Consider the following 230686-nt stretch of genomic DNA (forward strand, 5'->3'; position numbering starts at 1 on the left):
TGCGTTGCTTGTCAGGGCAGTTCAATGCATCAACAAAATATGGTGGATTAGAAACTATCAGATTATATTTACTTTCGGTCTGAAATAGACTGAAATCGTTACAGATAACTTGTATTCGTTTTATCCACGGAGAACGGGCTACATTCATCTTAGCCTGAGCTGCCGCAGCTTCATCTATTTCTATAGCCGTGATTTGCGACAATGGATATCGCTGTGCTAACATTATCGCTATCAATCCAGTGCCAGTTCCTATATCGAGGATTTTTTGCGAGCTTTCTGTCTCTGCCCAGGCACCTAGCAGCACTCCATCTGTACCTACTTTCATGGCACATTTATCGTGCCATATAGTAAATTGTTTAAACTGAAAATAAGGATTTGGCATAGATTGTAGTTGTTAATAGAGAGCAAAAATAGACAAAGTCGGGAATATTACGACAAATTTGGCACCGTTTTTGTCTTTTTATAGAAAAGGTGCTTTATATTAATGAAGAATAGATTAACTTTGCAGGCGCTTTGTAAGCCCTGTCAGTATGACATAAACTTAAAAAGAACGAAATGAAGAAAAGACTTTACCTAAAAGATACGGAAGCGGGAGAAGAAGGAAATACTTTTTCAGTGATTGCTGATTTTGAGGGGAATGAAGAACAGTTGATGGATGTTGAAGTGAATGAGATACTTCCGATATTACCTTTGCGGAATATGGTTTTATTTCCAGGTGTATTTATGCCGGTATCTGTCGGGAGAAAGACTTCCATGAAATTAGTGCGTGAAGCTGAAAAAAAAGGTGCATATATCGGAGTGGTTTGCCAGAAGGTAGCAGAAACGGAGATGCCTTTGTTGGAAGATTTGCATACTATTGGTACAGTAGGTAAGATTATCCGTATCCTGGAAATGCCTGATCAGACTACCACTATTATTCTGCAAGGCGTCAAACGTATGGAGTTGGAAGAAATTGTAGATACGACTCCTTATTTGAAAGGGCGCGTAAAAGCATTGGGAGAAGATATTCCTGATAAAAATGATAAGGAATTCCATGCATTGGTGGAAGCTTGCAAGGATCTGACTATAAGATATATCAAATCATCTGATATGTTTCCGCAGGATTCTGCATTTGCCATCAAAAATATTACGAATCCTATGTTCCTGGTGGATTTTATCTGCACGAACCTTCCGCTGAAAAAAGATGAGAAGATTGAGTTGCTGCGTATTGATGCATTGCGGGCACGTACTTATCGTTTGTTGGAGATACTGAATCGGGAAGTGCAACTTGCCGAAATCAAGGAGTCCATACAGATGCGTGCACGGGAAGATATTGACCAGCAACAACGTGAATACTTCCTGCAACAGCAGATTAAGACCATTCAAGATGAATTGGGTGGTGGTGGCCAGGAACAGGAGATAGAAGAATTGCGCCGTAAAGCAATCACTACTAAGTGGAGTGCGGAAGTAAGAGACGCTTTCATGAAAGAGGTGGATAAACTGGAACGTACACATCCACAATCTCCTGATTATAGTGTGCAACTCAATTATCTGCAAACAATGCTAAGTTTGCCGTGGGGAATATACACTACAGATAATCTGAACTTAGTCAATGCTGAGAAGACTCTGAATAAAGATCATTATGGCTTGGAGAAGGTGAAAGAACGTATTCTGGAGCACTTGGCTGTATTGAAGTTGAAAGGTGATATGAAGTCGCCTATTATCTGTTTGTATGGCCCTCCGGGAGTGGGTAAAACCTCTTTGGGGCGTTCTATCGCTGCTGCCCTCAAACGGAAATATATCCGTATGTCATTGGGTGGCGTGCATGATGAAGCAGAGATACGTGGACATCGTAAGACGTACATCGGTGCTATGCCGGGACGTGTTATCAAGAGTCTGATTAAGGCTGGCTCATCCAATCCGGTGTTTATCCTGGATGAAATAGATAAGGTGAGTTCAGATCGTCAGGGAGATCCTTCTTCTGCTTTGCTTGAGGTGCTTGATCCGGAACAGAATACAACATTCCATGATAATTTCCTGGATGTAGATTACGATTTATCTAAAGTAATGTTCATTGCCACTGCAAATAATCTGAATACTATCCCAGGACCGTTGCTCGATCGTATGGAGTTGATTGAGGTAAGTGGTTATATCACTGAAGAGAAGATTGAAATAGCTCGTCGCCATCTGGTTCCGAAGGAACTGGAAGCCAATGGTATGAAGAAGAATGATATCAAAATACCAAAGAATACGCTGGAGGCTATTATCGAGTCGTATACCCGTGAAAGTGGTGTACGCGAATTAGAGAAGAAGATAGGTAAAATACTTCGTAAATCGGCACGCCAGTATGCTACGGATGGTTACTTTGCCAAACAGGAAATCAAACCGGGAGATTTGTATGAGTTCCTCGGAGCACCTGAGTATACCCGTGATAAATATCAGGGCAATGAATACGCTGGTGTAGTGACCGGGTTAGCATGGACCGCCGTGGGGGGAGAAATCCTGTTTGTAGAAACCAGTTTGAGCCGCGGAAAAGGTGGACGTCTGACGTTGACCGGAAATCTGGGTGATGTCATGAAAGAGTCTGCAATGCTGGCTTTGGAATATATCAAGGCACACGCTTCTTTGCTGAATCTGGATGAAGATATTTTTGATAATTGGAATATCCACGTACATGTGCCGGAAGGTGCGATTCCTAAGGACGGCCCCTCGGCAGGTATCACCATGGCCACTTCTCTCGCCTCTGCCCTCACCCAGCGTAAAGTGAAGGCAAATCTTGCTATGACAGGAGAAATAACACTTCGTGGTAAGGTACTTCCCGTGGGTGGTATTAAGGAGAAGATTCTGGCTGCGAAACGTGCCGGCATCAAGAATATTATTCTAAGTGAAGAGAACCGTAAGAATATTGACGAGATACAGGAAATATACCTCAAAGGGTTGACTTTCCATTACGTGAAAGATGTGAAAGAGGTGTTTGCCATTGCGCTGACCAATGAGAAGGTTGCCGATGCCATCGACTTGTCCGTAAAGAAAGAAAAGAAAGCAGAATGACATTCGACTTACAATATACAGACAGTAAAAGTAATGCGCGTGCAGGATTGATAACTACCGATCACGGGCAGATAGAAACTCCTATCTTTATGCCGGTAGGTACCGTAGGAACGGTGAAAGGTGTGCACGTAACCGAACTGAAAGAAGATATTAAGGCGCAAATCATATTAGGGAATACCTATCATCTATATCTGCGTCCGGGATTGGACGTATTGGAAAAAGCCGGAGGACTGCATAAGTTCAACGGCTTTGACCGTCCTATGCTGACAGATAGTGGCGGATTTCAGGTGTTCTCATTATCAGGTATCCGTAAACTACGTGAGGAGGGTGCAGAATTCCGTTCACATATCGACGGTAGTAAACATATCTTCACTCCAGAAAAGGTAATGGATATCGAACGTACGATTGGTGCAGATATCATGATGGCGTTTGACGAATGTCCTCCGGGAGATTCGGATTATGCGTATGCCAAAAAGTCATTAGGACTAACACATCGTTGGTTGGACCGTTGCATTCAGCGTTTCAATGAAACGGAACCGAAGTATGGATACCAGCAGTCTCTCTTTCCTATTGTTCAAGGATGTGTATATCCTGATCTTCGTAAGCAGTCGGCAGAATTCATAGCCTCGAAGGGTGCGGATGGCAATGCCATCGGTGGTCTGGCAGTAGGTGAACCTGTGGATAAAATGTATGAGATGATTGAGTTGGTGAATGAAATTTTACCGAAAGATAAGCCACGGTATCTGATGGGTGTAGGTACACCGGTCAATATTTTGGAAGGTATCGAGCGCGGTGTAGACATGTTCGATTGTGTAATGCCAACCCGAAACGGACGCAATGGCATGTTGTTCACCAAAGATGGTATCATCAATATGCGCAATAAGAAATGGGAAACAGACTTCTCACCCATTGAAGCAGATGGAGCTTCTGCGGTAGATACCTTATATAGTAAGGCGTATCTGCGTCATCTGTTCCATGCACAGGAGTTACTGGCTATGCAAATTGCATCTATTCATAATTTAGCATTTTATCTGTGGCTGGTGGGTGAAGCTCGCAAGCACATCATTGCCGGTGATTTCTCCACATGGAAACCGATGATGGTGAAACGCGTATCGACAAGGTTATGAAAAAACTGAACTGGAACATGAAAGGTATAAAGATGCCGGATAACTGGAAATGGTTGAAGCGGCTCGACTTCTACATTATTAAGAAGTTCCTTGGAACTTATGTGTTTGCCATTGCATTGATTATCTCCATTGCAGTGGTATTCGACTTTAATGAGAAGATGGACAGATTTATGTCACACGAAGCTCCCTGGAAAGCCATAATCTTCGATTATTATCTGAATTTCATTCCTTACTTTGCAAACCTGTTCAGTCCGTTGTTTGTGTTTATTGCGGTTATTTTCTTTACCTCAAAACTGGCTGAGAACTCCGAGATTATTGCGATGTTCTCTACCGGAATGAGTTTTAAGAGGATGCTTCGTCCCTACATGGTGTCAGCAGCTATAATTGCAATAGTAACATTCTTTTTGGGCTCTTATATCATACCCCAAGGTAGTGTGACGCGTATTAACTTTGAAGATAAATATTATAAGCAGCGCAAATCGAATACAGCTCGTAACATTCAGTTGGAAGTAGATTCGGGCGTCATTGCTTATATTGAACGCTTCGAAGATTATAGCAAGACGGGATATCGCTTTTCACTGGATAAATTTAAAGACAAGCAGTTGGTTTCTCATCTTACGGCACGATCTATCACTTATGATACAGCCTCCGTCCATAAATGGATTATAAAGGATTACATGATACGTGAAATGGATGGTATGAAAGAGAATATTGTTAAGGGAGATCGTATTGATAGTACTCTTTTTATGGAACCTGCCGATTTTCTTATTATGAAAAATCAACAGGAAATGATGACCAGTCCACAATTAAGCGAATATATTAGCCGGCAGCGGCAGCGCGGCTTTGCTAATATCAAAGAGTTCGAAATTGAATATCACAAACGCATTGCCATGTCGTTTGCATCATTTATCCTCACCTTGATAGGTGTTTCTCTTTCTTCGAAAAAGACTAAAGGGGGAATGGGATTACACTTGGGGATAGGTTTGGCATTGAGCTTTTCATATATTTTGTTCCAGACGATTGCTTCCACTTTTGCAGTGAATGGTAATGTACCTCCGGTAATTGCTGTATGGATACCGAATATACTCTATGCGTTCATTGCATTTTATCTGTATCAGAAAGCACCGAAATAGAGTAACAACTCAAATTAATAAAAATAAGAAGCCCCTCCCGCTCCTTGTGTTACCACAAGTGCAGGAGGGGCTTTTTTGTTGTATCCATTTCCTCTTTTGTCTTTGCTTCCTTTGACTTTAACGATGCTTTTTTCATCACATAAGTTTTAGAAGCAACCCCACTTTCGTCTTACAGGTTCTTTAAATCTTTCATGGCAATGTGCAGTGAAAGCTTAATTCAAGTAAGCTGAAAGTTCTGCAGCAGAGATGTTTTTGGCTATAATTACACCATTATCATCCAGTAAATAGTTAGTAAATCCCCGGCCTAAACGGTACTTTTTAAAGATGCCGGACGACTCGCCTTTAGTTTCCACGAAACAGGTGGGCGTAACTATTTGGTCCTTACGAATAGTTTCCTCGAAGATAGATTGATATTCATCGAATGACACGGAAACCATTTCCACATTATTGTTTGGAGAAGTTGAGTGAAGCGCATTGCTCAAACTTGCGTTTTGCATCCGGGATTGCGCATCATAACTTGCCCAGAAACTGAGTAACACATATTTTCCCTTCATCTTGGAGAGATTTTGAATAGGTTGTTGCTCAGTCGACATAGTTTTGATTTTAAAATCAGGGGCTATGTCACCCACATTTAAACCTCCGGTAGGTTTGTCTTTTTCTACGAAAGAAGTCAAGGAACTAATTAGTAATACAACAAAAATCCATTTTACATGCTTCATGTAAGGCGGTTTTGGTTAATACTGGTTGATTTATAGATGTTTGTCAGACGGTAAAAACAACGTCTTAGCTAACAAATATACAATCAACGTTTACTAAGATTATAGAACCACTCGTTCTAAATCGGCGACAAAGGTATAACTTTATTATTGAAAATCAAGTAAACGGTTGACTTTTTCATGTTATATAACATGTTTTACACCTCTGGATACCTCTCTGCACAGGTACGAAAGAAGAGGCATCCCCTATGTATCGGCATAGACTGAATGAAATACTTGCCTTACCAAATACATATTTCTATGTTAATTGATGTATATAGCAGGAATTTTATCTACTTTTGCACCGTGTTACTCATTAATTTAGATAAACAATTTTATATGCAACCGTTGAGCACAGAACTTATTCTTATCCGCGTTACGGGCGAAGATCGTCCGGGATTAACTGCATCCGTTACAGAAATTTTAGCTAAATACGACGCTACTATTCTTGACATTGGTCAGGCGGACATTCATAATACACTGTCATTGGGTATCTTATGCAAGACAGAGGAACAACATTCAGGATTCATCATGAAAGAACTGCTTTTCAAGGCATCTTCTTTGGGAGTGACGATTCGCTTCTATCCTATTTCGGTGAAAGAATATGAAGACTGGGTTAACATGCAGGGAAAAAATCGCTATATCCTTACTTTACTGGGACGTAAGCTGTCTGCCCGCCAGATCTCCGCAGTCACCCGTATCCTTGCCGAACAAGGGATGAATATTGATGCTATCAAACGTCTGACGGGACGTATCCCGTTGGATGAATGTGATTTACGTACACGTGCGTGTATCGAATTCTCCGTCCGTGGAACTCCGAAGGATCGCATTGCCATGCAAGAGCAACTGATGAAACTGGCGAGCGAACTTGAAATGGACTTCTCTTTTCAACTCGATAATATGTATCGTCGTATGCGCCGTCTGATATGTTTCGATATGGACTCCACACTGATTGAGACGGAAGTAATTGACGAACTGGCCATACGTGCCGGTGTGGGAGATGAAGTAAAAGCCATCACCGAACGGGCCATGCGTGGAGAAATAGATTTTACCGAAAGTTTCCGCGAACGCGTAGCCTTACTGAAAGGACTGGATGAATCTGTAATGCAGGATATAGCGGAACATCTGCCTATAACAGAAGGTGTAGACCGGTTGATGTATGTGTTGAAAAAGTACGGCTATAAGATTGCCATTCTTTCCGGTGGTTTCACCTATTTCGGACAATACTTGCAACAAAAATATGGTATTGACTACGTATATGCCAATGAACTGGAAATTGTGGATGGTAAGTTGACCGGACGTTATCTGGGAGATGTTGTAGACGGCAAGCGGAAAGCTGAACTGTTGCGTCTGATTGCGCAGGTAGAAAAAGTGGATATTGCTCAAACTATTGCCGTGGGTGATGGAGCCAATGATCTTCCGATGCTGGGTGTTGCCGGTTTGGGTATCGCTTTCCATGCTAAACCAAAAGTGGTTGCCAATGCCAAACAGTCCATCAATACAATCGGGCTCGATGGAGTGCTCTATTTCTTAGGCTTCAAGGACTCATATATCGATTTGCCGAAATGAGCTGAACTATTCCGCAAATATATTTGTTTCATATAATGACATCTATATTTGCGGAACCTCTTAAATATTAATACTATGAAGAGAATAAGGAACCTTTTTTATCTCTCTTTGTTTTTGACTGCCCCTGGCCTTCAAGCCGTTGCACAAGAAAAACTTCACGTTAGCCTCCCTGACTCTATAACGACTGTTGGATATGCCACAGGCCTTCGCAAGAACCTTTCAGGACTTGTAGAAAGAATTACCGAGAACCAGATGAATAAAGACCAGATAACCAATCCGCTGGATGCTATCCGCGGACGGGTACCGGGTTTGACTATTCTGAAAGGTTCCAACGGACCTGCAGCATTGGATGCTGTCCGCTTGCGTGGTACCACTTCATTGACTACCGGAAATGATCCGTTAATTATTGTAGACGGTGTTTTTGGTGATTTGAGTATGCTTATGTCTATCTATCCGGCGGATATTGAAAGTTTTGTTATCTTGAAAGATGCTTCGGAAACAGCGCAATATGGTTCGCGCGGAGCATCGGGTGTTATTGAAATTACCACTAAAAAAGGTGTTAGTGGGCGTACAAGTGTGAACTATAATGGTAGCTTCGGTATTGCTTCAAGCTATAAAACAGTAAGAATGCTCAATGGAGATGAATTCCGGGCAGTAGCTAAAGAACGTGGCGTTTCTATTCTTGATTTGGGAAACAATACCGATTTCCAGAAGGAAATAGAACAAACAGGGCTGCAACATAATCATCACATAGCCTTCTCCGGTGGAACAAACACCTCCAATTATCGTGTTTCACTTGCTTTGATGAATCGTGAAGGAGTAATTGTCAATGAAAAGTTGCAGAACTTCACATCGAATATGAATATGACGCAGTACGTATTCGATAATTTTTTGAAATGTGATCTCGGAATGTTTGGTTCCATACAGAAAGAGCGTAACCTGGTAAATTTACATAAAGTGTTTTATTCGGCTGCTGCATTTAATCCCACTTTCCCTGATCATAAAAATCCGGAAACCGGAAGTTGGGATGGAAGTGTTCTTGCCAGCCAGCTATCTCATCCGCTGGCATGGATGGATGTGAATGATAAAGACGCTACTTCGCACATTAGTACACATGCACGGTTGACATTTAATTTGTCTGAAGCATGGAAACTGGCACTGTTTGGTTCCTACACCTATAATGTGATTGAAAATTCACAGTATCTGCCGGTTGCGGTCTGGGCGCAAGGGCAGGCATACAAAGGAACTAAGAAAATGGAATCGTTACTTGGGAACCTGATGTTGTCTTATAAGAAAGAATGGCGGAAGCATTTCTTTGATGTTTTAGGTTTGGCGGAAGTACAAAAAGACCAATATTCGGGATTCTATACCACAGTTACTAATTTCAGCAGTGATGGTCTGGGCTATAACAATCTTCAGGGAGGTGCTCTCCGTCCGTGGGAAGGAACTAATTCTTATTATGAAGATCCTCGCCTGGCCTCCTTCATGGGACGTGTGAACTATACATATGATGATCGTTATATACTGACAGTGAATGCCCGTGGAGATGCCTCTTCCAAGTTTGGCAGTAATCATAAATGGGGGTTCTTTCCGGCTGTATCTGTTGCATGGGTAGTCAGCAAGGAGAAGTTTATGGAGAAATTGCCTTTCATTGACAATCTGAAAGTCCGCGCAGGCTATGGTTTGGCAGGTAACCAAAATGGAATTGATTCGTACACTTCGCTGAATCTTATACGCCCGAACGGAGTTGCTCCGGTAGGTTCATCGCCTGTGGTCACAATGGACCAATTGAAGAATATGAATCCGGACTTAAAATGGGAAGTGAAACAGACCTTCAATGCCGGTATAGAAATGGCTTTGCTGGGTAACCGGTTGTTACTGACTGCCAACTATTATAATTCCAAGACGAAAGATATGCTCTATCTCTATAATGTGAGTGTACCGCCTTTCACTTACAACACTTTGCTGGCAAACATTGGTTCCATGCGTAATTATGGAACAGAGCTATCCATTGGTGTAACTCCATTGAAAACCAAAGATATGGAATTGAATATCAATGCTAACCTGACTTTTCAACAAAACAAATTGCTTTCCCTCGATGGCAACTATCAAGGTGAGCATATTTCAGCAACAGAATACAAGAGCCTTGCCGGATTGGATGGTGCCGGATTTCATGGCGGATATAATCATATCGTTTACCAGATTGTAGGTCAGCCGTTGGGAGTATTTTATCTTCCGCATTGCACAGGATTAGTATCTGATGGTAACGGAGGCTATACTTATCAGATTGCTGATTTGAATGGTGGTGGTGTTAGCCTGGAAGATGGTGAAGACCGGTACATAGCAGGTCAGGCAGTTCCAAAGACAATTCTTGGCTCTAACATCAGTTTTCGTTATAAAGATTTCGATGTATCGTTACAGATAAACGGTGCATTCGGACATAAGGTCTATAATGGTACTTCGCTTACTTATATGAATATGAATAGTTTCCCCGACTATAATATGATGAAGAAAGCGCCTACACGGAATATAAAGGATCAGACAGCTACAGATTATTGGTTGGAAAATGGTGATTATGTGAACTTCGACTATATCACAGTGGGCTGGAATGTTCCATTGAAAAATACCCGTTATCTGCAATCGCTTCGCTTGTCACTGACGGTCAATAATCTGGCTACTATTTCCGGTTATTCCGGATTGACACCCATGATAAACAGTTCATCGGTGAATTCTACTTTAGGTATAGATGATAAACGCAATTATCCTTTATACCGCACATATACCATCGGATTAAGTGTAAACTTCTAAACCTTAAAGACATGAAAAGATATTCCATAATTCGTTCGTTTTGTGTTTTGGTCACCCTCAGTTGGTGCATGATCTCATGTGATGGTTTTCTAAAAGAAAGTCCCCGCGATGCATTACCCGAAGAAGAAGGCTATCGTAACATTACTGAACTTTATCTGAATGCGGTTGCTTCCCTCTATAACTACATTGGAGGAAATTCCGACAGTCAAGGATTGCAGGGAACAGGACGCGGCATATATGATCTGAATACTTTTACAACCGATGAAGCCATTATGCCTACTCGTGGTGGTGACTGGTACGACGGTGGTTTCTGGCAAGGACTGTTCTTGCACAAATGGGGAATAAATAATGATGCGATACAAGCTACCTGGGAATATCTCTATAAAGTAGTTATGCTCAGCAACAAGTCTTTGGAACAAATTGAAAGCTATGCACTTACACATGCAGATGCAGAACTTCCAGCCTATCGTGCCGAAGTGCGTGCTTTACGTGCAATGTACTATTATTATCTGACGGACCTGTTCGGTAGTATTCCGTTGGTTCTATCTTCCAAGGTTGCCTCAAAAGATATTATACTGAGCGAACGTGAGGATATCTTTAATTTCATATTCAAGGAGTTACAAGAGGTTACCCCGCTCCTGCCCGCTCAGTTCAGTAACCGTTCCGGCAATTACTATGGCCGCCTGACGCGTCCCGTAGCCTACTTCCTGCTTGCCAAACTGGCACTGAATGCAGAAATTTATATGGATAATAACTGGGTGGATGATACCCATCCGGATGGGAAAACAATCTTCTTTGATGTGGATGGCAATACATTCAATGCCTGGCAGACCGTAGAATTCTATTGTGACCAAATTACAGCTTTAGGTTATCGTCTTGAATCAGATTATGCCGCCAATTTTGCCGTATATAATGAAGGCTCTGTTGAAAACATCTTCACTATTCCGATGAATAAGACGCTATATACCAATCAGATGCAATATCTTTTCCGTTCGCGCCATTATAATCATGCCAAAGCGTTAGGTTTGTCTGGTGAGAATGGATCAAGCGCCACTATCGAAGCCTTACAGACTTTTGGATACGAGACAAACGAACAGGACCCGCGTTTTGATTATTGCTATTATGCAGGTACTGTTTATGATTTGAAAGGTAATGTCGTGAAATTGGATGATGGAACAGCTTTAGTTTACGAACCGTGGAAGGTTAAACTGGATCTGTCCGATGAACCTTATGAAAAGACTGCCGGTGCCCGTATGAAAAAATATGAGATAGATGACAAAGCCATGAAAGATGGAAAACTGATGGAGAATGATATTGTTCTGTTTCGTTACGCTGATGTATTGCTTATGAAGAGTGAAGCCAAAGTCCGTGACGGACGCAATGGAGATGAAGAACTGAATCAGGTGCGTACCCGTGTAGGAGCACCGGAACGCACTGCTACTTTGGACAATCTTCTGGCTGAGCGCCAATTAGAATTGGCCTGGGAAGGTTGGCGACGTCAGGACTTAATTCGTTTTGGACAATTTACCCGTTCTTACAACAGTCGTCCGCAACTTCCCAACGAAGAAAGTGGGTATACTATTGTCTTCCCCATTCCCGGGAAAATCAGACAGATGAATCCGGGATGGGAACAGCATCCGGGGTATTAAAGGAATGGATTGCAAAGTAGCTTCATTCTTTTGTGGTAATCACTTTATTTCCTATCTTTGCGACTAAATAAAAAGAAACATGAAGTTTTCCGAACTACAACTGAATGATCAGGTGCTTGATGCACTGGAAGCCATGCGCTTCGATGAGTGCACACCTATACAAGAGAAATCCATTCCCGTTATACTTGAAGGCAGAGATTTAATAGCCGTGGCACAGACCGGAACCGGTAAGACGGCTGCCTATCTGTTGCCTGTACTGAATAAACTTTCCGAAGGTGGACATCCTGAAGATGCTATAAACTGTATTGTTATGTCTCCCACACGAGAATTGGCGCAACAAATAGATCAGCAGATGGAAGGTTTTTCCTACTTCATGCCTGTCAGTAGTGTGGCAGTTTATGGCGGTAACGATGGGATACTTTTTGAACAGCAAAAGAAGGGGCTAATGTTGGGAGCCGATGTTGTTATAGCTACTCCGGGACGTTTGTTAGCTCATTTGAGTTTAGGATATGTAGACCTTTCCCGTGTCTCCTATTTCATTCTTGATGAAGCCGACCGTATGCTCGATATGGGTTTCTTCGATGATATCATGCAGATTGTGAAGTATTTGCCTAAAGAACGGCAAACCATCATGTTCTCTGCTACCATGCCTGCAAAAATACAACAACTTGCCAACACCATTCTCAATAATCCCGCTGAAGTCAAACTTGCCGTTTCACGCCCTGCTGATAAAATTGTGCAAGCCGCCTATGTTTGCTATGAAAATCAGAAGTTGGGTATAATTCGCAGTCTCTTTGCTGAACAAACACCGGAGCGTGTCATTATCTTCGCATCATCCAAGTTGAAAGTAAAGGAAGTGACAAAGGCCTTGAAAATGATGAAGCTGAATGTAGGCGAAATGCATTCTGACCTGGAACAGGCACAGCGTGAAGAAGTGATGCATGAGTTTAAGGCAGGTCGTATAAACATTCTGGTTGCCACTGACATCGTGGCTCGTGGCATTGACATTGATGATATTCGTCTTGTGATTAACTATGATGTTCCGCATGACAGTGAAGACTATGTTCATCGTATTGGTCGTACGGCGCGTGCTAATAACGATGGTGTTGCTCTAACCTTTGTAAATGAAAAGGAGCAAAGTAACTTCAAGCAGATAGAAAATTTCCTGGAAAGAGATATTTATAAAATACCTGTACCTGAAGAATTAGGCGAGTCACCCGAATACAAACCACGTAGTTATGACGGAAGGGGCAAACGTAACTTCCGTGCTAAAGGACGAAATACCAATAAAGGTAGTGGAAATGCTCCGAAGAAAAGAGATGCTTCAAAAGGAAGAAGTAATGCTCCGAGAAAAAGTGCTAATCCTTCAGGAAAAAGCAACAAATAAGAGAAGGATTTCTTTAATAGATATTGTTTGATGGTGGAGTTTTACTCCACCATTTTTATATGTAATTGTTTATCAGGACCGATAGTCAGGCTTACGAGGTGATAAACGGAACTTTCCGGAATACGGAGCATGGCTTCATAATGATAGCCTTTTCCATCCACACTTATAAAATTCATGTCAGAAAGAATGGTCTGATTTAATACTTCCTCCGGGAAAATAGTTGCGAAAACTTTTTTAGTAATATCCTTGCCATACAGTAAGTTCTTGCCTTCATATACACAGATATGTATCACGTTGTCATAGTATACATTGTCCACACCTATACCTTCATCAGAATATACTGTTTTTATTACTTTCATCTTAGAAGGATTGATATAGACATAGCCCCGATAACGCGTTCCTTTATACATAACCACACTATCTTTTTTGATTACTTCTGAAGTGCTGGGGATAACTTCCACTTCCTGAGTGGAGAATGCCAGCGTGTCTTCCGGATTATCGGACTTATATAGCTTTACGATATCATCAGATAGAGAATGAAACCAAAAACTATATTCCGTTTGACGGTCTATTTTATAAGCCGTAAGAGTATTTCCGCGTAAATAAATCGTATCACGAAGTACCTTGAAGTAAACGGGCGCATTTTGTGGGTCAGCATAATAGATCGTATCACCGCTAATACGCATTAACGGCATATCCGTCTCATTGTCCAGCCAGACACCTTGCAGCAATTCTTTAGCGGTTAAGTCTTCCCTGTCGGAATTTTCCCCATTTTTAGTACTGCTACAGGATGATACAAGCACAACAACGAGCACCATAGAAATAGTACCCCACTTTATCATAACTCTCTCTGTTTTATATTTTTAATGTCCGATGCAATGATAGGTAAATCCTTGCTCTTCCATCTCTTTCTTGTCATAGATATTACGCCCGTCCAACACCACAGGTTTCTCCATGGTTTTCTTGATAACTGCCCAGGATGGTAAACGGAATTCTTTCCATTCGGTAACCAGCATCAAAGCATCAGCATCAAGTACAGCATCATACATATCTTTGGCATAATAAATGCTCTCACCTATCCGACGGCGACATTCGTCCATTGCAGCGGAGTCGTAAGCCCTCACTTTGCATCCGGCTTTCAGCAGTTTGTCTATTAACACCAATGAAGGGGCTTCGCGCATATCATCCGTCTCCGGTTTGAAAGCCAGTCCCCATAAGGCAATTGTCTTACCTTTCAGTTCGTTGTTGAAGTGCTTGCAAAGTTTGTCGAAAAGAATGCTTTTCTGTAGTTCATTGACTTCTTCTACGGCATGGAGCACACGCATCTGATAGCCATTTTGTTCAGCGGTTTTGATGAGTGCTTTTACATCTTTTGGAAAGCACGAACCGCCATAACCAATACCCGGATAAAGGAACTTACGCCCGATTCGGGTATCCGAACCGATGCCACTGCGTACCATATTGACATCTGCCCCTACCAGTTCGCAAAGATTAGCGATATCATTCATAAAACTAATACGGGTAGCCAGCATTGAGTTAGCTGCATACTTCGTCATTTCAGCAGACGGGATATCCATAAATATTACACGGAAATTGTTCAGCAAGAATGGTTTATAAAGCTTACTCATCAATTTCTTAGCACGTTCGGACTCCACTCCCACTACTACACGGTCCGGGCTCATAAAATCATTGATAGCATTTCCTTCTTTCAGGAATTCGGGATTAGAGGCTACATCAAATTGAATACTAACACCTCGTTTATCCAGTTCCTCCTGGATAGCGGCACGTACTTTCTTTGCAGTACCTACAGGAACCGTACTCTTTGTGACTACCAATATGTACTTCTGCATGTTTCTACCAATAGTACGGGCAACTTCGAGCACATAACTGAGGTCAGCACTTCCATCTTCGTCAGGAGGCGTACCAACGGCACTGAAAACAACGTCTACCTCATTCAGGCAGCTTTCCAATGAAGTAGTGAAATGTAGGCGACCGGCTTTTACATTTCGGTTCACCATTTCTTCCAGACCACTTTCATAGATAGGAATAACACCTTTTTTCAGTGCTTCAATTTTTTCACTGTTCGTGTCTACGCAAATGACGCTGACACCGATTTCTGCAAAACAGGTTCCGGTCACTAAACCGACATATCCTGTACCGACGATGGCTATCTTCATACTCTTTATTCAAAATATGTCGCATCCCGGAAGGATGGAGCTGTTTTATCTTTAGGAGATAGTAAAAGTTGTTCTTCTGCTATAGGCCACTCAATTCCTATGGTTTCATCATTGAAACGAATGGATGCTTCTGTTTGTGGGGTATACGCATTGTCTACTTTATAAATAAAGATAGCTTCCTCACTCAGAACAAGGAAACCATGTGCGAATCCACGGGGAATGAAAAATTGCCGTTGATTTTCCTCACTCAGTTCTGCAGAGACATATTTACCGAAAGTTGGTGATGATTGGCGCAAATCCACTGCCACATCCAGTACTTTTCCTTTTATAACACGTACCAGTTTGGACTGACAATATTCTCCTTTCTGATAATGTAATCCACGTAATACACCGAAAGAAGACTTCGACTCATTGTCCTGAATAAAATGCACATCACCGATATGCATTTTGAATTCCTCTTCTTTAAAGGCTTCCATAAAATAGCCCCGTTCATCACGAATTACCTTCGGCTCAATCAGCCATACACCATCAATTTCCGTTTGTATATAATTCATCTTTTTAGAATTTCTTTCGTACTTTCAGTTGGCAACCCAGATTGTCGCCATATATCTCTCCTATGTCGAAAGCAACGGAAGCATTGAACTGCCATCCCTTCCATTTTCGGGGAGAATAGAAAACTGATGCAAAAGTAGAAAAATTTTCTAATATATTGGGTATAGGTTTGAAAGGAGTTCCCCAAGTTTTATTATATGATAGTTTTGCGAGGTATGTCCATTCGTTGCTGATGTCTCCGCTCCAACCTAAATGTAAGGCTCGGATGCGGTTGTATTTGAAACTCATGTCACCGTCTTTGTTATAAATGGGAGAAGCGATCAATGGGTTAGCCATAGTCATTCCCCAGTGTACCCAGCCGGGATACCACTCGTTGTTATAATAATCGTCTGCACCTCCCGTTTTCTCTACTACGGTGAAATCCACTCCATGCATAGGGCCGCTTTGGTTGGTAGTCTGATAATATTCCAGCACAAAGCCATTGATGGCTTGCCGGTGGTTGGATTTATATTCAATTCCCCATAACCCATCAAAACCATTTAATTTCCCCATTCCACTGAAATCATCGTAATAATTTTCCAGATAGGCACTTATGGAAAAGTCGTCGTGACGGTAGGTCATACGGATATGCTCGCTCCCCATGAAATTGCCTTGGTAAGCTATTTGTTCTCCCTCTGGACTACTGTCATCTCCACGGCTGGGGATGAATACTTTGAAATAATCTTTCCAACTATTTCCTAAATCTCCTACATCCATTCCGGCACTTTTATAACCGCCAAACTGTACATCCAGACTCATGCCTACATCCAGTTGCCATTTCCCTTGCGGCACACCGATGCGAAGGAAGCCGCTTTTGTGGTGATACTTAATGCTTTTGGTATACCAGTAATCCTCTCCTACCTGTTTCTTTTGATAATTGTTGTCAGTAAACCATCCGTACGAAATCTCCGCTTTTAAAGCGAGGCGTGGTAATACTTGCACATATTCGGGGAGTCCTATCCATACTTGCGGAATGGGTCTTGCATTGCCCGACCAGGTTAATCCGCCACTACTCAATTGTTGATTTAATAATGGAGAGTCAATTTCTTTACTGCCAATAAGTAAACCTATCCATTTGTACCGTATATCCGCATAGCCTTGTTGCAACACAAAGGTAGATGTAAAACCGGAAGCTACTGCCATATCCAAGCCACCTTCAAGACGCCAATTACGAAGTGTATCCGTATAAAAAGCTCCTCCTCTCAGGTAAGTATTATTGTCGATTGAGGAAAAACCATGTTGGTTGCTTACTTGCCATAGAGGAGTATTCTCGCCTGTGTGGACGGAGGCACCATATTCTACAAAAGAAGATAAATTTTGCCGTTTCCACCCATTTTGCGCCTTTACTGACGATCCGGTAGTAAAGCAAAATAGAATGGCAAGAATATGACAGACTGTACGCATAGGCTTATCGAAATATAATTTTCAGAGTGTTGAGCATGATTTTCAGATCCAGTGCAAATGACCAATGTTCAATATACCAAATATCATATTCCACTCTTTTTTTCATTTTATCCAATTTCTCCGTTTCTCCACGCAGATTATGTATCTGCGCCCAACCGGTTATCCCCGGTTTCACTAGCAATCTCTTGTTATAGTCAGGAATGATGCCGCAATATTGTTCTGTATGTATCAGCATATGAGGCCGGGGACCTACTATCGACATATCTCCAATAAGCACGTTCCAGAACTGAGGTAATTCATCAATGCTGGTGGTGCGTAGAAAACGTCCGAGTGGAGTGATGCGGGGATCGTCATGATATGCTTGCTGTGTATCAGATTCTCCATTGGGTAGCATGGAACGGAATTTATAACAGAGAAATACTTTTCCGGATTGCCCATTCCGCTTTTGAGAAAATATAATCTTGCCTGGCATCTTTATCTTAATACAACATCCTATGAGGATATATGCCCATGGATATATTAATAATAGGACTATTGAAGCGAATACAATATCAAATGTTCGTTTAAAGATTCGATTGTATTTTCGTTGTAGCGGAAAATGATATGATAGGTAATGCATATTCATATAAAATATTACAATTCTTTTGATTAAAAGAACGGTAAATCTGGTTCTATATTGCTTTAGATAATCAAAGAATTATAAATTTCTTTAGTCTGCCGGGCAATATGGTGCCAGTCATATGATGAAAGATCATAAGTAATCCGTTCTGCCTGAATACTTTCTAGTTTCTTTTCTAATGTTTGCTGCAAGCTGGCAAGATTACCATTTTTGAAGTAACATTCATCCGGCAATCCTATTTCCTTGTTGGCAGGTATATCGCTTGCAAGTATAGGGCATCCATAACTCATAGCTTCGAGCAATGCGATTGGCAATCCTTCGTGAGTCGACGGTAATACAAATATCCGGGCATATGCATATAATTGTGCTAATTTATCTCCTTTTATAAAGCCGGTCAAAAGTATATTCTCCTCTCTTTGGCATATCCCCTTTAATTTTTGGGCATATTCATCCTGATGATCGGCATCACCGGCTATTACTAACTTTACGGAGGACGGAGACTGTTCTTTGAATGCTTCAACCAGCTTGTCGAATCCTTTTTCTTTTACCAGACGACCAACAGCCAGAATATAAGAGTATTCGGTTAACCCCAGACTGTGAAGATAGCCTGTATCAGATATCCCGGAGCTTACATTGACTCCGTTATGTATTAGAGTGATATTGTTTTTCGATGGATACCGTTGCTGTATCATATTCCGTATATGCTCTGAAATCACGATCACATGGTTTGCATAGCGTACGCCAGCCTTTTCTCCTATCCGAAGTATCCATTTGGCAAATGCTCCCCATTTTTCCCGGTCATAATCCGGACCATGATGTGTTACTACCGCTTTCATTCCTAACATACGTACGATAGGGGCCATCAGAGCCGGGCCTACTGCATGAATGTGTACTATGTCCGCTCCCACTTTCCGGGCATACAATACAGCCAGAAACGTATGTAAGAAAGCTTCCAGATGCTTGTTTCGAGGCACTTTTATGTCTTTTATTGTAACTTGTTTATAGCTTTTTACAGCATGGTCTGCTGCATAGCCGAGACGACGAACCACAATCACTTCATGTTGTTCATCTACGATTAAAGGATATAGTTCTTCGCAATGGGTTTCTACTCCTCCTTGTATGCCGGGAATACCTCTGGTACCTGTAACTACGATTTTCATGTTTTAGCCTTTCAGATTTATAGGATGTCCCATTGCGGACTGCATTTTTTGATGTAACACCCACCGTAATGGGATGGCAATATATTTCTTCATTACCGGAGCGGCGGTGCCTACCATCCAGCAATTCTTGGGACATTTACGTACGTGGGCTCTGACACGCTCGGCCTGTTCACTTCTCCATAAGTCCTGAAAAGAAGACATTGTGCGGATGTTTCCCATGCTTTCTTTCCAGTATTTACTTTCCAACCCATTGCATGGATACACATCGCCATAAGGAGCTACAAAGAAGTTTACCAGTCCGGCTTCACAAGGAAGCAAACGTGGTTTTCCTTGTATATAGTTTATTAATCCCCAATTGAAGTAAGCGCGAAACCAAGCTTTGGGATGCTTCTCTCTCAATTGCCATTCAATTAATTTGCCGAAGTTGCTACAAACTTCTTCCTTATTGGTGAAAGTATTATCTGTTTTGTGGAAGTAATACGAATTATGCAAAGCAGCAGTTGCAAATTCCATACCGAGTGAACGTGACAAACGATAGAGAGAAAGCATATCAGTCGAATTAGAATTGGAAACCGTAATGCCGAAGCCTATATCTTTGATACCCATTTCTTTTAATCGCAATAAAGTACGTATTCCTCTATCAAATCCACCTTGACGTCCTCTAAGTTCATCATTCTTTTGAGATAATCCCTCGATGCTGATGCGTATTCCTATATTGGGAAACTTCTCAGCCAAATGAATGATGCGTTCTTCATACCATCCTGAAGTTGAAATAACAACACGGGGAGACTTGCGGAATGCTACTTCCACTATTTCCTCCAAATCTTCCCGGATGAACGGCTCCCCGCCGGTTATATTGATGAATTTCACTTTAGGTAGTTTCTCTATCTCTGCAGGGGTAATCTCCTTATCTTTATCGGTCGGATTTTGCCAGATATTACACATTTGGCACTGCATAGGGCAGCGGTACGTGACGATAATACACATATCAGTAGGTGAATTTATAGCAGATTTCATATATGCAGTTTATTTATAAAAATATTATTTTTCATCCTTGTCTTACTATTTCAAGCCACTTTTGATAATAATGTTCGCTAGAGAAGCGTTGCAATGCAGCAGTGGATAATTCATTTCGATCGGCAGAAACAACGGTATTGAACATTTTAGTAATTAGTGAAGGTAATTCTTTGTCTTGGGTGAAGAGGCAATTGAAACTGCTGATTTCTAATAATTCCGGTATGCCACCAATATTTCGTCCTAACACAGGAGTACCACAACACATGGATTCTATTACACCTAGTGGATTATTCTCATACGATATAGAAGGAATGACAGTAAAAGATACTTTTTTAAAAAGTTCAATAGTATCCTTTGTTCCCAAATGTCCAAGAAAGATTATATTATTTGCAGTATATTTTTTCTTCAATTCAGCTTCTAAAGGGCCGCTGCCGGCAATATATAGTTTATAAGGTAAACGAGAAGCAGCCTTTAAAAGTGACTCAACACCTTTTTCTTGTGAAAGTCGTCCTATATATGCGTATGCTTCTTCCCGTATGGGGTTGGGGGTATTTATTATATATTGCACTTGTTCTTCTCCAATGAAGTTACTAATGACCTGTAGTTTAGTGGCCGGATATCCTCCTTGCTGCATTTTTTCCGCCATGAACTGACTAGGACAGATAAAACTATTTGTCCATAATGAAAGCTTATTCTTATTCCAGTTCATGGCTTCCCCCCAAGCCAATATGCTTGCCGGAAAACTGTTCTTCATGCATTTACGGAGTACTACGTGCTTTTTATCCGTAAAACATGCTTCACAGGTATTTCCCTTGCAAAGACAGCTGTATGAAGGACAGATCAGTTTATAGTCATGGAGTGTCCAGATTACTTTGACTCCTCTTTGATATGCCAGTTTCGCAACTATAGGTGAAAGATACGAATGAATATTATTCAGGTGCACAACGTCAGGCTGAAATTCATCTAAAAGTTTTTTGAAGTTTTGCGCTACTCCTATCCCCCATATAATGCGGTTGGCAGCTTTTATTTTTCCTTGTAGATCCTTCGCAGAGAAACTTATCTCTTCGGCAAAATATTTATTTTCCTCACATACTATATTTTGTGAATAACTCATTGCGTAGAAACACACGTCATGGCCTGCATTACGTAATAATTGCTTTAAATTTAGGGAGTGGGTGCAGTCACCTCCCCGAAGGTATAGGAACTTATTTACAATGAGAATTCTCATAGTTATTTTATATTGAATTGTTTTATGAATTTGTTGGGAAGTTCCGATAATAAGAGTTGTGAAGAATAGCGTGAGCAATTATCCACATAATACCTATTATTCATCACTATTTCATACATATCTTCTTCTGTCCAATTATCTTTAGCTATTCCTAACTTATTCTGTGTTATCCATTCATGGCTATACGGGACCGTATTTGTAAGTACCGGAGTTCCTGCTACTATAGCTTCTCCTATAGACAACATATTTAGTTCTTTCCTGGAATTGCAAAGTAAACAAACAGATTCGCTTAGATATTTACTCAATTCCCTTTGCGGGATTCTTCCCAAAAAGAAAACTTGATTACTCAGTTGGTTACTTTGGACATAGTCTTTCAGATTCTCAGATTCCTCCCCTTCTCCGATTATGTATAATGAATACTGTCTGTCAGAATATCGTTCTATGAATTTCTTATAGGAGATGATAATAGATATTACATCCTTATCTCTATCCAAATGGGCTATAACAATAAATGAAGCTTTCTTTTCTTTTTGGAAATGAAATACTTTTCCATCTACACCGTGATCTATAAAATTAGAAAAAACATTCAAACCAAACTGTTTTGTGAACTTTCCTGCTATAAGAGAACGGGGTATGACTCTTACCTTGCGCATAAATGCGCGTGCTACAAGGTGATACCATATCAAAGATGGCAATCTGAAGAATTTTCGATTATGATTGCCTGATTCTTGCCATATTAGAGTTTTATCAGGCACTAAGCATGCGGCAAATAAAGAATTAAACGAAAAAATTTCGCTACTGATAATCATGTCAAATTGTCCTTTATGTTTCCTGATGAAGTGAATCAGTTGCGGATGAAAAGGCAGTACAGTTGGCAGGAACAATTTAGGCAGCATAGAACGAAAATAAACTATTTCTATGGGAAAATCCTGCTGATAGGTTGGCTTATATTCTTCCGCAGCTATTAAAGTCACCTCATGCCCCTGATTAACAAACTCTATCCCCAGTTTTATAATCATGCAATCTTCAATAGAAGCTATCAGAGGGATAAATCTCCCTTTAGTTGTGGTACGGGGAGTATATAATATGGAATTCAGTAATAATATGCGCATGTTACTTCATTTTAAAATATCCTTTTGTTATAATCAAATCAGAAATATAACTTCTTCTTTCTTCTAATGGGAGTAATTGTATAGAGTCCTTACGAAAAATACTATGTCCCAAACCTTTCCACGGATAGTTATTAGCCCCCATTAAATCAAGTAAAGTCGGATAGATATCTATTTGTTCCATTTTAGAGGTGTAATTCAGCTTTTGTGAACCATTGAGTATAATCATTGCTATTTCTTTATCTTCAGGTAGAGTCTCTTTTCTATTTTCAATTTGGTTCTTATCTATTTCGTTATGATCCGAAATAATTGCTATAAGTGATTTCTCATAGATTCCTGTTTCTTTTAATTCTTGAATAAATTTGCCAATAGCATTATCACAAAAATGGGCCTTTTCCAGAAAGTTTCTAATATCTTTGGTATACAATTTTGATTTAGAAATATTTGTAGAAGGAATCTCTAATTTATTATAAGGATAATGCATGCTAATTGTTACCAGCTGTGCGTAAAAAGGGAAATCGACATGTTTAATTTGATTGGCAGCTTTTTCTAACAAGATATGATCATTTATGTTTCCTGAAGTATTCATCATTGAACGACTATCATATAATTGTGTAAATCCATAAGATTTGAAAGCCGTTTCCTGATTCCAATATTTAGCATCATCACAAACCATAGATAATGATTCATACCCTTTTAACGCTTTTGCCAAAGAAGGATATTCAGCCTCTCCAAATCGTACAGCCACCGCACCATTATTTATAGGTAACAGTCCTGTATTGTACATGAAATGTGCATCACTTGATCTACCACTTTTGACTTGAGGTTGTATATGTAAAGCAAAAATTGAATTATTTTCCTGGCAAAGTTGATTTAAATGAGGGGTTACTTCTATACTATCCAGTTTAAAATTAATAAGCCATGAGTTAAGAGATTCAACTATTATTACAATTAAATTCTGTTTTTCTTTAACAGCGTATTGATTATCTGTATATTTAAGCATGTATTTGCTCAAAAATGATTCTATTTCTTCTTTTTCTTTAATATCCAAACTACGTTTTTCTAATATGGTGTTTATAAATGAATGTATACAGAAGGGGACAAATCCATTAAAGTCAAAATACGATATGTAATTAACCGTATTAACATAGCGAATTCCTAAATGACAAGTCGTCCTATTTTGCATTTTTGAATAAAACACATATGCATTCATTAAATGTATAAGAATAGCAAAAAGTAAGATACTAATCGTATATATGACTCTTTTTTTAGAATTGACAGGTGTCTTTTTTATTGTATCCACAAAAAGAAACCAATAAAGAATGAATAAAAAGAATGGTGGCAAAATAAACAGAATATCTGTTAATTTCATAGATGCTTTTATGCTATTCAACAACAAAGGGGAAATATTTTCAAATAGGAGAAAAGAGGAAAATGGCATCAGATCATCATAAGTACGATAATACCATAATTGAGACAATCCCCAAAAAGAGAATAGGAAAACTATAATGCCAACATAATATATGCGTAACTTAGCAGGGAGTAACCAATAAGGTAGTAGTAGCAAGAGTGCGTCAACCATAGAACGAGCACTGTAGCTCAGCAATCCTAAATCCTTATCAAAGTGTAATAAAAGGTCATAGCGAAGATGCAATAGCTGTAAAGTTAGAGCTGCCATTGCTGCTATATAAAAAAGTTCATTAGGATATTTTTTCCAGCTGCTTAATCTATAATCTTTCATTTTTATCTTTATTTTCTGCGTTTTAAAAACGCCACAATACCTATCATAATTACAAATTCAATGAATAAGTACACAACGGCATATCCATGTTCCTTCCATGTCTCTATAGCAAAATAGTAACATATACATGAGAATAGGTTACTCAATGACATAATAATGATATAGATACGTATACGGCCTTCTGTAAAATATATTTTCATGCATGCCAAGCTGACGGCGGTAAAAGGCATTGCAAATGTCATTATACCGATAAGGGATGATAGCTTTTCCATGGCGGCATACGGCATTTTTCCTAATCCGAACAATTCCTCGGCAATAAAAGTACGTAACAGGAAGATAACCAAAGAAGTGCATATCGTAAACAGAAATAAACGTAAAGTTACCCGCAAAGTGACATGATACATTTCTTCCTTTTTACCGTGGCTGTATAGATTGTTGAGCTTTATTTGAAGAACAGAAGTTATTTGCTGTATGAGTGCTAACGGAGCTTGGATAAACTTCTGTGCATAATTGATGACAGTTATTATTCCCGGCTGATATTGGGACAATAGATACATGGGAAAAGTGGATGCAAAAATAATGATTCCCTGATTAACAGCCAGCCCGGTTAACGCTTTGCTTTGTGAACGGACAAGAGCGAATTTTACTAACGAGAATTGCCATCTCAGCTTTTTCTTCATAAACCAAAGCAACAAGATAATATTCAGTAAGCATGCACAACAGCTACTATACATCACGATTGAAACATCTGCTTTTTGGCCTAATAAGATAAGTGCAACAATGCCACTAAAGTTTATCATGAAATTACACGAAAGTCCCAATGTAAAATACTTGAATGAAACCAATATTTCACTTACATAGAGATTTACTATGATAAGGAGAGTCAGTGGGAAAAACAAGTAATATACTGAGATGTGACTACGTATATCTTGGGTGGGGAAATTCATAATCCATTCTGGTGCCTGTTTGCCTCCAATTATGCAGAATAGAAGTAATGCACCTGCTGCCAGTAATAAGAATGTGTAAAGAAATGAATTGTGAAATTGCATTTCAGCTCTTGATGACTCATTATAGCGCAGGAACATAGCTTTAGGAATTAAAATAGATGTATTGAGTGTTTGCACTAGTCCACCTACTAAAATAGCTATATTAAATAAATAAAAATAAATATCTGTTCCTGTATTTGCCCCCAGATAGTAAGCAATTAGAAGCTGCATGACAAAAGCTGTCAGTTTACTTCCGATGCTGAAAGCGGAAGAATATACGGCTCCTTTTTTATATGTTCCAATTTTCAGCTTCATTTATTCGAAGATAATATAAGACCTAATAATATCAATATAAACAACCCCCGATTTTGCGTAAAAGTGGCATCGGCAATTCCTTCTATCAGAAAAAATATAAATATTAGCAAAACAAACAATTGCATAGTGGGCAATAGTTCTTTCGTTGATTTCCTGAGGATTGAGAACCAAAAAGCTAAATAGAGTATGATGCCTGCGACTCCAAATTGGGCTAATCCGGGATAGAATGCATCACATATAAATGCAGGCATATCTTTTGATAATCCCCACAAGTGATCAATTCCGTAAGCGGCGTAGACAGGAGAATAATATTCTGCTGAAGCGAATGTTCCAAAACTTCCCAATCCGCTTCCAAAAGGAAAATAGTCATATAAGATTTGCATGGAAGTAAGCATCATGGCAGGACGGCTCCACATTTCTTGGGAGTTCATCATTCCATCCACATAATAGAGTATAATCTTGTCTTTTGCCAACCAAATAGTTATTAAAGCAAGACACCCGAACAGGACAGTTGTTGTTATGTTAAAACGTATTCTTCCGCCCAATTTCATATAGACCATCAGAAAAATGGCGATTGCCCAGAAACCATAAAATTTAGAACGGGTGGAAATCAGTCCAATGGTCAATATTAACAATAATACGACAATGTCGCTCCATGAATTGGTAGAACAATAGCTAAGTAGAAAAAAGGTAGCAACAACGGCTGTCGCATAACGGGATTGATGGCCGAAAAACAAGAAATTAACATCAATGATTCCTAAGATGAAAAGTCCGCCCGCTATTACTATGCATAGAATGGATAAGAAGCGTTTCTGGGATACAGTTAGTAATGGAGCTATCAGAAAGGTACAATAAAATCCCAGAAAAGGCTTTAGTTGCATCAAAAAATCCATGCAAATCGCAATGGGAGTATTGGATTTGATAAGAAATGAATATATCAAGTAGAATATAAAAATCCCGGCAACTATTCCTATGGATATCAACTCTTTCCATTTTTTGCGTTCCATTACCACCATCCCGGTAAAGACAACTAGAAAGAGAGCCATTAACTCATCTACATAGTCGAATCCGATGAAGTCATAGAAGATAACTCCGAATAAATAGCCAAATATGAGAAAGGCGAAAAATAAGTTGTTTTTAGAGAACACTAACCGGGATAGCATGGCTTATTTTGTTTTAGTGAAAACAAACACCCGAAAACTAATAATGATCAGTGAAAGAATGAAAGTTGCAGCAAGTGCTATTGCCAATACAAACACTTTGCGTGGATATACAGGCTTTGCCGAACTATATGCTGCGTCTATCACCCTACCCGCCTGCTCGTCCGGAGAGTTTACCAACTCTTTCTCCTGCAATTTTTGCATAAGGAACAAATAGACAGTCTCTTTTATTTTTTGCTGACGCTTCATTTCGATGTATTCCCTTTCTTGGGTGGGTAGAGCACTTAGCTGGCTGCTGAACACCCGATTTTTCTTATTTATTTCCTCCAGGCTTGCACGTATGCTTTGCCGAGCTGCATCTATAGCCTCCAGCAGCATTTTGCGCTGTTCGGTCAATTGTTTGTCGGCAAGTATCAAAGCTGGATTCTCTTTCTCGGAAGAAAGAAGCAGGCGCTGTCGGTCAAGTACCAATTGATTATAAAGGGCAATAGGTTTTTCACCGATTCCTTCTATAGCAGGCACTGAAGCATACTCATTCAGAGGATTTTTCATATAATCCACTACATAATCCAGCATTTTCAGACGAGTTTCCGTTTCTAAAATAATACTTTCTAATTCTTGATATCCTGTAACGGTCGCTTTAGCATATAAAGCAGGCTCCGGTATGTTATTCTGCTTCTTATAAGTTTCGATCTGATGTTCCAGATATGCAAGTTCCGTAGTAATGGTATCCAAACGTTCTTTCACAAACTTTGCATTGATAGTGGCTTCCTTTACTTTTACATTTCGGCTATATCGGTTGTAAGTGGACATGATAGTATTTAAGAAGTCATATCCCCGCTGTTTATTCTCGTTCTCAAACAGGAGTATTATTATGTCTGAAATTGTTTCTTGTGCACCTGCGTATAAATCATCATACAAATCTTCATAGGTTTGCTGCAATGGAGTAATCCGAATAGTCAGGTTTTTTTCTCCGGGAACGGAAACGTCTGCATTCGGGGTAATCATAATGGTGCCAATAGGTAATTGCAATCGACAAGGCAGCGACTGTTTTTTTACTTTCATCGTCTTAAATAGAGTTGATTTTATTTGGGCTGATTGTATGATTCCATTCGATAGTGTTAGTTTTATTTTTACTGGTTTACTTAAGGTATCTAAAAACTGTTCGGGAAAGAAAAATGTTACCGGATTGTCTTTTCCATAAAGCAGTACATTTTTTAGGCCTCGCCGTTCACGCGTTTCCACTTGGTATCCGGTTTCACGGATTGCTTCAGTCATATTGGTACGCGACATCAGTACTATTACTTCATCTTCCACACTGTTTCCTGAACTATTTCCGCCCAACATTGCGCCTATACCTGTGCTTTTCAGCATTTTCAGTTCAGACATCATCCCTTGATTATCTCTGATTAGTTGTATACGTGCTGTAAACTGATATTCTTGAGGTGTGGCTATTAAGAAACAGACGGCGACAATCAGGCAGATAATGCCAATAGGTGTATATATTTTCCAGTAGGCTAGGAATTGCTTTAAAAGCGCTCCTATATGTATGTTTTCGTCATTCATAACTAAGTGATTTATTTAACCAATAATGCGATCCCTAACGATGCCAACACCGATAAAGCGCTGATTATAGTTGATGCCAAAGATACGTTAAATTGTCCGTTCTGGCTATATTTGGCATTTCCTTTCCTAGCTTTATTAGGCTCCACATAGAGAACGTCATTCTGCCGTAGATAATAGAAGGGTGAAGTCAGAGTTTCTGCGGATGTCAGATCAAAACGGTGATATTCTTTTTTTCCATTGTTATCACGGATTAGGAGCACATTAGTACGGTTGCCATATATTGTTAAATCTCCTGCCATACCAAGAGCATCAAGTACGGACAGGCGTTCATTAGGTACATTTACCGTTCCGGGTTTATTAACTTCACCCAGTACTGAAACTTTGAAATTCCTTATCTGTATCGTAACAATTGGAGACTTGACGTAAGCGGAAATCTTTTCAGTCATCATGTCTGTCAATTCGCTACGTGTCATATTAGCAACTTGTACTTTACCAAGTACTGGGAAATCAATCTCTCCGCGTGAATTTACTAAATAAGTATGAAGTACAGGTGTAGAGGTAACATTTGTTTCCCCTGGAGCCAAATAGCTGGCAAGTGGCATATTGAATGCTGCTACAGCATTCGGATCTGTCCCAGATACAGTTATTGATAATTGATCATCAGGAGCAATCCGAGGGGTATAATTAACAGATTGCTCGGTAACAGCTGGCATCTGGTTGTCTAAATCCTGAAAATAGGTAATAGTATTAGTCGTTGTTTTGCACGACATTAATAATAGTAACGAAAAAGCAGGAATCAGCGTTTTTATTTTCATCGTATATCTTATCTTTTATTAATTTGACTATCGCAAAAGTAATAGTTCTATAGTCAATAAACGTTGGTTAGGCGGGTTTATTGTTAGGTTGTCTATAATTTGTTCATTGTTTCTTGAGCGTTTTATCAAATAAAGCACTAATGATAATACTTCGCTGTTCGACGCGGTATTTTTTGTTGCGGTTTATAATTTGTTTGGCAATATGAATTAATAGTTGAATTTGCCATTTTGTCTTTGAATATATTATTATCATTTACAATCTTATTAGGTTATGACTGTTCAATTCTCGCTTCAAAATCTTGCTATAAATATTGTATTTACTCAAAAAATAGAGGTGTTGATTTTGTGTGTAATTCAACAAATGAATACGAATAGAGAAATTAAAAGTAAAATATTCCATGAATAAGGATTAATATGTTGTATATAAATGAATAATTTAATGGTTTAGTTGCATTATATCACATTTGTGTTTCTTAACATATTAATATTTTTATGTTTTGAAATTTAATTGGCTAATTTTCATACATAATTATTAACCTCTAAAAAAAATATTATGAAAAAAGTACTATTTGTGTCATTGTTTTTGTTGGCGTGTTCTAATCTGTATTCCCAGTCATTTTCTAAAGAATTACATATTGATGTTGATACCCCTTTGAAATGGGAAGGTTGGGGAGGTGCATTAGTTATAAATGGTGTAGGAACATATACCGATAGAATTTTTATTGCTAAATACTGTTTAGGTGACAATCAAACTCAAATGAGATTAAATATAGGTGATGATAAGTGGGGAGATGACTGTGCTGTTATTGGTACACAAGATGACGCAACAAACTGGAGAGGGCTATTTTATTTCTACAATAATGGAAAGGTAGGAATAAATACATCAGTTCCCAAAAAAGAATTGGACGTTAAAGGTACTATAAGAGCTGACAGTTTATTAATAACGAGTGGCAATGTAGGCATTGGTACTGAAAACCCTCAAAACAAACTTGATGTAAATGGAACTATCAGGGCTAAAGAAATCTTAGTAGAATCAAATTGGGCTGATTTTGTCTTTAAGCGAAATTATAAATTACCCACATTGAGAGAAGTTGAAGAATATATAAAAGAAAAAGGTACATTGCCTAATGTTCCTTCTGAAGAAGAAGTTAAGGCTAACGGCGTTAGTGTGGGGGAAACCAATGCACTCCTACTTCAGAAAATAGAAGAATTGACTTTGTATGTGATCCAGCAACAAAAAGAAATAGAAGAATTGAAATTAAAAAAACTCGATAAAAATAGGTAATATGCTTTTATCTATAGATGTTTTATTTGAGTGATTAATTCTCATATATATTAACCTCTAAAAAATACTATTATGAAAAGAATTTATGTATTGTGCTTACCTTTTTTGATTTGTATGAAGATCTTTTCTCAAACTGAGATTATTGATAAAGATTTGCAATTAGGAGCTTTTGGCTTAGATTATCTAGGATATGAGAAAAAAATGTATTTTGGATGTATTGAAGATAATACGGATGACGTATACTTTATGCGACATAATATTGTATTAGATCAAACGGAACTTCTTCTAAATATTGGCAATGATAATAGTGATAGATTCATTATTGGAAGACAGCATTGGAGCGAAGACTTTTTTACCCCTCAATTTATATTCAAAACAAATGGAAAAATGGGAATTGGAATTCCTGATCCAACGGTTTCATTGGATGTAAATGGTACTATAAGAGCTGACAGTTTATTAATAACAAATGGCAATGTAGGTATCGGTACCGATAATCCTCAAAACAAACTTGATGTAAATGGCACTATCAGGGCTAAAGAAATCTTAGTAGAATCAGATTGGGCTGATTTTGTCTTTAAGCGAAATTATAAATTACCCACATTGAGAGAAGTTGAAGAACATATAAAAGAAAAAGGTACATTGCCTAACGTGCCTTCTGAAGAAGAAGTTAAGGCTAATGGCATTAGCGTGGGGAAAACCAATGCACTCCTACTCCAGAAAATAGAGGAACTGACTTTGTACGTGATTCAGCAACAAAAAGCGATGGAGCAACAACAAAAAGAAATAGAAGAGTTGAAATTAAGAATTATCCAATAAAAATAAATACTATGATAAAAAAATATATTCTTTTCATATTTTTATTACTTAGTAGTTTTTGGGCCTTTTCTGAGAATTCTCTTACAGGACCTAAGACAGTTGATCCGGGAACGTATTACACCTATAGAGCTAGATTGGAAGGGTGGGATATTAATACGAAGGTTAATTGGAAAATTACTAATGGTCATTTTAACAATGTGAATGGTCCGGTTAAATTAACGCAAGAAATTGGAAAGCTTGATGCAATTGTTGTGTGGGATGATACCACAAACAAGGGAGTCATAACTATAGATATTAATGGACCTCTTTTGCTTCGTATTGAAGTGGATATAAACAGTGTCAAAAAGATGCTTATTGCAGACTTTAGGTACAATGGAAACAAAGCAACTAATGATGTAATAAATCTCCCACTTGGTCAAACCGGTACTTTAGTGTGCACTGTTCCTGATATGGAATATCCGATAACTAAACGTAAAATTAATGAATTTAAGTGGAGTACCCCGAAATCATGGGGCGGAGAAACATTTTATAGTAGTGGGACTATTAGAGTGAATTATAATGCTAATACGGGAAATAACGAAACCATAACAGTTACTCCTCTTGGCTTTGGAGCTGCTTTGGGTAATACCAAAACAATAACTATTAAACGAACATCAGCTCCACCAGTGTTTGACGGCAATATTAAAAATGTGACTATTACGTCTAATAAAAAATATAAGCACTCCAATTTATATGCTGAAAATGTAACTATAAAAAGTGGCGCGAATGTGGATATGAATGGTTATAACTCCGTGCGAATAGTACCTGGCTTTACTGCTGAGTTGGGAAGTACTGTCAGAATATACAATGGTAAAGCCGCTATTTGGGTGCCGATATCTAAGGCTGGACTGAGCGAAAGAGAGGAGGTGAAAAACAGATTGATAGAGGATAAAAATGTTATAAAGATGGAACAAAACAATCCTAATCCGGCCAAGGGAAGTACTATTGTGAACTGTTTTATATCTTCAGAAACTACTAATGCTTACATTCAAATATTTAACACTATGGGAGGAATGATTCTGAAAATACCAATAAACGCAACGGGACAAAATGAAATATATATAGATACTAACAAATTACCTAATGGGATTTATATCTATTCATTGTTCGCAGATGGTCGTTTGGTTGATACAAAGAGAATGATTGTGGCAAATTAGTATGATTGCGGAAGTGAAACTGATTGGGTTCTCATTGACAGATAAAACTCTTTTATAAAAACTGTTCAATAAAACTAATTTCAATGATGTCAAAGAGCAATTTAATCTCCTTTTTCGGGATTATTTGATTAATTATTAACTCGTTCCGATTTTAACGGGATACTAATGATATATATCATATTATTTGTTAATTTTGGTTCTTAAGACGAATTACACTATTAAAAATATACTCACATGAAAAAGCTATTTTGCATCTTACTGTGCTATTGTTCTTTGTGCCAGGCACAAGAATATGCCGATTACAAATTATCTGATTACAAGTTACCGGATATCAAGAGAAGTTCTTTGGACTTTAAACTTAATTCCGATGGGTCTTTTGCTACGCACGAGACGAGTGACAATACTGTCTATTATGATATTAAAGGGGCGATTGATGCTACTTTTAATCGGTATTGTACCACTCGCAAATTTATAGGTGATCAATCTGCAAGAATATACTTTGCTGGTTTTAAAAACAATTCAACTCGTGATGAGAATGGCGAGAATTATAAACAAAGTAATTTGAATACAGAGATTTCTTATGTGAATGATAGTCGTTTTTATATCAGGCCGAATACTTGGTTCTGGTTTGTAGGAGGAGACGTTTCATTCACATACTATCAGAATAAAGCAAAGGATACTGAAAAGGAGTTGGGAATTTTCATAAGACCTAAGTTGGGTTTAGGCTGGGGAAGAATAGAGAGGGTGCAAGATGCCCGTCAAGCAGTTTATTTATTGGATAAATTCTCAGATTATGGACTAATGAAAAAGCATCTTTCCAATGAAGAAGTAAATCGATTTGCTCAATTGATATCTACAGTTAAAAACAAACGCTTTTTAGATAGTCGGTTACACTTAATAGATGAAATAACAACAGTGGATTCTTTCTTGATAGCGAATGATTATATTCGTAAGGAAGGTGCGAAGTATTTTACAACGTTGTATGACTATTGGTTATACGGCGATTTGCACCAACGAAAATCAGGGTTCGAAGTGGGATTAGAGGGAATGCCTGAATATAATTATTATACGTGCAGTAATTTTAATCAAAAGAATCATGAGCCAGGGATTACCGTCTCTCTCTCAGCTGAGTACGAAAAACCAATAAACCTGCGCTGGCAACATTCGGCTTCTTTAAACTTCATGTTTTTATATATGCATAATACTTTTGAGGCTGACTATGCTGACAAGACAGTTTATGAGCAGAGCCTGGAGCATTTACAAACTACATATACTCTTGGCTATTACCCCAATTCCAGAACTTATGCCAGTTTGGGAGTCTATAATATATGTCATTTTGCTAACAATCACAAGTTGTTGAAACATTTTTTCGACTCCGGCTTTAGGGGTAAAGCTTACTATTACTTTTCTCCTCAATTTCGTTTAGAAGCTTCGGCGGAAATCGGTTATCAAGTGACGAATAAAGAAGCTGGACCTGACCGGTGGGAAGGAACTTATATGTTAACTCTGAATTATTCGTTTTTTTAGAATAAAAGGACCGAATATAATGATTGATTGAAAAATGTGGTAAGAATAAGCAGGAACTTTGAATTATACAATAAAAGCCAACTGAACTCTAAGGGATTAGTTGGCTTTTTATATTTGTTTAGTGTGGCATTTTTTAGAAGATTATATTTCGAATTTGATAATTCGCTCTTTTTATCTGCACATTGTTTATAATTTGTTGAAAAGAAAAATGCCCTGAAACTGGCTTATATCCGAGATTTGCGTTACTTTTGCACCATGATTGAATTGGCACAACATATAGAGGCTTTATTATTGGAAAATGACTGCGTCATTGTTCCGGGTTTAGGAGGATTTGTAGCTCATTATGCTCCGGCTACGAGAGTGGAAGAAGAAAATATTTTTCTGCCCCCTACCCGTATCATCGGTTTCAATCCGCAACTGAAGATGAATGATGGCTTGCTGGTTCAATCTTATATGTCAGTGTATGGAACCAACTTCTCGGATGCTACCAAGATAGTGGAGCGTGAGGTTGATGAACTGATTGCCGCTTTGCATGAAGAAGGTAAAGTGGACTTGCCGAATGTAGGCGAAGTACGTTATACGATTCATAATACATTTGACTTCGCGCCGTACGATAATAAGATCACAACTCCTTATTTATATGGGCTGGATGCGTTTGAAATGCGGGAATTGTCTGCTATAGAAAAGCCACAGGCCGAGAAGATTATTCCTGCTCCTGCTGCCATTGGAAAAGAAAAGCGTAGCTATGCAATCAAGTTTAACCGGGCTTACCTAACGAATGTGGCTGCGGTAGCAGTTGTCATTTTCCTCTCCTTTTTCTTCTCCACCCCGATAGAGAATACGGAAGTGATAGAAGAAAACTATGCAAAATTGCTTCCGGATGAATTATTCGAAAAGATAGAGAAGCAATCTTTGGCTATTACACCGATTGTTGTAAAGCAGAATACCCCCGCACGTAAATCCGCTAAGAAGCAAACAGGGACACAGAAGAAAGTGGTGGCTCCTGTTGCTGTCAGAGAAGTCAAAGTTGGTAAAACACCAGTTGTGTCTACTGAAACTACGGCAAAAGAACAAGCTTCTCACTCTGTTTCAGCTACTGCTGATGCGCCTAAACATAATGTACAGCCTGTTGCAAAACCAGCAGTTGCCAACCCCAAAAGACCATATCATATTATCATTGCCAGCGTAGGTACTGAAAAAGATGCGGAAACTATGGCTGCACAATTGGTAGCCAAGGGATTTTCCGGTGCGAAAGCTATTGTGGGAGACGGTAAGATGCGCGTCAGCATTGAGTCTTGCGGAACAGAAGTGGAAGCCTATCAGGCTTTGGCGAGAATTCGTGAGAACGAAACCTATAAGAATGCTTGGGTGCTGAAAAAGTGATTTAATTTTTAATTTTAATTCCATGAAGCGTATCCGTTGTCCCAAATGTGAGAATTATCTTCAGTTTGACGAAACAAAGTATAGCGAAGGTCAGTCCTTGGTCTTTGTTTGTGAGCATTGTGGCAAGCAGTTTAGTATCCGCTTGGGGAAAACAAAGATGCTTGCTCCCCAAAAGGAAGAACGCCCGGACGAAGAGGAATTCAAGGAAGCTTTTGGCAGTATCACAGTGATTGAGAATGTATTTGGCTTCAAACAAGTGCTGCCTTTGCAAGAAGGAGATAATGTAATAGGTCGCCGCTGTGTGGGTACTAACATAAACACTCCCATTGAAACATCGGATATGAGTATGGATCGTCGCCATTGCATTATTAATGTGAAACGCAATAAGCAAGGTGGGCTTATCTATACTTTGCGGGATGCCCCCAGCCTGACGGGAACCTTTCTGAATAATGAAATTCTGGGTGACAAAGATCGTATCCGCATTGAGGATGGTGCAATTGTTACCATCGGGGCTACAACCTTAATTTTGCGTAGCGGAACAAGCAATGAACTTGAGTAATTACAATCTACGTTTTTTTTGCAAAGTTGCCTACATCCTACACCTCGTCTTTTAATCATCTAATTATCTGTTGATTATATCATAGAAAGAATATGAATAGCGGTGTAGGCAAAATGCTTCCCTGCACCGCTATTTTTTTATTTATTCAACATTATAACTTCGTATTGCATTCCTCTTTTGGTCCGTTTGGACTCTATCTGATTTTTCTTAAGGATACGCCCAAATGTACTTATACAACTGTTGGACAATGAAATAGTTTTTGATTTTCCTTGCAGGTATTCGATGATTTCCATGGAGGTCATCCACTCCCCCATTTCACCTTCTTCCGGTGAACGAAAATAACAATGGAATAGTTGTTCTAACGGGCTAATTTGTTCAAATTCCCGGTTAGACTCCTTCAAAACAGCTTCATCTGTATCATCAAACCAGTAACGTTCCCCTTTTGTGATAGCATCCATTGCCTGTGCATAGAGCTGGCGGTAGTTGATGGTGACACTTGTGTTGATGGGTGCCGTTACTTCAATGCAGATGAAACGGCGGCTACCACTCGGATCGGTTAGCAAGTCTTTCTGGTTGCTGGTACCGATGAATGAAGCATAGCGCCGTATTTCCTGAATGCTGCTCCCATAAGGTTTACGCAGATTAGCAACAGGCTTCTGCAACAAGTGTTTCAGAAAACCCTGCTGATTCATGCTGACCTGGTCAAACTCATCAATATTAATCAGCATAAAACGACCCAGATACATTTCCGCATCTCGTTTACTCCCGAAATCCAGACTGTCCGTATAGCCGAAACGAAGTTCGGGTGGAAGAATAATCCGGCAGTAGGTTGATTTCCGAAAACCTTGCGCACCGACCAGGAGCGGCGATGTACTGTTGGCATATTGTTTATTTAATCCGCGCCAGTGAGCCACCATGTTCAGGAACCAGCGGTAGAAAAGTTGTCGCCAATGCGGATTATTACAGGGTACGAGGTCGGCGAGCGCATGAATGCGGTCTTTGCCGTCCCAGCGTCCTACGCTGCACAGATAATCTTCCACGGGATTGTATAACGGTACGCGGTTGGATGCCAGATAGCGGTTCACGTCTCTGTCCCACACTTTGATGCCTTCCTGTAGGGCGTCCATTGATATGCTGTTCCGTGCCCGTTGGTCAACGGGCTGGAAGTAGAAGTGAATGGAGTCTTTTTGGCGAAATTCCAGGTCGTTACTGACGGTATTGAAGCGAAATTCATACCTGCGCTCCATGAATTCTTCCAGCCGGAGGGAAATTTCCTGTTCCGGTGTTAGTGCAGACTTCTTGCCGAAGCCCTTGCATTCCCGATACAGATTATGGATGGTGGTCCTGACAATTTGTTCGTCAGCTTGCCTGTAATAGTGTATCATAACCTGACGCACGGTTTCTTCTTCCGGTATCCCTGCCTTGAAACAATGTTCGGTCAGACACACCAGTAGTGGATGCAATGCATCTCCCCGCTTCCAGTTCTCCATTTCATCCAATGCTCTGCCAAGGGCTGTTTCAAACAGTATGGTGAAGGTTTCGGATGTTTCAAACCCCGGCTTCAGCCTTAGCAACGGGTTCTTTTCCATCAATTTCCGTTGGTGGAAGGTCTGTTCTCCGGGCATACTGAACGGCTGCTCTTGGCAGAAAGGTATGGCATCGGGATTGAAATACGGAGTGACATCCAGCGTCATGCGGCAACTTTGTGTGGGACTGGGTTCTTTCAGGGTTATTGGAAACGGCAATATAGGTTGGTAGCACTGCACAGCCATACGATAAGCACAGGCATGAAAAAGAGTGATGTTCTCCTCTTTTACAGGGAGACTTCCGTCAGGAAGCACGAATTTTACCCATATCTTTACGCTCCGCCCGCTGCTTCCGGTGATGGCTGCCCAGGTTTGCGGCAACAACCTCGCTTGTTCTTTCACCAGTTCCACTTCAGACAGTCCGGCCAGGTCGTTCACTTTGAGCATCACTACCCCATTGTAGTGCTTCATCTTCCTGCTGCCGTCGCGGCTTCTCCCGTATTCAATAGACGGATAGATGCGTGGTAACTTGTCGATGTGCTCGTAGTGACCGCGAGCATCAGGGGTGGTATATAGTAGCATAGTACGTAGTGCCGTGACATGTGCCGCTTTGGTTTCTGTTTTTATTTTTTCCAATAATGCGTCTGCTTCGCAGGTGCTAACGGTTTCTTTACCACTCTCTTTTTCTTCTCTGATTAGAGTTATTTTCATTTGCGTTTCTATTTAAAAAATAATTTATTCATAAGTAGCTTTTTCTAAGAGGCTGCAAGGTACACATAAAATGCGTTTTAATCAAATATAATAGGGCTTTTATTGGAATATTATTTCCCTGTTCTAATCGTCTGAAAACAATAAGAAAAATTGAAATATAGTCGGTTGAAAACTTGACTTTCCCTTATTGTTTTTGTATCTTTGTCAGTAGCAAAACTTCGTCCTGCAGTTGTGTGCCGGATGGTTTTCAACTGGGGGCTGTGCAGCCTGCGATTGCAGGATATATAGCCCGCAATTGGAAAACGAAGTTTTGCCTATGGCTTAATGCCATTTTCCTTCAGGCAAAAGAGGAAAAGGAATAGGGCAAATGATGATTTAGTAACTTAATAACATAGCATTATGGCAGCAGAATATGATTTTCAAAGGCGTCCAAATCCGAAAGGCGACAACGCAGTACAACCTTTGTATCCGCGTATTGTAAACAAGGGTACGATTAAGATGGAGCGTCTGGTTCAGGATATAGCCGGTATGTCCAGCTTTACGTCCGGTGATGGATCCTAAAGAGATTCACTCGCAAACCATTTTCTTTGGAAAAGTACATTTGCGTGTATCCCCCGACTTCCGGAAACGCTGCGCAGGCTATGTGGAGCGTGCCAAATACGGTTTTCGGAAAAGTGCCGAACTTAGCGGCGCGGAACGTTATCGCCGTTTACTGGCTTTTCTGGAGACACATCCTTTCATTACCCGCCATGATTACAGTGGAATTACGGGACTTTTGAAGAATAAAGCGCTGAATGACCTCAATTTGCTCGTAGAAAAGGGCTATTTGAATGTAATTGGGCGAGGATCGCATAAAGTATATGTACGCGCTGATAATAAGGTGGTTACGGAGTGACAGAAGCTCATTGATAGACAAAAAAAGGTGTAGGAAATAATTTTCCTACACCCTGACTACACCGCTACACCGGTTGTTATATGATTGAAAATCAACGGGAACTGCAATGTGGTGTAGGATGCAGGCAAAATTACTCAAAACATATTATTGTTTTCTTTATAATTTAATGCACGGTTCATCATCTTTAATTGAGTGAGGACATTGTCGAAACTGACGGGATTTGCTTTAATATCCGGATTGACGATAGTGGCATCATACGCCGATTTTTCCAGTTTACCATTCAGATAAATCTTCAACATGCCGTTTTTTTCGCGACATAACGAAACTATCAGTTTCTTGTTGCTGTTTACTTGTTGGTCGGAGCTGACTTTCAGACCTCCTGCCACAAATACCAGCCGGCCGTCAGCGTCTATAGATACCGATATGTCCTTTCCCTGATGCAGTAAAACGACAGCAGCCTTGTCCGTTTTCAGATGGAAAGATATATTAAAATCTCCCCTGCCACTGATGCCCGTTGAAACAGGTATCTCCTGGTTTTCAAAATAGAAGAAAGGTATACGAATCGTTTTGCTATTCTCCGCATAATCTTTCACTCCCGAAACACTGAAACGATACTCATTATTCTTTTTCATTTCCCGAACCAAAGTTAAGGCTACACTACGCCTGTCGGCCAGCAGCGCAACGTTCTTCACTTCATTTTCCGAAACGGTAAATATTCCGTTCTCCACAATTACCGGTTCATCAAATTCGGCGACCAAGCTTGTCGAAGAAGTGGTTTTTACCATTTGTAATTTGGGGGCCGTCTTGTCGGGAGAAGTACTGAATTTCCAAATTCTCACTTCACCCGGTTGCAAATCGATTGTCATCTGTTCGCCATAGTCAAACAGATGACGTTTCGCAAATTCTTTTTCCCCGTCAGTACTAAGGAATGTCCATACAGCCGTACGGTATAATCCTTTTAATCCTTCGGGCATGCCAATCGTCCGGTCGAGCAGCAGTGTGAACTTTTGGGGGCGGTCGGACGGATTGCGCACAGAGATAATACCTTCCTGCCCATTCCAGGCGGAATATCCGTAAGGACCTCCCTTGGCAGGAGTCTGCCCTATAAGTTTTGCATGTCTGAGAATCCCGTAGTTATCACTGATCCAACGCAGTACATCCGCATTTATCACCCACTTCTGTCCTTCATCCATCATGTCGTAGCTGTAATGAAGTTCCCAGAAAGCAGTGCCACGGGTTGCCATCATCATCAGGTATGTGCGAAACTCGTCATCATTCATTTTTCCCGCTAAATTTGCCTTATGACCATAAATAGGGTCGTGATTATAAAGATGGGCTAAAGGAAACTGAAATGCACGTGTTTTCACGAAATCAAAATAACGGTCGTCTCTATAGGATAACAGCCGGTCTACTTGTGCCGGACGCTTGACATCCAGTCTTCCTATATCCTGTGAGTTTTGAATCCAGACAGAGTTGGCCCACTGCAAATACCAGGGACTGGGATTCACGTAGCAAGTCAGGTTAATCCAGAAATCATCCCGTTTGGTTCCGCGCTGGTCGCGCATGGCCTGAAGTATATCAATCCACCGTTCCCAATGTTCAGTGACATAATACATCCCCTGATATCCGCCGGATATGTAATTGCCTGCTGAATCGGCCTGTGGAGGACGAACCATGAAGCCATCCAGTTTCCAGTAGTTCATGTCAAACTTCTTTTGGCAATCCAGAAAGAAATCCTTCAGCTTTTGCAGATAGACTTTATGGTTAGTGCAGATATCATCTGCATTTTGGTTCCATTTACCATTGCCATTTTTTTCGAGGAACTTGGCAAATTTACTATTATAGCTATATCCTCCACGGGGTCCCAGCCACAATCCGAAATCAGAAGCAAATTGATGGGCCAGTTTGGAAGGAGTGGCCAACTCATGCGGGAATTTACTGTTGAAAGACCAGAACTTGACCGTATTTTCCTTTTCAAAAGGGCCATAGGCATTCCAGCCATCATCCACTACATAAGAGTCGAGCGGACGGACACCGTTTTGCGTCAATCCGCATTCCACTTCACGGAAGGAGTTCAGAATATTGTTCTCATCGATCTTCATCATAAAGTCATACCATGAATTATACTGCATACGCAAATTTATCGGGACGGCAATGTCATCGATATAACTGAAAAAATCGGTCCGGATAACATCCATATCGACACTGCGGGAAGCACCAAGCACTGCTTTCCAAGTAGAGAATGTGCCGTTTTCCAATCGATTTTCTTTATCCAGCATATCAAAATTCTTACCGGAATAATAACGGATATGTGCCACATTGTCTTTTGTTATCACTGATTCGGCAGCAGGGAACTCCAAGCCCAAAAACATGGCTTGCACATATAGCGGTTGTCCCAAAGAGATGTGATAGCTGCTGATTCCTCCCACGCCTCCTTCCATATCCGGATGTGTCCAGACTGCATATCCTCCGGGAAGTTTCAGAGATTCGAAATCAATGTAGTCGATGCGTGCCTGGCTGCGCTGTGAATCGGGAACTGTAATTTCCAAGTGTTTCCGCATATAATGCTTTCCGTTTTGCAGTGTATATACCATATTGACTTGCCAATCGACCTCTCCAAGACGGAAACTCTGATAGCGGAAGGTTAGTTTCTTCCCGCCCTTTCCGTCGTCAGTGATGTCAACCTTGTTTAGTGAAAGCTTTGATGAGCGGAGCTCTGCAGTAACAGAATCTTCGCTTAACGTACGTATAATGAATTCTTCGGAAGAAATCTCCGGAACGATTCGGATGGGTTCCGAACCGGTACGCTTATTCACAATGGTCTGTGTGCGCACGTGTCCGTTCACTAAGGAGAATTCACGTGCCAGAAATTCGTTGCCTATAACTACCGAACTCCCATCATGAACCGCGTAGACTCCTTTACTTTTTGCTGCTGTCGCCAATGCTGAACAGCAAAATGGCAGAAGCAGAATAATAAAAAAACGTTTTAACATAATGTTGTGTATTTATTCAATTATAATTTCATCAAAATAAAATCTCGTATTTTGTCCCGGATGTACGTGATGCGCATATTATTGACAAATGGGGCATTTCGCAAAAAAAGAAGGCTTTAAAGAATAAAGGGTCGATATCAACATCGACCCTTTATTCTTTCTTAAAAAACCTAAGATACAATTTAAAGATATAATAAGAGATATAAATCTCTAATCACAATCGTATGTATAATCGGCCACCGACCCTGTTTCTATAGGCCATCCCGGATTCTGGTAAATATTGGAATTTTCCAGATCAGTGGCGTCACCGGCTGTCAGCAATATCTCGCTCAACGGTATCGGTTCCAGATAATGCGGTTTAGGGAAGTTGTATCCGTTATAAGCTTTATCCGATTCGTTTACTCTAAAAACTCTTATATATTTGCTTTCCGGATCTCCGGGATCATATTGAGAAATTACATCTTCTTTTAATGTAATCGGTGGTTCAGCATTAGCATATCTTCTAAACATCACATCCCACAGATTCATGCCCATCATATCATAGTTTACCATATTATCCAGAGCGCGCCATCTCTTCAGGTCGTTCAGTCGCATGCCTTCGGCTATGAATTCACAGCGTCGTTCCCTGCGAATGTTATACAATGTAGCGTCTATGCCTTTAGTCTTTGCCGCCAAATCACGTTCCTGTGACAAGTCAGTACGACTGATGGTAAGCATATAATCCGAATTCGTCTTCGCTCTGTCGCGTAACGCTCTCCAATAGGAATCGCAATTGCCTCCCAAGTCCTTATGTCTCTCATAATAGGCTTCCAGATAGATGCAATAGGCTTCTGCCGCTCTGAATATAGGATTTGCAGTGGTTCCTCCGGTTTCTGAGCTCGCTTGATCCGGATTTAGCCATTTGGATACCTGATAACCGGTTGGCGTATATTCATTGTCACGAGATCCGATTCGGGGCAAGAACACATTGTTCAGTGATTCCACCAAACGGTTATCCCGGTGTGCCAACACCCGTTCGATAGTGATATCCGATTGATAGTAATCTCCGGCCGCATAAATGGGAAGTCCGTTATTCATCAGGAAAGACTCTACCAATGAACGGGTGTATCCGGTTTTCCCGGCTAAACTCAACGCCCGGCTTACTCCGTGTCCATTTACTGTCGCTACATAGCTTTTTGCCAACAATACCTCAGGAATTGTATCAATGACATCAGACGTGAACATCTTTTTATAGTCTTTACACAAAGGACGTACTTTTGCTACCATGTCCGAATACTCAATGGCTTTATCCAGGAAGAAGTTGATTTCAGCCTCTGCACTTCCCGCCTTAAATGTGAAATCAGGATGCATTTTGGCTCCCACCCATTTGGCATTGCCCGGCACGAAGCAAGTACCGGCATGATATTTCTCCCACGTCGCTTCGAATAATGCCACGCGGGCCAGCATCAGGCGGGCGCAATCCCGACTCAAACGTCCGGTAGATGGCGCAGTTTCCATCATCAGGCTGTCGGCTATCTCCAGGTCACGAATCATGAAACGTGCCACTTCATTACGGGGAGCGCGCCGGGTACTTACTTTCAGGATGCTAATGTCGTCCGGCAATACTTTATCAATAATGGGCACATCTCCATAATTGGTCAATAGGCGATAGTAATCGTATGCCCTGAAAAAGTAGACTTCTCCCAGGTAATGGTTGATTTCCTTTTCAGTGCCGGTGATTTCCTTATTCTCTATTCTTTCCCGAATCAGGTTGATGAAATAGTTGCATTGGCGGATTGTAGTGAATTTCCATGCACTGTTGTCGCCCAACTTAGGAACTTCCTTTACTCCCGGATAAAAGTTACTGTTGGACCAGAAGGAGGTCTGGTTATCACTGTTTTCATCATCCCTGTAAGGACCTCCGTTCATGTATGATTTGTTACTCGGAAATAAGGAATAGAATGTATTGGCAAAATATGCCATATCTTTTGTCGACTTCAGAAATATATTTTCATTACCGAAGTCAAGAGGTTCTCTTTGCAGGAAATCCTCGCAGGAAGACAGCAGGAAACCTCCCATCACTAGAAACAAGGTTATATATTTTTTCATATTCTTTTTCATTATATTTATTTAGAACATTACATTGACTCCTACGGAGAAAGTGCGGTACATCGGATAAGTCTTACCGATACCGTAAGCCTGTGCCGACGAACCGAGCGCTTCCGGATCAAGAATCATCAGGTTCGTGAATGTCAGCAGGTTTTCAGCAGAAACGTATATGCGCAATTTCTTTATATATTTCTTTATAGAAGCAAGTTGCGGAAGCGTATAACCCAAAGTAACATTCTTCAGGCGCAGATAGGAAGCGTCCTGCAGATAATGGTCGTTGCACTGGGAGTTATTCCTGTCGGTACGGATACGTGCATAATAAGCATCGGTATTGGCTCCCAGCGGATGATTCGCATAGCGGAAATAATCCATGTGCTCCTTGTAGATGGAACGCTGCCAAGCGCCTGACACACCAAAGAAACTCGGTGAATCGAGAAAAACGTCTCTCTTGCCCACACCCTGGAAGAAGCAACTGAAGTCCAGGTATTTCCAGCGGAGTGTGCCGCGGATACCATACGAATAACGGGGAGTAGAATTTCCGATTACCGTTAAGTCGCCATGAGAGTCTACAGTCTCAGAGCCTTTGGTGATGGCGGGGTTGTCGTCCAGATTGGCATACATGAAGTCGCCTCCTCCCCATAATGAGTTGCCGATGGCTGTTTGGTCGTGCAGAGCTATATGATCGGCCATTTCCTGATCGTTTTTCGCAATTCCAATCACACGTAATCCCCAGATATCTCCTAAATCCTTGCCTTTATAGTATTTGGATAATTCTTTGTTAGGGCTGTCGTATTTAGTAATGATTGATTTGAAATCGCTCAAGGTGACATACAATTCATAGCTCCAGTCTTTACCGATGCGATCGGTCCAGCTTGCTTCCAACTCCCAACCGCGTGTACGCAGTTCGGCATTGTTCGTTTTAGGCACATTGGCTCCGTAGACAGCCGGTACGGGTAATGCAGGCCCTACGGCATCTTTCGTTTTACGCTCGTACCACTCTCCCATTATACTCAGACGGGAGTTGAAGAAAGCAAGATCCACACCGACGTTAGTGTTCTGCACGGTTTCCCAAGTGATATTTGTGGAGAACGGAGCCGGAGCCTTCAATTGTGTGGCAGCTACACCGTCAAAAACATAATCGGACATAGGGTTTGTGAACATCTTCTGGAAATAAGGATAAAAACTATTTGTATTCTGGCTGCCTAACGAACCGAATGAAGCTCTGATCTTGAACATATCCCAACCGGTCTTTTCTTTTATTTTTTCGAAGAAAGGTTCTTCGGCAATGTTCCAACCCACAGAGAATGAAGGAAAGAATCCCCAACGTTTGTCTGTTGGAAAGCGGGAGGCAGCATCAGCTCTGAAGTTCACTTCGGCCAAATAACGCATGGCGTAATTGTAGTTGAGCCTGCTGAAAATACCGAGAGTGGACCATTCTGATTTCTGTTCGCTCGTAAGGTTGGTCGGGTCGTTTACGATCCATGGATTATCATCCGAAACAATCTTGGAAGAACCGATTCTGGAATAAGACGTAGAATAATATTCGGACTGGGTTCCCACCAGTATCTTGAAATAGTGTTTCTTCAACTGTTTCTCATAATCTGTGCGTGCACTGAAGTTCCAGTAGTTTATGCGGCCGTTACCTACCTCATAGTAGCTTTCTCCCGCACCCGGCTGAACGTTGAAACTGCCGTTTTCTTTTACTTCATGCTTCACTGCCACATCTTTCAATACACCGGTTGCCACTACTCTGCCATCCGGTAATGTATTATATATCTTCTTGAACTGACGGGTATCATTGGGAGTTTCTATCCTGCTACTGAAATCAACATATATTTTCCAATCCTTGACGGGTTCGATAATTACTTTTCCCTGATTATAGAAGCTTTTACCGTTGGCAATCTGGTCTCCACCGTGCTGTAGAGCTTCAATGCCCGAACTGGTATGATATTCTCCGTTGGGAAACGTGACCGGAACCAGGGGATACGTGCGGCCCAGATTATGGAAGAAAAGATCGTTCATGGCAGACGGCTTTTGGTTTTTATCCAATATCATGCGGGTAGTCCAGTAAACCGAAACGATTTTATTCATCTTAATTGTAAAGTTTCCGTTCAGGGAGAAGTTTTCGTATTTATCATCGGAGTAGCGGAACAGACCGTTCTGGTTCAGATAGCGTCCGGAAATATAATAATTGAATTTATCACTGCCGCCACTCATACTGACGTTGTGTTCCTGAGAGTAAGACGCATTCTTCAAGTGCACATCATACCAGTTTGTATTGGCCCAGCATTGTTGGTCGCCTACCCACCACACTTCACCGGTTTCTTCATTGGGCTTTCCCGGTTCGATGCCGTATTGAAGGTAAGGAACATCTGGAAGGCTGGTACCATTCATCAAGGCTAAGATTCTATCGGTATTGATCTGACTATTGCCTCCTGCATTCGTAAAAGCGTCATTCACAGCCAAGGCATATTCGTAAGAATTGACCATGTTGGGGGTATTGATAGGCTGGGATATGCGTACGTTTCCCGAATAAGAGATATTGAATCCCCTATCACCCTTCTTCAAGGTGACAAGAATCACACCGTAGGGAGCGCGCGAACCGTAAATGGCTGCTGCTGCGGCATCCTTCAAGATGGTGATATTTTCAACATCATTGGGGTTCAGGGTAGACAAGTCTCCTTCCATGCCGTCAATCAGCACAAGCGGGGAAGCCTTGCTGCCGGTTCCGTCCTGGTCTATATCTTCCAGTCCCACTCCACGGATGTTGATCTCCATTTTCTGGCCGGGTGCACCACCCATATCGTTGGTGATATTCAGTCCGGCTACCGCTCCTTGAAGACCGTCTGCAACACTGGTGATAGGGCGTGAAGCAAGTACTTTGGTGTCTACACTTTTAACGGCTCCCGTCAGATTCGCTTTTTTCTGAGTACCGAATCCTACAATAACCACTTCGTTTAACATCTGTGAATCTTCACGCAACACTACTTTCATCTTCTTACCCTTGGTGGCAGGCACTGTCTGTTTCTGATATCCGAGATAGGTGAACTCCAATGACTGTTTAGCATCGGCTTCTATGCTAAAATTTCCATCGAGGTCTGTGATTGTACCTGTCCCGTGATTCTCTTTTATAACGACATTTACACCCGGTAACGGTTCACCGCTTTCATCAACAACTACACCGGTGACTTTCGTTGTTTGTGCACAGATTATACTGTTCAGTATAAAAAGGCACCCCATCATTATAATATATCTATATTTCATAAGGTTAGTTTTTATAGTAAAGATTTAATTAGCTACCACGTGGGGCTGTACGATTACAACTGTCTTCACAATGGCAGAATCGCCTGCTATCACAGAATAGTAAACTTTTCTGTCGTTTTTTGTTTTATTGTTCGACACGGTGGATGTTATAGTCGCATCTCCGCCTCCCCGGGGGGATGAAGGGATGGACATCCACCCTGACAGGCCGGCTTTGTTTTGACATTTGGCACTCCATGAGCAATTTGTGGTGATTTTAAAAACCATCATATTTGCGGTACTCGGGATTATTATCGAATCTCCGGTGTATTGGTTTCCCAGCGTATCACTGACTGAGAAATCCAGATAAAGAGGTTCAAAAACTCCCGGAGTCTTAATATCCTTTTCGCAACTGCCGCAGAAGAAACTGCCGATTGCCAAGAAGGAAAGCAGGACTAATTGTTTTTTTCTCATTTTACATTAGATTAAATTATACATATGGTTAACTATTTCACGATCAACAGTCTGGAGTATTGTTTCCCGGAATCCGTCAGTAAACGCAACAAATAGTAGCCGGATGCAAGTTTCCCGTATTCATACCGGAAGATGCCCTCTGCTGATATCTCTAAAGTTTGTAACAGTACTCCCGAATTAGTGTACATAAGTAGTTTGCATCCTTTTTCCCCTTCAGGTATGGTTATATCGGTTACGCCTTCCGACGGATTTGGATAAATGGAAAACTCAGTATTTTTAGTTTTTACTTTTTCAATAGCGGTAGGAGTCATGTCTACTTTCGTCACTAATGTGTCTACATTGGATGAAATGGCATAAGCCGATGACTTGAACAGGCTCAACGGATGATTCGTATCAGGGAAATCAATATTCAGCGACCAACACATGATGCCACCCAGTCCTTGTTTCTTCACTTGCTCCGAACGCCAACGGGTCTGGTAGGTTCCCGTAAAGTAATAGCCGTTTGAATAATTATCATCCGGACCGATTTCTCCGACCTGATGGATACGTACCGGTGGATTGTTTGTTTGCGAACCATCGGCATTGTATTGCTTGCTGGTGCTGCCTGCAAAAGACATCACTATTTTTTCTTCCGGATATTCCCAAGCCAGGAATTTGTTGTAGGCTTCCGGGAAACTTTCATAGGTGAAATGCTCTTTAGCCGGACCGTAATTCTGGAACAAGAAATAGTCTACAGACTTCATATCTTCTTTAGGAAACCAATATGAAACGGTGTGTGGAGAAACGGTCAGAGTCTTGCCCTCCTTCAATTTGCTGCGAAGCAAAGTCATCAGTTTACCATAGTTTGTCCATGCAGCATCCTGACCGCCATATCCCGGCCATTCCAGGTCGAAATCCACGCCATCCAGATTATCGTCATTATTTATAATATCAGCCATTTCGGTAGTGAAACGCTCCCTTTTTGCCGCATTGCCTATCACTGTTTTCCAATCGGAACCACTCGAAACACTCAGGCGAATTTTGAATCCGCGGTGATTGGCATACGCCGTGCGCATGATGTTCAGATATTCTTTATAAGAAAAACAGTCATATCCGGGATCTTCCGGCTTATTGTATGGCCAGTAACTGCCCGCATAAAAGGCATAATTCACTCCAACATTTTTCCCGAATCCGGGCAAATTCAGACCATTATCACCCATTGAGAAAATCTCGTCGCGTCCGCTGCCCTTATTCCAGATTATGGTTTCATCTATTTTGCCCACAAAATTCTCTCCAATAGTAGCTTCCACATCAGCAAGTTCGGCAAGTGGCAACACCCACGACTTTTTTATCTCAGGATACAAATAAGGGTAAATGTTCAGTTTCTTTTTGTTGCAGGCAAAAAGAAAAGTTCTGTTTAACTCATAATAACGATCAGAGGTTGAAAAACCCAAATGAATCCATTTACCGGTTACGATTTCTCCCGCACATTTGTATTTATATTCGTCTCCATTTACTCGGAGAATTACTTCTGCATTGCTTTCTTCGCCTAGACGGAGAGATATTCCCATATTTTCGTTTTTCTCCTTTTTCAAGAGAAAAGCACCTTCCACCCACCGGTCGATATAGAACCAGGTGCAGAATGAATAATCGTCGGTTGGAGTCATTGCTTTGACACCTGCACTCATTTTTCCAGTACCGTCAAATGCCAGCATACCTCCGTTACGCCCCTCATAAGATTCTAAATAGGATGCTCCTCCTGTCAGTACTCCTCTGTCGAATGGCAGGCTCACACTGGCCGAGCCGTCGCTTCCTATTCCGGCAATCAGCGCGACTAAATCATTGCATAACAGGTATTTGTCACGGTCTGTTCCTGTGTCGGAGAAACGTCCAAAATCGGTATAAGCAGTAACTATACGGTATTTAAAGAAGGAATTATCTGTGACCTCCACACGGTGTGCATTTCCGTTCATTATGCCATGATGGCGGAATGTATAATCTACGATGTTATCGCATAATTCCTGATCGAATTTGTAGTATGCAATCAAGGATTCATAGTCCGGATGAAATTTATTAATGGTATTATCCCACAGGATAAATCCTTTTACACTGGGATCATGTGTTAAGTATTCCGTTGTATCGAGTACGGTACTCCATAAACGAAACTCATCTATTTTTCCCTTAAATGCTTCTCCTATTCTGAATTCCGAATCGCTGTCCGGAATCGTTAGTGAAGAAGAAACTGTAGGAGAATTTATTTCTTCCCCATTAACATAAGAAGTGATATTGCTCCCGTCTACCATAAAAGTCAATTGTGACCAGGCACTCACTGAAAAGTGGTCTGATTGGAGCTGGATATTCTGGTTACCTATATGAAAAACAATTGTACCTTCCGCCGGACCCAGGCATGCCTCAAAAATGTCGGCACCTGCTCCTCGTTTAAAAATAGATGCACCCGGTGTCCATTCGGAGGGATACATCCAAAACTGAACTGTGTATTTAGAGAGGTTATTTAGTTCTGATATACAATTAAATTTGATATCACTGTTACCATCGAACGCTACCGCGTAATTTTTGACTTGGGCAAACGAGGTCAGGCAAAAAAGGAGGGAAATAAAAAAGCAGAAAAGTCTGTTCATAATATTAAATTTTTCATGAAAGAAGGATATGATTCTTATTTTGAGAAAACATATCCTTCAACCAATACCTAAAGATTAATTATTCACTACTTTTGTTGTGGTAGTCTTAGTCTTTACTATAAAAACGCCTTTACCATTCAAAGGCAATGCAAGCACATCAGAAGTAGCTTTCTGAGATGAAATCAATGTTCCTAAAATCGAATATACTTCTACTTTATCACCGGATTCTAAATTTGAAATTGTCAGGAGGTTGTTTGAAATGTTGCAACGTACCTTGTTACCTTCAAATGTCGGAGTGTTGATTCCGGTTACAATCTGACCGTTTTCCAGAGTTAAATATTTCATGAAGTTTGCAGCGTTACCTTTAGCATATGCGCCGTCTGTCGGGGACGTGAATTTTATTTCTTTAATAAGAAGAGCGCCCGTATCAAATTTTGCGCCATTAAACCCGATAGTAAATGCAAATGGATTTCCATCGGGCGTACCCACCTGGAAGTCATATTCCACCTTTTGCCAACCTTCATTCAATTCATACATTTCTTCTGTCTCCACATCTTTCACCATCATGTCAAATGAAAGAATTCCACTAAAAGAGTTTAATACAGAATTAGGTCCAACTGCTTTAATTTCTAATTTTGAAATTATGCCACTATTAGGATCCGGATCCGGCTCAGCTTCCCAAGCTTTATAAGTAATGGAAACACGGATGAACGGAGCGGCAGCATCTTCTCCGCCTGTCGGGGTTTTTTCCGGATCAGAATAAAATGCAAGTTGAGTCCAAGCAGGAATAGAACCTGTGGCTTTGGTGCCTTTTGAAAAGACTGCATCATCACAGTTAACACCTTTAAAGCATAATACTTTTCCAATACCTTCGGCCGTTAAATCAAGAATCTGCAAACCGGCCTGTAAATTCTTAAATGCATCCGTATTTTTACTATCCCAAAATGCACCTCCGGTAGCATTTACATACCCAACTTTCGATTCTTTAGCAGCATCGAGATTTCCCGGTCCCCAACCATTATTACAACCATCAATAACGTATTGTCCTTCCGGTTGATTGGCAAAATCATAACGTGAAGGAGTAATGTCGTTTTGTGCCATAGCACTGGCAGCTACTACTAACATAGCTGTGGAAAAGAGTAGTTTTCTTTTCATAATATTAAAGAGTTTAAAATTAATATTGGGAGGCAATCTTAACCTCCGTTTTCTGCTTGCAAACATACGATATTGCACATTACCGGATGTTTAATAATGATTTTGCAGTTTTTGAATTTGTTTGAAACAGAAAAAGAAAACGACTGATTAGACAAAAGATGAAACTTAGGCAGACAAAAGTGAACAAACCTCCTTATTAAATTCTCAGGAAAATTCTCTTTTTGTGCATTGTGCGAAGAATAAAGACTCATTTATTCATTATCCTGTTCTGTTTCCATAGACTTTCGATGTTCTTCTTTATATTGGGATGGTGTTTTCCCGGTATACCGCTTAAACATAGTGCTGAAATAGCGGGAAGAAGAAAAACCGGCCTTTTCTGAAATTTCCGTAAAATTCATATTCGTGTTGGTTATCAAATATATAACTCTTTCTAAACGGAATTTATTAATATAGTCATTTCCTCCCATGTCGGTGATGGCTTTTAGCTTATTATAAAAAGTGGCACGGCTCATGCATAACTCCTTACACAGGAAACTTATGTCTAAATCGGGATTCCCCAGGTGTTCGGTTATCAATTCATTTGTTTTAAGCAGGAAAGCTTCATCTATCTGGCTAAATGTCACTTCTTCGGGTGGCGGAAGCAATCCTCTGTTCAAATATCGTGCTTTCATCTGTTCCCTGTTACGTAAACGTCCACGGATCACTTCCAATAATATTTCTTCTTCAAACGGTTTAACCAAATAGGCATCTGCTCCCGTTTTGTATCCCTGCAACCGGCTTGCATCATCATTGCGGGCTGTCAGAAGAATAACAGGAATATGGCTGATACTGATATCTTCTTTTATTTGCCTGCATAGCTCATAGCCATTCATTCGCGGCATCATTACATCGCTTATGACAATGTCGGGTTGGTGCTTACGAACTATTTCCAAGGCTTTCTCTCCGTCAGGGGCAGTAAATATCTGATTGAAACTCTTGCAGAAAGCGCTTTTGATAAAATCTATCAGTTCCTTATTGTCATCAACTACTAATAGTGAGTATTTATTCAGCTTGATACTCACACTATTAACGGCTTTTTCTTCAGCCATATCGGATATCAGTTCGTTCAGGTAGGGTCTAGGTTTATATGATTCTTCGGATGAGATTTGCTTAAGTGGAAGTTCAAAGAAAAATGTGGCTCCGCCATCTTCATTATCTTTAGCAGAGATCTTTCCTCCATGTAATTCTACCAAAATTCTGGAATAGGATAAGCCGATTCCTGTTCCTGTACGTTCTCCTGTTCCCTGATAAAATCGCGTGAACAGCTTCTGCGGATCTGCCTGTTTTAGCCCGCATCCCTGATCTATAACTGAAATACGGACAGATGCGGTGGCAGGCAACAATTCTGTTTGAATAATGATTTTGGAGTTTTCGGGGCTATGTTTCAGAGCATTTATCAATAAATTAGTCAAGATTATCTCACACTTACCTTTGTCAAGACAAACTGTTTTAACTCGTTCGTCGAATCGGCATAAAAAGTGTACATTTCTGGCATCTCCTTCACCAATGAAATCTGTTGCAATGCTTTGTATCCAATTATTCAATAGTAGGGGGTGAAACTGAACCGTATTGATCCCAACCTCCATTTTACGCAAATCAAGTACCATGTTGAGCAAGCCTTTCATCCGTTGTGACTGCTTGTAGATGCCCTTCAAGGCCGGATAATTTGCGCTATCGGAAGGTAGGGAGCGCAGGATACGGTTCAGTGGCGCATGTATCAATGTTAATGGAGTGCGGAGTTCATGACTGATATTAATGAGAAAACGTACTTTTTCTTCATATATTTCTTTCTCATGCTCCTTCATTGCCCACTTTAGTTTGTTCTCTTTATGGCGTAAAATGATGATGAAAGTCCAGATTATAATTCCCAATATGATCAGGACATAACAAAGAATGCACCACCAAGTTTTGTACCAAGGGGGTAAAACCGTCAATTCCAAAACCTGTTGTAAGGGAGTCCATCCCCCGTTCCTCATGCTGCATGAGACCAGTATCCGGTATGTTCCGGATGGTAATGAACGGATAAGTATTTCCGGAGTATACGAATCAATGCATTGTTCGTTTAGTCCGGAAATTTGGTAGCGGTAAATTTTTTGCCGGAAAAGATCTGCCTCACAGGACATAATCCGTATACTAATAGCTTTGCTGTTCCAGGGTACGGATATACTTACCGGGTTATCCTTTAATTGTTCGTTAACAGATTCTCCGGCAATGAGAATATCTGTAAGTTGTATCTGAGGAGCAACAGTTCTCTCTATGGGAAGATTTTTATCTATATAAAGCAGTCCTTTCTCTCCTCCCAAATATATATTTCCTGAAGCGGAAATCAATTTGGACTTTGCCATATATTCATTTGGCAGTACTCCATCTGATTTGCCGAAAAGCATAAATTCTTTCTCATTAATCAGCCATGCAAAAAGCATTTCATTAACAGCAACCCAGACTTTACCATGATTATCATTTATTACAGACCGTACATTTGTAAACAAAGGTGTAGGAATAAGCTGAATGGATTGCTTCGCCGCATCATAATACCTGAGACCATGGTTTGTGCCAATCCAAAATATTCCATGTTCATCTCTGGAGACGCAGTTTATAAATGTATCTTTCTTTATTGTATATATACATTCCAATTTATTATATTGCTTATCAAGTGAATATATACTTTGGGCATCAAACAAGTAAGTGGCACGAGCATCATGTGAGACAGGCACCAGAGTGCCGATAATCTCGATTCCTTCCTCTTCTGTTACAACTCTGGTATTACCAGTTGCAATCGTATATTGGTATATCCGGTCTCCTAATAACAGAACTGTTTCCGGTTCGTATTGATAAACGTTAATTGTTTTTCCACTATAAAAGAGCATTCGGTTTATGTACTCATCATGAATTTTCAAGGGATTGATTTTACCGGTTTTCTTTGAGAATGTATATAATCCTTTTGAAAAAACAGACAATAACAGTTCAGAAGATGTAAACCCGCTGATAGAAGCGACTTTCTTTCCAGTCGTATTGGAATAATGTGTAAATTTTTCCGTTGAAGGGTTAAGCTTGTTAATACCACCTCCATCTGTCCCAATCCAGATTTCATCCTCGGAAGGACCTCTATAAAGACACAAGACTGTATTATCACTCAGTCCTTTACAATCACTGAGAGGAACTTCAGTATATGTTTTCATTGACACTTCCTTGATACCGATAAGTCCATTACGAGTACTGCCCGCCCATATGTTATTGTTTGCATCATTGTAAAGACTCAGAATAGAATTGCAGGTGAACGAATATTTGTCTCCGGGCACATGTTTTAATATGGAAATTTCATGGGTTTCAGGATTTAATATATTAATTCCGCCACCATCCGTTCCAATCCAGATATGAGAATCTTTTTCAATCATGCAAAGTACTACATTGTTATTCAATTTTGAGTTTCCTGTAACATATGAAGCCAATAAGGTACCATCATGTGCAAGACACCGGATACCGTCATTATAAGGTGCGAGCCAGATTCTTCCTTTAGAATCAAGCAAAACTTCCCGGATATCTTTTCCATAATTAAAAGGAGGAGATTTTACTTCCCCGGTCCGGAGATTCAACAATATGATGCCTTGCCAACGGCTGCAGCATAACAGGGTTTCCTTATCCCAGAAATTGATATAGGAAATAGCAAACAGGCCTATGTTACTGAAATCATGCAGGAGCCTGATGGTGTCATCTCCGTAATTATATTGATAAATCTTGTTTCTTCCACCTAAAAGTATTCCCTGTTCAGTTCGGCATGCAGTGTTGGCCATAACGATGTGGCCATATTGATCCCTCAAGAGAGAAAAATCATCACTCCGGCGCCTGTAGCGTACTGCGCCCTTTTCTGTTAGTACCCAAAGATTATGTAAACTGTCTTCCGCCACATGAAGGATATTATTATGCGGCAATGAATTGGGATTCTCCGGAGAATGGGCATATTTTTTCAATTCATGTCCGTCAAATCGTCCCAATCCTGTGGGTGTACCAATCCATACAAAACTATTTTTCTCTGCATATATGCAATTAACAGTAGTAGATAAACCTTCCTTAAGAGCAATCTGCTCAAAGTAATAATTATTGGCTCTAATTTGGCTGATTTGCAATAGCCAGACCAAAAGTATAGACAAGTGGAGACAGAAATGGGCAGTAGTTTTCATATAAGTTACTTTGTATAATCTTAAAAGGTTTTATTATATCAGATTTCACATATTATAGTGAAGCAAAGATAGCGTATTATAATAAAAGCATCTTTTCACTTTTGTCTATATACATGTTCGAAAATGTATAATAATCATTTTTTGCAGGCAAAAGTTGTGCTTTTCAGAGAAAAAAACAAAACCAGAGCTTGGTATATATTGAGGAATACTACGTTTTTGCGTTAATCGATTATCTTGGTTCGTATAAATGTGTGAATTCGAAGAATAAGTATTATCTTCGCTGTAACTTATCAAAGTGGTTATCTTACTATCAAAGGCTATGATCCTGATTTCCAGATATATCGGTTGGCATACCCCAACGGAGAAGTACGCAAAGGCGATATTGAAAGTTGTCTGGAGCGCACCCGTTCCTTTTTCGCTTCTATACCTAATGATTTGGAGAACAAAACCGAAAAGCACTATCAGACCATTTTCTACCTTTTGTTCCGCCTGATGGGACAATATGTGGACACCGAAGTAAAGAGTGCCATCGGGGCGTGGAAGATAGAAAAAGGGTGAAGCCACTGCTCCACCCTTCTTTACGATACTTATAGATTAATTAAAGGATACCCTTTACTGTTTCCAGCATACCTTTTTCCTGGATAGAATCCAGATCAGCCTTCACAGCAGCGGTAAGTCCCGGGATATTATTCAAATCTTCGCCCCAGATAGAAGTTGCAGCAAGTACACCTTCGGTTACTTTCTGGGTATCACCTGTTGCCCACAGGTCTTTCAGCAATTGCATGATTTCCGGAGCGTCGTTCGGGGTGATCTCAGCACCGTCTTCACGAACGCCACCTTTATAATAAGTAATGATAGCGGCCAAACCGAGAACCAGCCCCTTAGGCAATTCACCTTTGCGTTGCAGATAAGTCTTCAAGCCGGGCAGGTCACGAGTTTCATATTTCGGGAAAGAGTTCAGCATAATGCTGGTAACGGCATGGTCAACAAACGGATTGTTGAAACGTTCCAATACATCTTCCGCAAACTTCTTCAGCTCATCTTTCGGCAAGTTCAATGTTTCCATCAATTCATCGAACATTACTTTATTGATGTACTGACCAATAACCGGATGTTGACAAGCATCACGCACAATGTTTACGCCCGACAAGTAAGCTACCGGAGAAAGAACAGTGTGAGGGCCATTCAGCAACGTTACTTTTCTTTCGTGATACGGTGCTTCAGAAGGAACGAACAATACATTCAAACCAGCCTTGTCAGCAGGGAATTCTTTGGCAATCTCCTGCGGTGCTTCGATGACCCAAAGGTGGAAGATTTCAGCCTGTACCACCAAATTATCATCATACTGTAATTTTTCCTTAATTGCTGCAATATCCTTGCGTGGGAATCCCGGAACAATGCGGTCAACAAGCGTAGCGTATACGCCACAAGCTTCTTCAAACCAAGTCTTGAATTCATCGCCCAATTGCCATAATTCGATATATTGGTAGATGGTTTCTTTCAGTTTGTGTCCGTTCAGAAAGATGAGTTCGCAAGGGAAAATAATCAGACCTTTGCTCTTGTCACCGTTGAATGTCTTGAAACGATGATACAACAGTTGAGTCAGTTTGCCCGGATAAGAAGAAGCCGGAGCGTCAGTCAGTTTGCAGGAGGGATCGAAAGCGATACCGGCTTCCGTAGTGTTGGAGATTACAAAACGCATTTCCGGTTGCTCGGCCAACTTCATGAATTCATTGTTCTGAGTGTAAGGATTCAGTGCACGGCTGATAACGTCGATCATTGTCAGACTATTGACAGTTTCTCCTTTGTCCAAGCCTTGCAGGTTTACGTGATAAAGGTCATCCTGTGCATTCAGCATGTCTACCATACCTTTGTCGATGGGTTGAACTACTACAACACTGCTATTGAAATCAGTTTTTTCGTTCATGTTATAAATAATCCAGTCGATAAATGCACGTAAGAAGTTTCCTTCACCGAATTGAATGATACGTTCCGGGCGCTGAGCCTTGGGAGCGGTTTGTTTGTTTAATGCTTTCATGCTTAAAAATCGTTTTTAAAGTGATTGATATTATGATGTTTATTCAAATTCAAAATAGAAATTGATGTTTTCTTTCATCAGGATGTCGATAGGCATATACTTTACACCGGTCACCGGACGTTTAAATACGACATGGTCGCACAGAGCTTTTACACCGCAGTATCCTTGCAGTCCCGGGCGTTGCCCGATGAGATAATTTACTTCGCCGGATTTCAGGTACTCCACGTTCTTGGGCAGAAGGTCGTATCCAACCAATCCTGCCAAATGGTGTCCTGTTTCCTGTAGATATCCTGCCACCTGGTAGACACGTGAGTTAAAAACGGCTCCTAATACTGCCTTGGGATGTGCGGCAAAAAAATCTTCCAGTGTCCGGCGGTTAGCTTCATCATCTTCTTTATTCAGTACTACATCATGAACCACCAGATTTTCATGTTCCTGTGCAATAAAATTCATGAAACCATCCATGCGTCGTTGCATCTGTATTTCTGCCGGATTATTCTTTTTATTATTAAGAAATAGTATTAGCTCCTGTCCTTCCTTGTACTTGCGCATCAGAATTTTAGCAGCCATATACCCGCTTGTTTGGGAGTCTTGGCCGATGTAGCAGAGTGCATGGGTGTCTTCTATATTAAAGTCGACAAATGCGTAAGGTATCTTTTTCCCTTCCAGATAAGATGTCAGCGACATTGTCTCTTCACGGAAATTGGGGGCGATCAATACGGCATCCACTATTTCTTTGCGGAGTTTTGCGCAGACTTTTTCATAAGAAAGCCGGTCGGCATGATGGTAGCACAAAAAGTCCACGCTTACATTAAAAGGACGCAACTCTTGTGCGGCACGGTTGATGCCTTCTGCAACGGAATGCCAATAGTCATGTTCCACATAATAAGGTATAATACACAGGACACGGTAGCGCTTCTTGGCTGCCAGACCAATGGCAAACATATTAGGATGATAGTCTATCTCATCAAGCACTTTTTGAACCTTCTCCCTGCTGGCAGCAGAAACATCTCCCCGATTGTGCAACACGCGGTCCACAGTTCCGGCAGAAACACCCGCCATGCGGGCAATGTCTTTAATGGTGTAGTTCTTGTTTTCCATATTCTTTGTCTCATTCGTTTTAAGGCACTAAAGGTTCAATGTCTAAAACTTAAATATTATAAATATTTGCGGCAAAGATACGAATTATTTTGTTTCTCCAAGTAAATTTTCTACTTTTGTGTTCGATAACGGTTAATAAAAGCAAAAACCAATATCTTGCCTATTAGCTTTACAATCAATACTATATAGGTATAGAAAAGAGAAAGTAATATTTTTATATACTAAAAACACAGTAGAATGAAAAAATTTATGGATGAAAACTTCCTGTTGCAGACAGAAACCGCACAGAAGTTGTATCATGAACATGCGGCCAAGATGCCGATCATCGATTATCACTGTCACTTAATCCCTAAAATGGTAGCAGACGACTATCAGTTTAAGTCATTGACTGAAATCTGGTTGGGCGGCGACCATTACAAATGGCGTGCTATGCGTACCAATGGTGTAGACGAACGTTTCTGCACAGGTAAGGATACTTCCGACTGGGAAAAATTTGAGAAGTGGGCTGAAACCGTTCCTTATACTTTCCGTAATCCTTTGTATCACTGGACACACCTGGAGTTGAAGACAGCGTTTGGTATCGATAAGATCCTGAGCCCGAAGACTGCCCGTGAGATTTATGACGAGTGTAATGAGAAGCTGGCTCAACCGGAATACTCTGCTCGTGGCATGATGCGCCGTTATCATGTGGAAGCTGTTTGTACTACGGATGATCCTATTGATTCTCTGGAATATCATATTCAAACACGCGAAAGTGGTTTTGAAATCAAGATGTTGCCGACATGGCGTCCTGATAAGGCAATGGCTGTAGAAGTTCCTGCTGACTTCCGTGCATACGTTGAGAAACTGGCTGAAGTAAGCGGTGTTGCTATCTCTAATTTCGATGATATGATAGCTGCCTTGCGCAAGCGTCATGACTTCTTTGCTGAACAAGGCTGTAAATTGTCCGACCACGGTATTGAAGAATTCTATGCAGAAGACTATACAGATGCTGAAATCAAAGCTATATTTAATAAGGTATATGGTGGAACGGAACTGACCAAGGAAGAAATCCTGAAATTCAAATCAGCTATGCTGGTTATCTTCGGTGAAATGGACTGGGAAAAAGGCTGGACACAACAATTCCACTATGGCGCTATCCGTAACAATAACAGTAAGATGTTCAAGTTGCTCGGTGCTGATACCGGTTTCGATTCTATCGGTGAATTTACTACTGCTAAGGCAATGTCTAAATTCCTCGACCGCTTGAATTCCAAAGGCAAGTTGACGAAGACTATTCTTTATAACCTCAATCCGTGCGCTAATGAAGTTATTGCCACTATGTTGGGCAACTTCCAGGATGGTACGATTCCGGGTAAGATACAGTTTGGTTCCGGCTGGTGGTTCCTCGATCAGAAAGATGGTATGGAGAAACAGATGAACGCTCTTTCCGTACTGGGTCTGTTGAGCCGTTTCGTAGGTATGTTGACGGACTCCCGTTCATTCCTCTCCTATCCGCGTCATGAATATTTCCGCCGTACATTGTGTAATCTTGTTGGCCGTGATATTGAAAATGGTGAAATTCCGGCTTCTGAAATGGACCGCGTGAACCAGATGATTGAAGATATCAGCTACTATAACGCAAAGAATTTCTTCAAGTTCTAAGGTAATTATCGGAATGGGGCTCCATTCCACTTTATCCATAGCAAAGAGTGCATCAAGTTTAATTGATGCACTCTTTTTTTATCTATATGTATAGCAGAGACTCTTTTTTAAAACCACCACTTCTTCTTTTTGTCCTGATCCGCGGGGATATTACCTTGCGTATAGATATCCCGGAACGTTTTATGTTCTTTAATCATTTGATAGATAAGTCCCCAATCGGGCAGTCCGCCCAGGTTACGGTCATCAATGAAAAGATCAACTTTCAGTTTACGGGAGAATCCACAGTCCTGCTGTTTCTCTTCGGGATAATCACGATTGACAGCATAGAATTCCACTCCTCTTTCTTTGCACCAGGCAACGGCTTCTTCCAGAAGCTCACCTTCGCGCACACTCCATAAGATGAGCCTGTGCTGATCTTGCTGCAACAGTTTTAAAGTGTCTGTTGCAAAAGGAATTTCTTTACCGATACGGGGATAGCAATGTTCTACTATAGTTCCGTCGAAATCAACTGCTATTGTCATAGTTTTATGTTGAAAAATTACAGAACAAAGATACGAATCTTATTGAAAAAACAAAGCGTTCTCTCACTTTTACAATAGGCAAATATGAAAGAAATTTGCATATAATTTCATAAAAATGTATTTTTGCGCTTAATTTTTCACTAACAACATAATATTAGGATGACTCAATCACCCAAAAATGTATCTAAAGGGTTCACTAAAGCCTTTTGGGTAAGCAACACGGTCGAACTGTTCGAACGTATGGCGTATTATGCCGTTTTTATCGTTCTCACCATTTATCTTTCTTCTATTTTAGGCTTCAACGACCTTGAAGCGAGTATGATTTCCGGTTTATTTTCCGGTGGTCTTTATCTTTTGCCTATCTTCACGGGTGCCTATGCCGATAAAATAGGTTTCCGGAAATCCATGATTGTTGCTTTTTCGCTGCTGTCTGTCGGATATCTGGGTTTAGGAATTCTCCCTACCCTGCTGGAAGCTGCCGGTTTGGTGGAATATGGTAAAGCAACCCGTTTCACCGGACTGCCGGATAGCGATAGTCGCTGGATGATCGTTCCTGTGCTGTTTGTTATCATGGTGGGCGGATCGTTTATCAAATCTATCATTTCGGCTTCGGTGGCAAAAGAAACTACGGAGGCAAACCGTGCACGCGGTTATTCCATCTTTTATATGATGGTGAATATTGGTGCATTTACCGGAAAAACAGTGATTGACCCGTTGCGGAATGTTATTGGAGATCAGGCGTATATCTATATCAACTATTTCTCTGCTACGATGACCATATTGGCATTGCTTTCCGTTGTTCTGCTCTATAAATCTACCCATACGGCAGGTGAAGGAAAAAGTATGCGTGAAATCGGTCAGGGCTTCCTGCGCATCATTACGAACTGGCGTCTGCTGATTCTTATCCTGATTATTACGGGATTCTGGATGGTGCAGCAACAGTTATACGCTACGATGCCTAAATATGTAATCCGTATGGCGGGCGAAACTGCCAAGCCGGGTTGGATAGCCAATGTAAACCCGTTTGTAGTGGTTTGCTGCGTTAGTTTCGTGACGCGTTTGATGGCGAAACGTTCGGCCATTACTTCCATGAATATCGGTATGTTCCTTATCCCATTCTCGGCTCTGCTGATGGCATGCGGTAACCTGCTTGGAAATGACGTGATAAGCGGAATGAGCAATATCACATTAATGATGATAGCCGGTATCGTGATACAGGCTTTGGCAGAATGTTTTATTTCACCGCGTTATCTGGAGTACTTCTCCCTGCAAGCACCTAAGGGTGAAGAAGGTATGTATCTTGGATTTAGCCATCTTCATTCCTTCCTCTCTTCCATCTTCGGTTTTGGTATCGCCGGAGTATTGTTGACAAAATACTGTCCCGATCCTGTCCTCTTTGAGACTCGTGAAGCATGGGAGGCTGCCAGCGCAAATGCGCATTATATCTGGTACTATTTCGCCGCTATCGGTCTGATATCTGCACTGGCACTGTTAGTATTTGCCAAAATCACCCAATCCATCGACAAAAAGAAGAAAGCCAAGGTCTGAATATCTCATTTTTTATGTATATTTGCCGTCACTTTGCCATAAAAGTGGCGGCTTTTTCTAAATTGAGGAGAACATAATGAAAGTAAAATTTATAAGCCTTGCGAGCGGAAGTAGTGGCAACTGCTATTATATAGGCACTGAAAAATACGGAATACTTATTGACGCTGGTATAGCGGTACGTACTATTAAGAAATCATTGAAGGAGGTGGGTGTCGGCATGGAGACGATACGCGCGGTATTCGTTACACACGACCACGCAGACCATATCAAAGCTGTAGGCGGACTGGGTGAGAAACTGCACATCCCTGTCTACACAACTGCACGTATCCACGAAGGAATCAATAAAAGTTATTGCATGACGGAGAAGCTCCACTCTTCCGTCCATTATCTGGAGAAAGAAGAACCGATGGTACTGGAAGATTTTCACATTGAGTCTTTCGAAGTTCCCCACGACGGTACGGACAATGTGGGTTATTGCATTGAAATCGACGGAAAAGTATTCTCGTTCCTTACCGACCTTGGTGAAATCACCCCTACTGCTGCCAAGTTTATCCGTAAAGCGAATTATCTGATACTGGAAGCTAACTATGATGATGAAATGTTGCGTATGGGTACATATCCGCAGTATTTAAAGGAGCGCATCACCAGCCGTACGGGACACATGAGCAATATTGCAACTGCCGAGTTCCTGGCTGAAAATATCACGGAAGATCTGAAATATATCTGGCTTTGTCATTTGAGCAAAGACAATAATCATCCGGAACTTGCTTACAAGACGGTGGAATGGAAATTAAAGAGTAAAGGTATATTGGTAGGTAAAGATGTGCAACTCTGCGCTTTAAAGCGTAGCACTCCCTCCGACCTGTATGAGTTTGATTAAAAAAAGCCGCTTTCATCGAAAAAAAGATTTTATTTTGCTTGGATGAATAAGATAAAAGGACTACTTTTGCACCCGCAAATAAGAAAAACGATGCACTCTTAGCTCAGCTGGTAGAGCAATTGACTCTTAATCAATGGGTCCAGGGTTCGAGTCCCTGAGGGTGTACGAAGATAAGGTTCTGAAAACAATTGAGTTTCAGAACCTTTTTTAATCTCACCTTGTTTCACTCTCATCATGAATAATTGGAAGAAAAAATTTATCATAATATGGAGCGGGCAACTATTTTCTATATTAAGTAGTTCCATCGCTCAGTTCTCTATCGTCTTATGGATTAGTCTCAAAACGGGTTCTGCGGAAGTTTTGTCCTTTGCCATGATCGCCGCCTTGTTGCCGCAAGCCTTGTTAGGGGCATTTGCAGGCGTATATGTGGATCGCTGGAACCGGAAATGGACTATGATAGGTGCAGATAGTTTCGTTGCACTCTGTTCCGGTGTCATCGCTTTGTTATTTTACTTGGATGTAGTGGAATTGTGGCACATCTATATATTATTGGCGCTTCGTTCCATTGGTGGTTCGTTCCATTCACCGGCAATGAAATCATCTATTCCATTGCTGGCTCCGGAAAAGGAACTGACCCGTATTGCGGGAATTAACCAGGCTATCCAGTCTATTTGTAATATTGGTGGCCCTGCGTTGGGAGCGGTTCTGCTTCTGGCATTCGATATGAGTGTAGTCATGTTATTGGATGTGGCAGGCGCAATCATTGCCTGCACTTCCCTACTGTTTGTTTACATTCCGAATCCGAAGAAGGAAAATATCTCAGCTAAGAGTGTATTGAACGATATGCGCGACGGTTTCCATGTGATTATGCGCAACCGAGGAGTTAGTTGGGTGATGGTTACAGAAATCCTGATTACTTTCTTTGTGTTGCCGATAGTCGCCCTGATGCCGCTGATGACTTTGCATACTTTCTCCGGAACAGCTTATCAGATTAGTTTGATAGAAACACTTTTCGGGGCGGGTATGTTGGCTGGAGGGGCTTTATTGGGGATTTGGAATCCTAAGATTAGGAAGATACTGATGATTGCGTTCTCTTATGCGGTACTTGGTCTGGCATTGGCTATATGTGGTATGTTGCCCGGCAATGGGTATGTCTTTTTTGCCATACTGACGGTGGTACAAGGGCTTATCGTGCCATTTTTATCCGGTCCCTTTACCGCTCTATTGCAGACGCAGTTCAAACCGATTTATCTGGGACGTGTATTCTCGCTTTTCGACAGTATAAGTTTGTTCCCTTCTATCATCGGTTTGCTTGTCACAAGCTTTGTAGCCGACTCTTTGGGAATAGGCAACATATTTATATACTGTGGTTTTGCCATTGTGCTGACTGCAATTCTGATGATGTGTATTCCTTCTGTTAGAAATCTGGAGAAAGAGGAGATCAGGAAGAAAAAGTAAATGAAATGCCCCCAAAAGTTTTATATCTAACTTTTGGGGGCATTTCATTTATAGTATTATTGCGCGTCTATACCTCTTTTTTTCAGCATCTCAAAGTCTTCTTTTCTCATTCCTATATCATCCAGTGGACGCGGTTCATTATGATCGTTCAGATAAACCCTCGATTTCTCTGTATAGAGAGGGCTGGTGACAGATAGACTGTCATTGCGATACGGAGTTTCTATTCCGGCCAGTTCCATCATGGTCTGGAAGAAAGAAATGCTGGAAGATATATTTTTCTGTCGGTTCATCGAAGCAGCTTTCTCTATCCCGGGATACTCTTCCCTATAACTGTCGGATGTCCACAGCAGGAAAGGTACGTGTAGCTGATAGTAGGACGGAACGGGGGATGCATGAAGAAACAGGTGTCGGCCATCGTCGAAGATATCTTCCCCATGGTCGGACGTATAAAGCATACTGGCATCTACTTGCTGCAGCTCCAATAAGTGGATGATACGTGCCAGGAAATTATCCGTATACCGAATGGAATTGTCGTAGGCATTCATCAAGTTATCTTTGTATTTCACTTCTGCATCTACGGGGAAATCCGGTAAGAAGAAAGCAGCAGTTTCCGGATAACGTTCCCGGTAATTGAAGTGGGATCCATAGGTATGCAATACAATGAACTGTTTCCGATTTCCTTTCTCAAGTTCTTTTTCTACCAACATTAACAGTTCGTCATCCGAAGGATTGTATTGGGAATCCTGCGAATCTTCTTTGATAAAATCATAAGTATCCGCTTCCATTCCGAAGAAGTCGATGAAAGAATGATTATACCGCTGGTTTGAGAAGAAGGCTGTCTGGAAACCGGCTTCTTTGAAAACGGTAATGATGCTTTTCCGATAATAAATGGAATCGAAATTCTGTGCAGAAACGGGAGAAAGCAGCATGGGTACACTCTTGTGCGTAGTATTCGATTCCGTCAGAACATGGCAGAAAGAAGTCACTCCTTCTATTTTAGAAAGTTCAGGGTTCGTATCCCGATCATAGTCGTAAAGACTCCAGTTCTGGGCGCGGGATGTCTCGCCCACTACCATAATATAAATTTCGCGCCTGTCTTCCGGATGGGAAGGTTGGGCGTTAAAAGTAAAGTTCTCTGATGTGCGGTGATACGTCCTTGTTTGGGCATTACGCTGGAATGCGAGTGCTACATTGTAACACACGTTGGCCGGATACAAATCCGACTTCAGCTCGTAACGTTTATCGAGTCCATAAGCGGCGCCCAATGAGATAAAGCCGATGAGTAAGGCAATCCATGCCTTTTTCCGTTCCCGACGGATAAATTCCGGAGATAATTTCCGCTTCTTTATAATGGAGATTGCCGCCAGAATCAATGCCGGTATATAAAGAATAATCACACTCACTAATGCCGGAACAAGATTATCCAGCAACTCCATAGCTTCACTTGAATTAGTGGTTACCAGGTTCAGGAACATATCCACAGCTATAATAGACTGTCCGAAGAGATAAAGCAGTACTATCTGGAAAGCTCCGAAGAAGATGAATAAGAAAAGTATCCAGAACATCTTTCCACAGTTTCTCGACAAAGTCATCAATAGATAATAGAAAGCAAATGGCAACAGTACATTACACACTTTTGCCACCACAGGCATCGGCTCTGTAAAACAGAGGATGATATTGGGTGCTATCAGGATCAACAGAAACAGATAGAACAAATGCTCCTGATTTTCCAACCACTTCTTTATGTTTTTAAAAAGCTTCATTGATGTTGAATATAAATCCGGTCTGGCCTTTTCCAAACCCTAAATCTAACCTTACGTTTACTCTCTTTTTGAACTCCCACCGATAACCAAAACCATAATTAGGGAGGATATGTTTAACTTCGAAGCCGGAGAATTTTGGAAACACGGTTCCCGCTCCTGCCCATACAGCTACGCCATTTCGCCTCCAGACGTGCTGACGAAGCTCTATCTGCGCATCCATGGCACATTTATCACGGTAACGCCCTTCGTAATAACCACGCATGGAATAAGAACTTCCCAATGTTGCCATCAATCCCCAAGGCGGATTACCGTAATTCAGCAACGTATGGAATTGTCCAGCCAATACTCCCCCTTTCCACACAGGATGATAATAGCTGGTAGTCAGTTCTGTGCTGCTGAAAGCATATTTATTACCGAGGAATGCGGGACTGAATCGTTGATCTATTCTCAGGTAATAGCCACTATAGGCATTTGTGAGGAAATCCCGTGAATCATAGAGTAATGAGAATCCGAGGCTTATATTGGTAGTCCGGGCTTTCATTCCTTCCCACAGTTCGGGCTTTTCAAAATCGTGGCCGTAGACATAATCAAAGACAGCCATCGGACCGATATAGAAGTTCCGCGCTACACGAGTCATGAAGTCTACCTTTACTTGGGCCTGGAAGCGGTCGTAATCACTTTCATTATCGTCATTAGAACCGTTTTCATATCCTTTTCCCCAATACAGGCTGGGGAACGAATAGAAATAAAGATTGTAATTCAGACGGTATCTGTCTTGTGGAAAGAGATGATTTCCACGTACTCCCAACAAATAGAAACCTACCGTAGATACATCACCGTATAAAGATACATTAGATGGCGGAAGGATGGTATCATTCAGGTCTGTACGATATAATCCGGCGGCTACCAGGCCGATGCCGAACTTGGTATCACTGGAATAATGAGGCCCTCCGATAACACTGAAGTCAAACTTCCTGTTTTTTTTCTCTTTGTTGGCATCATTAAAATAGTCCAGGAATTTCTTGAAGAAACTTTTCTTTTGTGGCAAAGTGTCAATTACGGATACAGAAGAGTCGACTGAAACATCTGTTCCTGTGGGGCCTTGTGCCCATATATCGGTGGCTATTATCAATAACAGCACCGGTAGTACCCATTTCGTTAGTTTAGCGTCCATGATTATACCTGTAGAAAACTACGTCGGCAAATTTAGTTTTATTTTAATCATATAACAACAATTTTGTGAAGTGTTTTGTTCAAACTTCTTCCATTAAGAAAAAAGGGGGAAGAAATAAGAATTTCAGAACTTTATTCCCATTTTAACGTTATTCTTTTAGAACGAATAACGAACTTCATTATGAAAACAAAAATGGATATTCCCGATAAAGAGGGACGAAAACGACTTGTGATTGTGGGTGGTGGCTTCGGTGGATTGAAGTTGGCACGCAAATTGAAAAGTGATAAATTCCAGATAGTGTTATTGGACAAGAATAATCATCATATTTTCCAACCCCTACTCTATCAGGTAGCAACCGCCGGTATTGAACCGAGTGCAATTTCTTTTCCTTACCGCAAGATATTTAAAAAGAGAAAACATTTCCATATACGTATTTGTGAGGCGCAACGGGTAATTCCCGAAGATAATATTCTGGAGACTTCCATCGGAGCTCTTTCATACGATTATCTGGTTGTCTCTACCGGATGTCGTACCAACTATTTTGGTAACGATGGGCTGTCTCAACGGACGATGGCCCTGAAGAACACTGCAGAAGCTCTGTTTAATCGCAACCAGATTCTGGAAAGCTTTGAAAAAGCACAGAATACCAGCAATCTGGAGACAAGGAAACGTCTCATGACATTTGTCATCGTAGGTGGCGGTGCTACGGGTATAGAACTTTCCGGCGCATTGGCAGAAATGAAGAAATTTGTGCTTCCGCAAGACTATCCCGATCTTGATATGAACCTGATGCGCATTATTCTTGTGGATGGTGCTCCCCGTCTGCTCTCCGCTTTCTCTGAAAAATCTTCGGAAGAAGTGGCAAATTACTTATTAAAACGTGATGTGGAGATCATAACCAGTGTGCAGGTTACAAATTATGAGAATGGAACGATGACTCTGAGTGATAACAGTACCTTGGAAACGATGAACGTCTTTTGGGTTGCAGGTGTACGCGCCAACAGCATAGAGGGCCTTGCGAAGGAAGCCTATGGCCCCGGTAACCGCCTCCTTGTCAATCTCTACAACTGTGTTCAGGGTTATGACAATATTTTTGCTATCGGTGACACTGCACTTATGATTTCCAAGGAATACCCGAAAGGGCATCCGCAAGTAGTTCAACCAGCCATTCAGCAAGCCCATAATCTGATCCAGAATCTGGATAGAAAGGAACGGGGACTTGAAATGCAACCGTTTGTTTATCACAACAAAGGCTCCATGGCTACCATAGGACGTAATCACGCAGTGGTGGAACTGAAAAACCTTCGTTTCGGTGGTTTCCCCGCGTGGGCAGTATGGTTATTCATCCACTTAATGAGTATTGTCGGTGTAAAGAACCGTCTGTTTATCTTCGTAGACTGGATGTGGAGTTACTTTACATACGATCCTTCTTTGAGGGTAATTATAAAACCTTTGCGCAGAGATAAACCATAATGCCTTATTTTTCGTTATATTAAATATAAATGTTTAAAACGAACGACTATGCTTTACAAATTTTTATTCCCGTCTAAACCGGATGGAGCAGCAACGTCTGCTATATTATTAATAGTGAGAATTATATTTGGTGTGTTATTAATGAATCACGGCATCGAAAAGTGGTCTAATTATCAAGAGTTATCCGCTGTATTTCCCGACCCGCTGGGTGTGGGCAGTCCTCTTTCCCTGGGATTAGCCATATTCGGTGAATTGGCTTGTTCTATGGCATTTATCATTGGTTTCCTTTACCGTCTGGCAATGCTGCCGATGATATTTACAATGGGAATGGCATTCTTTGTCATTCATGGAAACGATCCGTTTGCGGTCAAAGAACTGGCTTTCATATATCTGGTGGTATACGTACTGATGTATATTATCGGTCCCGGAAAGTTTGCCGTAGACCACTGGCTGGGTAAGGCTTTGACTCCCAAAAAGCCTTAATTTTACCGGGGCTGTTTAACTGAAAATTTGTTTTTGTCTCTTATTTAAGTGTATTTTTCACAAAAAGCACTTATATTTGCCCGAAGAAAAAGAGCAAAGAGTTAAATCAATAAACTCAGTAAAACAAAAGAAAGTAATTATGAAAAAGAGTAATTTGAATTTGGCTGCAACCGTGATGATTTGTGGCGCATTTCTTTTCAGTTCTTGTATCGGTTCTTTCGGCCTGCACAGTAAATTGGTGAATTGGAACCAAAGTATCGGTACAAAGTTTGTTAATGAGCTTGTTTATCTGGCTTGCAACATTATCCCCGTATATCCTGTTTGCTATCTGGCAGATGCGTTGGTAATCAACTCCATTGAATTTTGGAGCGGTTCCAATCCGATGGCTAACGTGGGTGATGTGAAGAAAGTGAAAGGTGAAAACGGAAACTATCTCGTAAAAACATTGGAGAACGGTTACTCTATCACAAAAGAAGGTGAAACCACTGCTATGGAGCTGGTTTACGACAAAGAATTGAACACTTGGAATGTGGTTGCAGAAGGTGTTAGCACTGAATTGCTGCAAATGAACGGTGACGGTACTGCACAGATGTATCTGCCGAATGGTGAAGCAATGAATGTGACATTGGATGCACAAGGCGTAGCAGCTGCTCGTCAGGCAACGATGATCAACACTTATTACGCTGCACGCTAATTAAGAAAAAAGCTTGAATATGCGGGCGGATGAGCAATCATTCGCCCGTTGCTTTTTATACCCCTCCCGATTTTTTTAGAATGGGTAACCTACTGCAAAATGGAAAGCAAAGTCACGTCCGAAGTCAGGACGCAGAATGGGATAACGATCCTTTCCCTTTTCAGGGTTAATAGCCTTCATACCACCATCAAAGCGAAGTACAAAGAAATCCAGATCCAGACGTAATCCCACACCGTAAGCTACGGCTATTTGCTTATAAAACTGGTCGAACTTGAATTTACCCCCCGGCTGATCCTGATATTCGCGAATCGTCCAAATATTTCCCGCATCTACAAACAAAGCACCTCTGAACTTCCAGAATAAACGTGTGCGGTATTCTATACTGGCATCCAGCTTGATGTCACCCGATTGGTTCATGAAGTTACCTTTTTCATCGGAGAAAGTACCGGGACCGAGACTACGTACCGACCATCCGCGTACACTGTTTGCTCCACCCGAAAAATAACGTTTCTCGAAAGGAATCATCCGTGCGTTTCCGTAAGGAATGGCAATACCTCCCCCAATATGAAATGCAATGGAGTTACGGTTATCGATGACGATATTTTTGGCAAAGTCCAGGTCGCCCTTTATATATTGTGCATACGGAATATTCAAGATAGTGTATTCATCCTGATCATTTTTCTTTAAATTGCTCATTTTAGAAAGCACATACAAGAGATTTCCCGCAGACTCAAAGTTGAAACGTATACTATAAGAATTACCAATCACTGCATTGTTCATCAATGCTTGTCCTGCGCTGTTATAGATATAGCTGTACCCGGTACGGACAATCAAACGGTCTTTATAGTTATACTCCAGCAGATAGTTCTTCTCATCGTTCAGGAAATTGTTTTTAAACTCGGGTTCTATCCACGGCATATACAAATAGTTGATGTCCAGCAAGTCTATACGATGCTGCGAACGCTGTCGCTGCAAACCCCATTTATAACTCCATGAACCGGATGCAACGATGCGTGTAAACTCGGGACGCATCTGATAATTATATTGCAGCCCGAATTCCGTGGTTGCCCTTATCCTCCGCTTGAAGTCATTGGATATGAACGGAAACATGAAGCGGGGAAAGTTTATACTGGTTTCCACACCAAGTTCCGTATAGTTGTCATTCTTATACCCTAAACCGGAAACAGCTTCGTAAGCTCCGCGAAGCTTAACCAGGAAAGTTTCGGAACCTCTGAATACATTGCGATTCTGAAAAGATACAGATGCCGCGGCACCCAAATCACCCGCAGAGTTCGTTCCCTCCAGTTCGAAAGATACAGACTGATGTTTGTTCTTCGTCAGCATAACATAGGCATTCAGCTTTGCGCTATCACTTACCTGTGTTTCGAAGAAACGTACATTGGTATATTTCAATACCGGCAGACGTCCGAAGTTGGAGTAAGTGCGCTGCACATCCTGTTCGTTGTAAAGATCTCCCGGAGTTATCCGCAGATTATCAGTCAATACTTTAGGACGCAGGTACAATTTATCCTTATAATATATGGGAAATCCTTTATAGTGTATCGAATCATTGATTTCCACACTACTGAGAGCTGAAGATTGCAGGACGTCATAGTCCGCAATGAAATTCACTTTATTAATCGTATACTGTGGATGATCCTGCAATTCAGCACCGGAATGCTGTCTATATCGTGCCAGATGCAAGGTCAGATCCACCTGATAAGTGCCACGTACCGTATCTGCCGTATAAGAAATATAATCTTTGTTGAATTTATAATAACCGTTGCGAAGCAGGTTGCCCGTGATCCGTTGACGTTCACTGTCCAGTATGTTGGCATTGAAGTACATACCTTCGGATAAATAGGTCGATGCAGAATCTTTCTGCATATATTCCCGGATTTTTTCATCCTGAACATCATATTTCAGGCTACGGACAATATACGGCTCTCCGGTGTTTACTTTATAAGCCAGTTTTACCTTTTTCTTCTTGATTTTGGGAATGTACTCTACGGTAGCACCCATGTACCCCATATTCTGAACGGCTTTCGTCATTTCCTCCCGTGAACGTTCAGTTTCTTCCTTACTATAGATAACAGGGGCATCTCCCAGCCTGCGTAAAGCCCGGTTCACCCAACGGGTAGAATCACGTCCCGACCAGTTGTAAACATACAACTGGGTTTTAATCAGACTAAACCATTTGGAGTTCGGATTTTGCCGCACATATATGGACAAATTAGAAGGCTTCACATTTTTATTATCAGTATGTATGCGCACTTCATCCAGCAAGTATGAACCATCCGGCACATATTTGGTGGTCGAGCAGGAAGCTAATGTAAGTATGGCAGCAGTAAGTAGTGCGTAGTGGAAGCCTTTCTTCATACCAGAATTAATAAATTGCGCATAATTGACTACAAATATAAATCTATTTTTTCTTTTCCGAAATAAAAAACCGGATGAAGTGTGTTCCGTTTTTTGATTATATAGAAATAATCACGTACTTTTGCCAAACGATAACATTTAAGCTATGGCACTGAGCAAAAACCGCATCAAATATATCCACTCGTTGGAGCTGAAGAAGAATCGTAAAACAGAAAAAGTCTTTCTGGCAGAGGGGCCTAAACTGGTAGGCGATTTGTTAGGACATTTTCCCTGCCGCTTTCTGGCGGCTACGCCCGAATGGTTATCGCAACATCCCAAACTTCCGGTAGAAGATGTTTCGGAAGTGTCCGATGAAGACCTTTCCCGTGCCAGCTTATTGAAAACTCCCCAGCAAGTACTTGCCGTATTCGAGCAGCCGGAATATGAAACGGATGCTTCCGTCATCAGCCATTCGCTTTGTCTGGCGCTGGACGACGTACAAGATCCGGGAAATCTGGGCACTATCATTCGCCTGGCAGACTGGTTTGGAATAGAGCATATCTTCTGTTCCCCGAATACCGTAGATGTATATAATCCAAAGACGGTTCAAGCCACCATGGGAGGCATTGCCCGTGTGAAACTGCACTATACTCCCCTGCCCGACCTCATTCAAAGCCTGAAGGATATACCTGTTTACGGCACTTTCCTCGATGGAGAAAATATGTACACACAGAAATTATCATCCAACGGATTGATTGTGATGGGTAATGAAGGCAACGGAATCGGGAAAGAAGTGGAGCAACTCATTAACCGCAAACTTTATATTCCCAATTATCCCGCAGAGAGGGAAACGTCCGAGTCACTGAATGTGGCAATTGCTACCGCAGTGGTCTGTGCCGAGTTCCGCCGGCAGGCTGCATCGTTGTAAAATCGAAAGGATAAAATAGATAAGCACTTATTCCGGAAGGAAACGTTTCTTGGCAGAAAACTTCCGGAAGTTCCTCTAATACTTCATTTGATTTCTGAAATATACCGGAGTACCCTTTGGAAATATCTTCTTTATTATCCAATAAAGCAATGACTCCGGGAAACCATTCCACTCCTTCAATCTCTTCTGTCAAAGGAAAGACGGACACGACTCGTCCTTCTTCCACCCCTACCACATATTGTTTGAGATAACCATATCCGGGCAGAAAAATAAAATGTGAAGCGAATCGTTTGATCATCAGAGCTTATCTTTACGGATTTGAAGGCGTTCCGGCTTGTCCGCCTTCTTCAGTGTGGGTTCTGAAGACGGACGAGGACGGGCAGCATCACGCCTGCGCGGATTGTCGTTTATCTTCTCTTCCACAGGTTTGAGTTCCTCTTTCTTGAGTTCCTGAGGTTCTATTTTCTCTGTCTTAACAGAATCTTCCTGAATAGAATCATTCTTAGCAAACGACAGTGTATCCGTAGCATGATAACGCATCAGCGAAATGCGGTCGGTCAGTAATGTGCGGGTAGCTTGTGCTGCGGGATAATAGATATATCCACGTATCTCACGGATTTCTCCCAGCGTATCGGCAAAGAGGGAAACTGTTTCCATACCCGATTTGTATACTTTCTGAATATCGCTGATGATGCTGTCCTTATAGACAATCTGCATAGCCATGACAGGAGCATATAGGGAATCAGGCGCACCGTTATGGAAGCGGAAACGTACGTTCCATCGCAAAGTATCGCGGTCTTTAAAGTTAGTATCTGAGGGTAAGACGAAAGTTATCTTGTTGTCCATCGGCATACCTGTCAGCTGATAGATACGTTGCCATGCCCATACATCAATACTATCACCCGGAAGACTTTCCTTCGGCTTATTGTCACGTATAGCGATTAAATTATTGACAACATCCCGTTCCGCTTTCAGCCTTGCGTTTACTTTCTCATAGATCTTGGTGAGTACTTCCGGATTACGCGTGAACCAAACCATTGAGGAATCAAATTCGGCTTGCGTAATTCCGTGCTTTTTAAACACCGATTCAATGTACAACACCCTTTTATAGCCATCGGTATAAGGGACTTCTTCCCCCATAGCCTTTGCTATATGGTAGTCATAAAGCACATTTTCCATCTTAGCATCCGATAGAACCACCTTCGGTCTTTTCACCTGACAGGCTGTCAAACAAGATGCTAACAGGAATATGCTAAACCATTGAATTCGACGCAGACCTTTCATGATTTCTTTATTGCATGATAAGAGTCATTCAAATATTTGCTGTAAAATAATAACAGGGCAATAATACCACAACTGATAGCGGCATCGGCAAGATTAAATATCGGGCTGAAGAATATGAAATGATCCCCACCTACCAACGGCATCCATTGAGGCCAGTTCGTATCAATGATAGGGAAATAGAACATATCCACCACCTTTCCGTAGAACAAAGGAGCATATCCTCCGCCTTCCGGCAGGAATGAAGCTATCTGCGAATGCGTACTCTCATTGAACAACACACCGTAGAATACACTATCGATGATGTTACCCAACGCTCCCGTAAGAATCAGAGATACGCATACGATATAGCCTGTCTTCAAGCCCTGCTTGATTATTCTCGTTAAATACCACCCTATCGCTCCTACGGCAACAATACGGAACAAGGTAAGGAATAACTTACCGAATATCTCCATACCGAACGCCATACCGTTATTCTCGGTAAAGTAAATATAAAACCATGTAGGCGGTTCTGTATCTACCATGCCCAGCTTCTCATAAAGCCATTTTATGGCGTTTTCGCTCTGATGCCAATACATGTGAGTCTTGACATAGATCTTGATTATCTGGTCAGCAATTAATACCGAGAAAATAACGAGCAGCGCAATGCGACCTTTCGTGAGGTATTTGTTCATCCTTACTTCTTACCGTTATTTTTGGCCTCAATGCTCAGTGTAGCATGGGGCACAGCGCGCAAACGTTCGGCAGGAATCAACTTACCTGTTTCACGGCAAATACCATACGTTTTATTCTCAATGCGTACCAGTGCGGCTTGCAAACCCTGGATAAACTTCAACTGACGTTGAGCCAGGCGTGTCGTTTCTTCTTTGGACAAGGTGTTGGCACCTTCTTCCAAAACTTTGTACGTAGGAGACGTATCGTCGGTATCATTACCATCGGCTCCGGTTAAACTGGCTTTCAGCAATTCGTAATCGCGTTGTGCCAATTCTAACTTCTCATTAATAATGGCGCGGAATTCTTCCAATTCAGCATCCGAGTATCTTGTTTTTTCTGCCATAACTTTACGTGTTAAATCGTTAGTATTATTATTCTTTTACAACGCTTACGTACAGGGAGAAATCGTCAAAGTTAAGTTCCGTGCCGTTTTCCACCTCATCGGTCAGCGTCAGTGAGGTTCCTAAAACCTGGTTACAAATATAGTCTTTATATTCGTTTACCGCATCATCTGTTTGCTGATTTTTTGATAATGTAATCTTTATTTTGTCCGTTATCTCCAAACCGCTTGACTTGCGGATATTCTGAATACGGTTAACCAGCTCACGGGCAACGCCTTCCTGGCGAAGTTCTTCTGTAACGGTTACATCCAGGGCAACAGTCAGCTTTCCTTCGTTGGCAACCAGCCATCCCGGAATGTCTTCACTGAAGATTTCTACGTCAGCGGCTTCCACAACCACATCCGCACCATCCAGTTGCAAAGTATAAGAACCGTTCTTTTCCAGTTCGGCGATAGCTTCCTGTGACATTTCTGCTACAGCGGCAGCTACGGCTTTCATCTGTTTGCCGAATTTCGGTCCCATCTTCTTGAAGTCACATTTCACTTTCTTCACCAACACACCGGCGGCACCGTCTACGAACTTGATATCCTTCACGTTCACTTCGCTCATGATAAGAGCTTTTACTGCTTCGATGTGGGCACGTTGTTCCTCGTCTACTACCGGTATCATGATACATTGCAGCGGCTGGCGTACTTTGATGTTCACCTTGCGGCGCAAAGCCAATACCATAGAAGTTACGTCCTGTGCCATTTGCATACGGGCTTCCAGTTCTCTGTCTATCATTTCCTCGTTATATTCGGGGAATTTAGCCAAGTGTACGGATACCACGTTGTCGCGTCCTGTTGCGGTAACCAAGTCCATATAGAGCTTGTCGGCATAGAACGGAGCGATGGGCGACATCAGTTTGGCAACGGTTTCCAGACAAGTGTACAGAGTCTGGTATGCAGATAACTTATCCTGCGTAAATTCACCACCCCAGAAACGTTTACGGTTCAGACGAACGTACCAGTTGGAGAGGTTGTCGTTTACGAAGTCGGATATCAGACGTCCGGCCTTTGTCGGCTCGTATTCGCTGTAGCAAGTATCCACTTCTTTCACCAGTGTATTCAGTACAGAGAGTATCCAACGGTCGATTTCAGGACGTTCAGCCATCGGCACGTCAGCTTCCTTGTATTCAAATCCGTCCACATTGGCGTAGAGGGAGAAGAAAGAATATGTATTATATAAGGTACCGAAGAATTTACGACGAACTTCCTCGATGCCGTCTACGTCGAATTTCAGGTTATCCCACGGAGAAGAGTTGGTGATCATATACCAGCGCAAGGGGTCGGATCCGTATTTCTCGATAGTCGAAAAGGGATCTACGCCATTGCCCAGACGTTTGGACATCTTGTTACCATTCTTGTCAAGTACCAATCCGTTAGAGATAACAGCCTTGTAAGAGATGGTATCGAATACCATTGAAGCGATTGCATGGAGTGTAAAGAACCAACCGCGAGTCTGATCCACACCTTCGGCGATAAAGTCGGCAGGGTAAACCTGATGGCTATCCAGCAGTTCTTTGTTCTCGAACGGATAGTGGATTTGTGCATACGGCATGGCTCCGGAATCGAACCATACGTCTATCAGGTCCGCTTCACGCTTCATGGGCTTGCCGTCTTTGGATACGAGGATGATGTCATCCACATATGGACGGTGCAAGTCTATCTTATCATAATTTTCTCCATTGTACTCTCCGGGTACGAAACCTTTATCCTTATAAGGATTGGACTTCATGAATCCGGCAGCTACGGATTTCTCTATTTCATTATAAAGCTCTTCAACCGAACCGATGCAGATTTCCTCGCTGTTGTCTTCCGTGCGCCAGATAGGCAGCGGAGTACCCCAGTAACGTGAACGGCTCAAGTTCCAGTCATTCAGATTTTCCAGCCACTTGCCAAAACGTCCCGTACCGGTGCTTTCCGGTTTCCAGTTGATCGTCTTATTCAGCTCAATCATGCGGTCTTTGCAAGCGGTAGAGCGGATGAACCAGCTATCCAACGGATAATACAATACCGGTTTGTCCGTACGCCAGCAGTGCGGATAATTGTGCACATGCTTCTCTATCTTGAACGCTTGGTTATTGGCTTTCATCATCATGCAGAGACTTACGTCCAGACTTTCGTCCTGATCTGTCAGATTCGGATCGTAATCGTTCTTCACGAAACGGCCTGCATATTCCTTATATAAATCTACGTTTACGCGCTCTTTCACGAAGTTCTCGTCCAGTTCGTCCAATTTATAGAACTTACCGGTCAGGTCCACCATCGGGCGGAGTTCGCCTTTTTTATTGATGAGTTGCAACGGCGGAACACCGGCAGCTTTTGCTACCTGGGCATCGTCCGCACCGAATGTCGGAGCGATATGTACGATACCTGTACCGTCTTCCGTAGTCACATAGTCACCTAAGATTACGCGGAATGCACCTTCACCCGGATTCACCCAAGGTATCAGTTGTTCATATTCCATACCTACAAGTTCCGGACCTTTATATTCTCCTATAACTTTGAACGGTATCAGTTTGTCTCCCGGTTTGTAATCTTCCAGAGCAATGTCTTCCGCTTTCTTATTGAAATGCGTGTAGAGCAAAGCTTTGGCAAGTACAACGGTGATTTTCTCTCCGGTGTATCCGTTGTAGCTTTGTACGGCTACATAGTCTATCTTCGGGCCTACGCAAAGCGCAGTATTCGAAGGTAATGTCCACGGAGTGGTGGTCCATGCAATGAAATACGGAGTTCCCCACTCTGCCATTTCCGGCTTCGGGTTCTTCATCTTAAACTGTGCCACGCAGGTCACATCCTTCACGTCGCGGTAGCAACCGGGCTGGTTCAATTCGTGTGAGCTCAGTCCTGTTCCGGCAGCGGGAGAATACGGCTGTATGGTGTATCCTTTATAAAGATACCCTTTTGTATAGAGTTGCTTCAACAGCCACCACAATGTTTCGATGTAGCGGTTGTCGTAGGTGATATAAGGATCGGTCATGTCTACCCAATACCCCATCTTGTGAGTCAGATCTTCCCATTCTTTGGTGAACTTCATCACATCTTTGCGGCAGGCAGCGTTATAGTCGGCTACGGAGATCGTTTTACCGATATCTTCCTTGGTGATGCCCATTGCTTTTTCCACACCCAGTTCCACAGGAAGTCCGTGTGTGTCCCATCCGGCTTTACGTTTCACCAGGAAACCTTTCATGGTTTTGTAACGGCAGAAAATATCTTTGATGGAGCGAGCCATTACGTGGTGAATGCCCGGCATACCGTTGGCAGAGGGCGGTCCTTCATAAAAAACGAAAGAAGGACAGCCTTCACGTTCTGTCATACTCTTGGCGAAAACCTGGTTCTCGTCCCATTTCTTCAACACTTCCGCGTTTACCTTTGAGAGGTCGAACTGCGAATATTCGGCAAACTTCTTACCCATCTTATTTGCAATTTAACTATTTACAATTTAACGATCAAGGGGGTACTTTGAGACGTGCTAAAGCGACCCTCCTTATTTTAAGGGTGCAAAGTTACAAAAAAGTTAGAGAAAAGATATTATTGAATAGAAAAAAACTATTTTTGCCTGTCGTAATTGATTATTCACCAAAACATCTAAAACAATAGTATGGACAAAGATCTAAAAAAGGTTGTGGTGCTCCTGGCACACCCCAACATGGAAAACTCACAAGCCAATAAAGCCCTGTTTGATGCCATAAAGGATATAGAAGATGTGGCTGTTTTTAATTTATACGAGATGCCGGATGAGGATATCCTCAATATGGATGCATGGAGCCGGATTATATCTCATGCCAATGCAGTGGTATATCAGTTCCCATTTTATTGGATGTCGGCACCATCTTTATTAAAGAAATGGCAGGACGGGATATTTACCTATTTGGCAAAAACTCCGGCAGTAGCCGGTAAACCTTTGTTGGTTGTTACCACTACCGGTTCTGAATTTGATGCGTACCGAAGTGGAGGAAGAAATCGCTTCACGGTGGATGAACTTTTGCGTCCTTATCAGGGTGGTGCTGTGCATGCAGGGATGGTATGGCAGACTCCTTTCGTGGTGTATGGTATGGGAACACCCGATGCGGAAAAGAATATTGCCCTGGCAGCGGATCTTTATAAAAAGCGGGTGATGGCACTTATCGGGAAAGATAAATCGGAAGATAGCTGGTAAAGCGTAAAGTATCAGTCAAAACACTTGATTTTGCCTTTACGATGTCGTATCTTTGTAGAAGTTTTAAGCTGAGTTTTATTATAAACCTAAACCCTTGGTGAAATGGCAAAAGTTATTCTTTCTTTTTCGGAAACTTTTAAATGGTGCACTAATTTGACAGATATTTTATGTAAGACAGGCTGTATGCCGGATAACTATGGGTGGTTTACTCGTTAGCAAATCAAATAGATTATAGTTATTTCAGATGTTCGGTATTTGGAATAATAATAGGCAAAAAAGAAGATAAGGTGGTATTTCCTCACAAGGATTTGCCACCTTTTTTGTTGATTTATATTCAAATTGGGATTGAAAGCATATTTCTGTGCTGTTAATAAACATTGGATACGTTCTTAAAAAAAACGTTCTGATTATTCTTTAAAAACGTTGTTTGCGGTTATTAATGAGTTATTTTAGTTGTCATGATTTCAGAGCTTTTTATGGACTTAATTCATTCCTCTAAAAGAAATCATTTAATTAAGAAATGCGTAGGAAAAAAGAAAAAGTTTTTTCAAGAGAACATTAGTCGTTTATTTATTAACGTCAGTTTACCTCGTTCATGGTAAAAACAAGTTCCAGTTATAATCTTTTTCTGATTGAAATTTGTCCTTTCCCTGTCATATCCGTAACTTTGTAAATCAAAGAACCCGATATGAATCAGGAATTACTAGAACGAACACTAAAGAACCGCCGGATAGAACTGACGAATCAGGAGAAAAAGGATTATTATCCTAAAGAGAATCTTTTTATTCTCTTGTTTGCTTCTGCTATCGTACTGCTAATGCCATTGATGGCAAGGCTCAAGGGGGAGATTATAGAAACGGAGTTTTTATGGTTTTCCGTATTGTTTCCTGCCGTCTCTGTTGCGGTCATTTACATCACTTATTGGAATAAGAAGAATACGCTCAAACTGCATTACATCAACACAGCTCTTACTCCGCAAGAACAGCAAAATGTATTGATGCGACTGGCAAAGGAAAATCGCTGGAAAATAATTCTGTGCAATAAGCGACAATTTGTAGCGGATGATATGTGTATGCGTTGGCATGTACGTGTTGTCGTCATTTTCGGAAATCCGCACATGGCTTATAATAGCCGTTGTAATCCTACTAATAATCGTTGGCACGCTTCCGGTGGCAGGAATTGGGATAATCTGGAAATGATTCGCCAAGCTATCGAAAAAGAATGGGCAATTAAAAATAAGAACTAAAAATACTCTGCTGTTGTCTCAGGATGTCGCAATTCTTGTATGAATTCTTAAAATGAGAGTAGATGATTATCACAATATCCTCTTTTTTTTGTATCATTGCAAACATAATTCTCTAAAGAACATACTATTATGAAAACTAGATTTTTATTATTTGCCGTATTTCTATTGGTGTGCAGCACTGCATTCAGTCAGGACAGTGATAATGCGAAGTATATTGAAGTAACCGGAACTTCGGAAATAACCCTTGTACCCGACGAGATTCATTATCTTATCGAGATTAAAGAATATTGGGAAGAGGAATTTGACGGAAAGTCCAAACCGGAGAATTATCGGACTAAAGTGCCATTGATCGGAATAGAGAGAAATTTAAGAGCTGCCTTGCGAAAGATTGGGATTCCGGAAGACGCCATCCGTACACAAGAGGTAGGTGATTATTGGCGTGAACGCGGATTTGAATTCCTGGTATCTAAACGGTTTGATATTACGTTGACCGATTTTAGTCAGATTGATGAGATTCTAAAGGTTATTGATACGAAAGGAATCAGTTACATGCGCATCGGAGAACTGAAGAGTAAAGATATGCAGGTTTATCGGCAACAAGGTAAGATAGAGGCACTGAAAGCAGCACAAAAGAAAGCAGGATATTTGGTGGAAGCATTAGGCAAACGCTTGGGAGATGTCATCCGCATTGTCGAACCGCAGGAAAGTGCAGGTTATCCCCGGTATTTTGCAGCTCAGAGCAATGTGAGTTCATCACAGTCAGAAGCTTACGATGCTTTCCGTACGATAAAACTGAATTATTCGATGCTGGTGAGATTCGAGATAAAGTAGAAATAAAAAGATTTATTTCTTTTGTTACTGTAGCATTAAAGTGTAACTTTGTACAAAACGTTATGTTATGGGAAAAGTAAAAGAGCCAGCTGTAACTTACTATAGCCGTCCGATGCTGAATGCCTTGCGCAATCACATAAAAGACAGAATAGAACAAATGGACGATGCCGTGCTATTGTCTAAAATCAGCAGCATGCTCGATAAAGATGAGGAAAGCTTTGAGGAGCGTTATCAACGTGCCAAAGAATTTGCATATACACATCTTGACAGGGAATTTGCAGAAGAACTTGAAAAAGAGAATTTTCTGATAGGCAAACCTATACCCTGCCAATATACTGATGAGGAATTTGAAAAAGAATCAAAACAGTCAGAAGCAAGCGGTATTGCTACTGATGAAGAAGTAAAAGCCGCTTTCAATTTATGGCTGAACTTAAAGTAATCTGGACAAAGCGGGCACTTGCCGTATTTCAAAAGACTGCATATTGGTATGCTGCAAATCTGGGAATACAATTCGCTGTCACCTTTGCAAAGAATGTAGATGAAGCGATGCACAAGATTTTATTAATGCCCACTGTTGGCCAGCTCGAAAAACGTGGAAAAGACAAGGAATATAGGTCTATTCTATCTCATCCTCTATGTAGAATTTATTATTGGTACAATAATACGGAAATACATATTGTCAGGCTACGTTTTAATAAAATGAATAAATAATCCGATTGTTTTATTTTTTCATCCTTACCTCATACAAGTCGTTTCTCCTGTCTTTCAGATTACGCACACTGCCGTAAGTATGCAATTCATTCAATAAATCCAGATCCACATCGGATACCAGTATCATTTCTGTATTCGGTGTGGCTTCTGCACGCTTGCCATCCGTCGGGAATGCAAAGTCGCAGGGAGTAAATACACCTGACTGTGCATACTGAATATCCATATTGTGCACACGCGGAAGATTGCCTACACTACCGGCAATGACAACGAAGCATTCATTTTCGATGGCACGGGCATGGGCGCATACCTTTACACGTGAGTAAGCATTTTGCGTATCCGTCAGGAAAGGAACGAATAAAATCTGCATACCCTGGTCTGCCATAATACGGGATAATTCCGGAAATTCCACATCATAGCAAATCAGTACGCCGATCTTAGCACAGTCCGTATCAAATGTCTGCAAAGCCTTTCCGCCACTTAATCCCCAGCTTTTTATTTCATCGGGTGTGACGTGCAACTTCTCATACATCTCAAAACTACCATCGCGGCGACAAAGGAAACCTACATTATACAAAAGTCCATCCTCTTTAATGAGCGGCATGCTACCTGTAATGATATTGATGTTGTAACTGATAGCCAACTTTACAAATCGTTCTCTAATTTCCTCTGTATAAGCCGCCAGTCCGCGAATGGCCTGTGACTCCCCTTCATTATTGAATTTTGCCATCAGCGGAGCATTGAAGTATTCGGGGAAAAGAATGAAGTCACTCTTATAATCGGATACGGCATCCACAAAGAATTCTACCTGTTCAAACAGGTCATCCAGTGTTTGATAACTACGCATCTGCCACTGCACCAATCCTACGCGCACGGTTGTTTTCGGTGCAATATATTCTTCTGTGGGTTCCTGATAGTAAATGTTATCCCATTGCAACAGACAAGCATAATGCCTGGATTCCTCGTCATTCGGCAGATAATTGCGCATCACCTTGCGTACGTGGAAGTCATTGGAAAGTTGAAAGGTCAATACAGGATCGAATATTTCTTTCTGCTTTACCTTATCTATATACTCTTTCGGACGAATCTGATCCGAATACTTATAATAGTTGGGAATACGCCCGCCGAACATAATAGCTTTCAGGTTCAGAGTTTCGCAAAGCTCCTTGCGGTATTCGTACATACGGCGTGCCAGGCGAAGTCCACGGTATTGGGGATGAATAAAGACTTCAATACCATATAATATATTGCCTTTAGGGTTATGGGTATTGAAGGTTTCTTTACCCGTCACCTGTGCGTAAGTATGATCGTTCTTCACATCATCGTAATTCACAATGATGGAAAGGGCGCAGCCGACAATCTTTTCGTCTACCACGGTTACAATCTGTCCTTCGGGGAAAATTCGGATGAGTTTTTCAATTTGTTTGTGTGTCCAAAACACATCGCTGCCATCCGTATATACACGGGTGAATGACTGCGCCAGTTGCTCGTAGTCTTCTATCTGTAAATTACGCAACTGTACTTTGTTGATTTTCAATGAGTCCATAATGTCTCTTTTTTATACCAAAAGTTAAATCCGCTGCAAAGGTACGGTTTAAACTTATACATTGTCTCCCGGAATGCACATTTTTGTGAGAGACTGATTTTGCAATAAAAAAAGAAATGAGGATTTAACACTTTAGGAATAAGAGTATTTTGCTTTTTTTATACTTTTGCATCGTTTTCTACAACTTTCAGTTTATTTCTTACTTAAATTTTAAAAATCATGGCTAAAAAGATGTTATTCCTGGTTGTGCTTTTGTTTTCCCTTACAGGAATGCTCAAGGCACAGGTAACTACTGCCGGAATGAGTGGTAAAGTGATGGCTGACGAAGAATCTGTCATCGGCGCTACGGTTGTAGCCGTACACGAACCTTCCGGAACCAGTTACGGTACTGTTACCAATGTAGACGGACGTTTCAGTCTGCAAGGTATGCGCTCCGGTGGTCCTTACAAGGTGACGGTATCTTACATCGGTTATCAAACGGCAATCTATACAGGTATCCAGCTGCAACTGGGTGAAACTTATTCATTGAATGTAACCCTGCACGAAGCTTCGGAATTATTGGGAGAAATCACTATTACGGCCAGTAAGTCAAAGTTCAGTGCTGAAAAAACGGGAGCTACTACCAATATTTCTTCTGAACAGCTCACCACATTGCCCAGCATTAACCGCAGTATCAGCGACTTTACCCGCATTTCCCCGTATGCTTCAGGAAACTCCTTTGGCGGCCGTGACGGACGTTCCAATACGTTCACGGTAGACGGTGCGAATATGAATAACAACTTCGGTCTGTCGTCTGATTTGCCCGGAGGTGGAAATCCTATTTCGCTGGATGCCATTGATGAAGTGCAGGTAGTGATTGCCCCATACGATGTACGTCAGGCAAACTTTATCGGTGCAGGTATCAATGCCATTACGAAATCGGGTACAAACGCTTACAGAGGTAGCGCTTATATGTACTTCAACAATGAAGTGATGCGCGGTAACAAAATTGGCGATACTGATTTCGGTGTGCGTGCCGAAGAGTCCAAGACTGTTTACGGTGCTACATTGGGCGGTCCTATCATTAAAGACAAGCTGTTCTTCTTTGCAAATGTAGAGTATGAAAAGAGTCCGCAGCAAGTAATTACATGGCGTGCGGCAAGAGAAGGAGAAGACCCGAATAACTCCACTATTTCACGCACTACGGAAGCAGATCTGGCGGAATTCTCCCAGATTCTGAAAGACAAATACGGATACAATACCGGTTCGTTCACAGATTTCCCAGCCGATGTCACCAACCTGAAATTATTGGGTCGTATTGACTGGAATATCAATCAGGGAAATAAGTTGAGCGTACGCTATAACTTTACCAATAATAAAACCTGGAACGCACCCAATGGCAGTTCGGGAAATACCGGGTATCGTTTGGCATACAACCGTGTTTCGGCCTACTCCATGTCTTATGCAAACTCTTGCTATTCTTTGCAGAACATTGTAAACTCGGCTACTGCCGAATTGAACAGCCGTTTCTCTTCCAACGTTTCCAATCAGCTGTTGTTTACATACAGTGACATGAAAGATGAACGCGATACGAACTCCAGCCCCTTCCCTTTCATTGATATTATGGCCGGATACTACGAAAACGGTAATCAGATATTAGAGCCTTACATGACTGCCGGTTACGAATTGTTTACCTATAACAACCTGGTGAAAAATACGGTTATGACTATTGTGGATAACTTCACCTATTACCTGGGAGCTCATAAATTAACGGCAGGTATCAGCTACGAACGTCAGAAAGCCGGAAACTCATACATGCGCAACGGAACCGGATATTATCGTTATTCCAGCTTCGAGGATTTCAAAAATGGAGCTGCACCCGAATCGTTTGCCTTGGCTTATGGGTACAATGGTAATACAAAACCTTCTGCGGACGTGAAATTCGGTCAGTTGGGTGTTTATCTGCAAGATGAATGGAACATACGCGATAACTTTAAATTGACTGCCGGTATACGTATGGATAATCTCAGTTTCCTGAATGATATTATGCGTAATCAGGCTATCTATAATCTGGACTTCAACGGTATGCATATTGATACGGGTGCATGGCCCGATAGCAAACTGCAATTCTCACCGCGTGTAGGTTTCACCTGGGATGTGTTCAATGATAAGACATTAAAAGTGCGTGGTGGATCAGGATTCTTCACCGGACGTATTCCTTTGGTGTTCTTTACCAATATGCCTACCAACTCGGGTATGATTCAAAATCTGGTAAGTATTACGACCAGATATAAGGATGGTGTTGTAACCAGTCGCAATCCCCGCCTGGATTTGCTGAAAGGTACTATGATAACGGATGTAAACCAGATGATTTCCACATTGGGACTTCCTGCCACCATCAGTCCGGAAGAAGGTGTATTGCCAAGCTCCATAGTGGGCATCGATCCGGACTTCAAGATGCCGCAAGTCTGGAAAACCTCATTAGCTTTGGATTACCAGCTGTCTGTATCTTTCCCGCTGACGGTTACACTGGAAGGAATGTTCTCTAAGGATATCAATGCGGTGCGCCAATACAACTACAACGTGCAGGCTCCGGATAAAGATACATGGTCACGTTTTAACGGACCGGATGATCGTTACATCTATCCTGAAAACTTCCTGCAACACACGAATATTAGTAGCGCGAATGTATTAACAAACACTTCTAAAGGTTGGGGATGGACAGGTAACATTACCGTAATGGCAGAACCCGCCAAGAATGTAAATATTATGGCAGCCTATACTCATACCGAATCAAAGGAAATCAGTGGTATGCCCGGTTCGGATGCTAACTCCGCCTGGACAAACGTTCCATCCATCAACGGACCGAACAGCTCGGGACTCATGCGTTCGCAATATGTCACTCCCAACCGTGTAGTTGCTTCCATCAACTGGCGCGTACACTTAAATAAGAAAACATCTTCAAATTTCAGCCTCTTTTATAGCGGATATTCATCCAGTGGCTATAGCTTTATGTACTCTAATGATATGAATGGCGATGGCGTAACCAATGACCTTATTTACATTCCGAAGACTAAAGATGAAATCAAGTTCACGAGTGCCGAAGATGCAGATGCTTTCTGGAAGTTCGTGAGTCAAGACCCTTATCTGAAGAAGCATAAAGGCGAATATGCCGAAGCTTATTCTGCACGTGCTCCCTGGGTACACCGCTTTGATTTCCGTTGGAGTCGCGACTTCTTCGTGAAGATTGGCAAAACTAAGAATACGCTGCAACTCAGCCTGGATATCCTGAATATAGGTAACTTGCTGAACAGCAAATGGGGTGTAACGAAAAACATGTCCGGTGCTAATGGCGGACGAATTCTGACCTATAAGGGTAAGGATGAGAGCAACACTCCTATTTTCTCTATGTACAAAGATAGTGACGGTAGTTATCCTACTGAAAGCTTCACCCGAAACTTGAATTACAGCGAATGTTGGAAGCTTCAGATCGGTCTGCGATACGTATTCAATTAAAGATTCCGAACTTATATTTATCAAAAAAGAAAAGGTGCAACCTAAACATACCGGTTGCACCTTTTTGCATTTATAAGATATTAAAGGAGAGAGAATTTTATTTGTTTTTTCTCCAAAGTTTACTCATGTCTTCCAGAGTCTTGCCCTTCGTTTCGGGTACCCAACGCCAAACAAAGAAGGCGGCTGCAACGCAGATGATGCCATACAAGCTGTATGCGAACATCGGACTGAAGTCGTACAGTGCCGGGAACGTGGACGATACAATATAATTGAATATCCATTGGAAAGCTACCGCAATGGCCACAGCTTTACCACGAATGGTATTCGGGAAGATTTCAGAAATCAATACCCAGCAAATCGGTCCCCATGACATCATAAAGAAAGCTGCGTATACAATTACGGAAAATACCGGAAGAATACCTTTGATTCCCATGCTGTCGCACATTGCCACTGCAAATGCACCTACCGCCATACCAATAGAACCGATAATCAGCAACGGCTTGCGTCCGAAACGGTCTACAGTAAAGATGGCTACAAGCGTAAATACAATGTTTACAATACCCATGATAACAGTTTGCATCATGCCACCGCCTTCAGCACCTGCACTTTCGAAAATACGCGGAGCATAGTATAATACTGCATTAATACCAATAGCCTGTTGGAATACGGAAAGCATGATACCGATAACGATAACTGCCACACCGTAAGAGAATAGTTTCTCTGTCTTTTCCTTGGAAGTAGCCTTGATTTCCGCCAGAATTTCTTTTGCTTTGTTTGCACCATTCACCTTCTCCAGGATAGAGTATGCCTTTTCGTCCTGATGTACCAGCACCAGATAACGCGGGGTCTTCGGTACGAAGAAAAGAAGGAAACCAAATAATGCAGCCGGGAATGCTTCCGAACCAAACATATAACGCCAGCCGGTTTGTACGCTCCACATATCCGAAGCGGCGTTCACAGACAATATGCCTTCAGCGCTTTTATCGATAATAGGATTCGTGTGATCGCCCATAATCAGGTAGTTAACGAAGTAAACCACCAACATACCGAAGATAATGGCAAATTGGTTACAAGATACCAGTGTTCCACGAATGTTAGAGGGCGCAATTTCTGCAATATACATCGGACATACGGCAGAGGCAAGACCTACACCAATACCGCCCAATACACGATACAAATTGAATGCGATGAGCAATTCCATGTTTGGCTCACCGTAGTTGAAGAATAAAAATTCGGGATAGTAAGATCCCAATGCAGACAGGAAGAACAGCACGGATGCCAGTCTCAACGAATTGCGTCGTCCCAGGCGGGAAGCGAAGAAACCGGAAAGAGCACCACCGATCACACAGCCGATAAGTGCGCTGGAAGAAGTGATACCGTGCATCACCTTGTCATATTGGAAATCCGTAGCCATCAGGAAGAAAGCTTCCAAACCCTTCTCCGCGCCCGAGATTACCGCCGTATCGTAACCGAACAGCAGGCCTCCCAAAATGGCAACGGTTGTAATAGAATATAGGTAGAGTTTACTACCATTGTTAGCATCATTCATGATAAAAAAAGATTAGGTTGATAAATGAGTAAAAAGTGATAAGGTGGTAGAGTGATAAGGGTGATAGAGTGATATCACTTTACCACTTATCACTCTATCACCCTACCACCTTTATTATATTAGCAATACATATTCACGATTGCTTCATACAATTCTTGCTTACCGCTGGTTTGCTTCGGTTCGCCGTTAGCTTTCGCATAAGCTACAACATCTTCCAAAGACAATTTGCCTTCTTCGAATTCCTTACCCTTGCCACCGTCGAATGATGCGTAACGGTCAGCCAACATTTTCTTATAAGGAGATTCTTCCAGTAATTTAGCTGCACTTTCCAGAGCACGTGCCATAGCATCCATACCTGCAATGTGAGCGATGAAGATATCTTCCAGGTCGGTAGAGTTACGACGGGTCTTAGCATCGAAGTTAGTACCGCCATTGCCCAAACCACCGTTGCGGATGATCTGCATCATAGCCTGAGTTAGTTCGTAGTTATCGATAGGGAATTGGTCAGTATCCCAACCGTTCTGGTAGTCACCACGGTTAGCATCAATAGAACCCAACATGCCGTTGTCAACAGCTACAGCCAGTTCGTGTTCGAAAGTATGGCCAGCCAAAGTTGCGTGATTAACCTCGATGTTTACTTTGAAATCCTTATCCAAACCGTGAGCTTTCAGGAAGCCGATAACAGTTTCAGTATCTACGTCATACTGATGTTTTGTCGGTTCCATCGGTTTCGGCTCAATCAGGAAAGTACCTTTGAAGCCACGAGCACGTGCATAGTCACGAGCGATAGTCAACATCTTTGCAAGGTGTTCTTTTTCACGTTTCTGGTCAGTGTTCAGCAAAGACATGTAACCTTCGCGACCGCCCCAGAACACATAGTTTGAACCACCCAGTTCGATAGTAGCGTCAATAGCGTTTTTGATCTGAACAGCAGCGCGTGCTACAACGTCGAAATCAGGATTGGTAGCAGCACCGTTCATATAACGTGCATGGCCGAATACGTTAGCAGTACCCCACAACAGCTTGATACCAGTTTCAGCCTGTTTTTCTTTTGCATAAGCTACGATAGCTTTCAGATTAGCTTCATATTCTTCGATGCTTGCACCTTCAGAAATCAGGTCTACATCGTGGAAGCAATAGTATTCGATACCCATCTTCTGCATGAATTCGAAACCTGCATCCAATTTATTTTTAGCTGCTTGCAAAGCGTCAGAGTCACCATTCCAAGGGAATTGTTTCGTTCCGCCACCGAATTGGTCACCACCTTCTGCGCAGAGAGTGTGCCACCAAGCCATAGCAAACTTCAACCAATCTTTCATCTTCTTACCCATGATTACCTTCTCAGCATCGTAGTAACGATATGCCATCGGGTTCATACTCTCTTTACCTTCGAATTTAATCTTTCCTATTCCGGGAAAATACTCTTTTGTTGCCATAATTTTAATTGAATTTTAAAGGGTTAATTATGTTTTTATTGTTAACTGTATTACTTTAATTCTCCTCGTTTTCAGAGGAGAGTTAAGTTGGCATTATTTTGCCATTGATTTTTCCAAACGATGTTTCCAGCGTGCATAAGCATCTGCATATTCCTGGCGCTTAGCCTGATTAGGCTCGATAACATCCAGTTTTTCCAGCGTTGCGAATGCCTCGTTATTATCTTTATAGATACCTGCACCGATACCTGCTCCCTTGGCTGCACCTACCGAACCATCCGTATCGTACAGTTCGATCACAGCTCCCGTCACACCTGCCAGCGTATCGCGGAAGATGGAGCTAAGGAACATATTTGCATGGCCTGCATGGATTTTCTGTACAGGGATGCCCATACCTTCCATAATATCTATACCATACTTGAATGAGAATACAATGCCTTCCTGAGCTGCACGCACAATGTGTTGCTTGCTATGCAGATTGAAGTTCAAACCACGGATAGAGCAGTTGATCTCTTTATTTTCGAGCATGCGTTCCGCACCGTTACCGAAGGGCAGAATACTGATACCTGCACTACCGATAGGAGCTTGTGATGCCAGTACATTCATTTCATTGTAAGAGATGCCTTCGGGAGCAATCGTACGTTTCACCCAAGAATTAAGAATACCCGTACCATTGATGCAAAGCAACACACCCAGACGGGTTTGTTCGTCCGTATGGTTTACGTGAGCGAATGTATTTACGCGTGATTTCGGATCATAGTTCACTTCACCGTTCACACCATATACAACACCCGAAGTGCCTGCTGTAGAAGCTATTTCTCCCGGATTGAATACATTCAGTGAAAGAGCGTTATTCGGTTGGTCACCTGCACGATATGTGATCGGTGTACCTTCCTTTAATCCCAATTCTTTTGCTGCGGCAGCATTCACACGGCCTTGTTCGGAGAATGTGGGTTTGATGTCCGCAATCAGAGAGTTATCGAAACCATAATAATCCATCAGGAAGTCGGCTACACGATTGTTTTTGAAATCCCAGAACATGCCTTCCGAAAGTCCGGAAACAGTGGTACAGATTTCACCGCTCAACTTCATGGCGATGTAATCACCCGGCAACATAATCTTATAAATCCGTTCGTAGATGGCCGGTTCGTTTTCCTTTATCCATGCCAGTTTAGAGGCAGTGAAGTTACCCGGAGAGTTCAACAGATGTGAGAGACATTTCTCTTCTCCCAGCGTTTCGAAAGCTTTCTGTCCGTAAGGCACAGCACGCGAGTCACACCAGATTATGGAAGGACGCAGCACATTCTGGTCTTTGTCCACACATACCAATCCATGCATCTGATAAGAGATACCGATTGCCTTGATTTCACCTGCGTTTGCACCCGATTCATTCATGACAGCCTGTGTGGCAAGCTTCAGATTTTCCCACCAGCTTTCGGGATTTTGTTCCGCCCAACCCGGTTTAACTGCAATGATTGCCGCCTCTGTCTTCGGAAAGAAAGCAGAAGATACACATTTGCCGGTTTCGGCGTTTACCAGGCTCGCTTTTACGGACGAGCTTCCAATGTCATAGCCTAATAAATACATGCTTTTAATTTATGATTTTTGATTTATGATTTATTTTGTTTGAAATTTATGCCCTTTGATCTATGATTTATTCCGCTTATGATGAATCATAAATCTCTTCATCTTCTTACCTTATTATATATCTTCTTATCGAATCGATAATAGCGTGCGGCACGGTGGGCAACTCCCTGTTGTTTTTCCTCCAATGGAACAACGTATTCCATCATCGCTATTTTCTTGTGGAAGTTCCGCACATCAATAGGCTTGCCATATATTAATTCATATAAAGTACGCAGTTGTGATGCCGTAAACTTACGGGGAAGCAGATCGAACAAGGCCGACGGATTAATCTCCACGTACTGGCGGATATATACCAATGCTTCTTTAATAATCAGATTATGGTCGAAAGCCAATGCCTTAATATCTTGCAGTGCCACCCAATATGCTTCGAAATCAGCCAGATTCCGGCTCAGTGCCCGGTCTATCTTCACCAATGACAGGTAAGCAATAGTAACGATACGCTCCACCTTCGATTCCATGGCCCGTTCCAGCCAATGAATGTCTTTCGGGTCCTTCGTCCGGTTTTTGGAACCGAATGCCTTGAACTGCATCAGGTTGACGTTCTTCAATCCTGTCAGTTCGTTCAATACACGCTGTGCAGCTTCATCCAGATCTTCATCCATATAGATCAGGCTTCCGGGAAGCTTCATGTCGTGAAAAATTTCACCTTGCTCCTCACCTACACGTTTTATCAACAGAACCTTTAATTGTTCTCCGTCAAAGCCAATCACTACACAGTCTACTGAGATATGATTGTTTGCCAATGGGGTTTTATGTTCCATGTTTTGCATAATATCCATGTTTAAGCGCTGCAAATATAAACAGGTTTTTTGAATATACAAGCAAGTAAAACTCATTTTTTATTATGTTGTAAAGCATTATTTTTCAATATAATACATATCGTACTTATTACAATATCAAAACATAGCCTTATCGTTGAAAATACAATATGTATTATTGATAAACAGTAGAATTAGCTAATTGTAGGAAGTACAATAAGAGTGAAGTGCTTTATTCTTAAGGATTTTAGTATCTTGTGCAAGAAATAAAAATGTGGGCTCTTATTGTATTTTTACACGCCATCTCCGTAGTATCTCCATATCAACTCTATATCAACTCCGTGTCAAGTCCGTACCTGCTCCGTATCAAGTCCGTATCAGCACTTATCCTATAGACACGGAGCAGGTACGGACTTGACACGGCTCTGATACGGAGATTGTGCGCAAGGAACTCCTTTAAACACTGTAACTCTCGTCTCCGGTTTCGGTAGCATTGCACAAAAATCCTTCATTTGTGCGGTCAATATCAGAAAAAGCTATACCTTTGCACCACTTTTTTTAATTAACTACTAAAACAAGAACAGTATGAAAGCATTTGTATTTCCGGGTCAAGGTGCCCAATTCGTAGGAATGGGAAAAGACTTGTATGAAAACTCCGCTTTAGCAAAAGAATTGTTTGAAAAAGCCAATGATATCCTGGGATATCGCATTACGGATATTATGTTCAACGGTACGGACGAAGACCTGCGTCAGACGAAGGTAACTCAACCTGCCGTATTCCTCCACTCCGTTATCTCCGCACTTTGTATGGGTGATGATTTTAAACCTGAAATGACTGCCGGTCACTCATTGGGCGAATTCTCTGCTCTGGTTGCTGCCGGTGCATTGAGTTTCGAAGATGGATTGAAGCTGGTTTATGCTCGTGCCATGGCCATGCAGAAAGCTTGCGAGGCACAACCCTCTACAATGGCGGCTATCATTGCCCTCTCCGATGAAAAAGTAGAAGAAATCTGCGAGCAAGTAACCGCTGAAGGTGAAGTTTGCGTTGCAGCCAACTATAACTGTCCGGGACAGATCGTAATTTCCGGTTCTATCGAGGGCATCAACAAGGCATGCGAACTGATGAAGGCTGCCGGAGCGAAACGTGCTTTACCTTTAAAGGTAGGCGGTGCTTTCCACTCTCCACTGATGAATCCTGCAAAAGTTGAATTGGAAGCAGCTATCAACGCTACTGAAATCCACGCTCCCAAATGTCCGGTTTATCAGAATGTAGATGCATTGCCTCACACTGATCCGGAAGAGATCAAGAAGAATCTCGTTGCTCAGCTGACTGCTTCTGTACGCTGGACACAGACTGTTAAGAATATGGTTGCTGATGGTGCTACAGACTTCACAGAATGTGGCCCAGGTGCTGTACTGCAAGGTCTGATCAAGAAGATTGCACCGGAGGTATCTGCTCACGGTATTGCATAATCCTTAAATACAACATATTTGTAAGGGCTGTCTTTTTAACCAAAGACAGCCCTTTATTTTGTAATCATACTATCCGCATTCAGAATAGGAAAATAAACAGCATCTCAACAAAACTTTTTCATGTAAGTATGAAAGTTCTACATTCAACTTGCATTATCTTTAGATAAGATAAGCTGCATCTCAGCATAACTTTTTCATGCAAGCATGAAAGTTCTGCGTTCGATTTGCATTATCTTTGCAAAAACATGCATGATATGGAGAAAATCGACGAATACAGAAACACCCTTGCAATGCCTCTTTGCAAACTATCAATAGATAAGCTGGTGCAGGAAATATGCCTGCATCCGGAATACCTTAAAGATATATACCAGTTGATTTCCGATGATAAAATCGTCGTTTCATGGCGGGCTATATGGGCATGTGAGAAAGTAAGTGAGAAGCATCCCGGCTGGTTTGTTCCATTGCTGGATGATATTATTCAGCGATTATTGGTCTGCCAACATGATGGTTCCAAACGGTTATTGCTGTCTATATTATATAATGTACCTGCATCTGATCCTGTCTCTGTCGATTTGCTAAATTATTGCCTGGATCACATGTTGGCCCCACAAGAAAGTATCGGTGTGCAGGCATTATCTATCAGAATGGCTTACCAGCTTTGCAAGTCTGAGCCGGAACTTTTGAAAGAGCTGCAACTCATATTAGAGAATGCAGATACCGAATATTACTCCACAGGCGTTAAGACTACCATACGGAATATCCTAAAAAAGATAAATAAATAATTGAAGTTTCGCAAGTTATGATATTCAGGAGTTAAAATCAGCTATAAAACAAATTAAATCCAATAACTATAACAAGCAATGTCATGATGCAAAACTAGCAATATTCCGCATTACAAGATTGCTAGTTTTGCATCATGACATTGCTTGTTATGTTCCGTTTAAGGCTTCCGGGTGGGTTACCGTATTATTTTTCGCAGACTGTTCTTGAAAAAGTATAACAATATTAAGACCAATAAAAGGCTTATTAGGGGTCAAAATAGGTTCAGGGTCACTTATAACCCTATTTATAGGTCATTTTTATTTGTATTAGCCAATATAATGCTAATATACAGACTGTTGACTTTTTTAGACTTTTGCAAAAAACGTATTTCAGTAGATTTGGAATATTACAATTCGAACAAACCTTAAATAGGTAAATATTTAATACAAAAAGTAAAACAATAAAGCGGAAGTAATAAAGAGTGAATAATAAAATCTTTATTCCTTAGTAGTTTAGCACTATTACAGTATGTTTTATTTACATCTATTTTAAATATCTTATTCATTTAAGCAGGAATTGGGGGTATAAGTGACCCTGAACCTATTTTGACCCTTAAATAGTACACTTTTTGTCTTTTTTTTGAGGCATAACAGATTGATATACAATCATTAATCATCAGAGAATCATTTTGTCCATGAGTTCACTTCATACACGCTGTTTTAGAAGAAAGTAAGAACCGTCTTTCTGATTGTCAAAAGAAAAAAATGCAACATGCGTTCGCGGTTAATTTATCACTTCAGCAAAAGTTAAGAAGTTAAGTTTCGTAAGTACTGTTTTCCACTCCTAATTTACAGGTAGTGTACCCTAAATTATTTTTCTGTAATCCCCATCACTTTTCTTCTTAAACCCATTGCTTAGCAGTACCTTTATTGAAGCCGTGTTTTCTTCGGAAGGGTCCGCCGCTATTTCACGTCCTCCCAATTCAATGATTTTTTCTTCCAACTTCCTGATAATCATTTTACCGATACCTCTATTCAGATACTCTTCTTCGCCAATCAAATATCCGATCTCGTACGTATGATTCTTTTCAGATATGTCTCCATACAAACTCTCAAAGTCGTGCCCTTCTTCCTCCAAGTCTTTCAAGAAAAAGCAATCAGCATAAAGACAATATCCGATCTTCTTATCCTTATAGTAAACAATAAAATGTTTCATAAAGTCATATTTGCCATCTCTATTACTGACTTCGTCCAACCAAGCCTCCTTCTGTTCTTCCCCATCCGGACATAGCCATTTGTAAATATAATCTTTTCTCAACCATCTATCAAACCACAATATATCTTCGCCAAGCAGAGGCTTTAATACTATTTCGTCTGTATCAATCATAAATTCATGTATGTCATTTCATGTTTATTCAACCCGATTTCCTTTCACATCAATAAAGAACGTTTCACCGTTCAGCTTCTTCGCCTGTTGCAGCATCTAAAAAGCCCCATCTACCATTGTATTCCGTTGGCACTAATTTTTGTACTTTCATTTTTTGAGTATCCATAATAGTATAATCCGTTAAATATTGAATTGATAAATAAGAAATAGTTCAAGCCTGCTTTCTGCTGTAAAGATAGGAATTAAATTGAGACTGAGCGCAGAACTCAGTAATAAGGCTGGTGAATAGCAGTTTATCCAAGAAAAAGGAAGAAGCTGAAATAGAATAACTTATTAAAATTTGGCACGCCATTGTGAATAAACTATATTTGTACATTCATTATAAGTACTATAATTATGCAAGATTTTGTAAACGGACGCTGTGGTTGGTGCGGAACTGACGAACTGTATGTGAAATACCATGATCAAGAGTGGGGAAATTTAGTGACCGACGACAAGACACTGTTCGAGTTTCTTGTGCTGGAGAGCGCCCAGGCCGGATTAAGTTGGATAACCATCCTCAAAAAACGTGAGGGATATCGCAAAGCCTTTTGTGGTTTCGATGCCGAACAAGTAGCACAAATGACCGATGAAGATGTCGAGCGGCTGATGCATTTTGATGGTATCGTGAAGAACCGTCTGAAAATCAAATCTACCATCACAAATGCAAGGCTATTCCTCGCCATACAAAAGGACTTCGGCAGTTTCTATGAATATACACTGTCGTTCTTTCCTGATAGAAAACCGATTATCAATACCTTTCAATCCTTGAGTGAGATTCCGGTATCATCTCCCGAATCCGATGCCATGAGCAAGGATATGAAAAAACGAGGATTCAAGTTCTTCGGATCTACGATCTGCTACGCCCATTTGCAGGCTGCGGGATTCGTCAACGATCATCTGGCGGACTGTATCTGTCGAAAAGGATAAATGACAGTATAACTTCATACAAAGTAAAAGGCGGTATTTCCTCGTATGGATTTACCGCCTTTTCATTTTACTTCTTTATTCCCAAAATACTTCTTGCTTTCTCTTCACTGGAGATAAAATCGAGTGCATTGATTATCTCGTCATAATTCTCCCGGTCGGAAATATTCGGAGCTAAGATTTTCAGGACTTCCAGTTTGTCATCATCAAACCGGTATATCGACATCATCCGCACACACTGCTTGCAATTCAATCCTCTGTTACCGATTCCGGCTTCCAATAATTCCAGTTGATCGTCTTTGAAAGGTTTGCCTTTCACTTTGTTGTAAAGCGACTGAAAATCCCTTTCGTCCATCACCCTTCCAACGGTGACGTGCGGACGGGAAGGAGCCGTTCCACTGATTTCCACAGACGGATAAACCGCTACAGGAGGATTGGTATACTTCTCGTAAGAATCCATATAAGTCACTTTTCCGTCCACAAATCCAAGGTCGATGATCGTTATACCGGGAGCTCCGGAAATACTTTTCTCATATCTCCATCCTTCCACTTCGTGATCGAAGCTACGGTGCATCGGCTGTCCCAATATGGATGTGATCTCCTCTTTAGTCATCCCTTTCTGAATTTTCATCAGGGTATTACTGTCAATCCCTAAAATCATGGCACAACCACCCATACAGATTGCAAATGCCAGTAGTGCTAATGTCAGTTTTATTGTTTTCATTGTATATATTGTTTTTAGTTTTTATGTTGCTACAAATATAAGTGGAGAAAAGCATATAATATTATCTTTTTCCCTATTATTTAGGGAGATTTCCCTATTATACCAATATTCACAGTGCTCCGAATTCTCTTCAAATCACAGGAAATAAGAGAACAATTCTGGTAACTTGTTTGAAACTTATTCTGTGGGCCCTGTCCATCACTTTATCGGCGGATGGAGCCTTACTCCCGATCAGCGCTACATCGGTATATCCCGACTGCTTTATCCTTTCTTCGTGGGGCTACTGCTTTCGCGCATCAACAAACTGATAAAGATAAAAAGAGGATTTTATTGGTGTTCATTGCTGATAGCTGCCATTTTAGTTATGCCCCGCATCGGCGGCACGGAAGCCATGTGGATGAACGGTGCCTACGAAGCTTTTTGTGTACTTATTATGTTCCCTTTAATAGTAGCGATGGGAGCAGGCAGTAATGTGACAGGAAAACGTTCCGTAGCCATCTGCCAATTTCTCGGAGAGATCTCCTACCTTCTTTATATCACACATTTTCCGCTGATTTATATGCAGATAGCCTGGGCACGGAATCATCCGGACGCACCTTTAGGCATGCATATTTTGTTTGCAGTTTCCATCTTCATTTTATCCATCGCTATCGCGTATGCTTGCCTTAAACTGTATGACGAACCGGTACGTGAATGGCTGAAAAGGCGTTTTTTAATGAAAAAAAGGTAAAACTATGGCGAAAAGTATCTTTTTCTTATCTTTGGCACATTAATATGATGAGTAAGTCATCTCCGTAATGACTTGAATGCTCTAAAAATTAGTAGATCTCAATATATGAAAACAGAATTAGAAAAGTGCTTAGCCGGAGAACCGTTTAATGGCGGTGACAAAGTATTGGCAGATATGACGCTGAATGCTAAAAGATTGTTGAAGCGGCTAAATGAAACGGACTATGCCGACACGGAACAGAGAAAGCGAATCTTTCATGATTTGTTCGGCAAGATGGGAGAACATGTTCACATCGATATTGATTTCCATTGCGAATACGGGAAGCATATTTTCATCGGTGACCAGGTTATCATCAATATGAACTGTACGTTTGTAGACAACAACATCATCGAGATAGGCGACAATGTGTTGATAGCGTCCAATGTACAGATATACACAGCCACCCACTCTACCAAATTACAAGAAAGAGTCGTGGCGGATTGGGAAACAGGAGAAGGTATTTGCAAAACCTATGCACTCCCCGTGAGAATAAATGATGGAGCGTGGATTGGTGGTGGTGCAATAATCCTACCGGGAGTGACAATTGGGAAAAACAGTGTCATAGGTGCCGGCAGTATAGTAACCCACTCTATTCCTGACAACTGCGTAGCCGTAGGAAATCCTTGCAGGGTGATTAAACAAATTGATAATGAAGTAGTTTAACAGAACTATCACAATGTATCATTGATCTGTATTCCTCAAAGTATTTAAGCTATACTTTGAGGAATATTTTCTGTGAAGGACTGATTTTAGAATCATTTCAATGCCTTGCCATCCGAAAAAGCCTTACCCACCTTTTCGCCCACCTTCAGATAGTCGTTGTTGAACGGATCGAAGATGATGGGAGCTACTTTAGAAGCATCTACTTTTCCGTTTTCATCAAGTACACGCTCGTCTACACTTACATTTACGATCTCTCCACGTAAGATGCAGGTTTCGGGATTGTAATCTTTCAGTTTGCACTCCACCGCTACGGACAGTTCGTCAATCAGCGGAGCATCCACGAACTCCGAACGGGTAGCATGGAAGCCTGCACGGGCGAATTTGTCCGTTACCTTATTGCCGGAAACAATACCTACGTAATCGCAGGCAACAACTTGCCCCACTTCCGCCATACTTACTGTAAATGCTTTGCGCTTCAGGATATTCGCAGTGGTCTTGTGTCCTTCGCTGATGCAAATACTGATCTCTTTCATCTCACTGATACCACCCCAAGCCGCATTCATAGCGTTTGGAAGTCCATTTTCATCATAAGCAGCGATGATAAACACCGGCTGCGGATAGGAAAAGGGTTTTGCTCCATAATTTTTTCTCATACTAATTTATTTTTTAGTCCATTGTTTAATGTCTTCTTTGGTTGCACCGTTCAGCAGTTTGCCTTTCTGCCACTTCAGGTTGGAATAAGTCTTCTGCAACTCTTTTTCGGAATTGGAGATACTGCTTCCGCCCGATGTGGCAAACAGAATAACCGTCTTACCTGAAAAATCACCACTTTCTATAAAAGTATTAATGATTCTCGGAGCTAAATTCCACCAGATGGGAAAACCTATATAAACACTATCATAGTCCGCCAGGTTCGCCGACTTGGAGCTTAAGGCAGGACGTGATATAGATTACTTTTCCGTAGCAAACGCTTCGATTCGGGAAGCATATTGCAATGATACAAAATTACGGAGTATTATCCAGTATACAGGTATATAAATTACAGAATATATAACCAATATTACGGATAAAAGAAAAGGTGGGCATGTAAAATGTAAAAGCGGATTGTCCTTTCGATTTATTTTGTAATTTTACGAGCATTCTTTCAAAAGAAGTGTAATCTATAAATTCTACTGCTATGGATCGGTATCTAAAGAAATTCTGGGGCAATCATTTTCAATTTAATTGGAAATTAGGCGTATTTCTCATATTGTTATTCGGAATACCCCGTTTCATAATCGTTCTACAATCTTATGTAGACAGAAGTTACGGCACTGTTATGTTCGTATTTTTAAGCATGTGGATTATCCCGTTCATTCTTCTTACAAAGTATGGTCGAAAAGGCATAGGGCTTAAACGTCCCGCGCATTGGTGGAGAATAGGAGTTTCTTTCCTGTCTGGCGGAGTTATTTGCTTGGCCATATTCGGTTTATTTTCTTTTCTGTATGGGCAATCTGTCGAAAACGCATTTGTATATATCGGGGGAAATAACCCCAGTAGTGGTATAACAGGAGATGATAAATTGTTGTACTTCACAATCGCTGTTATTCCAAGCATGATATTTAGTCCGATAGGCGAAGAATTCCTGTATCGAGGCATTATTCACGGGTGCTTTGTCCCTAAGTTCGGAGAGACAAAGGCTTCATACTTTGATTCACTGGCTTTTGCATTAACGCATGTAGCTCATTTCGGGATCGTTTATACACTGGGAACATGGTGCTTCTTACCGATTCCTGCTTTGCTTTGGGTGTTTTCAATGTTTATAGTCAGCCAGGTGTTTTTCAGATGCAAGCTGTATTGTGATTCACTTTGGGGAGCAATAGCGGCACATTCGGGATTTAATTTCGTAATGATGTATGGTATATTCTATTTGTTATAATCATACTATTTTACCCTGATTGATGGCTATAACGGGAATGAGTTTCTCCTTTCTGCTGGCATACAGCGTATCATTAATCACAATACACACTTGGTTGTTTCCGTCTTTGAATCTGGGCACGATGTAGCCACCTGAAAAGCCCGTCACCGATTCTGCATCGAAAGGAAAGAAAGATTGTTTCATGTTCCAGTCCTTATCAAAGAAGGCTACTAAGTGCGATTTCTGATACTCTCTTTTGTAGGTTCCCCAATATCCGTTGGATACACCTATAAAGTTGGATATACTATCTTTGGGGTATTCGCTGACAAATGTCCCGTCCGGCTTATATAATTTAGTCTTATTAGGAGTTGCAACATAAATCAACTCTTTTTCTTCATCAAAAAAGCGAGAAAAGATGTCGGCATATTCTTCAGGTCCATTTCCCTTCCTGTCCATCACAGAAAGAAAAGAACCGTTTTCGGCATTAAAGAAATAAAAACTCGTCTTATCTCCGATGACTATGTACTTTGGAGTCACATTAAGGAGGTACGCATTAGCACTCAACAGGCATTTATCATTCGTTTCCAGCCGGATCGTTTTCGGATTTTTGAAAAGAGACTGATATTGTGCCGAAGTGTAGTCCACATCAAAGTGTTCGACACCTTTATCTATATTGACTGTAGAAACCTGATCATGCGAACCTTTTTCTCCGGAGCAAGCCGTGAGAAGAAAAAGAGAGATGCAGAGAAAGGAAATACAAGAGTGTCGCATATTGTTTTTTGTTACGTTGTAAATTGGGCTAATTTATAAAAAAAAAACGAATAGACAAGATGTTATCTCAGAAAAATGAGAAGAATAAAAAATAAAAAAACGAATAGTCGGAAAAACCAACCCAAATACTTGACTTCGCCTTTCTGATGTAGTATCTTTGTAGAGCTTTAAAAAACTGAATTGTAATATTAAACCTAAAACCTTAGCAAATGGCAAAACTGATTCTTTCTTTCTCCGAATTGGCCGGTACGTATTTCCCTAGTTGTTCTATTCCGAAAAATGCGGTAATATCTTTACAACGAAGCATTAGAAGAGGAGTTGGAGAAGGTGGATAGTGTGAATTTATATTCACTTCACCAACTTTCCGAACTTTATTAAATAAAATTTTAAGATATATATGAATAAACTAAGAATGCAAACAAAAAATCAGGCAGATGAGAACTTCACAAAACTCGCTGCACTGTTTCCAAATGCTGTGACGGAAACTATTGATATCAATGGTAACCTAGTTAGAGCTATTGATAAAGACATACTGATGCAAGAGATTTCTACATGTGTCGTAGAAGGTAGAGATGAACGTTACCAGTTCTCTTGGCCAGACAAAAGAAAAGCTATTCTTGCTGCAAATGCTCCAAGTACGAATACGCTTCGCCCTTGTATAAAAGAAAGCTATGGAGACTTTAATACAACCGAAAATCTTTATATAGAAGGTGACAATCTTGAAGTTCTTAAGCTCCTGCAAGAGAATTATTTGAATGCAGTCAAACTGATTTATATAGATCCACCTTATAATACAGGTAAAGAATTCGTATATTCAGACAAATTTTCTCAGACTACATCAGAATATATGTTGCGTTCCGGCCAATATGATGAAGATGGAAATCAGCTATCTCCAAATATGGAGTCTAATGGACGCTTCCATACTGACTGGCTTAATATGATGTATTCTCGTTTAAAGATTGCTCGCAATCTACTTACAAAAGACGGTGTAATATTTATTAGTATTGACCAGAATGAGGTTGAGAATTTGAAAAAGATTTGTAATGAACTATTTGGATCAACAAATTTTGTTGGTGAAATTATTTGGCAATCGGCTACAGATAACAACCCTCGTCAAATATCAACAGAGCATGAGTATATTCTTTGTTTTGCAAAGGATGTGAATTTCCTTACCCCATGGTTTATTGAGTCTGACAAAGCTCAAAAGATTAATGAGCAATATAAATTGATAAAGCATAAAACCACTGACATTGCTGAACAGCAGAAACAATTACGCCAATGGATAAAAGCCAATGAGATAGATTTAAAGGGAGTATCTCATTACAACAATGTGGATGAACGTGGTGTGTACAGTAATTCCACAAATTCATCTAATACAAAACCTGGTGGTTATACATTTGATATCATTCACCCTGTTACTGGTAAACCGTGTGTGAAGCCTGCATTTGGTTGGCGCTGGACTGAAAAAACTTTCTGGGATTACGATAAGGTTGGTGATATTGAGTGGGGAAAAGATGAAACAACACAACCTCACGTTAAAAAGCGAATTGAGACTGTTAAAGAACAGTTTAAAAGTATATATTACGAAGATGGTAGAGCTTCAACCAAGCAACTAGAACAATTGCTTGGTGGCAAAAAAATATTTGATAATCCAAAATCTGTTCTTTTATTAAGTCGTATTATTGGTTTTGCAGCACCAGATGATGATTGTGTTATCTTGGACTTCTTCTCTGGCTCTGCAACAACTGCTCATGCTGTAATGGAGATGAATGCAAAAAATGGTACTCATAAAAAGTTTATCATGGTACAGTTGCAGGAGCCTACTGAACCAGCAAGTAAGGCAGGTTTCAAAAATATTTGTGAGATAGGAAAAGAACGTATACGACAAGCATCTAAGATGCTAAAAGAAACATACCCCAATGCTTCGTTTGATGCTGGTTTTCGTGTGTTAAAACTAGATTCAAGTAACATGCAGCAAGTATGGTATACTCCTAACGATTATGTTGCACAGAACTTATTTGAATCTACTGTTGATAATGTAAAACTAGACAGAACAGCTGATGATTTATTATTTCAGGCTATGTTGGAATTAGATTGTCCTCTCTCAAGTAAAATTGAGACAACTATTATTCATGGTAAAACTGTATATTCAGTTGCAGATGGTTATATGATGGCTTGTTTTGAACCGGGAGTTACTGATGAAGTTATTTCTGAAATAGCTCAAAGCAAACCATATTATTTTGTAATGCGAGATAATTGTATGGCAAACGATAGTGTTGCTGTTAACTTTGAACAGTTATTTAAGTCATATAGCCCTGATACCCATCTTAAGGTATATTAAATAATGAAAGAAATGAAATTTAATTTTAAGATACAACCATATCAAACTGACGCTGTTGAAAGCATCGTTGGTGTTTTTGCTGGCCAACCAAAGTTCGACGAGACCAGTGATAACACTATCTATGCAAGAGATTTTTGGAAAAAGGTAAAGACAGTTTCTAAAGAAGAAATTCAAGCTCTCCAGTTGCATTTTAATGATTTGGGAGATAGTATTGATGTATCAGATGCTGAAGAGCAGCTGGATGCAGCTGGATATCGTAATGCAGATATAGTTTTATCTGATCAGCAACTACTTGAGAACATTAATACAATTCAAGCTCAGCAGAATATATATAAGTCGTCAAAACTATTTTCAGACATAGGGCGTGTATCTTTGGATGTTGAAATGGAAACAGGTACAGGTAAAACTTACGTGTATGTGAAGACCATGTTTGAGTTAAATAAGCAGTACGGATGGAGTAAATTTATCGTAGTAGTACCTAGCATTGCTATACGTGAAGGTGTAAAGAAGTCTATGGAAATGACTGTTGAGCATTTCATGGAACATTATGGCAAGAAAGCAAGATTTTTCATTTACAATAGTAGTAACTTGAATGCATTAGATAAATTCTCAAGTGATGCAGGAATAAATGTGATGATTATAAATACCCAAGCATTTGCCACCTCAATGAAAAAGGATGCAAAGAATAAAGAAAGTCGTATTATATACTCAAAACGTGATGAGTTTAATAGTCGTCGTCCTATAGATGTTATCAAGGTAAATCGTCCAATTGTAATTTTAGATGAGCCACAAAAAATGGGAGGTGCTGCTACCCAAACAGGAATCAAGAATTTTAACCCTCTTTTTTTGATCAACTACTCGGCTACTCATAAAAATCATCACAATGAGGTGTACGTTCTTGATGCTCTTGATGCATACAACAAAAAACTTGTAAAAAAAATCCAAGTAAAGGGTTTTGAAATACACAATCTTCGAGGTACTGATCGATATATTTTCTTTGAAAAGATTGTTATTTCAAGTAATAAACCTCCTATGGCAAAATTAGAAATCGAAGTGCGCCAAGCAAATGGTGTTACTCGAAAAACTAAGCTTTTGAGTATAAGAGATAACTTGTATTTAGCATCAAATGGGTTACAACAGTACAAGAATGGATATACAATAAATAATATCGATCCTGATATTAACACAATTGAATTTGTAAATGGAGAAACAATGAAGACAGGAGATGTCGTTGGTGACATCTCTGAAAAGGATATGCGCCGTATTCAAATTCGTGAGACAATTCAATCTCATTTCGAAAAGGAGGAGGCGTTATTCCATAAAGGCATAAAGACACTTTCACTTTTCTTCATAGATCATGTTTCAATGTATCGTCAATATGATGAAGATGGAGAGGAATTTCTTGGAGAATATGGAAAAATCTTTGAAGAGGAGTATAATAATATACTTAATGATAAACTCAGATTATTTGCTTCAAGTGGTGATGAAGCTGAAAAGGATGACTATCAGATATATCTTCGTCGCTTTGATACTCATGATATTCATCGTGGATACTTTAGCATTGATAAGAAAGGGCATAGTGTTAACAGTGAATTGAAAAAAGGCTCAGACATTTCAGATGACATTTCTGCATATGATCTTATCTTAAAAAATAAAGAGCGTCTGTTAAGTTTTGATGAACCAACACGCTTCATATTCTCTCATTCTGCATTACGTGAAGGATGGGACAATCCAAATGTTTTCCAAATCTGTACTCTCAAACATTCCGATAGTGCAACAACTAAGCGTCAAGAAGTTGGACGAGGATTACGCCTTGCAGTGAACAGCTCAGGAACCCGTATGGATGCACAGACTATAGGTGAAGATCTAGTTCACGAAATTAACAAACTCACTGTAATTGCAAGCGAAAGTTATACTACGTTTGTGACCGATTTACAAAAAGAGACAAGAGACGTTCTTTATGACCGTCCAACTAAAGCGACTACAGAATATTTTAAGGGTAAAATACTAAAGGTTGGCGAAAATATTATCACAATTGATGATCAACAGGCGGCAAGTATTATTTCTTACCTTGTAGACAACGACTATATCGATTCTAAAGGTGGTATTACAGAAGAATATCACAAAGCTACTATAAGTGGAACATTAGAACCATTACCCAAAAAACTCCGTGATATGGAAGAGCCGGTTCACAAACTCATTCAATCTATTTTTGATGAGCACGCTTTAGATGGTATGTTTGAAAATGGTCACAATACTACAATTGAAGATACCCCACTTAACGAAAACTTTCATAAAAAAGAATTTCAGGATTTATGGAAAAAAATTAATCATAAGTATGCATATACTGTAAGTTTTGACAGTGAAGAGTTGATTAAGAATGCATCTGAGGCAATTAATAAAGATTTACATGTTACACAAGTAAGATATAGCATAACAACTGGACAACAAAATGAAACAATATCTCAGTTGCAAATTAAGAGTGGAACGACATTTAGTGGGGGCTCTTCACTTTCACAAAACTTGCGAAATGCACATGCATGTACAACACCTTATGATTTGATTGGTGATATTGCCAAAGGAGCTACCTTAACACGAATAACAGCTAGTCGTATTTTGGGGAAATTAACTCCGGAGAAAAAAATGATGTTTGCGATTAATCCGGAAGAATTCATTACGAAGGTTATTAATTTAATTAAAGCTCAAAAAGCGACTATAATTGTTGAGCATATTTCGTATAACCGTATTGAAGGTAAATATGATAGCTCTATTTTTACAGCAGAAAAACATAGTGCAGGTTATGATAAAGCTATTCGTGCAAAACGTCATATTACAGATTATGTGTTCACTGATGGAACAGCGAAAGATAGTATAGAAAAGACTTTTTGTCAAAGTCTTGAAAGTGCAGAGGAAGTTGCAGCATACGCAAAGTTACCAAAGAGTTTTCATATTCCTACACCAGTAGGTAACTATTCTCCAGATTGGGCAATAGCATTCAAAAAAGGCACTGTGAAGCATGTTTTTTTCATTGCAGAAACTAAAGGAACAATGGATTCAATGGAACTTCGTGCAATTGAGAAAGCTAAGATTAATTGTGCCAAGAAACTTTTCAATGAAATATCTACTGAGAATGTTAAATATCATGATGTAGACAGCTATGAGCATCTACTAGATGTGATGCAAACAATTAATTAATACCTAATCAAATTTATTATGGCACTTATAAATTACCGTAAGGAAACTTCTGAGCGAAGTGATGCTACCAATTGGGCAAAGAAAATGCTAATCGAAAAGACCGGCCTCTTCTTTGATGCCATTGAAGGATGTAACGAAAACAACAACAACGTTGTCACACATTTATTCGAACGTGCAAGAGTGGACTTTGTTCCAGGTGAATCTCTTGAAACAGATGTTCTTTCTGAAATAATATTATTAGAGACACCCGAAGTCCTACAGCGAAAAATTAACTTCGCAAATACCTTCAATTGCCCATTGACATATGTATTATATTGCAACGAAAAGGAAGCTGTATGGGTGTATACTATTTCTGATCTTATCACATGTAAGTTCATTGTTTCATACGATACATATCATGCCTTCTCTGATTGGATCTATACAATTAAGGGTTGGAGATCGACAAAACCATATCGTGAACGTGAAGATTTACCTTATTTTGATAAAGCTCTTAGGCGTGCAGGATGTGCTTGGCCTACAAATATAGATTGTTTTGTTTCAAATCAATATTCTCAGCCAATTGCAATACTAGAATTCCAGAATGCAAATAACACTGAAGTTGCTATGCATTGCAATAATGATTTTTTCTTGGGAAAACATACACGAATTAACCAGGATGGTTATATTCAATATGATAATGATGTAAGACGTTGGCAATCGCAAGAGATATTAAGAGTTCAATCTGGATTACGTTTGTTTATTATAACTTGGTCACAAAAATCTACAGATTTTATACTCAAAGAAGTCGATGTCATTTCTTTTCCAAATCTTCCATTTAGCAAAGATTGGACGAAACATGGAGAATATCAGCGTTTAATGCACGAAGTTGCTAACACGCGAGATCAAAACAGTGCTCGTATAATTGCAAATCAGTTTAGTACCTACAAATTAAGTTACGCTGCTCCTATAATGAGTCAAGTATACAAATATCCGCCATTAAGTACGAAAGATAAATCATTTCCTTATATCTATTATAAATACAAGAATTTAGTTGAAGGTTTAACCGATACTCTTCCAGATTTATTTCTAAAATTGATAGATTAAATATAGTAGTAATTTGAAATAATCCATGTATCGCATTGATATTTATAGGCTTCGGCTGACTTCTCACGACAAATTTTATTTCAACCACCCAAAGAAGTATATACTTAGGTGTCCGTGAGACCTCCCAGATAAGAACGCACGCTTTCATCTCTATATGTACTCCCAAAGGTTTCGGATAGTTATAGGACTTGTTTCGCAGTCTCGTCCACCTAAGAAAGCTTCGTATATAGTTTCCGTCGTAAGATCGAGAATTTGCCACCAGCTTCCTTCAGATTTCCACTATCAGGGCTCATTCACTACTCACTTATAGACATACTTTAAGTCATGCACATATCAGCACATTCACGGGCTGATATGTGCATGGTTTGAAATCCCAAAGAACTGCTTTAGATTCTACGATAAACTTCACCAAACGGTACTCTGCACCGTTCTCCCCAGATTCCTTTATTTCCGTCCCTTATTCCACAGGAGATAGCCATGTTTATCTCAGCACCACGAGGCAATTTCAGTATCCTTTTTAGCCGACGGCTATCCAAACCTTCCAGAGGACAAGTGTCATACCCTTCGTTTGCCATAGCAATCATAAACGTTTGGGCAGCGAGTGCACAAGATTTATGGGCAGTCACGCGCATATCATTTTCGGAGACTTCAAGCATCATCGGGCGGAAAATGCTAATGATGTTAACCAGTAGTTTTCTGAATAATCCCAAAATCCCGAAGAAACGGGCATAAACAAATGGCATCAATTTGCCATAGTATAATTCCCGGTCTTTGATGCGTTTGTCCTGACGCTCTTTCGGACTGTAACGCCGAATATTCTCCCGTTCGAAATCAAGTATAAACCGCGCATGTTTCCTATACCAATCACGCCGCACCACGAAAACAACTATTTGTGAAGCTGTAGAAGTGGCTTTCTGATCGAGACAAGCTCTTGAAACCTTTGCCAGCAATTCGGGCTGAGTGATATGATAGAACTCCCACAACTGCATATCCGAGCTGTTGGGAGCTAATGTTGCCAATTCCAGATAATGTTTTATTCTTTCCGGATCTATCAGTTTTGTTTTGTCATACGCTCGCACAGAGCGACGATAATGGAGGACTTCGTCTAAATTCATAATGCTGTAAATGTTATAATACTATTATACTTTTCCTTAGAGCTAAAAAACTTCAGGGTACTCATAGAATTAATTCTATCTTAGTATAAGATTAAAAACATCCCCATAAGCTAATTGTTCCTCAACTAACCGGACTTTTCGTGTAATCAGAATATCGATGTACTGTATATCACTAATTCGTGATGAGATATTTAATTACGATGTCCTGTACTCATTCGGTGAACATCCTATAATACGCTTAAATGCTTTACTGAAATATTGCGGATATTGATATCCCAAAGCGTAGGCAACATCGCTGACTGATTTGTTCGGATCGGCAAGCAATTCTTTTGCCGTATCCATTGTTTTTGTCAGAATATATTCTTGTGCAGAAGAACCTGTCTCCTTCTTAATCAGATCCCCAAAATAATTTGCAGACAGATGCAGTTGGTCTGCACAATAAGCCACGGTCGGTGTACCGAATTTCGAGGGCTTGTCCGATGTGAAATAGTCGTTCAGCAACGCTTCGAAAGAACTAAGCGCATCTTTGTTCTCCTTTTTACGGGTAATGAACTGCCGGTCATAGAAACGGATGCAGTAGTTTAACAGCAATTCGATGGCCGAAGCGATAATCAGCTTGCTGTGCTTGTCCGTTGCTCCCTTGATCTCTTCGTCGATTTTCATCATACAATCTATCACGGTCTGCCGTTCCTGTTTAGAGAGATGCAATGCCTCATTAACGGCATAGGAAAAAAACGTGTAATCCTGCATGTGGCGGCCAAGCGGTGTACCATGTAACAATTCGGGCTGAAATGTCAGCCACCAACCTTTGGGTTGGAATGGTTCTCCTGTATCATCGTTGCCAATAATCTGTCCCGGAGCGGCGAATACCAGTGTCTCTTCCTGAAAATCATAGAATTTACGGCCATACTTTATCACATCAGCGCACTTGATATCCTTCAGATAAATGACATAGAAGCCAATGTTTTTGCAGACATGGCGCAACGACTTGATTTTGGAAGCGTCGATTACGCTTACCAATGGATGGGGAGTTTCTATACCCAGAAAATCATTATAATCCTTGATTGTATTCAGCTTTATAATCTTCTCCATAACAGTGGATTTCATTGTTTTTACGCAAATATATAAAATATCTTCAGGCGATCAGTTTCAACCTGTAATAATTATACGTGAAACCGTAATTTATACCCTATAGAACTTTCGGATAGCCCGTAGTTTTGCATCATGGAAAAATAAACAGAAAAAAGAACAGTGATACAAATGAATAATTCTGGGCTTATGACTATTGATATGTTCAATAAATTGACGGGGCATGAAACGCTGCATCCGCAGATTTGCATGATTGATCTGTCGAAAACGAATTTGAGTGAGGATATTCGGATAATGTGTGATTTTTACGGGTTACTGTACTACAACTCTCCGAAGCAGAGCAAAGCGTCGGAAAAGGAATGGTTACGGCTGATTTATCCCGGTGAGGTGGTCGAGATACCCTCGAAGCAACAACGGCATGCCGACTACTATTCGGGTGTACTTTTCCATCCCGACCTGTTGTACGACACATCGCTTGAAAACCGTATCGAAACCTATCCGAAACGCTGCCATTGCCGGGGTGCGCTGACAGAGCACGAACAACAAATCATAACCGATAACCTGCAGGAGATCGGTGAAGAGTTGCACCATGCCATCGACCGTTATAGTGCATCGATCATCGCCTCACACATCGAACTGCTACTTAACTATTGTGTACGCTTTTGCAACCAATAAAATAAAGAAGATGCAGCAAATCCGTAAAAATTATCCTTCAAACCGTAATTCATGACCGGTCGAAGCGAAAATTCCAGCCTAATTTTGCATCAGATAAAAACAGGAAAATAAAATGATAGAGATTATGAAAATAAAAACGAGAATTAGAACGACACTGATCTGTATCTTTTTTGGATATGGAATCGCAGCCGCCCAAAATCCCAAAATGGAACAAGTTATGAATAGTAAACGGAAACACATTGCAGAGGTCGCCGCTCTTACGGGTAAGGGAGACTTCGATAAACTGAAACCCGCCCTTATCGATGGATTAAATGACGGAATGACCGTGGGTGAACTCAAGGAAGTAATGGTACACGCCTACGCCTATTGCGGTTTCCCGCGTGCCTTGCGCGGACTACAAACCCTTGTTGCGGTACTCGATGAACGGAAAGCAAAAGGTATCGAGGATAACCGGGGTCGTGAAACATCACCGATAACTGATACCCGCAGCAAGTACGAACGCGGACGTGATATTCTTGCCGAAATTTCGGGTGTCCCGGCAGATGCACCGAAAGCTAATTATGCTGTACTGGCTCCGGAAATCGAAGTATTTCTGAAAGAGCACCTCTTTGCTGACCTTTTTGAGCGGGATGTCCTGACATATGCCGAACGGGAACTGGCGACCGTTGCCGTGATCGCCTCTTTGGGCAAAGGCGTAGAGCCGATGCTAAAAGGGCACATGGGTATCGCACTGAATGTGGGCGTAACACCGGACGAATTACGTGGTGTGCTGGCCATCATCGAAAAAAATATCGGTCGCAGCGAGGCTGATGCCGGCAAACTAATATTGAACGAACTGTTACAAAGTAAAGGATTAATCGCTGATTCCCAAGCCCCGGCCGTGGCAGTGGAGAATAGCGTGAAGAAACAGAAGGTAACGTTCCACAACCGTTTCCTGATTGATGTGGTTGGCGATCTTTATTTCCCTGCAAACTACGACTTTGCAAAGAAATATGCTGCCATCATCGTTGGTCATCCTTTCGGTGGTGTCAAGGAACAGACTTCGGGACTTCATGCCCGCAAGTTGGCGGAACTCGGCTATTTGACATTGGCTTTTGATGCTTCCTATTATGGTGAGAGCGGCGGTTATCCGCATCGTATCGAGTCGCCCGAGGTGCGGGTGGAAGATTTCAGCGCAGCGGTCGATTTCCTCACGAATCATCCGGCTGTCGATGCCAATAAGATTGGTGTCATTGGTATCTGTGGCGGAGGATGTTATTCCGTCAGCGCAGCGCAGATAGACCATCGCATCAAGGCGTTGGCAACTATCAGTATGTACGACATGGGACGTGCCCGCCGTCAGGGTGTTGGCGATTCCCAGACGTATGAACAACGTATGGCAATTCTCGATGAGATCGGCCGTCAGCGCACGGCGGAATATAACGGAGCTGCACGTAAGGACATCCGTGCCCTACCCGAAAAAGTAGATGAAAACACACCGAAGTTTGCCATCGACTTCCTCGATTACTATGACAATCCGGAGCGTGGCCGACATCCCAACTCTACGGGCTATTACTCCTACACGAGTCTTGCACCGATGATGAACTTTTTCCCGTTCGCACAGATCGAAACCATATCGCCGCGACCGGTACTCTTCATCGTGGGAGAAAACGCTGTATCAGCTTACTTCTCGGAAGACGCATATGCAAAAGCTGCCGAACCGAAAGAGCTGTTTGTTGTACCCGGAGCAACGCACGTAGATTTGTACGACCAGCCGGAATATCTGAAAATCACGTTGCCCAAACTGGACACATTCTTTAAACAATATCTTAAATAACCATTTGAATATGAAAGAAATATTTTTTATCCCATTTTTGTTCCTTCCACTGACGACTATGGCAGCTTGTTCGTCAGATGACACTCCTGCATCGCAGACAGAACAGCCGACAACTCCCGATGATCCTGACAATCCGTCCGGTAACAGTAAAACTCTCATAGCCTACTTCTCCGCGCAGGGGCACACGCAAGCCGTAGCCAAACGAATTGTGGAACTTACCGGTGCTGACATATATCGCATTGAGGCGACCGATCCGTATGCCGAAAATCCATATGATGACAGCGACCGTATTCAGAATGAGGCTTACAACGACCTGCGTCCCGGAGTGGCGAACTTGCCTGATAAGGAAATTATCGCGCAATATGATACGATTTTCGTTGGCTCACCTTGCTGGTGGCATCAGCCTGCTATGGTGGTTTGCACATTCATCGAAGCATACGATCTGAAAGATAAGGTTATTATCCCGTTCTTCACTTACGGAGCTACAACCTATTTGAACGAATCAATGCAGAAGATTTATAAGGTAACCCCTGAGTCAAAGCATATTCCGGAAACGCTTCCCGAAGACCTCAATCCGGATGACATTACTACTCCCGGCCCGCCCGACGATGCAGGTATTGATATGCCAGGCAGTGTCAACGGTACGGAGGTTTGGCTTCGCCGAATCGGAATCATCAAATAAAAAAAACATAAAATAGTAAAGAATGAAAAAAGGAATTATGACAGCAGGCGTATTGGCAATCATTACCTGTACGATAACAGTCTATTGCCGGGCTATCGGAAGTGAAACCTTATCAGAGTACGATTTCGCTGGTAAGACTATCATTCCGTTTTGTACTCATGGTGGTAGCCGTTTTTCGGATGCCATCAAAACAATTCGGAAACAGGAACCGAGAGCCTCTGTGTCGGACGGTTATGCAATTTCCCGAGATCATGTGGATGACTCTAAAGAAAGTATATTAAAGTGGTTGGAGAGGATCGGTATGAAGAAGTAGAAAATGTTATAAGAAAAAATAGTTTTTTAGATTTATGCAATACGCTTAAAATCTTTAATTATTATGGCTTTAGAGTATGTAGGACCAAGAGAGTGTTTGGCTTTGACGAAACAAAGACAGAGAAGTATGTAGCAAAATCTGTACATTCGGGGCAGATGAGTTTTAGCAAAACGTGTGCAAAGGTTAGTCGCCTTTGCGGAATCCACCGAAAGGTGGTAGATTTAGTAGTCAGCGGTTTGGTTGATATGATGGCGGAGGATATTGATGACGGAAAGAGTGTCAATTGGGAGAGTTCGGTATCTTCCGCCCCACCATTAAGGCCAAAAGTGCGGATACGGCGGAAGGCGTTACGGCAGGTAACATAGTACGCAAGCGTATTGTATTTACTCCGGGAAAGATTTTCCAACGTACTTTGGGAGAAATGAGCGTAACCCGTGCTATTCCCATCGATACGGATTATACAGATGGAAACAGTTCCGGTGGTAACGGTAGCGGCGGCAACCAAAGAGGTGACGGTGGTATAGAGGATGATCCGTTAGAATAATGCCAAATTAAAGTAGCGAAAGAACTTCGCTACTTTTTTTGTTTCATACCTATTTATATGGATAATATCTCTTATTTTTGCACATATTATAACTATAAATAGGTAATTAGGTAATATGGAAACATCAAAAGTCTACTACACAGACCTGCGCACCTCTCCTACTTCCAATCTTCTGGATAAGATGGAGCGCCTGGTAAAGCGGGCAGGTATCGAACAGCTACCCTTAAAAGACAGTTTTATCGCTATCAAGATTCACTTCGGTGAACCGGGAAACCTTGCTTATCTTCGTCCGAACTACGCGGCTCGCATGGCAAACCTATTGTGCAACAATGGTGCAAAACCTTTCTTGACGGACTGTAACACACTATATTCAGGCCGTCGTGCCAATGCCGTCGATCATCTGCAAAGCGCAATGGAAAACGGTTATAATCCTATATCCGCCCAATGCCAGGTCATCATCGGAGATGGATTGAAAGGTACGGATTGCCGGGAAATTCCCTTGAACGGTGAGTACTGTGCCGCCCCAAAGATTGGTACTGCCATAGCCGATGCGGATATTATCATCAGCATGAATCACTTTAAAGGGCACGAACAGGCCGGCTTTGGCGGAGCTTTAAAGAATTTGGGCATGGGTTGTGCCAGCGTAGCCGGAAAACTGGAACTGCATTCGGCCTCTCAACCCAAAATAGATACGGGAAATTGCATCGGCTGTAATATCTGCGTGAAGCACTGTGCACACGACGCCGTACACCTGAATGCAGGACGCAAAGCAGAAATAGATTATGCTAAATGTGTAGGTTGCGGACAGTGTGTCGCTTTGTGCCAGTATGACGGCGCCATTATGGGCGATGAAGATACGTCCGAACGCTTAAACTATAAGATTGCCGAATATTCACTGGCCGTAGTGAAAGATAAGCCCAACTTCCACATCAGTTTTATAATGAACGTATCTCCAGAATGTGACTGTTGGAATCATAATGATGCCGCCATTGTACCTGACCTCGGTATTCTGGCTTCTACAGACCCGGTGGCTTTGGATAAAGCATGCGCGGATATGGTCATCCAAGCTCCTATACTGCACACGGGTAACCGCCTTTCTGCCGGACATGAGCACGATGATTTGTGCGGCCATGATAAGTTCCACATGATGCACCCGGATACGGACTGGCTGGCTGGATTGCGCCATGCGGAAAAGATCGGATTGGGCAATATGCAATATGAATTGGTGAAGATTTAAACCTTTTCCGTCCGAAAGAGTCTTAATATAAGTGTACCGATACAAAACCTGTAAGGATTGAGACAAATCTTCAAACAAAATGAGCGCTCATCTCCTACTTTTGTATCTTGAAGAAATATAATAATAACAAATTAAAATCTAATCATTGAATAATGGAAACATCTGCTAAACTCTACTCTTTGTCGTTCAGTAACGTGAAGACCTATTTGTTTGCATTCTTATTTGTTGCAGGAAATATAGCATTGCCGCAGCTTTGTCATCTGGTTCCCGCGGGTGGACCGACTTTGCTGCCTATCTATTTCTTTACACTGATTGCCGCCTATAAATTCGGTTTCCGTGTAGGATTGCTTACGGCTTTACTTTCTCCGGTGATTAATCATTTACTGTTTGGTATGCCCGCTGCCGCTGCATTGCCTGTATTGCTGATAAAATCCGGTTTGCTTGCAGGAGCTGCTGCATTTGCCGCACGATATACAAAGAAGATATCCTTAGTTGCATTGCTTGGTGTGATTCTTGCTTACCAGGTGATAGGCACTGCTTTTGAATGGGCTATATGTGGTAACTTCTTCCTGGCCGTACAAGATTTCCGTATCGGTATTCCAGGTATGCTGATCCAATGGTTCGGTGGTTACGCTCTGCTGAAAGCTATTTCCAAACTTTAATCATAGACTATCTCCCATAACAATATGGCAAAAACAATGGAAGAAGTGCTGGAACGTTTCCGCACAATTGAGTTTCACGATGATTTTGATATAATCGTGGCTATTGCTAATGGCGGTATCGTTCCGGCAGGTATCATCAACCAGCGATTGCAAAAAGAAGTGCATCTGCTACGTATCAATTTACGGGATGAATACCAGCATCCGAAGTACGATGTACCCCAGTTGCTCGCTCCGGTTGATTTTGCTTTTAAAGATAAAAGCATTTTATTGGTAGATGACCGTATTAAGACAGGATCTACCATTCGTCTGGCGTGCGAATTATTGAAAGAGGCACGTCTGGTAAAAACATTCGCAGTCAATGGTACGGCAGATTATGCCTTGTTTGACGAGACGTGTTTTAAGTTTCCATGGATACTATGAACAATTGATAATTAATAGATTAATAATCTGAAGGGCCTATGGATAGAAGGGATTTCTTAAAGACTTTGGCGGTGACGGGTGCGGTGATAACCGTGCAACGTTCCGAAGCAATGGACATACTGGCGCAAAAGCTGACAAATGCTGGCGGCGGTAAGGTGGATCTGGTAGCTGTGATGGGTGGAGAACCGGAAGCGATGTTCCGGCGTGCTATTACAGAAATGGGCGGCATGAAACAGTTTATCAAACCGGGACAAAAGGTAGTGGTTAAACCGAATATCGGTTGGGATAAAGTACCCGAACTGGCCGGTAATACGAATCCGAAGCTGGTTGCGGAAATTGTGAAGCAATGTCTTGCCGCAGGTGCCAAGGAGGTTACGGTTTTTGATCATACTTGCGATGACTGGCAGAAATGCTACAAGAACAGCGGCATTGAAGAAGCTGCCAAAGCTGCGGGTGCCAAGGTTATGCCGGCTCATCTGGAAAGCTACTACAAACCAGTCTCATTGCCCAAAGGCGTACGCATGAAAAGTGCCAAGGTACACGAAGCTATTCTGAACAGTGATGTATGGATCAATGTGCCCATCCTGAAAAATCATGGAGGCGCCAACCTGACGATTTCCATGAAAAACCACATGGGTATTGTCTGGGATCGCGGTTTCTTCCATTCCAACGACTTGCAGCAATGTATTGCCGATATCTGTACAATGGATAAGAAAGCAGTGCTGAATGTGGTGGATGCCTATCGCGTTTTGAAAACGAATGGCCCGCGCGGACGTTCTGCTTCGGATGTGGTATTGACCAAGGGATTATTTATTTCACAGGATATCGTGGCTGTAGATACGGCTGCCACCAAATTCTTTAACCAGGTTCGCGAAATGCCGCTTGAAAGTGTAGCTCACCTTGCTAACGGGCAGGCATTGAAGATTGGAACGATGGATTTGGATAAGCTGAATGTGAAGCGTATCAGGCTTTAATTCAAGCGATATAAAGTATACACACTTATGTTGAGAAAAGCACGTATTATACTGTCCGTTGTTATCTTCGGGCTGATAACTTTTTATTTTCTGGATTTTGCGGAAATATTGCCAAATAGTTTCCACAGACTGGCGCATATACAGTTTGTACCGGCATTGATGTCACTCAGTTTTTTCATCCTGGCAGTGCTGATACTGATTACCTTGTTATTGGGACGTATCTATTGCTCTACAATTTGTCCGATGGGTATCTTTCAGGATATAGTGACCTGGATTTCTAAAAAAACGGCAAAGAAAAAGAAACGTTTCCGCTACTCGCCTGCCAGGAATATACTGCGCTGGGGAGTAGCGGGTGTAACGGCTATAGCTTTTCTTTTCGGATTTACGGTCATTTTAGGTCTGCTTGATCCTTATAGCGCTTTCGGACGTATGACGGTCAATGTGTTTAAACCTGTATATATGTTAGGAAACAATTTGCTGGAAAGCATATTTTCAAGTTTTAATAACTATACTTTCTATCAGGTGGACGCTTCTCTCCTGAGTATCTCGTCCTTTATTATCGGACTGTTGACGTTCTTGGTGATTGGCTTTCTGGCATGGAAATACGGACGTACCTGGTGCAACACAATATGCCCGGTAGGTACGCTGCTTGGCTTTCTGAGCCGCTTCTCACTGTTTAAAGTACGCATCGATACAGAAAAATGCAATCATTGCGGACTGTGTGCCACTAAATGCAAAGCCTCATGTATTAATAGCCCGGAACAGATTATTGACTACAGTCGTTGTGTAGATTGTTTCGATTGCTTGGGTGAATGTCGCCAGAACGCACTTAGTTATACCACTCCCCTCAAAACAGAGAAACAGGTGACTGACGCTTCCAAACGCCGTTTTTTACTTGCCGGGCTGACAACTGCCGCCGCAACTCCCAAAGTAATGGCACAAGCCCAGAACGTAGCGGCTGCGGCAGCCGGGATGAAAAGTGATAAACGTCAGACACCTATAACGCCGCCGGGATCTATCAGCCTGGAATATTTTCAGGCACATTGCACCTCGTGCCACCTGTGTATCAGCAAATGTCCCTCTCATGTACTGAAGCCTGCTTTTATGGAGTATGGTTTAGGAGGAATGATGCAGCCGACCGTTTTCTTTGAAAAGGGTTTCTGTAATTTTGATTGTACCGTATGCGGGGATGTTTGTCCGAATGGAGCTATCCTGCCACTGACGAAAGAGCAGAAACACCTGACACAAATGGGTAAAGTTGTCTTCATCGAAGAGAACTGCATCGTCTACCGTGACGGAACCAGTTGTGGAGCTTGTTCGGAACATTGTCCTACGCAAGCTCTGTCAATGATTCCTTTCAAGGACGGATTGACAATTCCACATATAGATACGGAAATTTGTGTAGGTTGTGGCGGTTGTGAATATGTCTGCCCTGCCCGCCCTTTCCGCGCCGTATACATCGAAGGAAATGCCGTACAGCAAGAGGCTAAACCCTTCACCGATAATCATCAGGAAGAAATTCAGGTAGATGATTTCGGCTTTTGATTAAATATTTTCCCGATTCCCACTGGCGCCTGTCTTCGATTGTATAAATTGGGGGCAGGCGTTGCTTTTTCTCTATACTTAGCACATTTTTCTCCCTTTTTACTTTCAACCTACGATAAAATCACTAATTTCGTGGCGAACAAATATATGGTAGATTTTTTACATGGAGGCAACATCAAATAATTGGTTTACGAACAAATATCCTATAGGATATGCTTTGAGCGGTGGTTTTATCAAGGGTTTTGCGCATCTGGGCGTGATGCAGTCATTGTTGGAACATGACATCAAACCAAATATCCTTTCGGGAGTAAGCGCAGGAGCTTTGGCAGGCGTGTTTTATGCAGACGGTAACGAACCGCATAAAGTACTAGATTACTTCTCCGGGCATAAGTTCCAGGACCTGACCAAATTAGTCATACCGAAAGTGGGATTGTTCGAGTTAGGCGAATTTATTGATTTCCTGAAAACCAATCTGAAAGCAAAGACGATGGAAGAATTGCAAATACCTCTCATCATCACTGCAACCGACCTCGATCACGGACGTGTGGTGCATTTCCACAAAGGGAATATTGCCGAACGTGTGGCAGCTTCCTGCTGTATGCCCGTCCTCTTCTCTCCTGTAAAAATAGAAGGAACGCATTATGTAGATGGTGGGGTGTTTATGAACTTACCTGTATCTACCATCCGACGTGTTTGCAGCAAAGTGGTGGCAGTAAATGTTAGTCCGCTACTGGCGAACAAATATAAGATGAATATTGTAAGTATTGCCATGCGTTCCTACCACTTCATGTTCCGTGCCAATACGTTCCCCGAACGGGAAAAAGCGGATTTATTAATAGAACCGTATAATCTGGAGGGATACAGCAATACCGAACTGGAAAAAGCAGAAGAGATATTTATGCAGGGATACAATGCCGCTAACACTCTTCTGGATCAGTTGAAAGCGGATCAGGGAACCATCTGGAAAGATGAAAGTAATTATCAAATCATAAAATAAAAAATAGAATGGGGAAAGATGAAAAAATGATTATCTATCAAGTGTTTACGCGCTTGTTTGGTAACAATCATAATCACTGCATCAATAACGGGAACATAACGGAAAACGGATGCGGTAAAATGGCAGACTTTACAGCCAAGGCACTCAATGAAATAAAGAAGTTGGGAGCCACCCATATTTGGTATACTGGTATCATAGAGCATGCCACGCAAACGGATTATCGCCGTTACAACATACGTCCCGATCATCCGGCTATTGTTAAGGGCAAAGCAGGCTCTCCTTATGCCATCAAGGATTATTATGACGTGGACCCGGACTTGGCAAACGATGTACCGGAACGTATGAAGGAATTTGAAAATCTGGTACAACGTACTCATCGCAGCGGTCTGAAAGTCATTATCGATTTTGTTCCGAATCACGTTGCCCGCCAATATCATTCGGATGCACAACCTGACGGAACTTCACAGTTGGGTGCAAATGATGATCCTAATTACGCTTTCAGCCCATATAATAATTTTTACTATATCCCTCAATCTGAATTGCACGGTCAGTTCGATATGAAAGGATCGGCTGCGGAACCTTATAAAGAATGTCCTGCCAAAGCTACGGGGAACAATCGCTTCGATGCTTATCCCAACATCACCGACTGGTACGAAACCGTGAAGCTGAATTATGGAGTGGACTATCAGAATGGTGGAACCTGTCACTTCAATCCCACTCCGGACACCTGGATAAAGATGCTGGATATCCTTCTTTTCTGGGCAGACAAGAATATCGACGGCTTTCGTTGTGACATGGCGGAAATGGTTCCGGTTGAATTCTGGGAATGGGTGATTCCACAAGTGAAAGAAAAGCATCCTGACTTGTTGTTCATTGCAGAGGTTTATAATCCGGCAGAATATCAGAATTACATATTCCGTGGAAAATTCGATTATCTATATGACAAGGTAGGACTTTATGATACGCTTCGCAATGTGATTTGCGGCTATGATTCGGCTACGGCCATTACACGTTCCTGGCAAAGTCTGGGTGGCATCGAGAAACGAATGCTGAATTTCCTGGAGAATCATGACGAACAGCGCATTGCTTCTGATTTCTTTGCCGGAAATCCGCGTAAAGCAGTTCCGGGACTGATTGTTTCAGCTTGCATGAATACTAATCCGATGATGATTTATTTCGGGCAGGAATTCGGTGAACTGGGCATGGATAGCGAAGGTTTCAGTGGCAGAGACGGGCGTACCACTATTTTTGATTATTGGAGCGTGGATACTATTCGTCGTTGGCGGAATGGCGGAAAGTTTGACGGCAAAATGCTGACGGAAGACCAGAAACACATCCATAGTATCTACCAACGCATCCTGACGCTTTGTAACAAAGAAAAAGCAATCACTGAAGGAGAATTCTTCGATCTGATGTATGCCAACGCCAATGGCTGGCGCTTCAATGAGCATAAACAATACACATTCTTACGCAAAGCTGGAAAAGAGTTATTGTTCATTATCGTAAACTTTGACCACATTTCAGTAGATGTGGCTATCAATGTACCTTCTCATGCCTTTGATTTCCTGCAAATACCACAGATGGATGTTTATCCGGCGGTAGATTTGCTAACCGGAAAGACGGAAAGTATTAGTTTGCTGCCTTATAAGGCTACGGAAATTTCTGTAGAGGGATATAGTGGAAAGATACTGAAAATCAAGCTATAATAAGATCTTCACCACGAAGTAACACAGAATTCTAAGACCTACTCAATTATTTGCGTAGGTCTTAGAATTCTGTGTTACTTCGTGGTACTTTCTCCTTCCAGTTTTTCCTTCAGCCTGTACAGACGCGTAATGGCCGGATTGTAAAACTCATCCGGATAATGCGCTTTGATATCGTTTATATTTGCCACCACATATTGTCTAAGATTCATAATATTTTCGGCCTCACTTAGTTGTAACTCTTTGGGTAACTGTGCGTTCTCAGCCCACTTCATCAGAGCATTCACACTTTCTTCATCATACTTATATTCCATATGTTCGTATAATTTTTCTACAAAGATATAAACAAATGATAAAAACACACATACCCCTTCGAACTTTTTCTGTAGAGGCGTGTTATATAATTGTGTTTTTCATAGTATTAGATATAAGATTAATTAAAGGAGACTGTACCCGCTTGTGATAAGTAAGTACATCAAAAACAGAAGCGTCTGTTTGATTGATAAATGTGTAAGGAGCATCGGTTTACCAGAGCCGATGCTTTTTTTGTCCCTGTTTGTAGCATGTTAGGAAAATTATGCGTAATTTTGTCAGATAATAAGGAAAATACCAATATGAACATCCCTGTTATTTTTCAATTCTTGAAAGAAGTGTCCGCTAACAATAACCGCGAATGGTTCAATGCTCATAAGGACTTGTATGAAGAAGCCCGTGGGGAATTTGAGAGCCTGTTATCGGCTATAATTACCCGTATCTCGCTTTTCGATGAAAGTATTCGTGGCGTTCAAGTCAAAGACTGTACTTACCGGATTTATCGTGATACGCGTTTTTCGCAGGACAAGACCCCGTATAAAACTCATTTGGGCGGATACATCAACGCCCGCGGTAAGAAATCAGACCACTGCGGTTACTATGTTCACATTGAACCTGGCAACTGTCTGTTGGCAGGTGGTAGCTATTGCCTTCCTCCTAAGACGTTGAAAGCCGTGCGACAGGCAGTGTATGATAACATAGACGAATTTCGCGGTATAGTTGAAAATCCGGATTTCAAGCAATACTTCCCGGTGATAGGCGAAGACTTTCTGAAAACAGCTCCCAAAGGGTTTCCAAAGGATTTTGAATATGTACAATATCTGAAATGCAAGGAATATACCTGTTACTGCAATCAACCGGACAGCTTCTTTCTGGCACCCGATTGCGTGGATCGTACAGCGGAAATCTTCAAGCAAATGAAACCTTTTGCTGATTTTCTGAATTACACGATTGACGACTTTGAATAAAATTTGATAATAATATAACTAACTTAAAACATTAAAGCTATGGTAGTAGATAGATTAGAAAATTTAGAAAAATATGCATCGTTGAACCCTTTGTTTGCCCAAGCTATTGAATTCTTGCAATCACATGACTTGAACGCTATGGAAATTGGCAAAACCGAACTGAAAGGTAAAGACCTGGTTGTAAACGTAGCTCAAACTACCCCTAAAGCTAAAGAACAAGCCAAACTGGAAACACACAATGAATTTATAGATATCCAGATTCCTCTCTCCGGTGCGGAAGTTATGGGCTATACCGCAGGAAAAGATTGCGTACCGGCTAATGCTCCCTACAATGCAGAGAAAGATATTACTTTCTTCGAAGGACTGGCTGAAACTTATATCACTGTAAAACCTGGAATGTTTGCTATATTCTTCCCTCAAGACGGACATGCTCCTGGCATTTCTCCTGACGGTGTGAAGAAAGTCATTGTGAAAGTGAAAGCATAATAATCCAATCAATCAAAAACTCATCCTTTATGGAAACATTGAATTTGATCAAAAACGACCCCTGGCTGGAACCTTTCGAAGATGCCATCAAAGGTCGTCATCAGCATGTATTAGACAAAGAGGCTGAACTGACGAACAAAGGGAAACAGACTTTGTCTGATTTTGCCTCGGGATATTTATATTTCGGACTTCACCGTACTGCTGACGGCTGGATTTTCCGTGAATGGGCACCCAACGCCACAGAAATATTTATTGTGGGCACATTCAATGAATGGAAAGAACTAAAGAAGTACAGTCTGAAACGTAAGGATTATGGTGTTTGGGAAATCAAACTCCCGGCAGATGCCATGAGACACGGCGACTTATACAAACTCATTGTACATTGGGAAGGCGGTTGTGGAGAACGTATTCCTGCCTGGGTAACACGGGTGGTACAAGATGAGCAAACCAAGATTTTCAGTGCGCAGGTCTGGGCACCGGAAAAGCCATATAAAGTAAAGAAGCGTACATTTAAACCTAATACGGATCCTTTGCTTATCTACGAATGTCATATCGGTATGGCGCAACAGGAAGATAAGGTAGGAACTTACAATGAGTTCCGTGAAAAAACTCTTCCGCGCATAGCTAAAGCCGGATACAATTGTATTCAAATCATGGCAATTCAGGAACATCCCTACTACGGTAGCTTCGGTTACCATGTATCCAGTTTCTTTGCCGCTTCTTCCCGTTTCGGTACTCCGGAAGAACTGAAGGAGTTGATCGATACCGCACACGGATTGGGTATTGCAGTGATTATGGACATCGTTCATTCTCATGCAGTAAAGAATGAAGTGGAAGGCTTGGGCAATTTTGCCGGTGATCCGAATCAATACTTCTACCCCGGCGCACGACGTGAACATCCGGCTTGGGACTCACTTTGTTTCGACTATGGAAAAAATGAAGTTATCCATTTCCTTCTCTCCAACTGTAAGTACTGGCTTGAGGAATACGGATTCGACGGTTTCCGGTTCGATGGTGTAACATCTATGCTCTATTATAGTCACGGACTGGGTGAAGCCTTCTGTAATTATGGAGACTATTTCAATGGCCATCAGGATGACAATGCCATCTGCTACCTGACACTTGCCAATAAACTTATCCACGAAGTAAATTCCAAAGCAATAACGATTGCTGAAGAAGTATCGGGAATGCCCGGTCTTGCAGCTAAAGTTGAAGACGGCGGCTATGGTTTCGACTACCGCATGGCAATGAATATCCCCGATTATTGGATCAAGACCATCAAAGAAAAAATAGACGAAGATTGGAAACCATCCAGCATGTTCTGGGAAGTAACCAATCGTCGTAAAGATGAAAAGACCATATCTTATGCAGAAAGTCACGACCAGGCATTAGTGGGCGATAAGACGATTATCTTCCGTCTGATAGATGCCGATATGTACTGGCATATGCAGAAAGGTGATGAAAACTACACAGTGAATCGTGGTATTGCTCTTCACAAGATGATACGTTTACTGACTTCAAGTACTATCAATGGTGGTTATCTTAACTTCATGGGCAACGAATTCGGTCATCCCGAATGGATTGATTTTCCACGTGAAGGTAATGGATGGTCATGCAAGTATGCCCGCCGCCAGTGGGATCTGGTAGATAACAAGAATCTTACTTACCACTATATGGCCGACTTTGATGCGGATATGCTCAAAATCATTAAGAGCGTGAAAGCTTTCCAGGCAACACCTGTTCAGGAAATCTGGCACAATGACGGTGATCAGGTATTGGCATATATGCGTAAGGATTATGTCTTTGTGTTCAATTTCAATCCAAAACAGTCATTTACCGATTATGGCTTCCTGGTTTCTCCGGGCACATATGAAGTAGTATTGAATACGGATAATCCTGCTTATGGCGGTAATGGATTAGCTGATGACACTGTAAAACATTTCACTATTGCTGATCCTCTTTATGAAAAAGAGAAGAAGGAATGGTTGAAGTTATATATTCCTGCCCGTACAGCAGTAGTATTAAAGAAAACGAAATAAATAACATACTATAAATAAAAAAGCCGTGTCGGGAAATTCCAACACGGCTTTTTTATTCTTCTTTTCGATAGATTATTTCAATTGCGCTTCAATTTGCGGCAATAGTTTCTTAATATTATCTATCATACTTTTTTCACGAGGTTTGTCTGCCGAGAGTAAGGGGAGTGCGCGTTCCAGATACGTTTTAGCATTCTGGAAGTTTTTGTCAGCGATTTCTTTCTGTGCATCGTACTTAGCTTTATCTGAATTAGCCAATGGTGCTGCATTCTTCAGAACTAAAGCTGCCTTGTTATAAGAAAGTGTACCCAAGCTGTACAATGCGTTGGTATTCTTTTCATCGTCAGCAAGTACCTGTTTGAAAGCTTCTTCAGCATCATCCAGTTTATTAGCCTTTTGTGCTTTAATACCGGCATTCAGATAATAATTAGCATGAAGTCTTTTCAATGTCTTGTTTTCTGGAGCTGCTTCTATACCCTCTTTCAGAGTAGCAAGATACTCACTGTCTTTTTTCAAATCCTTCAATGCACCGGCTTTACCTACATATGCATTTCCCAGATTGTATTTCTTTTGAATAGCAATATCAAAATACTTGAGAGCTTCTTCCGGTTTTTTGATTTTATCGGCACAAACGCCGCAGTTGTAAGCGATAACAGAGTCCTGATTGTTTGTCTGTGTCAGGTAGGTACTGAATTTTGTAAATGCTTCCTGGTAATTTTTGGCTTCGAGTGCTGCCTTTCCTTCGTTAATTAGATTTCCAGGTTCTGTAGTTTGCGCAAAAAAGTTAGTTGCTGCACAACACAGCGCAATGGATAACAAAAATTTTTTCATGTGCTTTAAATTTTAAAAGTTGATATCCCAAAATTAGTGTTCATAACTATAGAAGCAAAACCATTTTAACTTTTTTGTAGTTTTTAGGACAGCTGTAACAAATGTTATTTTACGTAAATTTCAAAGGGAATTGTCTACAGAACAACAACATGAGAAAAACAAATTGTGCACATAATCAAAATAGATTATATTTAGAATGAAAATAAATCATACAGAAAAATCACTGCATTGTACAGAATTACCCTAATTAATGAAACAGAAAAAGTCGCAAATGCTTATTTATTAGCGATTTGCGACTTTTCTTCTGTGATTCCGTTGCGATTCGAACGCAAGACCCACGCCTTAGAAGGGCGTTGCTCTATCCAGCTGAGCTACGGAACCATCCTTAATTGCGGTGCAAAGGTACGCTTTTCTGTGAAATTTGCAAAGATTTTACGCAGAAAATATTTTGTAAATAAATGCTTTTATATCCGATTAGATGTTATAATCCTAATGGTAAACCAGTTACATACCATAAAATAAATAACAAAGTCCAGGCTAATAATATATATAGAGAGTATCTCCATGTATATTTCAGTAATGAACCATAGGTCGCTTGCTTATCATATTGCTGCATGTAAGTAAGGATAAGAGGCATGTAGAACATGAAAGGAGTGATGGCATTGGTGGCACTGTCGCCAATACGAAAAGCGCATTGCACCATATCCGGAGAAATCCCCATATTGGCAAAGAACGGAACAAAGATGAAAGACATGAAAGTCCACTTGGCAGTGGCAGAGACCATAATAAGGTTCACAAGTGCTGTAAATAGAATAAATAGAATGAGTATCCATAAACTCCCAAGATGGATGGACGAAAGCATGTCCGCTCCCATAATGGCTATACATTTATCCAAATGAGAATACTCGAAACACGCAAACATCTGAGCAGCAAAGAAAGCGATAACAAAGTAAACACCCAACAATTTCATAGGTTGAGTAAGCCCCTCAATCACATCTCCATCTGTACGATAACGACCGGAAGCAAAGCCATAAACCATCCCCATAAGCCCGATACCAAAAGAAAGCAAAAACAGAATGCCCTCTATAAAAGGAGAACGGATCAGACCACCATTCACACTACGCAAAATACCCCATGAAGAGAAAGTAGCCCAAAGAATCACGGTTGTATAAATCACCCCGATAGATACTGCACCTATCATAGCACGACGTTCTTTGCGGGATAATTGCTTATAACCATTGAAACGAATATGACCGGCATATTCCCCCAAAGCCGGAAGAAGATTACGGCGGGTTACCTGATAAATAATAAAAGCCAGCAAAAAAGTAGATGCAAACAAGAAATAGTAATTGCATAAAGGCCCTGTATTTCCAGGTGACACATTTGCCATATCTGCGGCTTCTTGGGTACTGGCAGCAAGCATAGGATCCAAAGTACTTAGCATCAGGTTAGCGCTATACCCACACGAAACAGAAACGTATGCCGTAATAATACCTGCAACCGGATGCAGACCGACCGAATGGAACAAAGTTGCTGCAATCGGTAAAAGAATAATGTATCCGGCATCCCCTACTACATTGGAAAGTAATCCCAAGAAAATAACCAGTATCACCATGCGCCATGGATTATGCTTACGACGTGCCCCACCACGGATACAAGCATCTATAAAACCTGAATGTTGTGCCACCCCGATACCAAACATAGCCACAATTACTAAGCCCAGCGGAGCAAACCCCGTGAAATTAGTAACCACATGCCGCAACAGCCAACGAACACCTTCCGGACTAAGCAAACTTTGTACCCGTATCTCCTCCCCTGTTTGCGGTTGAAACACGCTCAGGCCGTAAATGTCAAATATCCACGATAAGACAATGACAGCCAGCGTCAACAAGAGAAACATTGTTGCCGGATGCGGTAAACGCCATTTGTTATTCATCATCTGCTTCCAGATTATCTATATCAAGAATACGGAGTTCCAAAGCACGCACAACCAGACGGGTTGCATTCACTCCTACCCGCTCTCCTTGTGGAAACAGACGGTTTACCAAATCATTCTGACGCTTTTCCAGAGATTTAACTCCAAAAGGCATACCTTTCAAGTTAGCAATCATATCTTTGGTATACCCCAATGCCAGATGGCGTAGGAAACGTTCGTCATACTCATCAATATCATAACTGATAACCGCTTCCTGACGTTTGGCATCATTCGCAACAGATTGCTTGAAACGGTCTACAATTTTTTCTAGAATAGGATAATTAAAAACCAGCTTCTTTCCATCCATTACTGCCTGTACATCTGTTTTCGTAAGCAGCTCACCTGTTTTCAAAATAATACCGTCAGCACCCGCATTCAGAACATCCACCCAAAGCTTTTCATTCAGAATTTCTCCGGTAAATATGAGTACGTGTACTCCCGGATAACGCTTAAAGATATTACGGCAGATATCCACACCAATAGTAGTAGAACCACCCAATCCTAAATCCAGCAAGACCAAATCAGGAACTCCAGCTTCTATCAATGTCCAGAATTCGCTTTCGGTCATAGCCGTACCGATAACTTCTGCGTTGGGTATTTCATGGCGGAAGATTTCTTCCGTTCCTTTCAGTTCAAGCTTAACGTCTTCTACAATAATTACTTTGAATTTCTTGTCTTCCATATTCTTTAATTTTATTTTCTTCTCGGTATCGTGAAATAAACTGTAAATCCACCATTCTCAGCTGGTTCAGCATTGATGCGACAGCCACGTTTTCCGGCAAACTCGTCATGGTCGCGAATAATCTGCTTGCAGACAAGATACTCTGTACCTCGCAACTCTCCTTTTTCTCCTGTTGCCGTCATACGTTCCAGGTTTGGATAGAAAAGTTGATTTAATTCCTCACGGTTTTTCGTCCTTCGCATATCAGTGAAAAGGAAACGAATATATTCTCCGTCTACTGCTGCCGCCAAATGTATTTTTCCATCCAGAGGAACAGACAAAGCTTCATCTATCAGATTCTCCAATAAGAAACGAAGTTGGATAAAATCTCCGACCACTCTTTCGTCAATAGCTTTCGTAGAGAAAGATACAGCAAACTCTTTTCCCTTATTCGCTTTACGGAAATATTTTTCTGCCAAAACAAACAACTCCGGTACGGAAATTATCCCTCGACGGAACGTAACTTCTTCCAACTGGCGCGATGCACACGAACTCAATATGGTAAATATACCTTTATAATATTCTATCAATTCGCTGATAGCTGAAACCGTCTCTTTTTCTTCCGTTTCTGAGAGAATACCTGAACGGAGTTTACCAATGAGTTGCTTGATCTTATTCGGATAATAAATTGTCTCGTGCTTGATGGTGGAAAGACAATTATCAAGCACCATATTCTGCACATGCAACATACCGTCCTCCCATGACGCCCGGTGTGCTTCTTCATGCGCTGCTTCAATGTCGCGGTATTTTGTTGCCAGTTTCACAACTGCATTGAAGACCACAATCGCTATATACCGCGCAATCAATTCCAACAATAAATGAGCCGTCTCCTGATCGACGCTCTCCTGCCGTTCAAGATATAACACACCCACACAACGCGAATCACCCGCAGCATCCACCACCAAAGGCAAAGCTTCAAATCCTGGTGCGGACAGTTGAGTATGCTGTTCAAAACAACGCTGAACTACTTCCTTCCAAAGTTCATCTTCTGCCGCAGATGATCCATTATCTCCCGCAGAGGACAACTCATTTTCTATAGAATTTGACGCATATTCCAGTTGATGTGTCGTTTCATTATAAACGGCGATTCCTAACCGATCAATACTTAGCAACTCATTTACGGCATCGAAACCTTCGTCAACGATACGTTGAGGAATAGCTTTCAGGGTATCTTCTTCCCGTTGCAATGCCTCTTCTGTTTCGGGAACTTGTATCAGGGAGGCAGCAAATATCTGTCTATTGATTTCCAAAACCTGTTCCAGATTCCAACGGTTTACAAGACGTTTACGAATATACAGAATGTAATATCCTAAAAGCAACATAGCTATAAGTCCGATAAACAAGATAACACCCACCATCTTATTATTGGTAGAACGTTCCAGTTGACGACAATATTCTTCCAATGACTGGTCTTCACCCAATAATTTGTACATGGTGGTATAGGCGGCATTATTATAACTGTACGCATCCCATTGTTTCAAAGCCAGAAAAGCGACAGCCGCCTCATTCCGGATATCCAGAATAACATGAAAGTCCGAATTGAAAAGCTCATTCCACCAGGATAATTCCCCCGGCTCCCCTTCTCCTCTCAATGACATGTAGCGCTGCGGATCCTGGGCATACCTTTTATAATGCGCATTCAGACAAGACATGGCAGAATCTACATATTCCAAAGCCTGTTCAAAATTTCCTTCCACATTACTATAATAGGCATCATTGGCATAGTCAGACGCCTCATTCAACAGAGCTTCAAACTCATTTTCCGCAGTTAATGACAAAGAATCCTGAGCCGTTTGCGCATAGATTTCATCCGGTTGCATCACCGCTTCCTCCACTGCTCTATTGCATGAGCTCATACCTATAGAAAAGAATATACACAGAAATACCATCAAAGTTTTACGCACTCCTGTAGGCAGACGGAAATAAAAACGGCTGCCCTTTCCTAAAGTACTTTCTACATTGAACAAACAGACTCTGAATACTTCGTTCGTCTTCCGGTATTTCTCAATGATACCTTTACAATTCATCAGGCCGAAGCCGCTCCCTTTGTTTTTCAGTAGTTCTTCCCGATCGGCAGCATCCAGTATACCTATTTCCTGCGAATTATACAATTTCTCACCGACAATACGCGTCACATCTTCTTCTGAAAGGCCATAACCGGTATCCTCTACTGAGATTTCCACATATTCTTCTGTCGAATTTGCATAGACTTTTACCTTGCCTCCTTTTGGAGTATATTTACGGGCATTTTCTGCAAGCGTGTTTATCATAAACAGCGTCAACGCCTTGTCAGCTTTCACATAGGTATCCGTTGGCGTCACTTCCAGTTGTTGCTGTTTCATTTCGAAGGCACGGCTTCCTTTCCGTATCAGATCGAAAAGCTCGTTCAATCCGAACGTTTCTATATTCAAGCTCAGGCTACCCTGTTTCATTTTAATCCATAAAGCAAGGATATCATTGTATTCATTGATGGTTGTCACCAATTCGTCCATATATTGATACTTCTCAGCCTTGATGTGTTCGTCATGGATAAAACCCTTTTCCGTCAGTTTATGCACTTCATTAATAATACGGTCTATGTACGGATGAATACCGTTCACGATGGCCATACACGCTTTCTTTATAAGATTCTGACGTTTATTTCCAGCTATATGCTGTTCGTACACATACCGTTCTTTCTCCAACCGACGACGTTCGTCACCCAGCGAAATGGAAGTCATGCCATTGTCAAGCGCCCATGTAATATAAGGAGCAATCACATGTAGTATTGCCTTCTCATCCTTCGTAAGACGTTTGGGTAATACCAACTGCCCATCTTCTATCCGGATGTCTTTTACACTGAAAAGTTCCTCTATATCTGTCTGCACAGCTGAAAGAATGGCATCTACAATTTCTTCTTCCGTCTGCGCGTCCGTGGGAATAGAAGCGGTTATTTTCTGGCAAATGTCCAACATCTGCCTCAAACGGTGCAAATGGACATGATTACGTTCTTTAGACCGCTTATTGAATATCCAAAAGAATAAAACCACCAGTATAAAACCGACAATCACAAAGAAGAGTAAAATATTGAGTTGCCGAGCTTCACTTTCCAAAGCCTGATAACGGCTTTCCAACTCCTTATCCTGCCGGGTATCTTCCAGTATATCCAGATAAATATTGCGATTATAATCAGAGTGTTGCTTCATTTCCAGTCCGGCATACGTAACACTCAGTTGTTCGCGAATACGTGAAATCCATTCCGGAACGGTTCGTAACTTACGCTCTATCCATGCTTTTTCTGAAGAAATGGTATCCCGTATATCATAGGTTTTCAACCAGTCCAAGCTATCGTGGCAATCATAAAAACGGCGATGATGGCTGTTCACACACTCCAAGGCAAGCGTCAATGTATCCAATGCTTCGGCGTAGTTATCATGCGCATTCAAATATTTACCAATAGAAACATAGGCACCGGCAATCTGATACACATCATTATATTGCTTGAATTTCTTCAAAGCCAATTGTCCTAAATGCATGGGCAACAAAGAATCCACGGGAACATCAAACTGTTTCAGCGCATGAGAACGCCTGACCTGGAAAAAGTCATAATTATCGGGAGATGCCATCAGGTTAGCAAGCCCCTGCACTCCATTACCTTCAAAATACAAATATCCTCCGCGGGATGCCATTTTCCAAGTTGTATACAGTTCGTCGAATTCACGCAAACGACGTTCATCCGCCGTTTCACCATCACAAAGTGCCGCCGATCCTTTTATATAATGATAATACAGTAACTGGTTTGTATCTGCCGCAAGTTCTTCCTGCGGATATATTTCGTTGATGGAAGCCACCGCTTCCGGACGTTGTTGCAGATAGTAGTAATAAACAGCGGAAACGATATAAAATTCGGAGCGGGCATAGTTCAGTCTCAACCGTTCGTGCTTATCTACAAAAAGTTTGTTATCTTCATCTATTCGTTTCATGCGGCGGAGGGCACTGTTCCGATAGTCATAAAATTCTTTGTTCATGGCTGTCCGCTGATAGATTTTCATCAATCCGATATCGGCAACCAGCAGTTCCAGCTCATTTTTCGTGAGACTATACACATCTTTATGAAACTTCTCCGCTTTCTCAAAATCCATGCGCATAAAAGCGCAAAAGCCCAGATTATTGGATGCTTCCGCTTTCCCCTGGCTATACAGATTTACTTTTCCATAAGCTTGTGTGGCAGCATGACAAGAAGAGTCCAGGTCTTTATAACGATAAGAATAAGCCACTTGGTTGAGCGAATCGATAAGATATACTTCCTTGGTGGGAGCAGTACCCACACAAGAAATCATTACTATGCAAAAACACAGTAAGCCCACCAATCGTATATGAGGAAACCGTTTCACTTAGCAAAGCTACAAATAAATCCGGGAAAGAAAAAAGATTTTTCTACAATAAGTCTTGTAGAATGTAGCGGGAAATTCATAACTTTGCAGCCGTATTAAACAAATAGGTAACATCTATTACAAAATGAGCGAAAAAGCACCCGTAATGGTATTCTCCGGAACTAACTCGAGATACCTTGCAGAGAAAATCTGCGCAAGCCTTGATTGCCCTCTGGGAAAGATGAACATCACCCACTTTGCTGATGGTGAGTTTGCTGTTTCCTATGAAGAGTCAATTCGTGGCGCACATGTATTCCTGGTTCAATCCACCTTCCCTAATTCCGACAATTTAATGGAACTTCTGCTGATGGTTGACGCTGCTAAAAGAGCGTCTGCTAAAAGTGTAGTTGCAGTCATTCCATATTTCGGTTGGGCACGACAGGACAGAAAAGACAAACCTCGCGTTTCTATCGGCGCAAAGTTAGTAGCCGATTTACTTTCAGTAGCAGGTATCGATCGTTTGATTACGATGGATCTCCATGCTGATCAAATCCAAGGTTTCTTCAACATTCCGGTAGATCACTTGTATGCTTCGGCAGTGTTCCTCCCCTATATTGAGTCCTTGAAATTGAAAGATCTTGTAATTGCTACGCCGGATGTGGGTGGTTCCAAACGTGCCAGCACATTCTCAAAGTATTTGGGAGTTCCCCTGGTATTGTGCAACAAATCACGTGAGAAAGCAAACGAAGTTGCATCCATGCAAATTATCGGTGATGTAACCGATAAGAATGTAGTATTGGTAGATGACATCGTAGATACGGCCGGTACTATCACCAAAGCAGCTAACATTATGTTGGATGCCGGTGCTAAATCAGTACGCGCTATTGCAAGCCACTGTGTAATGTCCGACCCGGCGTCTTTCCGTGTACAGGAATCCAGTCTGACTGAAATCGTATTTACCGATAGTATCCCTTATTCTAAGAAATGCGCGAAAGTGAAACAACTCAGTATTGCTGATATGTTTGCAGAAACCATTAAGAGAGTGGTGAATAATGAGTCTATCAGTTCACAGTATATTATCTAATAGAGAGTTGGATATAAAAACAAAGGCTACGCAGTTTAATATTGCGTAGCCTTTGTCTTTTATTTAGAGTTTCAAATCTCAATCATTCTACTCCAGTCTTCCCATTTTGTACGTGCCCTTTTTTATTACTTTTCCGTTTTTATCCGTTTCAACAAAAGGACCGTGCTTTTTGCCTTGCTTGAAGAAGCCTTCGTAACGATTACCGTTTTTATCCTCCTGTATACCGTTACCTTCTTCCATACCATTCACAAAACCACCTTTATATTTAGTTCCGTCTGTCATAATCAGGGTTCCCTGACCATTGAACTGGTTGTTTTTCCATTCGCCTTCGTAGGAATCACCTACATTCCATTTATAGATTCCGCGGCCGTCACGTTGGTTGTCTTTCCAGTCGCCGTCATAGACTGCACCATTTGCCCAGGTGAATACACCTTTTCCATGTTGCATGCCGTCCTTAAAGTTTCCCACATACTTATTGCCGTTAGCGTGATAATAAATGCCGGCTCCGGTACGTTCGCCCTGCACATACGCACCTTCATAGCGATCGCCGGTGTGGAAGAAGTAAATACCTTTTCCATGTTGCATGTCATCTTTCCAGTCGCCTACATATTTATCTCCGTTGGCATATTCGAAAGTCCCTTTTCCGTCACGCACATCGTTCTTCCAGTCACCTTCATATTTACAGCCGTCATTCCAGACAAAAGTACCCTCACCCTCTTTTTTATCATTCTTCCAGGAACCTTCATATTTGGAACCGTTTTTCCAGGTGTATGTGCCTTGACCTTCACGTTTATCATTTACCCAGTCTCCTTCGTAAATGTCACCGGTGTAATAGTACATTGTACCTTTGCCTTGCTGATAGTCCTGAAACCACATACCATCATAGCGGTTGTTATTCATGAAATAGTAGATGCCCTTACCGTGTTGCTGATCCTGAAACCATTGTCCTTCGTACTTTTCACCGTCAGGAAATGTATAAATACCATATCCTTCACGCTTTCCTTTCACATACTCACCTTCGTAGACATTGCCATTCTTGAAAACCGTCTTACCCTTTCCGTTGGGTTTACGTCCTTTCATTTCACCCGTATATACAGAGCCATCTTTGAAGGTATGAGTTCCTATCTTTATTTCAGAAGAGAAAGTTGTTTTTACTTTGTCGAAGAAACCGGATTTCTTTTCCTGGGCCGTCGCCCCGCCTTGGGACATGAATACCAGAATGAGTGCAGTATATAGATATTTCATTGAAAATTATAAATTAGCGATTTTAATAAAAAGACGTGTAAACGCAGCAACTTGTTACACGCCCTATATAGTATTTGCACAAAGATACAATTAATCTGCTAAAAGGAAGGGGTATCACACCTTTTTTATGACATTTTTTTGCCGGATACGATTTCTTTTAATGTCTCTTTGCACAAATAACGTGAGGCAAGTTCGCGTATCTCGACAGGAGTAATTGTCTTCACTGCTTCTACGGCATCCCTTACATACGAATCGGGGAGGCCGGAAGTATGAATAAAGATCCAAGCGTCCGCCAGTGAGAAGGCAGACTCATAGCTGCGACACATATCACCCAACATATAGTTTTTCACCATAGCAAGTTCTTCGGCAGGTACGAGGTCATTTTGCAGGCAGTCTATTTCATGGTAAACTTCTTTGATAAGCGGTTCTACAAATTCATTGGCAGTCTCTGCATTGACAACCAACAGTCCACTATCGGGATAAGGCATGATGCCGGCAGATATACCATACGTATATCCTTTATCTTCACGAATATTAGACATCAAACGGCTACCGAAATACCCTCCGAACAAGGTAACCAGAACGCGGACTTTCAAATAGTCAGGATGACGTCGGTCCAAAGAAAGCATTCCCATGCGAACAGCACTTTGCATTGCATCGGCACGCTCGGTAAAAATACGTTTCTCAAAAGAAGTTACCGGAACATAGGACAGTTTTTCCGGCTTCCGGAAATCTTTGCCGAAAGGTTCACTTCCAAAAAGAGTTTCAATACGACGGATAGCGTCTTCGCTAACCTTCCCCGCAAGATAGATACTGCAATTTCCGGAATGATAATATCGGTCGTAAAAAGATTGCAAGACAGAAGGGTTGATCAAATGATAATCTTCCTTCTGCACTAATTGCCCGCACGGATGCGTATCACCATATACGGCATTTATCAAAGTGCGATGGGCCAGAAAATCCACCTTGGAGCTGTTTACAAGAAATTGTTGGATATTGCTGTCAATAATCACTCCCAACTCTTTTTCAGGGAAAAGAGGTTCTTTTACGATAGATTCAAAAATATCTAAAGTTTCCGGCAGATATTTATTTAAAGAATAAAGGGTGATATAAGCATACTCGGACGAGCTGGAAAGTTCCAACCAGGCACCATAGTAATCCAACTTTTCGGCAATGGCCGCGGCCGAATAACGTCGGGTACCTTCGCGCAGCATCCGGTTGGTAAACAAAGCCTGCAAGCGTTGATTCTGTTGCCAGCGTCCACCTTCTATCAACAGGTCAATTCGGACTACTTCATTATCCCCGGCATTGAGTATATATAAAGGTATGCCATTTTTCATCACCCGACATTCAGGAGATGGCACTGCCAGTTGTTCCGGCTCACAAATAAGGGGCTGGATAGTTCTGTCTAACATATTTTCAAAAATTCTTCAGCCTTTTCCAAATCCTGGGGAGTATCAATGCCAATGGTCTCTACTTCGGTAATACCGGCTTTAATGGTATAGCCATTCTCCAGCCAACGAAGTTGTTCCAGCGATTCTGCCAGTTCCAGCGAAGATTGCGGCAATGAAGTAATCTCTTTTAAAACTTCAGCACGATAAGCATATAATCCTATATGCTTATAATAAGTGTGATTTTTCAGCCAATCTTGTTTTTCCGCATTTCGCTGATAAGGAATAATGGAGCGGCTGAAATAGAGTGCATTCATATTCTTATTCAGCACTACTTTCGGAGAATTGATATTCTCCAAAGCTTCAAATCCATTCTCAGGAGTAAAAGGTTTCACCAATGTAGCAATCTGGGTCGTAATATCGTCGAAGCAAGCTTTTACAGTTTCCAGTTGGGAGGGTTGAATAAAAGGTTCATCACCCTGAATATTGACTACGACATCAAAATCTCCCCCTATTTTAGTATATGCTTCATAGCAACGATCCGTGCCGCTTTTATGATTCACAGAAGTCATCACTACTTTACCTCCGAAAGCTTTTACAGCTTCTTCGATCCGTTCATCATCTGTGGCCACATAAGCATCGTCCAGAATACCTGCCACTTGTTCATATACTCGCTGTATTACAGTTTTACCTCCCAGCATGGCCAACGGTTTTGCAGGAAAACGCGTGGATGCATAACGGGCGGGAATGATTCCTAAAAACTTCAACATGTTTATATTTACAATTTAATAGATACGCGTACCCATTTATAATTACTCTATCTCTTTTAATCCCCGGCAAATATAGTCCCTTTTTAAATCGTCGGGTTTATAGACTATATCATCACATGATAATAAGTCCAGATCCAACCGGACTATTTCTTGCTTTTTCTCTTCAGGCATCCGCCCCGCTTCCCGTTCAATAGCTTTCAAACAAGAAGTTATTTCCGCCGCATCGTTACTGGAAATAAAACGTGCCACCTGATTGGAAAATAAAGATGAACGCCGGAAATAAAGCGGTTTAGTCTCTTCTTCCGTAGAAAAACGAATACTAGGAAACAGTTCTTTCAACCGCTTCCGCGCCAACGAAAGATTCTCTTTCTGTTGCTCGTTACTACCGATGCTGATTGTATAAACCACTTTCGAAATCAAGAATTTAGACCGATACTTGAACTTTAATCAAAGAAATCATCCAAACCAGTTTCTGATACCGATTCAAAATTAACGTCCCCATTATCCTTACAAGGATCGAAACCTTCCGGAAGTTGGAATGTCTCATTTTCATCATATCCCAGTGTCTTGTCTCCAAGTACTTTTACCATATATTTAGCCCAGATAGGCAATGCCATAGAAGCACCTTGCCCATGCAACATAGTATCGAAATGAATATCGCGCTCTTCTCCACCAACCCAACATCCGGATACCAGTGAAGGAGTAAAGCCCATAAACCAACCATCTGCATTATAGTTAGTTGTTCCGGTCTTACCACCCATATCAGCTTTCACACCTAAACGACGAACACGTCCACCTGTTCCCTCATTAATAACGGCACGAAGCATAACCAACATCTTATAAGCACTGGAAACACTGATAACTTCTTCCATTTCCGGAGAGAACGTAGCTAATACATTTCCGTCATTATCTTCAATGCGAGTTACAAACAGTGGAGCTACACGGATACCTTTATTGGGGAATGCCGTATAAGCACTGACCATTTCTCCTACCGAAATTTCACAAGGGCCAAGACACAAAGAAACTGACGGCACAATTTCACGATTACGCACACCAAAGCTTTCAATCAAACGCTTCAGAGAATATGGATTGAGCTTACTCATCAGATACGCTGTGATCCAGTTGTCAGAGTTAGCCAATCCCCACTTAACAGTTACCATCTCTCCATAACGTTTGGTATTGGCATTACGGGGTGTCCACGGTTTACCGTTTTCGTCAATTAAAGTATATTCCACATGACGCGCTTCATCACAAGGAGAATAGCCATTCTCCATAGCCAATGTGTAGACATAAGGTTTGATAGTAGAACCTACCTGACGACGACCTACCATTGCCATATCATATTTAAAATAATGATGATTAGGCCCTCCAACATATGCTTTCACATGCCCATTATGCGGATTCATAGACATAAAACCTGCACGGAGGAAGTGTTTGTAATAGCGGATAGAATCCATAGGTGTCATGATTGTATCCTTTTCACCATTCCAGGTAAATACCGACATTTCTTCAGGTGTATTGAAAGCTTTTTCTATTTGGGCATCCGATGCCCCGGCTTTCTTCATGATACGATAACGGTCGGACTGTTTCATGGTGCGGGTAAGAATTTCATCTACCTGTTCCTGTGTAATTCTGTTACTGTAAGGCGCTTTTTTACGTCCTTTCTTTTCTTTGAAGAAATAGCCTTGCAATTCTTTCAGGTGCTCTTCTACTGCCTCCTCTGCATATTGCTGCATACGGGAGTCAATAGTGGTATAAATTTTCAGACCGTCTGTATAAAGATTATATTTAGACCCATCTTTCTTAGTGTTCTTTTCACACCAACCAAATAAAGGATTATTTTCCCAGTCAAGAGAATCTTCATAGAATTTTTGCATCTGCCAACCACGATAATCTCCCTTTACAGGTTTCTTTGCATTCAATACACCACGCAGATATTCGCGGAAATAAGTTGCCATTCCTTCATTATGGTCAACGCGAGTATATTTCAGAACAAGCGGAAGAGCCTGCAAAGAGTCACATTCTTCCACTGTAATATATCCGGCTTTACGCATCTGATCAAGCACCACGTTACGACGCCCGCGTGAACGTTCATTATATCGTACTGGATTAAAATAAGATGGATTCTTGCACATTCCTACAAGCATAGCGGCTTCTTCTATTTTTAAATCATTTGGATCGCAACCGAAATAAGTATTGGCAGCAGTTTTAATACCTACTGCATTGTTCAAGAAATCAAATTTATTAAGATACATGGTAAGTATCTCTTCTTTAGTGTAATAACGTTCCAGTTTCACGGCAATCACCCACTCGATAGGTTTCTGAAACAAACGTTCCATTACATTATCCGCACTGGGTGAATAAAGCTGTTTGGATAATTGTTGTGTAATCGTACTACCTCCACCTGCATTCGTCTGGAATAGCAAACCACGCTTCACGATAGCGCGAAACAATGCGATGGCATCAATTCCGGAGTGTTTGGCAAAACGCACATCTTCCGTTGCAATCAAAGCATTGATAATATTGGGAGACAGATCATTATAGCCTACATACACACGATTCTCTTTACTAAATGAATAAGTTCCGAGCACCTTCCCGTCTTCTGAGAAAATTTGTGTAGCAAACTTATAATTGGGGTTTTCCAGATCTTCGACAGGAGGCATATAGCCTATCCAACCTTTTGCAATGGAGAAGAAAACAGTGACGCAAGCCAATACTATGACGGCTAAGAATATCCAAAGGATTTTTATGATGTTCTTTATCATGTTTATTACTGTAAATTCACTAAATCAATAAAATAGATTACCTGTAAAAATAACAAGGCAAAGGTACGGAATTATATTGGAACACCCTTATAAATTCTATAGAAAACTCTTAAAACGCCACACTTTATCATCGGAAATGCCACATCTTAATGGGTAAAACGCCACACTTCAGCAGGCACAAAGTGTGGCATTTGGGGTGATGAAACATGGCATTTTGGTCACCCAAAAGAGCAGAAAACAGATCATTTTGGAGGTGTTTTTTGTTTAGGAAACGGCCGATTCCAAGCTATTTTTTGCAGAAAAATGCATTTTTTTGCTTAGGTACAAAGTGGAGTTTTAAAGGCTAGACTTTTATTATTCAATACTTTAACCAAAACAAACAATACACTTTTCTTTCTTATATATTCTTTATATAACAACAACAGCAGATAAAGAAAAAGAAAAGCTGCTGCTGGTAATGATCCAAACAAATTCCGGCATTCATCTCACTGCATTAAGAAACTTCATCTCGTGAGATCGTTTTTTCGTCCCACGAAATGTTTTTTTTCAGCTCATAGGGCAAAACTCTTTGTCCCATAAACTGAAGATCACCGGCTATGAAGACGAAAAAAACTTCTAAATTTTCTCCGGTCTTTCTTCCGTACTCCGCATCTTTTCCGTACCTTTGAACTCTCGAAAAGAAATAAAATAACGAACGATATGGAAAACAGAAGTTTAGTCACCATTGCCGAGCATAGCAAGGAAAAAATCCTCTACATGATCGAGATGGCGAAGCAGTTTGAAGCCCGTCCCAACCGTAGGCTGCTGGAAGGGAAAGTGGTTGCCACCCTCTTTTTCGAGCCGTCTACCCGCACAAGACTCAGTTTTGAAACAGCAGCCAACCGCTTGGGAGCCCGTGTAATCGGGTTTAGTGACCCCAAAGCAACGAGTTCTTCGAAAGGCGAAACCCTGAAAGATACCATCAAAATGGTGAGCAACTACGCCGATATCATCGTGATGCGGCATCATCTGGAAGGAGCCGCCCGCTATGCCAGCGAAGTAACCACAGTGCCTATCGTCAATGCCGGAGACGGAGCCAACCAGCATCCTTCACAAACGATGCTCGACCTCTACTCCATCTACAAGACCCAGGGTACACTGGAGAACCTGAATATTTTCCTCGTTGGTGACCTCAAATATGGCCGCACCGTACACTCACTGCTGATGGCAATGCGCCACTTCAACCCGACTTTCCACTTCATAGCTCCTGATGAATTGAGAATGCCCGAAGAATACAAAATTTACTGCCGCGATCATGGCATCAAATACGTGGAACATACGGACTTTACAGAAGAAACCATAGCAGATGCCGACATCCTCTACATGACTCGTGTGCAGCGTGAACGTTTCACTGACCTCATGGAGTACGAACGGGTGAAGAACGTTTACATTCTGCGCAACAAGATGCTGGAACATACCCGTCCCAATTTGTGCATTCTGCATCCCCTGCCCCGCGTCAATGAAATCGCTTATGACGTAGACGATAATCCGAAAGCTTACTACTTCCAGCAGGCACAAAATGGTCTGTATGCCCGTGAGGCTATTCTCTGCGACGTATTAGGCATCACACTGGATGATGTGAAAGAATGATTTGACAAGTTTACAATTGAAGTTACATCAGAAAACTATGAGCGAAAAAAAACAAGAATTACAGGTTGCCGCATTAGAAAACGGTACAGTTATCGACCATATCCCCTCTGAAAATCTGTTCACTGTAGTCTCTTTGCTGGGACTTGAACACATGAATAACAATATCACCATTGGCTTTAATCTCAAAAGCGGAAAGCTGGGTACTAAAGGCATTATTAAAATTGCGGATAAATTTTTCTGCGATGACGAAATTAATCGTATCGCCGTGGTAGCACCTAATGTGAAGCTGAATATTATCCGGGATTATGAAGTGGTGGAAAAACGAGAAGTTAGCCTTCCTGAAGAACTTCGCGGCATTGTAAAGTGTGCTAACCCCAAATGTATTACGAACAACGAACCCATGGCGACGTTATTCCATGTAGTGGATAAGGAGAATTGTGTGATCCGATGCCATTATTGCGAGAAAGAACAAAACAGAAGCGATATTGAAATAATATAAGAGCTACGAGCTACAAAAGGAGCTACAAGCTACAAGTGCTGCGCAATGCTCGCTTTATAGTTTGCAGTTCCCATCCGAAAGGCACTCGTAGCTGGTAGCTTGTAGCTCATAACTTATGTAATCCGTAACTTTTTAGTCATGAAACAAGACTGGAAGCCCGGAACAATGATTTACCCGCTTCCTGCCGTATTGGTAAGCTGCGGAAGCACTCCGGAAGAATATAACATATTAACAATTGCATGGACGGGAACGATTTGTACGAACCCGCCCATGTGCTATATTTCAGTACGTCCCGAGCGCCACTCCTACGAAATCCTGAAACGGAATATGGAGTTTGTCATCAATCTCACTACCAAAGATATGGCGCGTGCAACGGATTGGTGTGGCGTACGTTCCGGGAAAGACTACAATAAGTTTGAAGAAATGCATCTGACACCGGGAAAAAGCACTGTGGTCAATGCCCCTCTTATTGAAGAATCCCCTTTGTGTATAGAATGCCGTGTAAGGGAAATCATGTCACTTGGCTCGCATGATATGTTTATTGCCGATGTGGTAAACGTGCGTGCCGACGACCGGAACCTAAACCCGGAAACCGGAAAACTGGAGCTGGCGGAAGCTAATCCACTGGTTTACGTACATGGAGGATACTATGAATTGGGTGAAAAGATCGGTAAATTTGGCTGGTCTGTTGAGAAGAAAAGATAGTGATTAACGGTTAGTGATAAGTGATGAACAAAGTTTTGAAAATATTTATCCTGTGCCTTTTGTTTTTCCCCGCTACAACGTGGGGGCAATCTCATCTTGTGCCCGGTACAGCGGTTGAAGAACCACTGAAGAAACATCACCATGACCGTCCGGTGAACTTCGGTATTAAAGGTGGGTTCACCTCTTCCCTCTTCCTTGTATCTAATCTTACATTAAACGGAATCACCATAGATGAGGTGCAGAATAACTACAAGATAGGCTATTTCGGCTCTGTCTTTATGCGTATCAACTTTGAACGTCATTTCCTGCAACCGGAAATATCCTACAATATCAACCGCTGCAATATTACTTTCGAAAAACCTGCCGCAGAGGATGCTCCTTTGGAAATGGCATCTATAACTTCTGAAATCCACAGTGTAGACATTCCTGTGATCTACGGATATAATGTTATTAAGGAGGGTCCCTACAGTCTGGCTGTATTCGGAGGTCCTAAATTTCGTTATATCTGGAATAAAAAGAGCGAAGTTACTTTTGAGAATTTCGACCAACAGGGAATCAAAGAAAGGCTGCGTCCGCTGAACCTCAGCTTCACCCTTGGAGTAGCCGTTACTATCTCCCGCATTTTCTTCGATTTCCGCTATGACATAGGAGTACATAATATATCCCGCAAAGTGACTTATGATGACGGCGTCGCCGAAGGTGATCCACCCGCCGACGAAATACGTTTCCACCGGCGAGACAATGTTCTTAGCTTTTCCTTTGGAGTATTCTTTTAGAAAGTAAATTTCTGTCTTTTCTGACAGTTTATTCATTTTTTTACCGTAAATTTGTGCGCTTAATAAGAGAACACAGATTTATCAAACTTATCTAAGTAAGCAAAATGAAAAGAGACGATTTAATTTTCGATATCATCGAAAAAGAACATCAACGTCAGCTCAAAGGTATTGAACTGATTGCATCAGAGAATTTTGTAAGTGACCAAGTAATGGAGGCAATGGGCTCCTGTCTCACTAACAAGTATGCAGAAGGTTATCCCGGCAAACGTTACTACGGAGGTTGCGAAGTAGTAGACCAGAGCGAACAAATTGCTATCGACCGCATAAAGGAAATCTTTGGTGCAGAATGGGCTAACGTGCAACCCCACTCAGGCGCACAGGCTAATGCAGCTGTATTCCTTGCTGTATTGAATCCGGGTGACAAATTCATGGGATTGAATCTGGCTCACGGTGGTCACCTCTCACACGGTTCTTTAGTAAATACTTCCGGTATCATCTATACTCCCTGTGAATATAATCTGAATAAGGAAACCGGTCGTGTGGACTATGACCAGATGGAAGAAGTTGCTTTGCGCGAAAAACCAAAGATGATCATCGGTGGTGGTTCAGCATATTCCCGCGAATGGGACTACAAGCGTATGCGCGAAATCGCAGACAAAGTAGGTGCTATCCTGATGATCGATATGGCTCACCCTGCCGGACTGATTGCAGCCGGATTGCTGGAAAACCCTGTGAAGTATGCTCATATCGTTACTTCTACCACACATAAAACTTTGCGTGGTCCTCGCGGTGGTATCATCCTGATTGGCAAAGACTTCCCTAATCCTTGGGGCAAAACAACACCGAAGGGTGAAATCAAGATGATGTCTCAGTTGATCGACTCAGCCGTATTCCCGGGTATCCAAGGTGGTCCGTTGGAACACGTCATTGCATCAAAGGCTGTTGCATTCGGTGAAATTCTGCAACCCGAATTCAAAGAATATGCTGCCCAGGTGAAGAAAAATGCGGCCGTACTGGCACAAGCATTAATCGACCGTGGCTTTACAATCGTTTCCGGTGGTACGGATAATCACTCTATGCTGGTCGACCTGCGTAGCAAATATCCTGATCTCACAGGTAAAATTGCTGAAAAAGCATTGGTATCTGCCGATATCACTGTAAACAAGAATATGGTTCCGTTCGATAGCCGTTCTGCATTCCAGACTTCCGGTATCCGTTTGGGTACTCCTGCCATCACTACTCGTGGCGCCAAAGAAGATCTGATGCTGGAAATTGCAGAAATGATTGAAACGGTTCTGTCCAATGTAGAAAACGAAGCGGTTATTGCCGAAGTTCGCGCACGCGTGAATAAGACAATGGAGAAATATCCGCTGTTCGCATATTAAGAAATTTGTTTTTACGAGTCAGCCGGTTTAGTTTTTCCGGCCGACAAGGTATATACATTTTTGAGAAAAAATGTATGTATATGAATGATTAAATATATAGTTAAATTGTAAAATGGTCCGTAGCCTTTGTGATAAAGGCTACGGACCTCTTTTTTTTACACATTGACACTATTTTTGTTGTATTGAAAGGATACTCCTGCTTGCATTTCCCTATTTTTGGAAACTACATTTATTATTCACTTTAAAACTTTAATTACTATGTCAGAAAACATTGGAGTAGCTACAGGTAAGATTATGCTGAAAATTGTTATCGCTCTTTTTAAAGGTGTATGGAATGTACTGACCTTCGGGTTTAGAGCTTACAAAGGTCACCGGGACAAAAAAGACGCCGAAATGCGTGAACAGTTGAGACAGGTACAAGCAAACAACAATTCCCAAACTATTTAATTCTGCAATACTATGAGCTCAGCAAACAAGAAACACATGCAGGGTGGTATGAACACCACATACAGCAATGTAAATACTGAAGACGAAAGAAACAAAAAAGCGGAAGAACTATTGTTCCAAGCATGGGAAACAGCCGGATATCATGGACAGCCGGATGAAGATTATTATCCTCGAACAGCCCAGGAAACAAGGGATATGGAAGATCTGCTGACACAAGCGGAAGCAGCCATTGATGACCCGTCGGATACCGAACTAATGGAGGTAATGGCTGATACGCGCGAAGTGCTGGAATGGTCCAAACAGCGGCATTGGACATTCGCATGGTGGATCATCATCTGTGTAGCCATTATGGGATGTTATTATTTCTATCAGGCCGGAAGCGAACAGGATTATGTAGCAAAGAGACAGGCTCTGACTGATGAGCAAGTGCAGACTGAACTCAGTGAAGCTATAACCCGGCAACAAAGTTACATTGACACTTATAACCAAAAGTTGGCCATAGATACCATTTCTGAAGAAACACGCAGTCTTTATGAAAAATATCTGGAAAATGCCACTGAAGAAATAAAAGAACTGAAAGCATATAATGTGGAAACTTATAAAAAGCACCTGGTAGATCGTGCCGATGCCGGAGTATGGCGTGAAAGATGGGAAGCGATCTGGTGCTTTATCTGGATCGTGCTTTATATTTTCGCTTGCCGTCCACGTGGATATATGATTACTAAACGTCGCCGTGAAGACAAAATGGCTACCGGTCTCAAAAAGATATTATTCGGCATTGCAGGAGCTTTAGTGGGTGCTGCCGGCGCTTTATATGTGACCACAACCATAACTAAATGGAGCGATGGAAGTAAAACCCGTGATGATGATAGCATGATTATCTATGCCATGAAGTTCGGTCTTATTGCATTGGCTGTTATCATTGTTCTTTGGGCAGCACGTATTGTTATCGTGATTGCTACACTTCTGGGACTATTGAGAAACTACGACTGGAAACAGTTGGCCAAAGACCCGAAAGCCATGTTGAACGATTTGAAATAAATGGAAAGGGGATGCAAGTAATATACCGGCATCCCCTATTTCTATATTTATACTTTCCGATGGTTAGCTCAATCCTTCTATATTTCCATCTACAATGTCAATGTGCATAGCTTGTGGCTCTTTGGGAAGCCCCGGCATACGCAGAATTTCTCCGGCGATGGCAACAATCATTTCCGCACCGTTATTGATTACAATATCCTTGATATGAAATTCAAAGTTGTTCACCGCACCGTATATTTTCGGATCGGCAGAGAAAGAATATTGTGTTTTGGCAATGCAAACGGGATAATGACCAATACCCATCTTCTCTATCAATTTGATGATTTTGCGTGAATGGATACTGTAAGTCACCACACTGGCACCGTAAAGATTGCAAGCTATCTTCTCTATCTTTTGTTCTACATTATCATTTTCACTATAACTGAAGTTCAAGGGTTCAGAAGGTTTCTTCTCAATAGTATCCACTACCAGATTAGCGAGCTCCACAGCTCCCTCTCCTCCTTCTGCAAAGGCATTATTGACAGCGAACCCTACACCTAACTTCTCTTCGCAATGCCGGCGGATTGCTTCTACCTCCTCGTCCGTATCACTGGCAAAACGATTGAAGGCAACCAGCACCGTCTGACCGAATGAACGCAGATTGCGTATATGTTTATCGAGATTGCCGAAACCTTGTTGCAGTCCTTCCATATTGGGTTCTTTAATACGATCCAGACTGACACCTCCATGCATCTTCAAACCTTGTGCAGTAGCCACAATCACTGTCAGTTTAGGTTGTAATCCACTTTTGCGACATTTGATATTATAAAATTTCTCCGCACCAAGATCGGCACCGAAACCGGCTTCCGTTACAACATAATCTCCGAAAGTCATTGCCATTTTCGTTGCAAGAATAGAGTTACAACCATGAGCAATATTTGCGAAGGGACCACCATGAACAAAAGCTGCCGATCCTTCGGTTGTCTGAACTAAGTTCGGATTGATAGCATCTTTCAGCAGGACAGTGATGGCTCCTGCTACTCCTAACTCCTTCACGGTGAACGGGCAACCATCAAAACGGAAACCAAGGATGATATTCTCAATCCGTCGTTTCAGGTCGTCTATGTCCTTTGCCAGACAAAGAATAGCCATAATTTCGGATGCAGGGGTAATATCGAAGCCGGATTCTTCGGTAATACCGTTCGTACTGGGACCTAAACCGGTGACAATGCTACGCAAAGAACGGTCGTTCACATCGAGCACGCGCTGCCAGATAATTTCTTTCAGTCCGAACCCGTCCGCCTGATGCTGATAAAGATAATTGTCGAGCAATGCAGATATCATATTGTGAGCCGAAGTGATGGCATGAAAATCTCCTGTAAAGTGCAGATTTATCTTTTCCATAGGGAGCACCTGGGCATAACCGCCACCTGCTGCTCCACCCTTCATGCCGAAACAAGGTCCTAACGAAGGTTCACGCAAAGCAACGATGGCCTTCTTGCCGATCTTATTCAACCCCAATGCCAGACCGATAGAAACTGTAGTCTTACCAATACCTGCTTTGGTAGCAGTAATAGCAGTTACCAAAATCAGGTTACTTTTCTTCACTTTTTCTTCATCAATCAGATGTGTAGGGATCTTAGCAATATACCGTCCGTAGTTTTCTACTTCTTCACGTGGAATACCTACATTCTCGGCTACCTGCTTAATCTTCTTCAGCTCTATGCTGCGGGCTATTTCAATGTCTGATTTCATACAGAGAACTTCTTTAAATAAAACTTTCTTTTTGAAAGCTACAAAAGTACGAAAAAGAGTGCAGATAGCAAGATTTTAGGATAAGAAAGCCTCTGCTATCTTATTCAAGTGTCAAAGAGATACCTTCGACACGGTCTGAATTCGAGTCTCCCGGTTCGACCATATCGAAAGAATGTGTTCCTTCAGGCAGTGGAGCGAAATAAAGAGTATAATCGGCTTCTCCACTTTCGGGCATATAGAATTTCTCCCCTAAAGGGATACCTTCCGAGCGAAGGACAGGACATACGGTTCCATTGTCCGCTACTAACTGGATATTCTTCATTATTTGTATCCAGTATTTAGGTATATAATAGGCACGAATCCGCAGGACCGTAGCAGTATCCGTCAATACTACCTGGCGGATTTCAGGAATATCGTTATTACTTTTCTTTACAGTCGGGAAATTCACCACTTTATGCCCATTCTCTTCCCCTAAGCTCATCACGTATTCGTTTGCATTTAGCAGGCGGCGAAGTTTTCGTTTCAGACTCTGCTTCCCGTATCCGAACCATTTTTCTACGATGCGTCCTTCAGGTGAAATAAGGACATAATTTGGAATTCCGCGTACTCCGTATTTAGCATATAATCCATTGCTTCCTTTCAAATCACTCAGATTCTGCCAAGTCATTTCATGGGCTTTAGAGGCTGCTTCCCACCCTTTCTTGGTATCAATGCTCAGACTTACTATCGTCAAGCGATCTTTATACATCTCAGCCACTTCTTTCATCTCAGGCAAAGCCATAATACAAGGCCCGCAACCACGGCTCCAAAAATCCAGCATAATATACTTACCTTTAAAATCAGACAAATGATGTACATTTCCCTCTAGGTCGTACAGATCCGCATCTGCCATTTCATCACCCACTTCCACTACTTGAGGAGGAAAGAGATATGTATATGTATCCATTGCCCAAGAGGTTTGTTTTTCTTCATCAGTCAATCCTTCATAGAGAGCAATCACTTCATCTTTATAAGGATAATTTTCAGTATACTTAGCCGACATTGCCAGCCTTTTCAAGTGCTCCAGCCAAATATCGTCAACTGGAATCTGCTTCATACGTTTTATAGTGTTGGCATCAATACGGATACTAATTTCATCCTCTACCTTCTGCAAACTGTCAGCTTGTGCACGTATCGCCTGTCTTTCTTCGTCCACCGCACTCCCTGCATACTTCCGGCGGTATGCACGCTGCAATAAAGCATTGCGCTGATATTCATTCCACAATTCGCGTGAGTCGTTTATAAAGGCCTGATTAGCCACTTGTTCCGGAACAGTACTTTTCACATCCCAAGTCCGTATCAGTGTGTTTTCACCGCTTATCTGTATATTATCTCCCGGACGAACCCAAAGCCTTAAGCTCATAGAAGGAAACTTGTCATTTCTTCCCATCATATCCACTATTTCGGTTTCATTTCCCAATGTTTCTGCCTGAAAACGAAAATGTCCGTTACGAATCGTATCAACACCGATACTGTTACCCACATTTCCATCTAAACGGAACAAGGTGACTAAAGTTCCATCATCTACGTTCTTTACTTGTCCTTCTATTGTGAAAGTCCCTTGAGCTTGTGTTGTCCACACACTTGCCAATAAGAAAAGTGTTACAATAATTTTTTTCATGTCTGTATGCTTTGCTATTAAGATTATATATCTGTGTCCAAAGCTATAGGATTCTGTTGAGACTATCAAATAATTCTATGATTTTTTCGTAATAGCCTATCATTTTTATAGTTATGTATGTCTTATTTGTCTTTTTTGCTTTCAGTCAGAATATATCCGTCCATCATTCTTATAATCCGTCCTGCTTCCCGGGCATTCTCTTCGGAGTGGGTCACCATGACCACTGTCGCCCCATCCCGGTTCAGTTCTTTCAGAAGGTTCATTACTTCGCTACCATTGGTAGAGTCCAGATTTCCCGTAGGTTCATCGGCAAGGATAATGCGGGGATTGGTAACAATGGCACGGGCAATGGCAACACGCTGCTGCTGACCACCGGAAAGTTGTTGCGGATAATGCTCCGTGCGGTGGGCTATTTGCATACGTTCCAAAGCCTCATTAACACGCCTCACGCGTTCGCGGGTAGAGACTCCGGCATAGAGCAACGGAAGTTCTACATTTTCAAAAACCGTGAGTTCATCTATCAGATTGAAACTCTGAAATACAAAGCCGAGGTTTCCATTGCGCAGGTCCGTACGAGAATTCTCGGAGTAACACGAAACTTCCTGGTCGAGAAACCAGAGTTCACCGGAAGTAGGATTATCGAGCAAACCAATCATATTCAACAGAGTGGACTTTCCGCAGCCCGAAGGTCCCATAATGGCTACAAATTCTCCCTGAGTGATTTCCAGATTCACTTCATTCAAAGCAATGGTCTGTACGCTCTCTGTACGGAATATCTTACTGAGTCCAATAGTCTTTATCATATTCAAATTATTTTTTTATTATATACAAAATAAATCTTACTCATACCTCAATGATTCCACCGGATTCTGTGATGCTTTCCGCCAGGTCTGTCCAAAGACGGTAAGCAAGGTGATGCCTGCAATGACCGCTCCTGACGACACGAACAACCACCAACTTATTGCAGTCTGATAGGCAAATTCGCTTAACCAACGGTGCATAAAGAAATACCCTAACGGACAGGCAATCACGAAAGCCACGCCTACCCAACGAAGATATTCCCGACAGAACATTCGTACAATACGCTCGGAATGAGCGCCATTCACTTTGCGGATACCGATTTCCTTTGTCCGCTGGGTAGTGGAGAGTGCCACTAAGCCAAATACTCCCAGCATAGCTATGACAATAGCCAACACTGTGAAGAACAGTAACATCCGGCTTTGTTGTTGTTCTTTAGCATAGTTTTTATTTAATGCATCGGAGAAAAATTGATAGCTGAAATCTTTCACGAACAAATCATCCTGCACGGCCATCTCCTCGTATTTCTGCTGAATAAATTTCAAAGTTTCCTGCCGATGCTCAGGAGCAATTTTAATATGCAGGTAAGATAGTGCTTCCGGAGAATAATAAAGAAAAGCCGGCTTTATCTTCTCGCGCAAAGACTGGAAATTGAAATCCTTCACCACTCCGACGATACGCGCTTTACTCCAAGAGTTCACTTGCAGTTCCATACCAATAGGATCAGCCACCTTCATCCCTTTCCAGGCAGCCTCATTAATCACAATGTTGGGATTCCTATCCCCCCAATATTTATCAAAGTCAGACTCCAGCAATTTCCCTTTTATCAACTCCAAACCAAATGTCTTAATGAAATCCCCATCTGCAAACACTGTTACCATCTTTAGCGAATCTTCTTGTCCGTCCATATTGGTCCAGCGTACCAGACTGCCATCTCCAGATGAACTACCTTCAATAAAACTTCCGATAGGTGCCCCCATAGATATACTTTTCACATTTGGGTTTCTCAGCAGTTCTTGCTTGAATCCGGCTACCTTATACCATAAACTGGTATAGACAGAGACGATATTTTCCCTATTAAGTCCCAAATCCTTGTTTTGCATATAATGGAGTTGCTTGAAGACAATAGCCGTCAGTAGCATCAGTGTAAGAGCTATAACGAATTGTACACATACCAGCCCTTTGATAAGTCCGCCTTTCCTTCCTGTTTTCCGACCACCCTTAAAAGCAAGCAAAGGATTAATGGAAGAAAGATAAAAAGCCGGATAACTTCCTGCCAGACACCCCACTCCTACTATACCGAACAAAATATAAAAAAAGACAGCCCAACTAAACCGCAGGGAGATTTCCGTATCCATAAACTTATTGAATAGCGGTAACATCAACTCCGTCAGAGCTAAAGCCAATACCAAAGATATGAATGCTTGCACCAGACTTTCCGAGAGAAATTGTGAAATTAACGTTTTTCTCTTGGCACCTGTTATTTTGCGTACACCTATTTCTTTATAGCGCATAGATGCCCGTGCCGTAGAAAGTGTTGTAAAGTTGAAAGCTCCCATAAAGATTACCAATATGGCCAGCGCTGTAAACAGATAAATGGTAGCCACATTACCATGATTCTTTACGCAAGGATCAGAAAAAGTAGTATGCAGGTGAATGTCCCTGATAGACTGAAAACGTAGTAAGGTTCGTTTCTCCCCAAACTTGCCGAGTGCGCGGCTCATACTTTTCAGCTCCTTCTCATACATCTTTCCGCCGTCACCAGCCTTCATTTTGATATATACGTGTATATTCTCACGAAAGCGATCCCAACTATAACCGGCCATTCCCCTACCATAAGAATCCATCGGATAAGCAATGTCAAAACGGATATGGCTCTTTGGAGGTATTTTCACCACTGCAACTACATTATAAATATTCTCCCGCCCATATCCGCTATAAGTCAGTTTTTGTCCCACTGCCGGACTGCTGCCAAACATTTTCCGTGCCATTGTTTCTGATAAGATAATGTTATCAGGATGGTTCGCTATATGTTCCGGATTTCCTTCCGTCACCGGAAAAGGAAATATCCGGAAGAATGCAGAATCAACATAAGCTTCCTCTCCACTGATTTTCTTATGACTTTCCGTCTCTAGCGTATGCAAATCTCCATATTTGATAGCCGTAGCATTTTCTACTTGTGGGAACTCTTCACGAAAGACTTTAGTAAGCGAACGTATCGTCGAAGGAGATTCTTTTATCTCTCCGCTTGGCTCCCGTTTCACCTCAATAGTCCGGTAAATACGATTTGCTTCGGGGAAGCAGTCATCATAAGTCAATTCGTCCACTACCCAAAGATAAATGAGGAACGCCGCTGCCATGCCAAATACAAAACCCAGCATATTGATGGAGGAAAACAAGAAGCTCCGCTTTATCAGCCGAAGCGCAACTTTCACATAATGCTTTATCATCGTTATTCTCTGTTTTATTATTCTACGGTTAACAATATCAATTCATTATCCGATATATCCTGTCCTTTCAGAATATCCGGATATTTTTCTTTCGCTTTCATACCATCGAGATAGCTAAAAGAAATATTTCCGACTACTCCATCCGGATAAAACGGTATATTTAGTTCGCCATCGGTAGCAATATGCGGAAAATCAAGGTCTTTACTATTATCTTCGGGAGGAAGTGTAAAGAAGTCCCCGGATGTTTTATCATATATAAGCGAATAAAGAGAAACAGATTTAGCTTTCCGTGCGTTAGGCGAGTCATATCCTTTCGTTATTTTGATAAAGAGATAACGGTCTGTTTCCAACCATTGCTGCAAGAAATAATAATCATCCATATTATTAGAAAGGCTACCTGTGACTTTCTGCCCGTCGGCACGCAGAAAAGAGCCAAAGTCCAACCGATAAATTGCTTTCAGTGTGGAAGCATTTTCCAGTTGGTAAAGTGTATTATCATAGGCCAGACGTATACGCGTTTTGCCATGATAATCATAGATATGGTGTGGTTCTCCGTTTCGCACAGAGCCGGCACCTTTCGAAGGAGGATAATCCGGTGAATGAGTGGGATCAAAGTAGCACAAAGTATCTCCCTTTAGTGCATTCGTGTAGAAGCGACCGGAATAAGGCATGGAACGTATAAAACCCTCTGGTGTAAATTTAAAAAATGTTCTAAAATTCAAATTACCCTGCAGAGGAATACTGTCTGCTATATCTTTTTCAGCCCAAGGTTCTGTTGCAGTCATTAAAACATCCCAGGGAAGAAAAGCCAGAAAAGTCCGATATTTGTCTTTTTCATGATTAGGCACTGTATATGTACCCCGGATTTGCTTACGAGTTGTATCATAATAGACATTTCGTAGCACAACACGCAATTGAAAATAGTACCTTTTCCCACTACGCTGAAAGTCAACATCATTTTCGAATAACTGCTTAATAAGTTTAAAGCCCTTATCCAATAAATAAATCCCTTGGTAACTATTCAATAAGTATCCCTCTTCCACCGGAATCAGATTACCACCTATCGGCACCAATACTCCTGTACGACGAATCTGAAATGTACCGAGTTCGCTGATTTTCATAAGACGCACATTCTTCAGCGCAGCCTGCACATTAAGGGTCTTCACTCCGGCTGTTTCTATTTTAGCCTGATACTTAATTCCGGCAGGAGGTGTATAATCTTCTGTAAATTTCGGTACATCAGCAGAAACCGCTTTTACGGCGGCTGCATGCTCTATGGCCTGCTCATCCAAAGCTTGGGTTATTTCATCTTTGCTCATACCCGGACTCTTGGAACTGCAAGCAATAAGAGAAAAAAATAATGTAATGGAAACCAGTTCTTTGTATAGCATACTTTTTGCGCATTCGTTTACTTATAAACATAAGGCAATAACTATACCAAATGGTTAAGCAATTACTATACAATACTTTATTGAAAAATCATCTCCACAAAATTGCACGATATCGTACACCAAATGCACGCTTCCGTACACTCCCTTTTCAAAAACTTTATCTATCTTTGCACATGTCCGGAAATGCCCCGGAGCCTGTCATGTCCATATAGGTAAAGAACCCTGTATCCGCACATTTTAAACTTAACTTCAAGTATGATGAAACGAGGAAAGATACTGATTGTAGACGATAATGAAGACATTCTCTTCACCTTGAAAATGCTGCTGCGTCCTTTGGTGGAAAGTATCACCATGACGACTGACCCGCGTGAATTGCTGCCGCTCATCTCTCGTACCCATTTCAACGTCATACTGCTTGACATGAATTTCCGCCGCGACGCCGTCAGTGGGAAAGAGGGATTCCATTGGTTGGACGAGATACTGAAGCTGGACGAGAAAGCTGTTGTCATCTTCATCACCGCCTATGCAGATACGGAAAAGGCAGTGCAAGCCATTAAGCAAGGTGCCACGGATTTCATTCCCAAACCCTGGCAAAACGAAAAGTTGATAGCAACCGTATCTTCCGCCCTGCAACTCAGTTTCAGCCGGACGGAAGTAGAAACTTTGAAGCAACAGAAAGAGGCCCTGAAAGAACAAACGGAAGCCCTCTCCCTTCCCGCCGAACCGACATGCGTGATTGGTGAATCGGCAGCAATGCAAGCCATCTTCCAAACGATAAAGAAGTTCTCCGATACGGATGCGAACCTGTTATTATTAGGTGAAAACGGAACGGGTAAAGACCTGATGGCCCGGTATGTGTACGAGCAGTCGCCCCGCAAAAACGAGATATATGTACCTATTGATTTAGGCAGTATCCCCGATACATTGTTTGAAAGTGAGTTGTTCGGATATGAAAAGGGAGCATTCACCGATGCCCGCAAAAATAAACCGGGACGTGTGGAAGTAGCTTCGGGTGGAACGCTGTTTTTGAATGAAATCGGAAACCTGAGTCTTCCGCTCCAGGCGAAAATGCTTTCGGTCATTGAACAGAGAAAGAGTTCACGGTTGGGTTCCACCACTTCTTATCCGGTGGATGTAAGACTGATTTGCGCCACGAATACAGATTTATATGCTGCCATTGATAACGGACAGTTCCGCCAGGATTTACTTTACCGCATCAATACGATCGAAATTCGCATCCCTCCTTTGAGGGAACGGGGAAACGACCTGTTCCTGTTGGCCGACTTTTTCCTGCAACGCTATCGGAAGAAATATAAGAAAGAACTCCGGGGCATCTCCAAAGAAGCCCGTAAAATGCTACAGCTTTACCGCTGGCCGGGAAATGTACGCGAATTGGAACACGCCATCGAACGTGCCGTTATCCTTTCTACCGGAACAATGCTGACGGCAGATGATTTCATGCTACGTTCGCCTCAATCTTCCAATGCCATTCCCGAAAAAGAGAAATATAATCTGGAACGAATGGAACGGGAAACTATCAATGAGGTGCTGCGGATATGCGGAGGAAACATCACGTTGGCTGCGGAAATGCTGGGGATAACGAGGACATCACTATATAGAAGGATTGAAAAGTTCGGATTATGAAGAAACAAGCTTGGGCGAAGACGCCTCTCTGGCTTACGGTCGGATTGCTGGCATGTTGTTTGTGTTCGGCATGGCTGGCCGTGCACGGGTTTTATATCAGCCTGTGTGTAGCACTCTGCCTCACAGCGTTTGTGGCTTACGCTATCTATCGGTATATATTACATTCTGCACGTGCGATGGCTCAATTCATTTGGTCAGTGCGATACTCTGAATTCCTATCTTCTCCTGCCGCCCATCCTAACGCTCCGCAAACTCTCCCCGAAGAGTTATTGACCGAGATGCAGGATGCCCTTGAACACTATCGCAGTAATCTGCAAAAGAAAGAAAGCCAGTTGCAATACTTCCAGGCTCTGGCCAATCATATAGATATGGCAGTCCTCGTTTATGCTCCTGACGGGCAGATGGAATGGGTTAACGAAGCGGCAAAGCGTCTGATACACATGGAACATCCGCGAACGGTGGATGACTTGACAGAGTTTCATCCGAATCTGCCGGAAAAACTGCGCACATTGAAAGCGGGCGATCTTTCCGTCTGGCAAATCAAAGAAGAGGAAGAGACTGTGCAGCTTGCCCTTTCCGGCATGGAATTCATTATTCAGGGCAGGAAGCTGTTGATTGCAGGAATGAAAAATATCCATTCTGCACTGGATAGCCGCGAAACAGAAGCATGGCAGAAGCTAATCCGCGTACTGACGCATGAAATTATGAATTCCATCACTCCTATCATATCACTGACGGAACTTCTTACCAAATATGCCGATAGTCTGGAGGGGGATGAAGAAACCAAAACAGAGATGAAGCAGATGTTGCAAACCATTGGGCGACGAGGAAACGGGCTGGTGCGTTTCATGAATAGTTATCGGGAAGTATCGCATCTCCCCCAACCTATACTGAAACTCTGCAACGCAGAGGAATTGCTGGAAGGAGTGCTCCGGCTGATGCAGAATGAAGCGAACGACTTGCATCTCTCCGTACCTGCCGTTGCGTTACGTGTCATTGCGGACAAGGAACAGATAGAACAAGTTCTTATCAACCTGATACGGAATGCCCGCGAAAACGAAGCGACACAAATCACTCTTTCCGCGGGCATCACTCCAGGAAATCATCTTTTCCTGCGTGTTACTGATAATGGAACCGGTATCGAGCCGGAAGTCCAGGAACGAATCTTCATCCCTTTCTTTACCACAAAACCAACAGGTTCAGGCATCGGACTGACCATCTCCCGGCAAATTATGCACCAGCATCACGGAAGTATTACCGTGCAGTCAAAAACAGGAGAAAGGAGTACGTTTACGCTTCTGTTTCCGGTGGTTTGATTCTTATAGTGCTTTCTTATACAAATCCAATATAATCTCTTTCGTCACCTCGCGAGGATTACCCGGTGTACAAACATCGGCAATAGCGGCAGTAGCCAGCTTGTCGAGGTCGCTCTCCTTGATGCCCAATTCAGAAAGGTGTTGCGGAATACCTACTCTTACTGACAGTGCTCTCACTGCATCTACGGCAGCACGTGCAGCCTCTTCCTGGCTCATTCCTTCTTTATATACTGTCATCGCCTTAGCAATTTCCACATACTTATCAAGCGCAGCAGGAGCATTGAACTCCATAATGATAGGCAGCAACAACGCATTAGCCACACCATGAGGTATATCGAAAATAGCACCCAACGGATGTGCCATGCCGTGAACAACGCCCAAACCTACATTAGAGAAAGCCATACCTGCAATATATTGCGCTACCGCCATACCATTACGCGCCTCTGCATTCGTCGGCTCAAACACAGCCGTTTCCAGATAACGGGTAATCATTTCGATAGCTTTAATTTCAAACATATCGCTCATTTCCCAAGCTCCCTTAGTAATCAGACCTTCAATAGCATGTGTCAATGCATCCAATCCCGTAGAAGCGGTCAGCCCTTTAGGCAAAGTGTACATCAATTCGGCATCTACAATGGCGATGGCAGGAATATCATTCGGATCTACGCATACCATCTTCTTTTCATTCACTTCGTCGGTAATCACGTAGTTGATGGTTACCTCAGCAGCAGTTCCCGCAGTGGTAGGCAGTGCAATGATAGGCACGGACTTCTTCTGAGTCGGCGCCACTCCTTCCAGAGAAACCACATCACTGAATTCCGGATTATTAGTGATAATGCCGATAGCTTTTGATGTATCGATAGAAGAACCGCCGCCAATAGCCAGAATAAAATCGGCACCGGATTCTGCAAACGCTTTCACACCTGCATTTACATTACTAACCGTAGGATTTGGTTTAATATCGCTGAATACAACATAGGGTATACCTGCCTTATCCAGTACGGACAGCACCTTGTCGGCTACTCCAAATTTAATCAAATCTTTGTCGGTGGATACAAAAGCTTTTTTCAAGCCGAGACGTTTAATTTCCTGTGGGAGCACTTCGCGGGCACCCGGTCCGAAGTAGGATACTTCGTTCAAGACGAATCTGTTAATCATAATACGATAATTTAGGTTCCGCAGTGTCATTTTGAGATTGAGTGTGCGGAAGGTTGATACTTCATTTTGTTCCGACAAAATTAAGAAATATAGAGGAGGAAGGAGCAAAAGATTCTGATTTTTTTAATGTGTATTATGCTGGTGAAAGTACTTTTCTTTTGTTTTGAGACAAAAGAAAAAGTACACACACATTACTTAAACCTCGACGTATCCACCTCCTCCCTCTTCTTCTCCCTATATCCTCCGAACTTATACGTAAACGACACCCCGATTTCCCTGAAACAAGCATAATCATTCGTCACGTTCTGCGTACCAAAGCGGATACGTGGTTTTATCTGTCCCGTCTCAAAGATATCATTGCAATAAAGATTCAGAATAGCCTTTCCTTTGGCAAAGCCATACCGCAAAGCTGCATTTACATACCCTGAAGACGGTAAATCATAAATTCCCTGAGTCGCTTTACTACGAGCCATTCCCGTCAGTGTCAGTTTCAGATCAGGCTTCTTAGAGAGAGTGAAAGTATTTGTCAGTACGGCAATACCATAACAAATATTCCGGTTAAAAGGAATATCCCAGAAATCATCATCCTTCTCATGATGCCATACACCAATCAAAGTTAAACGAGAATTCAACCATTGCTTTATATCAAAAGGTATAGAAGCCTGTACTCCGGCCTGTTGTTGGTAATTAAAATTCAAATGTTTATAGATTTCCACCAGACGTTCAGAAGATTGATAAAGAGTCTGGGTAGAGTAATCTTTCGTATGGGAAAACCATGCACTAAAGATGTATTTACTCTTCAAAATATGTGTCAGTTGGAGCTGATATTCCTGAGCCGGCTTCAGGAACGGGTTCCCATGTATTTCAGAATATCCACCGCCCAGATAAGAGATGGCGTCCTGCACAGCCCAATAATCAGGATAGTCCTTATCACTGCTCAAAGCCAATTGCCAGACATGGCCGGGAGCGGGCATATAACTCAGGTTAATGGTAGGATACCAATCCCACTGATTCCAGACCGGTGTCTTGTAATGCTCCACGGCAAGCGAAGCATCCAGGGAAAGTTTATCACCGAAACTTTTATTGAAACCTGCATAGAAGTTCAGAGTTTGTTCGCGACGGCGGGATTGCATATTATCGGGAATGCCTGTGCTCACACCTGCCTTTGTTCCCGCATCCTTCTCCGTATCATAATAATACTGATAACTGTGGTCGATACTGGTAGTATAAACGGCACCATAATTCAGTCCCCATCCACGACCCAGCTTATGCTCCTGGGCAAGGAAGAATTTCCAGCGATTGATGCGCTGACAGTCTTCGGTATAAAAGGCCAGCTCTTCACCTTGCATGCTGCTATGCAATAACTGATCGGATGGAGAACGGTAATAAGTCAGTTCGGCACCGGCTTTCAGTCCGAAAGGTGTACGGTAATCCAGACGTCCGTTGTGCAGCCAATCGGTGCTGTTGCTACGGGTGTTGGACTGCTGCGTACCGTAAATATCCATCAGGCTGTGGTAAGTCGAATAACTTCCATTATAAACAAAACTCAGCTGATGGTCCTTGGCAATATTGTAATCCGCCCCTACCCGGAAACTATGGGTATGTGAACGGCTCCGGCCCATCTCATCGGTTGTGATGTGATGAACCGAACCGTCCGCCAGAGAGTGCATAGCTTCTTTATCGGTTAAAGAATATCCCCGTCCGTGGTTGTGTGAGTAAAGAAAATCTGCTGAGAATTTATTTCCATTATAGATCAGGCTGGCACGTTCGTTGAAGCCCTCGTAATGTTTCTGATTATATTTGCCATAAAGCTCTCCTTGCCAGGAAGACGGGCCTCCGGTGCTTTGCTTCAGTGTAATATTGATAAGTGCACCCCGTACCTGATAGCGTGCCGGAGCATTGTACATCACTTCCGCCTTCTCTATGCGACTGGACGGGATGCTTTTCAATAAAGAATAAAGCTGTTCGGTACTCATGGTGGTAACTTTGCCATCCAATATTACAGTTACCCCCTGCCCTGCCAACATCAACCCGCCATTCATCTCGGTTACGCCCGGCAGTTCCTTCACAGCGTCATAAGCATTATCTACAGGTAGATTACCGATAAGACGCGGAAGATCGTACACCAGTTTACCTTGCTCCGCTTTCACGATGGGACGTTGTCCGGTAACCATTACTTCGGGAAGAGATTGGTAAAGACTGTCCAGCTGCTTGTCTTGTGTTATAATACTGTCCGCACTGAGCGTCCGTTCGCTCTCTGCATCCGTACTCTTCGTTATTTCCTGAGCGGAAACTCCTGCGCTCAATGCACATAGCATCAGGGAAAGATAGTAATAAGACTTCATGTTCATTTGTTTTAGATACGACATAAATGTGTTCAGACTTAGAGATGATTGGGTGTCAACCTTGGTTGACAGGTCGATTAAGCTTGGTTGACAGATCCGTTAACCTAGGTTGACAGGCCGGTTGACCAAGGTTGACACCCAATTATGCAAGGGACTGCACAGGATTCTCCCTATACCTTTTGCAAAAGATGCCTTGTGCAAACCCGAATCATCCCTTAAGCTCTTGCACTGCAAAGTACGGTGAAATCTTCCGGACTTTATGTTATCCGGAACTTACGTAGTCTTATCTAGTGTTATCTGAAGTGTTATTTAGTCTTACCGTCCATACATGTACCGTTTATCTTTCCTATCTTTGTCCATATAAATACAAGAGCTACATGAAACTGCCATTCAAACCTATTGCCATATTAGTCATAATTTCTCTGCTGGGTATCTTTATTTACCAGGCATACTGGATCACGGGGCTATACAAAACAATGAAGCACGAACTGGAACAAAGCATCGTAGAAGCCATGCGCATGAGCGATTATAATGAAATGATGCTTCGTGTAAAGGAGATGCAAAAAGAAAATAAAGCCCACGGTTCCGTAGAGGTTTCAGCAGGATACAATTCCGATTCCGGAAAATCATTTGTCCGCAGCAGTACAACTGTTAACCAAACAGATAGTGCCGGAAGTCGTTCACTTTTAAAAGACGGTATCCCTATGAAGTATGACAGCGTCTCAGTGAGTTACCCGAATGACTCGACAAGAGATATCCTTTTCACACGGGGACAGGAAGGCACAAATATTTCAGTCTGGGCAGAAAGAGATTCAGTAAAAGAGGTCCTGGAAGATACAGTGATTAATGAGGATGAACCTCAGGCTTCTTTAAGAGCCGAAGGTGGAATAGACATGATGCTGCGTGACCAAAGCAGTATGGTGGAACTTGCCACTTTCATCCAGCGTGGAATGCACTCGGGACTGGATATTTTTATAGAACCTGATATAGCCGTTTATGACAGTCTGCTGAATACCTATCTGCAAGAACGGGGGCTTAAACTTCCCTACCGATTGGAGCGTCTTCATTCCGGTGCCGATCCGGACTCAACGCTGGTTTACACTGATACGCTCGCCATTGTCGGGACTCCCGGATACATACCCAGTGAAAAAGCAAAACAATATAATTATGCTTTCGACATTCACTCCAATCAAAGTTACCGCCTCACAATAGAACCTATTTATAAGATTGTATTGCGGCAGATGAGCGGTATTCTTACCACATCATTCGTTATCCTTATTATATTAGGTTTCTCCTTCTGGTTTCTTATCCGCACCATTTTGCGGCAGAAAACACTGGAAGAGATGAAGAGCGACTTTACCAACAACATCACCCACGAACTGAAAACACCTATTGCCGTGGCGTATGCCGCCAACGATGCTTTGCTTAATTTTAATCTGGCAGAAGACAAGCAACAACGGGATAAGTATCTGGGTATCTGCCAGGAACAGTTACAGCGATTAAGCGGACTGGTGGAACAAATTCTCTCCATGAGTATGGAACGCCGTAAAACCTTCCGTCTGCATCCGGAGACGCTTAGCTTGCACGATCTGTTCCCGGCACTCATCGAACAGCATAAACTGAAAGCGGGCAAGCCTGTAGAAATCAATCTCGACATTGCACCGGAAGACCTGACAATCATTGCCGACCGTACACACTTTAGTAATATTCTGAGTAACCTGATAGATAATGCCATCAAATACTCTCCGGATAAAGCCGACATAATGATCTGTTGCCGGAAAAAGGAAACGGAACAAGTGGAAATCTCAGTTACAGACCACGGTATTGGTATCCCTACGGATAAACAGCCTCACATTTTCGATAAATTCTACCGGGTTCCGACAGGAAATATCCACAATACCAAAGGCTACGGGCTGGGGCTTTTCTATGTAAAGACAATGGTAGAAAAGCACGGTGGCATTGTAACCGTACGAAGTGAAGCGGGAAAAGGAAGTACTTTTACAATAAGAATCTGAATAACATTGCTTATTATGAAAATGAATCAAGATATGGACAAAATCAAGGTACTGCTGGTTGAGGATGAACAAACCCTCGCCATGATTATCAAAGATACGCTGGAAGGCCAGAACTTCATCATCCATACTGCTGCCGATGGCGAGGAAGGTCTGCGTATGTTCTTCGACTTACGCCCTGATGTACTGGTAGCCGATGTTATGATGCCTCGTATGGATGGTTTTGAAATGGTACGCCACATCCGTCAGACCGATAAACGAACTCCGGTACTTTTTCTCACCGCCCGTTCTTCCATCAACGATGTGGTAGAAGGCTTTGAACTCGGAGCCAACGACTATCTGAAAAAGCCTTTCGGCATGCAGGAACTTATCGTACGCATTAAAGCGCTGGTGGGCAAAGCATTTACATTCAAAGAGGAACCGAAGAAGGAAGAAACCTGTTTCGAGATAGGCGATTACCATTTCAACTCTGTCACACAGATATTGTCCCATACCGGAATAGAGCAGGAACTCTCCCACCGCGAGGCCGAAATCCTGAAACGCCTGTGCGAAAACCGTAATCAGGTAGTGAATACCCAGAATATCCTGCTCGATCTTTGGGGGGACGACAGTTTCTTCAATTCGCGCAGTCTGCACGTGTTCATCACTAAATTGCGACATAAACTTTCCAAGGACGAACGTATCCGCATTGTCAATGTCCGAGGTATCGGATACAAACTTATCATCAACTGAAACTTCCGTTAACACATAACGACTTATGAAAAAACTATTCATCATTCTGTTCCTTCTCACTGTTTCCTTTCGCGTTGCTGCACAAAACGAGCAAACAAAGGACAGCACATTATTGAATCGTTTTCCCACGGAAATGGGAAAAGAGCCGTTGTTTCCTCCACCCGGAACAGCTGCCGCTCCTAATCGGGATATGCCGGTAAAGACTTCTCTCAGCATGGATAGCACAGACTTACGCATCATTCTTCCGACTTATTATCCCAACTTTCCGTGGATGGATATCAGAATGGGAAAGATGGTCAGCAGTTACGATCCTTTCGTGATGGATTACGAGCATTACGGTGCTTTTCAGCTTTCACCCAATAGTATATTGAGCACATTCAGCACCTACAATACCTACCCTACTATGGGAACGATTATCCAGGCAGGTGCCGATTTTAGATATCGCCCTAATGAACGCTGGGAATTGACAGGGGGTATGTATACCGCCAAATACACCATCCCTTCGCGCATGCATGGTTCTCAATTCGACATTGGCTTGGATGCCTCTGCCGCCTATCGCATCAACAATTTCCTTCGTATCCGCTTCTTCGGACAATATTCAGGCTTTGGCAAACAAAACTCTCTGAACGGATATATGAATCCTATGTATCCACAAAGCCACTACGGTGTAGTCATGGAAGTGAAAATCAATGATTATCTGGAAATACAGGGAGGCGTGGAACGAGCGTACAATGCTTCGAAAATGAAGTGGGAAACAGTCCCGATACTTGCTCCGGTGATTCATCTCAATAGAAAAAAGAAATAGAAAACGGGCTGCATTTCCACACGAGATACAGCCCGTTCATTTACCGGTTAGAGAGGAACAAATAGATTGCTTATAAAACCAATTCAATTATTTACGCTCCAAAGATAACAACAATACTCAAATATCAGCATATAATATACAAGTTTTATTTTAATAAATGCTATATATTTCCATAATTCATACTTATTTCTTATATTCGCCATTAAATAAAGACCATTAAGTGATGAAATATATAGGACTAATCATACTTTTCTGTCTTCTTTCTTTCAGGGTAAATGCCCAGAATGAAGTACCCGCTGACAGTGTTCGCAGTATGAATATGCCGGCAACAAAGAATTTTGATGGATTCCTTTTGGATATGAACCTGATGAAAATGGCAGCTCCCCAAATGCCAAAAATGACTTTAGACATTCCCGATGCCAGCAAAGATTATAGTTTTCTGTTTCGCTTGGACCCGAATGTGACCTACTCACAAGGCTACTCACACTTATTTAGTTTAGGTAGCTCCACCATATACAGTATGAACCCTTTCGGACTGACAGGTTTCGGATCATCTCCCCAAAACCTGCAAATGGGAAGTTTCCGGCTGAAGAATGGAATGCGCATCAATACTTATGGAGAGTATGACAAGGACGGACGGAAAGTCCCTAATCCTTCTGCCCTGCCGTGGGAACGGAATAACTTCAAAGGCGCTTTCGAACTGAAGTCGGCAAACGGATCATTCGGAATTAGAATCGAAGTACAACAAGGAAGGAATGGACCTTACTAAAAAAGACTACAGTCAAGGGATTATATACTGAAATAATATGAATATGAAGAAAAAAGTATTGGTAATAGGTGCCAATGGCTTCACAGGACGCCGGATATTGAATGATTTGTCACGCAATGACGAGTATATAGTAACAGGTTGTTCTCTGCATGACGACATTGCTCCCGATTCCGGGAATTATCGTTTCATCAGTGCAGACATCTGCCAGATGGGGGAACAAAGCGCATTGTTCCGGGAAGTACGCCCGAATATAGTGATCAACACGTCCGCATTATCCGTTCCTGATTATTGCGAAGCACACCGTGAGGAGGCAGACAGTATCAATGTCAATGCTGTGGGACAATTGGCATTCCGATGCGAAGCATCCGCTGCACGCTTTATACATCTATCTACTGACTTTGTATTTAATGGAGATACAGGGCAGCTTTATACAGAAGAAGATACTCCTGATCCCGTCAACTATTATGGGGCAACCAAACTGAAAGGTGAAAAACGGGTAGCTGAGCTCTGTAGCAATTATGCCATCGCACGTGTGGTAGTGGTCTATGGTGCCGCCCTGCCGGGGCAACACGGGAATATTCTGCAATTGGTAGCCAATCGTTTAAGAAATAATGAAGAAATACGGGTGGTTTCCGACCAGTGGCGCACGCCAACCTATGTAGGCGATGTTTCTCAAGGAATAGAGAAACTGATAAATCATCCCAATAATGGCATTTATCACATCTGTGGCTCGGAATGTCTGACTATAGCCGATATTGCTTATCGTGTAGCAGATACGTTGAATCTGGATTATTCATTAATTCTGCCAGTCACTACCAAGCAAATGGGAGAAACAACTCCCCGTCCCCGTTTCAGCGGATTAAGCATTGAAAAAGCACGCAGAGAACTGGGATACCAACCACATACTCTGGAAGAAGGAATAAAACTAATGTTCAATCTTTAAATAAGTGATTAGTGGTGAGTGCCACTAATCACTAAACAGCGTTTCTGCAATTCCACTCTCCTTCTTATACACCCGCACCATCTCCAGCAACTCATCCCCATACTTTTCCACTCCTTTTTTGCCAAAATAAGGGATCCGGAGAAGAGCGGATTTATCTTCCGGTAATAAATTGGTGATACCTAAAATAGCTTTCTGTTGGATTACGGTATATACCGGTAATCCTAATTGAGACGCTTCTGCATTACGCCATGCTACCAGACGCCTGTATAATTCGGGATGCAGGATATCCGAAGGAACTTCCACTGCTGCTGTTTTTTTCCGTGCAGGGGTATTTCCACTTTCCTCGGTTCCGCCTTTTCGTTTTCTTCTTTCGGTAGAATTACCGGAACGCTTCTCCTCTTTGCCTTTAGTCGATGTCGTATCGTCAATGGAAAGTACCGCCTTTTGTTTCAGGTACTCTCCTACATGAAAGCCCTTACTGATAACAAATTCCAATAAGTCAACTTTTAACAGAAGTAGATCATCCAATTCCTCACTGGCAGTCTTCAACTGTTTTTTTAGTTCTTTATTATCTGTTTCCACAATGGTACTACTCCTGATAGCATCCAAAGGTTCTAACTGTTCTTTAAAATATTCCGCTCCCAAATGAATACGTTCCTGCAAGCTTTTATCCGTTGCATAATCTTCGGCACCATCAACCAGGCGTGTGTATTGAAGGCTAAACTTTTGGGCAACTTTCATAACCTTCTCGTGAAAACGTTCCGTTTCTGATTTATATTCAGTCAATAGTTTGGGATAGAGTTTATACAAGTGTTCATCCACCAATCTCACAAAGCGCTTCAATGCCAACTCTAACGGTAAGAAATCAAACAATCCCGATAGCAATTCCAGAAAGTATGCTTGTTGCAATCTCCTGTAACGCGTTTCATCAGGTTCGTTTCTACGCGCATCTTCCGTAAAAGTATCTACAGCACTGTCACTGATGACCGCTCTTGCCGACAGTGGAGCGCTCAATACCAAACCTTCCAATGTTTTACAACGGCTTAATGCCACATAAGTCTGTCCGTGTGCAAAAGAAGCACTGGCATCGATTATTGCACGTTCAAATGTCAGTCCCTGACTTTTATGGATAGTAATAGCCCATGCCAGCTTCAGAGGGAATTGTTTGAAGACTCCTTCTATATCTTCGGTGATTTCCTTAGTCTCTTCATCCAACACGTATTTTGCATTCGTCCATTCTTCTTCTTGCAGCATAAAAGCATCCTCACTTCCTTTACTACGTACTTCTATACCCAAAGCTGAGACATTCACCACTTCACCGATCATACCATTGTAATAACGGTGCTCACCGGATGAATCATTCTTCACAAACATGACTTGGGCACCACGTTTCAGTTCAAGCACTTCATCTGTGGGATAAGAATATTCAGGAAACTTTCCATCTATCTGGGCACGAAAGGTGAAGGAACGACCGGGTAATTGTGCCAGTTCATGTTCATTGATACGTTGCGCCTGATAGTTATGGGTAGTCAGCTGGATATATCCTTCCTCTTTCGAAGGGTTGAAATTCGGAATGTACCTACGGTTCAATTCATCCAGCAAAGTTTTATCACAACGGTTCTCCCGAATACGGTTCAGCATATCCAGAAAGTGAGTATCACTCTGACGATACACCGTTTTCAGTTCAAGCGTACAATATTCAGACTGTCTCAGTGCACGACTGGAAAAGAAATAAGGAGTATCATAGTAACTGTTCAGCATCTGCCACTCTTCATCTTTTATCACTGGGGCAAGCTGCTGCAAATCTCCGATCATCAGCAATTGCACACCACCGAAGGGTTTACTGCGATCACGAAAACGTCTCAGCACGTCGTCTATCGCATCTAGAAGATCAGCACGTACCATACTGATTTCATCAATCACCAGCAAGTCTATACTACGCATGATGTTGAGTTTATCTTTTCCGAAACGGAAACGATATTGTGCTTTGCCATCCGCACTGAATGAGGTATCAGGTACGTAAGGGGCAAAAGGTAACTGAAAGAAAGAGTGGATGGTTACGCCACCTGCATTGATAGCTGCAATACCTGTTGGGGCAAGAACAACCATACGCTTTGGACTTTCGGACTTCAACCGCCGCAGGAATGTAGTTTTTCCGGTCCCTGCTTTACCGGTCAAAAAGAGATGTGTGCCTGTATTTTCTATAAATTGCCACGCTAATGCCAATTCAGGATTCTGTTCCATTATTTCATCAATGTTGGTTGGAGGCGTAAAGGTAGCACAAATAAAAGAGCTAAAGCCTCCATTGGCACATCTTTTTGCAAAAAAAGGAAAAAAGTGACAAGCTACAAAAGTTACAAGCTACGAGCTACGGGCTACAAGTACCTTTCGGAACATAGCGTAGCCACTCGTAGCTTGTAGCTCGTAACTCGTCACTTGCTTATTTCATACTTCCTGCTATAATATCCAGCAATTCGTTTGTGATTGCCTGTTGTCTGCTCTTGTTATATTGCTTCGTCAAGTCCTGTATCAATTCATTCGCATTATCTGTTGCAGTCTGCATGGCAAGTGTACGCGCAGCATGTTCAGAAGCATTAGAATCCTGAAGCACAGTAAATAGTTTCTGACTCAATACCTTCGGTAATAAATCAGCAATCAGCTGTCCGACAGATGGCTCTACAATATAATCATTCTGGAAACCACGTTTCCCCGATCCTTCTGTTGCAGCAGTTGCTGCCACCTTGCTCAAATCGATAGGAAGATATTCTTCACGCATCAATATCTGCGAACCCATTGATTTGAAATGATGATAAATCAGCTCCACACGGTCGATTTGTTTTTCCATAAACTCTTGCATCAACAACGCGGCAAGTTCATACGCTTGTACATATGATGGTTTATCCGCCATCTCTTGATAACTTCCCTGCGATGTATAGCCCAGCTTTTTCACAGCCTGCTCTACTTTCTTTCCTACAGGATATATCAGAACGTTCTCTTTACCAAGTGATTTATATTCTTCCAGCGTTTCTCCGAGCTTTTTTACCACATTCGCATTGAAAGCTCCGCACAGCGAACTGTTGGATGAGAAAACCACGACCGCTATCCGCGTTACGGAACGCACTTCGGTATAAGGCGACTCAAATGTAGCATCTGTAGACAAGAAGTTAGTCAGAATTTCATTCAACTTCTGTTGATAAGGCAGCATATTCTCAATCCGCGTCTGTGCCTTATGCAACTTAGCGGATGCCACCATCTTCATAGCCGATGTTATCTGACGCGTACTCTTGACGGAGTTTATTCTGTTTTTTACTTCTTTTAAAGAACCCATCTACTTAAGTATTAAGTATTAAGTATCAGGTATTAAGTGTTAGGAATGCACAAATCAGTGCCGTATAATACTTAACACCTAAAAATTAATACCTATTTATAAATATTGTTTCGACATCAGATCTGCTGTTTCCTCTATCTTCTTGCAGACATCATCGTCAATGACACCACTCTTCAGTACATCGAGCACATCAGTGCGGTGATTCATTTCAAGCGCTTCAAGGAAACTCCTTTCGAAATCTGTTACTTTATCCAACGGAACATTACGCAGTAAGCCATGTGTACCACAATACAGAATGGCAATCTGCTTTTCTACCGGCATCGGACTGTATTGCGGCTGAACCAATAAACGGGTATTCTTTTGTCCCTTATCAATGGTCAATGCAGTAACAGGGTCCATATCGCCGCTGAACTTCGTAAATGCTTCCAGCTCGCGATACTGTGCCTGGTCTATCTTCAATGTACCAGCCACTTTCTTCATCGCCTTAATCTGAGCATTACCACCCACACGACTCACAGAGATACCCACATTGATGGCCGGGCGGTTACCTTGGTTAAACAAGTCTGTATCAAGGAATATCTGTCCGTCAGTGATAGAAATCACATTCGTTGGGATGTATGCAGATACGTCTCCTGCCTGTGTCTCGATAATAGGCAGTGCAGTCAGCGAACCGCCACCTTTTACTTTGCCTTTCAAACTTTCAGGCAAGTCATTCATTTCACGTGCCACTTCTTCCTGGTTGATGATACGTGCTGCACGTTCCAGCAAACGAGAATGCAGATAGAAGATATCACCCGGATAAGCTTCACGACCTGAAGGACGACGCAAAATCAATGATACTTCACGATAAGCTACCGCCTGCTTGGAAAGGTCATCATAAACCACCAGTGCATGACGACCGGTATCGCGGAAGTATTCACCAATGGCGGCACCTGCAAACGGAGCATAATACTGCAACGCTGCGGGATCACCTGCCGTAGCGGCGACCACAATCGTATAATCCATTGCACCATTCTCACGCAAGGTGTTCACAATAGTAGCTACTGTGGAACCTTTCTGACCAATGGCTACATAGATGCAATATACAGGATCGCCTGCCTCATAATTGGCACGCTGGTTGATGATCGTATCGATGGCAATAGCTGTCTTTCCCGTCTGACGGTCACCAATAATTAGCTCACGCTGTCCACGACCGATAGGTATCATGGCATCCACAGCTTTTAGTCCAGTCTGTAACGGCTGGTTCACAGGCTGACGAAAAATAACGCCCGGCGCTTTACGTTCCAAAGGCATTTCGCACAGCTCTCCACCAATGAGTCCCTTACCATCCAGTGGTGCTCCCAAGGGATCGATAACACGTCCCAGCATACCCTCTCCCACCATAATGGAAGCAATTCGCTTGGTACGCTTCACGACGTAGCCTTCTTTGATTTTATCTGTAGGACCCAGCAAAACAGCTCCTACGTTGTCCTCTTCCAGATTCATCACAATCGCCTTGATACCGTTGTCAAACTCCAACAGTTCGTTTGCTTCAGCATTGCGCAGTCCGTAGATACGTGCCACACCGTCACTGACTTGCAGCACCGTACCGATTTCATCCAACTGCACGCGGGTATCAATTCCCTCTAACTGGTGACGGAGAATATCGGAGACTTCGCTTACTTTTATATTTTCAGACATGTTTCTTTAGTGATTAATAGTTAGTGCTTATACAATTCTTCTGTTCTTATCAATGAACTGTTGTTTCACTCTCTTTAGTTGCGTGGCGATGCTGGCATCCAGCCGGAAATCGTTGATATCAAATATAAAGCCCCCTTCAATCGAAGGATCAACTTCAGTTTGTAACTCCATCTGTGCATGTAGCAAAGTAGAAGCGCTATCTCGAATGCGCTCCCAAACTTCCCGGCTCACAGGTACAGACGTAATCAGCTTTCCTACGCCGATATGCTTCAATTTCCTGTATAGATCAAGATAAGTCAGGCAGATGTACTGCAAATAGTACTCCCGGCGGTTTCTCAACACAAGTGTTATGAAGCGGGAAAATTCCCGGCTCACTTCTCCATTGCCTACGGCAGCAGTGCAAATCAGAGCAAACTTCTCCTTAGTCCTCAAAATGGGGTTATCCAACGCTTCCCGTAAATCAGGATGCTTACGGAAGCTTCGTTCCAGCATACGCAATTCATGGTATACGCGGTCTTCAGCCCCCGTACCTTTTGCGTATTCTATCAACGCTTTGGCATATCGCATCGAAACAATTCCTATATCCATTTCTTCGAAAATTAATAATTAAGGAATTAAAGAATGAAAAAACAGTATATGCGACATTCATTCTTTAATCCTTTCATTCTTTAATTGCTTCTTGAGGCTGCCAGCACCTCGTCCAGCATCCTGTCTATCATCTCCATTTGTTCGTGCTCTTCATCCAGATTCTTACGGATTACTTTCTCCGCAATATCCACAGAAAGCACGGCAACCTGGCGACGGATATCGCGTATTGCCTCTTCCTTTTCTTGCTGTATCTGCTTCTTCACATCGTCCAGCTCTTTCTGCGCGGCGACTTCCGCCTGCTTGCGTGCTTCGACGATAATCTTGTCACGCTCGTGCATCGCCTCCCGCAGGATGCGTCCTTGCTCCTTGTTGGCAGCAGCAACCAATGCTTCGCTCTCAGCTTTTAGTCTTTGAAGTTGCGCATTAGCTTCTTTTGCCACTTCCAGCGATTGGTCTATGTAGGTTCTACGGCCTTCTACCATCTTAGTAATGACAGGAAAGCCATACTTCGCCAACACCACAAACACCACACCGAACGACAAAAGCATCCAGAACAGCAGACCACTATCGGGTAATAACAATGACATAATTTTATCTACGTTTTAATTATAAGAAGAACACTAACAGACACACAACTACTGCCAACAGAGCAACACCTTCAATCAATGCAGCAGCGATAATCATGTTCATACGAATGTCTCCCGATGCTTCCGGCTGGCGGGCAATAGCCTCCATAGCTGAACCACCAATTTTACCAATACCCAAACCTGCGCCAATAACGGCAAGTCCGGCGCCGATTGCTGCACCTAATTTACTAATTCCGGCTGCAGCTGCAGTAGCTTGCAATAATACAGATAGTAACATAATCTTTTGTTTTTAAATGGTTTATTATTAATTGTTGTTTTCTTTCACTTTTACTTCTTTATGCTCTTCCTGAGCCAGTCCGATGAACACGGCAGACAACATAGTGAATACGTATGCCTGGATAAATGCCACCAATAGTTCCAATGCATTCATAAAGATATTGAACAGCACAGATGCCACGGTAAGCGTACCGTTAAGCGCAGGTCCCATACTGGCGGAAATAAAGATCAGACATGTTAACACCAACATTGCCATGTGTCCAGCCAACATATTGGCAAAAAGACGGATCATTAAGGCAAATGGTTTGGTGAAGATACCGAAGAATTCAATAAAAGGCATCATCGGTACAGGAACCTTCAGCCACCAAGGCACATCCGGCCAAAAAATATCTTTCCAATAGGTTTTCGTTCCGAACAGGTTGACGGCAACAAATGTAAAAAGTGCCAGAACCATCGTAATAGCAATATTACCCGTCACATTAGCTCCACCCGGGAAAATGGGAATCAACCCCATGATATTATTTATAAAGATGAAGAAGAACGCTGTCAGCAGGTAAGGAGCAAACTTCCGATACTTCGGCCCTACACAACTCTTAATGATATCGTCGTTCACCATCATGATAAACATCTCCATAAATCCGATGAAGCCGCCCGGAGCCGCACTACCTTGCGGATGTTTACGATACCACTGGGCAACGGCCAGAATAATGACAAGTAGCAATACACTGTTTATCAACAGTGACAGTGTCACTTTTGTGATAGAAATATCCCAAGGACGTATTTCGTTTCCGGCTGCATCATGCTCAACCAACTTACCTTCGTACCTGCTACCTGCCGGAGCAATGAAGAATCCTTCATAAGATCCTCCATTTTCTTCCAACCGTGAAGAGAGGAAAGCGTGCCAACCAGTCTGCGAGCTATATACAATAATAGGTAATGGGATAGTGACGTGCGTTTTTCCCCATGTGGTAATATGCCACTCGTAAGCATCGCCAATGTGCCCGAAGACGATCTCTTTCACATCCACCGTGTTTTCTTTCTGTTCGGTAGAAGTGACATCATCCCGTTTGGCTACGCTGTCAAGTTCCGCTTCAATCCCCTGTGCCACAACAGGCAAGGTAGTAAGCAGCATTCCCAGCATCAGGAATATTCCGGTCAATAGATTACGCATTTGTTTCATTTTTCTTTTCTTTTTTCTGTTTCTTTCCTACTTCATAAGTAAAAAAGAACCAAGTCTCATATATCAGATAGACTATATAGTAAAGGATGAATGTCAGCAGGAATAACTTAGCTTCTTCCCGCACTGCAAAGCAGTACACCACCAAGAGTATCACAGAGAGCAACATCTTCATCACCTTCATCGCCATGTAAAGCAGCAACATCTTTTGCGGGGCATGCTTACGGCAAGCATCAAACATAGATATCTCAAAAAGCCCGAACAAGAAGAAATATACCGGAATGAAAGGGTATCCTCCAAAATAATGTCCAGGCAATAAATAATGTAAAATCCCTGCGCCTACCCATCCTGCTATTAATGTCAACAGGGTGATCTGATATAAAAAATTGCGCTTTGTCAAGCTGATACTCATAGTATTATTTAAAATTAAGAATGAAAGAATTAAGGATGAAAAGACTATTTCAGTCTACGCAGGCAGAAACCACTCCACCACTTAACTCAATGAAACCACCCTCTATGTCAAGAGTCTGTTCTTCTCCTTCTGTCGGTACATACATCACCTTACCTTCACGAAGAGAAGACACAATGGGTGCATGTTGCGGAAGGATGGTAAACGTTCCTATCGTGCCAGGTAGCGTTACACTTTCCACTTCTCCATTATAAATTTCCTTTTCAGGAGACACTATGTTCAAATACAACTTCTTCATAGCCTCTTTCCTTCTTTTATTTTTTAATTATTTACCTGATCCAGCAATTTCTTACCTTTCTCTATCGCTTCTTCAATCGTACCGACATTCAAGAAAGCAGGTTCGGGTAGATAGTCCACCTCACCATCCAGAATCATCTTAAAGCCTTTGATAGTGTCTTCTATGGGCACCATCGTTCCCGGTACACCTGTAAATTGTTCGGCAACGGCAAAAGGCTGAGATAAAAAACGTTGCACGCGACGTGCACGATTCACCAATGTACGGTCGGCATCCGAAAGTTCTTCCATACCAAGGATAGAAATAATATCCTGCAATTCCTTGTTACGTTGCAGAATTTGTTTCACCCGTTGCGCCACTTCATAATGCTCTTCTCCCACAACATGCGGGTCGAGGATACGTGAAGTAGATTCCAGCGGATCAACGGCAGGATAAATACCTAACTCAGTAATTTTACGGCTCAATACCGTCGTGGCATCCAGGTGCGTAAATGTAGTAGCAGGTGCCGGGTCAGTCAAGTCATCGGCAGGCACATATACAGCCTGTACAGAAGTGATAGATCCATTTCGGGTAGAAGTAATACGCTCCTGCATAGCACCCATTTCAGTAGCCAGCGTAGGTTGGTAACCTACAGCCGAAGGCATACGTCCCAACAAAGCGGACACTTCGGAACCTGCTTGTGTGAAACGGAAAATATTATCGATAAAGAACAGGATATCACGTGAACCACCAGTTTCAGCACCCTGATCACGGAAAGCTTCCGCCACCGTCAGCCCGGACAATGCCACTGATTGACGCGCACCGGGAGGTTCGTTCATCTGCCCAAATATCAAAGATACCTGTGATTTCTCCACTTCACTGTAATCTACCTTAGATAAATCCCAGTTTCCTTCTTCCATACTTTTCTTGAACTCTTCACCATAACGGATAACACCGGATTCAATCATTTCACGCAGCAAGTCGTTACCTTCACGGGTACGCTCTCCTACTCCTGCAAACACAGAAAAACCATGTTGTTTCTTAGCAATGTTATTAATGAGTTCCTGGATAAGCACTGTTTTACCTACACCAGCACCACCGAACAAACCGATCTTACCACCCTTACTGTAAGGTTCCAGCAAGTCGATAACCTTGATACCTGTATAGAGCACCTCTTGTACGGTAGTCAAATCTTCAAACTTAGGAGGATCACGGTGGATGGGATAAGCACCGGCACGGTCTAACTCTTTCATACCATCGATGGAATCACCCACTACATTCATCAACCGACCTTTAATCTGGTCGCCCACCGGCATGGTAATAGGACCACCTGTGGGATACACTTTCATACCTCTTTGTAAACCGTCCGTACTATCCATTGCTACAGTTCTCACTGTATTTTCGCCAATGTGTTGCTGCACTTCTACGATTAATGTTTTTCCGTTTGATCTTTTTATCTCCAGTGCGTCGTGGATACTTGGAAGCATCAGTTCGGCATCCGTACCTTCAAAATAGACGTCTACTACCGGTCCGATGACCTGAGAGATATGTCCGATAATTTGTGACATAAGCAATCTTTTTATATAATTTCTCTTTTTCTAAACTCTACAAGTCGCGTTCTTGTCATTCCGCTGCTATGAGCTTAACACCTATTGAATAGTTTTTGTTCAAAGCTTCAAATCTTAATTTTTACGGAATAGTTACATAAGCAACTTTGCAAATGTAAACACAAAAACTTTCAGGTTGTACTCTATGAAAACGTTTTTTCTATAAATTATACCCTTTTGAACTATTATTACTACAATCAGAACAAAAAAGCGACATCCATTTAACGTTGCTTAAACATTCATCAACAGATGCTAAGAAGGAATTCCACTATTTTTGTATGAACAAAACATCATTTGGTAAGTTATATTTTGAAGTATAAATTTAATGAAAGGAAAAAGTATGAATTCACATCAAAATCCATTCGCAGGAAACACCCCACAGGATGTAACCGAAAGACAAGGTGAAAATGCCATTTTCATCGTTTACGGATTAAATCAATCTCCTGATGCCGTTGACAAAGTAAAAGATGTATGTGCCAATTTCTCAGCGTTAATACGTAGTATGCGTAATCGCTTTCCCGATGCACAGTTCAGTAGCACGATAAGTTTCAGTGCTAATGTATGGGATCGTATTTTCCCTGGCAAGGGGAAACCCAAAGAATTGGAAACTTTCAAAGAAATAAGGGGAAGTAAATATACAGCTGTATCCACTCCCGGTGATATACTGTTTCATATCCGGGCACGGCAAATGGGGCTATGTTACGAATTTGCTTCTATCATCGATGAAAAACTGAAGGGGGCTGTCGAAGCTATTGATGAAACTCACGGTTTCAGATATATGGATGGTAAAGCAATCATTGGCTTCGTAGATGGAACAGAATCTCCAGCCGTAGACGAGAATCCTTATCACTTTGCCGTAGTTGGTGAAGAAGATCCGGATTTTGCGGGTGGAAGTTACGTATTTGTACAGAAGTATATTCACGATATGAATGCCTGGAATGCGCTTCCGGTAGAAGAGCAGGAAAAGGTGATAGGACGAAGAAAGTTCAATGATGTGGAATTGTCAGATGAAGAAAAGCCTGCAAATGCACATAATGCTGTAACAAATATTGGAGATGATTTAAAAATAGTACGTGCCAATATGCCATTTGCCAATACTTCAAAAGGAGAATACGGTACTTATTTCATTGGATATGCAAGTACATTCAGTACTACGCGCCAGATGCTGGAAAGTATGTTTATCGGGAATCCTGTAGGCAACACCGACCGCTTGCTTGATTTTAGTACTGCGGTTACCGGGACCCTGTTCTTTGCACCGTCTTACGATCTACTTGGAGAAGATTAGCAGTTCGCCCCATGCTGGGGGCAAACATAAAAAAAGGCTATCTATCCCAGACAGCCAATCTTTTGTTAACCTTAAATCTAATACTATGAAAAACACATTGCAAAGGTACGGCTTTTCTTGATTTCTCCAAATTTCAGAGCCTTTACAGGGCATTTTACAACAAGGTTTAATAATTCTATCGACCTTGTTAACAATTTGACAAAGAAAAGAGAGTATTACACTATATTTTTAAACAGGAATTAAGAATATTGTAAAGCAGAGGGGCAATCAGCCTCTCTGTTTGTTTTTTAATTCCTGTTTCTGATACCGGATTTCCAGAGAAGAATATCTATTCAACTATAGTGGGCCTCTGCATATATAGTGGGCCTCTGCATATAATATGCAGAAGTCCCGTTATGATAATAGTTCTCTTTTATGGAAGTACATTTAAAACCATTTTTTTCATATAAATGAATAGCCGGGGAATTAGAAACATTCACCTCCAAAGTAATTCTCTTTAAGCCTTGTTTTTGGGCAATAACAACTGTCTGATCTATTAGTAATTGCCCCACTTTCTTGCCATGAAAATCAGGATGAACAGCTATCGAATAGATACGTAGACTACAAGCACGTTGATTTATCAATACACTAAAATAGCCCACCACCCTTTGCTGATATTCTACTACACAAAAGTATCCTTTTGCTTGAGAAATAAGATAAACAAACTGACGTTTTGAAAAACTATCTTTATTAAAACAAATTTGTTCTATCTCCATAATTGACGGAATATCATCAATTTCAGCCAAACGAAGTATAAATCGCTTTTCCATGCGAATTAGAAACGTTTTACATCCAACATACGCCAAAAGTTATTCAGCAATCGATAGTAGAGTTCGTCTCCCAGAATGGCATCTTCTAATCCATGGTCAATGCTGGGATTATCATTTATCTCAATAACAATAGCACGGTCATTTACCATTTTCAAATCTACTCCATACAGGCCTTTCCCAATAAAAGAAGCCGTGCGCAGCGCTGTATCCAATACCTTACGTGGCACTTGATAAATAGGAATAGTCTCCACCAGTCCGCAGCGGCTCCGTCCGGAAGCATAATGGCAATAGATTTGCCAATGTCCCTTAGCCATATAATACTTACACGCATAGAGAGGCTCTCCATTCAGAATGCCGATACGCCAGTCAAAATCTGTTGGAGTGAACTCCTGAGCCAGCAGTATAGACGACTTATCAAACAATACTTTCAACGCTTCATCCAACTCGATCTCATTATTGACTTTCTTCATACCGATAGAGAAAGAACCATCTGGGATTTTCAGGATAAAAGGACTACCAAGTTGTTCCGTAATCTCCTTATAAGAGTTGACATTCGATTTAAATAGTAACATGGAAAGCGGTGCCGGAATCTTTTCCTTCTCAAACAATTCTTTCAGATAAACCTTATTAGTACAGCGGATAATAGATTGAGGATCATCTATAACAGCCAACCCATTTTGTGTGGCCAATTGTGAAAGCCGGAACGTGTAATGGTTTAACGAAGTAGTGGTACGAATAAATAAGGCATCAAACTCCATCAGTCGTGTGGCATCTTCTTCAGTTAGCAATTCGGCATGAATATCCATCTTCTTAGCCAGTTCAAGTAGTTTGTGAAGTGCCTTTTTATCGCTTGGCGGAAATTTCTCATCCGGATCATACAGTATAGCCAGGTTGTATCTTGCCGATTTCGAAGCCTGAGGATTGCGCCACACTTTTCTGTTAAACAAATCCAGAGCATTAGCGAAATAATCCTCTTCCTCATTATTCAATGAGCTCAAAGGTAAAAACTGAATATTTTCTATCTGATTCTTATGTCGCGTATTTAATGTAACCCGCAATAAAGGAGCCGGATAATTCTCAAAAATAAAACGGGCTATACGCTCCAATCCTTTCTCTTTGCAAGTGCCAAAGTATACATTCAGAGACCAAAGATCATCAGTTATTTCATTTTTCTGAATCCATTGATAACAAAGCTTTTGAAGACTGCTATCCATACGGATACCTGCACCTGCTTCCACCTTATTAATTATATCTACTCCGGGAATAACTTTATGCCCCCTCGTCTGGGCTAATAACGAGCAATAATAGCCTTCGGAGTTATAGCTATAATCATTACTCAGGTTGATTACTAATTTACGATCCTTTCCCGGTAATTTATACTTCAGGTAGTCAGATACTGTTAAAATGCTGTTTGTTTTGGAATATGGTTTCCAATCATCCAAGCTGTCTACAAGGATCAATACATTGTTCATTTCGTCTTTTTAAAAAAGTGCCCGAAAGTAGTGAATTAAGCAATACAAAATATCGCAGACTCAATAATTATTTTCAGAGAATGAAAGCAACTCTGTTTTTGCTCAAAAATGCAACAAACAAAAGCCTCCCAGGGTTGTTCTTAATAGCAACTAAAAACAGACCTTGATTATGAAAAAGTTTAATTTCAGTTTATTGGCAGGCTTGTTGTTGCTGATATCTGCTTCCGTATGCGCAGAAAATACTCCGGAAAAAGTACAGGAAACTTTCAAAAAGATGTATCCTAAAGTGACGACCGTGGAATGGACGCATAAAAGTGATTACCACATTGCCGGATTCGTTTCAGATAGCCACGAAATGAACGCCTGGTTCGGAAACAATGCCCAATGGATAATGACGGAGACAAACGTCGAAAGCCTGGAAGATGTCCCTGCTCCCGTAGTTAAAGCATTTATGCAGACAGAGACCCCTCCTATACAGATCAGATATATAAAGATAATTACCTTCCCCAAAATGCCTACTGTAGTAATCATCGATATAGAAGAGTATAACTCTGACAGAGAAATTCAGCTTTTCTATGCTCCTGACGGTAAACTACTACAGAGCCTTGATGTATCCGGTGATGATGGAGAAATCTATCCCGAGTTATTCGGGTAATACAAAATTCTTACCAAATATAAGAACAATTGAGCAAAACAGAATGTTATCTATAAAAATAACTATAAATAGCAAGACTTATGAGTAGACGTTCACAGCTGGAGCATGAAGTATCATTAGCTCAAAAACGTATTAAGGAAGCTCCCAAAAATACGCCGGCAAACATCAGAAAAATTTGGGAACAAGAGTTGGTTGAACTTGAAGTAGAACTGAACAACCTGACTGACGACGAAGAAGATAATAACGATTAGCAACCTCTGACAATGAAATGGGATAATCAACTGATAAATCATTTGCAATGGTCGAATGCGATCATTAATCGTGAGGGCAAAGAAATCGTAGCACAGGAAATTGCTGCAATGGCGAAGGATGGTGATGTGATCGGAGCCGGCTCCGGTTCTACCGTTTATCTGACGCTATTCGCATTAGCGGAACGTATTCGCAAAGAATCTCTACACATAGAAGTTATCCCTGCCTCTGCAGAAATTTCCATGACCTGCATACAATTGGGTATACCACAAACGACCCTTTGGAATAAGCGTCCAGACTGGGTTTTTGATGGTGCTGATGAAGTAGATCCGGAGAAAAGTCTGATTAAGGGGCGTGGTGGAGCCATGTTCAAAGAAAAACTTCTGATAAAAAGCAGTAGTAAGAGCTTCATTATCATTGATGATACAAAACTGGTAGATCATTTAGGAAGTCATTTTCCAATACCTGTAGAAGTGTTTCCAAGTGCATTAACTTTTGTAGAAAGCGAGATGCAACGGCTAGGAGCTTCTGACGTGAAATTGCGTCTTGCCGGTGGAAAAGACGGGCCTGTTCTTACCGAAAACGGTAACTTTATTTTTGATACCCGCTTCAGTTATGTTGACCCTTCTTTGGAACAAAACCTGAAAGCAATTACCGGAGTAATTGAAAGCGGGCTTTTTATCGGATATGATGTTGAAATAGTAGTTGCGAAATAAAAAAGCAGCTGCCACTCAATCTGTGACAACTGCTTTTCTTTTATCTAATAAGTAAGCCTTAATACACTTCAACCTTTTCTGCAATTCGCTTAGCCTTATCTCTCAATGCATCCAGATCTGACTTTAACGGTGCATAGCATAACACCACGCCCATACGCCGATTGACGCGCGTCGTCGGCTTACCGAAAATGCGGAGATAAGTATCTTCTTCTTTCGTCACCTCTTCAATACCACGATAATCAGGACGTTCCTGGCTGGCAATAGTTGAAAGAATCACAGCACTGGCACCAATACGCTCTTGCTTGATGTTTGGAATAGGCAAGCCTAGTACAGCACGCAAATGAAGTTCAAATTCATTCAAATTTTGTGTTCCTGCCAATGTCACCATACCCGTATCATGCGGACGCGGAGAAAGTTCCGAGAAATAAACTCCATTTTCATGGCTCAAGAAAAATTCAACTCCCCACAGGCCGGCGCCGGTCAGAGCCCGTGTCACTTTCTCAGCCATTTCCTGCGCTTCTTTCAAATGAGCAGGATCAATGTGCGCCGGCTGAAAACTTTCACGATAATCTCCCCCTTTCTGCACATGTCCGATGGGCGGACAGAACAATGTAGGCCCATTCTTTTGCGTCACCGTAAGCAATGTTATCTCACTATCAAACTTGATAAATTCTTCAATAATCAATTCTTTTATATCACCACGGCTACCATTGCAGCCATATTCCCAGGCATGTTCCAATTCATCCGCACTCTTCACAAGAGACTGCCCCTTGCCCGAAGAAGACATCAACGGCTTCACTACGCAAGGAAAACCAATCTTTTCAGAAGCTGCTTTCAACTCATCCAGAGTTTTGGCATAAAAATATTTAGCAGTTTTCAGTCCCAACTCCTGTGCGGCCAAATCACGGATAGCCTTGCGGTTCATGGTAAAGTTTACGGCACGGGCACTGGGTACCACCTGAATACCTTCCTTCTCAAAATCGTAAAGACGTTCTGTACGGATGGCCTCGATTTCCGGAACAATAATATCCGGCTGGTGTTTGCGTACTACACGTTCCAATGCATCGCCGTCAAGCATGCTAAATACCTCATATTCATCAGCCACCTGCATGGCAGGTGCTCCGGCATATGAATCACAGGCAATAATATATTGACCCTTTCGTTGGGCAGAAATCACGAACTCTTTGCCCAGTTCACCGGAACCTAACAATAAAATCTTCTTCATTTTTGCTATGTGTTTATATTAAGAAGCACAAATGTACGTAAAAAATAAGTAGCTACCGCTTTAAATAATTTAAAAAACGAATGGATAGCTCATTTTTATCTGTATCTTTGTAGCATAAACAATAGGGTTTATTCTGAAATCTTCTTTGTGCATGTTTGCTTTTGCGGTATTCCGCAAATTATTCCATCCCAAAATGACCTCATAATCAGCTCCTTTGTTCATCACAAGATTAAATTGTTGTATGAATCCTGAACGGATTAGGTGCAGCTATTAGTCAGAAAAACTAAGTGCAGTATATAAACTGCATAATATATAATAATTAAAGAATGGCAGTAAAAAGAGTAACATCAAGTAAAAGAGACAGAGAAAAAGCGAAACAGAGTAAGCGAGAAGAAAAACAAAAGAGAAAAGAAGAACGCTTGAGCAGCGGTAGCCGTAGCTTCGAAGAGATGCTGGCTTATGTGGACGAAAACGGTATTCTTCATTCCACACCAGAAGGTGTAAAGCCTAAAGAAGAAATAGATGCTTCTGAAATAGAAATATCAATTCCGAAAAAAGGCGAAGCAGAAGAGGTTCTGCCATTAAACGGACGTATTGAACATTTTAATGTGTCCAGAGGTTATGGTTTTATTAAAGATTTAGGAAGTGGTGAGAAATATTTTTTCCACGTTACTTCCGCTCCCGAAGGGATAACCGAAGGGGATAACGTAACATTTGAAATTGAACGTGGTACGCGAGGTATGAACGCCGTGCGGATCTCAATCATTAATAAATAACAATTTTAACTTACAAAAAGAAATGAACATTTATGTTGCAAACCTAAGCTGGAACACAAACAGTGACAGCTTACAGGAATTATTTTCACAGTATGGCGAAGTAACTTCAGCCTACATTATTAACGACAGAGAGACGGGACGTTCACGCGGTTTCGGCTTCGTAGAAATGCCGAATGATGAAGAAGGTCAGAAGGCTATTGACACTCTTAACGAAACAGAATTCGAAGGCAAGAGCATTGCAGTAAGCGTAGCTCGCCCAAGAACAGAAAGACCTGCAGGCGGCAACCGTGGTGGTGGCTATGGCGGCGGTGGCAATCGTGGCGGTGGCTACGGCGGTGGCAATCGTGGCGGTGGCTACGGCGGCGGCAATCGTGGCGGTGGCTATGGCGGCGGAGATCGCGGTGGAAGATATTAATCTTACAACTTAGCAAAGAAATGAAAACTGTTCGGGAATATTCCCGGGCAGTTTTTTTTATACCCATATCACACCTACATATATCAATAATATCTATATTTGTATATTATGATAAGAACCAAACACATATTACTGACTCTTTCATTGCTATTGTGCAATGTCTGCATCCACGCCACAACAGTCGATTACTCCGTGCGTGGAAAGATTATCGACAAGCAGTCCCGCCAACCGGTAGCGTATGCTAATGTCGTAGTTGTAGGTATTCCCGGCAAGGGAGCATCAACCGATTCGCTCGGCATGTTCCGAATTGAGCAGGTACCACCGGGCATTTACCGCTTCGAAGCGACGCTGATAGGCTATAAAAGCGCAGTGACCCCCGAATACGTGGTTTCCGCCTCTACACCTTTCATCGAGATAGAGATGGAAGAAGATGAGAATATGCTGGCAGCAGTGGTAGTCACCCCCTCCCCTTTTCGAAAGACAGTGGAAAGTCCGGTAAGTATGCGTATCATAGGCTTGCAGGAGATTGAAAAGAGCCCGGGAGGAAATCGGGATATTTCACGTATTGTAAGGGCATACCCGGGAGTCTCCTTTTCACCCATCGGCTACAGAAACGATTTGATTGTACGCGGTGGATCACCTTCCGAAAACCGCTTCTATATGGATGGGATAGAAATACCCAATATCAATCACTTCGCTACCCAGGGAGCGTCCGGCGGACCAGTCAGCATTGTCAATGCAGATTTAATACGTGAAATAAGTTTTTATACGGGAGCTTTCCCGGCTAATCGTTCCGGAGCAATGAGTTCGGTACTCGATTTTCGTTTGAAAGACGGTAACCCGGATAAGCAGACATTTAAAGCCACGCTGGGAGCATCCGAAGTTTCTTTCAGTGGCAACGGACATCTGAGCGATAAAACAACCTATTTGTTCTCCCTACGCCAATCTTACCTCCAATTACTGTTCAAGGCCTTGGGACTCCCATTCCTGCCCAACTTCATTGACGGACAATTCAAACTGAAGACAAAGCTCTCGGCTCACAACGAACTAACCATACTCGGATTAGTCGGAATCGATAAAATGAAACTGAATACTGATGAGAAAGGAGAAGATGCTGAATATATATTGAGTTATCTGCCCACTATTCATCAAGAGACATTTACTGTGGGAACTTCATATCGCCATTATGCAGGAAAGCATGTACAGACGCTGACGCTAAGTCATAATTATCTGAACAACCGCAATGTGAAGTATCTGAACAATGATGAATCTTACGAAGATAATCTGACCCTTCGCCTTCGTTCAGTAGAACAGAAAACCACCCTTCGTTTTGAGAACCAGACAAGATTGGGGCAATGGACATTGAAAGAAGGTGCGGAAATGAATTATTCCAATTATACCAACCGGACAAAACAGCGGATGTTCGGCTACACCACACTCTCCGATTATCAGACGGATTTAAACATATTCAGTTGGGGCGGCTTCTTTTCCGCGGACTACACTACTGCCAATAAACGTTTCTCCGCTTCTGCCGGTATCCGTACGGATGGCAATAATTACAACCGTGAAATGAAAGAACTGTGGAAGCAGCTTTCTCCCCGCCTCTCCTTATCTTATGAATTGACAAAGCAATGGACCTTGAGTGGAAATGCAGGATTATATCAGCAACTTCCACCTTATACAGCATTGGGGTTCAAAGATAATGACGGGCACTACATAAATAAGGATTTGAAATACATGCAGGTGATGGAAACCAGTCTCGGACTTGACTGGCATTTGCAAGATAGATTAATGATCTCAGCAGAAGGATTCTTCAAGCAATACGGACGTATGCCTCTTTCCCTGCGAGACAATATTCCCCTGGCATGCAAGGGAGATGATTATGGCACAATAGGCAATGAAGCGCTTATTCCTACCGCCGAAGGACGCGCTTATGGCGTGGAAGCCATGTTACGTTGGCAGATACCGGGACGTTTCAACTTTGTGTCTTCCTTCACAGTCTTCCGCAGCGAATATCGCAATGGAAATGGTGGCAGTGATGATAATATCCCCTCCGGAACCAAATACATCTCTTCTGCATGGGACAACCGTTTCATTCTCAACGTAAGCGGTACGTATAATCTTCCACGTCGTTGGAGTATCGGAGGAAAATTGAGTTATATAGGCGGTGCTCCCTATACGCCTTATGATGAGGAAAAATCATCGTTAGTGGAAGCATGGAATGCACAAGGACGCCCATACTACGATTATTCAAAATACAATACCGAACGCTTGCCTAACTTTGCCCAACTCGATATACGTGTAGACAAGTCTTTCTATTTCCATCGCTGTATGGTTGGCTTTTATCTCGACTTACAGAATATAACCGGAAGTAAGCTGAAGCAGCAGGATGTAATTATGAGTACGGGAGTCATTGAAAATCCATCTGCCCCCATTGAGGAGCAAAGGTATAAGATGAAAAAGTTGAAACAGGAAAGCGGAACGCTATTGCCGTCGATTGGGGTGACTGTGGAATTTTAGATTGGTTCTTCTCTTCAGTCACAAATTCCTATAGCAGTTCAAAATGTTCTTTAGAGAAATACTTCACAAATTTAGAGCGTGAATCAACGTCTGCAATCTCGTCTAAAAGTTCTTGAGAAACAACCAGCTCTATAAAACTAATCCATAGATTTGTATCAACAATTATTTTTATCCCGCAATCGCTTTTCATACGCTTCTTGTCTAACAGCTTCCACTTCAGCATCTATTTCCTTTTGTGAAATTTCATCTGTTTTAAAAGCATTCAATAGTCGTTTCAACTTAATGCCGCGCGTTTCGACAGCAAGCGCACGGCTCAACTCCAATTTGTCATCGTCAGAAAGTTGTTGAGTTAACTCCAATATCTGATTATAATTCAGACGAATTTTCAATGATACAGTTGCCATACAATTACACATTGATATCACCTATAAACAAAAGTAGTATAATTTATGCAACTATCAAATAAAGATGCGATTATTTTCTTGATGATTATGGCACAGTAGGCAATATTTCGCACCTATTATTTCTTACAGCAAACTTTTATCTGTTCCACAATATAGGATACATCCTCGTCCGTCACCCAAGGACCGGCAGGAATACACAAACCCATATTAAACAAACGTTCAGAAACTTCATTCACATAACAAGGATTAGTTGCATAGACAGGCTGCAAATGCATAGGTTTCCACAAGGGACGGGTCTCAATTCCCCGTTCATCCAGGTTACGGCGGACTTCATCATAGTTAGTACCAGTCTTAACAGGATCTATCAGAATAGTAGAAAGCCAATAATTAGCGTTGAAACGACCATCAGGATTAGATTTTAACGTTATACCGTCTACACCTTCAAAAGCCTTCTCGTAAAGAGCATGTACATGGCGGTGATGCGCAATATGCTCATCCAATACAGTCATCTGACCACGACCGATACCAGCACAAATATTACTCATACGATAATTATAACCAATCTTTTCATGCTGGTAATGAGGGAAAGGCTCACGGGCCTGCGTAGCGTAAAACATCGTCTGCTTCTTGGTGCTTTCATCAGGAACAATCAAAGCGCCGCCACCCGAAGTAGTGATCATCTTATTACCATTAAAAGACAACACACCAAAGGTACCGAACGTACCACATTTCTGACCATTAAACTCAGAACCCAAAGCTTCTGCAGCATCCTCCAGCACTGGAATATCATATTTAGCGGCTATCGCGCAAATCTCATCAATTCTGGCAGGCATACCGTAAAGATGAACAGGAAGAATAGCTTTCGGCTTCTTACCTGTCTTTGCGATTCTGTCCTTAATGGCTTCTTCCAGCAAAACGGGGTCCATATTCCAGGTATCTTCCTCACTGTCGATAAATACAGGAGTCGCCCCCTGATAAGCAACAGGATTAGCTGACGCACAGAATGTAAACGACTGGCAGATAACCTCATCACCGGCTCCTACACCAAGTTGGATTAATCCCAGATGGATGGCTGCCGTACCAGCAGATAAAGCAACAACCTCCTTATCCTGTCCTACAAAATGTTTCAGTTCGTCTTCGAAAGCATTCACGTTGGGACCCAAAGGAACAACCCAGTTCGTGTCGAAAGCTTCCTTAATAAAAGCCTGCTCTTTGCCACTCATGTGAGCAAGGCAAAGATAAATTCTCTTGTCCATTAAATTATATGATTAAAAAAGAAACAACAAATCGAGAAGTAAAAAGAAAATTATTTATTCCTTATATAATGAGGGATAAATAACCAACACAACAACTTACCCAATTTCAAAACAATCATTAGGAATTTATAAATATCTATTCCCTATATTTTAAAACTTTTGCAGGTATACCTGCCATTACAGCATTTGTTGGTACATCTTTAATAACTACGGCACCAGCACCAATAAGACAGTTTTCTCCTAATTCATGTACACCAGTCATTACAGTAGCACTAATGCCTATATAAGCATACTTATGTGCAATAATTGAAGCACCAAAATTTACTCCAAAGGAAAGAAATACTCCTTCTTCTAAAATAGTATGATGAGAAACTACACTATTAACGCTCATCATTACAAAGTCATGTATGTTACACCAAGGCATAATTACCGTTTTAGGAAGAATATATATCCCCTTATCTCCAATTTTAACATTAGGAGAAAGCACCACTGTAGAATGAATAAAATTAGGAACCTCATATCCCAGACTTAACGCACGATTTAACAATTCAACTCGCAACTTATTATTTCCCAAGGGACAATAAACTGCTTTAACGCCATATTCATCTTTCAAACAAGCTAAAAAATCAAATCCACCCAACACGGGAATACCACATACCTTTTGGTTAATATACTTAGAATCATCATCCAAAAAACCTACAATTTCAATACCAGCTTCTTGAAGATAAGCCAAATAGACTTCTCCATAAGTGCCTGCACCAATAATAACACTTTTCATATTCTTTTCCTTTAATTATGCCCGTTAAAAGGCGCAGTAGTAGCTTCTCCCTCTTTAGATATTCCTTCCCTAATAAAAACTTTTCTGATTGTAATAAATACAATTTTCAAATCTAAATAAAAAAAACAATGATCTACATACCAAACATCTAGTTCAAACTTTTTTGTCCAACTCAAATTATTTCTTCCATTAATCTGTGCCCAGCCAGTTATTCCTGGACGCACTTCATGGCGTCTCATTTGTTCTTTAGAATACAAAGGCAAATAATAAGTTCTTAAAGGGCGAGGCCCGATCAGAGACATATCACCTTTGAGTACATTAATTAATTGAGGTAATTCATCAATAGAAGTAGAACGGACAAACTTTCCTATTTTTGTCAGACGTTTCTCATCCGGCAATAAGTTGCCATTTTCGTCACGTTCATCAGTCATCGTTTTGAATTTGATAACTTTGAAAATCTCACCATGCTTACCAGGACGTTCCTGAGTAAAAAAGGCACCGGCTCCTTTATTGGCAAAATGTAACCAGATTGCTATAGAAAGTAATATCGGCCAAATAATAGCCAGTACCAAAAACACTACTACAAAATCAATAAAACGCTTCAGAAAACAAGAATACATAATCATTCAAAATGTTCCATTATTATATCATAACTACAATTCACTGTATAATTAGCCTCTAAATATGAATATCCATTCTCTCCCATAATTTTAATCCGCTCTCTGTCAGCAGCCATAAAGTCAACCATTTCCATGTAAGTTTCTATATTTCCGCTTTCAGTCCATAAGCCAAAACCGTTGATTTTGGCTATTTCTCCTATATCCGTATTCTTGTCAGTAGCCATCAATACCGGCATTCTGTTTTCAAGATAAGAGAGCAAGCGAGACGGGAAATTTGGGATCGTGAAACGCCTGTCCAGAAATATCAAACCTATGTCACAAACTCTTACCAGACTGTCATATTCTTGTTTGGGAAGTGAAGATAACAAGCAAGCATTATGCGGTGCATTTGTATCAAACCACAATTTAATCTTCATAAATTCAGTACCGCTACCTACTATGATAAAAAAAGAGTCGTTTCTTTTTTCATTGGCCGCAAGCACCTCTACCAGGAAGTCAATACCTTGCGGGCGTCCCAAATTACCCCCATAAATAAAAAGTATTTTATCTGTGGGAATATTCAGTTTTTGAAGTAAAGTCTCTTTGGGGTAGGCTTGCTCTTCTGCCTTACAAAGTTCTATACTATTGGGACAAACCTCTACTCTATGGATGTCAACCTCACGATTATGCCTCAATATATAATCTACGTTAGCCGGAGACATGCAACCGATATAGTCTGACAACTGATATAGTCTTTCTTCCTTTTTACGGAACATCCTATAGAGAAGACCTCCTTTGGAGAACATACCCAAATCAACAGCATTCTGAGGAAATATATCCTTTAAAAGAAGATATGTCTTGGCATCCTTTTTCTTCAACGCTGCTATTACTTTATTGAAAGTAATCGGGGGAGTCGAATAAAGGCCTAAACCAAATTTTACATTCCGCCAATACTTTTGAATTGCCTTCTGATATTGATATTCCAAGAGTAACGTACCAATTCCCTTTTCTATCAGATTAGTCTTCTGTATATTGAATGTCCAGACTCTTAATATCTTCACATTTCCACCATCCAGCATCTCAGTAGGTTGATGAAAGCGCCGTTCTGCCGGTGCTACAATATACACTGTATGCCCATGACGAACAAATTCACGCATCAGGTCCGTATAGATTCCTCTTTCCTTTATATCCGAAATGCGGGAAAGTGTCAAAAAAAGAACATTCATCTCCGAATAATCAGAATTTTCTCCAAACCATCTTATTCACTACTCCCGTATAGCTCTGAATCAACTTCACAACCTTAGTCGATACATTCTTATCAGTGTAGTTCGGCACAGGTAACCCATTGTCACCATTCTTGTTCATCTCCACAGCCGTGTCAACCGCCTGCAACAATGACTGTTCATCAATACCTGCCAAGATAAAACAGCCTTTATCCATCGCTTCCGGACGTTCCGTACTGGTACGGATGCAAACAGCTGGAAAAGAATATCCCACCGAAGTAAAGAAAGAACTTTCTTCCGGTAATGTGCCACTGTCCGATACCACGGCATAGGCATTCATCTGCAGACTGTTGTAATCATGGAAACCGAGCGGTTCATGCTGAATCACACGCCTGTCAAGTTCAAATTTACTCGACTCCAGACGTTTCCTGCTACGGGGATGACAACTATAAAGAATCGGCATGTCATATCTCTCTGCCATGGAATTAATCGCCCTAAATAGCGACAAGAAATTCTTCTCCGTATCAATATTCTCTTCCCTATGAGCAGAAAGCAATATGTATCGTCCTTTTTCCAAATTCAATTTCCTATGAATATCCGAAAATTTTATCTCTTCCAGATTTTCATGCAACACCTCAGCCATGGGAGAACCTGTCACATAGGTACGCTCCTTTGCCACACCCGAAGCATTCAGGTATCTGCGTGCATGTTCCGAGTAACAAAGGTTCATATCTGAAATAATATCCACTATCCTGCGATTGGTTTCTTCCGGCAGACACTCGTCAAAGCAACGGTTGCCCGCTTCCATGTGGAAGATGGGGATATGAAGGCGTTTAGCACCTATCACACTCAGACAGGAATTAGTGTCACCCAATACCAATACGGCATCCGGCTTCACTTGCACCATCAGTTTATAGCTGGCATTGATGATATTCCCCATTGTGGCACCGAGATCATCCCCCACTGCATCCATATACACATCAGGATCTTTCAGCTTCAAATCATGGAAAAACACACCATTCAGATTATAATCATAATTTTGTCCGGTATGCGCCAGAATACAGTCAAAATACTTACGGCACTTTTTGATGACGGCCGCCAGACGGATAATTTCCGGTCGAGTGCCTACTATAATCAAGAGTTTCAGCTTACCGTTCTCCTGAAACTTGATATCAGAATAATCCAATTTTATATCCATTGTTCTAAACTTTTTCAAAATAAGTATCCGGACGTTCCGGGTCAAAACATTCGTTGCACCACATAAAAGTCACTAAATCTTCCGTTTCAGAAAGGTTAACTATATTGTGTGTATATCCGGGAATCATCTCCACCGCCTCTATTTTTTCACCGCTCACTTCGAAGTTCACCACCTCTTCCGTTCCTATCTTTCGTAGCTGTATCAGCCCATGTCCGCTCACCACCACAAACTTTTCGTTCTTGGTATGATGCCAATGTTGCCCTTTCGTGATGCCCGGTTTGGAAATGTTCACCGAGAACTGTCCACGGTCGGCAGTACGAATAATTTCAGTAAAACTGCCACGATCGTCCACATTCATCTTCAAAGGATAACAGAATTTATCTTTTGGCAAATATGAAAGATAGGTAGAATAAAGTTTCTTCGTAAAAGCATCGCTCAAATCAGGTACTGCCAAAGTATCGGACATCTGCCTGAACGATTTTATCAGCTCCGCAATATCACCAAGAGTTATCGTATGCACCACAGGCACTGTACAATACTCCTCCACATAATGCTCTTTGCCCCTCAATGCTGAAATCAATTCGTCCACCACATCGTCTATATATACCAAGTTCATCACTACCGAAGGGTCATTAACCTGAATGGGTATATCATGAGCGATATTATTGCAGAATGTAGCCACTGCACTGTTATAGTTGGGACGACACCACTTACCGAAAACATTCGGGAAGCGATATACCAGCACCTTTGCACCCGCTTCTTTACTATAATCAAACAACAACCGTTCTCCTGCACGTTTCGATTCACCGTAAGGATTGTCCTGGGCAGCCTGTATGGAAGATGATATCATCACCGGACACGTATTATTATATTTTTTCAGCGTATCAAGCAATGTGGAGGCAAAACCGAAATTTCCTTTCATAAACTCAGACTCGTCCTTCGGGCGGTTGACACCTGCCAGATTGAACACAAAATCTGCTTGTTTGCAATAAATATCCAGTTCGGAAGGATCGCTATCCAAATCATACTCATAGACAGTCAGGCTTTCACCCGATATTCCATAATTACGGGCCTTCCCTTCTTGAATATTATGTAATTGCGATACTAAATTCCGGCCGACAAACCCTTGAGCACCGGTCACTAAAATTTTCATAAAACAATTCTATAACTTATTCACTCTTTATTTCCGTAGTTTTCGCCTTCTCCTCCAGTCCGAGATCTTCGCGAATAAAGCGAAGTTTCAGAAGAAGTTTCTTCATACCCTCCACATCCAGGCGAGCGGTATTGTGGCTGTGGTAATCCTCTATCCGAGCAATATCCTCATTACCTTCCGTAAAGAATTTATCGTAGTTCAAGTCACGGGTATCGCAAGGAATCCGATAATACTCACCCATATCAATAGCTTTAGCCATCTCTTCACGGGTTACCAGAGTCTCATACAGCTTTTCACCGTGGCGTGTACCAATATTTTTCACTTCCGTATCGCCATATTCAGGCTTTATCCGCGCATATGTTTCCTTCAAGGCCTGAGCCAAAACATCTAATGTGGCAGCCGGAGCCTTCTGAACAAACAAGTCTCCGTTGTGACCATGCTCAAATGCATAGATTACCAAATCCACAGCATCATCCAGCGTCATCATGAAACGGGTCATATTCGGATCTGTAATCGTAATCGGTTTACTGTTTTTAATTTGTTCCACCCACAGAGGAATCACAGAACCACGGCTTGCCATTACATTTCCGTAACGGGTGCAACAAATGGTAGTCCCCGCTTCATCACCCAAGGCACGGCCTTTAGCAATAGCTACCTTTTCCATCATTGCTTTACTGATGCCCATAGCATTGATGGGATAGGCAGCCTTGTCCGTACTAAGCACTACTACGTTTTTTACACCGTGAGCTATGGCAGATTCCAACACATTGTCAGTACCAATCACATTGGTCTGTACAGCCTGTAATGGAAAGAACTCACAACTGGGCACCTGCTTCAAGGCAGCTGCGGAAAAAACATAGTCCACGCCCACCATCGCTCCATCTACAGATTGACGGTCACGGACATTGCCAATATAGAATTTCACTTTAGGACTCTGCAAGTGATGACGCATGTCATCTTGCTTTTTCTCATCACGAGAAAAGATACGGATTTCCTTGATGTCGCTGTTTAGGAAACGACGAAGCACAGCATTGCCGAAACTGCCTGTACCACCTGTTATTAACAGGATTTTATTTTTGAATATTGACATATTTAGATAATACAAAAATTACTTTGAATAGTTATTAAGTCTAAAAGATTTTTTCAAATTTGAGAGTGAATCCTTCTTTTATTGAAACGATACAATATGTTAAAAAGAGAAGCTTACCAGAGATTTTCATGTGCTAATTTAAAAAATTGAGGATAACTCCACCCCAACTGAGACCAACACCAAATCCAGCACACATTACCCGCATATCTTTACGTATAATTCCATTCTCCATACAATCTTTCAGACCTATCATTATAGTCGAAGACACAGTATTGCCTGTAGTCTCAAGATTTACATAATACTTATCCTTTGGTAGCACACAGACTTTGCGAATGGTATTAAGCATAAATTTGTTCGCTTGATGAAAAAGATAGTAATCTACATTATTCTTTTCCAAACCATTCTTTTCCAATATTTGTTTCATCATAGTCGGTACGGCTTCAAGGGTAAAGTTGAAGATAGTACTACCATTCATATAGAGATAATCATCGTAGCGTGTATGACCTTCATCATCAGTAACTGATGCTCCTGTTTTCTCTGGCAAACGAGCACCACCCGTTTTCACGATAAGACTATTAGCACCGCTCCCATCTGTACCAAGTATAAACTCACCAATTTCAGCAAAGCCCTCTGTAGAAACAAGACAGGCTGCAGCACCATCACCAAAGATAGAACGATTACTCTTGTCTGAAGGATGCAGATATTTATTATAAGTTTCAGCAGTAAGGACTAACACATTCTTTGCAATCCCACCTGCAATAAGCCCTTTAGCTACAGCCATTCCATAAATACAACCAGAACACCCAAGGTTAAAATCGAAGGCTCCAGCTGTAGTTGATATACCTAACCTATATTGAAGGATACACGCAGACGAAGGAAGAAGGTAATCTGGACTTTGAGTGCATAACAATATAAAGTCTATCTCAGAAGAACTTATACTTGACTCCTCAAATAATTTCCGAGCAGCCTTTTCTGCTAAGTCTGTAGCTGTTTCATTTTTAGCTGCAACATGGCGAGAGTTTACGCCAACCTTCAACGCTATTTTATCGACATTCCACTCCGGAAACTCTTGTAATAGTTCTTCGTTAGTCACTATCTTTTCCGGCAGATAGTAACTAATCGCTTTTATATATGCCATAAGTGAATCTTATATTATAACATAATAGAACCTCCCGTGATATCAATTGCAGAACCTGTCATCCATATACTCGCATCGCTAAGAAGATATAGACACAAATTTGCAATATCTTGAGGTTTTCCATATCGCTTCAATGGATATTTTTGTTCTTCTTTGTGCAAAACTTCTTCTGTCACTCCACCTTTGAGAATTAGTTCAGTCCAAACCATCGCTGGACAAATACAGTTTACCCGAATTAAACGTGGAGCTAATTCAAGTGCAAGACACCTTGCATATGAAACTATAGCACCTTTCGAAGCACTATACACAGCATTACCCATACTGGGTACGCTTGCAGCGCGAGAAGCTATAAAAACGATTGATGCAGATTTGTTAATTATCTTATCTTTTAACAGAGCTGTCTGTAAAAGAAGAGGAGCTTCAAAATTGGGACGCATCACCTCTGCAATGTTTTCTTCCGAAATCATCTTGCAAGGTACACGACTCCCTACACCAGCATTATGCACTATGCCATCAAGTTTTGGTAGTGAAGCGACCAAAGATTCAATATCTGCGCTATTAGTCAAGTCTGCTTTAACTGTCTTATGGTCACCAGGCATCTGTGCAAGGGTAGCATTGAGTCGTTCTTCATTACGAGCTGTAATTATGACTGTTGCGCTCATCTTAGCACAGGAAATAGCGATTGACTTTCCTATACCAGTAGACGCTCCAGTTACAAGGATAGTCTTTCCTTGCAACGAAAAAGGATTGAATACCTCTGACATTATTTGTTATTGATTAAGTTGAAGAGGTCTTCTACTGTAACACAAGAATTAATCTCAGCACCAGTAATTGTTTTATCATACTGTGTCTTAGCTATCGCTATCACGCCCATGACTACGAGAGAACTCCACTCTTCAAGATTATGAAAAACTGTTTGAGCTTGAATTTCAGAGGCATCAGTATCATCAAATTGTTCTGCAAAAGTTGCAATAAATTCATCTAATTTCATATTTAAGTATTTTAGTTATAATTTTGTAAATGCTTTTATTTCTTTAATTCGATTAATAAGATATTTATCAAAATTTTTCTCTAAGAGATCAATAGGCAATCGTTCCTCTTCAGGATAAAGAATCTTCTCATGTTTAATTATCTCTTCTGGAGTAAAAACAAAGCCAATAACTTTTGCAGGATTTCCAATCACAATAGAGTAAGGTGGAGTACTATTTCTTATAACAGATCCAGCACCTACCACAGATCCTCTTCCTATCTTTACTCCATCAAGAACTATAGAGTTTGCTCCTACCCAAACATCTTCCTCTAAGATAACATCATTATCTTCATCTCCATTTCGTTCAGTAATCGCATATTTCCTCCAACAACCTACCTGAGGAGCAATTGCATGATTGCCTACAATAATTGTAACACCGCTTGCCATACCAGAATGCCTTTTCATTATAAATCTTGAATGACCAAAAGGGGAAATAATGAATCTGCAATTTGGCATGACAGACGTATCTTCATACATAAATATTTTTTTCGTGATTCTAATATTCACATAAGAATGCATTCTTGCATCTGAAGCCATATACCCCCATAAAGGTTTCATAATTACACGTTTAACAAAAAAACGAAAAAACCAATAGATGGAACGCAGTTTCCTTATTAGTATTTTTTTCAAGTTACTCATCAATAATTATTTAAATTTCAAATTAGTTTTTATTATTTCTAATTGAAATTGGGGAGTCCAAAATTTATCAATTTCATTAAAACATGCCAAACGTACTTCTTCACGCTTATCTATATATTTCTTATCCCAACGAACAATACAATCTGCTATGGATGAAGCACTATCATAATCAAAAAAACTCCCAGTAAGTCCTTCATGTATTGCTTCAAATTCAGGCATCTGAAATTTAAAACAACTATGTGTTATAACAGGAGTACCAAACATCATCGAGTGTATAGCTGTTAAGCCTACATTTCCAGGGGATACACATAAATCTGCGTTATAAATTAATTCTGCATTCTTTATTTCGTCATAACATGCTCCATAAAACCACACATTATCATTTAAGTATTTTTGCTCAACAAGTTCTTTCAAAGAGGCTTCTTGTATCCCCCCACCAACAAGTGTAAGATTATACTGTAATCCACTTTGTTTTAATATCAACAAAGCCTCTATTAAAAGATCTATTTTCTTTACAGGTGTTAAACGTCCAATAAATATCAAATTCCTTGCACTATTACCAAAATGTTCCTTATACAAGTTTGACGGAAACAAAGAATTACGTAGTTCTAGCTGTTTTTGATATAACAAAGAATTATGAATTACAAACAATTTATCAGCAGTAAAGCCCTCTTCCTGCATCAACTTTTTTGCATAATTACCATACAGAAAGGTTGCATCTGCCAATGAGAAAAAGATCTTTTTAAAAAAACTTCTTATTCTATTTTCCTTTCCATACCAACCATGACTCCAAAAATAGATATGTTTATCTCGATAAAACAGCTTTGCTAATATTGCAATAATCCAAGTAGAAATGCAAAATACATCACCCAATATGAGAAAAGTAGAAAAATCTTTTCTCTGTAGCAACTTTAAACTGCCACTTTGAAAATAAAAAGGACGAAGAAGAAATACTCTATTTTTCAATAAAGAAACATTCTTCAATATATTTAAATCAAGCCCCTTTATATCAGTCTTATTATCCCCAAAGAACCAATAACAGTCATATTCTTTATCTAATAATCTGAATATTCCTTCACGATATTGAGCCGCAAAATTATATATTATACACAAATTTTTCATATCACATCAGTAGGTTAATACTCTTGCTTTTATAATCAATTATAGATATTATTCCAAAAGTAAAATCACTTACCATTATCAAGCAAAGAATAGTTTAATGTTTTAATTTCTGTAACAGAATCTCTTACATACAAATCATATTTAAATCCCTTATCTATAAGACTAAATATAGCTTCTCTATATGAAAAAGTCATATTTGTAATAAAGCACAACCTTTTCATTATCTTTCTCCTATGCAAGTATATTGATAACCCAATTCCTCTAAATCAATACGGCTCCAAACATTGCGACCATCTACTACGACTCTACCATGCATAACTTTCGCTATCACACTCCATGTTGGAAGACGAAACTGACGCCATTCTGTCATCAATAATAAAGCATCAGCACCATCAGCACAATCATAAAGATTTTCCGTATAAGTTACCACATTCCCAATACGACGTTTGCATTCAGGCATTGCAATAGGATCGAACACTCGTACAGCAGCACCCTGCTTCAACAATTTATCGATAACAACTAAAGAAGGCGCCTCTCGCATATCATCAGTCTCTGGCTTGAAAGCTAAACCCAACAATGCAATAGTTTTGCCGTTTATATCATCCATCAGCGAAATTAACTTGTCGTAAACGATAGATTTCTGTTTTTCATTCACGTGCTCTACTGCTTCAATCACCTCCATGCGATAATCATTATCAATGCCTGTACGTATTAATGCCTTAACATCTTTAGGGAAACAGCTACCACCATATCCACACCCTGCATACAAAAATTTCTGACCTATACGAATATCCGCACCAATACCTTTACGTACATGGTTTACATTAGCTCCTACACGTTCACAGAGGTTAGCAATATCGTTCATAAAAGAGATACGAGTTGCTAACATTGCATTAGCAGCATACTTCGTCATTTCAGCCGAAGGGATATCCATGAAAATAACGCGAAAGTTATTTATCAAAAAAGGTTGATAAAGTCTAGTCATAACCTCCTCTGCCTTTTTACTATCTGTTCCTATCACAACACGATCAGGACTCATAAAATCCTTGATAGCTGCCCCTTCTTTGAGGAATTCCGGATTAGAAGCAACATCAAAAGGCACATCTACTCCACGTTTGTCTAATTCAGATTGAATAATAGCTTTAACCTTCTTGGCAGTGCCTACAGGCACTGTAGACTTAGTCACCAAAATAGTATACTTCCTGATATTCTGACCAAATTGTTTAGCCACTGCCAGCACATATTTTAAATCGGCAGATCCATCTTCATCAGGCGGAGTCCCTACAGCAGAGAATACCACCTCCACATCGTTGAGTACCTCAATCAAATCAGTGGTAAATCTTAGTCTGCCGTAACCGACATTACGCTTTACCAATTCTTCCAATCCAGGTTCATAGATAGGCATCTCTCCATTTTTTAACTTATTAATCTTATTAGTATCAATATCAACGCAAGTAACATTAGCGCCCATCTCAGCAAAACACGTCCCTGATACAAGTCCTACATAACCTGTACCTACAATAACAATATTCATATTTTTACTTCTTTTTATTTTAAGCTATACGAAACGATACTTACCCAAACGAAAATTACAGAATGAAAGCATATACAGCAACACAAAACTAAGCTGGCGAGCTAACATAGCAAAAACAAAATAAAATACACCAATATAAGCCACCTGATAAAAAATTAGATAAGATACAATTTTATGAAAATACTTTATTCTTCCTTTATTAAATCCTAAGTAAAAAACAAAAAATCCAACCGCCATCAAAAAGGTGCATATAAATCCGACATCAAGAACGAAAGTGCCTACAAATGTATTAAAAACATCTGTTCTAAAAGAAAAGGATGTCATCCGTGCTATTTCCAAAGGATTAACCCCTCCTGGAATAATTGGGAAAATAGCTGAAAAACCTAAAACATAGGAATTTCCAATCCCATTAAAAGTATTTGAATAGTGATAAAAGGGCTGCCCTATATACTCAAGTAAAGATACTAACGCATCTTCTCCTTCACCAAATCTAGCAATTGTTATTAATGAAAAAAATATAATAGCCGTTACTAATATTATCATAAGTAGAACAACTAAAGGTTTAGGAATTAATTTAAACCTAAATTCTTTTTTAAATAATATCAAACATACCACTAAGAACATCATCCATCGAACTACCCCATCTCTCCCCGCACTTGAAAGATTTGCAAATATTCCAGATAAACTTGTTAAGAACAAGAAATAAAAAATTACATCTGCTTTCTTCCAAATAAATAATCGATAAAATGCACAAAACAGTGCAAATAGAGGAGTCATTGTACCAATAGTGGCAAGATATCCTATTATACCATATCTATAATAACTATTATCTTCGCGATTTAATGCCTCTTGTCTTGCTGCACCAAGATTGTCTACAGATAATACCTCTCTAATGCTAGAAATCGATAGGCACATTAATAATAGCCCAGCTATTATTACAAATATCGAGAATAAATTCATATTTCCTCTTTCTATATTAATTTCGCAAATATTTAGTTTATTGCCAACAACGACTAATGGGTAAATAAACAAGAAAAGCAAAAGTATATGAGATAATGAAGCCAAGACTGTTATATCATTAATATCGTATATATTAGGCTGGATAAGACACAAAGCAACAGTCGAACAACAAGATAAGAAGTAAACAGAAATCAACAATGAAGAAATATTAAATTTCTTTCTTTGATAATTCTGAATCAACCAACTCCCAAAAAACAAGACATAAAATGATAATCCTAACATAAAGATCTAAAATAATCATTCCATTTTTTTATTTTATCTTCTATATTATCCAATTTTTCCATTATTGATCTATTAATAATTCTTTCTTCATTAGATAAAGGTAGAATAAAATCTTTATATGACATTGATGAAAGACTATCTATAGAGTACACAATACAGCCTAATGATTTAATCCAAGACAGATTATTACCACGTAAGAAAACTTTCTTTCCTAAATATAAACAGGTATATATAGCACCTAAACCAGTCTGTCTCCTTTCTGCGCATACAAAAATAGAACATTGATTCATATAATGTAAATACGAATCTATATCATAGAATTCTTTATTTAATCTATAATAAGGATAAGACTTTCTACATAAGTCTTCTAGTGCTTCATATTGCTTAGTATACTCGAAACTATAATTGAGCATAAAATCAACATTTATATCCTTTCTAAACTTGAAGAGTAGTGAAGATGCAACTTCATAATAACTGCTTAGGCAACTTGGATTATTCCCAATATAAACCCTATTATTAGGGACATCTGCCCAAGATATATCTTTGATTAACAACTCTCTCTCTCCTATGTAAGGTATAACACTTACTTTCCTTATAAAGTATACTCTTTCTAATTTTTTTTTATCTGGAGTCATAAGTGCAATTATCGAATAATAATAATTATACAGTAACAATTTTAAAGGATAATATAATATACTTTTAAATGAACTTAGTTTTAAACCGCTTCCCCAACAAACCACATTCACATTTTTGTAATTATGAATCATTAATTGGAAAGTGCAATAAGGAAGTATTGAATGCATTAATACAATTGACTTCTTGCTCTTTATCAATTTACACACTTCTTTATTAGAATTAGCATATACAATCTGCCCTTTTATTCTCATCTGTATATTATTATATACAATCCTATACTCATTATCACATTTTAATAGTATATAAATTTGTTCAGCTCCAATTAATCTATCAAAAGAAATTAAAATCTGTGGTACTAAATGTAATCGGTTAGGAGTAAATATATGATAAATTACCATTTTGCAAATTTGATTAACCTATTTCCATATAGAATTACTTACTCCTCTTATAATCAGACAGTATAGACAAAATTATTTGATTTTGATATTCTCCATTCTTAAACACTGATTCACGCATTATGCCTTCCTGTTGATAACCAAGTTTCTTATGCATCTTCAAACTTTGAATATTAGTATCTAACACTAACGAAAATATTCGATGCAATCCTCTTTCATTAAATGCATAGTCTAGCAATAATTTCAAAGCTTCGCCAGCATAACCTCTGCCCCAATATGATTTGTTGCCAATGAGAATATGTGACTCTGCATTTCTATTCTGCATGTCAATATGCGTTAAATAGACATTACCAATATGAAGATTACTTTCAGTCAAACATACTGCTAATCTGATATCTTTTGTATCAAAAATACTATCTTCAATCCACTTTTTTTCTTTTTCTTCCGAAACATAATATTTTGTACCACCAAGCATGTTCAAAATCTGAGAATCTCTTCTCCAAACAATAGTTGTTTTATAATCTTCGAGTTCAAATGCTCTTAGATATATTCTATTTTCCATAACTATTCAATTAGATTAATTATCTTTTCTATATCAACATTTATATACCTCTGATCTATAGGTAGAGGAACGATATGATCAACAAAATATCGCTCAAGCTGACAACCACCTTTACACCATTCTAATACATTAGGCCAGTATGTAGCAACGAAAATTTTCTCTTTGATCAAGCGTGATCTTAATGAGATTCTCTCAGTATAGTAAGGATATACCATAGGACAAGAAAAAGAATCTAAATCAAAAATTGATAAACTATTCGTTTGCCTTAAACGCTCATGCAACAACTGAAAATTAGCCCTTCTTCTATTTCTAACATATTCGTAATCTATACTTTGTAACAGCTGTTCGGTCAATTTAGACATCTTAAGTATTGGCTGATTATCCAAAGAACAATCAGCCTTTTTAAATGCGGCATATCCGGCTTCTGCCCCTTTCTCAATGCGTAGAATTAAATGCTGCATTCTTTCATAAGAGCTGTCAATAAGGATATTTGAATCCAATATATAATCTGTATAGAGATAACCACCATCAGGAACACCAAAAAACTTACGTGGCGAATAAAACGTATCTATCGAATCTATTCGAGGTGCAAAAAAGGCTTGAGCATTATCTACGATAAGCTGAGTTCCGTAAAAAGTAGAAAGGACTTCTACATAACGTTGTTTCAAACCAAAATAGTTAGTATACAAGAAAGCTTCGCCAGGAAGTAGGTTTACTATTTTATCAAGTTCAAAAGACTCGTTAATTGAATAAAACTCATAAGCAATTCTATGTTTCAGCAAAGGCTGAAGCATTACTTCACAAGTATAATAAGGCATATAAACTTTTTTATACCCACGAGCCAATAGAATATATTCAAAGCAACTACGTGCAGAATTCAATAAAATAGCATTTTTATGATAATGCTCTTTCCGACACAACTCCAACTCAAAATATCCTCCAATTTCTTCCATCATTTCACAATTACCGTCAACCATGTATGTTGGCACGTTAGCGCCCGTACCAGTTCTTCTTCTGAACTGAATTTCAACACCAATGTACCAATCGCATCATTCGCTCCTTCAAATCCATTAACATGGTCTCCCGGTTTCACCCATAAATCTTCTTCTATAACTTCTGCGCCTACCACAGAAGCATCAAGTATCAATTCTTGGAATATGCCATTTTTATCTGCATGGAGTATAACCTCGGCCCAATGACCATTATAAGGCTTTTGCTCTACATTTTCCACAATATCTCCTACAGCTGCACGCACGCACGCCGTAATCAAATCTACACCGGTAGCATAACGCAACATTTCTGCCAAACGATTGCCCCCACCACGGGGAGAAACTTCCATAATATAAGCTTTCCCATTTGTTCCTATACGAGTTTCTATATTATAAATGGTGGTACGCATATCCAATAGCGTAAGAAGTCTTTGCAACTCGGAAGTCAATTCAGCTTCTTGTTCATGTGTCATGGTTGATGGCCAACTATAAGCAGAAGGTGTATAAGGATTGGTAGCAGCAGTATCAAAATACTGAGCAGAAAAAGATACAAATTTCAACTTCCCGTCAATAGAGAAACTATCCGTATCAGAAGAACATCCTTGTTTCTCAAGAAATTCTTCTACAATGATGCGCTTGGACAGTGAATGTTCAAAAGCGTACTCCAAAGCAGGTTTTAACTGTACAAAGGAATCCACTTTCGTCACTCCTTTACTACCCGCAGAATCAGTGGGTTTCACTATTACAGGCCAAGGATACCAATAGGCTTCGGACATAGCTTCCTCCACCGTTGAAAAACCTTTGGCTTTAGGCACATTGAAACCATTTTGAGTAAGGAAATTACGAAACTTATCTTTATTTTGCAGAATACACACAGACTCATAAGGACCGAATGCAGGCAGTCCCATCTGTTCTTGGACGTATGCAGCCGTAACAACTCCTGGATCAACAGCAAAAGACATTATACCATCTATTTGCAACTTACGGGCTAAATCCAAAACAGCTTCTTTATCTATTATACTTACATTATGGTATTCATCAGCATATTTATGAGCAATATTATCAGGGATATAATCACATGTAATAACGTAATATCCCAATTTATGAGCAGTTTCTATTACCGGAAGTAAATAGCGCAAACCGCCCAAAAGAAGCAGTTTCTTGTGTTTTTGTTTCATTTACTTCACAATCAAATTTATAATACGTTCAATGACCTCTTCATCCAATCCTGCATACATCGGCAAGCATATCACACTATCTGCCATCTTATGAGCCACAGGCAGGTTCTCCATACGTGCAAATTCCAATCCTCTATAAGTAGAAAATTCGCTTATCAAAGGATAGAAATACCGTCTACCCAACACATTCTGTCCTTTCATCTTGAAATAAAGTTCATCACGGGTCATGCCATACTTATCTGCATCCACAAATATCGGGAAATAAGAATAATTATGACGCACACCGGGCATATCTTCCATAAAACTAATGCCGGACATTTCCCTCAAAGCTTCACGATACTTGATAGTCACTTGCCGACGGGCTTCTATCGTTGCATCCACTTGCTTCAAGTTAAGCAAACCGTAAGCAGCACGCACTTCATCCATCTTACCATTAATACCCGGTGCCACAATCTCAGTTTCTCCTGCAAAACCGAAATTCTTCAGATAATCAATACGTTTCTTCGTTTTCTCATCATGACAAATTAAAGCACCACCTTCAATCGTATTATAGACCTTTGTAGCATGAAAACTTAATGTTGACATATCGCCAGCACTCAATACTGATTTTCCGTCCACTTCTACACCAAATGCATGAGCAGCATCATAGATTACTTTTAAGCCATACTTATCGGCTATTTCCTGAATGCGTTCCGTATCGCAAGGCTTACCATATACATGTACGGGCATAATAGCTGTAGTCTTAGGAGTAATGGCAGCTTCTATCTTATCGGGATCTATATTACAAGTAACGGGATCAATATCCACAAACACGGGCTTAATGCCATTCCACCACAAAGAATGGGTAGTCGCCACAAAACTGTAAGGAGTAGTTATCACTTCACCTGTGATACGTAATGCTTGTAAAGCACACATCAAAGGCAACGTACCATTAGTGAAGAGACTAATATAAGGTACTTTTAAATATTCACACAAAGCCTTCTCTAACTCCTGATGATAATGACCGTTATTGGTCAACCACTTGCGATTCCAAATGTCCTGCAAATAGGGCATAAAGTCGTCAAGTGAAGGAAGCAAAGGAGAAGTAACCGTAATTATTTTCTTTTCCATTTTACTACAATAAATATATATTTGTTTTTTATTTACGCTTCAATGCAGTAAGAACCAACTGCTTGACTTCGAGATACTCGTCAAGATGCAACTTTTCATATATAAACAATGCCAACAATATTCCAGCTAAGATCTGAATGAGCAACAGAGCATAAACAGAAATATTCCAGAAAGAAACACTCCACATGAATGCCGCCACCATAAAAGAAGTCAGAAAAGTGGGTAATATGTCCTTTATCTGTTCGCTTGTAGGATAGTTTATCAAATTAGCCGAATAATAACTGTTCAAAAAATAAGCGATAAAAGAGGTCAAAACACTACCCCACAACATGTATTCAATGCCATAGGCAATACCCACGACAATAGGCCCCACAGCTATAATTTTCTTTATGATTTCCAGTTTCAGAAACAAATCCGAACGCCCTTTTACTTGCAGGATGTTCAAGTTGATGGCATGAAGGGGATAGAGCATTCCGCAGAAACAGATGATTTGCAAAAAGTAAACGGCAGGCAACCATTTTTCACCTATCAAAATCAGAATCAATGGTTTCGCAACCGCAGCCAGTCCCAACATACATGCAAAAGTTATCAGCATGGTAATCTTGATCACTTTCCGGTATGCCTCCCGCAAGCGTTCCGACTCTTCTTGTATGGAACTTAAAACCGGATAACTGACTCGCTGAACAACAGAGGTTAGATTACTGGAAAATATCATATTGAACTGCTCCGCACGGGTATATTGCCCCAACTGCGCAGAAGTGTAGAAACGTCCGATTACAATGTAATAGATATTTTTATAGATAGTATCCAGTAACCCTGAAAACAACAATTTGGAACCAAAGCCAAACAATTCTTTAAAACTTTTCGTAGAAAATTCCCATACCGGATGCCATTTGCTATATATCCATAAGAACAAAGTATTCAAAAATTGACGAGAAAGCTGCTGACCGACCAGACTCCATACTCCCATTCCTCCCAATGCCATTCCTATTCCAATCACCCCACTGCTGATAGATGAAACCAAAGAAACTTTGGTTTGCGTCTTGAAATCTACATTCCTTATAAACTGGGTACGGGGAATAATGGCAAGCGCATTGATTATCAACACCCAGCCTATAACTCTTATAACTTCCAGCAAAACAGATTCTTTAAAAAAGATACTGATTGCAGGGGCTGCTAGATATAGTATTACATAAATAAGAACACTGACCGTCAGATTAAAATAAAAAACGGTGTTATAATCAACTCGTTCTATACGTGTCTTTCGTATCAGCGCATTAGAGAAGCCACTGTCTATAATAGAGTTAGAAATTGCTATGAAAATAGCAATCATGGCCATGACACCATATTCTTCAGGAGTTAATAATCGGGCAAGTACAAGCCCTACCAAAAAAGTGATGCCGGAACTAGATATATTATCAATGAAACTCCACCCAACACCATGAATGGTTTTATGTCTTAAAGAATCCGTCAATTGAATTTTCTTTATTCGTCAATATACTCCCACGAATAGGGATTATCAACTACGTTTTGAAACTCATCAATAACCTCTTGCTGTTCAACTGTAAGCGATGTGGAATCCCAAGAAGCAATGATAGCACGACCTTCGTCAACCAAAGGTGCGTCAAACACTTCACCATAGCAGGCAGTAAGCAGACGAAGCTTCAATAAAGAAGCGGGAAGATTATCAAGAATATCCCAGCAACGATCCAACACCTCCTGAACATGTTGTAGCTTCTCACCGTGATCAATGAACGAGGCACTATAACCCATTAACAGTGCAAGACAGACATTCGCCTGTTCTTCAATGGTAGAACCCTTGGCACCGGAATCATACAAGGCAGTGGTCAGGCGGTAGACTTCACCGTTACGACGGGACAAGTCATCGCTATAGATGGGGTTCCCGTCAACACCCAAATACATCAGCTCATGTGCTGCACGCTGAAGGGCAGCTGTTTCTGCAGAAAGAGACATAATTATTTTAATTTATGATTTCAGATTTATGATTCATCAACTGTCAACGATCAATCATTGATTATCAACAGCCAATTATTTGATTACTTCGATCAGGTCCGGATGGATGGTGGCCATGGCTACGGCAATGACACCTTGTATCTCGACAACCACACGACGGTCACGAGCACCCTTTACTTTTAAGAAAATACCCTCCTGACCCTCAAAGTCACCGCCGGTGACACGGACTTTCGTGCCTTTCGACAGGTTCAGCTCATCAGGCTGGAAATACAGGAGATGGTCGTTATAAGTGCCAGCTACGGCAATGAAGCGTTGCATCTCGCCATCCGGAATGATTATCTTCCGTCCGCTGCGGGTATCGGTGATGTATTGCAGGTAACTGACCTGAGACTTCACACGTTTTACATCCGAAGGACGGGCATGAACAAAAATCAGGTTGTGGACAACAGGAACCAGAACCCGGACTTTCCTGCCTTTCTTCAGGCTGACCTTGTATTGCATAGGGACAAAACAGCCCAGATTCTCCTTTTCAAGAAGACGCATGGCATCAGGCTCCCGACGGTAGGTGGCACGCATAGCGTACCAGATTTCAGACTCTTTTTCAGTATCTTTTTCCGATTCCATTCTATGTCCTGTTCAGAAAAGGGTGTTCCTTCGGGGCTTTGACACCCTTGCATACACTTGAGTTTCAATCACTTGCGAACACTTTATGTAAGATACGGCAAGCTTTGTGTTCCTCTTGCCTGTTGATTTTCCGTAGCTGTTCATTACCTTAATAAATGGCAGGTAAAAAGCTATAAACGAATGGATTAAGAGAAATAATCGTCTTTTAATCGTTCGATTAATGTGCATAGTCCGGGGGCATATTCGCACTAAGATTCTTTCAACAAAAGGCAGACGGAAAAAACACAATTTTATTTCAGGGATAACCGGTTATAGATTAGCAATATATCATACTGAAAGAAAAAATAAACAGCTTTTATTTATCAGAATATTTTGTTGTTTCATTTCTCTGCACTATCTTTGCGCACATTAATCGAACGATTAAAAAACACCCCAATTTAACACAATCATTATTGACACCATCCCTGTTCACCCGCTTCACTCCCCTATCACGTCCATATTGCAGCATCTTCCTTTCAATCTACCGACAGGAGATTTCTCTTTTATAATAATGTACCCGCGTATATATGCGCACAGGCGCGTATTTCCCTATTTTTTCTTTAGACCTTGTTACACACATATTATTATTAATAGGGGGTATCCCCCCTACCCTGTTCGGCTCTCCGTGTGTAACAACACCTAAAGAAAATATTCACTTTTTCAGACGAGAACAGAAGATATTTCCATTATAAGCGTTAATTTTGCTTTCGTATTTCAAACTAACAATAAATTACTAACTTTTTAAATTGTGGTTTTATGGATAAAAAAACACAATCCTGAGTATTGAACTCATGAAGAAGGATGGCTATGACATCCGGGTAGAGAGAACTGAAAACAGGATCAACATCCTGTTAGTTGAAAATGAAGCGTTTGACGGGCGAATGATCATCAAAGCCGGGGAAAGGGAAGAGTTCCTGACCCCGTGGGTACGGAAACTTATCGGGCAGAAAAAGGAGGCGGGACTGAAAGGGACCAAGCATCTGGCGAGATTGCTGAACCGCAGTACAGTCTTCGAGAAAGACAAAAACGAAAAAGGATTCATATCCGTGGAAAGCCTTAACACTGAAATCATTAAACTAAGAAAGGCACTGCTGAACGAACAAAAGGAAGACGGAAAAAGAAAGAAACAGAAATAGAACCGGACGCTTCTGCAAAATTGTGGTTTTTGCGCCTTTTCCTCATGAAAAGGCGCAATCACATTTAAAATATTATCCATTACTTCGCAACGCCATAAGGCAGACTAAAACAATTAAGAATTAGAAATGGAAAATATTCCGGTTACCGCATACAGCGGATTCAGCAACGTCAGGGGAGAAATTACTCTCCGCAAAGTGATTGAGGACATTACAAAAGGATTGCATGCAAAGCTCGTACTCAAAATCAGGCTGCTCGTCAGCCAGGGAAAGATAGAGGAGGCGAACCATGTGAAGAAGCAGTTGCCATTCTATACCGTAACGGCAGGGTACAGGGAGAAAAGGCAGGCATACAGCATTACAAGGCACACCCATACCATTGTACTGGACATCGACGACCAGCCCGGGGAGAAACTGGAAGAGTTGAGGGAGAAAATAAATAAAGATCCCAATACATTGGGCAGTTTCCTCACTCCAAAGGGGCATGGATTCAAAGTCTTCGTATTCCTGCGTACACAATACGCACGGACCCTGAGGGAAATATTCTCTGTTGGAAAAATGGACTTCACAACCCTGGAGAAGTATCACAGGATGATGTATGACGCCTGCAAGGAATACTACGAGCAGCTGTTGGAAGTAGAAGTAGACGGAAGCGGAAAAGACATCTCAAGGGGATTCTTCACCTCTTTCGATGGGAAGGCGTATCTGAACGAGGAACTGATGAAAGAGGTGGACGAGGCGCTGACCGACATCATTCCTCCGGAAAAGCCGCAAGCCGGTAGAAGGAAAAGTGACGGAGTGATGAGTGGCAAGGTGATAAGTGATAAGGCGGTGGGTGATAAAAAGCCGGAGGCCGGCAAAGTGGAAGCTGAGCCGTGGGAAAGGATGGAGTTCGGCAAGGCAGTGCTCGCAGTGAAGAGGACATCGAGGTTTGAATCCGGAAACAGGGACAACTTCCTATTCGCACTGGGAAACAAATGCTATGCCAAAGGACTGGACGAAAATGTGGTAGTCAGACTGGTACAGGAGAAATTCGGACCGGAGGAAAAGGGGATTGATATGGCCACGCCCCTGCACAACGCTTATGTATACACGGACAAGACCTACGAAGCACTCGGGCGGAAGGAAGAGAAAACAGATACCATCGACCAGCTGCTGGAATTCCTGAAGACGCATTATGACATACGAAGAAACGTGATACTGGACCGGCTGGAATATCTAAACCTAAACGAAAAGGATGAGAAATGGAAAGGAAAGTTCCGCCCCATGAGAACAAGAAGCTACAATTCAATATTCCTGGACCTGCAACTGACAAGAATCAAATGCTTCAGAAATTATCTGCAGGCAATCATTGATTCATCGTATGCAAGGGAGTTCAATCCATTCACAGCCTACATAGAGAAGCTGAGACCATGGGACGGAGTGAAAGACTACATCGGGGAACTGGCGGATACGGTGCAGACTGAAGACCAGGAATTCTGGAGGAAGAGTTTCAGAAGGTGGTTCGTGGGAATGCTGGCAGGAGCATTGCAGGACGACACGGTGAACCATCTGGTCATCATACTATACTCCGAGCAGGGAAAGGGAAAGAGTACATGGATACGAAGACTGTTGCCACCAGAATGGAAAGAGTATTACAGAAACGGAATGGTGGGATCGGAAAAAACAGATCACCAGATACTGCTAAGTACGCATCTGATCATCAACATGGAGGAATTTGAAGGCGTCAGAATGGAAGAACTGGCGGGTCTCAAGCGGATCATCACACAGGAAAGCATCACCGAGAGAAAGGCCTATGACTTACAGGCATATAACTTCACGCGTCATGCATCGTTCATTGCAAGCACAAACAGCCGCCAATGCCTGCAGGACATAGGGGGAAACAGGAGATTCCTGCCCTCTTCAGTCATTACGCTGGATTATAGAACACCGGTCAATTACGAGGGGATATACGCGCAGGCTTACGCATTGATGAAGGAAGGATACCAGTATTGGTACGAGGGAGAAGAAATTGACGAGCTTAACCGGCACAATGAGCTGCACCGGATGAAGGACCCCGTGGAAGAAAACCTGTTCATATACTTCCGAAAGCCGGAAACGGAGGATCTATGCGTGAAGTGGATACCGGCCGCGGCCATACTTACCAAAATAGCGATCTACGGCAAAATACAGGTGAACAGGCAAACCATACAGACCTTGGCGCTATCACTGGAAAAATACGGATTCAGGACGAGAAAGAACGAACAGGGAAGCACGGAATATCAGGTGGTGGACTTGACGGAAGATGAAGTAAGAAAAGGATTCAGGAAAAAAGGACAGGACGGGAAGACGGAAGAAGGCGATAAAGCCGAGGGGGTATTGCCGTTTTAGGGATTTCGGATAGAATCCACGGGAAGAAGATTCCACCGGGTAGCATATAATATAGCGGGTGATTAGATGTATTGTAATGTGGCATTACATATATTCTTATCACCCGCCACATATATTGGCATTTTCTTTACAAAGGAGAGGCACACTCCCTGCCGGATATTCTAAGGCTCTCCCAGATACTTGAAGATAAGTTTTACTTCAAGGGGCAGATAAGAATGGCGGTTCTTGTTATAACCCGCTTCCTTCAGTTCCGCCATCAGTTGCCTGTTAGCATAAATCCACCGGCGGAGAAGCTGCAGGGCGGTAGTAATACATACACCGGGGTTGTAAAGCATGGCAAGGTCGGCTTTGGTATAAGCGCGGACAGGGACTTTCTCATCTAAGTTTTCTTCTTTCATAAGTTTGTTTTTTAGTGATTTATATGGTATAAAGGTACTCATTTGCAACGATATCCGAAAGGAATAAAGGAGGTATTACCTCTCATTGGAAGTCTCTTTTTTTCATACAAACTCAAATAACGTCAAGCGGAAAGTGGAAGGAAAAAGAACGGGGTATATTTGCAGTGTCCAAAGGAGAAAAGAGCGAAAATCTTCCGGCAAGCCCATGATGGCGGAATAAATAAAGAAAAGCATGAGAAGAGAATTCGGACAGCTTTTCCCCAAGGATTATTAAACAACCTTAGTTTTTTAAACTTTAAAAAAATTATTGATTATGGGAGTACCATTCAAGAAGATTCCGCGGAAAGATCCGCGAAAGGAGGATGCGGTGGCAAAGTTTTATCCGCAACTAGTAACGTTAGGGGAAAATGCCGACCTGGAAGACGTGGCGTACGTGATGAAGGAGAAAAGTTCACTCACCTTAGGAGATATCAAAAGTGTAATTACCAACTTTGTAGAAGCACTGATTGACAAGCTGTATGGCGGACAATCGGTGAATATCAAGGACTTCGGGGTTTTCAGCCTGTCGGCGCGGACCCTTGGAGTGGAGAAAAAGGAGGATTGTACGGCTAAGAACATCAAGGCCGTGAAAATCAATTTCCGACCCTCAACCACCATCAGACCGGATGTGACGGCAACACGTGCCGGACAGAAAATTGACTTCTACGATCTGGAGGCATTGGTAAACAAGGACGGAAATCCATCAGGTGGAAACTCTTCCGGTGACCAGGGAGGTTCCGGCGGTGGAGGACTGGATGAAAATCCGCTGGGTTAAAATATCACTAATCATTTAATCAAAGAATATGAAAAAGTCTATCTGGGATAAAATTCTAAAAGTGGTGATTGCGGTAGCTTCGGCTATTATAGGAGCACTGAGTGCTAATGCTATGAATGTGTAGATAAAGAATGTGCCGGTAAGATCATTTTCACCGGCACATTCTTTTTTAACTATTATATAATAATAAAATCACTCTAATTCTATTAAAGAGGCCACTTTATCAATAAAGTGTTTAGTTGGTTCCATCATCGAATCTACATCTTCCTTTGAAAAATCGAATAAATCATTATAGTCACCTTTCGAACGCCAATTCAACAACTTTGCATATACTCGAAATTCATCAATTGAGACAATACCCGGACGTACAATCTGTTCTGAAAATTGTCCTATAACACCAGAATGTGACTTTGCTGAAATATGCCTATGCAATAACAAGGCAGAAGCCGAATAAAAACAGGCATAGTACAGACGATTGATTACTGAATTCCATTGAGATGCATCATATAAAACACAAGCTGCTTGATAAACTTCCTGAGCCTTTTCTAATCTATAACGAACATAAGCCGTCATATTCTCGTCAAATTCATTCATAACAATACTGCTTCCGATTGAACATTCTGATAAAATGGAGTAATAGAATGACGCGAATGCCAATCCTTTATACCATAGGCAAACAATTGAATTGCTTGCCCTGTCTTAACAATCACATCACAAATATGATCCATAAATTGTTCTTCTTCCTTAAAAGTCAATTTTTCTTTCGGAGAAAGAACCAATATGTCCCAATCTGAATCATCGTGCGCTTCGCCACGTGCACGAGAACCATACAGCCACACCTGAGCCGCAGCATCGACTTCATGTACATTCTGCTTTATCAATTCTAACATTGTTTGATAGTCGACTTTCATAATACCTCCTCTTTTCCACAAAAATAGTATTTTTATAACAGAAGACCAAATAAAGCCTATAAAAACACATTTCTAGACAAAAAGTGCCGGAAAAAATCGTCCGGCACTTTTCATTTTATTGAAATATCATTTATTGATGTTGTTCCCTCAGCAAATCATTCACCGTCTTTACCGGATTAAACGTACTCAAAGAAACTTCTACAAACACCGTATTCCAATCACTCATAGCACCGTTCCACAATCCTGGAAGTTCAAGTGCCTTGAGTTCTTTACCGTTCTTCGATTTATAAGAGATGAAACCGGTAGCCTTATCTACGAAATTAACAAGATCAAACTTATGGCCCTTATAATCGCGCACAGCACAAACCAGATCTACAGGATTAAAGTGTGTACCTTTCTCAAACATCTCCTTCTTCTCCGGATCATCCATATCAATTTGAGAACTTTCAAGAATTTGCAGGGAAATAGTCCCGTCACTGTTATATGCCAGAAACGGACCGCCACCCGGCTCGCCTACATTTTTCACCATACCACATACGCGCATCGGACGGTTCAGTTTCTCTTTCAGATAAAGTACAAGTTCGGCATCCTCCAAATTCTTTGTCTCAGGATTCTTACAGAATAATTTCTTTTGCAGGAATTGCAGAATTTCAAGCACTTGTTCGTGAGTATATCTGCCACTATCCAAAAGTTCCAGATAAGCAAATGCCTTTTGTTGCAGCGCCACTAATACTCCGGCAATCAGCTTCTTATACAACACGGTGTCGCCTTTCAACTTATCGGGCACCACATTGTCGATATTCTTGATAAAGATAATATCTGCATCAAGATCATTCAGATTCTCGATCAATGCGCCATGACCACCCGGACGGAACAATAATTTGCCATTATCACGGAAAGGCTGGTTATCCATATCAGCAGCAATCGTATCCGTGCTAGGCTTCTGTTCAGAGAAAGTAACATTATAATCCACTCCGTATTTCTTTGCATAAACGGCTGCTTTGTCAGCCACCAATGCTTCGAATAAACGGCGATGTTCGGGAGAGACAGTAAAGTGTACGTTTACTTTTCCATTCTTGTTGGCAGCATAAAGCGCACCTTCTACAAGATGTTCTTCCAATGGAGTACGGCTTCCATCTTCATACCTGTGGAACTTCAGCAAACCTTTCGGAAGCGCACCATAATTCAGTCCTGCCGCCTCAAGCAATGCAGCCACTACAGCTTTATAATCACCCTCAGCCATTAATGCGGGAATGTTCTTCTCGAATGCTTTCTCACAGGCGGCATTCAAGTCATTATAGAAAGCGAACTTTTCAATCTGCTCAAAAAATGTTTTTTCGAATTTAGTTTCGGGCACATCATAATCAGCCCCGAGAAATTCGAATAAATTCTTGAACATACGGCTTGCCGCACCTGAAGCAGGAACAAACTTCACTACTACTTTATCTGTCCGCGTATATGCATCCCATGCATCGAGATAGAGCTTCTGCTCTTCTGCTGCAGGTGCCAGAATACCTTTTTCCAATGAAGCGGCAGCAGCCAGCTTTAAGTACGGGAAACCTTTCTCAAAACAGGTCAGCTGTTCAGCTATCTGCTCTTCTGAAATACCTTTTTGCCTAAGCAACTCTTTGTCTTGCGGTGTTATCATACTATCTATTTTTTATTAATTGATTGCCAAAAATACAAAAAAAGCACAAGCCTTATAATAGAAAGGAAGAAAAAAACTACCTTTGGGCAACAAAAATGGACAATTATGGAAAGAGATGAATTTTTCACTACTGAAGAGAAGGAATTGCTCTTCTCTCTCTACAGAAAATTATTGCAGTTGACCGGTGAGACATTACAGAAAGGTGACTGTAGAAAACTGAAAACACATCTTATCAACTCTATAAAGGATAACCGAGTCCAGCGTGACACCTTCGGACTGAATCCACTGGTTAAAGATATGCAGACTGCCGTTATCGTGGCCGAAGAAATCGGAATGAAACGGGCGTCTATTCTGGGCATCATGCTGCACGAAAGCGTGAGAAACGGAGCTTGTACCCCCGAAGAAGTGCAAGCCGCCTTCGGTGAAGACGTGGCAGGTATCATCCGCGGACTCATCCGCGTAAATGAGCTTTACTCCAAAAGCCCGACTATCGAATCGGAAAACTTCCGCAACCTGTTGCTCTCGTTTGCGGAAGATATGCGTGTGATCCTGATTATGATTGCAGACCGCGTGAACATCATGCGGCAAATCAAAGACAGCAGGAATGACGAAGCCCGTCGGCAAGTGGCAAATGAAGCGGCCTACCTGTACGCTCCCCTCGCCCACAAACTGGGTTTATATAAGCTGAAATCGGAACTGGAAGACCTTTCACTGAAATATACGGAGAAAGAGGTTTACTATCACATCAAGGATAAGCTGAACGAAACAAAAGCATCCCGTGACAAGTATATTGCCGCCTTCATCGCTCCGATGCAGAAGAAACTGGAGGAGGCCGGATTGCATTTCCACATCAAAGGACGTACAAAGTCCATTCACTCCATCTATCAGAAGATGAAGAAACAGAAATGTCCGTTCGAAGGGGTATATGACTTGTTCGCCATCCGCATTATCCTGGATTCACCTGTAGATAAAGAAAAGCAGGAATGCTGGCAAGCATACTCCATTGTAACAGATATGTACCAACCTAACCCGAAGCGCTTGCGTGACTGGCTATCTGTACCCAAAAGCAACGGTTACGAGTCATTACACATCACTGTAATGGGTCCCGAAGGCAAATGGGTGGAAGTACAGATACGTACCGAACGCATGGACGATATCGCCGAACGGGGACTCGCCGCTCACTGGCGTTACAAAGGTGTAAAAGGAGAAACGGGATTGGATGAATGGCTGACCACTGTCCGTGAAGCATTAGAAAACTCGGATAGTAACGGGCTGGAAGCTATGGACCAGTTCAAACTGGATTTATACGAGGATGAGGTCTTCGTATTCACTCCGAAAGGCGATCTGTTCAAGTTAGGCAAGGGAGCTACGGTACTGGATTTTGCCTTCCACATCCATAGCAAATTAGGATGTAAGTGTATCGGTGCAAAAGTAAACGGTAAGAATGCCCAATTGCGGCAAGTGCTGAATAGTGGTGATCAGGTGGAAATTATGACATCGAATACACAGACACCCAAACAGGATTGGCTGAATATTGTAACCAGCTCCAAGGCACGTACCAAGATACGCCAAGCATTGAAGGAGATGGTTGCCCGCCAGCATGCCTTTGCCAAAGAAACGATAGAGCGTAAATTCAAGAACCGGAAAATAGAATATGATGAAGCCGTAATGATGCGCCTAATCAAACGTCTCGGCTTCAAGACAGTGACAGACTTTTATCAAAGCATCGCAGATGAAACACTGGATGTAAATGAAATCATCGATAAATATCTGGAACAGCAGAGGAGGGAAAGTGATACGCATGACGACATCACATACCGCAGCGCTGAGGGATATAATCTGCAACAGACACAGAACGACGAAATCACCCGTTCGAAAGAGGATGTACTGGTAATTGATCAGGATCTGAAAGGACTGGACTTCAAGCTGGCACGCTGCTGTAGTCCGATTTATGGAGATGATGTTTTCGGTTTTGTTAGTGTGACCGGCGGCATCAAGATACATCGTAGTGACTGCCCTAACGCCACCCAGTTACGTGAACGATTCGGATACCGGATTGTAAAAGCGCGCTGGGCCGGTAAATCGCAAGGTACGCAGTATCCGATTACGCTGCGCGTCGTGGGACATGACGATATAGGCATTGTTACAAATATCACTTCGATCATATCCAAAGAAAATGATATCTCATTGCGCTCTATCGGCATTGACTCTCATGATGGTTTATTCTCCGGAACGATGACGATTATGATAGGTGATACCGGACGACTGGAGACACTGCTCAAGAAGCTGAGGACGGTGAAGGGAGTGAAACAAGTTTCAAGAAGCTGAGTTAGCTACGAGCTACCAATGACAAGTAGTAATATCCAAAGCAGTTAACCTATAGCTCATAACATGTCATTATTAATATGAAATACGATTTTAAAAAACAGATCCGCAGTTTCGGATATGCCTGGAAAGGTATCCGGCAATGTGTAGGGAAAGAGCAGAACTTAAGTTTTCATCTCATTACTACAGCAGTAGTGATAGCTGCCGGTTTTTTCTTTGGCATAACACGTACGGAATGGATAGTCATTATCTTGTGTATTGGCGTGGTAATAGCCGCGGAACTATTCAATACAGCCATTGAAAAATTAGTGGATCTGGTTTCTCCCGAGCGTCACCCCATTGCAGGGCAGGTAAAAGACATTGCCGCCGGAGCAGTGCTGGTGTGCGCTGTTGCGGCGGCAATTATCGGGATCATTATTTTTCTCCCGTATTTATAAATACTCAGGCGCAGATTACACAGATTCTTTTCCTGATATAAATCTGCGTGATCTGCGCCTGCTAATTATCTTACTTTTTTCCTCTTATAATAAGGATACGTCAGCAAAAAGAAGAAAGCCAAGGTTACCAGGATTCCAATACCAATCACCTTATAAATCAACTGAAAATCAGTATATAGATAAATATCTGCAATACCGGTTCCATTTGCTAATTCGGAATACATTTCTCCATGATCCGATAGGAAACAACAAACTGCAAGCCCAATCAAAATACCGGCTTCCATGGCCAAATGGCAAGTTGTATTCGCCGTTCCCCGCTGACAATGTTGCGAGAGCTTAATAAATATCTTCGTAAAAGGTATCGTAAGCACTACCAGAACAACGAGAAAAAACAGTGCAGCATAATCCCCTTGTTTGATTAACAATAATGCAATTCCGGGAATAAAAGCAATCAGTACCAGATTGAGGGCGGGAAGCCAACCCCGCAACAACAAGAAGCGGTCAAAATTGCAATGCCCCACTCCTATCGGTGCACGAAAAGCTACATATACCCGCAATGCAAATAAAATGCTGAATATACTGCATAATATAGAAAAATATGCCGTCATGCTGAAACCTTTGAGCTGGAACATCCATATTCCCGCTCCCACTCCTACCAGCATACCTAAACGGCCTGCCAGTGCAAAGCCCAGATTTCCGGCACTACGGCGCGAAGCAGTAGTGATATCGATGGCCACCGTAATGCCTGCCGTCGTAGCCAATCCGAATGCTCCGCCCTGCACAGCAACAAGCATCAGCAACCTCGGAAAAGTATCGACAAAAATATAGCCTAAAGTCGTTCCCAACATCACAAATATGGAATAGACAAGTACGCGTTTCCGCTTATACTCATCTCCCAGATATGCATGGAACGGCCCCACCAGGAACATTGCCGCCATAAATACCAGAAACATGCTGCCGGCCTGCCCTGTGGAAATGCCCAACCTGGACATCATCACTGAGGGAAGCACCGGGAAAAGCATGTAGATGGATGCGAAAAGCAGGAAATTGGCAAAGCACATCCTCATAAAGCCCAGTGACCAAAGATTATCAATATTGCTCTTTCTCATTCGGGAAATCTAAGTTCTTGACATCAGATACATAACGGCTGATAGCATCAGTCATCACTGTATGCAGATCGGCATAACGACGCAGGAAACGAGGACGGAAACCATTGTTCATTCCCAGCATATCCTGAATCACCAACACCTGGCCATCTACTCCACCACCGGCACCGATACCGATAATAGGAATGGTCAGTTCACTTGCCACACGTTCGGCCAGAGCGGCAGGTATTTTCTCCAATACAATGGCAAAACAGCCGGCTTCTTCCAGCATGTGAGCGTCACTTATCAGTTTCTCAGCTTCCGTATCATCTTTCGCACGAACCGTATAAGTACCGTATTTATTGATAGATTGCGGCATCAGCCCGAGATGTCCCATTATAGGAATACCGGCACTGAGAATACGTTTCACCGTACCTATAATTTCTTCGCCACCTTCCAGTTTCAGAGCGTCCGCATGGCTCTCTTTCATAATCCGGATAGCCGAAGCAAGACCTTCCATCTCATTACCTTGGTAAGATCCGAAAGGCATATCCACCACCACCATAGCACGTTTCACACCACGAACTACGGATTTTGCATGATATATCATCTGATCGAGAGTGATTGGAAGTGTAGTCACATTACCTGCCATCACATTACTGGCAGAGTCGCCTACCAGGATTACATCCATGCCTGCACCGTCCACAATCTGCGCCATAGTATAGTCGTAAGACGTCAACATAGATATCTTTTCGCCTCTCTGCTTCATCTCTACAAGGCGATGAGTAGTCACTTTTCGAGTGTCATCTGAAATATAACCAGCCATAATTCTTTAGTTATAAGTTATTAGTTATGAGTTATTATTTCTCAAAATTCGGGCGCAAAGGTATAACTTTAAATTAATAACCTCATAAAATTATGATAAAGTTTTAAATGCAGGCGAATCACTTATTCAATATTTTTACATACATTTGTTCCATTATACAATTCACATACAAAGATATACCATGAAAAACCTCTTTACTCTGCTCACATGCATTTTCATGCTGGCTATAAAGCCAGAAGCACAAGCACAAGTCAGCAACTCACCCGTTCAGCAAACAATTCACGGATGTTGGTATAACCCGGACACTCAGGAATGGTTGTTAGGTTTCTTTGAAAACTTCGCCATATACGAAGATGATATTTGGTTGTATCAATCTATGAATATACGAAAAGGAAAAGCGGAGATTACGCTTGGAAAAGGGAATGAGAGTAGAATGATTAAACTTAAATTCGACAATAAGCAAGACAGTATTTGCACCGCCATACTTCCTGATAAACGGCAATTGAAGTTAACCCGGCACTCCGTGCAACCGGAATTTAAGTGCAAAGACCACCGCACATTTACAGACAATGGCTACTACACAGACTCTGTCACCCTCATTGGATATCTGCAACATACGGAGCGAACTTCACCTTTTCCTATCAGTGTGCCCAATTTCTACACTGATGAAGAGGATACATATTATGCGGATATAGATTCACTAGGATGTTTCAGCATCACTTTCCCTGTCATAAATACAACCTCCGTTTTTCTGGACTGGGGAAAAGAGGGAATTAATATCTATGATGTAGTAGAACCTGGTGAAAAGATATTCCTATACCATGATTATGCCACCAACCGAACTCAATTCATGGGAAAAAACGCCCGCTTACATACGGAATTAAGAAACTATGCCTTGTATCCACCCAATAAAGAATATAGTATATATGTTCCTTATTACGACAAAACGATGAGCCATGAGGAATTTATGCAGAAACTGGAGGATATCTACAAGACGAAAGTAAATATATTGAAGGGATACACAGACAAGTATCCATCGCTTTCAGACAGATTCATGCAATATATACAATCCGACTACACAATGGATCTGGCCTCCTACCTCATGCAAAGACGTTTCGCACTGAGAAGGGGATTTAATAAGGAATTCTTTGATAAGCCTTATACAGACTATGTAGACAGTCTGTATAACCGTTTACCACAACCTTATACATTACAGCGAAATATCAGTTCTTTTCTAAGGGACTATCTGGGTTACTATAATAGTATGTTTTCCACAGCTATCACCCTCAGCAATATTGAAGTGCTCCGTTATCTGGACCAGAAACAAATTCACTCCCTGAATAAACAGCAAAAGGAAGATCTTCTGGCATATGAACATGCCATAGACCTCAGTATATTGGGAAGACATTATGGAAAAGATTCTTTAGAAATAGATTCATTAGCCTTGCCCTACAAAGAAGGAATGCTACGCACCAACGAATTACTGAACGACAGCAGTATACTCCATTTGTGTCAGCAATATCAATCCCTGATACCCTTTTTAATGGACAAAAAGAGAATAGACGAGCAACTTATTTGTTTCGAACAGATAGAAGCTTCCCCAATATTAAAAGAATGGATAGCTACCAAAACTTTCTATAACAACATGGAATACAACAGAAAGGAACTGGACGAAAATATTCTGGAATACTTCAAGCAACTTGTCACCCATAAAGAGTTCAGGAGTACAATAATGGATCGACAGAAAACATACATCGCACTCAGTAAGCAAGAGATGAACTACCCGGAAAGTTTGAAGGAAACCGCTCATTTGAAAGATAGCAACGATGCCGACGAACTATGGCATACATTGATTGCCCCCTACAAAGGAAAAGTCATTTATGTAGATATATGGGGAACTTGGTGCAGTCCGTGCAAAAGAGAAATGCAATTGGTTGCATCGATAAAGGATGAAATGCAGAATAAGGATGTGATCTTTATGTACTTTGCCAGCAACTCTCCCGAAGCAACCTGGAAAAATTGCATCAAAGAATTCCGCTTAACCGGTCCTAACATAGTGCACTACAACCTCCCTCAGAAGCAACAGCAAATGCTGGAACAAAAATTCTCTATCAATAGTTTCCCTACCTATATATTAATAGATAAGGACGGAAATGTTACAGACATGAAAGCACTTTCTCCCAGCAGGAAAGCTGAATTGATAAATAGATGCAATGAACTGCTGACTAAATAGTCAGCAGTTTCTCATAATCCATACCTTTGAAGTCATCAATGATATAATGACACAACGGAGCAATTTCTTCGCGTGAATTGGTAGTAGCCAGACCGATTACTGTAGCTCCGGAAGCCATGCCCGCTTTCAGTCCGTTGAAAGAGTCTTCGAAAACATAAGTTGTTTCCGGTGTAGTGCCAAAGACTTTCATGCCAAGCAGGAAGCAATCCGGTGCAGGTTTGGAAGCAGTGAACATTTCAGCCGTGAGAATACGGTCGAACATAGTTTTGATTTCGGGTTTAGCACGATATACAGCTTCCATCTTTTTATCATTGGAACTGGTGACTACAGCCATCTTTACACCATTGCGACGGAGATCGGCAATAAAGGATTCTACACCGGGAATAAATTCGAATGTCATTTCCTGCTCAAAGCGGTCGAGGCCGGCGGTAATTTCTTCCTGTTCTTTAATCATACCGGGAAAAAAGGTGTCATAGATGTACGCCAAAGTTTGTCCCTTTACGCGACTTTCAAGGTCTTCCATACCCAAGTAATCTACTCCCATCTTGTGCCAGAAGATGCTGTACTGCGTCTCTGTGTCGACAACGACACCATCAAAATCGAAAAGAACGGCGATGTTTTTTGTTTCAGTCATATAAACTTCCTTTTACCTTATTATGTTAATACCTTATCAATTACGATACAAAGGTCTGAATAATCCTTGAACAGAGCAAATAAATGAGTAACTTTGCTGCAAATACAGATACGCGGACGGCACGGACCGGAGCGGACGAACGCGGATTCATTACTTTCTTTAGATTAATAGTTATGGATAATAACCCTCACATATTAGGCACCGAACGTATAGGTAAACTGCTGCTACAATATTCTATACCCGCCATCATCGGTATGACGATTACTTCACTGTACAACATCATCGACAGCATTTTCATCGGTCACGGTGTAGGTGCGATGGGTATTGCCGGATTGGCCATTACTTTTCCGCTGATGAATCTTGTGGTAGCATTCTGTACATTGGTGTCGGCAGGTGGATCTACAATCTCATCCATCCGTTTGGGGCAGAAAGATTTGGATGGAGCTACCGAGGTATTGGGAAATACGCTGATGTTTTGTCTGATCAATGCTGTTGTTTTCGGCGGACTCGCCTTTTTGTTTCTGGATGAAATATTAAGGTTCTTCGGTGCCAGCCAGGATACACTGCCCTATGCCCGGGATTTCATGCAAATTATTCTTGCAGGAACACCCATTACTTACACGATGATCGGACTGAACAATATCATGCGTGCTACGGGATATCCTAAAAAGGCAATGTTGACTTCCATGGTAACCGTGGTTTGTAACATCATCCTTGCTCCTATCTTTATCTTCCATTTTGACTGGGGTATTCGCGGAGCTGCCACGGCGACCGTTATTTCGCAGTTTATCGGTATGGTATGGGTAGTGAAACATTTCCTTGATAAAGACAGCTTTGTGCGCTTCCGCCCGGACTTCTGGAAACTAAAGAAGCGCATCATCAGCAGTATTTTTTCGATCGGAATGTCGCCTTTCTTGATGAATGTGTGCGCCTGTGTCATTGTGATTATCATCAACAACTCTCTGCAACGCCACGGAGGTGATATGGCCATCGGAGCTTACGGCATCATCAATCGCCTGCTCACTCTCTATATAATGATTGTATTAGGATTAACCATGGGTATGCAGCCTATTGTGGGATATAATTTCGGGGCACAGAAGCATGACCGTGTGAAGCAAACCTTGAAACTGAGTATTCTGACCGGTGTGTGCATCACGAGCAGTGGTTTCCTCATTTGCGAGCTTTTCCCGTATGCAGTGTCCGCTATCTTCACAAACGATCAGGAACTGATTGACATTGCTTCACGCGGTGTTCGCATTTGCGTGCTGATGTTCCCGTTGGTGGGTGCGCAGATTGTTATCGGTAACTTCTTCCAGAGTATCGGAAAGGCTAAAATCAGTATTTTCCTTTCACTTACCCGGCAACTCTTATATTTACTTCCCGGTCTGATCTTCTTCCCCCGCTTTATAGGATTGGATGGTATCTGGACCAGTATGCCGGTGGCTGACTTTTTCGCTTTCCTAACGGCACTTGCAGTGTTATGGACGTATATTCGAAAGAAAAACAAAGAGAGTATCGCGTAAGTAATTTGTATCACTCAAACAGAAGGTATAACCTTCAACCAAAAAGGGTGTAGCCCTAAGTACCAAAGGGCTACACCATCCTTATCAAAGGGTGTAGCCATCCGGCCTAAAAGGCTACACCCTTTTTATTCTGCCCCACAGATATCTGTAGGCAAGGTTAAAGCAATCAAATGGGCTTATTCGCTCTTAATACTCTGTACAGGGTTTTCATTAGCTATACTCCAAGCCTTCAGAACCACCAAAAGCACAATGAGTGATAGTAAAACCAATGCCAACAGGACGAACCAGACGAATGAAGGCAAGGTACTATCGGCAAACTGTTCCAGCCAGACACCGGAAACATACCAGGCAAAACCCGTACCAATAACCACCGCACCGACAGCCACCTTCAATATATCCATCGCCAGCAAATTAAGGATAGAAGGAGCTTCGGCGCCATTCACCTTACGGATGGCAATCTCCTTGGAACGACGTTGAGTTTCATCGCTTACATAACCCACAAGCCCCATGAGCACAATAAAGAAAATACAAAGAGAAGTAACCCAGACGGTGTTACGAAAGCGATATACATCACTGTAGTTTTGGCGTTGGATATCCGCATAGGTCGTAAATTCCAAAGCCGCTTTCGGATACGCTTCTTTTACAAAAGCATTCAGTCGGACAAGGTTCTCGTCCAAAGGCTCTTTCAATCGAACATTGAAAGCATAGTTACGGGAATCGGAAAGGATGAAAGCCGTACAGGTCTGTTCCATAAAGAACCCCATGTTGCGCACATCCTCTATAATGCCGACTACTGTGGGTTGACTGTCAAGCCCCAACCACTGCGCATTGACGGGCAAACGTTGTCCCAAAGCCTTATCACCCCACTTCATAGTCTCCACCACCTTCCGGCCGATAAGAGCTTCACCGATATGTTTCGGCCAGGAACCTTCCACCAGCTTCAAACCTACTATTTGCGGAAAGTCCTTCGTAACATTCTGGAAGTGCAACGGACAAAGAAAATTCCCTTGAATATCCGTCAGTCCCGTCGTACTATAATGCGCAATCAGCGAATTACTATTGCGGGCCACCGATTCCACATAAGGTTGACGGCGAATAGCATCTTCCACCCCCTGCGGGTCTTCCATGCGATATTGCCCTATTGCCAATCTTTCTGTTCTAAATCCTATATCACGTGTCATGAGGTCTTGATATTGCCAGATAGTAGTAATCAGCATACCCAGAATAAATGCCACACCAATGAATTGCACAAACAACAAACCTCGTTTCCAGGAACGTTTACTGTCAGTGTAACGGCGGAAAATCTGCGTTACGGGAATCGTGGCAAACATCCTGCCGGGCAGAATACCTGCCACAAAAAACAGCAACAATACCGTCAGTCCCGGCACCCACAAGTTATGCCAGGTAAAGAGTTCCATGAGGCTGACGTGCAACAAGTCTTCTATTCCTTCACGGAAAAGATACATCAACGCCAGGCAAGCAACAATGGAAGCAAGCACCAGTAGCCCTGTTTCCCACATAAACATTCCCAATACATGCGCCCCGTCGGCACCACAACATTTATGTACTCCCACCGCTTTGGCACGCCGACTGAATGAAGCCACTGCCGCCAACACATAGTTCATAATGGAAACAAAAAAGATGGAAAAGCCCAGTACTCCCAGGATAACCAACCGGCGTACGGTGTCGGGAGTGCTAAGATAAATATCGGGCAAAGGCAGCACACTGAACTCCATAACGTCCGTACCTTCTTTCGTTTCTGTATAACGCTCTACGGCCTTTTGAATACGATCATTCATGGCTACTACACCATCGGGAGTTTTCAGACGGAAAAGTACATTGTAGATGTCATTGGATTTCCAGTTACCACGACCAAAGATATGCTCTTCAAGAGTGGACAACGAAATCACAATATTATGTTGGAAAACCGTATTTCCAGGCATCTTCTGATAGATACCCCGCACAGTGATATCCATCATTTTACCCATGGAAAGTGTCTTCCCCACCGGATCTTCATCACCGAAAAGTTCACGTGCCTTGTCCTCTGAAAGAAAAGCATACAAGGGAGTACCCAATTCCTTCGGGTCACCACGCAGCACATCAAGTCCGATAGTGTGGAAGAAGAGTGTATCCGCAAACATAGGATGCACATTGTCCAGCTTTTTGTCATCGATATAAAAATCGGGCTGATAGAAGTTGACTGAAAGGCTGGCTGACTCTATCAAGTCGGGCAACGCTTCCCAAAGGTCGGCAGCAGCAGGACGAAAAGTGCTGTAATCATATTCTTTATCGGGAACACCGTCCTTCACTCGTCGACAGCGCATCAAGGCCACACGCTCCGGGTCTTTATAAAAATTCTCATAACTCAGCTCATAAGCTATCTGTGAGAAAAGCAGGATACCTATCAGCAAGCCCAGTGTCAAAGACATCAGTTTAATGAAATTACTGCCCCGTCCACGAAGCAAAATCTGAATGGTATAATAAATTTGTCTCATATCTTTCTATTTCCTTATTTATTCACTCTTAATACTTTCCACCGGATTCTCATTGGCAATATACCAGGCTTTCCAGATGACGCATGCTGTGATTATCGCCAGATTGGCAATCGCAATCAATACATATACAGGCCAGCCCAATGGTACCTGCACCGCAAAAAGGTCCATCCATATCCTGTTGACATACCACGAGCTTACGACACCGATGATGACTGCCGGTCCTGCCACATAAAGTACGTCACGCGACAACAATTCCAGTATAGTCGACGCTTCGGCACCATTCACCTTACGGATAGCAATTTCTTTGGAACGGCGGCGCACTTCGTCGGTAGTGTAACCTATCAATCCCATCAGCATTACAAAAAGCATCACGACGGCTGCCAATATGGTGGCATCACGGAAGACACGTACAATGCTATACGCCTCCTGCATCTCCTGTTCCAACGGATAAAAATCAACGGTTTTACCCGGAAAGGCTTCGGACGCCTGACTGTTCAGTTTACTCAGGTTCTCGACAAAAGGCTCTTTCAGGCGAATATGAATGCTATTGCCAAACTTACCACACCGGACAATAAGCGGTTGTTGCGGAACATAGAAAGAAGCTGTATGAAAGTCTTTCAACACTCCCACTACCTTGAGGTCGCCAAGGCTGGTATGACCATTGTGTACCACACGCCCCAGGATTTCATCTCCCCAACGCATTATCCGGGCAAAGGTCTCATTCACCACTGCCTCATTACGTTCACGCGCCATGCGCCCTTCTTTCAATGCCATTCCCATCATTTGCGGATAGCCTTCGGTTTCTACGCAATAGCGTGACGAAAAGATAGATTTACCGCTTTCATTCAGTATCATCATGCCACTCATTCCGATACATGGCGGATAGCTTGCCGATTCGACAACTTCTACATAAGGCAAACCACGGAAAAACTGACGGGCTACATCCCGTTCCGCATCATCGGCAAACTGTAGATCGCCAACAGCCACATGCTTTGCACTGTAACCTGTCTCCTTATTCAGCACATAATGATATTGTGCCATCACCACACACATCAGTCCACAGATGAAGGCTACT

At 41.5% G+C, this 230686-nt stretch carries 187 protein-coding genes, 2 tRNA genes and 5 pseudogenes (2 of these 194 running past the window's edge); 84 read left to right on the forward strand and 110 right to left on the reverse strand.

What is annotated here, in order from left to right; genetic code table 11:
• Nucleotides 1–382, reverse strand: the 5' portion of a protein-coding gene (locus K6V21_RS19170; protein ID WP_217714041.1) for a tRNA1(Val) (adenine(37)-N6)-methyltransferase. It extends 326 nt beyond the left edge of the window; only the first 382 of its 708 coding nucleotides appear in the window; the start codon lies at nt 380–382; its stop codon lies off the left edge, out of view.
• Nucleotides 383–555: 173 nt separating this feature from the next.
• Between K6V21_RS19170 and lon the strand changes: the two genes are divergently transcribed.
• From lon to K6V21_RS19185, 3 genes are read left to right on the forward strand one after another with little or no spacing between them, the layout of a single operon-like run.
• The gene (gene lon / locus K6V21_RS19175; protein ID WP_224319562.1) at nt 556–3030 is read left to right on the forward strand and encodes an endopeptidase La; all 2475 of its coding nucleotides are present in this window, start codon (nt 556–558) and stop codon (nt 3028–3030) included.
• Nucleotides 3027–4157 carry a tRNA guanosine(34) transglycosylase Tgt gene (gene tgt, locus K6V21_RS19180; protein ID WP_217714039.1) on the forward strand — a complete coding sequence of 377 codons (1131 nt, stop codon included), beginning with the start codon at nt 3027–3029 and terminating at the stop codon, nt 4155–4157. Before lon ends, tgt begins: the two co-directional genes overlap by 4 nt.
• Nucleotides 4154–5290 carry an LptF/LptG family permease gene (locus K6V21_RS19185; protein ID WP_081593094.1) on the forward strand — a complete coding sequence of 379 codons (1137 nt, stop codon included), beginning with the start codon at nt 4154–4156 and terminating at the stop codon, nt 5288–5290. Before tgt ends, K6V21_RS19185 begins: the two co-directional genes overlap by 4 nt.
• A 212-nt stretch (nt 5291–5502) precedes the next feature.
• Here the strand turns inward: K6V21_RS19185 and K6V21_RS19190 are convergent, their stop codons facing one another.
• Entirely contained in the window at nt 5503–6009 is a 507-nt protein-coding gene (locus K6V21_RS19190; protein ID WP_007218515.1) for a thioredoxin-like domain-containing protein, read from the reverse strand.
• 375 nt (nt 6010–6384) lie between these two features.
• On the opposite strand from K6V21_RS19190, the gene serB reads away from it, so the two are divergent.
• From serB to K6V21_RS19210, 4 genes are all read left to right on the forward strand, one after another.
• Nucleotides 6385–7614, forward strand: a complete 1230-nt coding sequence (serB, locus tag K6V21_RS19195) for a phosphoserine phosphatase SerB (protein ID WP_029328676.1) — start codon at nt 6385–6387, stop codon at nt 7612–7614.
• Nucleotides 7615–7689: 75 nt separating this feature from the next.
• Nucleotides 7690–10422, forward strand: a complete 2733-nt coding sequence (locus tag K6V21_RS19200) for a SusC/RagA family TonB-linked outer membrane protein (RefSeq protein WP_224319563.1) — start codon at nt 7690–7692, stop codon at nt 10420–10422.
• Between the two features lie 11 nt (nt 10423–10433).
• Nucleotides 10434–12071, forward strand: a complete 1638-nt coding sequence (locus K6V21_RS19205) for a RagB/SusD family nutrient uptake outer membrane protein (RefSeq protein WP_224319564.1) — start codon at nt 10434–10436, stop codon at nt 12069–12071.
• 79 nt (nt 12072–12150) lie between these two features.
• The gene (locus tag K6V21_RS19210) at nt 12151–13458 is read left to right on the forward strand and encodes a DEAD/DEAH box helicase (protein WP_149919662.1); all 1308 of its coding nucleotides are present in this window, start codon (nt 12151–12153) and stop codon (nt 13456–13458) included.
• Nucleotides 13459–13499: 41 nt separating this feature from the next.
• Here the strand turns inward: K6V21_RS19210 and K6V21_RS19215 are convergent, their stop codons facing one another.
• The 14 genes from K6V21_RS19215 to K6V21_RS19280 all read right to left on the reverse strand — a co-directional run bounded on the left by K6V21_RS19215 (nt 13500) and on the right by K6V21_RS19280 (nt 29346).
• On the reverse strand, nt 13500–14300 hold the full coding sequence (locus tag K6V21_RS19215; RefSeq protein ID WP_007218510.1) for a DUF4738 domain-containing protein: 801 nt from the start codon (nt 14298–14300) through the stop codon (nt 13500–13502).
• A 21-nt stretch (nt 14301–14321) separates the two neighbouring features.
• The gene (locus tag K6V21_RS19220) at nt 14322–15635 is read right to left on the reverse strand and encodes a UDP-glucose dehydrogenase family protein (protein ID WP_007214156.1); all 1314 of its coding nucleotides are present in this window, start codon (nt 15633–15635) and stop codon (nt 14322–14324) included.
• A gap of 5 nt (nt 15636–15640) precedes the next feature.
• Nucleotides 15641–16189 carry a dTDP-4-dehydrorhamnose 3,5-epimerase gene (gene rfbC / locus K6V21_RS19225; RefSeq protein ID WP_224319565.1) on the reverse strand — a complete coding sequence of 183 codons (549 nt, stop codon included), beginning with the start codon at nt 16187–16189 and terminating at the stop codon, nt 15641–15643.
• Nucleotides 16190–16193: 4 nt separating this feature from the next.
• A complete protein-coding gene (locus tag K6V21_RS19230; protein ID WP_224319566.1) occupies nt 16194–17630 on the reverse strand; it encodes a capsule assembly Wzi family protein in 1437 nt (478 codons plus the stop codon).
• 4 nt (nt 17631–17634) lie between these two features.
• Nucleotides 17635–18255, reverse strand: a complete 621-nt coding sequence (locus tag K6V21_RS19235) for a sugar transferase (protein WP_309493836.1) — start codon at nt 18253–18255, stop codon at nt 17635–17637.
• Nucleotides 18256–18311: 56 nt separating this feature from the next.
• Nucleotides 18312–19409, reverse strand: coding sequence for a glycosyltransferase family 4 protein (locus tag K6V21_RS19240; protein WP_224319568.1), 1098 nt, complete (start codon nt 19407–19409; stop codon nt 18312–18314).
• A 3-nt stretch (nt 19410–19412) separates the two neighbouring features.
• Nucleotides 19413–20426 carry a radical SAM protein gene (locus tag K6V21_RS19245; RefSeq protein ID WP_217714031.1) on the reverse strand — a complete coding sequence of 338 codons (1014 nt, stop codon included), beginning with the start codon at nt 20424–20426 and terminating at the stop codon, nt 19413–19415.
• Nucleotides 20427–20457: 31 nt separating this feature from the next.
• Nucleotides 20458–21654, reverse strand: coding sequence for a glycosyltransferase (locus K6V21_RS19250; RefSeq protein WP_224319569.1), 1197 nt, complete (start codon nt 21652–21654; stop codon nt 20458–20460).
• 2 nt (nt 21655–21656) lie between these two features.
• Nucleotides 21657–22673, reverse strand: a complete 1017-nt coding sequence (locus K6V21_RS19255) for a glycosyltransferase (protein ID WP_224319570.1) — start codon at nt 22671–22673, stop codon at nt 21657–21659.
• Nucleotides 22674–22767: 94 nt separating this feature from the next.
• Nucleotides 22768–24504 (reverse strand): LTA synthase family protein, encoded by a 1737-nt coding sequence (locus tag K6V21_RS19260; RefSeq protein WP_224319571.1) that lies wholly within the window; start codon nt 24502–24504, stop codon nt 22768–22770.
• An 8-nt stretch (nt 24505–24512) separates the two neighbouring features.
• A complete protein-coding gene (locus K6V21_RS19265) occupies nt 24513–25805 on the reverse strand; it encodes a lipid II flippase MurJ (protein WP_224319572.1) in 1293 nt (430 codons plus the stop codon).
• Nucleotides 25802–26968, reverse strand: coding sequence for a hypothetical protein (locus K6V21_RS19270; RefSeq protein ID WP_224319573.1), 1167 nt, complete (start codon nt 26966–26968; stop codon nt 25802–25804). Before K6V21_RS19270 ends, K6V21_RS19265 begins: the two co-directional genes overlap by 4 nt.
• A 3-nt stretch (nt 26969–26971) precedes the next feature.
• Nucleotides 26972–28531 carry a GumC family protein gene (locus K6V21_RS19275; protein WP_224319574.1) on the reverse strand — a complete coding sequence of 520 codons (1560 nt, stop codon included), beginning with the start codon at nt 28529–28531 and terminating at the stop codon, nt 26972–26974.
• 11 nt (nt 28532–28542) lie between these two features.
• A complete protein-coding gene (locus tag K6V21_RS19280; protein WP_217714025.1) occupies nt 28543–29346 on the reverse strand; it encodes a polysaccharide biosynthesis/export family protein in 804 nt (267 codons plus the stop codon).
• 553 nt (nt 29347–29899) lie between these two features.
• Between K6V21_RS19280 and K6V21_RS19285 the strand changes: the two genes are divergently transcribed.
• From K6V21_RS19285 to K6V21_RS19310, 6 genes are all read left to right on the forward strand, one after another.
• Nucleotides 29900–30631, forward strand: coding sequence for a hypothetical protein (locus K6V21_RS19285; RefSeq protein WP_224319575.1), 732 nt, complete (start codon nt 29900–29902; stop codon nt 30629–30631).
• 72 nt (nt 30632–30703) lie between these two features.
• On the forward strand, nt 30704–31447 hold the full coding sequence (locus K6V21_RS19290) for a hypothetical protein (RefSeq protein ID WP_224319576.1): 744 nt from the start codon (nt 30704–30706) through the stop codon (nt 31445–31447).
• A gap of 11 nt (nt 31448–31458) precedes the next feature.
• Complete coding sequence (locus K6V21_RS19295; RefSeq protein WP_224319577.1) at nt 31459–32643, forward strand: T9SS type A sorting domain-containing protein; 1185 nt, start codon at nt 31459–31461, stop codon at nt 32641–32643.
• A gap of 234 nt (nt 32644–32877) precedes the next feature.
• Entirely contained in the window at nt 32878–34170 is a 1293-nt protein-coding gene (locus K6V21_RS19300) for a hypothetical protein (RefSeq protein WP_149920761.1), read from the forward strand.
• Nucleotides 34171–34425: 255 nt separating this feature from the next.
• Entirely contained in the window at nt 34426–35553 is a 1128-nt protein-coding gene (locus K6V21_RS19305) for an SPOR domain-containing protein (protein WP_007218495.1), read from the forward strand.
• Between the two features lie 22 nt (nt 35554–35575).
• The gene (locus K6V21_RS19310) at nt 35576–36112 is read left to right on the forward strand and encodes an FHA domain-containing protein (protein ID WP_007218494.1); all 537 of its coding nucleotides are present in this window, start codon (nt 35576–35578) and stop codon (nt 36110–36112) included.
• A 137-nt stretch (nt 36113–36249) separates the two neighbouring features.
• Here K6V21_RS19310 and K6V21_RS19315 read toward each other — a convergent pair whose 3' ends face one another.
• Nucleotides 36250–38349: a BT4734/BF3469 family protein gene (locus K6V21_RS19315; RefSeq protein WP_224319578.1), complete on the reverse strand. Its 2100-nt coding sequence runs from the start codon at nt 38347–38349 to the stop codon at nt 36250–36252.
• 399 nt (nt 38350–38748) lie between these two features.
• On the opposite strand from K6V21_RS19315, the pseudogene K6V21_RS19320 reads away from it, so the two are divergent.
• Nucleotides 38749–39244 (forward strand): annotated as a pseudogene (locus K6V21_RS19320) (DNA-binding protein).
• A 134-nt stretch (nt 39245–39378) separates the two neighbouring features.
• Here the strand turns inward: K6V21_RS19320 and K6V21_RS19325 are convergent.
• The 7 genes from K6V21_RS19325 to K6V21_RS19355 all read right to left on the reverse strand — a co-directional run bounded on the left by K6V21_RS19325 (nt 39379) and on the right by K6V21_RS19355 (nt 56029).
• Nucleotides 39379–42237, reverse strand: a complete 2859-nt coding sequence (locus tag K6V21_RS19325; RefSeq protein ID WP_224319579.1) for an alpha-N-acetylgalactosaminidase — start codon at nt 42235–42237, stop codon at nt 39379–39381.
• A 210-nt stretch (nt 42238–42447) separates the two neighbouring features.
• Nucleotides 42448–44325: a RagB/SusD family nutrient uptake outer membrane protein gene (locus K6V21_RS19330; RefSeq protein ID WP_224319580.1), complete on the reverse strand. Its 1878-nt coding sequence runs from the start codon at nt 44323–44325 to the stop codon at nt 42448–42450.
• Nucleotides 44326–44346: 21 nt separating this feature from the next.
• Nucleotides 44347–47589: a SusC/RagA family TonB-linked outer membrane protein gene (locus K6V21_RS19335; RefSeq protein WP_224319581.1), complete on the reverse strand. Its 3243-nt coding sequence runs from the start codon at nt 47587–47589 to the stop codon at nt 44347–44349.
• Between the two features lie 24 nt (nt 47590–47613).
• On the reverse strand, nt 47614–48039 hold the full coding sequence (locus K6V21_RS19340; RefSeq protein WP_115503330.1) for a BACON domain-containing protein: 426 nt from the start codon (nt 48037–48039) through the stop codon (nt 47614–47616).
• Between the two features lie 32 nt (nt 48040–48071).
• Nucleotides 48072–50657: a LamG-like jellyroll fold domain-containing protein gene (locus K6V21_RS19345; protein ID WP_224319582.1), complete on the reverse strand. Its 2586-nt coding sequence runs from the start codon at nt 50655–50657 to the stop codon at nt 48072–48074.
• A gap of 75 nt (nt 50658–50732) precedes the next feature.
• Entirely contained in the window at nt 50733–51812 is a 1080-nt protein-coding gene (locus tag K6V21_RS19350) for a hypothetical protein (protein WP_224319583.1), read from the reverse strand.
• 251 nt (nt 51813–52063) lie between these two features.
• The gene (locus tag K6V21_RS19355; RefSeq protein ID WP_224319584.1) at nt 52064–56029 is read right to left on the reverse strand and encodes a response regulator; all 3966 of its coding nucleotides are present in this window, start codon (nt 56027–56029) and stop codon (nt 52064–52066) included.
• 282 nt (nt 56030–56311) lie between these two features.
• Between K6V21_RS19355 and K6V21_RS19360 the strand changes: the two are divergent.
• Nucleotides 56312–56563: pseudogene (locus tag K6V21_RS19360) on the forward strand (AAA family ATPase); the annotation flags it as partial.
• Nucleotides 56564–56627: 64 nt separating this feature from the next.
• Here the strand turns inward: K6V21_RS19360 and K6V21_RS19365 are convergent.
• The gene (locus tag K6V21_RS19365) at nt 56628–58067 is read right to left on the reverse strand and encodes a tagaturonate reductase (protein WP_007214136.1); all 1440 of its coding nucleotides are present in this window, start codon (nt 58065–58067) and stop codon (nt 56628–56630) included.
• A 39-nt stretch (nt 58068–58106) separates the two neighbouring features.
• Nucleotides 58107–59168, reverse strand: coding sequence for a substrate-binding domain-containing protein (locus K6V21_RS19370; protein WP_224319585.1), 1062 nt, complete (start codon nt 59166–59168; stop codon nt 58107–58109).
• A gap of 237 nt (nt 59169–59405) precedes the next feature.
• Between K6V21_RS19370 and uxaC the strand changes: the two genes are divergently transcribed.
• Nucleotides 59406–60812: a glucuronate isomerase gene (gene uxaC / locus K6V21_RS19375; protein WP_217714011.1), complete on the forward strand. Its 1407-nt coding sequence runs from the start codon at nt 59406–59408 to the stop codon at nt 60810–60812.
• A gap of 107 nt (nt 60813–60919) precedes the next feature.
• On the opposite strand, the gene K6V21_RS19380 is transcribed toward uxaC, so the two are convergent.
• Nucleotides 60920–61333 (reverse strand): BT0820 family HAD-type phosphatase, encoded by a 414-nt coding sequence (locus K6V21_RS19380; protein ID WP_224319586.1) that lies wholly within the window; start codon nt 61331–61333, stop codon nt 60920–60922.
• A 159-nt stretch (nt 61334–61492) separates the two neighbouring features.
• Here K6V21_RS19380 and K6V21_RS19385 point away from each other — a divergent pair, with 159 nt between their 5' ends.
• The 4 genes from K6V21_RS19385 (at nt 61493) to K6V21_RS19400 (ending at nt 65219) form a co-directional block, all read left to right on the forward strand.
• Entirely contained in the window at nt 61493–62881 is a 1389-nt protein-coding gene (locus K6V21_RS19385) for an MFS transporter (RefSeq protein WP_149920027.1), read from the forward strand.
• Nucleotides 62882–62957: 76 nt separating this feature from the next.
• A complete protein-coding gene (locus tag K6V21_RS19390; protein ID WP_007214127.1) occupies nt 62958–63761 on the forward strand; it encodes an MBL fold metallo-hydrolase in 804 nt (267 codons plus the stop codon).
• Nucleotides 63762–63853: 92 nt separating this feature from the next.
• Nucleotides 63854–63926 (forward strand) — tRNA-Lys (locus K6V21_RS19395).
• A gap of 69 nt (nt 63927–63995) precedes the next feature.
• On the forward strand, nt 63996–65219 hold the full coding sequence (locus tag K6V21_RS19400) for an MFS transporter (protein ID WP_217714010.1): 1224 nt from the start codon (nt 63996–63998) through the stop codon (nt 65217–65219).
• Nucleotides 65220–65275: 56 nt separating this feature from the next.
• On the opposite strand, the gene K6V21_RS19405 is transcribed toward K6V21_RS19400, so the two are convergent.
• Nucleotides 65276–66982 (reverse strand): phosphoethanolamine transferase, encoded by a 1707-nt coding sequence (locus K6V21_RS19405; protein WP_224319587.1) that lies wholly within the window; start codon nt 66980–66982, stop codon nt 65276–65278.
• Nucleotides 66969–68156, reverse strand: a complete 1188-nt coding sequence (locus tag K6V21_RS19410) for a BamA/TamA family outer membrane protein (RefSeq protein WP_224319588.1) — start codon at nt 68154–68156, stop codon at nt 66969–66971. Before K6V21_RS19410 ends, K6V21_RS19405 begins: the two co-directional genes overlap by 14 nt.
• A 180-nt stretch (nt 68157–68336) precedes the next feature.
• Here K6V21_RS19410 and K6V21_RS19415 point away from each other — a divergent pair, with 180 nt between their 5' ends.
• The 3 genes from K6V21_RS19415 to K6V21_RS19425 all read left to right on the forward strand — a co-directional run bounded on the left by K6V21_RS19415 (nt 68337) and on the right by K6V21_RS19425 (nt 70806).
• The gene (locus K6V21_RS19415; protein ID WP_224319589.1) at nt 68337–69629 is read left to right on the forward strand and encodes an NAD(P)/FAD-dependent oxidoreductase; all 1293 of its coding nucleotides are present in this window, start codon (nt 68337–68339) and stop codon (nt 69627–69629) included.
• A 48-nt stretch (nt 69630–69677) separates the two neighbouring features.
• Nucleotides 69678–70112 (forward strand): DoxX family protein, encoded by a 435-nt coding sequence (locus tag K6V21_RS19420; RefSeq protein ID WP_007218479.1) that lies wholly within the window; start codon nt 69678–69680, stop codon nt 70110–70112.
• A 139-nt stretch (nt 70113–70251) separates the two neighbouring features.
• Nucleotides 70252–70806, forward strand: coding sequence for a DUF3332 domain-containing protein (locus tag K6V21_RS19425; RefSeq protein WP_007218478.1), 555 nt, complete (start codon nt 70252–70254; stop codon nt 70804–70806).
• 75 nt (nt 70807–70881) lie between these two features.
• Here the strand turns inward: K6V21_RS19425 and K6V21_RS19430 are convergent, their stop codons facing one another.
• Entirely contained in the window at nt 70882–73185 is a 2304-nt protein-coding gene (locus tag K6V21_RS19430; protein ID WP_217714006.1) for a BamA/TamA family outer membrane protein, read from the reverse strand.
• 145 nt (nt 73186–73330) lie between these two features.
• On the opposite strand from K6V21_RS19430, the gene K6V21_RS19435 reads away from it, so the two are divergent.
• Complete coding sequence (locus tag K6V21_RS19435) at nt 73331–74092, forward strand: TrmH family RNA methyltransferase (RefSeq protein WP_007214118.1); 762 nt, start codon at nt 73331–73333, stop codon at nt 74090–74092.
• Here K6V21_RS19435 and K6V21_RS19440 read toward each other — a convergent pair.
• Genes K6V21_RS19440 through ileS form a run of 5 tightly spaced genes read right to left on the reverse strand, consistent with a single transcriptional unit; the run spans nt 74043 to nt 79884 of the window.
• On the reverse strand, nt 74043–74387 hold the full coding sequence (locus K6V21_RS19440) for a hypothetical protein (RefSeq protein WP_408912901.1): 345 nt from the start codon (nt 74385–74387) through the stop codon (nt 74043–74045). The genes K6V21_RS19435 and K6V21_RS19440 overlap by 50 nt on opposite strands.
• A 2-nt stretch (nt 74388–74389) precedes the next feature.
• Nucleotides 74390–75376, reverse strand: coding sequence for a DUF4296 domain-containing protein (locus K6V21_RS19445; protein WP_224319591.1), 987 nt, complete (start codon nt 75374–75376; stop codon nt 74390–74392).
• The gene (locus tag K6V21_RS19450; RefSeq protein WP_224319592.1) at nt 75373–76047 is read right to left on the reverse strand and encodes a lipoprotein signal peptidase; all 675 of its coding nucleotides are present in this window, start codon (nt 76045–76047) and stop codon (nt 75373–75375) included. The genes K6V21_RS19445 and K6V21_RS19450 overlap by 4 nt, the downstream gene beginning before the upstream one ends.
• 2 nt (nt 76048–76049) lie before the next feature.
• The gene (locus K6V21_RS19455) at nt 76050–76430 is read right to left on the reverse strand and encodes a TraR/DksA family transcriptional regulator (RefSeq protein WP_007218473.1); all 381 of its coding nucleotides are present in this window, start codon (nt 76428–76430) and stop codon (nt 76050–76052) included.
• A gap of 28 nt (nt 76431–76458) precedes the next feature.
• Nucleotides 76459–79884 carry an isoleucine--tRNA ligase gene (gene ileS, locus K6V21_RS19460; RefSeq protein ID WP_224319593.1) on the reverse strand — a complete coding sequence of 1142 codons (3426 nt, stop codon included), beginning with the start codon at nt 79882–79884 and terminating at the stop codon, nt 76459–76461.
• Between the two features lie 186 nt (nt 79885–80070).
• Between ileS and K6V21_RS19465 the strand changes: the two genes are divergently transcribed.
• From K6V21_RS19465 to K6V21_RS19485, 5 genes are all read left to right on the forward strand, one after another.
• On the forward strand, nt 80071–80628 hold the full coding sequence (locus K6V21_RS19465; RefSeq protein WP_118437482.1) for an NAD(P)H-dependent oxidoreductase: 558 nt from the start codon (nt 80071–80073) through the stop codon (nt 80626–80628).
• A 688-nt stretch (nt 80629–81316) separates the two neighbouring features.
• The gene (locus tag K6V21_RS19470; protein WP_007662720.1) at nt 81317–81874 is read left to right on the forward strand and encodes a hypothetical protein; all 558 of its coding nucleotides are present in this window, start codon (nt 81317–81319) and stop codon (nt 81872–81874) included.
• 129 nt (nt 81875–82003) lie between these two features.
• The gene (locus K6V21_RS19475) at nt 82004–82705 is read left to right on the forward strand and encodes an SIMPL domain-containing protein (RefSeq protein WP_217714002.1); all 702 of its coding nucleotides are present in this window, start codon (nt 82004–82006) and stop codon (nt 82703–82705) included.
• 67 nt (nt 82706–82772) lie between these two features.
• On the forward strand, nt 82773–83144 hold the full coding sequence (locus tag K6V21_RS19480) for a hypothetical protein (RefSeq protein WP_224319594.1): 372 nt from the start codon (nt 82773–82775) through the stop codon (nt 83142–83144).
• Nucleotides 83126–83416 (forward strand): type II toxin-antitoxin system RelE/ParE family toxin, encoded by a 291-nt coding sequence (locus tag K6V21_RS19485; protein WP_217714001.1) that lies wholly within the window; start codon nt 83126–83128, stop codon nt 83414–83416. Before K6V21_RS19480 ends, K6V21_RS19485 begins: the two co-directional genes overlap by 19 nt.
• Nucleotides 83417–83426: 10 nt before the next feature.
• Here the strand turns inward: K6V21_RS19485 and K6V21_RS19490 are convergent, their stop codons facing one another.
• A complete protein-coding gene (locus K6V21_RS19490) occupies nt 83427–84959 on the reverse strand; it encodes a carbon-nitrogen hydrolase family protein (RefSeq protein WP_195739224.1) in 1533 nt (510 codons plus the stop codon).
• Nucleotides 84960–85178: 219 nt separating this feature from the next.
• On the opposite strand from K6V21_RS19490, the gene K6V21_RS19495 reads away from it, so the two are divergent.
• On the forward strand, nt 85179–88454 hold the full coding sequence (locus tag K6V21_RS19495) for a TonB-dependent receptor domain-containing protein (RefSeq protein ID WP_224319595.1): 3276 nt from the start codon (nt 85179–85181) through the stop codon (nt 88452–88454).
• A gap of 97 nt (nt 88455–88551) precedes the next feature.
• Here the strand turns inward: K6V21_RS19495 and xylE are convergent, their stop codons facing one another.
• From xylE to K6V21_RS19515, 4 genes are all read right to left on the reverse strand, one after another.
• Entirely contained in the window at nt 88552–90003 is a 1452-nt protein-coding gene (gene xylE, locus K6V21_RS19500; RefSeq protein ID WP_224319596.1) for a D-xylose transporter XylE, read from the reverse strand.
• 119 nt (nt 90004–90122) lie between these two features.
• Nucleotides 90123–91439: a xylose isomerase gene (gene xylA, locus K6V21_RS19505; protein ID WP_007214097.1), complete on the reverse strand. Its 1317-nt coding sequence runs from the start codon at nt 91437–91439 to the stop codon at nt 90123–90125.
• Between the two features lie 93 nt (nt 91440–91532).
• Nucleotides 91533–93023: a xylulokinase gene (locus K6V21_RS19510; protein WP_044271095.1), complete on the reverse strand. Its 1491-nt coding sequence runs from the start codon at nt 93021–93023 to the stop codon at nt 91533–91535.
• Nucleotides 93024–93121: 98 nt separating this feature from the next.
• On the reverse strand, nt 93122–93853 hold the full coding sequence (locus K6V21_RS19515; RefSeq protein WP_118464887.1) for an NUDIX hydrolase: 732 nt from the start codon (nt 93851–93853) through the stop codon (nt 93122–93124).
• Between the two features lie 573 nt (nt 93854–94426).
• Here K6V21_RS19515 and fabD point away from each other — a divergent pair.
• Nucleotides 94427–95314: an ACP S-malonyltransferase gene (fabD, locus tag K6V21_RS19520; RefSeq protein ID WP_007214093.1), complete on the forward strand. Its 888-nt coding sequence runs from the start codon at nt 94427–94429 to the stop codon at nt 95312–95314.
• A gap of 254 nt (nt 95315–95568) precedes the next feature.
• On the forward strand, nt 95569–96096 hold the full coding sequence (locus K6V21_RS19525) for a hypothetical protein (protein WP_408912618.1): 528 nt from the start codon (nt 95569–95571) through the stop codon (nt 96094–96096).
• Nucleotides 96097–96940: 844 nt separating this feature from the next.
• Here K6V21_RS19525 and K6V21_RS19530 read toward each other — a convergent pair.
• Entirely contained in the window at nt 96941–97462 is a 522-nt protein-coding gene (locus K6V21_RS19530) for a GNAT family N-acetyltransferase (protein WP_224319597.1), read from the reverse strand.
• Nucleotides 97463–97858: 396 nt separating this feature from the next.
• Between K6V21_RS19530 and K6V21_RS19535 the strand changes: the two genes are divergently transcribed.
• Nucleotides 97859–98431, forward strand: a complete 573-nt coding sequence (locus K6V21_RS19535) for a DNA-3-methyladenine glycosylase I (RefSeq protein ID WP_224319598.1) — start codon at nt 97859–97861, stop codon at nt 98429–98431.
• A 67-nt stretch (nt 98432–98498) separates the two neighbouring features.
• Here the strand turns inward: K6V21_RS19535 and K6V21_RS19540 are convergent, their stop codons facing one another.
• Nucleotides 98499–99152, reverse strand: coding sequence for a DUF4476 domain-containing protein (locus K6V21_RS19540; protein WP_224319599.1), 654 nt, complete (start codon nt 99150–99152; stop codon nt 98499–98501).
• 202 nt (nt 99153–99354) lie between these two features.
• Between K6V21_RS19540 and K6V21_RS19545 the strand changes: the two are divergent.
• Together K6V21_RS19545 and K6V21_RS19550 are read left to right on the forward strand one after the other, a co-directional pair.
• Nucleotides 99355–99882: pseudogene (locus K6V21_RS19545) on the forward strand (acyltransferase family protein); the annotation flags it as partial.
• A gap of 105 nt (nt 99883–99987) precedes the next feature.
• The gene (locus K6V21_RS19550; RefSeq protein ID WP_224319600.1) at nt 99988–100584 is read left to right on the forward strand and encodes a sugar O-acetyltransferase; all 597 of its coding nucleotides are present in this window, start codon (nt 99988–99990) and stop codon (nt 100582–100584) included.
• 92 nt (nt 100585–100676) lie between these two features.
• Here K6V21_RS19550 and K6V21_RS19555 read toward each other — a convergent pair whose 3' ends face one another.
• Both K6V21_RS19555 and K6V21_RS19560 read right to left on the reverse strand, forming a co-directional pair.
• Nucleotides 100677–101237 carry a flavin reductase family protein gene (locus K6V21_RS19555; RefSeq protein WP_007214069.1) on the reverse strand — a complete coding sequence of 187 codons (561 nt, stop codon included), beginning with the start codon at nt 101235–101237 and terminating at the stop codon, nt 100677–100679.
• Between the two features lie 6 nt (nt 101238–101243).
• Nucleotides 101244–101534: pseudogene (locus K6V21_RS19560) on the reverse strand (flavodoxin); the annotation flags it as partial.
• Between the two features lie 368 nt (nt 101535–101902).
• On the opposite strand from K6V21_RS19560, the gene K6V21_RS19565 reads away from it, so the two are divergent.
• Entirely contained in the window at nt 101903–102502 is a 600-nt protein-coding gene (locus K6V21_RS19565; RefSeq protein WP_224319601.1) for a CPBP family intramembrane glutamic endopeptidase, read from the forward strand.
• Here K6V21_RS19565 and K6V21_RS19570 read toward each other — a convergent pair whose 3' ends face one another.
• Nucleotides 102503–103252, reverse strand: a complete 750-nt coding sequence (locus K6V21_RS19570) for a 6-bladed beta-propeller (protein WP_224319602.1) — start codon at nt 103250–103252, stop codon at nt 102503–102505.
• A gap of 397 nt (nt 103253–103649) precedes the next feature.
• On the opposite strand from K6V21_RS19570, the gene K6V21_RS19575 reads away from it, so the two are divergent.
• The 3 genes from K6V21_RS19575 to K6V21_RS19585 are packed head-to-tail and all read left to right on the forward strand — an operon-like array spanning nt 103650 to nt 109871.
• On the forward strand, nt 103650–105593 hold the full coding sequence (locus tag K6V21_RS19575) for a site-specific DNA-methyltransferase (protein ID WP_224319603.1): 1944 nt from the start codon (nt 103650–103652) through the stop codon (nt 105591–105593).
• 3 nt (nt 105594–105596) lie between these two features.
• The gene (locus K6V21_RS19580) at nt 105597–108788 is read left to right on the forward strand and encodes a type III restriction-modification system endonuclease (RefSeq protein ID WP_224319604.1); all 3192 of its coding nucleotides are present in this window, start codon (nt 105597–105599) and stop codon (nt 108786–108788) included.
• Between the two features lie 18 nt (nt 108789–108806).
• On the forward strand, nt 108807–109871 hold the full coding sequence (locus K6V21_RS19585) for a hypothetical protein (RefSeq protein WP_224319605.1): 1065 nt from the start codon (nt 108807–108809) through the stop codon (nt 109869–109871).
• A gap of 386 nt (nt 109872–110257) precedes the next feature.
• Here K6V21_RS19585 and K6V21_RS19590 read toward each other — a convergent pair whose 3' ends face one another.
• Together K6V21_RS19590 and K6V21_RS19595 are read right to left on the reverse strand one after the other, a co-directional pair.
• Entirely contained in the window at nt 110258–110986 is a 729-nt protein-coding gene (locus K6V21_RS19590) for a nitroreductase family protein (RefSeq protein WP_217713987.1), read from the reverse strand.
• A 195-nt stretch (nt 110987–111181) separates the two neighbouring features.
• On the reverse strand, nt 111182–112078 hold the full coding sequence (locus K6V21_RS19595; RefSeq protein ID WP_217714056.1) for a helix-turn-helix domain-containing protein: 897 nt from the start codon (nt 112076–112078) through the stop codon (nt 111182–111184).
• Between the two features lie 168 nt (nt 112079–112246).
• On the opposite strand from K6V21_RS19595, the gene K6V21_RS19600 reads away from it, so the two are divergent.
• From K6V21_RS19600 to K6V21_RS19655, 12 genes and pseudogenes are all read left to right on the forward strand, one after another.
• The gene (locus K6V21_RS19600; protein WP_224319606.1) at nt 112247–112750 is read left to right on the forward strand and encodes a transcriptional regulator; all 504 of its coding nucleotides are present in this window, start codon (nt 112247–112249) and stop codon (nt 112748–112750) included.
• A gap of 124 nt (nt 112751–112874) precedes the next feature.
• On the forward strand, nt 112875–114566 hold the full coding sequence (locus K6V21_RS19605) for an alpha/beta fold hydrolase (RefSeq protein WP_224319607.1): 1692 nt from the start codon (nt 112875–112877) through the stop codon (nt 114564–114566).
• Between the two features lie 10 nt (nt 114567–114576).
• Nucleotides 114577–115248 carry a flavodoxin gene (locus tag K6V21_RS19610; protein WP_224319608.1) on the forward strand — a complete coding sequence of 224 codons (672 nt, stop codon included), beginning with the start codon at nt 114577–114579 and terminating at the stop codon, nt 115246–115248.
• A gap of 22 nt (nt 115249–115270) precedes the next feature.
• Complete coding sequence (locus K6V21_RS19615) at nt 115271–115561, forward strand: flavodoxin (RefSeq protein ID WP_224319609.1); 291 nt, start codon at nt 115271–115273, stop codon at nt 115559–115561.
• Nucleotides 115562–115624: 63 nt separating this feature from the next.
• Nucleotides 115625–116105: pseudogene (locus K6V21_RS19620) on the forward strand (DNA-binding protein).
• A gap of 115 nt (nt 116106–116220) precedes the next feature.
• The gene (locus tag K6V21_RS19625) at nt 116221–117342 is read left to right on the forward strand and encodes a DUF362 domain-containing protein (RefSeq protein WP_224319610.1); all 1122 of its coding nucleotides are present in this window, start codon (nt 116221–116223) and stop codon (nt 117340–117342) included.
• Between the two features lie 152 nt (nt 117343–117494).
• Nucleotides 117495–118004, forward strand: coding sequence for an ECF transporter S component (locus K6V21_RS19630; protein ID WP_224319611.1), 510 nt, complete (start codon nt 117495–117497; stop codon nt 118002–118004).
• A 24-nt stretch (nt 118005–118028) separates the two neighbouring features.
• Nucleotides 118029–118424 carry a phosphoribosyltransferase gene (locus tag K6V21_RS19635; RefSeq protein ID WP_224319612.1) on the forward strand — a complete coding sequence of 132 codons (396 nt, stop codon included), beginning with the start codon at nt 118029–118031 and terminating at the stop codon, nt 118422–118424.
• 38 nt (nt 118425–118462) lie between these two features.
• On the forward strand, nt 118463–119398 hold the full coding sequence (locus K6V21_RS19640; protein ID WP_217713979.1) for a DUF362 domain-containing protein: 936 nt from the start codon (nt 118463–118465) through the stop codon (nt 119396–119398).
• Between the two features lie 27 nt (nt 119399–119425).
• Entirely contained in the window at nt 119426–120943 is a 1518-nt protein-coding gene (locus K6V21_RS19645; protein WP_224319613.1) for a 4Fe-4S binding protein, read from the forward strand.
• A 163-nt stretch (nt 120944–121106) separates the two neighbouring features.
• Entirely contained in the window at nt 121107–121940 is an 834-nt protein-coding gene (locus K6V21_RS19650; RefSeq protein ID WP_044271162.1) for a patatin-like phospholipase family protein, read from the forward strand.
• 8 nt (nt 121941–121948) lie between these two features.
• Nucleotides 121949–123646 (forward strand): alpha-amylase family protein, encoded by a 1698-nt coding sequence (locus K6V21_RS19655; RefSeq protein ID WP_224319614.1) that lies wholly within the window; start codon nt 121949–121951, stop codon nt 123644–123646.
• A 74-nt stretch (nt 123647–123720) separates the two neighbouring features.
• Here the strand turns inward: K6V21_RS19655 and K6V21_RS19660 are convergent, their stop codons facing one another.
• Nucleotides 123721–123957, reverse strand: coding sequence for a DUF6965 family protein (locus K6V21_RS19660; protein ID WP_217713975.1), 237 nt, complete (start codon nt 123955–123957; stop codon nt 123721–123723).
• A 300-nt stretch (nt 123958–124257) separates the two neighbouring features.
• On the opposite strand from K6V21_RS19660, the gene K6V21_RS19665 reads away from it, so the two are divergent.
• Genes K6V21_RS19665 through K6V21_RS19675 form a run of 3 tightly spaced genes read left to right on the forward strand, consistent with a single transcriptional unit; the run spans nt 124258 to nt 127448 of the window.
• Complete coding sequence (locus K6V21_RS19665) at nt 124258–124923, forward strand: DUF2461 domain-containing protein (protein ID WP_224319615.1); 666 nt, start codon at nt 124258–124260, stop codon at nt 124921–124923.
• Between the two features lie 39 nt (nt 124924–124962).
• Nucleotides 124963–125409 carry a YhcH/YjgK/YiaL family protein gene (locus K6V21_RS19670; protein WP_217713973.1) on the forward strand — a complete coding sequence of 149 codons (447 nt, stop codon included), beginning with the start codon at nt 124963–124965 and terminating at the stop codon, nt 125407–125409.
• Nucleotides 125410–125438: 29 nt separating this feature from the next.
• Nucleotides 125439–127448 (forward strand): alpha amylase C-terminal domain-containing protein, encoded by a 2010-nt coding sequence (locus K6V21_RS19675; protein WP_224319616.1) that lies wholly within the window; start codon nt 125439–125441, stop codon nt 127446–127448.
• Nucleotides 127449–127520: 72 nt separating this feature from the next.
• Here the strand turns inward: K6V21_RS19675 and K6V21_RS19680 are convergent, their stop codons facing one another.
• The 5 genes from K6V21_RS19680 to K6V21_RS19700 all read right to left on the reverse strand — a co-directional run bounded on the left by K6V21_RS19680 (nt 127521) and on the right by K6V21_RS19700 (nt 135291).
• Nucleotides 127521–128276 carry a tetratricopeptide repeat protein gene (locus K6V21_RS19680; protein WP_007218411.1) on the reverse strand — a complete coding sequence of 252 codons (756 nt, stop codon included), beginning with the start codon at nt 128274–128276 and terminating at the stop codon, nt 127521–127523.
• 307 nt (nt 128277–128583) lie between these two features.
• Nucleotides 128584–128657, reverse strand: a tRNA-Arg gene (locus K6V21_RS19685).
• A 100-nt stretch (nt 128658–128757) separates the two neighbouring features.
• The gene (locus tag K6V21_RS19690) at nt 128758–130212 is read right to left on the reverse strand and encodes an AbgT family transporter (protein WP_217714054.1); all 1455 of its coding nucleotides are present in this window, start codon (nt 130210–130212) and stop codon (nt 128758–128760) included.
• Entirely contained in the window at nt 130205–130933 is a 729-nt protein-coding gene (locus tag K6V21_RS19695; protein WP_007214038.1) for a DUF5932 domain-containing protein, read from the reverse strand. The genes K6V21_RS19690 and K6V21_RS19695 overlap by 8 nt, the downstream gene beginning before the upstream one ends.
• Before the next feature lie 11 nt (nt 130934–130944).
• Nucleotides 130945–135291 (reverse strand): DUF5113 domain-containing protein, encoded by a 4347-nt coding sequence (locus K6V21_RS19700; RefSeq protein ID WP_224319617.1) that lies wholly within the window; start codon nt 135289–135291, stop codon nt 130945–130947.
• Between the two features lie 178 nt (nt 135292–135469).
• Here K6V21_RS19700 and K6V21_RS19705 point away from each other — a divergent pair, with 178 nt between their 5' ends.
• Nucleotides 135470–136408 carry a ribose-phosphate pyrophosphokinase gene (locus K6V21_RS19705; protein ID WP_217713956.1) on the forward strand — a complete coding sequence of 313 codons (939 nt, stop codon included), beginning with the start codon at nt 135470–135472 and terminating at the stop codon, nt 136406–136408.
• A gap of 87 nt (nt 136409–136495) precedes the next feature.
• Here the strand turns inward: K6V21_RS19705 and K6V21_RS19710 are convergent, their stop codons facing one another.
• The 5 genes from K6V21_RS19710 to K6V21_RS19730 form a co-directional block, all read right to left on the reverse strand.
• Nucleotides 136496–137653, reverse strand: a complete 1158-nt coding sequence (locus tag K6V21_RS19710; RefSeq protein WP_224319618.1) for a phosphatidylinositol-4-phosphate 5-kinase — start codon at nt 137651–137653, stop codon at nt 136496–136498.
• A gap of 125 nt (nt 137654–137778) precedes the next feature.
• On the reverse strand, nt 137779–139068 hold the full coding sequence (locus tag K6V21_RS19715) for a M16 family metallopeptidase (RefSeq protein ID WP_224319619.1): 1290 nt from the start codon (nt 139066–139068) through the stop codon (nt 137779–137781).
• Nucleotides 139062–139811, reverse strand: a complete 750-nt coding sequence (gene kdsB, locus K6V21_RS19720) for a 3-deoxy-manno-octulosonate cytidylyltransferase (RefSeq protein ID WP_029427955.1) — start codon at nt 139809–139811, stop codon at nt 139062–139064. Before kdsB ends, K6V21_RS19715 begins: the two co-directional genes overlap by 7 nt.
• Before the next feature lie 45 nt (nt 139812–139856).
• Nucleotides 139857–140222, reverse strand: a complete 366-nt coding sequence (locus K6V21_RS19725) for a 2-amino-4-hydroxy-6-hydroxymethyldihydropteridine diphosphokinase (protein ID WP_224322067.1) — start codon at nt 140220–140222, stop codon at nt 139857–139859.
• A gap of 35 nt (nt 140223–140257) precedes the next feature.
• A complete protein-coding gene (locus K6V21_RS19730) occupies nt 140258–142579 on the reverse strand; it encodes a transglycosylase domain-containing protein (RefSeq protein WP_224319620.1) in 2322 nt (773 codons plus the stop codon).
• 699 nt (nt 142580–143278) lie between these two features.
• Here K6V21_RS19730 and pyrB point away from each other — a divergent pair.
• The 7 genes from pyrB to K6V21_RS19765 all read left to right on the forward strand — a co-directional run bounded on the left by pyrB (nt 143279) and on the right by K6V21_RS19765 (nt 149061).
• Nucleotides 143279–144208 carry an aspartate carbamoyltransferase gene (gene pyrB, locus K6V21_RS19735; protein WP_117706489.1) on the forward strand — a complete coding sequence of 310 codons (930 nt, stop codon included), beginning with the start codon at nt 143279–143281 and terminating at the stop codon, nt 144206–144208.
• Between the two features lie 37 nt (nt 144209–144245).
• On the forward strand, nt 144246–144707 hold the full coding sequence (pyrI, locus tag K6V21_RS19740; RefSeq protein WP_217713953.1) for an aspartate carbamoyltransferase regulatory subunit: 462 nt from the start codon (nt 144246–144248) through the stop codon (nt 144705–144707).
• A gap of 138 nt (nt 144708–144845) precedes the next feature.
• The gene (locus K6V21_RS19745; RefSeq protein ID WP_224319621.1) at nt 144846–145412 is read left to right on the forward strand and encodes a flavin reductase family protein; all 567 of its coding nucleotides are present in this window, start codon (nt 144846–144848) and stop codon (nt 145410–145412) included.
• A 23-nt stretch (nt 145413–145435) separates the two neighbouring features.
• Entirely contained in the window at nt 145436–146188 is a 753-nt protein-coding gene (locus tag K6V21_RS19750; protein ID WP_044267940.1) for a porin family protein, read from the forward strand.
• A 104-nt stretch (nt 146189–146292) separates the two neighbouring features.
• A complete protein-coding gene (gene glyA, locus K6V21_RS19755; protein ID WP_044267937.1) occupies nt 146293–147573 on the forward strand; it encodes a serine hydroxymethyltransferase in 1281 nt (426 codons plus the stop codon).
• Between the two features lie 258 nt (nt 147574–147831).
• Nucleotides 147832–148020, forward strand: coding sequence for a hypothetical protein (locus tag K6V21_RS19760; protein WP_007214021.1), 189 nt, complete (start codon nt 147832–147834; stop codon nt 148018–148020).
• Nucleotides 148021–148032: 12 nt separating this feature from the next.
• The gene (locus K6V21_RS19765) at nt 148033–149061 is read left to right on the forward strand and encodes a hypothetical protein (protein WP_217713951.1); all 1029 of its coding nucleotides are present in this window, start codon (nt 148033–148035) and stop codon (nt 149059–149061) included.
• Nucleotides 149062–149124: 63 nt separating this feature from the next.
• On the opposite strand, the gene K6V21_RS19770 is transcribed toward K6V21_RS19765, so the two are convergent.
• From K6V21_RS19770 to K6V21_RS19790, 5 genes are all read right to left on the reverse strand, one after another.
• Nucleotides 149125–150795, reverse strand: coding sequence for a formate--tetrahydrofolate ligase (locus K6V21_RS19770; RefSeq protein WP_217713950.1), 1671 nt, complete (start codon nt 150793–150795; stop codon nt 149125–149127).
• Between the two features lie 100 nt (nt 150796–150895).
• Nucleotides 150896–152455 carry a TlpA disulfide reductase family protein gene (locus tag K6V21_RS19775; RefSeq protein WP_224319622.1) on the reverse strand — a complete coding sequence of 520 codons (1560 nt, stop codon included), beginning with the start codon at nt 152453–152455 and terminating at the stop codon, nt 150896–150898.
• A gap of 122 nt (nt 152456–152577) precedes the next feature.
• Nucleotides 152578–153258, reverse strand: coding sequence for an ABC transporter ATP-binding protein (locus tag K6V21_RS19780; RefSeq protein WP_224319623.1), 681 nt, complete (start codon nt 153256–153258; stop codon nt 152578–152580).
• A gap of 36 nt (nt 153259–153294) precedes the next feature.
• On the reverse strand, nt 153295–155703 hold the full coding sequence (locus K6V21_RS19785) for an ABC transporter permease (RefSeq protein ID WP_224319624.1): 2409 nt from the start codon (nt 155701–155703) through the stop codon (nt 153295–153297).
• A gap of 17 nt (nt 155704–155720) precedes the next feature.
• Nucleotides 155721–157094, reverse strand: a complete 1374-nt coding sequence (locus tag K6V21_RS19790; RefSeq protein ID WP_224319625.1) for a DUF4933 domain-containing protein — start codon at nt 157092–157094, stop codon at nt 155721–155723.
• Between the two features lie 258 nt (nt 157095–157352).
• On the opposite strand from K6V21_RS19790, the gene K6V21_RS19795 reads away from it, so the two are divergent.
• Together K6V21_RS19795 and K6V21_RS19800 are read left to right on the forward strand one after the other, a co-directional pair.
• Nucleotides 157353–158738, forward strand: a complete 1386-nt coding sequence (locus tag K6V21_RS19795) for a sigma-54-dependent transcriptional regulator (RefSeq protein WP_224322068.1) — start codon at nt 157353–157355, stop codon at nt 158736–158738.
• Nucleotides 158735–160054, forward strand: coding sequence for a sensor histidine kinase (locus tag K6V21_RS19800; protein ID WP_224319626.1), 1320 nt, complete (start codon nt 158735–158737; stop codon nt 160052–160054). The genes K6V21_RS19795 and K6V21_RS19800 overlap by 4 nt, the downstream gene beginning before the upstream one ends.
• Before the next feature lie 3 nt (nt 160055–160057).
• Here K6V21_RS19800 and fucO read toward each other — a convergent pair whose 3' ends face one another.
• On the reverse strand, nt 160058–161212 hold the full coding sequence (fucO, locus tag K6V21_RS19805; protein WP_007214009.1) for a lactaldehyde reductase: 1155 nt from the start codon (nt 161210–161212) through the stop codon (nt 160058–160060).
• Nucleotides 161213–161403: 191 nt separating this feature from the next.
• The gene (locus K6V21_RS19810; protein WP_224322069.1) at nt 161404–163557 is read right to left on the reverse strand and encodes an outer membrane beta-barrel family protein; all 2154 of its coding nucleotides are present in this window, start codon (nt 163555–163557) and stop codon (nt 161404–161406) included.
• Between the two features lie 377 nt (nt 163558–163934).
• On the opposite strand from K6V21_RS19810, the gene K6V21_RS19815 reads away from it, so the two are divergent.
• From K6V21_RS19815 to K6V21_RS19835, 5 genes are all read left to right on the forward strand, one after another.
• Nucleotides 163935–165572: a sensor histidine kinase gene (locus tag K6V21_RS19815; RefSeq protein WP_224319627.1), complete on the forward strand. Its 1638-nt coding sequence runs from the start codon at nt 163935–163937 to the stop codon at nt 165570–165572.
• Between the two features lie 33 nt (nt 165573–165605).
• The gene (locus tag K6V21_RS19820) at nt 165606–166301 is read left to right on the forward strand and encodes a response regulator transcription factor (RefSeq protein WP_022391731.1); all 696 of its coding nucleotides are present in this window, start codon (nt 165606–165608) and stop codon (nt 166299–166301) included.
• A 25-nt stretch (nt 166302–166326) separates the two neighbouring features.
• A complete protein-coding gene (locus K6V21_RS19825) occupies nt 166327–167106 on the forward strand; it encodes a hypothetical protein (RefSeq protein ID WP_224319628.1) in 780 nt (259 codons plus the stop codon).
• Nucleotides 167107–167329: 223 nt separating this feature from the next.
• The gene (locus tag K6V21_RS19830) at nt 167330–167875 is read left to right on the forward strand and encodes a hypothetical protein (RefSeq protein ID WP_007213994.1); all 546 of its coding nucleotides are present in this window, start codon (nt 167330–167332) and stop codon (nt 167873–167875) included.
• A gap of 43 nt (nt 167876–167918) precedes the next feature.
• A complete protein-coding gene (locus K6V21_RS19835) occupies nt 167919–168818 on the forward strand; it encodes an SDR family oxidoreductase (protein ID WP_022209280.1) in 900 nt (299 codons plus the stop codon).
• 24 nt (nt 168819–168842) lie between these two features.
• Here the strand turns inward: K6V21_RS19835 and K6V21_RS19840 are convergent, their stop codons facing one another.
• The 10 genes from K6V21_RS19840 to atpD all read right to left on the reverse strand — a co-directional run bounded on the left by K6V21_RS19840 (nt 168843) and on the right by atpD (nt 178705).
• Entirely contained in the window at nt 168843–171062 is a 2220-nt protein-coding gene (locus K6V21_RS19840) for an HRDC domain-containing protein (protein ID WP_224319629.1), read from the reverse strand.
• Between the two features lie 196 nt (nt 171063–171258).
• A complete protein-coding gene (locus tag K6V21_RS19845; RefSeq protein ID WP_224319630.1) occupies nt 171259–172146 on the reverse strand; it encodes a F0F1 ATP synthase subunit gamma in 888 nt (295 codons plus the stop codon).
• Between the two features lie 96 nt (nt 172147–172242).
• Entirely contained in the window at nt 172243–173826 is a 1584-nt protein-coding gene (atpA, locus tag K6V21_RS19850) for a F0F1 ATP synthase subunit alpha (RefSeq protein WP_118402353.1), read from the reverse strand.
• 27 nt (nt 173827–173853) lie between these two features.
• On the reverse strand, nt 173854–174414 hold the full coding sequence (locus K6V21_RS19855) for a F0F1 ATP synthase subunit delta (RefSeq protein WP_217713941.1): 561 nt from the start codon (nt 174412–174414) through the stop codon (nt 173854–173856).
• Nucleotides 174415–174494: 80 nt separating this feature from the next.
• On the reverse strand, nt 174495–175001 hold the full coding sequence (gene atpF, locus K6V21_RS19860) for a F0F1 ATP synthase subunit B (RefSeq protein ID WP_007213987.1): 507 nt from the start codon (nt 174999–175001) through the stop codon (nt 174495–174497).
• 19 nt (nt 175002–175020) lie between these two features.
• Nucleotides 175021–175278 (reverse strand): ATP synthase F0 subunit C, encoded by a 258-nt coding sequence (gene atpE / locus K6V21_RS19865; protein WP_007213986.1) that lies wholly within the window; start codon nt 175276–175278, stop codon nt 175021–175023.
• A gap of 27 nt (nt 175279–175305) precedes the next feature.
• Entirely contained in the window at nt 175306–176457 is a 1152-nt protein-coding gene (gene atpB, locus K6V21_RS19870) for a F0F1 ATP synthase subunit A (RefSeq protein ID WP_044267889.1), read from the reverse strand.
• Nucleotides 176441–176866: a hypothetical protein gene (locus K6V21_RS19875; RefSeq protein ID WP_007218358.1), complete on the reverse strand. Its 426-nt coding sequence runs from the start codon at nt 176864–176866 to the stop codon at nt 176441–176443. The genes atpB and K6V21_RS19875 overlap by 17 nt, the downstream gene beginning before the upstream one ends.
• Before the next feature lie 49 nt (nt 176867–176915).
• Nucleotides 176916–177161: an ATP synthase F1 subunit epsilon gene (atpC, locus tag K6V21_RS19880; RefSeq protein WP_007213983.1), complete on the reverse strand. Its 246-nt coding sequence runs from the start codon at nt 177159–177161 to the stop codon at nt 176916–176918.
• A gap of 23 nt (nt 177162–177184) precedes the next feature.
• Nucleotides 177185–178705: a F0F1 ATP synthase subunit beta gene (gene atpD, locus K6V21_RS19885; protein WP_149934159.1), complete on the reverse strand. Its 1521-nt coding sequence runs from the start codon at nt 178703–178705 to the stop codon at nt 177185–177187.
• A 379-nt stretch (nt 178706–179084) separates the two neighbouring features.
• Between atpD and K6V21_RS19890 the strand changes: the two genes are divergently transcribed.
• On the forward strand, nt 179085–180029 hold the full coding sequence (locus K6V21_RS19890) for a Dyp-type peroxidase (RefSeq protein ID WP_217713940.1): 945 nt from the start codon (nt 179085–179087) through the stop codon (nt 180027–180029).
• A gap of 332 nt (nt 180030–180361) precedes the next feature.
• Here K6V21_RS19890 and rimI read toward each other — a convergent pair whose 3' ends face one another.
• A complete protein-coding gene (gene rimI / locus K6V21_RS19895) occupies nt 180362–180838 on the reverse strand; it encodes a ribosomal protein S18-alanine N-acetyltransferase (protein ID WP_224319631.1) in 477 nt (158 codons plus the stop codon).
• Nucleotides 180839–180843: 5 nt separating this feature from the next.
• Nucleotides 180844–182310 (reverse strand): RimK family protein, encoded by a 1467-nt coding sequence (locus tag K6V21_RS19900; protein WP_224319632.1) that lies wholly within the window; start codon nt 182308–182310, stop codon nt 180844–180846.
• Nucleotides 182311–182479: 169 nt separating this feature from the next.
• Here K6V21_RS19900 and K6V21_RS19905 point away from each other — a divergent pair, with 169 nt between their 5' ends.
• The 3 genes from K6V21_RS19905 (at nt 182480) to rpiA (ending at nt 183930) form a co-directional block, all read left to right on the forward strand.
• Nucleotides 182480–182965 (forward strand): PepSY-like domain-containing protein, encoded by a 486-nt coding sequence (locus K6V21_RS19905; protein ID WP_217713937.1) that lies wholly within the window; start codon nt 182480–182482, stop codon nt 182963–182965.
• Between the two features lie 80 nt (nt 182966–183045).
• Nucleotides 183046–183216, forward strand: a complete 171-nt coding sequence (locus K6V21_RS19910; protein ID WP_195538018.1) for a hypothetical protein — start codon at nt 183046–183048, stop codon at nt 183214–183216.
• Between the two features lie 12 nt (nt 183217–183228).
• Nucleotides 183229–183930: a ribose 5-phosphate isomerase A gene (gene rpiA / locus K6V21_RS19915; RefSeq protein ID WP_044267879.1), complete on the forward strand. Its 702-nt coding sequence runs from the start codon at nt 183229–183231 to the stop codon at nt 183928–183930.
• A gap of 58 nt (nt 183931–183988) precedes the next feature.
• On the opposite strand, the gene purT is transcribed toward rpiA, so the two are convergent.
• Entirely contained in the window at nt 183989–185155 is a 1167-nt protein-coding gene (purT, locus tag K6V21_RS19920; RefSeq protein WP_007213975.1) for a formate-dependent phosphoribosylglycinamide formyltransferase, read from the reverse strand.
• A 326-nt stretch (nt 185156–185481) separates the two neighbouring features.
• Between purT and K6V21_RS19925 the strand changes: the two genes are divergently transcribed.
• From K6V21_RS19925 to K6V21_RS19935, 3 genes are all read left to right on the forward strand, one after another.
• Nucleotides 185482–185931: a cold-shock protein gene (locus K6V21_RS19925; RefSeq protein WP_007213973.1), complete on the forward strand. Its 450-nt coding sequence runs from the start codon at nt 185482–185484 to the stop codon at nt 185929–185931.
• 22 nt (nt 185932–185953) lie between these two features.
• Entirely contained in the window at nt 185954–186346 is a 393-nt protein-coding gene (locus tag K6V21_RS19930) for an RNA recognition motif domain-containing protein (RefSeq protein WP_044267876.1), read from the forward strand.
• Between the two features lie 108 nt (nt 186347–186454).
• The gene (locus K6V21_RS19935; RefSeq protein ID WP_224319633.1) at nt 186455–188866 is read left to right on the forward strand and encodes a TonB-dependent receptor; all 2412 of its coding nucleotides are present in this window, start codon (nt 186455–186457) and stop codon (nt 188864–188866) included.
• A 155-nt stretch (nt 188867–189021) separates the two neighbouring features.
• Here K6V21_RS19935 and vap15 read toward each other — a convergent pair whose 3' ends face one another.
• From vap15 to K6V21_RS20050, 23 genes are all read right to left on the reverse strand, one after another.
• Nucleotides 189022–189270, reverse strand: coding sequence for a type II toxin-antitoxin system VapB15 family antitoxin (gene vap15 / locus K6V21_RS19940; RefSeq protein WP_044267905.1), 249 nt, complete (start codon nt 189268–189270; stop codon nt 189022–189024).
• A 116-nt stretch (nt 189271–189386) separates the two neighbouring features.
• The gene (locus tag K6V21_RS19945; RefSeq protein ID WP_224319634.1) at nt 189387–190526 is read right to left on the reverse strand and encodes a DegT/DnrJ/EryC1/StrS family aminotransferase; all 1140 of its coding nucleotides are present in this window, start codon (nt 190524–190526) and stop codon (nt 189387–189389) included.
• Between the two features lie 136 nt (nt 190527–190662).
• On the reverse strand, nt 190663–191304 hold the full coding sequence (locus K6V21_RS19950) for an acetyltransferase (RefSeq protein WP_224319635.1): 642 nt from the start codon (nt 191302–191304) through the stop codon (nt 190663–190665).
• An 11-nt stretch (nt 191305–191315) separates the two neighbouring features.
• Nucleotides 191316–191924 (reverse strand): sugar transferase, encoded by a 609-nt coding sequence (locus tag K6V21_RS19955; RefSeq protein ID WP_224322070.1) that lies wholly within the window; start codon nt 191922–191924, stop codon nt 191316–191318.
• Nucleotides 191925–191926: 2 nt separating this feature from the next.
• A complete protein-coding gene (locus tag K6V21_RS19960) occupies nt 191927–193129 on the reverse strand; it encodes a glycosyltransferase family 4 protein (RefSeq protein WP_224319636.1) in 1203 nt (400 codons plus the stop codon).
• Between the two features lie 10 nt (nt 193130–193139).
• Nucleotides 193140–194324 (reverse strand): non-hydrolyzing UDP-N-acetylglucosamine 2-epimerase, encoded by a 1185-nt coding sequence (gene wecB, locus K6V21_RS19965; protein ID WP_224319637.1) that lies wholly within the window; start codon nt 194322–194324, stop codon nt 193140–193142.
• Between the two features lie 4 nt (nt 194325–194328).
• Nucleotides 194329–195477 (reverse strand): capsular polysaccharide biosynthesis protein CapF, encoded by a 1149-nt coding sequence (locus tag K6V21_RS19970; RefSeq protein WP_224319638.1) that lies wholly within the window; start codon nt 195475–195477, stop codon nt 194329–194331.
• 16 nt (nt 195478–195493) lie between these two features.
• A complete protein-coding gene (locus K6V21_RS19975) occupies nt 195494–196567 on the reverse strand; it encodes a polysaccharide biosynthesis protein (protein ID WP_224319639.1) in 1074 nt (357 codons plus the stop codon).
• A 133-nt stretch (nt 196568–196700) separates the two neighbouring features.
• On the reverse strand, nt 196701–197705 hold the full coding sequence (locus tag K6V21_RS19980) for a 3-oxoacyl-ACP synthase III family protein (protein ID WP_224319640.1): 1005 nt from the start codon (nt 197703–197705) through the stop codon (nt 196701–196703).
• Between the two features lie 14 nt (nt 197706–197719).
• The gene (locus tag K6V21_RS19985) at nt 197720–198469 is read right to left on the reverse strand and encodes an SDR family NAD(P)-dependent oxidoreductase (protein ID WP_224319641.1); all 750 of its coding nucleotides are present in this window, start codon (nt 198467–198469) and stop codon (nt 197720–197722) included.
• Entirely contained in the window at nt 198469–198696 is a 228-nt protein-coding gene (locus K6V21_RS19990) for an acyl carrier protein (protein WP_224319642.1), read from the reverse strand. The genes K6V21_RS19985 and K6V21_RS19990 overlap by 1 nt, the downstream gene beginning before the upstream one ends.
• A gap of 15 nt (nt 198697–198711) precedes the next feature.
• Entirely contained in the window at nt 198712–199293 is a 582-nt protein-coding gene (locus K6V21_RS19995; RefSeq protein WP_224319643.1) for an acyltransferase, read from the reverse strand.
• Nucleotides 199294–199380: 87 nt separating this feature from the next.
• A complete protein-coding gene (locus K6V21_RS20000) occupies nt 199381–200496 on the reverse strand; it encodes a glycosyltransferase family 4 protein (protein ID WP_224319644.1) in 1116 nt (371 codons plus the stop codon).
• A gap of 220 nt (nt 200497–200716) precedes the next feature.
• Nucleotides 200717–202030: a UDP-glucose dehydrogenase family protein gene (locus K6V21_RS20005; RefSeq protein WP_224319645.1), complete on the reverse strand. Its 1314-nt coding sequence runs from the start codon at nt 202028–202030 to the stop codon at nt 200717–200719.
• Between the two features lie 24 nt (nt 202031–202054).
• Nucleotides 202055–203272 (reverse strand): O-antigen polymerase, encoded by a 1218-nt coding sequence (locus tag K6V21_RS20010; RefSeq protein ID WP_224319646.1) that lies wholly within the window; start codon nt 203270–203272, stop codon nt 202055–202057.
• Nucleotides 203266–204159 carry a hypothetical protein gene (locus K6V21_RS20015; RefSeq protein WP_224319647.1) on the reverse strand — a complete coding sequence of 298 codons (894 nt, stop codon included), beginning with the start codon at nt 204157–204159 and terminating at the stop codon, nt 203266–203268. Before K6V21_RS20015 ends, K6V21_RS20010 begins: the two co-directional genes overlap by 7 nt.
• Nucleotides 204160–204340: 181 nt before the next feature.
• Nucleotides 204341–204865, reverse strand: coding sequence for a GNAT family N-acetyltransferase (locus tag K6V21_RS20020; protein WP_224319648.1), 525 nt, complete (start codon nt 204863–204865; stop codon nt 204341–204343).
• 2 nt (nt 204866–204867) lie between these two features.
• Complete coding sequence (locus K6V21_RS20025) at nt 204868–205821, reverse strand: hypothetical protein (RefSeq protein WP_224319649.1); 954 nt, start codon at nt 205819–205821, stop codon at nt 204868–204870.
• Nucleotides 205818–207032 carry an acetyl-CoA carboxylase biotin carboxylase subunit family protein gene (locus K6V21_RS20030; RefSeq protein WP_224319650.1) on the reverse strand — a complete coding sequence of 405 codons (1215 nt, stop codon included), beginning with the start codon at nt 207030–207032 and terminating at the stop codon, nt 205818–205820. The genes K6V21_RS20025 and K6V21_RS20030 overlap by 4 nt, the downstream gene beginning before the upstream one ends.
• Nucleotides 207033–208142, reverse strand: a complete 1110-nt coding sequence (locus K6V21_RS20035) for a DegT/DnrJ/EryC1/StrS family aminotransferase (RefSeq protein ID WP_224319651.1) — start codon at nt 208140–208142, stop codon at nt 207033–207035.
• 28 nt (nt 208143–208170) lie between these two features.
• The gene (locus K6V21_RS20040; protein ID WP_224319652.1) at nt 208171–209616 is read right to left on the reverse strand and encodes a lipopolysaccharide biosynthesis protein; all 1446 of its coding nucleotides are present in this window, start codon (nt 209614–209616) and stop codon (nt 208171–208173) included.
• A gap of 11 nt (nt 209617–209627) precedes the next feature.
• A complete protein-coding gene (locus tag K6V21_RS20045; protein ID WP_224319653.1) occupies nt 209628–210116 on the reverse strand; it encodes a UpxZ family transcription anti-terminator antagonist in 489 nt (162 codons plus the stop codon).
• A gap of 75 nt (nt 210117–210191) precedes the next feature.
• Entirely contained in the window at nt 210192–210740 is a 549-nt protein-coding gene (locus K6V21_RS20050; RefSeq protein ID WP_224319654.1) for a UpxY family transcription antiterminator, read from the reverse strand.
• Nucleotides 210741–211570: 830 nt separating this feature from the next.
• Here K6V21_RS20050 and K6V21_RS20055 point away from each other — a divergent pair.
• Nucleotides 211571–211915 carry a hypothetical protein gene (locus K6V21_RS20055; protein ID WP_224319655.1) on the forward strand — a complete coding sequence of 115 codons (345 nt, stop codon included), beginning with the start codon at nt 211571–211573 and terminating at the stop codon, nt 211913–211915.
• Between the two features lie 126 nt (nt 211916–212041).
• On the forward strand, nt 212042–214282 hold the full coding sequence (locus K6V21_RS20060) for a VapE domain-containing protein (protein ID WP_224319656.1): 2241 nt from the start codon (nt 212042–212044) through the stop codon (nt 214280–214282).
• A 161-nt stretch (nt 214283–214443) separates the two neighbouring features.
• Here the strand turns inward: K6V21_RS20060 and K6V21_RS20065 are convergent, their stop codons facing one another.
• Nucleotides 214444–214680: a DUF4248 domain-containing protein gene (locus K6V21_RS20065; protein WP_007216226.1), complete on the reverse strand. Its 237-nt coding sequence runs from the start codon at nt 214678–214680 to the stop codon at nt 214444–214446.
• Between the two features lie 313 nt (nt 214681–214993).
• On the opposite strand from K6V21_RS20065, the gene K6V21_RS20070 reads away from it, so the two are divergent.
• Together K6V21_RS20070 and K6V21_RS20075 are read left to right on the forward strand one after the other, a co-directional pair.
• On the forward strand, nt 214994–215494 hold the full coding sequence (locus tag K6V21_RS20070; protein WP_217716243.1) for an HU family DNA-binding protein: 501 nt from the start codon (nt 214994–214996) through the stop codon (nt 215492–215494).
• Nucleotides 215495–215522: 28 nt separating this feature from the next.
• Nucleotides 215523–215618 (forward strand): smalltalk protein, encoded by a 96-nt coding sequence (locus K6V21_RS20075; RefSeq protein WP_156482078.1) that lies wholly within the window; start codon nt 215523–215525, stop codon nt 215616–215618.
• 68 nt (nt 215619–215686) lie between these two features.
• On the opposite strand, the gene K6V21_RS20080 is transcribed toward K6V21_RS20075, so the two are convergent.
• The 3 genes from K6V21_RS20080 to K6V21_RS20090 all read right to left on the reverse strand — a co-directional run bounded on the left by K6V21_RS20080 (nt 215687) and on the right by K6V21_RS20090 (nt 218053).
• Nucleotides 215687–216088, reverse strand: a complete 402-nt coding sequence (locus K6V21_RS20080) for a HEPN domain-containing protein (protein WP_217716244.1) — start codon at nt 216086–216088, stop codon at nt 215687–215689.
• Nucleotides 216085–216405: a nucleotidyltransferase domain-containing protein gene (locus K6V21_RS20085; protein WP_217716245.1), complete on the reverse strand. Its 321-nt coding sequence runs from the start codon at nt 216403–216405 to the stop codon at nt 216085–216087. The genes K6V21_RS20080 and K6V21_RS20085 overlap by 4 nt, the downstream gene beginning before the upstream one ends.
• Nucleotides 216406–216535: 130 nt before the next feature.
• Entirely contained in the window at nt 216536–218053 is a 1518-nt protein-coding gene (locus K6V21_RS20090) for a DUF4301 family protein (RefSeq protein ID WP_224319657.1), read from the reverse strand.
• A 105-nt stretch (nt 218054–218158) separates the two neighbouring features.
• Between K6V21_RS20090 and K6V21_RS20095 the strand changes: the two genes are divergently transcribed.
• Both K6V21_RS20095 and K6V21_RS20100 read left to right on the forward strand, forming a co-directional pair.
• Entirely contained in the window at nt 218159–220381 is a 2223-nt protein-coding gene (locus tag K6V21_RS20095; RefSeq protein WP_224319658.1) for a RelA/SpoT family protein, read from the forward strand.
• A gap of 77 nt (nt 220382–220458) precedes the next feature.
• The gene (locus tag K6V21_RS20100; protein ID WP_224319659.1) at nt 220459–220815 is read left to right on the forward strand and encodes a diacylglycerol kinase family protein; all 357 of its coding nucleotides are present in this window, start codon (nt 220459–220461) and stop codon (nt 220813–220815) included.
• Between the two features lie 65 nt (nt 220816–220880).
• Here K6V21_RS20100 and K6V21_RS20105 read toward each other — a convergent pair whose 3' ends face one another.
• A complete protein-coding gene (locus K6V21_RS20105) occupies nt 220881–221924 on the reverse strand; it encodes an MFS transporter (protein ID WP_224319660.1) in 1044 nt (347 codons plus the stop codon).
• On the reverse strand, nt 221905–222726 hold the full coding sequence (gene panB, locus K6V21_RS20110; protein WP_007213965.1) for a 3-methyl-2-oxobutanoate hydroxymethyltransferase: 822 nt from the start codon (nt 222724–222726) through the stop codon (nt 221905–221907). The genes K6V21_RS20105 and panB overlap by 20 nt, the downstream gene beginning before the upstream one ends.
• 181 nt (nt 222727–222907) lie before the next feature.
• Here panB and K6V21_RS20115 point away from each other — a divergent pair, with 181 nt between their 5' ends.
• Complete coding sequence (locus K6V21_RS20115) at nt 222908–224959, forward strand: TlpA family protein disulfide reductase (protein WP_224319661.1); 2052 nt, start codon at nt 222908–222910, stop codon at nt 224957–224959.
• Here K6V21_RS20115 and K6V21_RS20120 read toward each other — a convergent pair.
• Nucleotides 224952–225593 carry an HAD family hydrolase gene (locus tag K6V21_RS20120; protein ID WP_224319662.1) on the reverse strand — a complete coding sequence of 214 codons (642 nt, stop codon included), beginning with the start codon at nt 225591–225593 and terminating at the stop codon, nt 224952–224954. The genes K6V21_RS20115 and K6V21_RS20120 overlap by 8 nt on opposite strands.
• A gap of 173 nt (nt 225594–225766) precedes the next feature.
• Here K6V21_RS20120 and K6V21_RS20125 point away from each other — a divergent pair, with 173 nt between their 5' ends.
• On the forward strand, nt 225767–227116 hold the full coding sequence (locus K6V21_RS20125) for an MATE family efflux transporter (RefSeq protein WP_224322071.1): 1350 nt from the start codon (nt 225767–225769) through the stop codon (nt 227114–227116).
• 176 nt (nt 227117–227292) lie between these two features.
• Here K6V21_RS20125 and K6V21_RS20130 read toward each other — a convergent pair whose 3' ends face one another.
• Nucleotides 227293–229611: an ABC transporter permease gene (locus K6V21_RS20130; RefSeq protein ID WP_217716252.1), complete on the reverse strand. Its 2319-nt coding sequence runs from the start codon at nt 229609–229611 to the stop codon at nt 227293–227295.
• Nucleotides 229612–229629: 18 nt separating this feature from the next.
• Nucleotides 229630–230686: the final stretch of an FtsX-like permease family protein gene (locus K6V21_RS20135; protein ID WP_224319663.1), read on the reverse strand. The gene runs 1271 nt beyond the window's last position; 1057 of the gene's 2328 nt are visible here — the last part of the coding sequence; its start codon lies beyond the right edge, outside the window — the gene reads right to left on this strand; its stop codon occupies nt 229630–229632.

This window comes from Bacteroides cellulosilyticus (genome assembly GCF_020091405.1).
Lineage (GTDB): Bacteria > Bacteroidota > Bacteroidia > Bacteroidales > Bacteroidaceae > Bacteroides.

What these genes read in the sequence shown, in the direction of transcription:
- lon (WP_224319562.1), top strand. Translation starts at nt 556, where the DNA reads ATGAAGAAAAGACTTTACCTAAAAGATACGGAAGCGGGAGAAGAAGGA.
- tgt (WP_217714039.1), top strand. Translation starts at nt 3,027, where the DNA reads ATGACATTCGACTTACAATATACAGACAGTAAAAGTAATGCGCGTGCA.
- K6V21_RS19185 (WP_081593094.1), top strand. Translation starts at nt 4,154, where the DNA reads ATGAAAAAACTGAACTGGAACATGAAAGGTATAAAGATGCCGGATAAC.
- K6V21_RS19190 (WP_007218515.1), bottom strand. Translation starts at nt 6,009, where the DNA reads ATGAAGCATGTAAAATGGATTTTTGTTGTATTACTAATTAGTTCCTTG.
- serB (WP_029328676.1), top strand. Translation starts at nt 6,385, where the DNA reads ATGCAACCGTTGAGCACAGAACTTATTCTTATCCGCGTTACGGGCGAA.
- K6V21_RS19200 (WP_224319563.1), top strand. Translation starts at nt 7,690, where the DNA reads ATGAAGAGAATAAGGAACCTTTTTTATCTCTCTTTGTTTTTGACTGCC.
- K6V21_RS19205 (WP_224319564.1), top strand. Translation starts at nt 10,434, where the DNA reads ATGAAAAGATATTCCATAATTCGTTCGTTTTGTGTTTTGGTCACCCTC.
- K6V21_RS19210 (WP_149919662.1), top strand. Translation starts at nt 12,151, where the DNA reads ATGAAGTTTTCCGAACTACAACTGAATGATCAGGTGCTTGATGCACTG.
- K6V21_RS19215 (WP_007218510.1), bottom strand. Translation starts at nt 14,300, where the DNA reads ATGATAAAGTGGGGTACTATTTCTATGGTGCTCGTTGTTGTGCTTGTA.
- K6V21_RS19220 (WP_007214156.1), bottom strand. Translation starts at nt 15,635, where the DNA reads ATGAAGATAGCCATCGTCGGTACAGGATATGTCGGTTTAGTGACCGGA.
- rfbC (WP_224319565.1), bottom strand. Translation starts at nt 16,189, where the DNA reads ATGAATTATATACAAACGGAAATTGATGGTGTATGGCTGATTGAGCCG.
- K6V21_RS19230 (WP_224319566.1), bottom strand. Translation starts at nt 17,630, where the DNA reads ATGCGTACAGTCTGTCATATTCTTGCCATTCTATTTTGCTTTACTACC.
- K6V21_RS19235 (WP_309493836.1), bottom strand. Translation starts at nt 18,255, where the DNA reads ATGAATATGCATTACCTATCATATCATTTTCCGCTACAACGAAAATAC.
- K6V21_RS19240 (WP_224319568.1), bottom strand. Translation starts at nt 19,409, where the DNA reads ATGAAAATCGTAGTTACAGGTACCAGAGGTATTCCCGGCATACAAGGA.
- K6V21_RS19245 (WP_217714031.1), bottom strand. Translation starts at nt 20,426, where the DNA reads ATGAAATCTGCTATAAATTCACCTACTGATATGTGTATTATCGTCACG.
- K6V21_RS19250 (WP_224319569.1), bottom strand. Translation starts at nt 21,654, where the DNA reads ATGAGAATTCTCATTGTAAATAAGTTCCTATACCTTCGGGGAGGTGAC.
- K6V21_RS19255 (WP_224319570.1), bottom strand. Translation starts at nt 22,673, where the DNA reads ATGATTATAAAACTGGGGATAGAGTTTGTTAATCAGGGGCATGAGGTG.
- K6V21_RS19260 (WP_224319571.1), bottom strand. Translation starts at nt 24,504, where the DNA reads ATGAAAGATTATAGATTAAGCAGCTGGAAAAAATATCCTAATGAACTT.
- K6V21_RS19265 (WP_224319572.1), bottom strand. Translation starts at nt 25,805, where the DNA reads ATGAAGCTGAAAATTGGAACATATAAAAAAGGAGCCGTATATTCTTCC.
- K6V21_RS19270 (WP_224319573.1), bottom strand. Translation starts at nt 26,968, where the DNA reads ATGCTATCCCGGTTAGTGTTCTCTAAAAACAACTTATTTTTCGCCTTT.
- K6V21_RS19275 (WP_224319574.1), bottom strand. Translation starts at nt 28,531, where the DNA reads ATGAATGACGAAAACATACATATAGGAGCGCTTTTAAAGCAATTCCTA.
- K6V21_RS19280 (WP_217714025.1), bottom strand. Translation starts at nt 29,346, where the DNA reads ATGAAAATAAAAACGCTGATTCCTGCTTTTTCGTTACTATTATTAATG.
- K6V21_RS19285 (WP_224319575.1), top strand. Translation starts at nt 29,900, where the DNA reads ATGAAAAAAGTACTATTTGTGTCATTGTTTTTGTTGGCGTGTTCTAAT.
- K6V21_RS19290 (WP_224319576.1), top strand. Translation starts at nt 30,704, where the DNA reads ATGAAAAGAATTTATGTATTGTGCTTACCTTTTTTGATTTGTATGAAG.
- K6V21_RS19295 (WP_224319577.1), top strand. Translation starts at nt 31,459, where the DNA reads ATGATAAAAAAATATATTCTTTTCATATTTTTATTACTTAGTAGTTTT.
- K6V21_RS19300 (WP_149920761.1), top strand. Translation starts at nt 32,878, where the DNA reads ATGAAAAAGCTATTTTGCATCTTACTGTGCTATTGTTCTTTGTGCCAG.
- K6V21_RS19305 (WP_007218495.1), top strand. Translation starts at nt 34,426, where the DNA reads ATGATTGAATTGGCACAACATATAGAGGCTTTATTATTGGAAAATGAC.
- K6V21_RS19310 (WP_007218494.1), top strand. Translation starts at nt 35,576, where the DNA reads ATGAAGCGTATCCGTTGTCCCAAATGTGAGAATTATCTTCAGTTTGAC.
- K6V21_RS19315 (WP_224319578.1), bottom strand. Translation starts at nt 38,349, where the DNA reads ATGAAAATAACTCTAATCAGAGAAGAAAAAGAGAGTGGTAAAGAAACC.
- K6V21_RS19325 (WP_224319579.1), bottom strand. Translation starts at nt 42,237, where the DNA reads ATGTTAAAACGTTTTTTTATTATTCTGCTTCTGCCATTTTGCTGTTCA.
- K6V21_RS19330 (WP_224319580.1), bottom strand. Translation starts at nt 44,325, where the DNA reads ATGAAAAAATATATAACCTTGTTTCTAGTGATGGGAGGTTTCCTGCTG.
- K6V21_RS19335 (WP_224319581.1), bottom strand. Translation starts at nt 47,589, where the DNA reads ATGAAATATAGATATATTATAATGATGGGGTGCCTTTTTATACTGAAC.
- K6V21_RS19340 (WP_115503330.1), bottom strand. Translation starts at nt 48,039, where the DNA reads ATGAGAAAAAAACAATTAGTCCTGCTTTCCTTCTTGGCAATCGGCAGT.
- K6V21_RS19345 (WP_224319582.1), bottom strand. Translation starts at nt 50,657, where the DNA reads ATGAACAGACTTTTCTGCTTTTTTATTTCCCTCCTTTTTTGCCTGACC.
- K6V21_RS19350 (WP_224319583.1), bottom strand. Translation starts at nt 51,812, where the DNA reads ATGAAAAGAAAACTACTCTTTTCCACAGCTATGTTAGTAGTAGCTGCC.
- K6V21_RS19355 (WP_224319584.1), bottom strand. Translation starts at nt 56,029, where the DNA reads ATGAAAACTACTGCCCATTTCTGTCTCCACTTGTCTATACTTTTGGTC.
- K6V21_RS19365 (WP_007214136.1), bottom strand. Translation starts at nt 58,067, where the DNA reads ATGAAAGCATTAAACAAACAAACCGCTCCCAAGGCTCAGCGCCCGGAA.
- K6V21_RS19370 (WP_224319585.1), bottom strand. Translation starts at nt 59,168, where the DNA reads ATGGAAAACAAGAACTACACCATTAAAGACATTGCCCGCATGGCGGGT.
- uxaC (WP_217714011.1), top strand. Translation starts at nt 59,406, where the DNA reads ATGAAAAAATTTATGGATGAAAACTTCCTGTTGCAGACAGAAACCGCA.
- K6V21_RS19380 (WP_224319586.1), bottom strand. Translation starts at nt 61,333, where the DNA reads ATGACAATAGCAGTTGATTTCGACGGAACTATAGTAGAACATTGCTAT.
- K6V21_RS19385 (WP_149920027.1), top strand. Translation starts at nt 61,493, where the DNA reads ATGACTCAATCACCCAAAAATGTATCTAAAGGGTTCACTAAAGCCTTT.
- K6V21_RS19390 (WP_007214127.1), top strand. Translation starts at nt 62,958, where the DNA reads ATGAAAGTAAAATTTATAAGCCTTGCGAGCGGAAGTAGTGGCAACTGC.
- K6V21_RS19400 (WP_217714010.1), top strand. Translation starts at nt 63,996, where the DNA reads ATGAATAATTGGAAGAAAAAATTTATCATAATATGGAGCGGGCAACTA.
- K6V21_RS19405 (WP_224319587.1), bottom strand. Translation starts at nt 66,982, where the DNA reads ATGAAGCTTTTTAAAAACATAAAGAAGTGGTTGGAAAATCAGGAGCAT.
- K6V21_RS19410 (WP_224319588.1), bottom strand. Translation starts at nt 68,156, where the DNA reads ATGGACGCTAAACTAACGAAATGGGTACTACCGGTGCTGTTATTGATA.
- K6V21_RS19415 (WP_224319589.1), top strand. Translation starts at nt 68,337, where the DNA reads ATGAAAACAAAAATGGATATTCCCGATAAAGAGGGACGAAAACGACTT.
- K6V21_RS19420 (WP_007218479.1), top strand. Translation starts at nt 69,678, where the DNA reads ATGCTTTACAAATTTTTATTCCCGTCTAAACCGGATGGAGCAGCAACG.
- K6V21_RS19425 (WP_007218478.1), top strand. Translation starts at nt 70,252, where the DNA reads ATGAAAAAGAGTAATTTGAATTTGGCTGCAACCGTGATGATTTGTGGC.
- K6V21_RS19430 (WP_217714006.1), bottom strand. Translation starts at nt 73,185, where the DNA reads ATGAAGAAAGGCTTCCACTACGCACTACTTACTGCTGCCATACTTACA.
- K6V21_RS19435 (WP_007214118.1), top strand. Translation starts at nt 73,331, where the DNA reads ATGGCACTGAGCAAAAACCGCATCAAATATATCCACTCGTTGGAGCTG.
- K6V21_RS19445 (WP_224319591.1), bottom strand. Translation starts at nt 75,376, where the DNA reads ATGAAAGGTCTGCGTCGAATTCAATGGTTTAGCATATTCCTGTTAGCA.
- K6V21_RS19450 (WP_224319592.1), bottom strand. Translation starts at nt 76,047, where the DNA reads ATGAACAAATACCTCACGAAAGGTCGCATTGCGCTGCTCGTTATTTTC.
- K6V21_RS19455 (WP_007218473.1), bottom strand. Translation starts at nt 76,430, where the DNA reads ATGGCAGAAAAAACAAGATACTCGGATGCTGAATTGGAAGAATTCCGC.
- ileS (WP_224319593.1), bottom strand. Translation starts at nt 79,884, where the DNA reads ATGGGTAAGAAGTTTGCCGAATATTCGCAGTTCGACCTCTCAAAGGTA.
- K6V21_RS19465 (WP_118437482.1), top strand. Translation starts at nt 80,071, where the DNA reads ATGGACAAAGATCTAAAAAAGGTTGTGGTGCTCCTGGCACACCCCAAC.
- K6V21_RS19470 (WP_007662720.1), top strand. Translation starts at nt 81,317, where the DNA reads ATGAATCAGGAATTACTAGAACGAACACTAAAGAACCGCCGGATAGAA.
- K6V21_RS19475 (WP_217714002.1), top strand. Translation starts at nt 82,004, where the DNA reads ATGAAAACTAGATTTTTATTATTTGCCGTATTTCTATTGGTGTGCAGC.
- K6V21_RS19480 (WP_224319594.1), top strand. Translation starts at nt 82,773, where the DNA reads ATGGGAAAAGTAAAAGAGCCAGCTGTAACTTACTATAGCCGTCCGATG.
- K6V21_RS19485 (WP_217714001.1), top strand. Translation starts at nt 83,126, where the DNA reads ATGGCTGAACTTAAAGTAATCTGGACAAAGCGGGCACTTGCCGTATTT.
- K6V21_RS19490 (WP_195739224.1), bottom strand. Translation starts at nt 84,959, where the DNA reads ATGGACTCATTGAAAATCAACAAAGTACAGTTGCGTAATTTACAGATA.
- K6V21_RS19495 (WP_224319595.1), top strand. Translation starts at nt 85,179, where the DNA reads ATGGCTAAAAAGATGTTATTCCTGGTTGTGCTTTTGTTTTCCCTTACA.
- xylE (WP_224319596.1), bottom strand. Translation starts at nt 90,003, where the DNA reads ATGAATGATGCTAACAATGGTAGTAAACTCTACCTATATTCTATTACA.
- xylA (WP_007214097.1), bottom strand. Translation starts at nt 91,439, where the DNA reads ATGGCAACAAAAGAGTATTTTCCCGGAATAGGAAAGATTAAATTCGAA.
- K6V21_RS19510 (WP_044271095.1), bottom strand. Translation starts at nt 93,023, where the DNA reads ATGTATTTATTAGGCTATGACATTGGAAGCTCGTCCGTAAAAGCGAGC.
- K6V21_RS19515 (WP_118464887.1), bottom strand. Translation starts at nt 93,853, where the DNA reads ATGCAAAACATGGAACATAAAACCCCATTGGCAAACAATCATATCTCA.
- fabD (WP_007214093.1), top strand. Translation starts at nt 94,427, where the DNA reads ATGAAAGCATTTGTATTTCCGGGTCAAGGTGCCCAATTCGTAGGAATG.
- K6V21_RS19525 (WP_408912618.1), top strand. Translation starts at nt 95,569, where the DNA reads ATGGAGAAAATCGACGAATACAGAAACACCCTTGCAATGCCTCTTTGC.
- K6V21_RS19530 (WP_224319597.1), bottom strand. Translation starts at nt 97,462, where the DNA reads ATGATTGATACAGACGAAATAGTATTAAAGCCTCTGCTTGGCGAAGAT.
- K6V21_RS19535 (WP_224319598.1), top strand. Translation starts at nt 97,859, where the DNA reads ATGCAAGATTTTGTAAACGGACGCTGTGGTTGGTGCGGAACTGACGAA.
- K6V21_RS19540 (WP_224319599.1), bottom strand. Translation starts at nt 99,152, where the DNA reads ATGAAAACAATAAAACTGACATTAGCACTACTGGCATTTGCAATCTGT.
- K6V21_RS19550 (WP_224319600.1), top strand. Translation starts at nt 99,988, where the DNA reads ATGAAAACAGAATTAGAAAAGTGCTTAGCCGGAGAACCGTTTAATGGC.
- K6V21_RS19555 (WP_007214069.1), bottom strand. Translation starts at nt 101,237, where the DNA reads ATGAGAAAAAATTATGGAGCAAAACCCTTTTCCTATCCGCAGCCGGTG.
- K6V21_RS19565 (WP_224319601.1), top strand. Translation starts at nt 101,903, where the DNA reads ATGTTCGTATTTTTAAGCATGTGGATTATCCCGTTCATTCTTCTTACA.
- K6V21_RS19570 (WP_224319602.1), bottom strand. Translation starts at nt 103,252, where the DNA reads ATGCGACACTCTTGTATTTCCTTTCTCTGCATCTCTCTTTTTCTTCTC.
- K6V21_RS19575 (WP_224319603.1), top strand. Translation starts at nt 103,650, where the DNA reads ATGAATAAACTAAGAATGCAAACAAAAAATCAGGCAGATGAGAACTTC.
- K6V21_RS19580 (WP_224319604.1), top strand. Translation starts at nt 105,597, where the DNA reads ATGAAAGAAATGAAATTTAATTTTAAGATACAACCATATCAAACTGAC.
- K6V21_RS19585 (WP_224319605.1), top strand. Translation starts at nt 108,807, where the DNA reads ATGGCACTTATAAATTACCGTAAGGAAACTTCTGAGCGAAGTGATGCT.
- K6V21_RS19590 (WP_217713987.1), bottom strand. Translation starts at nt 110,986, where the DNA reads ATGAATTTAGACGAAGTCCTCCATTATCGTCGCTCTGTGCGAGCGTAT.
- K6V21_RS19595 (WP_217714056.1), bottom strand. Translation starts at nt 112,078, where the DNA reads ATGGAGAAGATTATAAAGCTGAATACAATCAAGGATTATAATGATTTT.
- K6V21_RS19600 (WP_224319606.1), top strand. Translation starts at nt 112,247, where the DNA reads ATGAATAATTCTGGGCTTATGACTATTGATATGTTCAATAAATTGACG.
- K6V21_RS19605 (WP_224319607.1), top strand. Translation starts at nt 112,875, where the DNA reads ATGAAAATAAAAACGAGAATTAGAACGACACTGATCTGTATCTTTTTT.
- K6V21_RS19610 (WP_224319608.1), top strand. Translation starts at nt 114,577, where the DNA reads ATGAAAGAAATATTTTTTATCCCATTTTTGTTCCTTCCACTGACGACT.
- K6V21_RS19615 (WP_224319609.1), top strand. Translation starts at nt 115,271, where the DNA reads ATGAAAAAAGGAATTATGACAGCAGGCGTATTGGCAATCATTACCTGT.
- K6V21_RS19625 (WP_224319610.1), top strand. Translation starts at nt 116,221, where the DNA reads ATGGAAACATCAAAAGTCTACTACACAGACCTGCGCACCTCTCCTACT.
- K6V21_RS19630 (WP_224319611.1), top strand. Translation starts at nt 117,495, where the DNA reads ATGGAAACATCTGCTAAACTCTACTCTTTGTCGTTCAGTAACGTGAAG.
- K6V21_RS19635 (WP_224319612.1), top strand. Translation starts at nt 118,029, where the DNA reads ATGGCAAAAACAATGGAAGAAGTGCTGGAACGTTTCCGCACAATTGAG.
- K6V21_RS19640 (WP_217713979.1), top strand. Translation starts at nt 118,463, where the DNA reads ATGGATAGAAGGGATTTCTTAAAGACTTTGGCGGTGACGGGTGCGGTG.
- K6V21_RS19645 (WP_224319613.1), top strand. Translation starts at nt 119,426, where the DNA reads ATGTTGAGAAAAGCACGTATTATACTGTCCGTTGTTATCTTCGGGCTG.
- K6V21_RS19650 (WP_044271162.1), top strand. Translation starts at nt 121,107, where the DNA reads ATGGAGGCAACATCAAATAATTGGTTTACGAACAAATATCCTATAGGA.
- K6V21_RS19655 (WP_224319614.1), top strand. Translation starts at nt 121,949, where the DNA reads ATGGGGAAAGATGAAAAAATGATTATCTATCAAGTGTTTACGCGCTTG.
- K6V21_RS19660 (WP_217713975.1), bottom strand. Translation starts at nt 123,957, where the DNA reads ATGGAATATAAGTATGATGAAGAAAGTGTGAATGCTCTGATGAAGTGG.
- K6V21_RS19665 (WP_224319615.1), top strand. Translation starts at nt 124,258, where the DNA reads ATGAACATCCCTGTTATTTTTCAATTCTTGAAAGAAGTGTCCGCTAAC.
- K6V21_RS19670 (WP_217713973.1), top strand. Translation starts at nt 124,963, where the DNA reads ATGGTAGTAGATAGATTAGAAAATTTAGAAAAATATGCATCGTTGAAC.
- K6V21_RS19675 (WP_224319616.1), top strand. Translation starts at nt 125,439, where the DNA reads ATGGAAACATTGAATTTGATCAAAAACGACCCCTGGCTGGAACCTTTC.
- K6V21_RS19680 (WP_007218411.1), bottom strand. Translation starts at nt 128,276, where the DNA reads ATGAAAAAATTTTTGTTATCCATTGCGCTGTGTTGTGCAGCAACTAAC.
- K6V21_RS19690 (WP_217714054.1), bottom strand. Translation starts at nt 130,212, where the DNA reads ATGAATAACAAATGGCGTTTACCGCATCCGGCAACAATGTTTCTCTTG.
- K6V21_RS19695 (WP_007214038.1), bottom strand. Translation starts at nt 130,933, where the DNA reads ATGGAAGACAAGAAATTCAAAGTAATTATTGTAGAAGACGTTAAGCTT.
- K6V21_RS19700 (WP_224319617.1), bottom strand. Translation starts at nt 135,291, where the DNA reads ATGATTTCTTGTGTGGGTACTGCTCCCACCAAGGAAGTATATCTTATC.
- K6V21_RS19705 (WP_217713956.1), top strand. Translation starts at nt 135,470, where the DNA reads ATGAGCGAAAAAGCACCCGTAATGGTATTCTCCGGAACTAACTCGAGA.
- K6V21_RS19710 (WP_224319618.1), bottom strand. Translation starts at nt 137,653, where the DNA reads ATGAAATATCTATATACTGCACTCATTCTGGTATTCATGTCCCAAGGC.
- K6V21_RS19715 (WP_224319619.1), bottom strand. Translation starts at nt 139,068, where the DNA reads ATGTTAGACAGAACTATCCAGCCCCTTATTTGTGAGCCGGAACAACTG.
- K6V21_RS19730 (WP_224319620.1), bottom strand. Translation starts at nt 142,579, where the DNA reads ATGATAAAGAACATCATAAAAATCCTTTGGATATTCTTAGCCGTCATA.
- pyrB (WP_117706489.1), top strand. Translation starts at nt 143,279, where the DNA reads ATGGAAAACAGAAGTTTAGTCACCATTGCCGAGCATAGCAAGGAAAAA.
- pyrI (WP_217713953.1), top strand. Translation starts at nt 144,246, where the DNA reads ATGAGCGAAAAAAAACAAGAATTACAGGTTGCCGCATTAGAAAACGGT.
- K6V21_RS19745 (WP_224319621.1), top strand. Translation starts at nt 144,846, where the DNA reads ATGAAACAAGACTGGAAGCCCGGAACAATGATTTACCCGCTTCCTGCC.
- K6V21_RS19750 (WP_044267940.1), top strand. Translation starts at nt 145,436, where the DNA reads ATGAACAAAGTTTTGAAAATATTTATCCTGTGCCTTTTGTTTTTCCCC.
- glyA (WP_044267937.1), top strand. Translation starts at nt 146,293, where the DNA reads ATGAAAAGAGACGATTTAATTTTCGATATCATCGAAAAAGAACATCAA.
- K6V21_RS19760 (WP_007214021.1), top strand. Translation starts at nt 147,832, where the DNA reads ATGTCAGAAAACATTGGAGTAGCTACAGGTAAGATTATGCTGAAAATT.
- K6V21_RS19765 (WP_217713951.1), top strand. Translation starts at nt 148,033, where the DNA reads ATGAGCTCAGCAAACAAGAAACACATGCAGGGTGGTATGAACACCACA.
- K6V21_RS19770 (WP_217713950.1), bottom strand. Translation starts at nt 150,795, where the DNA reads ATGAAATCAGACATTGAAATAGCCCGCAGCATAGAGCTGAAGAAGATT.
- K6V21_RS19775 (WP_224319622.1), bottom strand. Translation starts at nt 152,455, where the DNA reads ATGAAAAAAATTATTGTAACACTTTTCTTATTGGCAAGTGTGTGGACA.
- K6V21_RS19780 (WP_224319623.1), bottom strand. Translation starts at nt 153,258, where the DNA reads ATGATAAAGACTATTGGACTCAGTAAGATATTCCGTACAGAGAGCGTA.
- K6V21_RS19785 (WP_224319624.1), bottom strand. Translation starts at nt 155,703, where the DNA reads ATGATAAAGCATTATGTGAAAGTTGCGCTTCGGCTGATAAAGCGGAGC.
- K6V21_RS19790 (WP_224319625.1), bottom strand. Translation starts at nt 157,094, where the DNA reads ATGCTATACAAAGAACTGGTTTCCATTACATTATTTTTTTCTCTTATT.
- K6V21_RS19795 (WP_224322068.1), top strand. Translation starts at nt 157,353, where the DNA reads ATGAAACGAGGAAAGATACTGATTGTAGACGATAATGAAGACATTCTC.
- K6V21_RS19800 (WP_224319626.1), top strand. Translation starts at nt 158,735, where the DNA reads ATGAAGAAACAAGCTTGGGCGAAGACGCCTCTCTGGCTTACGGTCGGA.
- fucO (WP_007214009.1), bottom strand. Translation starts at nt 161,212, where the DNA reads ATGATTAACAGATTCGTCTTGAACGAAGTATCCTACTTCGGACCGGGT.
- K6V21_RS19810 (WP_224322069.1), bottom strand. Translation starts at nt 163,557, where the DNA reads ATGAAGTCTTATTACTATCTTTCCCTGATGCTATGTGCATTGAGCGCA.
- K6V21_RS19815 (WP_224319627.1), top strand. Translation starts at nt 163,935, where the DNA reads ATGAAACTGCCATTCAAACCTATTGCCATATTAGTCATAATTTCTCTG.
- K6V21_RS19820 (WP_022391731.1), top strand. Translation starts at nt 165,606, where the DNA reads ATGGACAAAATCAAGGTACTGCTGGTTGAGGATGAACAAACCCTCGCC.
- K6V21_RS19825 (WP_224319628.1), top strand. Translation starts at nt 166,327, where the DNA reads ATGAAAAAACTATTCATCATTCTGTTCCTTCTCACTGTTTCCTTTCGC.
- K6V21_RS19830 (WP_007213994.1), top strand. Translation starts at nt 167,330, where the DNA reads ATGAAATATATAGGACTAATCATACTTTTCTGTCTTCTTTCTTTCAGG.
- K6V21_RS19835 (WP_022209280.1), top strand. Translation starts at nt 167,919, where the DNA reads ATGAAGAAAAAAGTATTGGTAATAGGTGCCAATGGCTTCACAGGACGC.
- K6V21_RS19840 (WP_224319629.1), bottom strand. Translation starts at nt 171,062, where the DNA reads ATGGAACAGAATCCTGAATTGGCATTAGCGTGGCAATTTATAGAAAAT.
- K6V21_RS19845 (WP_224319630.1), bottom strand. Translation starts at nt 172,146, where the DNA reads ATGGGTTCTTTAAAAGAAGTAAAAAACAGAATAAACTCCGTCAAGAGT.
- atpA (WP_118402353.1), bottom strand. Translation starts at nt 173,826, where the DNA reads ATGTCTGAAAATATAAAAGTAAGCGAAGTCTCCGATATTCTCCGTCAC.
- K6V21_RS19855 (WP_217713941.1), bottom strand. Translation starts at nt 174,414, where the DNA reads ATGGATATAGGAATTGTTTCGATGCGATATGCCAAAGCGTTGATAGAA.
- atpF (WP_007213987.1), bottom strand. Translation starts at nt 175,001, where the DNA reads ATGTCATTGTTATTACCCGATAGTGGTCTGCTGTTCTGGATGCTTTTG.
- atpE (WP_007213986.1), bottom strand. Translation starts at nt 175,278, where the DNA reads ATGTTACTATCTGTATTATTGCAAGCTACTGCAGCTGCAGCCGGAATT.
- atpB (WP_044267889.1), bottom strand. Translation starts at nt 176,457, where the DNA reads ATGAAACAAATGCGTAATCTATTGACCGGAATATTCCTGATGCTGGGA.
- K6V21_RS19875 (WP_007218358.1), bottom strand. Translation starts at nt 176,866, where the DNA reads ATGAGTATCAGCTTGACAAAGCGCAATTTTTTATATCAGATCACCCTG.
- atpC (WP_007213983.1), bottom strand. Translation starts at nt 177,161, where the DNA reads ATGAAGAAGTTGTATTTGAACATAGTGTCTCCTGAAAAGGAAATTTAT.
- atpD (WP_149934159.1), bottom strand. Translation starts at nt 178,705, where the DNA reads ATGTCACAAATTATCGGACATATCTCTCAGGTCATCGGACCGGTAGTA.
- K6V21_RS19890 (WP_217713940.1), top strand. Translation starts at nt 179,085, where the DNA reads ATGAATTCACATCAAAATCCATTCGCAGGAAACACCCCACAGGATGTA.
- rimI (WP_224319631.1), bottom strand. Translation starts at nt 180,838, where the DNA reads ATGGAAAAGCGATTTATACTTCGTTTGGCTGAAATTGATGATATTCCG.
- K6V21_RS19900 (WP_224319632.1), bottom strand. Translation starts at nt 182,310, where the DNA reads ATGAACAATGTATTGATCCTTGTAGACAGCTTGGATGATTGGAAACCA.
- K6V21_RS19905 (WP_217713937.1), top strand. Translation starts at nt 182,480, where the DNA reads ATGAAAAAGTTTAATTTCAGTTTATTGGCAGGCTTGTTGTTGCTGATA.
- K6V21_RS19910 (WP_195538018.1), top strand. Translation starts at nt 183,046, where the DNA reads ATGAGTAGACGTTCACAGCTGGAGCATGAAGTATCATTAGCTCAAAAA.
- rpiA (WP_044267879.1), top strand. Translation starts at nt 183,229, where the DNA reads ATGAAATGGGATAATCAACTGATAAATCATTTGCAATGGTCGAATGCG.
- purT (WP_007213975.1), bottom strand. Translation starts at nt 185,155, where the DNA reads ATGAAGAAGATTTTATTGTTAGGTTCCGGTGAACTGGGCAAAGAGTTC.
- K6V21_RS19925 (WP_007213973.1), top strand. Translation starts at nt 185,482, where the DNA reads ATGGCAGTAAAAAGAGTAACATCAAGTAAAAGAGACAGAGAAAAAGCG.
- K6V21_RS19930 (WP_044267876.1), top strand. Translation starts at nt 185,954, where the DNA reads ATGAACATTTATGTTGCAAACCTAAGCTGGAACACAAACAGTGACAGC.
- K6V21_RS19935 (WP_224319633.1), top strand. Translation starts at nt 186,455, where the DNA reads ATGATAAGAACCAAACACATATTACTGACTCTTTCATTGCTATTGTGC.
- vap15 (WP_044267905.1), bottom strand. Translation starts at nt 189,270, where the DNA reads ATGGCAACTGTATCATTGAAAATTCGTCTGAATTATAATCAGATATTG.
- K6V21_RS19945 (WP_224319634.1), bottom strand. Translation starts at nt 190,526, where the DNA reads ATGGACAAGAGAATTTATCTTTGCCTTGCTCACATGAGTGGCAAAGAG.
- K6V21_RS19950 (WP_224319635.1), bottom strand. Translation starts at nt 191,304, where the DNA reads ATGAAAAGTGTTATTATTGGTGCAGGCACTTATGGAGAAGTCTATTTG.
- K6V21_RS19955 (WP_224322070.1), bottom strand. Translation starts at nt 191,924, where the DNA reads ATGTATTCTTGTTTTCTGAAGCGTTTTATTGATTTTGTAGTAGTGTTT.
- K6V21_RS19960 (WP_224319636.1), bottom strand. Translation starts at nt 193,129, where the DNA reads ATGAATGTTCTTTTTTTGACACTTTCCCGCATTTCGGATATAAAGGAA.
- wecB (WP_224319637.1), bottom strand. Translation starts at nt 194,324, where the DNA reads ATGGATATAAAATTGGATTATTCTGATATCAAGTTTCAGGAGAACGGT.
- K6V21_RS19970 (WP_224319638.1), bottom strand. Translation starts at nt 195,477, where the DNA reads ATGAAAATTTTAGTGACCGGTGCTCAAGGGTTTGTCGGCCGGAATTTA.
- K6V21_RS19975 (WP_224319639.1), bottom strand. Translation starts at nt 196,567, where the DNA reads ATGTCAATATTCAAAAATAAAATCCTGTTAATAACAGGTGGTACAGGC.
- K6V21_RS19980 (WP_224319640.1), bottom strand. Translation starts at nt 197,705, where the DNA reads ATGGCATATATAAAAGCGATTAGTTACTATCTGCCGGAAAAGATAGTG.
- K6V21_RS19985 (WP_224319641.1), bottom strand. Translation starts at nt 198,469, where the DNA reads ATGTCAGAGGTATTCAATCCTTTTTCGTTGCAAGGAAAGACTATCCTT.
- K6V21_RS19990 (WP_224319642.1), bottom strand. Translation starts at nt 198,696, where the DNA reads ATGAAATTAGATGAATTTATTGCAACTTTTGCAGAACAATTTGATGAT.
- K6V21_RS19995 (WP_224319643.1), bottom strand. Translation starts at nt 199,293, where the DNA reads ATGAAACCTTTATGGGGGTATATGGCTTCAGATGCAAGAATGCATTCT.
- K6V21_RS20000 (WP_224319644.1), bottom strand. Translation starts at nt 200,496, where the DNA reads ATGAAAAATTTGTGTATAATATATAATTTTGCGGCTCAATATCGTGAA.
- K6V21_RS20005 (WP_224319645.1), bottom strand. Translation starts at nt 202,030, where the DNA reads ATGAATATTGTTATTGTAGGTACAGGTTATGTAGGACTTGTATCAGGG.
- K6V21_RS20010 (WP_224319646.1), bottom strand. Translation starts at nt 203,272, where the DNA reads ATGTTAGGATTATCATTTTATGTCTTGTTTTTTGGGAGTTGGTTGATT.
- K6V21_RS20015 (WP_224319647.1), bottom strand. Translation starts at nt 204,159, where the DNA reads ATGAGAATAAAAGGGCAGATTGTATATGCTAATTCTAATAAAGAAGTG.
- K6V21_RS20020 (WP_224319648.1), bottom strand. Translation starts at nt 204,865, where the DNA reads ATGGAAAATAGAATATATCTAAGAGCATTTGAACTCGAAGATTATAAA.
- K6V21_RS20025 (WP_224319649.1), bottom strand. Translation starts at nt 205,821, where the DNA reads ATGATGGAAGAAATTGGAGGATATTTTGAGTTGGAGTTGTGTCGGAAA.
- K6V21_RS20030 (WP_224319650.1), bottom strand. Translation starts at nt 207,032, where the DNA reads ATGAAACAAAAACACAAGAAACTGCTTCTTTTGGGCGGTTTGCGCTAT.
- K6V21_RS20035 (WP_224319651.1), bottom strand. Translation starts at nt 208,142, where the DNA reads ATGGAAAAGAAAATAATTACGGTTACTTCTCCTTTGCTTCCTTCACTT.
- K6V21_RS20045 (WP_224319653.1), bottom strand. Translation starts at nt 210,116, where the DNA reads ATGTCTCTTTCTGCAGAAACAGCTGCCCTTCAGCGTGCAGCACATGAG.
- K6V21_RS20050 (WP_224319654.1), bottom strand. Translation starts at nt 210,740, where the DNA reads ATGGAATCGGAAAAAGATACTGAAAAAGAGTCTGAAATCTGGTACGCT.
- K6V21_RS20055 (WP_224319655.1), top strand. Translation starts at nt 211,571, where the DNA reads ATGAAGAAGGATGGCTATGACATCCGGGTAGAGAGAACTGAAAACAGG.
- K6V21_RS20060 (WP_224319656.1), top strand. Translation starts at nt 212,042, where the DNA reads ATGGAAAATATTCCGGTTACCGCATACAGCGGATTCAGCAACGTCAGG.
- K6V21_RS20065 (WP_007216226.1), bottom strand. Translation starts at nt 214,680, where the DNA reads ATGAAAGAAGAAAACTTAGATGAGAAAGTCCCTGTCCGCGCTTATACC.
- K6V21_RS20070 (WP_217716243.1), top strand. Translation starts at nt 214,994, where the DNA reads ATGGGAGTACCATTCAAGAAGATTCCGCGGAAAGATCCGCGAAAGGAG.
- K6V21_RS20075 (WP_156482078.1), top strand. Translation starts at nt 215,523, where the DNA reads ATGAAAAAGTCTATCTGGGATAAAATTCTAAAAGTGGTGATTGCGGTA.
- K6V21_RS20080 (WP_217716244.1), bottom strand. Translation starts at nt 216,088, where the DNA reads ATGAATGAATTTGACGAGAATATGACGGCTTATGTTCGTTATAGATTA.
- K6V21_RS20085 (WP_217716245.1), bottom strand. Translation starts at nt 216,405, where the DNA reads ATGAAAGTCGACTATCAAACAATGTTAGAATTGATAAAGCAGAATGTA.
- K6V21_RS20090 (WP_224319657.1), bottom strand. Translation starts at nt 218,053, where the DNA reads ATGATAACACCGCAAGACAAAGAGTTGCTTAGGCAAAAAGGTATTTCA.
- K6V21_RS20095 (WP_224319658.1), top strand. Translation starts at nt 218,159, where the DNA reads ATGGAAAGAGATGAATTTTTCACTACTGAAGAGAAGGAATTGCTCTTC.
- K6V21_RS20100 (WP_224319659.1), top strand. Translation starts at nt 220,459, where the DNA reads ATGAAATACGATTTTAAAAAACAGATCCGCAGTTTCGGATATGCCTGG.
- K6V21_RS20105 (WP_224319660.1), bottom strand. Translation starts at nt 221,924, where the DNA reads ATGAGAAAGAGCAATATTGATAATCTTTGGTCACTGGGCTTTATGAGG.
- panB (WP_007213965.1), bottom strand. Translation starts at nt 222,726, where the DNA reads ATGGCTGGTTATATTTCAGATGACACTCGAAAAGTGACTACTCATCGC.
- K6V21_RS20115 (WP_224319661.1), top strand. Translation starts at nt 222,908, where the DNA reads ATGAAAAACCTCTTTACTCTGCTCACATGCATTTTCATGCTGGCTATA.
- K6V21_RS20120 (WP_224319662.1), bottom strand. Translation starts at nt 225,593, where the DNA reads ATGACTGAAACAAAAAACATCGCCGTTCTTTTCGATTTTGATGGTGTC.
- K6V21_RS20125 (WP_224322071.1), top strand. Translation starts at nt 225,767, where the DNA reads ATGGATAATAACCCTCACATATTAGGCACCGAACGTATAGGTAAACTG.
- K6V21_RS20130 (WP_217716252.1), bottom strand. Translation starts at nt 229,611, where the DNA reads ATGAGACAAATTTATTATACCATTCAGATTTTGCTTCGTGGACGGGGC.